The following is a 230,686-nucleotide window of genomic DNA, read 5'->3' as shown; positions in this document are numbered from 1 at the left end:
ACGTGCTGTTCGTGCTGGCCAATCCGCGCTACTCGGCTCTGGTGGGGGCGGTGCTGGAGCGGCTGGGCGAGTGGCTGGCGGCCATCTGGCCGAATTTCTCCCTGGCTCACCTGCTGTTTTTTCTGCTCGGGCTCACGCTCACGGCCGGGGCGCTGGTCGTCGTGCCTTCTCACTTTTTTCAGGATCAGGAGTCGCGGTTTGGGGAGTTCGTGCGCCGGCAGCGCGACCGGGTGGCGTCCTTCAGGGTGCGCCGGCCCGATTTCCGGGCCCGGAGCCAGGGGGCGCTGGATCTGCGCAAGGAGTACCTGGCGGCCCTGGCCGTGTTCACGCTCGTCAACCTGCTGCTGCTGGTCGTCAACGTCATTGACGTACGCTGGATCTGGTTCGGCTTCGTGCCCGCCCCGGGCTTCGACCTGACCCAGTTTGTACACGAGGGGACTTACGTGCTCATTTTCAGTATTCTGGTGGCCATGGGCATTGTGCTCTGGTTCTTCCGGCGCAACCTCAACTTCTATTTGCCCGGGCTGCCGGTGCTGCGCTGGGGCGCTACGGTGTGGGTGATGCAGAACGCGGTGCTGGCCGTGTCGGTGGGGTTGCGCAACTACTACTACATCCTGCACACGGGCCTGGCCTACAAGCGTATCGGGGTGTACGGGTTTCTGCTGCTGACTTTTTTTGGCCTCCTGACGGTGCTGCTCAAGATCTGGCAGCGGCGCTCGGCCTTCGCTCTGGTGCGCCTCAACGGCCTGGCCGCCTACGGCCTGCTGGTACTGCTGGCCCTGGGCAACTGGGAAATCTGGATGGCCCGCTACAACCTCAACTCCCGCTTCCAGACCCTGGATTTGGGCTTCCTGCTCGAAATGCCCGCCCGGGTGCTGCCCGAGCTGGCCGCCCGCCAGCCCGTCCTCGACGGCATGCGCCGCATCATCATCAGCCCGCCCGGCAGCTACTACGAAACCACTGCCACCCCGGCCCAGGCCCGCGCCGCCATCCGGCACCGCCTCCGGCAATGGCGGCAGCAGTACCCGCGCACCGCCCACTGGCAAAGCTGGACCTACGCCGAGTCGGCGGCTTTTTCTTCAGCGGTTAGCCAATAGCCATTAGCTGTCGGCTTCGGTTCTGGTTATCCCACCCCTTCGCCTGCTGTCCTCAAAAAGGCTATCCGCTGTCAGCGGATAGCCAAAAGCTCAAAAGACATGGTTTTCTTCTTCACGTTCCTGGGCCTGATTTGGTGCCTGGGCAGCCTTACGGTTTTGGCCTTGTTGCTCACCTGGCGGGAGCGGGCGGCCACCGCGCCGGCCCGCACCCGCCGCCTGCTTACGGTGGTGCTGCCCGCCGCCGCCCTGTTGCTGGGCAGCCTGCTCTGGACCCTGGTCCACGTGATGCTGCTCTGGGGCCCGGGCGCGGCGGCCGTGGCGGGGCGCTGACTTTCTTCTGCCCAAGGTGGATATTAGGTTCTTCGATTAGTATGTCCAGGTGATAATGAGTCAGTTTAATCTTTCCGGTTCAATGTCCGACTTCCGATCGACTACCCACTGTTTACTAGTTGTCGCGGGAGCAATCCTGCTGCTGAGCTTATACCTAATGCTGCCTAAGGACCTACTAACCCAATCTACTTATGGAACAGGCTTGCTACTGCTGGTCGCCGGGCTGAATGTGCTGTTATTCCTAGAGGCTACGCGCCCGCTATGGCGTGGAATCCATCCAAATATCGGTCAGGATATAAGGCGGGTGCTGGTATTGGTGCCTTGCCTGCTGTTCCACCTCCTGACTCCGCCCGGTAGCCTGCTCCTGCTGCTGGCGCTAGCTCTGACTTGATCCTGCTTTTCCAAGTCCATCATGCTCAACCAAACTGCTTCTGCCCCCACTATCTCCCCCGGCCGCGGCTTGGCGGTGCTGCTGGCCGTCTGCGCCCTGCTCTGGACGTGGTGGCAGGTGCCCGGCTGGTACCGCCTCGGCTCCCGGGACGCGGCTGCCCTCGGGGAGCTGGTGCAGTGCTGGCAGCAGCCCTGGCTCCTGGCCCTGCTGCTGACCGTGGCCAACCTGGTGGTGCTCTACCGCGCCACGCTGCCCCTGGCCCTGCCCGCCGCCCCGGCCTCGCTGCTGGACCGGTCCCGCTACCTCGCGGATTTTGTGTTCTGGCTCTGCCTCGTGTTTCACCTGGCTAGTTTGGTTCTGCTGCTGCTCATCGGCAGCGGCGGGCTGGTCCCGGACCCGCTTTGGTTATGAGGCCGGCCGGAACGTGGGCGGAGCCGCTGGGTTGTTTCCTGTGGGCCGTGGTGAGGCCGGCGGTGCCCCGGCTGGGGTGGCTGGTGCTGGGAATCGCCCTATTGAGCTGGCTGAATCTGATTTTTCTGGAGGAACTGTGGCCGCATCATCCGCTGGCCGAAAGCTGGTTTGCTGGTTTGCTGCTGGCCTGTGGCTTCGGGCTGCCGTGGCTGGGGGCGCACACGGCTCAACGGGTGCGGCCCCACCTCCGGCAGCGGTGCTGGCGGGCGCTCTGGCAGCTGGCCGCCTGCGGAGCGTATGCAGTAGCCGCCATGTCGACGGGGCTGCTCGCACTCGGATTGTTGCTTGGGCTGCTGAACTAGCGCCAACATCCGGTGCCGTGCCCGCCTCGGCGGTCGGCTAATAGGGTATCACGATACGGCCCACCTGGCGGCCAGCCGGCCCGGCTCCGGCCCCCTGTTAGCATGACCGTAAGTACCAGCCCGCGCGCAACTGGTATATTTGCGGCTCCGTTGCCGGGTTGCCCGGCCGCGCCCGCCTCACTGCGCCCCGCATGTCCGCTTCCAAGCCGTCGAATACTCCGAATTCTTCTTCCCCAGTTCAGCCGGTCCGGCGCTGGCCCAACCGACTTTCCCGGCTGTTGTGGGCCGGTTTTACGCTGGGGGCGGGCCTGTTTCTGCTGTACCCGATTCTGGTGAGCATGAACTTCATGTTCCTGTTCGGCAAGTCGCCGAGCCTGGAGGAGCTGGAGAACCCGCGCGTGGAGCAACCCTCCCAGGTATTCACCGCCGATGGGGTGCTGCTGGGCCGCTACTTCCGCGAAAACCGCAGTCCGGTGCCGCTCAGCAAGATGTCGCCCTGGCTCATTAAGGCGCTGGTGGCCACCGAAGACGTGCGTTTCGAGGACCACGCCGGCATCGACCCCATTGCCATTGCCCGGGCCGTGGCTGGGGTAGCCACCGGCGGCAGCGGGGGCGGGGGCTCCACCATCACCCAGCAGCTGGCCAAAAACCTCTACAAAACCCGTCGTAAGGAAAATACCGGCCTGCTGGGCCACGTGCCGCTGGTGGGCACCATTATCAGCAAAACCAAGGAGTGGCTCACAGCCGTGGAGCTGGAGCGCCGCTACACCAAAAACGAGATTCTGGCCCTCTACTTCAACACCGTGGAGTACGGCTCCCAGGCCTACGGGGTGAAGGTGGCCGCCAAAACGTTCTACAGCACCGCCCCCGATTCGCTCACCATCGAGCAGGCCGCCATGCTGGTGGGCATGCTCAACAACCCCACGGCTTTCAACCCCCGCTTTCACCCCGAAGCCGCCAAGCGCCGCCGCGACCTGGTGCTCACGCGCATGGGCCAGGCCGGCGTACTCACGGCCGCCCAGGTACAGGCTCAGCAGGCCACCCCCATTGCGTTGCAGTATCAGGTAGAAAAGCACGTGGACGGCCCCGAAACCTACTTCCGGAGCGCCGTGAGTCAGAAAGCCAACGAGTGGTGCCGCAAAAACGGCTACGACCTCTACCGCGACGGTCTGCGCGTGTACACCACCATCGACTCCCGCATGCAGGGCTACGCCGAAGAAACGGTGCAGAAGAAGATGAAGACCCTGCAACGGTCCTTCGACAACTTCTGGCGTAACCGCGGCTCCGACCCCTGGGTGGACGAGGACGGCAAGGTGATTCCCGACTTCATCGAAACCCAGATGAAGCGCACCCAGCAGTACAAGCGCCTGGCTGCCCAGTACCAGGGCCGCCCCGATCTGCTCGATTCGGCCCTGCACCGCAAGCGGCCCATGAAGGTGTTTACCTGGAAGGGCGACGGCGACACGACGCTCATGCTCTCCCCCCTCGATTCGCTGGCCTACTACAAGCACTTCCTGCACGTGGGCATGATGACCATGGACCCCTTCACGGGCCAGATCAAGGCCTGGGTGGGCGGCCTCAACCACCGCTTTTTCCAGTACGACCACGTGCGCCAGGGCAAGCGCCAGGCCGGCTCCACCTTCAAGCCCTTCGTGTACCTGACGGCCCTCGACAACGGCTACGCCCCCTGCGACCGGATCCGGGACGAGCGCGTGACCATCAACTACGTGGAGAACGGCCAGCCCATGGAGTGGAAGCCCGATAACGTAACCCGCGAGTACACCGGCATGAACATGACCCTGCGCTACGCCATGGCCCGCTCGGTAAACTCCGTGACGGCCCAGCTCACCGAGAAAGTGGGCTGGGACAACGTGGCCAAGTACGCCCACAAAGTCGGCATCCGCAGCAAGCTGCTGCCGGTACCCAGCATCGGCCTGGGTTCGGGCGGGGATGTGAGCGTGTACGAGATGGTGAATGCCTACAGCACCTTCGTCAACCAGGGTTTCCGGCCCGAGCCCATGATTATCACCCGCATCGAAGACGCCAACGGCAACGTGCTGGCCCAATTCGACCCCCAGCAGAAGCGCGTGATTCCGGCCGAAACTGCCTGGCTGATGACCTACATGCTGCGCGGCGGCATGGAGGAGCCCGGCGGCACGTCGCAGGCGCTCTGGGAGTATGAGCTCTGGAAGAAAAACAACCAGATTGGCGGCAAAACCGGCACCACCAGCAACTACTCCGACGGCTGGTACATGGGTATCACCAAGGATCTGGTTACCGGCGTGTGGGTGGGCGGCGAGGACCGCAGTATCCACTTTTTCCGCTCGCCTCAGGGCGAAGGCAGCCGCACGGCGTTGCCCATTTTCGGGGCCTACATGGAAAAACTCTACCAGGACCCCGAACTGGATATCAAGATGGGCCCGTTTCCGCAGCCCACGGTTAAAATCAACAAGAAGTACAACTGCGTAACGGCCGAACCCCGCCGCCGTCCCGAGCCCGTGGACAGCATCGTGGTGGACGACCTGTTGGAAAGAATGAACGAGGGCTTGGCCATTCCCGACAGCCTGAAGCTGTAAGCGGCCTTCTTGGGTATGTGAATCAAAAGAGCCCGTACCGCGCAATGACCTGGCGCGGTACGGGCTCGCTCACTTTATGAGCCTGCTCAGGGATGGTGGCGCCCGCGTTGCAGCCCCATTATGGCGGCCAGTAGCCCGGCCGCGGCCAGCGCGGAAAGCAGCTGAAACCAAGTGCGCCAGCCGGTCGCGCCCCGGATTTCGCGGGCCGCTTCCACCGAGTTGGCCCAGGCAATAAAGGCGTCGGCAATGGGTAGCTGCCCTCCCAGGTAGCGTTTGCCGGCCGACGTGGTGAGGGCGGCCCCGAATGTTTCGATGCTGTTGCGCAGGCCCACGGCCGTGGTGGTATCAGCGTAGCGCTGCATGGTGCGGCGGCCCACCAGGGAAGCCGCGCCGCCCACGCCCCAGATGACCGGGCCCGAGTCCACGTCGGTAGTTGAGGGCGCGCCCAGGGCCGCTTCGCGCAGCCCGGGTAAACCCAGACGGTAGGTCAGGAAGTAGCGGCGGTAAATCCGGAACTGCTCATGGGCAAAGGTGGAATCAATTTCGATGAGGAAGTTGAGCAGCTGGCTCTGCGACGAGCCCCGGGCGGCTTCGGCGCTCCGGCCGGTACCGGCCGTGGCCCGGTGCGGCAGCAGCCCCCGGTCATCGAGGTGGGATTTCGCGCGTTGAACCCATTGCCGCCGCAGCCCGCGGTAACGGGTGGGGTAAAGCCGGTCGTGCCAGGCCAAGGCGGCCACGCCCAGCACGCCGTCGGCGGGCCAGGCCGAACCGGGGTAAGACTCCAGGTAGGGGGAGGAACTGGCGGCCAGGGTGCGGGCCAGCAGGGCGCACTGGCGGTGAAAACGGCCCACGTCGGCGGTATCACGGCGGGCGGCGGGCTGGGCGGCCAGGTAGCGTCCCAGCACGTACGCCGACCAGCCCTGGTAAAAGGCGCCGCGGGGCAGCGGCAGGTCGGTATCCTCAAACTGAGCCCGGCCGGCCGGGGACTGAATTTCGCGCAGCGCCCAGCGGGTTTCGGCCAGGCCTTCCTGATAGAGGGCGGCGGTGGGTGGCAGGTGGGGCAGGAGCTCGGCCCAAGCCAGGGCGTAGAGCGCGTGTAAATACACGAAGCCCTCGGGATAGAGCTGCTGCATCTGCGCGCCCGCCCCGTGGTGCAGCGGCCCGCGCAAAAACCGCAGCTGGGCCACCACGTCCTGGTTGAGGGGGGAGCCGGCCGCCGGCGTAAAGTCCGGCCGGTAAAACAGGCGCACATTCAGGTAACCGAGCACCAGCAGCACCAGCACCAGAAACGCCTGGAGTACCCGTCGCATCAGGCCGGGGCGCTACTTGTCCTCGCCGTAGAACGATTCGAGGGCGGGCTTCAGGGTGGAGTACTCGAAGCGGAAGCCCTGGCTGAGTACTTTTTCGGCACTCACGCGCTGGGAGGCCAGCACGATTTCACTCATCTCGCCCATCATCAGCTTCAGGCCGAACTCCGGCACTTTGGGCAATACCAGCGGGCGGTGCAGCACCTCGGCCAGGGTTTCGGTAAACTCCTTATTCGTGACCGGGTGGGGCGCCACGGCGTTGTAGAGGCCGTCGTAGCGGGCGTCTTCCAGGGCCTGGATGAACAGGCGGCACAAATCGTCGAGGTGAATCCAGGACATATACTGCCTGCCCGAGCCCAGGGGCGCGCCAGCCATCATTTTCACGGTACGGGCCAGGGGCACCAGCGCGCCGCCCTCGGGGCTGAGCACGATGCCGATGCGCATGATGGCCGTCCGGATACCGTCTTCGCGCACGTATTCGGCCGCGTTTTCCCACTGCCGGCACACGGTAGCCAGAAAATCATCCGGCGCCGGCGCCGTCTCCTCGGTCAGCAGCTGGTCGTCCCGGTCGCCGTAGATGCCGATAGCCGAAGCCGACACGAAGGCCCGCACGTGGTGCGCAACCTGGCGCAGCTGCTGGGCCAGCAGCTGGGTGCCCGCCAGCCGGCTCGACAGGATTTCGCGCTTGCGCTCCTGGGTCCACTTGCCATCCGAAACGCTGCTGCCGGCCAGGTTGATGATGTAGTCGGCGTAGGGCACGGCGGCCTCATCAATGGTGCCGGCCAGGGGTTCCCAGCGGAAGCTGGGGTAGCGGTTATTACCGGGCGTGCGGCTGAGCAGGGCCACTTCGTAGCCACCATCGATGAGCATTTCGGCCAGCCGGGTGCCAATCATGCCGGTGCCGCCGGTAATGAGAACTTTACGGGACATAGTTTTTCAGTTGCCAGTGTCGGGTTGTCAGTTGTCAGGAAGAAGTCGTTTGTTGTCAGACAGGAGCAGGCCTGCAAGCTAACACAGAGTTGCCTGCCACCACTGGCAACTGGCAACTGGCAACTGGCAACTCATTTCCCGATCAGGCGCAGGAACTCCTGGCGCAGGGCCTGGTCCTGGCCGAAAACGCCGCCGTATTCGGCCGTGAGCGTGCCGCTGCTCGTGTCGTTCACGCCCCGGCTCATCACGCACAGGTGGTCAGCCTCGATGAGCACGGCTACGTTGTCGGTGTGCAGGGTGTTTTTGAGCTCCTCGGCAATCTGGCGGGTGAGGCGCTCCTGCACCTGGGGGCGGCGGGCAAAATACTGCACCACCCGGTTGAGCTTGCTCAGGCCCACCACGTGCTCGCCGGGCAAATACGCCACGTGGGCCTTGCCGATAATGGGCACGAAGTGGTGCTCACAGCAGGAGAAGAGCGTGATGTCGCGCTCCACCAGCATCTGCTGGTACTGGTAGCGGTTCTCGAACAGGCGCACCTCGGGCCGGTGCTCGGGGTTGAGGCCCCGGAACCACTCCTGCACGTACATCTTGGCCACCCGGCGGGGCGTGCCGCTCAGGCTGTCATCGGTCAGGTCGAGGCCCAGCACCTGCATGATTTCGCGGAAATGGCCGGCAATGGCCTCTATTTTTGCCTCGTCACCCAGGGCGAAGGCATCGGGGCGCAGGGGCGTGCGCAGGTCGGCGGGCAGGTGGGCATCAACGGCTGCGGGGCCGTTGGGGCCGGCTGCGGCCGTTGCCGCAGGCACAGGGTTATCCATGGTATTCTACAAAATTGCGTTCGGTCTCGTACAGCGTGACCGATAAAGCCAGCCCATCCTCCAGGTGAGGCCGGAGCCGGTGCCAGATGACTACGGCAATGTTCTCGGCCGTGGGGTTGAGGTCTCGGAAGTCGGCCGTATCCAGGTTCAGATTCCGGTGGTCAAAGGTATCCAGAATCTCCCGCTTTATCAGGTCGCTGAGCCGCTTCATGTCGTACACGTAACCCGTTTCGGGGTCAATGGAGCCGGTCAGGCGCACGATGAGCTCGTAGTTATGGCCGTGGTAATGAGGGTTATTGCACTTGCCAAACGTGGCCTGGTTGCGCTCCTCACTCCAGGCCGGGTTGTGGAGGCGGTGGGCAGCGTTGAAGTGCTCTTTGCGGCAGATGGTTACAGTCATAATCAGCAGCCAACCGCCGGGGATGCGGATTTGTTCGCTACGCCGCCGGGTAAAGCGGTTAGTCTGGTATATATGCCAGTATAAATATTGATATTCTGGTAAAAGGCAGGATTCTTTAAAAAAAACAATCTGGGACCTAGCAACATATAGCGACTCTGGTTAAATTTGATGAGTTGGAAAGTCTCCTACTTAACAGTTTACTCCTGCACATACCCTTTTCTCACCCCTATTTCATCACCCTATGAAACGAGGCCTACTTTTTTCTTTGCTGCTGGTGGTGGCAACCTCGGTGACTAGCCTCGCGCAAAAGTCGCCCGTTGACGAAACGGACATGGCCATCAAGGGCATTCCGCGCAAAGGTCAGCGGGTTTCCATGCAGCTGGACAGCAAGCGCGTAGAGGAATCCTGGAAAAAGCAGCTTGACGAACAGTTCGGCAGCAAAGTAAAGGTTGACAAGGGCGTTTACACGATGGATAACGTGGTAATCGAGTCCATCGCCAAAACTCCGGTCCGCGTGATCAGCAAGGTGGATGCCGTGCCAACCGGCACAACCGTGTGGTGGTCGATTGACCTGGGCAACGCCTACTTGAGCAAGGAGGCTACGCCCGTGCAGTGGAATGCTGCCGAGGGTTACCTCAAGGATTTCGCCCGCAAGCTCTACCGCGAAGACTTGGCCATTCAGGTGGCGACGGCGGAAAAGTCACTCGTACAGTCCCAGGATCAGCACATGGCCGTTATTGCCAAGGCTGATGCCATTAGAAAGGATATCGAGAAGAACAAGCAGAAGAAAATCGAGATTCAGCAGCAGCTGGCCCAGAACGCCGCCGAACTGCAGCAGTTCAACAACCAGGTCGACCTCAACCTGAAGGAGCAGGAAGCCGCCCGCGCCGATATTGTGAACATGCGCGTGGCCCTGGAAGCCGTGAAGGAGCGCCTGAACAAAATTGAGTAGTCGGCCCGCCGAAACGCTCCTACTCTAAAACAAAACGCCCCGCTGGTTAAAACCGGCGGGGCGTTTGCGTTGTGGGGTAGGGCCAATGCCCTTTACTTCATCCAGCGGCGAATCAGTTGGTTTGCCGCTTTCTCATCCTTCCAGCTTACAATGCGGGTTTCGGTGGGGTGGCGGCGGTGGCGAAACCAGAGGGTAAGAAAGTCCCGGACCCGGGGATAATGCCGGTTGAGCGTGGCCCAGTCGGTTGCCAGGGGCAGGATGCGCTGGGCCGGGCGGGCGGGCACAGCCACCACCACGGGTTGCAGGCTGCCCCGGATGTCGAGGGTAAGCAGGGCCACGGGCACCACTTCCTGCACCGTCCCGGCGGGGGCTGCCTCGGCCAGCACCAGCACCGGCAAGGGGCTGCCGGGCTCGGCTTCGGCCGCCCCGGCGCTGGTCCCGGCCACAAACCCCAGGTTGCCCGGGGCGGGCAGAAATTCCACCACGGCCTCCAGGCCCGCGATGCGCCGGGGCTCGAAGGAGTTCGTGGCCGGGTTATAGCGTTGGTCGTGGTTGGTGCCCGCCGGCATCTCCACCACCATCTGGGGCAGCCTGTGCTCCGGCGAAAACGTGGGCAGATCCGCGTAGCGCGGCTGGCAACTGCCCAGGAGCACCAGGCTCAGGAAGACAGGAAGGCGTCGGGGCAACGAGAACATAGCGGAAAAGTATGGGCCGGTAAGCGCAACGGCAACCCCTGACCTGACCAGGCCGGGGCGCACCCCAAACCGCCGGATGCCAGGTAACATGCCGGCTGCCTTATGCCGCCACCACCAGCCGACTCACTTCGGGCCGGCCAGTAACGGCGGATTCGGCTATTGCGCCAGCAGCTCGTTCAGGGCGCGGAAGGGACTGAGCTGCTCGAAGTGGAGTACGAACCGAATCTGGTCGGTAAAATCCTTGCGGCTACCGGGCAGCCCGTTCTGGTACTGGCTGCCGGCCAGGGGCAGGTAGAAGCGCAGGAGATTCTGGCCATTGGGAATGGGCAAAGACAGGGGAACTACCAGCCCGGCATCGTAATAGGCCCGCGAACTGGCGGCGGTGCTCCCGTCGGGTCGGTTCACCAGACCAAAGTCGGCAAAAACGGCCACCGGAACCCGCGGCACATCGGCTTCGAGGCCCAGGGTGGTGAGCCATTGCTGAGTGGCCACCGGCAGGTAGGCCTTGAAGCCCCCGTCCCGGTCGTCGGTTTGGTGGAGCTGGGCGGTGTAGGTGCGGGAAATCTGCTGGCGGTCCAGGAACATCGTCTGACGGCGGTAATCAAAGCTGCCGCTCAGGCCCATGGCAAACGGGCTAGCGGAACCCGAGTTAAGAAACGTGCCCCCGAAAAGCCGGGCCCGCACTTGTTTGTGGGCGTTGTAGTAGCGGCCATACGTGGCCGTGGCCCGCAGCAGCGTGGCATTCTGGCTGGGGTTGTCCACGTCGGCATCCGGCGTGAGCTGGTTGAGCTCCACGTGGCCCGACCAGTTCTGGAGGGTATTGCCGTTGCGGACCCGGTATTCCAGCGTTTGAATGCTGCTGGTTTGGTTGAGGTCCTGATTGCGGATGTTGGTGTTGGCAAATTTCACCAGGTGCTGGGCCCTGTGGTATGCCGAGTGGGGTAGCACCAAGGTCAGGCTGGGCTCAATTTTGCGGTAACGCTCGAAGCGGGTTATCTGGATGCTGGTCAGCAACTGGCGCACCCGGGTGGCGGGCAGCACGTTCAGCGTCAGGCTCCCGATGCCGTTCAGCTCCCGGCGGTTGAAGCTGTACATAGGCATAGCCAGGTAATTGAGCTTTTTGGGCGCCAGCAGGTTGTTGTAGAACGCGGCCCCGAGCATAAACTTGTCGGAAGTGTTGGCGCCCATTACCGGCACCCAGTTGATGAACTGCCGGTCCCAGCGCTCCACGCTGGCCAGGGGGCGCAGCTGCAGCGGCTCCCAGGTCCGGAACGAGCCGGTGAGCTTCATCCGGTCGTCGCGGCGGTTGAGCTGGGGCGTGAGGTAGCCGGCATCCACCACCACGGCCGTTACGCCCGCGGCGCGGAAGTTGAGCTGGGTTTCGTCCTTGGTATCGTCATCGGTGCCTCCGAAGGCGGGCGTCCACTTGGTTTCCAGCACCTGGCCCCGGGCATCGAGGGTGGAAACGGGCACGGCAAACGGGGCAGGTGAGTCGTTGCGGACCAGCACTTTCAACGTGCTGCCTTTCACCAGCAGGTCCGAAAGGGCTGCTTCGTAGTGATTCTGGGTAGTGAGCATCTGCTGGAAGAACCAGCCCAGCTTCTGCCCGCTCACCCGCTCAAACACGGCCTGCATGTCCTCGGGGTAGGGGTGGCGGAACTGCCACTGCTCGTAGTAGGCGTGCATGGCGGCGTCGAACTGCTCCTGCCCGAGGTAACCGGCCAGGTATTTCAGCAGGAACGCCGTTTTCAAGTACACAACGAGGCCGTAGTTGGTGCTACCGTAATCGGCCGAAGTAATCCCGCTCACGGGCTGGTCGAGGCCGCGGGCCGCCGAGGCAGCGAGGGGCAGTTGTTCCAGGGCGGCGGCAGGCAGGCCATCAAGGCCGAAGCTGGTTGACAGCCGACGTGACTTGAGGAGCAGTCCTAGGCCTAAGGAGCCGACATTGTTCGTGTCGAGGGCGGCTACGCGGTTTTCCAGGTAGGTGTTCAGGCCCTCGTCCAGCCAGGCGAAGTCCCGCTCGTTGGAGCCCAGAATACCGTAGAACCAGTTGTGGCCCACCTCGTGCACAATGGCCGAGGGCTGGGTCACGGTCACCATAGGATATTCCATGCCCGAGCCGGCGCTCAGGGCTCCCTCCACGGCCGTGGCCGAGGCGTAGGGATATTCGCCCACCCAGCGCGAGTAGTAGGTGAGGGCGTCGTTCACGTCCTGAAGGCCTTTTAACCACCGCAGTGGGTCGCTGTTGGTGAACATGACCCAGGAGGTCACGGTGCGGCCCGAAGGCAGCGTGACGCCGCTCTTGAGCACGTTGTAGCGCTTATCGGCAAACCAGGCGAAGTCGTGGACGCGGTCCTGCACGTAGCGCAGGGTTTTGGTTTCGGTCGCCGAGGCCGGGAAGCTCAGGTCGGAGCCGAAGTCGTCGGCCGTTTTCTTGGCGGCCCCCACGGCGGCCAGCGAGTCCAGGCGCTGCTGCTCCCCGGGGTTCTGAAGCACGCCGGTAGCGCCCACGGTGTAGTTAGCCGGCAGGGTGATGCGCACGTCGAAGGTGCCGAACTCGGAGTAGAACTCGCCCTGATCGAGGTAGGGCATCGGGTGCCAGCCCTTGCGGTCGTACACGGCCGGCTTGGGGTACCACTGGGTAATCTGGTAGCTCTGGCCCACGTGCCCGAACCGGGAGAAGGAATCCGGAATTTTCACCCGGAAGGGCGTGGTGATGGTAATGCTGGTCCCCGGAGCCAGGGGCCGGGGCAGCACCAGCTTGGCCATGTCGGGGTTGGCGGCGTCGTAGTCGAGACGGGCGGGCTGGCCGTTCACCTGAAACTCCAGCCCATCAATGAAGCCGCGCTGGGCGGGGGTGGCAAACTGGAAAAACCGGTTGCCCTTACGCAGCTGCTGGCGGGCGAAGGCCGTGGTATTGTCGCGGTAGGCGTTGGGCCAGAGGTGAAACCAGAGGTAGGACAGCGCGTCGGGCGAGTTGTTGGTATACACGATTTCCTCCCGGCCCGTGAGCTGGTGCTGCTGGTCGTCGAGGGTCACGTCGATAGCATAATTGGCCTGCTGCTGCCAGCTGGCAGCCGGCTTCTGGGCCAGGGCCGGCAGGGCCAGCAGGCTGAGCAGATAAAGGATTTTCCTCATAAAGAAGGCAAACGCGAAGTACAGAGAGTATTTAGAAGGCAACGAAAGTAGCCTTTCAGGCCGGAAGATGTGCTACAACCTTTCCCCGTTGCCCGCGTTTGCACAGATATTGTTTTCAACCCGCCGCCCTCCGGTGGCCCTACTACTTTTTCCGATGTCCTTCCATAAAATTCCCAAAGACGATACCCAACACCAGGTTCACCTCGATGCCGCCGCCAACCTGCTCGGCAACGACCTGCAGGAGGAAGCCAACCGCGCCGGCCTCGACAACCATTTCCAGCGCTGGATTCAGGACCTCAAGGACGTGGACAACCCCGAGCTGCACCAGATTGTGGTAGACCTCCAGGAGCTGAAAGCCCACTTCGGCAGCGGCACCATTGACAAGGACGTGGTGAGTCGCCTGATGGGCCGCCTCGGCACCAATACCAGCAAGGCCGCCATCTTCGCCGACAACCCCAACACGGCCGAGCGCATTACCAAGCTGGGCGAAGCCCTGAGCGCCGCCTCCAAGCAGGTGCACTCCAACGAAAATACGCCCGCCGAAGACCTCAAGCAGGACTCGGCCCAGAACAACTAAGAACGCCGCCGTGCCTTCTGCCCTGAAAAAGCCCCGCCTTCTGGATCCAGACGGCGGGGCTTTTTCAGGTGATCCAACAACACGAAAAAGCCGGCTCCCCGCGAGGAGAGCCGGCTTTTGTAGGCTATAAAGCGAAGCGGACCTAAGCGGCCGCTACTTCTTTGGGGGCGTTCAAGCGACGCTCCTTGATACGAGCAGCTTTGCCCGAGAGGCCACGCAGGTAGAACAGACGAGCGCGACGTACTTTACCGCGACGCAGCACCTCGATCTTCTCGATGTTGGGCGACAGCAGGGGGAAAATACGCTCCGTCCCGATCTGGTTGGAGATTTTACGCACGGTGAAGGTTTCGCCGTTCGAGTTGCTGTTTTTGCGCTGGATTACCACGCCCTGGAACTGCTGAACGCGCTCCTTGTTGCCCTCGCGAATCTTCACGTGGACGTTGATGGTGTCACCGGCGGCAAATTTGGGGAAGCTGGCGCGGCGCTCCTGGGATTCCTGCTGAATAAAATCGAGTAGTACGCTCATGGCTGGAAAAACTGTAAAGGACGGTCGCGCCGCCCCAAGGGGTTTCGGGTAAAGAGGCGCAAATATAGCGCTCTATTTTTAGATTGTGAAATGGTGAATTAGAGAAATGATGAGTTTGTTGTTTAATCGGTCCTGATTGCGCATGTAGCGCGGGCCAGAACGTAAAACTCACTATCTCACCACCTCACTATTTCACCGCAGCAAGTCCGGGCGGCGCTGTTGGGTGCGTTCCAGGGCTTGCTCGTGGCGCCAGACGTCTATTTTCGGGGTGTTGCCCGAAAGCAGGATGTCCGGTACCGGGTGGCCGCGCCATTCGGCGGGCCGGGTGTACACGGGCGGGGCCAGCAGGTTGTCCTGAAACGAGTCGCTCAAGGCCGATTCCTCGTTGCCCAGCACGCCAGGCAACAGCCGCACTACCGCGTCCACCAGAATGGCCGCGCCCAGTTCGCCCCCGCTCAGCACGTAGTCGCCCACGCTGATTTCGTGGGTGATGTATTCCGTGCGGATGCGCTCATCCACGCCCTTGTAGTGCCCGCAGAGCAGCAGCAGGTTGCCGGCCAGGGAAAGCCGGTTCACCAGCGGCTGGCGCAGGGTTTCGCCGTCGGGCGTAAGGTAGATGATGGCATCGTAGGCGCGTTGGGCCAGCAGCTCGTCGAAACAGGCCGCAATGGGTTCCACGCGCAGCACCATGCCGGCTCCGCCCCCGAACACGTAATCGTCAATCTGCCCGTGCTTGTTGATGGCGTACCGACGCAGGTCGTGCAGGTGAATTTCGGCCAGCCCCTTGTCCTGGGCGCGCTTCACGATGGAGTGCGCAAAGGGGCTGACCAGCAAATCCGGCTGGCACGTGACAATGTCGATCCGCATGGGTGAACGGTTAGGCCGCGGACTCGTCATCCGGCTCCTCCTCCTGCTGGGAGGAAGGCGTCAGATACACGTCAAGCAGGCCCTCGGGCAGTTTCACGAAGAGCTGGCGCGTGGCCTGGTCGGCGCGGCGCACCAACTCGTCCACCACCGGAATCAGGACTTCCTGCTCCTGGTAGCGCATGCCCAGTACGTCCTGCTTGGGCAGCTCGTAGAAGGTTTCTACCACGCCCAGCTGGCCCAGTTCCGCGTCCACCACAGTGTATCCTATCACGTCGTGGAAGTAGAACTGGTCGTCCGCCAGGGCCGGCAACTCGGCCAGGGCGCGCCAGAGCTTGGCGTTGCGCAGAGGCTCCGCGTCCTCAATCCGGTCGATACCGCGCAGTTTCAGCAGCACTTTGTTATCGGTCTGGGGCTGAAACTTCTCGACCTCGTGGGCCACCAGCTTGCCCGGCGCCGCCGGGAATTCCAGCAGCACCGATTTGAGCTGGCGGTAGTCGGCCAGGTTGTCCACGTCGAAGAAAGCCACCACGAAGCCTTTCAGGCCGTGGGGCTTCCCGAGGGAGCCCAGTTGGTAGCAGTCGTCGAGGGTCATGAGTGGGGGAGTTAGAAAGTCAAAAAGTTGAGAAGTCAGCAAGTTGGGAATTCCGGTCAACTACCCCGATGGGCCGTCAGAGCGACTTCTCAACTTGCTAACTTCTCAACTTACTAACTAGCCTTAGGCGCCGGCTTCTTCGGTGGCGGCGTCGGCCGAAGCTTCGGCTTCCGTGGTTTCGCCTTCGGCCTCAGCGACGGGAGCCGGAGCGTTGGCAGCCTCGATGGCGGCCTGCTTGGCGCGCTGGGCTTCAGCGCGGGCTTCCTTCACCTTGGTTTCGGCGGCCAGACGCTCCTTGCGGGCATCGTCTTTGGCGGTGCCGAGGGTGGTGCGCTTGCCTTCGATTTTGGCGTCTTTCTGGTCTTTCCACTCGGTGAAGCGCTGGTCAGCGGTTTCCTGCGAGATGGCGCCTTTAATTACGCCAAGCTGCAGGTGCTTGCGGTATAGCACACCCCGGTAAGAAAGCATGGCCCGAACCGTGTCGGTGGGCTGGGCACCCTTCATGATCCAGTCGAACGCCTTATCGCCATCGAAGTTGATGGTGGCGGGGTTGGTCTGGGGGTTGTAGGTGCCGATTTTCTCGATGAAGCGGCCATCACGCGGAGCGCGGGAGTCGGCAACAACGATATCGAACTGAGCGGCCTTTTTGCGGCCGCGACGGGCGAGGCGGATTTTAACTGCCATAAACCGGGTTGGTTAAGCGACGCATCCCGTGCGTCTGGTTGAAAATGAGGTGCAAAGGTACACACTATTCCGCAGATAAAATGGCAGCGCTTATTATTTAGCCGCAGCCGGCCCCGGCCCCTTTCGCATGGGCCAAGGTTGGTCCCGATTCGGCCGGCAGCCAAGGCTTGTAGGTTAGGAGGCGCCGGTTTAAGTTTGGATGCCGGTCGGGGCTTGTTCCTGTCGGGTGAGCCAACGGTATTTCTTCCCGGCTGCCGAAAGACGCCGCCGGGCCAGCGCCTTACCTGCTAAGTGCTTATGCTATGCTGACTATTGTACGGGCCCTGCTAGGGGTGCTTGGTACGGCCGCCCTGACGGCGGGCGCCCCGCGGGTTTGCTCCGCAGCGAAACCGCCCGCTCTTGGGCCGCCGGTTGCTGTCGATTCGGTCCTGGTGCTGCGGGGACGGGTATTTGATGGTACGGGCCGGCCGGCCCTGGAGCACGGCGTGGTGGTTATCCGGGATGGCCGCGTGGTAGCCGTGGGGCCGGCCGGCAAGGTGCAGGTGCCCGGCGCGGCCCGGGTTATCGAGGTGGCCACGGGCACTATTCTGCCCGGCCTCATCGACCTGCACCAGCACCTGCGGCCGCAGTACGCGGCCTGGCTGCTGCCGGCGGGCATTACCACCGTCCGGGATGCCAACAATACCCTGGACGTATTGCAGCAGGCCCGCGCTATCCGGCCATTTGCCCCGCGCATTCTCTACAGCGGCCCCCTGCTTGATGGGCCGGACACCTTCTTTCGGAGCCTGCTGGGCGCCTACGGTACCCCCGATTCCGTGCTGACGACGCTGGTCCGGCCGGCTACCGCTGGCCCGATCCGGGAAGTGATGGTGCTGCAGGCCGCCACGCCCGAACAGGCCCGAGCGGCCGTGGATAGCCTGGCGGCGCACGGCGCTACCGTTGTCAAGCTCTATGAACAACTCGCCTGGCCGGTCTACCAGGCGGCCGCAGCACAGGCCCGGCGACGGCGCCTGCCCGTCATGACCGATTTAGGCATGGAAACCACTCGGGGGCTCAGCAAGGCGCAGGTAGATGCCCGCCAGGCCATGCAGGCCGGAGTTGGCAGCATCGAGCACGCCAGCGGGTACGCGCTGGCCTACCAGCGGCTAGGCGGCGACCCTACCCGGGAACCTTTCGACGACCGGCTGCTGGATCAGCTGGCCCGCGAAACCGTCCGCCGCCGCGTCGCCCTGGTGCCTACCCTGTCGGCCTTTTATGCCGGTATTGCACCCGATTCGAGCAGACGCATTGCGGCCTTGCCCGGGGGCGACCGGGTGCCGCCCCCGATGGTGCAGTTCTTTGAGCAGCAGCTCCAGGGGTTCCGGCGCGAAACCGTTCACAAAGCCTCCCTGGCTGATTTCCACCTGGCGCAGGCCCTCACGCGGCGCATCCAGCAATTGGGGGGGCTGATCGGGGCCGGGACTGATGCCCCGGCCGGGGCCTACAATCTGCCGGGCGGGGGCCTGCACCGGGAGCTGGCTTTGCTGGTAGAAGCCGGCCTGACGCCCGCTCAGGCGCTGTACGCGGCCACCGGCGGGGCCGCCCGCATTCTGCGCCAGCCCACGCTGGGCACGCTGCAGCCCGGGCAGGTAGCCGATGTGCTGGTAGTAGAAGGCAACCCCACCCAGGATATCCGCGCCACCCGGGCCATTCGCCACGTCATCCAGCAGGGGCGCGTACTACCGCTGACCGAGCTGATAAAGCAGGCTACAACGGAAGAAGGCTCCCTGCCGGATTAAGCAGCACTGACAAGGCATAGCCGGATTTGATGCAAAAAAAGCCTGCTCCGGACTCCGGAGCAGGCTTTTTTGATATTGATTCAGCCCGGCTAGGCGGCCATGGGTACCGCTTCCTGCCACTTGCGCTTCACCTTCACAATGCGGGCTTTGTCGAGCAGCCAGATCACCGAGTAGGTGGGGTCAAGCTCCCATTTCTTCACGCCGAAGTTAACGCGCATGGGCAGCTTGTGGTGGTTGTTCTGGAACAGCTCCCCGAAGGCCAGAAAGTCGAAGGGCAGCGTATTCTTGCTGTGGTCGTGATTGTCGAAGTTCTGGTAGCCGTACTTGTGGCCGCCCCAGTTCACGATGGCGCCGTGAATCGGGCCCATCAGGAAGTGCAAAGGCAGCAGCAGGAACTGCCACCAGGCCGTGGCGAAGTTCACGTAGAACAGTACGTAGAGCGTGCCCCAGGCCACGCGCGAATACCACTTGTCGCCCAGGTTCTCAATCAGGTCCCACTCGGGGTAGTCGCCCTCAAAACGCTCGGCGGCGGCGTAGTCGCGGTTAAGCACGGCGTTGTAGATGTTCTTGGTCTTCCACATCATCGTGAAGGCGTTCGACGAGTACAGCGGCGAGTGCGGGTCCAGCTCCGTATCGGAGTAGGCGTGGTGCATGCGGTGCAGCAGCGCGTAGGCCCGCGGCGACAGGAACGAGGAGCCCTGGCAGATATAGGTGAACAGGAAGAAGAACCGCTCCCAGAATTTGTTCATCGTGAACATCTTGTGGGCCGCGTAGCGGTGCAGGTAGAACGTCTGCGTGAAGAGCGACAGGTAGTAGTGCGCTACGAAGAAAACGAGTATTGCCATGGGGGCAGAAGAGGTTAGAGGTCGGAACCGGGAACGGCTTCCGAGCTGAAAAGCCCGAAACTGCTATATAAGTTCAGCTGCCGTTTTACAAAACTACTGCCGGGCATCGCCTTAGTGCAATTTGCCTTCCCAAAAGGCCATAATGTTGTTGGGCTGAGTAGGAACGTCATTCCGAGCTTGCCGAGGAATCTCGCGTGCTGACGTTGGGAGAGTAACTCAACAGCAGGATTGCTTTGGCAACGTCAGCACGCGAGATTCCTCGGCAAGCTCGGAATGACGTTCTTTCTATAAACCCTAATAATACGCCTCAGCAGCCTCCCAATGGGCAATATCCGGCAGCGGGGCCACGATGCGCATGGCTTCCTTCGTGACGGGATGCTGGAATTCCAGCAGGCGGGCGTGCAGGGCAATGCTCACGTCGGGCAGCGGGGCCAGGAAGCCGTACTTCACGTCGCCCACGATGGGCGTGCCCAGGCCGGTGCTCAGCTGCACCCGGATCTGGTGGGGGCGGCCCGTGATGGGGTTTACCTGGAGCAGGTAGCGGTTGCCGGCCTGGCCCAGCACTTTGTAATCGAGGTCGGATTTCTGGCCCTGGCCGTGGCGCTCGGGATAGGCTTTCGTGACGTTGCGGATGGGGTCCTTCACGAGCCAGTGAGTGAGGTGGCCGGCAGTGGGCTCGGGGCATTTGCCGGTGAGGGCCCAGTAGGTTTTGTGGATTTTATTGTCGCGGAACATCTCGTTCATGCGACTCAGGGCCTTGCTGGTTTTGGCCAGCACCACCACGCCACTCACCGGCCGATCCAGGCGGTGTACCACGCCCACGAAGGCCGCCCCGGGCTTCTTGTATTTGAAGCGCAGATATTCCTCGGCCTTATTCGACAGCGGCTCGTCGCCGGTCGCGTCGCCCTGCACGAGCAGGCCGGCGGGCTTGTTGATAATGAGCAGGTGATTGTCTTCGAACAGAATTTCCTTCCGCTCCGACCACAAATTCGGACGATTCACTGGGGGGGAATTAAAAATTAAAAGTTAAAAGTTAAAAATTGCCTCAGGCGCCAGAAAGGGCTTTTCATGAGGTATCAATCAATAGCTTTCAACTTTTAACTCTTCATTTTTAATTGAAATTAATACGCTTCGTCTGCGGTGGGGAAGTCGCGGGCTTTCACGTCCTGGATGTAGCGTTGCACGGCGTCGTGCATGGCGTCGCCCAAGTCGGCGTAGCGGCGCAGGAAGCGGGGCTTGAATTCCTTGGTGATGCCCAGCATGTCGTGCACTACCAGCACCTGCCCGTCTACGTCGGGGCCGGCCCCGATGCCGATGACGGGAATCGTGAGCTTTTCGGCCACCTGCTTGGCCAGGCTCGAGGGTATTTTTTCCAGCACGAGGGCAAAACAGCCGATTTCCTGCAACAACAAGGCGTCTTCGATGAGCTTCTGCGCCTCCGCTTCTTCCTTGGCCCGCACCGAGTACGTGCCAAATTTATAAATACTTTGCGGAGTAAGCCCCAGGTGGCCCATCACGGGAATGCCGGCCGTCAGAATCCGGATGATGCTGTCCTTGATTTCGGCGCCGCCTTCGAGTTTGATGCCGTGCCCGCCCGATTCTTTCATGATGCGGATGGCCGAACGCAGGGCCTCCGAGGAGTTGCCCTGGTAGGAGCCAAACGGCATATCGACCACCACGAAGGCACGCTTCACGGCCCGCACCACACTCTGGGCGTGGTAAATCATCTGGTCGAGGGTGATGGGCAGGGTGGTTTCGTGGCCGGCCATGACGTTGGAGGCCGAGTCGCCGACGAGCAGGACGTCGATGCCGGCGCCGTCCAGGATCTGGGCCATGGAGAAGTCGTAGGCCGTGAGCATGGAAATTTTCTCGCCGCGCTCTTTCATGGCCAGCAGCTGGTGCGTGGTCACGAGTTTGACTTCCTTGTGTTGGGACATGGGGGGTAGGGTGTTAGGGTCTTGGGGGCTTAGGGGCTTAAATCACCGCCGGACAGTTTCGCCCCCTCATGGGTCAAAGCTGCGGATTTTTTAGAAAACCCGTGCCCGACTCATTGTCCACCAGCAAAAAAACGCGCCGAACACAACCCAATCCACCAAACGACCATACCTCTAAGCTCCAAGCTCCAAGCTCCAAGCTCTAAGCTCTAAGCTCTAAGCTCCAAGCTCTAATTATTGAGGAACGTGCGGTTGCGGCTGAGCTTGAGGCTTTGCAGTAGCGCCGATTTGGCGGCAATAGTGACGAAGTAGCCGCGGGTGGGGCCGAAGGGCCGCCAGTTGCCCGTAATCTGCCAGCAGTGCAGGTCCTTGGTGATGTCGAGGGTGGTGAAGGCGGGCGTCTGGTTGATGAAGTCGTAGTTGGTGCTGAAACCGAAGCGCAGCGTTTCGGTGAGCTTGACCGAGCCGTTGAGGTTGAGCGTGGCGGCCGTGTAAGCTGATCTGCGCGGGCGGTTGGGAAGGGCCGGCAGCGGGCCCTGGTTGGCGTAGGAGGCCGTGAAGCTGGTGTTCAGCTCCCAGGGAATCTCGAAGTTCACGTAGTCCTCGTAGGGATTGATCTGCTGGGGCGCGCCCAGCTGCGGGTCGTTAACGGGGGCAGCGTCGCGGCGCACGGTGGCTTTGCGGTTGCCCTGGCTGGGGTTGAACTGGTAGGAGAGCTGCAGGTTGGCCGTGCTCAGGCGGGCCAGCCGGAAGTTTTTCTGCTGCCACAAAAACTTATCGATGAGGCGGCGGGTGGAATCCTGCTGGTAGAACTCGAAGTTGCCGTTGATGGTGATGTTGAGCTTGCGGGCCACCTGAGTGCGGAACGTGGCCGAAAGCGGGGCTAGCTCTAATGAATCGGCGGCGAAGTTGTAGCCGGTGTTAAAGTCGAGGCCGTCAATCAGGCTGACCTTCTTAAAGGGCGTGGTGCCGGTGGTGTCCTTATTGTCGCGCACTTTCATCTCCACCGCATTCTGGAGGCTGAAGCTCAGCTGCCGGGCTTCCGAGGTAGTGGGCACGCCGTACAGGAAGCCGTTGTAGCGGGGCAGCAGCAGGCCATTGTTAGCAATGTACGTCTCCCCCTCGGTGTAGAGGCGGCCGGTAGCGGGGTCGCGCAGCCCCGGAAGCTCTACAGCCTGAAAGGCCGGGTCGTTCCGACGGGGGCCGGGGGCGTAGTTGAAGCTCAGGCTGGGCGTCACCTTATGGCGCAGGGCCTGAATTTTGTGGGTGCCCTTACGCACCACCGTGCCGTAGAAGTTCGTGCTCAGATTGGCCCCGAAAGTGTAGCTGTTGAGGCGGTTAAAGCTGGTGAGCGTGTCGATGGTAACGGCCCGGGCCACCTCGCTGTAGCGGTAGTCAAGGCGCTTGAAGTACCACACTTCGTTGTAGGTGACGCTGGGGCTGAGGTTGAGGTGGGCGAAGGTGTAGCTACCCAGTGTGATGCCGAAGTTGTGGCGCATACCCGTCTGGGAGTTGCGCAGCAACTTGTCGAGGCTGCCCAGCTTGATGGGCGACACGAAAGCGGCCGTGGAGCCACCCAGCAGCGGAATGGCGCCCCCGCTGATCTGCCGGGCCGGGATGTTGTTGGAGAGCTTGTTCTGAAAGGTCAGGTCGTAGGAGAAGGCCAGCTGCTCGTAGAACTTCCGGGGCCGGATTTTCAGAATGTCGTACACGTACTGCCGGGCCACGCCCAGCGTCAGGTCGGGCAGGGTGAAGTCCATGGTCCCGGTCTGGGTGTTCTGGCTCTGGGTGAGCTGGAGCGCGTAGTTGATGGGCGCGTTGCGCAGTTGCTTGGAATAGGAAATGGTAGACGAAAACGCGGCCGTCAGGTAGTTGCGCGGGTTATAGGACGTCTGCCGGTAGTGGTTGTTGCTGCTCACGTTCACGTTGGCCGTAAACCGGCCTCCGCCCGGGCGCGCTACCGGCGTATGGTTCCACTGCAGGCCAAACGTACGGGCCGAGCGGGGCCGGTTGAAGTCCGGATTGGTGTTGGCGTCGGTGGTGCCCAGCAGCCGCTCCGTGGGCTGGGAGTTGTAGGTGAACGTAAACAGGCCCTGGTACTTGTAACGGGTGATGTACTGCATCTCGGCCGTGCCCCGCCAGCCCCCGAACTGCTCGGCGTTGCCCGAGTAGATGTCGCCGGTCAGGCGCACGCCGATGTGCTCGTTGGCGGCCCAGTAGTAGCCGCCGTTGCGCAAAAAGAAGCCCCGGTCGGCGGCCTGCCCGAAGGTAGGAATGATGAGGCCCGAAGCCCGCTTGTTGGTTTTGGGCGTGGGAAAATACCCGAACAGAAAGCCCAGCGGCGTCGGAATATCGCCTACCACCAAGTTGAACGGCCCGGTCACGACCTGCTCGCCGGGCATCACCTTCATTTTGGAAGCGTTGATGTAGAAGTGCGGGTGCTCCAGGTTGCAGGTAGTGTAGCGCCCGTGCACCCCGAACAGCTCGTTCCGGTCGTTCTTCTTGATGGTTTCGGCGTGGATGTAGCCTTCGCCCTGCTGGGTCACCACATCGGTGATGCGGCCCCGGCGGCTCTTGATGTTGTAGTCGATGCGGCCGGCCTGGTAGGTGGCCGCGCCCTGCTTGAACACGGGCCGGTCCTGCACCTTGCCGGTGGAGTCGGCCGCGCCCTCGGCCGTTACCAGGTTGCGGCTGTAATCCACCGTAATCAGGGCAGCCTGCAGGTTCATGTCGCCGTAGTCCACCACGGCCTTGTCGTAGAGAATGGCGCGCTTGTTCTGCACCTCGAAGCGGATGGAGTCCTGGGCCTTGTAGCTGACGGTGGTTTCCACGGCTCCTTTGCGGGCGCCGGCCCCGAGGCGCAGCGAGTCAGCAGTACCGCTCAGGGCCAGACCAGACGAGTCGCGCACGGTGCCGTCCGGGGAAGGCGGATTGACGATAGTGGGCAGCGGACGCACGTCGCCCGCGGCCCGGGTGCCGGGCGATACCTCGGTGGCGGGCCGGGGCGTGGGGTGGGGAAGCTTTTGCTGGTTTACCGGCGCCTGCTGGGCCTGGGCCGGTACCCATACCAGCAGGCCCAGGGCCAGCGCCAGTAGGCCCGGCCACTGCCGCAGCATCCCGATTACACGCGGTAAATAGTGAAACACAGGCGTAGGGTGGGCCACGTAGTTATTTATCGTTTATTTTGTGGCGTTTGCAAAGGTAGCGGGTAGCTGCCCCAACTAACGAACTCCGTGCGGAATATTGTCATACTGGGCGCGGCAGCCCTGGCCCTGTTCGCCGAATTTTCGGCCCCCCTCACCCCGGCTCCCCGGCCGGTGCCGCCTCCGCCTACGCGCTACAAGCTGCGCACGGTGGTGCTCGATGCCGGCCACGGCGGCAAAGACCGGGGCTGCACCGGCGTGAAAGCCCGCGAGGCCGACGTGGCCCTCAAGCTGGTGCTGGCCCTGGGGAAGCAGATTGAAGAGAACATGCCCTACGTGAAGGTGATTTACACCCGCAAAACCGACGTGTTCGTGGAGCTGGCCGACCGGGCCGGCATCGCCAACAAGCACAACGCCGACCTGTTCATCTCCATCCATTGCAACGCCAGCAGCCCGGCCGCCCACGGCACCGAAGTCTGGACGATGGGGCCGCACAAAACCGACGCCAACCTGGCCGTGGCCAAGCGCGAAAACTCGGTTATTCTGCAGGAAGAAAACTACAAGGAGCAGTACAACGGCTTCGACCCGACTTCGCCCCAGAGCCACATTCTGTTCTCCCTCTTCCAGAGCGCCCACATGGTGAACAGCATCCGGTTTGCCCAGAAGGTGGACCGGCAGTTCCGCACCACGCTCAAGCGGCCCTCGCGCGGGGTGAAGCAGGCGGGCTTTCTGGTGCTGTGGAAATCCACTATGCCCTCGGTGCTCATCGAGTCGGGTTTTCTGACCAACCGGGCCGAGGAAGTGTATCTGAACGATAAAGCCAATCAGTCGTATATGGCCTCGGGGATTTACCAGGCCTTCCGCGACTATAAACACGAGCTGGAAGCGGCCTCGGGTGAATAACCCCGCGCCGGCCCGCGTGGGCCGGTTTTTCCCTCCCTGTTCTCCCGCCCATCAACCGCTGACTCCGTGTCAAAAGAAATTAAAGTAGCCCTGCTGGGCATCGTCGCCGTGGCTCTGCTGATTGTAGGGTTTCAGTTCCTGAAGGGCAGCAACCTGCTTTCTTCGGACCGCACGTATTACGCCAAGTACGATAACGTCGACGGCCTCACGATTGGCAATCCCGTGATTCTGAACGGTATCAAGGTGGGTCAGGTCAAGGAAATGGCCCTCGTGCCCGAGGAGGGCAACCGCGTGAAAGTGGCCATCGAGCTGCAGAAGGGCGTCACCGTGGGCGACTCCACGGTAGCCAGCCTGAGCGGCTCGCTGCTGGGCTCCAAAACCATCACCCTGTTCCTGGGCCGCAACTCGAAAGTGTACGACGGGGGACAGGAGCTCAAGTCCTATACCGTGGCCAGCATCACCGATGCCTTCCAGGCCAAGGCCCTGCCCGTGCTCGGCACCGTCGATTCGACCCTGATCAAGGTGAACGGCTTTCTTAACAAGGATGCCCGCGTGAGCCTGCAGGCCACCCTGCTCAACGCCCAGGCCGGCACCGAGGCCCTGAAGAATCTGCTGTTGCTCAACCAGCGCAACATCAACCAGATTACCAGTAACATGGCCCAGCTTACCAACGACCTGAACAAGACCAGCGCCAAGTTCGACCGCATTGCCAGCAACTTCGCCGTGCTCAGCGACTCGCTCAAGCGCGCCCCGGTGGGGCCGGCCATGCGCAAGCTCAACGCCACCATGACGGAGGCCCAGAGCACGATGACTACCCTCAACCGCTCCCTCTCGGACCAGAACAGCTCCCTGGGCAAGCTGCTCAACGATTCCTCGCTCTACAAAAACCTGAACGCCACCGCCGCCAGCTCCAATGCCCTAATTTCGGACCTGCAGGCCAACCCCAAGAAGTACGTGCACTTCTCCGTGTTCGGGGGCGGCGGCAAAACCAAGAAGGAAACGGAAACCACTACCGTGAAGCCCAACGGCACGGTTATCGAGACGGAAACCGAAACCAAAACGGTGAAATAGCCCGGCGCGCAATCGGCCAATCTGCTTACCTTTGAAATCCGCCCTACCCAGGCGGATTTCTTTGGTTTTATCTGGTTGCAGAACCGGTAACGGATACGACCAGAACGTCATTCCGAGCTTGCCGAGGAATCTTGCGTGCTGACGTTGGTTCACTATGGCAACGTCAGCACGCGAGATTCCTCGGCAAGCTCGGAATGACGTTCTACCCACCCCGCACACCCTCACCCACCCATTCCCACCCCCAATGAACCTCGAATTCAACAAAAACGAAGACAGCATCAAGCAACTCAACTTCCAACTGAAAAAACGGCTGGAGAAAGTGGCCCTCGGGGGCGGCGAAAAAGGCATTGCCAAGCACAAGGCCAAGGGCAAGCTCACGGCCCGGGAGCGGATTGAGTATTTGCTCGACAAGAATTCGGAAACCGTGGAAATCGGGGCGTTTGCGGGGGAGGGAATGTACCAGGAAGAGGGCGGCTGCCCCGGCGGCGGCGTGGTGGTCGTCATTGGCTGGGTGCAGGGCCGGCAGTGCGTGGTCGTGGCCAACGACGCCACCGTGAAGGCGGGCGCTTGGTTCCCGATTACGGCCAAGAAGAACCTGCGGGCCCAGGAAATCAGCATCGAAAACAAGCTGCCCATCATCTACCTCGTCGATTCGGCGGGGGTGTACCTGCCCATGCAGGACGAAATCTTCCCCGATAAGGAGCACTTCGGCCGCATCTTCCGCAACAACGCCGTGATGAGTAGCATGGGCATCGTGCAGCTGGCCGCCATTATGGGCCCGTGCGTGGCCGGCGGGGCCTACCTGCCGATTATGAGCGACGAGGCCATGATTGTGGACGGCACCGGCTCAGTATTCCTGGCGGGCTCCTACCTGGTGAAGTCGGCCATCGGCGAATCCATCGACAACGAGACGCTGGGCGGCGCTACCACCCACTCCGAAATTTCGGGCGTGACGGACTACAAGTTCGAAAACGACGAGCAGTGCCTCGACCACATCCGCAACATCTTCGACAAGATGGGCGGCCAGGCCACGGCCGGCTTCTCACGCAAAACGCCCGCCGCCCCCAAGGAAAACCCGGCCGAAATCCTGGGTTTGCTGCCCGCCGACCGCGCTAAGCCCTACGACATGATGGACATCATCCACCGGCTGGTCGATAACTCGGAGTTCGAGCCCTACAAGGACCTCTACGGCCAGACGCTGATTTGCGGCCTGGCGCGCATCGAGGGCTGGGCCGTGGGCATCGTGGCCAACCAGCGCAAAATCGTGAAGACCAAGAAGGGCGCCATGCAGATGGGCGGCGTCATCTACTCCGACTCGGCCGACAAGGCGGCGCGCTTCATCATGAACTGCAACCAGAAGAAGATTCCGCTGGTGTTCCTGCACGACGTATCGGGCTTCATGGTAGGCTCGCAGAGTGAGCACGGCGGCATCATCAAGGACGGCGCCAAGATGGTAAATGCCATGGCCAACTCCGTGGTGCCCAAGTTCTCGGTGGTGATTGGCAACAGCTACGGGGCCGGTAACTACGCCATGTGCGGCAAAGCCTACGACCCACGCCTCATCGTGGCCTGGCCCACCGCCCAGCTGGCCGTGATGAGCGGCGCGGCAGCCGCCAACACCCTGCTCCAGATTCAGGTGGCTTCCCTTAAAGCCAAGGGTCAGGAAATCACGCCCGAAGCCGAGAAGGAGCTGCTCGACACCATCAAGGCCCGTTACGAGGAGCAGCTCTCGCCCTACTACGCCGCAGCCCGCCTCTGGGTGGATGCCATCATCGACCCGCTGGAAACCCGCAAAGTCATTTCCCAGGGCATCAGCATGGCCAACCACGCGCCGATTGAAAAGGCGTACAACGTGGGCGTGATTCAGGTGTGAGAAAAGAATCAATAAGCACTATACAACTGATATTGCGCAGTTGGCTGTAGCGCGAACTACAAAGTTCGCGCTACAGCCCTCATCATGCTACACAAACGGAGGTACTGCGTAACATCATTACACAAGACAATGGATAAGCAACAATTCTGGCAACTTATAGAACAAGCAAAGCGCAGAAGCGGTGGTGATGTAGAAGAACAAGCCGAGCACCTGCAAGAAAAGCTGGCTACGTTGCTGCCGGAAGAGATTATAGCTTTCGAGGATATGTTTCAGCACCTGATGCACGAAGCGTATCAAAGCAATTTGTGGGCAGCAGCTTACATTATACTCGGAGGCTGCTCTGATGATGGCTTCGAGTACTTTCGTGCATGGCTTATTGCGCGTGGCCAGAAGGTATTTGAAACGGCCTTGGCTGAACCAGATTCTTTAGCCAAAATAATTAAGGTTGATGACGCTGAGGAATCCGAAGCGGAATCCATGCTCTATGTCGCTAGGATGGCTTATGAAGAGCAAAGTGGCAAAGATGATTTTGACAAAGTAACGACCCGGTATTCTCTTCCTGCTATCGATTTAAATTGGGGTGACAATGAGCAGAAAATCATAGAGATGCTGCCTAAGCTTAGCCGCAAGTTTGCATAGTAATACCAGTAAGGGTACTCATATAACCGGCCCGCCAGTTTCACCCGAAGCGGCGGGCCGCTGGCGTTTTATGAGGATAGATTAATTTCAGATTTATGAAGACTCTCTATATCCTGACGGGCTGCAACGGGGCGGGCAAAACCACGGCCGCCTGCGCATTGCTGCCGAACCTGCTAGGTTGTCGGGAGTTCATGATTGCGGACGAAATTGCGTGGGGGCTTCTGCCGTTTTAGCTTGAAACTGTGAGCATGTAGACCGGGGAGAGAATAATAAATTCCTCCCGATTGGGAAGATGTACAACGTGGGCGTGATTCAGGTGTGATGACTATTCTGTTGGAGGATGTGCCTCAGTTTCGCTGGCAAACAGATTTGGGCCGACTGTTACCGGCAATCCGTCAGCAGGTGGAAGAATTGACCTGGGTTATTTCGAATCTGCAATGCTGGCACCTTAGGGACTTCATTCCGACAGTTGCCGAATGGGAAGAGCAGATGGAACACCACTACTCTTACACGGTAGTATCTGGCAAGACACTTTATGACACCATGGCTGACACCGACATACAAGTAGTGTGGGGTGTTTTCTGTGGCGTAAAGGGCAACATGCCAGCTTTGTCAAAAGATGAAGTGCCTTATGCTGACGGAAGCAAAGAGCCATGGACAGAGCCTAAAGCATTTCAATTGGCGGCATCTGAAATCGAAATAGTATGTTTTGATAGCAGCGTGACTTTGGTGAAGTTCCGGGATAAGGTCATTGGCCGACAGTTCTTAAAAGTGTTTCCTGACGGAAAGATCCTTTAGACAACAACTTATGTACAATGACCTCAATGAGCCGCAGAAGGAACTGTGCGATTTGATGAGCAGCATCTCAGAAGAGGCATGGTGTGCAGGCTGGATGGAAGGGCTGGAATATGCTTTATGGCATATCGTAAATCATGGGCCAGCACAATATGGGCGTAGGCTTATCAGTGAGGAAATTATCCAGCAGTTAAAAAAACTGTCTCAAAATGCTCAAAGCTGGATAATATTTGATGACTTAACTGAAGAAACAGCAGTTCCTATACTTGAATGGCATCAAATGTTCCAACTAGCTAATCCGAATTAATAATTTTTAGAATTGTGGGATTCATGAAAACGCTCTGCCTCTTGGCCGGCTGCAACGGGGCAAGCAAAACCATGACCGCCTACGCGTTGCTGCAGAACCTGCTGGGTTGCCGGGAGTTCGTGAATGCGGACGAAATTACGTGGGGGACTTTTGCCGTTTCCGCTGGAAATGGTGAGCGTGCAGAACGGTAAAAGTAGGTTACCAATGCTTCGCTTGGAAAGTAGTAATATTAGGGCGTGATTGAAGGAAGAGAAATCTAAGTATTTCAAAAGTAGATTATGTGGTACGGAGTAACTTTCCTGGTAGGAATTTGCTTGTTGGGAGCAAGTCTATATGTATTTAGCAATAAAATGAAACTCATCAGACAAGGTGAAATCGTAACCGCTACAGTTGTTGAGGTTAAGCGCACCAGTGACGACGACGGATACAGATATAGTCCCGTATACCGCTATACAACTCATGCGAACGAAACAATGACTTATGAGCCGAATTATTCGAGTAATCCCTCAAGCTGGGAAATAGGGGAGGAAGCTCAAGCTGCTTATAATCCGGCTGCTCCTGCCGAAGTAACGATTCTGACTTACTTCGATACTTTTGGTTATAGCATCATTTTATTAGCGCTCGGGTTCGCAGCTACTGTTTTGGGCGGAGGCTACTATTTAGCTATGTATTTCTTTAGTAAAATAAGCCAGCACTGAAAATAATTGACAAGCAAACTTGGCCCCTTCGCTCCAACCGGTGCGGCGGTCCGCTGGTGTTTTTAGGAGATGGTAACCGCTTAGGCGAAGCTTTTTGCTGGGTTCAGATACGACGCACGAGTGCTGTAGATCAAGAAAGCGGAAAAAGAGAAAGTACGGAAACCGTCGTTCGCCGTAATTTGGGCGCTCATCCCGACTGCCTCCCCGTTCATGGCCAAGAAGAAACCCGCTGCCGCCCAGCCCGCCCTCGTCCATATCCCCACTGTCGGCTCCGGGGCCGATGCGCTTTCCAAGGAGCAGAAGGCGTTTAACCGGCTCAGTAAGCGCATAAGCAAGCTGGAAGGCGAGGTGGGGGACTTCCGCACCGCCGCTACGGCCCTGCGCCAGCGGGTGCAGCAGGAGTACCGCCCGCTCCAGCAGCAGCACAACGACCTGCGCGCCGCCTTCGTCCGCATGCTCGACCGCGCCCACGACACGTACAAGCTCACCAAAACCGAGCGCAAAAAGCTGGTGGATCTGCTGCTCAACGGCTTCTTCGACCTGCTCGACCGGGGCTACGACGACCTGGAAGCCATTTTTGACAAGTACGACCCGCCCCTGACAGAAGCCGAAGCCGCCGAAGCCGAGGCCGCCAACGCCGCCGCCGCCGCGGAAGAAGCCGAGTTGATCCAGGAGTTTTTCCGAGACCAGCTCGGCATCGAATTCGACCCGGAGGCCGACGTGAGCACCCCCGAAAAGCTCCAGGACTACGTGAACCAGCAGCTGGCCGACCGCCAGCAGCAGTACGAGCAGCAGGCCGCCGCTGCCGCCGAGCGGCGCGCCCAGCGCAAGAAAAGTCCCAAGCAGCAGGCCGCCGAGGACAAGCGCAAGGCCGAGGAGCAGAACATCACCCAGGCCGTGCGCACCCTGTACATGGACCTGGTGAAGCACCTGCACCCCGACCGGGAGCCCGACGAGGCCGAGAAGCTCCGCAAAACCGAGTTGCTCAAGCGCGTGACCACCGCCTACAAGGCCAACGAGCTGCTCACGCTGCTGCGCCTGCAGCTGGAGCTCAACCGCATCGACCAAACCCACCTCGAAAACCTGGCCGAATCCCAGTTGCGCTACTACAACACCCTGCTGCGCCAGCAGGTGCGCGAGCTGGAGCAGCAACTGGCCCTGGAGCAGCGGGAGCTGTCGGCCTTCACCGGCAAACCCTACTACTACACCGCTTCGCCCGCCGCCTTGGAGCTGGATTTTCGGCAGATGAAAGCCAACCTGACGGCCAAGGTGCAGCGCCTGGGCCTCGATGTGGAGCGCTGCGGCCAGGACCCGGCAGCCCTCAAGGAGTTCCTGAAATCGTACCGGATTCCGAAGTAGGGCCGGGGCCTTGCCGCGGAAACGGTGGCCGCCGAGGCGGGGACGTACCGCAAAATGAACAAATGCACCCCCGCCGGCCGTTCTTACCCGGCCCCCGGCCGCGATAAAGCCGCGCCCGTTGTGTTTCTTTGCTCTTTCTGCCTCCCCGGGCCCCGTTGCCCCGCTGCTCCATGACCAACCGCGAAATCAAAGCCCTCATCTCCCTGCTCGATGACCCGGAAATTGCCCCCCAGATTGAGGGCAAAATCCAGACCCTGGGCGAAACCATTATTCCGTTTCTGGAAGAAAGCTGGGAGGAAAGCCTCGACCCGCGCCAGCAGCAGCGCCTGGAAAACCTGATTCACCATCTCCAGTTCGAGGGGCTGCAGCAGCGCCTGCGCGTGTGGCGCGAGTCGGGAGCCGAAAACCTGCTCGAAGGCATGTGGCTGCTGAACTCCTACCAGTATCCCGATGCCGATTTCCAGAGCCTGAACCGGGCCGTGGAGCAGCTGCGCTTCGAGGTCTGGACCCTGCTGCAGCCCGAAATGCACCCCGCCGACCAGGTGCAGACCCTCAACCACGTACTGTTCCGAGCGCACAAATTCGCGGCCAACACCCAGAACTTTCACTCCCCGGCCAACTCCATGCTGCACCGGGTACTGGAAACCCGGCGCGGCAATCCGCTCACGCTCTGCGTGATTTACCTGCTGGTGGCCCAGCGCCTCAAGCTGCCGGTGTTCGGGGTGAATCTGCCCAACCTGTTCGTGCTTACCTACCAGCTGGAGCCCCCGCTGGAGCCCTTCTACATCAACTGCTACAACCGCGGCCTGGTGCTCTCGCGCACCGATATTGAGCACTACGTGCGCCAGCTCAACCTCACGCCCAACGATATTTTCTTCGAGCCCTGCAGCCACCTCGACATCGTGCGCCGGGCCCTGCGCAACCTGCAGGTCAGCTTCGAGAAAATCCAGGAACCCGCCAAAGCCCAGGAAGTAGCCCAGCTGCTGGCCATCCTCACCGACGACCCCCAACCCGGCGACACCGATACGGACCCGAATGAGCGGTAGGCTGCCGGCCGGGCGGTGGTGGTCAGCCGCTAAAACCGCTTGATCAGGCAGCCGGCGGCGCGTTTGTCGGCTACGCCGGCGGGGCGGCCGGCCAGCAGGTTGTCGAGCACCTGCTCCAGGTACTTCTCCTTGACGTAGTTCTCAATCTGCGGATTATCGTCGATGGCGCCTTTGTAGCGTACGGCAAAGCCGCCGCCGGCCGGTTGCAAGACCACTACCTCGGGCGTTTTGGTAGCGCCCAGCAGGGTGCTCACCTGCTGTCCCTCGTCGGTGAGCAGGGGCAGCTCGGCCCCGCCGGTTACCTTGATTTTGATCTTTTCCACCGCCGCCGATTCGGCGCTGGCCTCCAGGTTGATGGGCGTGTTCACGAACAGAAACTGCACGCCTTTGGCTCCGTAGTTGGCATTGAGGGCCGCCAGGCGGTTCTGGTAGAGCTTGGAGAACGCGCAGTTCGGGTTGATGAACACCACCACTACTGCTTTGTTGGCGGAAAATCCTTTGAGGGAAATTTCGGTGTTGGTGGCGTTTTTGAGGCTGAAATTGGCCACCGACCGGCCCTGCGCCCGGGCCGTGCTGAGGCCCACGGCACAAAACAAGAGGGCGGCGGCGGCAACAAGTGAGATTCGGCGAAGAGACATGAGGAGATGTGAAATGGTGAGGTGGTGAAATGGTGAGTTGAGGTTCTGATGGTGCAGTGGTGAATTCAAGCAGTGTGAAAACTGAACGGAAACTCACTATTTCACCACTTCGCCATTTCACCTTCCGTCTACGCAATAGGTGAGCACGTAGCCGGGGGCCGGATGCTGGTAGTGGATGTGGTGTTGGCTGCGGGAGTTTTCGAGGAGCAGGTGTCCCGTCAAAACACCGGCCTCCCGCAGCTCAAACGGGGTGAGCCGCAATTGCTCTTTAAACACCACGCCCCGACGATTCAGCAGCTTGTACAAGGTTTCCTTGGCACTCCAGTAGAGACTGTGTTTGGCTGCGTCCTGGCCGGCATCGGCCCGTTCGGTTTCCGATAGAAACCGCCGGGCCAGCTGTTGGGCTTTGGGGCGCACTTGTTCAATATCTGTGCCAACCGCCCCCGCCGTGGAGAGCAGCGCCGCCACCCACTCGCCCGAGTGAGACAGGGAGACCCCGTAGGCGGGCAGCTCAGCCAGAAAGGGGCGGCCGTTGGCGTCGTTGTGCAGGGTGGCGGGGGCGTCGGTGAGCTCGCGCAGCAGCTGGTGGGCCAGCACCCGCGCCGCCAGCCACTGCCGGGCCCGCAGCTCGTCGCGGCCATTGGGGAAGCGGGCCAGGTAGTGAGCCGGCGCCGGCAGCCGGGACCACAGCTCCCCGGCCGGCTCGGTCAGGTGCCACAGCCCCAGTAAGGCATTCGGGGCGACGGAAACAAGGCTATGCAGCGGCACGGGCGGTGAATGAGCGAAGTGGGGAATGAGTGACGGGGAACCGGGGGAGGCAAAGATACTGTCATCCTTTATCTGGCGTTTGCGGAGCGAAGGATCTTGGCTCGTTAAAACAGCCCGATTGTGCTGGCAGGATAAGGCCCTTCGCTCCGCAAACGCCAGATGAAGGATGACAAGCGGTACCTTTGCCCCGGTCCCTCATCACCTCCTCACTCATTCACCCCGTGACAACTTCCCGTCCTCAAGTTCAGAAACTGGCTACCCTGGCTGGCCACCGCGACTGTGTGTACACGCTCACCGGCACGGCCGGGGAGGAGCTGGTGTATTCGGCCGGGGCCGACGGGCTGGTGGTGAGCTGGCGGGCCGATGCTCCGGAGCAGGACGGTGAGCTGGTGGCCCGGGTTGAAAACTCGGTGTACGCCCTGCGCCATCTGCCGGCGCGCAACCTGCTGGTGCTGGGCCACAACTTCCAGGGCGTGCAGGTCATTGATCTGGCCACCCGCACCCTGCTGCACGCCACGGCCCTGCCCCCGGTAGCCATCTTCGATCTGCTGTATTCCGAAGCCCGGCAGCGCCTCTACGTGGCCCTGGCTGATGGGACCCTGGCCGTGCTGCGGGCCTCAGATTTCCGCCTCGAAACCCTGCTGCGCCTCTCCGAAAAAAGCCTGCGCTGCCTGAGCCTGCACGAGGAGCGCGGGGAGCTGGCCGTGGGCGGCTCCGACTGGCGGGTGCGCATCCTCGACGCCGATACGCTGGCCGTGCGGCACACCATCGAAGGGGCTACCAACTCGGTGTTCACCGCCGCCTACTCGCCTGATGGCCGCTACCTGCTCACGGCCGGCCGCGACGCCCACCTGCGCATCTGGGACGTGGCCGCCGGCTACCAGGAGCACCGCAGCATTGTGGCCCACCTGTTCACCATCAACCACCTCATTTTCTCGCCCGACGCCCGCCTGCTGGCTACCTGCAGCATGGACAAAAGCATCAAGCTCTGGGACGCCGAAACCTGGCAGCTGCTGCGCGTGGTCGACCGCGCCCGCCACGCCGGACACGGCACCTCCGTGAACAAGTTGTTTTGGCCGGGAAGCCGGAATAGGCTAGTTTCGTGTAGCGACGACCGCACGCTGGCCGTCTGGCAGGTGGAAGAGGGGAGGAGTTAGAAGATAGGAGCCAGGAGTTAGCATGGGTGGTTCACCTGGTCGGACTCCGCCCCCAAGCTCCCGCTTTGTTTCCTGGCTTTGCTGCGCTACCTCACGTCCTCCCGGCTTCTGTCTTCTCGCTCCTAACTACTCACTCCTCAGAATGAAAATCACCGCCCTCGATATTCGGCAGAAAACCTTTGAAAAAGCCTTCCGCGGCCTCGACAAGGACGAAGTGCAGGCCTTTTTGCAAACCCTGTCCCAGCAGTGGGAGCGGATGGGCGACGAAAACCGGGAACTGCGCCTCAAACTGGAGCACGCCACCCAGGATGTGAGCAAGATGCGCGAGGTGGAAACCAGCCTCTACCGCACCCTCAAAACGGCCGAGGACACCGGCAACAGCATCACCGAGCAGGCCCAGCGCGACGCCGACCTGCGCATCCGCGAAGCCCAGCTCCAGGCCGAGCACCTGCTGGCCGCCGCCCGCCAGAAAGCCCGCACCGTAGTCGACGATGCCTACCAGCAGGCCGAACGCACGGTGGCTGAGATGAAAAAGGAAGTCAGCGGCCTGGGCCAGGAGTGCCAGCGCCTCGAAAACCTGCTCGACGGCCTCACCCGCGACCTGCACCACCTGGCTTCGGATGCCCTGGATAAGGTGGAAAAAGCCCGCAACCGGCCCAAAACCGGTACCGCCGCCATCCTTTCCCGGGCCGCCAGCGTAAAAGTGAATCGTCCGCACGTTGCGGACGATTCTCCTACTCCTGACGCTTCTGCCATGTACGTTTCCACTGCTGCTACCGCTTCTTCGGCTGCTATTGCCGCGCCGGACCGCGCTACTGCGGCCCCGGCCGCGGTGCCCGCCGAAACCCGCGCCGCCCAGCCCTCCGTAACCGGCTACAACCCCAAGCCCGGCCAGCAGCCCGAGCCCGACCGCGGTGCCCCGGCCCAGCAGCCTGGGCCCGAGATTGAGCGCCCCGAGGCCCCGGCCGAAAACCCCGGCATCTCGCCCGCCCCCCACATCGACCCGCCCGGCCCCTCCCAGGTGCCCGATCCGGCGCCGCCCCGCGTAGAGCCCCCGGCCCCGGATATTCAGCCCATCGGTCCCGGTCACCCCGAAATTGTCCAGCCGGCGCCCTCCGTCCATCCCGGCCAGCCGGGCATGGCTGCCGCCCCGGCCGCCCTGGGCGAGAAGTCGTTCTTCGACGAAATCTAAAGCGCTGATTTCCGCTAATGGGGCGGATGACGCTGGTTTTCGTCGCTGCTTCAGCCTGTGTCTCAAATCGAAGCCTGCCTTTCGGGGCGGGCTTCGTTGTTTTGGGAGCCTGATTCAGGCAGACGGGCTGTCAGAATACGAAGAGTTACTGCGGGCAACGACACCAAGCAAACTCCGCGCAAACCCTGAGCTGAAGCATCGGCATAGAAAAAGTATTTCACGCCACGAGCCACGGCGGCAACCCAGCGTGTGGAAAGGGTGAATTACCCGGGCAACACCAGCGCGCGAGCTTCCTCGGCAAGCCCGGAATGACATCCGTATTTTACTCACCATCTCACCATCTCACCATCTCACCACATGGGCCAGATTGCACTGGAAGGCATGGAGTTTTTCGCCTTCCACGGATACTACGACGAGGAGCAGAAAATCGGCAACAAGTACGGCGTCGACCTCTACATCGACACCGACCTGCACGCGGCCGGCAGCTCCGATCAGCTCCGCGAAACCGTGAACTACGAGGTGCTTTACCGGGTAGTGCGCGAAGAGATGCTGGCCCCGGCCCGTCTGCTGGAACATCTGGGCCACCGCGTGCTCGACCGGGTGCTGGAAGAATTTCCCTACGTGCAGGGCGTGCGCGTGAGCGTCTCGAAGTTCAATCCACCCCTGGGCGGCATCTGCCACCGCGCCCGCATCACGCTGGAACGCCGCCGCGCCTAACCCGCGGCCCGGCTGCCAGGGCACGTCACTACAACTAAGGTTGCGCAAAACCCCGTCCGACAGCTTGTCGGGTGGGGTTTTGAGTTGGTAGGCTTCCCGGCTTCGGAGCGGTAAGAATAAGAGGACGGCATGGCGATCTGGCGCTAAAGAATTCGGGTCGTAGCTGGTATGTTGCACAGGTCGAAAAGAGCATTTGCAGGATATAAAGCGGGTTTTAGTCAGTTATACGAATTATTTCGTACGATATATTTTGATCTACGACATGTTTCGTATATGTTTGAAGTACGAACAATGTCGTACTCGCTTTCCGCTGATTTCAAATGACTAAGAAACCCCTTCCCAAACCCACCGAGTCGGAGCTGGAAATTCTCCAGGTCCTCTGGCAGCACGGGCCGAGCACCGTGCGCTTCGTCAACGACGAGCTGAGCCGCCGGCGCGACGTTGGCTACACCACTACCCTCAAGCTGCTCCAACTCATGCTCGACAAAGGCCTGGTGCTGCGCGACGACGAGGCCCGCACCCACGTGTACCGGGCCGGCGTGCGGGAAGAGGAAACCCAGGGCCTGCTGCTCGACAAGTTCGTGGATGCGGCCTTCGGGGGCTCGGCCATGAAGCTGGTGATGCAGGCCCTGGGCAACCGCCGCACCTCCCGCGAGGAGCTGGCCCAGATCCGCCGCCTGCTCAACGACATTGAGATTCAGAACGACACCACGCCACCCGCTACCGACCCTGCGCTATGAACTGGCTGACCCAACTACTTCCCCCGGCCCTGATCCGCGCGCTGGGCTGGGCCCTGGTCCACTCCCTCTGGCAGGGTGCCCTGCTGGCCCTGCTGCTGGCCGGCCTGCTGCTGGTGCTGCGCCAGCATGCGGCCCAGGTGCGCTACCGCACCGCCGCCGCCGCCCTGCTCACGCTGCTGCTGCTGATCGGCATCACCTTCGGGCGCTACTACTACCAGCCCCCGGCGGCCCCCGCTACCTCTGCCGGCCTCACGACCTACCAGCCCGTGGATGCCCCGGCTGCCGCCCCCGGCCCGGAAGCCAGCTGGGCCGCTGATCCGGCCGGGTCCACCACGGCCCCGGTTTCCTGGGCGCAAACCTGGCAGCAGTACTTCGATGCCAACCTGCCCCTGGTAGTGACGGTGTGGATGATGGGCCTGCTGGTGATGCTGCTGCGGCTGCTGGGCGGCCTGGCCTACGTGCAGCGCCTGCGCCGCTACCGGGTGCAGCCCCTGGCCGAGGAGTGGCAGCAGCGGCTGGCGGCTCTGGCCCGCCGCGCCGGTCTGCAGCAGAAAGTAGAGCTGCTGGAATCGGCCCTGGTGAAGGTGCCGGTGGTGGTGGGCCACCTGCGGCCGGTGGTGCTGCTGCCCCTGGGCACCGTCACGGGCCTGGGCACGGCGTACCTGGAAGCCATTCTGGCCCACGAGTTGGCCCACGTGCAGCGCCGCGACTACCTGCTCAACCTGTTGCAGTCGGTGGCCGAAACCGTGCTCTTCTACCATCCGGGCGTGTGGTTCATCACGGCCTGCCTGCGCACGGAGCGCGAAAACTGCTGCGACGATGCCGCTACCGCCCTTATCGGGGGCAACCCGCTCACGGTGGCCCGGGCCCTGGCCGCCCTGGCCGAGCTGAACGCGGCTCCCGAGCCCACGGGCGTTGGGCTGGCGCTGTCGGCTCTCGGGCCCGATGGCTCGGTGCTGGGCCGCATCCGGCGCCTGGTGCAGGGCCGGCAGCGGCCCACGTTTGCCGAAGGATTCATGGCCGCCTGCGTGGTGCTGGTGGGTCTGGTGGTGCTGAGCACGGCCGTGGCCCTGGCCCGCCCCCAGGTGCTGGCCCTGGAGGCCCGCGTACGGCACCTGGAAGCTACGGCCGAGTCCTGGCCTTCGGTGACGGAGTATGCAGCGCCGGCCACTGTGCCGGCCACTGCGCCGGTCACTGCGCCTGCTGGATTGCCCCTTACGGATGAGGTCGTGCCAACGGCCTGGGACCGGGAGCCACTATGCATCCTGAGTGTCTCGGCCGATGGGCAGGCGCAGGGCCGTATCGGCAACACGCCGGTGAGCTTCGATACGAGCCGGGCGCCCCAGCTCATGCGCTGGTCGCGGGCCGGCCGCCGTGGCCGCACCGGCGGCGCGGCTGAGCAGGGCACAGTCATCATCAAGCGCGATAAAAAAGGCCGCCTGACGGAGCTGTACGTGAACGGGGAGCCGATTGCCATTGCCCCCGCCCGCAAAAAAGGCGAGCAGGTAGATGTGGTGCAGCTCAACGGCGCAACCGGCCGCGCGCTGGCCGTGGCCCCGCTCGCCGCCACTACCGACCGGGAGCAGCGCATGGAGGAACTCGCGCTGCGTATGCAGCAGAGCACTCTGAGCGGCAGCCACCCCAGCGCCGCCGATGCTCGTGAGTTATCGAGTCTGGCCCTGGCCGAAGCCAGCACTGCCCTGCAGGAGCTGGATGTGAACCGGATCACCCGCGAAGCCCTGCAAGAGGCTGAACTGGACCTGCGCACCGCCGCCAAAAATGCCAAAACCGACGAGGAACGGGAGCAGATTCAGGAGGCCCTGGAAGACCTGCGCGAGCGGCAGCAGGAGCTGCGTGAAAATCAGCAGGAGCGGCGGCAGCAGCTCCGCGAGGAGGCCCAGGAGCGCCAGCGCGACATCCAGCAGGATATCCGCGAGGCCCAGGAACAGGCCCGCCGGGATGCGGAGCAGGCCCGCCGGGACGCCGAGCAGGCCGTCCGCGACCAGGAGCAGGCCCGGCGGGATGCCGACCAGGTCCGCCGCGACCAGGAACAGGCCCACCGCGACGCCGGCACGGCTCTGCTGCTGCGGGAGCTGCGCCAGGATGGCATCATCAAGACGACCGGCAACCTGCAATTCGTGCTCAGCGCCACCAGCCTGAACGTGAACGGCACCCGCCAGCCCGCGGCCGTGCAGCAGAAGTACCTGCGTCTGGTAGAGAAGCACCAGGGCAAGCCCCTCAAAGGCATCTACAACCTCAATTACCAGACTTCCTCCAGCACGACTACCAACCTCAACGGCCCGGCCGTGCCGCGCCCGCCCCGGGCCCCGGGCGTGCCGCCCGTTGCCGCGCCCGCCCCGCCCATGCCCCCGCGCCTCGATTCGGAGGAGCTGCGCCAGCAACTGCGCCGCGATGGGGTGCTCGGTGCCCGTGATAAAGCCTTCCAGTTCCAGCTCAACGAGCAGGGCCTGACGGTGAACGGCAAGAAGCAGTCGGCGGCGCTGGCCGAGAAGTACCGTCGGCTGCTGGCTGCGCCGACCGACGGCAACGGCCAGAGCCAGCGCAACATCCAGATTTCCGTGACGGAGTGAGTGACCCTGGTGAAGCCGGCCGCCGCTGCCACGGCGGCCGGTTTTGGGCGTGAACATTCCGCTACCTGAGGCAACGGTTACGGCTGCGGCTGCATCTATGGCGGCGTAGCCCCCTTTTTCGGACCGCTGGCCGCTTTTAGACTCCGCTGGCCGCCTGGCCTGCTCCCCGCATTCCCATCCATTTGTTCGATTTTTTACTCGCTGCGTCGTGAAATATTATTGGCTCCTTCTCCTGCTGCTGGGCGCTGTGCTGACCACTCCGGCCTGGGCCCAGTCGGCGGCGGCGGCTACTACGGCGGCGGCGGCCGTGCCGGCGCCCAAGCGCCAGCTCCAGGCCCTGCGCATCACGGAAGCCATTAAGCTGGACGGTGAGCTGAATGAGGCCATCTGGCAGCAGGCGCCCATCGCCACGGAGTTCATCCAGAACCGCCCCAACCCGGGCCCCCGCGAAAAGCACCCCACCGAAGTACGCGTGCTCTACGACGACGCCAACCTCTACATCGGGGCCGTGATGCACGATGTGTCGCCCGACTCGATTATGCGGGAGTTGTCGCAGCGCGACGACATGGGCAACACCGATTTCTTCGCCATTTTCCTCGATACCTACTACGATAAAATCAACGGCTACGGCTTCTTCATCACCACCGGCGGCGTGCAGGCCGATGCCCGCTACTCGCCGGCCGGGGGCGAGGACTTCAACTGGAACGCCGTCTGGGACTCGCGCACGGCGTTGCGCGGCACCGACTGGGTGGCCGAAGTGCGGATTCCGTACTCGGCCATCCGCTTCAGCAAGACCGCCGAACAGCTGTGGGGCGTGAACTTCATGCGCCAGCGCAAGCGCGACAATCAGGCCTTCTTCTGGAACGAGGTGAAGCCCGCCGTGGACGGCTTCGTAAACCAGTGGGGCGAGCTCACGGGCCTGCGCGACATCAAGCCGCCGCTGCGCCTCTCGCTCACGCCCTACGTGTCGGGCTACGTGAACCACTATCCCTACGACGTGCAGGGCATCCGCAACTCCAGCACCAGCTTCAATGGCGGGGCCGATGTGAAGTGGGGCATCAACGAGAGCTTCACCCTCGATGCCACCCTGGTACCCGATTTCGGGCAGGTGCAGAGTGATAATCAGGTGCTCAACCTCTCGCCCTTCGAGGTGCAGTTCCAGGAAAACCGCCAGTTTTTCACCGAAGGCACCGAGCTCTTCAACAAGGGCGACCTGTTCTACTCGCGGCGGGTGGGCGCCACGCCCATCGGCTTCGGCTCCGTAGGCGACCAGGTGCGGGCCGGCCAACTGGGCCCCGACGGGCAGCGCCGCCCCGGCGAGGCCGTGGTGAGCAACCCCGGCGTCACGCGCCTGCTGAATGCCACCAAAGTATCGGGCCGCACCAGCAAGGGCCTGGGCGTAGGCGTGTTCAATGCCCTGAGCAACGACGTGTACGCCACCCTGCGCGACTCGGTGGACGGGCGCGAGCGGCAGGTGCTCACCCAGCCCTTCAGCAACTACAGCATCATGGTGCTGGATCAGAGCCTGAAAAACAACTCCTACGTCTCGCTCATCAATACCAACGTCACGCGCTGGGGTAGCACCTACGACGCCAACGTGACGGGCGGCCTGTTCCGTTTCGCCAACAAGAAGAACTCCTACGCCCTGGACGGGCGCCTGATTTACTCGCGCCGCCGGGGCAACGAATTCGGCTCCGAAGCGGCCATCAATGACCAGAACGGCTACAAATACCAGGTGGGGCTAAGCAAAATCAGCGGCAACTTCACCTGGCAGCTGGGCCAGGGCATCGAGTCGGACACCTATAACCCCAACGATTTGGGCATTCTGTTCGGCAACAACAACATCTCCCAGTACCTGAACCTGAGCTACAACAAGTACCAGCCCTTCTGGAAGGTGAACAACTTTTACTCCTTTGCCGGGCTCAACCACTCGCTGCTTTATAAGCCTACCCGCTACCAGAGCGCCAACGCGTACGCGGGCTGGAACACGACCTTCACCAAAAGCTTCCTGACCACGGGCATGAACTTCGATGCCAACCCCGTGACCCACGACTACTTTGAGCCCCGTCGGTACCCGTTGGGCGACTACTACGTGCGGGTGCCGGCCAGCGCCAACGTGGGCGCTTTCCTCTCCTCCGATTACCGCAAAAAACTGGCCCTGGACCTGAACGCGGGCATCCGCGGCTACGCCCGCGATGAGCGGTTGGTGCGCGCCCGGCGCATGGGCTACGGCTGGGGCATCTCGCCCCGCTACCGCGTCAGCAACCAGCTCAACTTCCGCTACAACCTCGACTGGAACCTGCGCCAGAACCAGATTGGCTACGTGAATGGCGACCTCGACACCAGCCTGCCCGACGACGCGGACTTCCGCAAAAACTACCCCGCCGATGTGCTGCTGGGCCGCCGCCGGGTAATAACGGTGGTCAACACGCTCTCGGCCAATTACACGTTCAACAACCGCATGTCGCTCACGGTGCGCACGCGCCACTACACCAGCACCGTGAACTACCGCGACTTCGCCCGCCTGAGTCCGGACGGGGAGGAAAACCTGGTGGACTACCGCCGTAACCGCGACAACACGTTCAACGCCTTCAACGTGGACGCGGTGTACTCCTGGTGGTTTGCGCCGGGCTCCCAGGTAAGCATCGTCTGGAAGAACGCCGGCTCCACTTTCCTGGAAGCCAACGAGGCCACCCCGCTCTACTTCAACAACCTGAGCAACACCATTAACACGCCCCACAACAACAACGTGAGCATCAAAATCCTGTACTTCCTCGATTACCTGATGCTGCGCCCGAAACGCACGTAGTACCATCACGCCTACCGCGCCGCTGGGGCCGCCGTATCCGCAACGGCAGCTCCGGCGGCTTTTTTACAGCCCCAGCAGCTGCCCGGCCGCCCCGAAGGCCGACTGCCGACCCTCGCGCACGGCCTGCTCCAGGGCGGCCAGTTGTTGCTGCACGGCGGGGCGGGCGTAAAACTGCGTTTCCAGGCTCTGGCGGATGGTTTCGTGGAGCCAGTGCAGGTTCTGCTCCTGGCGGCGCTGGGCGAAGTAGCCGCTGGCCCGGGTCTGGGCTACGTATTTTTCCAGCACCTGCCACACGTCGGGTACGCCCTGGCCGGTGAGGGCCGAGCTGATGGTGACCTCGGGGCTCCACTTGGAGGGCGCCAGCGGGAACAGGTGCAGGGCATTCTGGTACTCGGCCCTGGCGCGGCGGGCGGCCAGCTCGTTGCCGCCGTCGGCCTTCGTGATGGTGATGGCGTCGGCCATTTCCATGATGCCTTTCTTGATGCCTTGAAGCTCGTCGCCGGCCCCGGCCAGCATCAGGAGCAGGAAAAAATCGACCATGCCGTGCACGGCCGTTTCGCTCTGGCCCACGCCCACGGTTTCCACGAAAATTACGTCGTGGCCCGCCGCTTCACAGAGCAGCAGGGCCTCGCGGGTGCTGCGCGTGACGCCGCCCAGGCTGCGGCCGGCCGGGGAGGGGCGGATGAAGGCCTGCGGGTGGGCGGCCAGCTCGTTCATGCGGGTTTTGTCGCCGAGGATGCTGCCGCCGCTGCGCTGGCTGGTAGGGTCCACGGCCAGTACGGCCAGCCGGTGGCCCTTTTCGCGCACCAGATGCAGGCCCAGGGCTTCGATGAACGTGCTTTTACCCACGCCCGGCACGCCCGTGATGCCCACTCGCACCGAGCGGCCGGCGTGGGGCAGCACCGCATCGAGCACCTGCTGGGCCAGCTCCTGATCCGAAGGCAGGGTGCTTTCGACCAGGGTAATGGCCTGGCTCAGCCGCACGCGGTTGCCGGCCAGGATACCTTCACTGTAGTCGGAAGCGGAAAAGCGTTTGGGCACGGGAGAAGCGGAATGGGGCGTTATCTTTGAAACAGTTCCGGAACTTGTGAAAACCGGTTCGGTGTCGTTACCGGCTGTTTTCGTTGCTTCCTGAACTCACCTGCGCAAGCTACGGCCTGCGCCTCACTTTCCGCCTATGAACCGTTTGCTACTCCCGCTGCTGGCCGCCGGCCTGCTGACGTTGCCCACCGCCGCCCGGGCCCAGAATGAGCTGAGCAACTTCACGGCCACCGGCCGGGGCGGGGTGGCCACCACGTTTGCCGCCGACTACCAGGCCATCGGCATCAACCCGGCCAACCTGGGCCGCAAGGGCGGGGCCACGGTGGCCTTCACCATCGGGGAGGCGGGGGCGGGCGTCAGCTCCCAGTCGCTCACGCGCCAGCAGCTGCGCCGGTTCGTGACCAACCCCAACGACAACCTCACCCTGGCCGACAAGCAGGCCCTGGCCCGGGCCTTCACCTCCGACAACGCGGCCAACTTCAACGCCGACATTACCACCTTCGGGCTGGCCGTGCAGCTGCCCGTGATTGGGGGCGTGGCCATCAGCAACCGCATCCGGACGGCCGGGCACGTGGGCCTGAACCAGAACGCGGCGGAAATTGCCTTCCTGGGTCGCGACGCCCCTATTTACACGTCCGCCACGGCCGGCAACGTGCCGCTGGTTTCGGAGGCGCTGGCCGGCACCGAACTGCAGTTTGCGGCCCTCAACGAGTTCAACGTAGCCTGGGGTACCCGCCTGATTGATCTGCCCCTGTTCCAGCTCTCGGGCGGAGCCGGCTACCGCTACATTCAGGGCGTGGGCATCATCGATATCCGGGTGCAGCCGGGCGACTTACGGGCCTACAGCGCCATGTCGCCGGTGTTTGATATCGACTACGGCGACGTGGTCAACAACCCGAGCTTCAACCTCAAAACCGGCTCGGGCCTCAAGCCGGTGGGCGAGGGCCACGGCTTCGACCTGGGCCTGGCCGCTGAGGTAGGCAAGGCCGTGCGCCTGGGCCTGGCCTTCACCGATCTGGGCCACATGACCTGGAAAGGCAACCTGCTCACGGCCAACGACCAGAAGCTCAAGCGCCTCAATTCCGAAGGCGTCGGGAGCTACAACTTCATCAAGGAAGCCGCCGAAATCTTCGCCTCGGGCACCGACAGCCTGTTTCAGTACCAGGCCGATCAGGAGCGCCGGGCCGAGCTGCCCACCAAGCTGCGGGCCGGCGCGGGCGTACGCATCAGCGAGTATTTCGAAGCCGGCCTCGACGTGACCCTGCCCCTGAACAGCGTGGCCGGCAACCTGCCCACGCCCTTCGTGGGCGCCGGCCTCGACTACAAGCCTGTGCGCTGGCTGCGCCTGAGCAGCGGCCTGACCGGCGGCGCCGGCTACGGCCTGAGCGTCCCATTGGGCGTCACGTTCACCACCTCGTTCTACGAAGCCGGCCTCAGCACCCGCGACGTGGTGGGCCTGCTCACCTCCGAAAACCCCTACCTGTCGGTAGCCGGCGGCTTCCTGCGCTTCAAACTCGGCGGCAAGAGTCAGTAGCGGCGAGGGGGTGAAATAGTGAAATGGGGAGTTTGACGTTCGGGGGTGCTGTCATCCTGAGCGGAGCGAAGGACCTTGTAACGCTCGAACGAATCGTTGTTATGACTATCGTTCTACTGTAATAAGGTCCTTCGCTTCGCTCAGAATGACAGGCCCCCCGAACGTCAAACTCCCCATTTCACTATTTCACCCCCTCACTCGGGTTCCGTGATGAAGTTGGGCAGGCCGAGCTTGCTGCGGCGGCCGCCGAGCTTGAGGCCGTCGTCGAGGTACTTGGCGGCTTCGGCGTTGGGGTTCTGGATGAGGCCCAGGAACTGGTTGTCTTCGCGGGCCACGTAGATGTTGCCGTCGGGGCCGCGCTGCAGGGAGCCCACCTTGCGGTTGGCCGATTTGCCGATAACGGCTGCCTTGCCCGTTTGCAGGTCGAACTGGTAGATCTGGGCCTGTCCGCCGCCTTCGCCGTTGCTGGAGCCGTAGAGCTTGCTGCCATCGGCCGAGAACTCCACGCCGTAGGCTTCGGGGTAGGGGGCGAAACTCTTCACGTTGCGCACCTGCCCGGTGCTGCGGTCGAAGTCGAAGACCTCGTACTTGTTGGCTTCGCGCCACAGGGCCACGGCCAGCTTGCGGCCGTCGGGCGCGAATTTCATGGCCCCGATGGCGTTGCGGCCGGGGCCGGCGTGCATGCTGCCGATGTTGCTTATCACAGGCTTGCTCTGCACCCCGTCGGGCGTGACCAAAAAGCTCACGAAGGCGCTGGAGTTCCAGCGGTGGGCTACCACCCATACGTCGCGGCCGTTCTGGTGGCGCACGGCGGCCAGCTTCTCAGCCACCGGCGACACGAGCAGGGCGTTCAGGCGCACCACGTCGCCGAGGCCCTGGTCGCGGGTCATGTCGAGGGTGGAGTAGCGCAGGCCGTTGGGGCCGCCCTGGGCACCCACCGTGAAGATGTAGAACACGTTGCCGCTGCCCGGGTCGGGCACGATGAGGGCGCTCTGGGTGCTGGAGTTGGAGCCCATCAGCTTGCGGCCGTTGGGCATCACCTGGTGCTGGCGGTTGAACACGAACTCGCCGTTGGTATAGAACAGCAACTGGCCCTGCTGGTTGGTGGCCACGGCCGAGCCTTCGTAGGTAGTCATCTTGCTGGTGAGCAGCGGGGTGGGAGTGCCCCCATCGGCCGGGAAGCTCAGCCCCGCCTGCTGCCCGAACAGCCACACGGACTGTTCCCGCTGGGCCAAAGCCGCGCCCGGCAGCAGCAGAGCCAGCAGCGCAAGGATCGGAAGTCGTTTCATGGCAGAAAAAGTAGTTATGCGCAGGTGAATAGCAATATCGTGCCAGTTTGGGGGAGGAGGTGAGGAGGTGATGGGGTGGGAAGTCAGAAAAGGAGCGTCATTCTGAGCGCAGGCGGAGCCGGAGTCGAAGAATCTCGCGTGCTGACGTGTGGTGCTAACTCTGTCGTCAGAAATTACTTTGGCACGCGAGATTCTTCGACTTCGGCTCCGCCTGCGCTCAGAATGACGTTCTGTTTATGCTTGGTTCCGTACCGTTACTCACTACTCACTACTCACTACTCACTACTCACTACTCACCTCAAATCTCCCACTCCCCGGCCAGCAGGCGTGGGATAAGGGGCTGGATGATGCGGTAGCTGGCGCCCCAGAGCGGGTAGGCCGCTTCGCCGCCAACGCGGTAGAAGGGTACGCGGCGGGGGCCGGGCCAGCCGGGCAGGTTCCAGGTTTCTTCGGTGTGGTTGAGTTCGTCGGCGAGGTGACGGAGCGGGATTTCCAGGACCTCATCTACCTCCCGGGCCTGCCACTGCCAGCGGGCGGGCCGCTCAATGCGCCCCAGAAACGGGCTGATGCGGAAGCCGCTGGGCACGGCCACGGTGGGCAAAGCGGCCAGCAGCTGCACCTGGGCGGGGGGCAGATGCACTTCCTCGAAGGCTTCGCGCAGGGCGGTAGCGCGCAAATCAGCATCGGTAGGCTCGGGCTTGCCGCCGGGGAAGGCCAGCTGCCCGCCGTGCACCCCGTAGGCCGTGCGCCGCACCATCACGACCTGCACCTCCCCGGCCGCGTCGCGGAATACGGGCACGAGTACGGCCGAGTCGCGCAGGTTTTGGGGCAACGGGAAATCGTGGATGGAAAGCAGTTCAGCCATAGCCGCAAGGTACGCCGCCGCGGGCGGGCGGGTTCAGCGCACCACGTAGGCCCCGGCTTCGGCCACCGTGACGGTGGGCAGCTCGTGGTGGGTTTCGAAATACTGGTAGCCCGGGGCCAGCTCCCGCCAGAAGGCCAGGTGGGGGCTTTGCCGGCGGCGGGCCAGCTGGTCGGGCGTGAGCTCAAACGGGAAAATGTGCACCGGAATGCTAGTCTGCCCGGCCGCGCGGGCTTCCACGGCCAGCACATACAGCTCCCGGATGCCCGCGTCGGTGATGGGCAGGCAGCCGATGGTTTCGGTAGAGCCGTGCACGAAAATATGGTTACCCGGGTCGAGGCCGGGGGCAGTGCGCCGCTGGTCGGCGGCGTTGGGGTAGTCGAGGCCCAAAGAGAGCAGGTACTGGCTGTGGGGGTTGAAGCGGTCGATGGTGTAGAAGCCCTCCGGCATCTGCCCGTCGCCGGCTTGGCGCTTGGGGCCCAGGGTGCCCGAGGTGCCGGCCAGCGCAAACGTACGCAGCAGCACGAACGGCCCCGCGCCCGGGTTGCGGCCCCACACTTCCACCCGCCGCCCGATTTTGAAGGCCCGCACGAACAGCTCCAGCCGCGCCGGGGCCAGCCCGTGGCGGCGCAGCAGAGTCCGTACCGGCCCCTGGTACTGCGCGTAGGCCTCCCGCACCCGGGGGTAGCGTAGTTGCTCGGTACGGAATGCCGGGTCGGGTTCCGGCAGCTGAGTGGCCGAGCGGGCAACCAGGGCGGCCGCCAGGACCAGCGTCAGAAACAGCAGAATGCGCATCGGATAGCAGCAACAGGAAAGTAGGGGAGAGACCGGGCCGGTAGTGGCCGGTACCGGAACGCACCGGATAGGCCAATTGGTATATAGCCGGGGTCGAATTGTCGGACTCGGTATTTCTGCGTAGACTCGCTTCTATGACGAAGGAAGCTGCTTCTCCCGACCCGCTCGGCCCGGCCTTTCAGGCGCAGGTGCTCCCCCAACCCCCCGACTACGAGGGCCCGGTGCAGGCCGTGCTGGTGCGCTACCTGCCCCCGCCCGCCGCGCCCGCCGCCGGGGCCGTGCTCTACGTGCACGGCTTCAACGACTACTTCTTCCAGCGCGAAATGGCCGAGCAGTGCGCCGCCCACGGCTACCACTTCTTCGCCCTCGATTTGCGCAAGTATGGCCGGGCCCTGCTGCCCCACCAGCGCCCCAACAACGTGCGCGACCTAGCCGAATACTTCCCCGACCTCGACGCGGCCCTGCGCGAAATCCGGGCCGCCGGCCACACCCGGCTGGTGCTCAGCGGCCACTCCACGGGCGGCCTCATCACGGCCCTGTATGCGGCCCGGCACCCGGCCAGCTTCGCGGCGCTGGTGCTCAACAGCCCCTTTCTGGCCCTGAACCAGCCCTGGCTCCGGCGGAAGGTGGCCGCGCCGCTGGCCGGCGCCCTGGGCCGGCTGCTGCCCGATCTGCCCCTGCCCGCCGGCCTGCCCGATACCTATGGCCAGAGCCTGCACCAGGCCTACCGGGGCACCTGGGAGTATAACCTGGCCTGGAAGCCCAACCACGTGTTTGCGGTGAATGCGGGCTGGCTGGGCGCCATCCGGCGCGGGCAGCGGCAGCTGCGGCAGGGGCTGGCACTACCCGGCCCGGTGCTGGTGCTGCACGCCGAGCGCAGCGCCGGCGGCCGGCAGTGGCGCGAGGAATTCCACCACGCCGACATCGTGCTCAACGTGGCCGACATCCGCCGCCTCTCCCCGCGCCTGGGGCCCCGGGTAACCCTGCACGCCCTGCCCGGAGCCATCCACGACGTATTGCTGTCGGAGCCCGCGGTGCGCGCCGCCGCCTACGCCGAGCTGTTCCGCTGGCTGGGTGAGCAGACCGGCTGAAGCCTCCCGGCGGCTGGCTATCCGCGGTGGTGCGGCCTGCTATCCGCGTGCGTGGCCTTGCCGGGCACCTCTGCGCCGTTTGTAACGTTAGCCGGGGATGCTGATTCGATTTATCCTGCTGCTCACTGCCGCCCTGCTGACTTCTACCCTCGTGCCCGCACAAACTTCTTCCGCTTCCGCCCTGGAAGCTACCGTAAAAAAGGCCCACTGGCGCCAGCGCGTGCTTCTCATCTGCGCCCCCTCGGCCGCCGATGCCTCCCTGCTGGCCCAGCGCAACCTGTTGGAATCCGCCGCCGCCGGCCTCCGGGAGCGGGACCTGCTGGTGCGGGAGCTGGTGCTGCCCGAGCTGCCGGCACCCGACCGGGCCTACCTGCGCCGCCTGGGCGTGAAAACCGACGCGTTCCAGGTGCTGCTGCTGGGCAAGGACGGTGGCCTCAAGCGGCGCGATACCCAACCCGTAGCCCCCCAGACCCTGTTTTCCACCATCGACGCCATGCCCATGCGCCGCCAGGAAATGAAGCGGGCCGAGTAGCATAGGTGTCAGTTGATAGTTGCGAGTTGATAGTTGTCAGTTGGCAGTTGTCAGTTGATAGTTGATAGTTGTCAGTTGGCAGTTGTCAGTTGGCAGTTGTCAGTGAAAGAGCGACATACTCAGGATGACGTTCTTTCACTAACAACTGACAACTGACAACTGCCAACTGCCAACTGACAACTGACAACTATCAACTCGCAACTGACAACTATCAACTGACAACCAACCGCTGCTGCTACCTTTGCTGCGTATGAATCAGTCTGCCCTGTTTGATTTCCTCCAGGACCTGGCCCGGCACAACGAGCGGGAGTGGTTCCAGGCCCACAAGCCCACGTATGACGCGTTGCGGCGCGAATTTGAGGGGCTCGTTGGGCAGATTCTTCGCGAGCTGGCAGCGGCCGAGCCGGCCCTGGCAACGCTGGAAGCCAGGAAGTGCATCTTCCGCATTTACCGCGACGTGCGGTTTTCCAAGCGCAAGGAGCCCTACAAAACCCACTTCAGCGCCTATTTCGCGGTGGGCGGCAAGCACAGCGCCGGTCCGGGTTACTACTTCCAGCTCGGCCCGAACGGGCAAACCATGCTGGCCGGCGGCATCTACCAGCCCGACAAGGAGCAGCTAACCCGCATCCGCCAGGAAATAGACTACAACGGCCCCGCCCTGCACGCCATCCTCGAAAATCCCGACTTCCGGCAGTTCTATCCCGGTCTGGAAGGCGAGCAGCTCAAGCGCCCGCCCGCCGGCTACCCCGCCAACCACCCCGACCTCGACCTGCTCAGGCACAAAAGCTTCGTGGTGGCCCACCACCTGCCCGACGCCACGGTCCGCCAGCTCCACCTGGCCGAGTACGTGCCCGCCGCCTTCCGGGCCCAGCGCCCTTTCGCCGACTTTCTGCGCGAAGCGGTGGAGGGGTGAGGCGGCGAGGTGGTGAAATAGTGAGATGGGGAGTTTGCCGTTCAGCCGGCGCGGGCAGCCGGAGCGGCGCGGAAGGTCCGCTGACCCCGGCCCAGCGCCTGCAGGGCGGTGGCCTTGCCCTAAAACGTAACTTGCACCGCTCGGCCTGTCTGCGCCGGCTGAACGGCAAATTCCCCATCTCACCAGTTCACCGCCTCACCTCATGCCCTACGATTACGACGTGCTGATAGTGGGGGCAGGGCCGGCGGGCACGGCCTGCGCGCTGGGGCTGGCGGAAAGCGGCCTGCGGGTGGGGTTGCTCGACAAGGCCCGATTCCCGCGCGACAAAGTGTGCGGCGACGCCATTCCCGGGCCTACGCTCAAGGCCCTGGCCCGCCTGAATCCGGCCTGGGCCGCCGAACTGCGCGCCCTCACCGCCGGCCACCGTACCGACGTGCGCACCAGCCGCCTGCTTTCCCCGGCCGGCCGGCTGGTGAGCGTGGACTGGCGGGCCCCGGCCTTCAACGCCGCCCGCCTCGATTTCGACGCGGCCCTGCTCACGCTGGTGCGTCGCCACTCCGCTACCGATATCCGCGAAAATTGCCCTGTACGTGCTGTCGTGGCCGATGCGGAGGGCGTCACGGTGCAACTTGCCGATGGCAGCCGGCTCCGTGCCCGCCTGGTAGTGGGCTGCGACGGGGCCCACTCGGCCGTGGCCCGCGCCCTGGCCCCCGCGCCCCTGCACCGGGCCCGGCACTGCGCGGCCGTGCGCGCCTACTTCGACGGGGTAGCCGACACGCCCGCCACTACCAGCGACTTTCTGTTTCTGAGCCGCTACCGGGCCGGCTACTGCTGGGTGTTTCCGGTGGGCGGGGGGCGCTGCAACGTGGGCTTCGGTATGCTCTCGGAGGACGTGGCCCGCCAGAAGCTCGACCTGAAACGGGTGCTGCGGGAGTTGCTGGCCACCCATCCCGCGCTGGCCTCGCGCTTTGCCCAAGCCCGGCAGTTGGGCCCTATTCAGGGTTTCGGCCTGCCCCTGGGCGGTTCCCGGCGGCCCCTCACCGGCCCCCGGGCCCTGCTCTGCGGCGATGCGGCCGCCCTCATCGACCCGCTCCAAGGCCACGGCATCGACAAGGCCGTTATCAGCGGGCTGCTGGCCGCCGAGCACGCCGCCCGCTGCTGCGCCGCCGCCGATTTTAGCGCGGCCGCGCTGGCTCCCTACGCCGCCGCTGTGCACCAGCGCCTGGGCCGCGACCTGGGCCGCCGCTACCGCCTCATGCGCCTGCTGGCCCGGGCTCCGGGCCTCGTGGAAGTAGCGTTCGGGGCCGCCCGCTGGCCTGTGCTGCGCCGCTGGCTGGTGCAGGCGGTGGGCTAGCTGCTGACTACAGACCACAGACGATCATGCCGGGCCCGCTACCCATCCTGCTACGGGTATTTTCGCCCGACCCCCAACAATAGGGCCTGTTTCCTGGTAGCATCCTTTCGTTACACTCTTTTTGCTATGCACTCTACTGCTTTCAACTCTCAGGAGCCCTTGGTTCAGGCCGTCCGCCAGGGCGATGCGGCCGCCATCACACGTCTGCTGGCCGATGGGGCCGACGCCAACGCCCCCGACGGCCGCGGCTTCACGCCCCTTGTGCTGGCTGCCTACGAAGGCCACCTCGAAGCTACCCGCGCTCTGCTCGCCGGCGGGGCCGACCCCAACCAGTCCGTCGGGGGCGGCAACACCGTGCTGATGGGCATCGCCTTCAAGGGCCACTCCGCCCTGGCCCAGCTGCTGCTCGACCACGGGGCCGAGCTCAACGCCCGCAACGCGGAAGGCAGCACCGCCCTTATGTTTGCCGTGCTGTTCGGCCGTAACGAGTTCCTGGACCTGCTCCTGCGCGCCGGCGCCGATGCCACCCTGCGCGACCACAACGGCCACTCCGCCCGCGACCTGGCCCGCCAGAAAGGCAACGACTACGCACTCACGGTGCTGCCCGAGTAGCTCGCCCCCCGAAACTGCAACGCCCCGCCCGCCGGTTTACCGACGAGCGGGGCGTTGCAGTTTGCGGCGGCGACAGGGGCTCCGGTTTACAGGATAGCGGTGCTGCTGAGTTCGGTGAGGCCGGCCACGGCGCCGGGCAGGCGAGTGCGGGCCAGTTCGGCGGCCAGTTCCTGGGGCAAGTCGGCTAGCAGCAACGGCACCGCCGGCCGGGCCACCAGCCGGTACTGCGTATCGGTGGGGGCATGGAGGTTGATTTTGGCGAACGAGAACATCCCCCGCCGGGCGTAGCGGGCCGCGCCGGAGGCTTCGGCCGGATTGGCGCCGTCCGCCAGCTGCGCCGCCCTAGTTTCGGGCCGCAGCAGGAAATGCTGATGCAGCGCCAGCAACGCCTCCTGCGAAGCCGCCACCGACTCCGGCAACTGCCCGCCCCCGGACGCTACGTGCAGGATGTGGCCGGCCGCATCAGTGGCGAAGTAATCAATATCGGCGTCTAGTTGGTCGGTTTCGGGGATGGACATTCTGCTTCATTTAGAGTCGGAACATGAGGGTATAATTTATATCTTTACGCAAAAGGGAATATGCATTTATGACATGAAAAAACTCTCAAATTTCACCCTATACGTCATTGTATGTATTATTTGGGGCTGTGGTTCTAAAGAAGAAGCCTCACCAAAGAATAAGGAAAATGAGCCAATGAATACTATGTATTTTGCTTGTTCTACTTTGGACCCAGGAGCTTCCTCACAAACTCTGGAATGGAGGGACTGGGACGGATTAGGTGGCAATCCACCCAGGCTATCTGGCTCTATGACTCTAATGCCGAACACAGATTATATTGCTTGGGTGCAATTGGCTAACGAGGCAGGGGTAATAGGAAGTGGCCAGTTCATGACTGATGAAATCAAGAACGAAATGGACGATCATGCCTTTTTTTATCAACCTGGGAATGCTTCTCTATGGACAATAACTAAGCATCAACTTGACACCCGTGGAAGAATATATGACGGTGCCATTAGCTTTAAAACAGGAAATTCAGGTGTCATTCCACTAAAAATTACTTTAAAACATCAGCCGGGTTTAAAGGATGGTACTCTTAGCCCTGGCTCCATAGATATTGAGGCCAATTTCAATATAACAGTACAATAAAGAAGGCACCAGGTATTTATCCTGGTGCCTTTTTCTATTTCACTCCCCCAGCTTCTCCAGAATCTCCTGGGCCGCCACGGCAATGACCGTTCCGGGGCCGTAGACGCCGGCTACTCCGGCATCGTAGAGGAACTGGTAGTCCTGGGCCGGGATGACGCCGCCGGCAATGACGAGGATATCCTCGCGGTCGAGCTGCTTGAGCTCCGCGAGCAGCTGCGGAATCAGGGTTTTGTGGCCGGCGGCGAGGCTGCTCACGCCCACCACGTGCACGTCGTTCTCGGCGGCTTGGCGGGCCACTTCGTCGGGTGTCTGGAACAGGGGGGCAATGTCTACGTCGAAGCCCACGTCGGCGAAGGAGGTGGCAATGATTTTGGAGCCCCGGTCGTGGCCGTCCTGGCCCATTTTGGCCACCATCATGCGGGGGCGGCGGCCTTCGCGGACGGCGAAGGCATCGGCGGCCTCGCGGGCCTTGGCAAACTGCTCGTCGTAGCTCATCTCCTGGGAATACACGCCCGAAATAGCCCGGATGGTAGCCTGGTGGCGACCGTACACCTTTTCCAGAGCATCCGAAATTTCGCCCAGCGTGGCGCGCAGGCGGGCGGCATTTACGGCCAGGGCCAGCAGGTTGCCGTTTTCAGCCTCCGTCGTTCCGGCGGTGGCCTCACCCCCCCGGCCCCCCTCTCCGGTGGGAGAGGGGGGAGCCTGCTCCGGCTGTGCTGTCGTCTGGCTCCCCCTCTCCCCCTGGAGAGGGGGCTGAGGGGGGAGGCCACGTTGGGCGGCTTCCGTCAGGGCCGCCAGGGCCGCCTGCACGGCGGCTTCGTCGCGGGCGGCTTTGGTGGCTTGCAGGCGGGCAATCTGCGACTCTCGTACGGCGGCGTTGTCGATGTCGAGCACGTCGATTTGCTGCTCCTCGCTGGGGCGGTACTTGTTCACGCCCACCACAATTTCCTTGTTCGAGTCGATGCGGGCCTGCTTGCGGGCGGCGGCTTCCTCGATGCGCATTTTGGGCAGGCCGGTTTCGATGGCCTTGGCCATGCCGCCGAGCTCCTCCACTTCCTGCATCAGAGCCCAGGCTTTGTCGGCCAGTTCGTGGGTGAGGGTTTCTACGTAGTAGGAGCCGCCCCAGGGGTCCACCACGCGGGTCACGTCGGTTTCGTGCTGGAGGTAGAGCTGGGTGTTGCGGGCAATGCGGGCCGAGAAGTCGGTGGGCAGGGCAATGGCCTCGTCGAGGGCGTTGGTGTGCAGGCTTTGGGTGCCGCCGAGCACGGCCGCCAGCGCCTCCACGGCCGTGCGGGCCACGTTATTGAACGGGTCCTGCTCGGTGAGCGAGTAGCCCGAAGTCTGGCAGTGGGTGCGCAGGGCCAGGCTTTTCGGGTTCTGGGGGTTGAACTGCCGGATGAGCTTGGCCCAGAGCAGGCGCCCGGCCCGGAGCTTGGCAATTTCCATGAAGTGGTTCATGCCAATGGCCCAGAAAAACGACAGCCGGGGCGCGAAATCGTCAATCTTCAGGCCCGCGGCCAGCCCGGCCCGCACGTACTCCAGGCCGTCGGCCAGGGTGTAGGCCAGCTCGATATCGGCCGTGGCCCCGGCCTCCTGCATGTGGTAGCCCGAGATGCTGATGGAGTTGAACTTAGGCATGTGGGCGGCCGTGTACTCGAAAATATCGGCAATGATGCGCATGCTCGGCAGGGGCGGGTAGATGTAGGTGTTGCGCACCATGAACTCCTTCAGAATATCGTTCTGAATGGTGCCCGCCAGCTTTTCAGGAGACACACCCTGTTCCTCGGCCGCCACAATGTAAAAGGCCATAATCGGCAGCACGGCCCCGTTCATAGTCATGCTCACCGACATCTGGTCGAGCGGAATCTGGTCGAAGAGCAGCTTCATGTCCTCCACCGAATCGATGGCCACGCCGGCTTTGCCCACGTCGCCCACCACCCGCGGGTGGTCGGAGTCGTAGCCCCGGTGGGTGGCCAGGTCAAAGGCCACCGAGAGGCCCTTCTGGCCGCCGGCCAGGTTGCGGCGGTAGAAGGCGTTGCTTTCCTCGGCCGTGCTGAAGCCCGCGTACTGGCGGATGGTCCAGGGTTTCTGCACGTACATGGAGCTGTAGGGCCCCCGCAGAAAGGGCGCGATGCCTGCCCCGAAGCCCAGGTGACTCAGGTGCTGCACATCGTGGGCGGTGTAGAACGGCTTGAGCGTGATGCCCTCGGGCGTGGTAGGGGCGTTAGCGGTGTCGGCGTGGGGAGTGGGCAGCTGGGCCGCGTCGTAGGCAATCCGGGAGAAGTCGGGGCGCATTTTTGAATTAAAAATTGAGAATTAAGAATTAAAAAACGAGGAATCTGCTGCCGCGTACGGGGCTCTGCTGAGCGTCGGGCACTTCCTCATCCAGCTTCTCAATTCGCCAAAGTGAACGGGTGGGGTGGGAAGGCTATTTTTAATCTTTCACTTTTAATTTTTAACTCCTTTCCCCTGCAGCCGGGCCAGTACGTCCTCGGTGCTGTAGCCTTGCACGGAGAATTCCCTGAGGCCGAATAGCTGCACAGCCTCCTGCATGGTAGCCAGGTCGGCGGTGAGCAGGGCAGAAGGAACAAAGTTGGGCTCGTCGAGCGGCACCTGGTTGATGGCCCGGGCCAGGCGGCCGAACTGCTCGGGGGTGGCGTACATGAGCGTGGCTTGCTCAAACGAGGAAAACAGCACCGACAAGGTGCCCTCGGGGTGGGACTGGCGCAGTTCGGGCCGCTCCAGGGCCGGGAGGGTGCGCAGGAAGGAGTCGAGGATGAGCTGGTTGGTGTGCGCGCCCAGCAGCACCAAAGCGGCGCGCTTCTTCTTTTTCTCCCGGCGCTCAAAGTGCAGGGCCGTGGCCAGGCGCAGCACTTCGGTGGGGTAGGCGGCCCGGGTGCTGTCGAATTCCTGGCTCCGCAGCAGGCGTTTGGGGTTGTAGTCGAACTGCTCCTGGGCGTTCTGGTAGCGGTTGGTACCCACTACCACCTGCTCGCCGCTGGCAATGCGCCGGAACTGGGCCTGGGCCGAGGCGTGCAGCTGGCCCAGCACGAGGCCGGTGGCGGCGGGCAGCCCGCCAGCCGTTTCTATCTGCTGGAACAGGGCCCAGGCTTCGCGGGCCAGCGTATCGGTGAGGGTTTCGAGGTAAAAGGAGCCGGCCGCCGGGTCCTGCACGTGGCCCAGGTAAGCTTCTTCGCGCAGCAGAATAGGCAGGTTGCGGGCCAGGCGCTCGGCAAACTCGTTGGGGGCGTGAAACAGGCTGTCGAAGGTGCCCACGCTCAGGGCATCGGCCCCGCCCAGCACGGCGCTCATGGCCTCGGTGGTCACGCGCAGCAGGTTGGTGTGCGGGTCGAGGGTGGTCTGGCTCCAGGTGGCGGTGCTGGCGAAAATGGTCAGGTGCTGGGCTACTTCCGCCGGCAGGCCGTAGGCGTGCAGCAGGGTAGTCCAGAGCCGGCGGGCGGCCCGCAGCTTGGCTATTTCAAAGAAGTAGTTGGGCGCCACGGCCACGTGCAGGTGCAGGGCGGCGGCCACCTCGGCCAGCGGTAGGTCATCGGTGGGCAGGGTGCTCAGGTAGGCGGCAGCCGTACTCAGGGCGAAGGCCAGCTGCTGGGTGGCCGTGGCGCCGCGGTTGCCATAGTACGCTGCATCAATTCCCAGAGCCCGGAACTCCGGCCAGGCCCGGCTGGCCGCCACCACGGCCCGCAGCTCCTGCTGCTGGGCGGCCAGGTTGGGAGCGTGCTGGGTAATGGGGTCGGACACCAGGAAGCCGCGCAGGGCTACGCCGGCAGCGGAAAGTTGCTCCAGCAGCGCGGCCGCGCCCCCGCGCACCGAGTAGCCCACGTAGGTTTCGGCCAGCGGAATCTGCCGCAAGAGGTAAGCTACGTCGAAGCCTTCGGTGTGAGCCAGCACAAAGTGCGCCCCCTCGGCCCCCAGGGCCAGGGCCGCCGCCGCCCGGTCGATGGCCGCGTGCCCCCGGTCGAGGGCGGGCACCACGTAGGTCGGCACGTTGCGCCAGGCAGCTTCGGGGCGTACCTGCGGGGCCGGGGCACCGCCCAGCTCCTGCAGGGCTTCCTGGTGGTAGAAGGGAGCTACCGGAAAGCCGTCGAGTGTCTGCCAGGTAAGGGTGGCGGGGTCCTGGCCTTTCAGGTCGCGGGCCAGGCGCTCCTGCCACTGGGCAGTGGTAACGGCGGGGAACTCAGCAAAGGAAACCGGCACGGGTAGGGGCGAATCGGCCATAAAAGCAGCGGGGTGGGGTGGGAAAACGACGGGCCCGGAGGCCGGGGCTAAAGATACTGGTTCGGGGGCGAATGCGGCTTTTGGCGGTGGCGGAAGCGGAGTGTACCTTTGCTGCTCCCTGTCCGAATGCTACTTAACTCGAGCAACCAAACCATTATTACCCGATATGCTGATAAGCAAAAGAATACTCGTGCTGTTTCTTACGATGATGGGGTGGCTCTCTGCTCAAGCCCAAACCAATTTTCGGCCCGGCTACGTGGTCACTTTAGCCGGTGATACCCTGCGAGGTGAGGTAGATTCGCGTGCCGGTCTGCGCAATGGCCGATTGACGCGTTACCGGTCTTCACCTACTGCGGATATTATCGAGTATAAGCCTCAACAGGTGCGCGGCTATGGTTTTCCAGGCCGCCGCTTCCAATCCGAAATGGTGCTGCTGGCCGACTCGGTTCAATACAAGTCGTTTTTTGACGCCCGTATTGATTCCATTCGGCAACCGGTATTTCTGGAGATGGTGGTAAGCGGCTCGTTGTCGCTGTTCTTTCTGAAAGATCGTCAGGCAACTCCCCATTACTATGTGCGGGGGGCGGAGGGCCAATTGCTGGAGTTGAACAAGAGCACGGAGAGGGTAATTGGCAGTAAGGCCCTGTATGACAATGGGATTACGCCAAAATACAACACGGGTACCCTTGCGGCATACGACCGGCAAGAGAACTCCTTTCGATATGTATTGCAAGCGGCTACCCGGCAGTGCCCGGCACTGCAAGAGCAGGTAACGAAAGTGCAGTTCGACCTGAACCCATTAGCGCGGCTGGTTCGGCGCTATAACGAGTGTGTGGGTTCTCCGCAATCCTTCTCGCAGGCTGCCGCGCCGCCTGCCCGCATCCGGCTGACGCTGGTGGCCGGCATGGGCGGTAGCCGGATTGAGCTAAACGACTACAGGGTTTATCAGAAGGTAACGGCCAACATCACGGCTGGAGCGCGGCCTGTAGGCGGGCTGGGTGTTCAGCTGCCGCTCAACAATATCAGTCCACGACTGGCTCTGCGGTTCGAGGCCCTCTACCATGCCCAGCAATACGAAAGTGCAGTTTTGCCAGGGGGACAATCCGTTTCTGCCGGTGTAAAACAGTATCAATACCGGGGTAAACTCAGCACGCTGCGCACCCCTTTGTTGGTACGATACACGCTCTCTACTGGACAATTTCGGCCCTTTGCCCAAGTGGGCTTCGGGACGAATTTTCAACTGGAGAACAGCTACGAAGTACGCCGGGTGTATCAGCCGGGAGAGGTACCCCTGTCTGATAGTGAATGGCGGCCATTGTTTGTTGCTGCCTTGTTGGAAACCGGATTTTTGGGTAGCCTGGGAATGACGACAGCAAACGATAACAAACGAAACGTGAGTCTAGAGCTTCGTTTTGAGCGCACTAATTCATTCAGGGGGTTACAAGGGGGGACTAACCTTGCGCGCTATATGCTGTTGCTGAGCTATGATCTGACGAAGTAAAAGGCCATTAACCGCCGCGTCAGAGGATGGGCACGCTTACAGTTCGGACCAGCGCGAAGTAGCCCACGCATAGCGGCCCGAAGCAGTATGCGCGCTGGCGTCGGGTGCCAATGCTGCGGAGCAGGCGGGTGGCTCCGGTACTTGGGTGATGGTTCGTCGAATACCGGGCGATACACCTCCTGGTACGTGCGAGAGGGAGCAAATTATTGCTGCCATTCACTGTTCCCTTTTTCAAGAGCCAACTCCGCTTGCGCTGCCGTATCTTTGCCCCCCCTGCTTTCCCAAATTTTCTGAACTGATGCACTTTCTTCGTTCCCGCGTGGCGGCCCTGGGCCTGCTGGCTGCGGTGGCCCTGGCGCCGGCCTGCCAGCGCGGGGCCTACCAGGCCAAGGCACAACTGGCTCCCGTAACGGCCCAGCCCGTTAGCGCTGCTCTGGCCGATAACGCGCAGGCGGCAGCCACCATCGCGCCCTACCGCCAGCGGGTGGTGGAGCAGATGACGGCCGTGCTGGGCACGGCCCCGGTAGCCCTCACCAAAAACTCCGGCGAATCGCCCCTGTCCAACTTCGTGGGCGATATTCAGCGGGCGCGGGCCAGCACCGAGCTGGGGCAGCCGGTGGCTCTGGGCGTGATGTCGAACGGTGGCCTGCGCGCGCCCATTCCGGCCGGCACCGTCACGCTGGGCTCGGTGTTCGAGCTGATGCCGTTTGAAAACGAGCTGGTGGTGCTCGAGGCCCCCGGTAGCGTGGTGGAGCAGTTTTTCGGCTACGCCGCCCGCATCAAGATGGCCGTTTCGGGCGCTACCTATTCCATCAGCCCCGAGGGCAAGCCTCAGAACATCCTGATCGGCGGGCAGCCTTTCAACCCGGCCCAACCCTACACCATCGCCATTTCCGATTACCTGGCCGGGGGCGGCGACGGTATGAGCTTCTTCAAGACGCTCACGCCCCGCAGTACGGGCGTGCTGCTGCGCACAGCCATTGCCGACTACATCCGCGAGCAGACCCAGCAGGGCAAGCCCATCGAGGCCCGCGTGGAAGGCCGCGTTAAGTAAAGGGGCGGTACCGGCTCGCTTTTCCCGTAGTGCGGCCAGCGCGGCGGGGCGGGCTCCGGCAGCGGAGGGTGTTGGCTCCACCTCTTCTTTTAATTTCTATGCGGATTTCCGCATCAGCATAATCACCCTAATCAGCGAGAATCCGTGATGAATCGGCGCGAATTTCTGAAGTATACCGGCCTGGGCGCCGCCTCGTTGGGCGTTTTGGGCGCGGGCGCCGTGCCCGCCGCCACCGCCGACAGCAAGGCTGTGCGCCTGACTATTCTGCACACCAACGACATGCACTCGCGCATCGAGCCCTTCCCCGAAAATGCCTCTCAGTGGGCCGGGCTGGGCGGTATGGCCCGGCGCGCGGCCCTCATTGAGCAGGTGCGCCGGCAGGAGCCCAACGTGCTGCTGCTTGATTCCGGCGACATCTGGCAGGGCACGCCCTACTTCAACTTCTTTCAGGGGGAGCTCGAGTACAAGCTCATGAGCCAGATGGCCTACGACGCCAGCACCCTCGGCAACCACGATTTCGACAACGGCCTGGAGGGGCTCCAGAAGCAGCTGCCCAACGCCACCTTCCCCTTCCTGATTGCCAACTACGACTTCTCCAACACCATTCTGGCCGGCAAATTCCAGCCCTACAAGGTATTCGAGAAGCAGGGCATCCGCATCGGCGTGTTCGGGCTGGGCATTGAAATGGCTGGTCTGGTGGCCGACAAGAACTTCGGGGCCACCCAATACCTCGATCCTATTGCCACGGCCAACACCATGGTGGCCAAACTGCGGGGCGCCGAAAAGTGCGACCTGGTCATCTGCCTTTCCCACCTGGGCTACAAATACGAGAATGCCAAAATAGATGACCGTAAGCTGGCTGCCCAGGTCAGCGGCATCGACCTTATACTAGGCGGCCACACCCACACGTTCCTGGAGGCCCCCGATTCGGTGGCCAGCCCCAACGGCCGGGCCACGCTCATCAACCAGGTGGGCTGGGCCGGTATCAATCTGGGCCGCCTTGATTATTCCTTTGAACGGGGCAGCCGCCGGCCTTCGGTGGCGGCCACGGCCGTGCTGCCGATTACGGCGGCCTAGGGCGCCTCGCAAATGCAGGAAGTGGTAAAACCGGGTGAAATACAAGCACCGGGAAGATTTTTTGTCTCCTTAGTTTTCCACATTTTTGTCTCCCTCTAAAAAAAGGGGCCTGTTTTGGCCACTTTCCGCCCTGTTCACTGCCTCACCCGCACCCTCATTGCTTTTGCCCTATTTGATTGATGCTGAAGGATTGCCAAACCGTCTGGGCCAACTGTCTTCGCGTCATCAAATCAACGATTGGTGAGCAGAGCTTCCGCACGTGGTTTCAACCCATCGTGCCGGTGCAGCTGCACAATAACGTGCTGCTGATTCAGGTGCCGAGCACGTACTTCTACGAGTTTCTGGAGGAGCACTACGTGGAGGAGCTCAAGCGGGCCATTCACCAGGAGCTGGGCCCCGAGGGGCGGCTGGAGTACAGCATCGTGGTTGATCAGGGCAATGCCCAGCAGAAGCCGCGCACCCTGAACCTGCCCACCACCCGGCGGGCGGCCGGCCCCACGGCCTCCGCCACGCCCGCGGCCCGGGCCATGGAGTATAGTTCCCAGACGGCTTCGGCCCGCAACGTGGCGGCTGCCGCCGTGCTGCCCGCCCCCACGCCGGCTACCCTGCGCAACCCTTTCGAGGCCAGCAAAACCATTGAGCGCGACTACCTCAAGTCGCAGCTGAACACTACGTACACCTTCGAGAACTACATCGAAGGCGACTGTAACCGCCTCTCGCGCTCGGCCGGGCTGGCCGTGGCCAACAAGCCGGGGACTACCAGCTTCAACCCGCTCATGATTTACGGCGGCGTGGGGCTGGGCAAAACCCATCTGGTACAGGCCATCGGCAACCACATCAAGGCCACGAATACTGATAAGTTCGTGCTCTACGTGTCGGCCGAGAAGTTCACCAACCAGTTCATTGAAAGCCTGCGCTCCAACCAGGTCCAGGACTTCGCCAACTTCTACCTGCTGGTGGACATCCTGATTCTCGACGACGTGCAGTTTTTGTCGGGCAAGGACAAGACGCAGGAAATGTTCTTTCACATCTTCAACCACCTGCACCAGGCTGGTAAGCAGATTGTGATGACCTCGGACCGCCCCCCGCGCGACCTGGTAGGGCTGGAAGACCGCCTGTTGTCGCGCTTTAAGTGGGGCCTGACGGCCGACCTGCAAAGTCCCGACTTTGAGACGCGCATGGCCATCATCCAGAACAAGATGCAGCAGGATGGCATTGACATTCCGCCGCAGGTGGTGGAGTACCTGGCCCACTCAGTGAATACCAACGTGCGGGAGCTGGAAGGCGTGCTGATTTCGCTGGTGGCCCAAAGCAGCCTCAACCGCCGCGAGATTGACCTGGAAATGGCCAAGCAGGCCCTGCGCCACATCATTGAGGAAGTGGAGGCCGAAGTCAACATCGACTTTATCCAGAAAACCTGCGCCGAGTATTTCAGCGTGCCGCTGGATTTGCTGAAGGCCAAAACCCGCAAGAAGGAGGTGGTGACGGCCCGGCAGGTGGCCATGTATTTCGCCAAGGAGCACACCAGCCACTCACTCAAGAGCATTGGTCACCACTTCGGCGGCCGCGACCATAGCACCGTCATCCACTCCGTGCAAACCGTCTCGGACCTGATTGACTCCGACAAGAGCTTCCGCAGCACCATCGTGGAGCTGCGCAAGAAGTTCGCGGGCCGGTAGCGGGTATTCAGTGGTGAGTATTGAGTACTGAGTACGGAGACGCAGATACTCGTAAGCGGAAAAAAGAGCTGGGGTTTTCGGTCGGGCACTGTGCGTGCAGAACGAAAATCCCAGCTCTTTTTTTTGATACTTAATACCAAATACTCAATACCAAATACTCAATACCTACTCTACCCTACTATTTTAGTTACCTGATAGCGAGCGACTTTCCAGCTAATCCAGCGCATTAGGGCCTCCACCATGCGGGCCATGGGTTCGTGCGGGCTCGTGGCGGGGCGGGTGAGTTGGCGTAAGATGTTGAGGCCGTGGCGGCTTAAGCTGGTGGCCCGGTAGCCATGCTTCTTGCGCTTAATCGGGGCACGCTTGGTGTGGGCCACCGTGCCCACGCTCAGGCACAAGGCATAGGCTAAAGTGACTAAGGCGACGAGCTTGCGCAACTTGTGGCGACAACGCAAATGGCTGGCCTCCAGGTTGAAGCCACGGCCTTTCAGGTTTTGAAAGCATGGCTCAATCGTCCACCGTTTGGCGTAAAGCTGGTCCATGTAGGGCCGGCCCACGGTGCCAAACAGGAACAGAAAATCGCCCTCGGCCAAGGCCTTGACCCAGACCTGTCCCCACACGCCGTCGGCTTGTACGTGGGCAAAGCGGCGCACCTGTCCAACGGCCAGGCCCAGGTCGGTTACGGCCGCCCGCCGCCCGCCGCCCGTTGGCATAGGTGAGCTGATGGTGTTTGGGCAGGCGCATGACAAAATTCAATCCGTTGTCCTGAAGCCACTTTAGCCACACGTGACCTACAAACTCCCGGTCGCCCAGCACGAGCCCAATGCGGTGCTTACCCAGCACCTGTACGCAGGTTTGCAGCAGGGCAATGCGGTCAGCGGCGCTGGAATTGCCGCTGCGATTGTCGAGCAATTCCCAGTACAGGGGCAGCTGAAAGGCACCCTGGCCGACGGTAACGAGCAGAATGTTGACCTGGCACTGGCCAAAATCCCATTCGGTGCGGTCTACGCATAGACGCAACTTGCCCGTAGCCGGCAACAGGCGCAGCAATAAGTGGGCTAGCAGGCCATAATCGAGCGATACTTCGCGGAAGAAATCCTGAATGCGGGTCTCGTTGGAGGCCACTTTGACGTGGTCGTTGAGGTGCTGGGCCACTTCGCCAAATTGCACGTTACGGCTCTTGATGAGCCCGATAATGAACTGCGCAATAAACTTTTGGCGGGACAGATGGCGCACAATGGGCACCTGTTGCAAAAGGGTCGTAAGTTTGGCTTTGAGGCGGTGCTTCACGGGGCGGAACGGGTTTGGATGGTGTAGGAACCCCAAAGGTCGACCGCCCCGTTTTAGCCCTCAAAATTTAGTAGGGTAGAGTACTCAATACCAAGTACTCAATACTGCTTATTGCGCGTCGCGCAGGGCAATGCTGTGTTTGGCGGCGAAAGCGCGGACCTGCTCGCGGAGCAGGCGCTTACGCTTGGCCCCTTTCACCTGGCGCAGGCTCAGGTTAAGGGTGTTGCCTTCTTTCAGCTGCACCCGCAACTGCTGCGGTGCCAGCTCCAGGCCACTGATTTCCTCGGCAGCCAGGGCCTGTTTGGGGCGGAACAGGCCGTCCTTATGCACAATGTAAGCGGGCGTGAACTCCAGGTAGCTCTGGGTGCCGAAGATAGGCGCATTGTGCACCAGCACGTAGCCCACGTACACCAGGCTGAACAGCAGGAACAGGTAGTGCAGGAAGTGGAAGTCACTGGCCCCCGCGCCCGTTACAATGAGCGCCACCGTGTAGCCTATCCAGAGGAAGCCCAGAAAGAGTTGGCCCCAGAACGGGATGCGCTGCGTGTTGGCGGGCTGCAGACGAATGCGGGTAGAGTCAGGATGCATAGAAAACGGAAAGGTCTATTGGACCCGCAAAAGTAAGGAGTTGCCGGGTATCTGTTGCCGGTTGTCCGTTGCTGGTTGTTCGTTGTCAGTTTCCCCAATGGATTCCCTGACAACGAACAACCAGCAACGGACAACTAACAATCACCTACTTCAGCTTGGCCGAGACCAGCTCCATTTCCGGTACGGCTTTCAGCAGCACTGACATGGGGCAGTTTTCCTTGGCCTTTTCGGCGTACTGCTGAAATTCTTCCTGCGAAATGCCTTCTACTTCGCCTTCGGTGCTGAGGCTGATTTTTACCACCTTGGGCACCTCGCCCGAGGTATCCAGCGTTACTTTCGATTCGGTCTGGATCTGCTTGACGGCTTTGCCATCTTTGCTTAGAATGCTGGTCAGAAACATCGTGAAGCAGCCGGCGTGGGCCGCGCCGATGAGTTCCTCCGGGTTCGTGCCTTTCTGGCCTTCGAAGCGCGCGCCGGTGGAATAGGGGGCTTCGACGGTGCCGCTCTGGGTGGAGATATGGCCGCCGCCTTTGATGTCGCCGTTCCAGACGGCTTTACCACGTTGGTGAATCATGAGCAAGTGTTTTGAGTATGGAAGGAAATGGTAAGTTTACTGCCTAGGGTACGGCAGAAAGGCACCAAAAGATGGGGCCGGCCTTCGTGAACCAGGGGCCGCCGTTGGCCGGGCTAGCCGTCAGGCTCCTGCAGCCAGCCCTGTTCTACCTCTTTCGTCTGTTTAGTTGCCGCCGATGGGCCTGAAATCTACCCTCTCCCGCCCCCTGGCTGCCTACGTGGCCGCCCAGTACCGCCGCTGGCAACAGGACCCCGTCGGAACCCAGCAGCAGGTGCTGCACCAACTGTTGGTCCGGGGCGCGCGCACCAGCTTCGGCCACGACCATGACTTGTCTGCGGCCCGCACTGCCCAGGACCTGGCCGCCCGCGTTCCCATCCGCGACTACGAGGCCCTCAAGCCCTATTTTGAACGTATGAAGGCCGGCGAAGCGGATGTTCTCTGGCCGGGCAAGCCCCTGTACCTGGCCAAAACCAGCGGTACCACCTCGGGGGCCAAATACATTCCTCTCACCCGCGACAGTATCCCCAACCACATCAACGGGGCCCGCGATGCCCTGCTTCAGTACGTGCACCAAACGGGGAAAAGCCGCTTTCTCGACGGGAAGATGATGTTCCTCTCGGGCTCGCCGGCGCTGGAAGTGGTCAACGGTCTGCGCACGGGCCGGCTTTCGGGCATCGTGAACCACCACGTACCGGCCTATCTGCGCCGTAACCAGCTGCCCGGCTACGCCACCAATGTCATCGAGGATTGGGAAACCAAGCTGGACGGTATCGTGGAGGAAACCCTGGCCGCCCCCATGACCCTGATTTCGGGGATTCCGCCCTGGGTGCAGATGTATTTTGACCGCCTCGTGGCCCGCACCGGCCGGCCGGTGGGAGAGTTGTTCCCGAACTTCGACCTATTCGTGTACGGGGGCGTGAATTTTGAGCCCTACCGCAAAAAGCTCTTCGACACCATCGGCCGGCCCGTGGATAGCATCGAGCTGTTTCCGGCTTCCGAGGGCTTTCTGGCCTTCCAGGATGAGCCGGGCAACCCCGGCCTGTTGCTGCTGCTGAACGCCGGTATTTTCTTTGAGTTTGTGCCGGCCGAACGGTTCTTTGAGCCCAACCCACCGCGCCTGACCCTGGCCGAAGTAGAGCTGGACCGCCAGTATGCTTTGGTACTCACCAGCAACGCCGGCCTCTGGGGTTACAGCCTCGGCGACACCGTTCGGTTCGTGAGCCGCTATCCGTTCCGGGTGGTGGTGTCGGGCCGCATCAAGCATTTCCTCTCGGCCTTTGGCGAACACGTCATCGGGGAGGAGGTGGAGCAGGCCCTGCGCGACGCCATGCGCCAGCACCCTGAAGTAGAAGTAGTGGAGTTCACCGTCGCGCCCTTGGTCAGCAACGACCCGGCCGTGCCGTCCCGCCACGAGTGGCTCGTGGAGTTTGCCCGTCCGCCCCACGATGCCGCTGCCTTTGCCGCCGCCCTGGATACCGGTCTGCGCCACCGCAACACGTATTATAATGATCTGCGGACGGGCAATATTCTGGTTCCGCTGCTGCTGACTGCCTTGCCTGCCGGCGCGTTTCAGCTAGCTATGAAGCGAAAAGGCAAGCTGGGCGGGCAAAACAAGGTGCCCCGGCTGAGTAACGACCGGGACTTGGCAGAAGAATTATTTCCTTGCCGCCTTCTGTGAGGAGTTCAATTTGGCACTTTATTCATTCAAAAAATAGACTATTATCATAAAAAGCTATTGTGAGGTCGGGTGCACAGGTCCGTATTGAATTCCTTTCAAAAAATGTTGGCACAGATAACTACTTTTAGCAGAAGGTAGGGGGAAGTGTTTGCTTTTTTTCAATTTCAGACAATTAATCCTACTTTGGCGCGCAGTTCAATCTCACCAAACTCTTTTTCACTCACATGCGGAAAACTTTATTAACTGCGGCTCTGCTCGCGCCCATCCTGTTGCAGCAGGCGGCCGCGCAGGATCGACAAATCTCCGGAAGAGTAACGGATCGTGAAACCAGTCAGGGCCTGCCCGGGGTGACGGTACTCGTGAAGGGTACAACCATAGGTGTATCTACCAACTCAGATGGTACCTATACACTCAACGTTCCAGCTACTGCCACTACTTTAACCTTCTCCTCCATTGGCTTCCTGCCTGTAGAGCGGGCTATCGGAACGGCTTCAACTGTTGATGCCGGACTTGTTTCGGATTCCAAGCAACTTGGTGAGGTAGTAGTAAGCGGTCTGGCTTCCAACGTGAAGCGTTCTAACCTGGCCAACAACGTAGCGTCTATCTCCGCGCAGGAGCTTGTAGGCAATACGCGTGCTGCTACCGTTGACCAGGCCATGTATGGTAAGCTGTCGGGCGCCGTTATAACCCAGAATAGCGGGGCACCAGGGGGCGGACTGTCAGTACAGCTGCGGGGGCCATCCTCTATTTCGAACAGCACTGAGCCCCTCTATATTATCGATGGGGTGTACGCGAACAACTCCTCGTACGATTCGGGTCGGGGTGCCAATGCTTTTACCGCAGCTGGTGGTAGCCGCCAGGATGGTTCCACGAACCGGATGTCGGACATCAACCCAGACGATATCGAGTCTATCGAGGTTCTGAAAGGGTCTTCTGCGGCAGCCATTTATGGTACGCGGGCTAACAACGGGGTAATTATTATTACCACCAAGCGGGGCAAATCTGGGCGTACTCAGGTAGGTTTCCGTCAGGACGTTGGCGTTACCAGCATCCTGCGCCGCTTGGGCCAGGAAGACTGGACTGCCGAGAAGATCAGCAACTTCGGTCGTTTGCGTGGCACCGGTACGGTAGCTGGCGAAATTGCGCGTCTGAATGCAGCTCAGGCTGCCGGTCAGATCTACGACTATGAGGATGAGCTCTTCGGTAACGTTGGTTTCCTGAGCAATACCAACCTCAATGTTTCAGGCGGTGGTGATAAGATTCGCTACTACATCTCCGGCTCGAATGCCGATGAGGGAAGCATCGTCAAAAATCTGGGTTTCCGTCGGAGCTCCATCCGTGCCAACCTGAACGCTGATATCACCAAGAACCTGGAGATTGGCACGCAGACCAACTATACGAACGCGTCCAACCAGCGGGGCTTCACCAACAACGCCAACAACGACGCCTCGGTGACCTACGCGTTGCCTTACCTGCCCAGCTACGCAAACCTGTTCCCGGTGAACGGCGTGTATCCGGATAACGAGTACGGCGGTGAAAATCCATTGGCTATCCGGGACCGGGCAGTCAATGACGAGAAAACCAACCGCTTCATTCAGACCGGAACCCTTAACTACTATTTCCTGCGGAGTGAGCGCACCTCGTTGCGCCTGAACGTACAGGGTGGTGTCGATTACACGCTTACGGAACAGGAACTGTACCTGCCAGACGATTTGCAGTCGCAGCGGGCCAACGCCAATCCGGGCGCTTCCCGTTACTCTAAAAACCGGCAGCTCAATACCAACCTGAACACGATTCTGGTTTTGAATCATCAGGTGGGTAAAATCGGCCTGACTTCGCAGGCTGGTTTCGTGCGGTTGACGCAGAACTTCGATGGTTCTTTCACCCAAGGGGAAGGCCTGATTCCTGGTACCCGCAACCCTGCACTGGCCAAAATTCAGACTCTGGGTCAGGCGTTCACCCGGAATACCGATATCGGCTACTATGCTCAACAGGAAGCCAACTTTGACGACAAAGTAATTGCTACGCTGGGCATACGGGCTGACAAGAGCACGCTGAACTCGGAAGAGAACAAACTTTATTACTTCCCCAAAGCCTCGTTGGCCGTCAACATTGCCAACTTCGACTTCTGGACGGTTGATCCGGTAAGCCAGTTCAAGATTCGGGCGGCCTACGGAGAAACGGGCGGACCCGCGGGCTTCGGTGACTACTTCAGCCGTCTGCTGAGCGTGAGCATCGATAACCGTTTGGGCCTGCGTAACTCTACGCTCATCGGCTACGACAAGGTAGCGCCGGAGCGCGCCACCGAATTGGAAGGCGGTATTGAGCTGGGCTTCCTGGAAAACCGTCTGACGCTGGAGGCTACTGCTTATCGCAAGCAAGTGAAGGATCTTATTCTGACCTTCCCGCTGGCTCCTTCCACTGGTGCAGTCAGTGTAACAGGCTTCCCGATTGGCGATATGGTCAATAAAGGGATAGAGTTGGGTCTGGCCGTTACGGCCATTGATCAACCTAACTTCCGTTACGTCAACCGCACGCAGTTCTGGCTTAACCGCACCGAGATAACCAAACTGGATGTCGGCACGCAAATCGTAGGTCCGGGTTTTGGTAACTTCTACGGTAGAAACCAGCTCAAGCTCAACGAGTCGCCTACCCGCTGGTTTGGTGCGCCGCTGGTGAATGGTGAGCTGACTCCCTACCAGGAGTCGCAGCCGAAGTTCCAGATGACGTTTGCCAACAACTTCACCATCCTGAAGAACATCGACTTTTCCTTCCTGATTCACGTGAAGGAAGGGGGCTACAATAGTACGCTCACGCAACTGCTCTACGACGAAGGGGGTACGACCAAAGACTACAGCAATGATCCGGAGACGGCCCCCGACGGCGCCGTAACCACGCTGGGTGAGCGTCGCTACAACCAAGACACGCAGGGCTTTATCCAGGATGCCAGCTACATGAAGCTGCGGGAAGTGTCGTTGTACTATACTTTCTCGAAGGAGGCACTCGGAGAAACGCTTGGCCGCGCCATTCAGCGCGTAAAAATCGGGGTTTCCGGGAACAACTTGCTGCTGATTACGCCTTACAAAGGAGGCTATGATCCTGAGGTTTCGGCCTTTGGTAGCCGTCCGGTAGGTGGCAACATCGACTTGGCTGCTTTCCCCAGCGCCCGGCGTATGTTCTTCCACTTGGCCGTTGATTTTTGAGTCACGCCGAGTCCTTCGTCCTCCTTTTACTTACACTGAAGCAGATGTATAAAAATTTAACCAAAGCGCTGTGCCTTAGTGGTATGGTGCTGTCATTGGGGTCGTGCAGTTTTTTCGAACTGGAAAACGTAACTGACCCCAACTTCCCCGACCGTACCTCCTTCCTGGACAATCCGACGAAAGCACAGTTGGACTTCCTGGCTACCGGTACTTTCTCCGACCTGCGTACGAACGGCGCCAATACTGCTCAGGGCATTGTGCTGGCCTATCAGGTACCCGGCGTAATTGGCCGTGAAATCTACGTGTTGTCTACTTCGGACCCTCGTTACGTAACCGAGCTGCTGGGTATCCAGACCATCGACAACGCAAACTATCTGAGCAATTACTTCGGTGCGTATTCTTCCACCCGGCGTACGGCTCGTACGCTGGCCGATGCGGCCGCGAATAGCCCACAGATTTCCGAGGAGCAGCGCAATGGTTATCTGGGTTTCGCTAACACTGCGGAAGCCTATGCCATGCTGGTTCTGTCGGATCTGCAGTACGAAAATGGTTTGCGGGTAGATGTTTCGGATCCGCTTAACCCGGGTAAGATCAAGCCTTATCCGGAGGTATTGGCAGCGATAAAAGAGAAGTTGGATCTGGGGGCTAGCCAGTTGGCCCAAGCCGGTTCTACGCTGCCTTTCCCCGTGCCATCCGGTTTCGTAGATTTCAATACGCCGGCTACAATGGCTCAGTTCAACCGCGCTTTGGCTGCTCGGACTGCCATTCGTTCGAACAATTACCAGGATGCTTTGGCGGCCGTACAGGCCAGCTTCTTCAGCCTGACGGCATCTCCCACTGCGGGTCCGTTGTTCAACTATGGCGGTGCTAACCCGGACGTGTTCAATAGCCTGTTTCAGGTTCCTAATGCGAAGGGCTCCACGGTTGTGGTAGCGCATCCGTCTTTCATTACGGACATCCGCCCCGGCGATACGCGTAGAAGCAAGGTGCGGGAGCGTGATCTGCGCTCCACCACAGGTTTGAGCTCTTCGTATGAGCCCGCTATCTACGCTACCAACACGTCCCCGATTCCAGTTATCAAGAACGAGGAACTCATTTTGATTGCTGCTGAGGCCTACCTCAACACAAACAATAAGGCCAAGGCAGTAGAAGCCATCAATGTGCTGGCTACTGCCTATGGCGTAGCGCCTGTATCGGTAGCTGATAATGATGAGAAGCTGCTGAACGAGATTCTGTACCACCGCCGTTATTCGCTCTTCTATGAAGGCCAGCGGTGGGTGGATCTGCGCCGTCTGAACCGGCTGGGTGATATCGACCCTGAGACAACACAGGATGGTAAGAAAACCAGCGTTCTGACGCAGATGCCTCTGCCATTTGCTGAAGTTCAGTGGGATGTAGCCAATCCGTAAGCTGCAGGCAAATGAAAAAGCCCTCCGTGTAAGCGGAGGGCTTTTTTTGTTTATCGGGTTAGTTCAGCTCTGCATCAGGTAGCCCTTAATATACTCCTCCAAGTCACCGTCCAGCACGTTCTGCACGTCGGTGCGCTCGATGCCGGTGCGCAGGTCCTTGATGAGCTTGTAAGGGTGGAGCACGTAGTTGCGGATCTGGGAGCCGAAGTCGATGCGCTTCTTGCCGGCCTCCACCACGTCGCGGGCGGCGTTGCGCTTGTCCATCTCGATCTGGTAGAGGCGGGATTTGAGCATGCGCAGCGCGTGTTCCTTGTTCATGAGCTGACTGCGCTCAATCTGCACGGCGATGATGATGCCGGACGGGGCGTGGGTCAGGCGCACGGCCGTTTCCACCTTGTTCACGTTCTGACCGCCGGCGCCGCCGGCCCGGAACGTGTCCCAGCTGATGTCGGCGGGGTTGATTTCGATGTTGATGGTGTCATCAATTACCGGGTAGGCAAACACGGAGGCGAAGGAGGTGTGCCGCCGCCCGCTGCTGTCGAAGGGCGACATGCGCACGAGCCGGTGCACCCCGATTTCGCTTTTCAGGTAGCCGTAGGCAAACTGGCCGTCGATTTCCAGGGAGGCCGACTTGATGCCGGCGCCTTCGCCGGGCTGGTAGCTGAGCTGGCGCACCGTGAAGCCCTGCTTCTCGCCCCACATGATGTACATGCGCATGAGCATTTCGGCCCAGTCCTGGCTCTCGGTGCCGCCGGCGCCGGGGTTGATGTCGATAACGGCGGAAAGCTGGTCCTCCTCGTCGGAGAGCATGCGCTTGAACTCCAGGCGCTCCACGGCCTGCTCAGCAGCCTTAAACTCGCGCTGCATCTCGTCCTCGGGTACGTCGCCCTCGCGGTGGAACTCGTAGAGCACCTCCACATCCTCGACCTGCTTGGCCACGCCCTCGTAGTCGTCGGTCCAGACCTTGATGCCCTTGAGCTCACGCATGGTGGCCTCGGCCTGTTTCGAGTCGTTCCAGAAGCCGGGCGCGGTGGTCTGGGCCTCGATTTCTTCTACCTGTGCTTTGCGGGTATCGTAGTCAAAGATACCTCCTCAGGGCCTCGGCGCGGCCCTTCAACTCCTTCACCTGGTCGTAGGTCATGGAAAAAAAGTGTGAATGAAACAGAACGCCCAGCCGTTCGGCGGGTAGCCGAAAATGATGAGCAAGAAAGGCCAAAGGTGGCAAAAAAATACCCGGCAAACGAGCCGGAGCCGGAAGCTCCGGCGCATTGGCCGGGTACGAAGCGGAACGGCGGGCGACTACAGGCGCACCATCCAGCCGTGGGTATCGGGGGCCTCGCCGTTGCGGATGGCGGTGAGGGCGGCCGTAGCGCGGCGGGAAAAGGCTTCCTCGCCGGGCACGGGCAGGGTGTAGTCCTGGCCCTGGTAGCCGATAACGGCAATGGAGGCAATGGTAGCGGCGGTGCCTACCCCGAAGGCTTCCTGCAACGTCCCGTTGGCCTGGGCCTCCAGAATTTCCAGGGCCGAAACCTTGCGCTCTTCCACTTCCATGCCCCAGTCGCGGGCGAGCTGCAGCACGCTGCGGCGGGTGATACCGTCGAGGATGGAGGAACTCAGGGCAGGCGTTACGAGGCGACCATCGAGGATGAAAATGGCGTTCATCGTGCCCGATTCCTCCACGTACTTGTGCTCGGAGGCATCGGTCCAGATGAGCTGGTTGTAGCCTTCCTGCTGGCCCAGTTTGGTGGGGTACATGGCCGCGCCGTAGTTGCCGGCGTTCTTGGCAAAACCGGCGCCGCCCTCGGCCGAGCGCACGTAGCGCTCCTCGAAGCGCACCCGCAGCGGCTTAGGGTAGTAGAGGCCTACCGGGCAGGTAATAATCATGAAGCGGTACGACTCCGAAGGGCGCACGCCCAGCATGGCATCGGTGGCAAACATGAAGGGCCGGATGTAGAGGGCACTGCCCGCGAAGTCGGGCACCCAGTCGGTATCGAGGCGCACAAGCTGCATCAGGCCCTGCATGAACAGCTCTTCCGGCAGCGGGGGCATACACATGCGCTCAGCGGAGGCGTTCAGGCGGCGGAAATTATCCAGGGGGCGGAAAAACGACACCTCGCCGGCGGCATTCTTGTAGGCCTTCATACCCTCAAAAATTGACTGGCCGTAGTGAATGGCCGAGTTAGCCGGGCTCACCGTCATCGGGCCGTAGGGCAGGATTTGGGGCTCCTGCCACTCGCCATCGTGGTAGTCCACGACCAGCATGTGGTCGGAAAAGGTTTTACCGAATTCCAGGCTCGTGAAATCTATCCCGGGCAGGCGGGAGCTGGCAGTACGCTGCGTGGCAATAGTCAGGGTGTCGGTCATAGAGAAACGGGTGGGACGGGGTGAAACATGGACCGGGCGAGACTGGCCGTAAACCGGCCGCGGCCCGCCCGGCGGGTGGGGTGGTGGAAAAAGGGCGGAAACCTAAAGATGCAGAATTTCTTCCGAACACTCGTTAGGCTGGCACAACGCCTGTCCTCACATCCGGGGTTCCCACTTCACCTCTTCCGCGTCCAGCTCCTGGGCCATCTGGCGGCCGAGCACGAACAGATAATCGGACAGGCGGTTAAGGTACATCACCACCAGGTCGGCCACGAAGGAGTCTTCGCGCAGGTGAATCACGAGGCGCTCGGTACGGCGGCACACGCAGCGGGCCAGGTGGGCAAATGATACGGACTGGTGGCCACCGGGCAGCACGAACACGCGCAGCTCGGGCAGGGTCTCGTTCATGCGGTCCATTTCCTGCTCCAGCAGGGCCACGTCTTCGGCGTGCAGGTCCGGAATCTTCATCTTCGACTTCTCCGGGTCGGAGGCCAGGGACGCTCCGATGGTGAACAGCCGGTCCTGAATTTCCTTGAGCAGGACGCGGCGGCCGGCATTCACGGGCTGGTCGCGCAACAGGCCAATGTAGGAGTTGAGCTCGTCCACGGTGCCGTAGCAGTCGATGCGGAGGCTGGATTTGGGCACGCGGGTGCCGCCGATGAGCGAGGTCAGGCCCTGGTCGCCGGTTTTGGTATAGATTTTCAAGCGGGAAAGGCGGAAAACGGTGGAATAAAGACGTACTACCCCCAACCCCCCGGAAATGTTGGGCCGCGGCGCCTAGTGGCTGGCCAGCTGACTGGCGGGGGTGTTGTGGTTCACCTCATCCGACTCCACCAGCCCGTCGCGCAGGCGCACGATGCGGTGGGCGTGGAGGGCAATGTCCTCTTCGTGAGTTACCATGATGATGGTGTTGCCGCGGGCGTAGAGGGCCTCGAACAGGTCCATGATTTCGTGGCTGGTGCGGGTGTCGAGGGCGCCGGTCGGTTCGTCGGCCAGGATGATACTGGGGTTGTTGACCAGGGCGCGGGCAATGGCCACGCGCTGGCGCTGGCCCCCGCTGAGCTCGTTGGGCTTGTGCATGGCGCGCTCGGCGAGGCCCACACTGCGCAGGGCTTCGCGGGCCATTTCGTGGCGCTCACTCTTGCCGTAACCGGCGTAAATGAGGGGCAGTGCCACATTGTCGAGGGAAGTGGCCCGGGGCAGCAGGTTGAACGACTGGAACACGAACCCGATTTCGCGGTTGCGCACGTCGGCCAGCTGGTTGTCGCTCATGTTGCTGACGTCCTTGCCGTTGAGGATGTACTGGCCCCCGGAAGGCGTATCGAGACAGCCCACAATGTTCATGAGCGTGGATTTGCCCGAGCCGGAGGGGCCCATGAAGGCAACATACTCGCCGCGCTGAATGGTGATGGTCACTGATTGCAGGGCGTGAATTTCCTCGGTGCCCATGCGGTACACCTTGGAGATATCAGTGGTTTCGATAACGGGAGGCAGCATAACCGGAGGGGCCAGGGTTAGTTCCAGGGGGCAGCGGCGGCGGCGTGGGCCGCGCGGCGCGCCGCGTACTCTGTACGAAAGGTACCATAATCCGCGGGGGAAAGCAACGTGCCCAGGCGGTAAAGCGGCGACTCGGCGTACTCCGTCAGGCCCACCGGCACGGCCGCCAGCACGTAGGCCTTGAGCAGGGGCACCGACTGCGGGTTGTAGTCGATACCGCGCAGCAGCACGTTGTAGGCGGCCGGAAAGTCCTGGCGGCGGGTGTGGAAGGCCGCGGCGGCCACGAGGCCGTTTTCCACGAAGGGCGCTTCCCGCACCAATTCGGCGTAAAGGCGGGCGGCCTGGTCGGGCTGCTTATCGGCCTCGGCTAGCACGGCCCGGAAGTAGAGCCGTTGGAACTCGTCGAAGCCCTGGAAAGTGCCTTTCTTCACCAACTGGCGCAGGGCCGGCCACTGCCGGCCGCGCACGTATAACTCGCCCCGCAGCACGTTCCAGGCCGACGCCGTCGGGGCCGCTGGGGCGGGGGCCGCCGCCAGGGCCTGGCGCACAGCTTCCGTCTGGCCGGCTTCCAAAGCGCGGGGCAGTTGGGCCCGTAGCGCCACCGCCCGCAGGGCCGGGGGGCTAATGCCGGTTGCGGCGGGCAGCAGAGCCGGAGTTGGCAGCTCATCGCCGCGCAGCACCAGGTACTGGGTCCGCACCGAGTCGGGGGCCTGGGCGTAGGTGGTGCGCAGGTCGGGGTTGAGGGCGGCCAGCAGCCGGCGGGATTCGGCGGAAGCCGGCGCGCGGCGGGCTACCTGCCGGGCCGAATCGGGCTGGTTGGTGAGGGTGAAGGCGTAGGCTTCGGGCAGGGCCGCCAGGGCGGAGCCGTTTTCACGGGCTTCCTGGAGGCGGCCGGCGGCCGGGGCGGGTAGGTGCTGGTCGAGCAGCCAGAGGCCCTGGAGCTGCTGGTAGTAGGCCGTACCCGGACCCGAGCCGGTGGCCAGGGGCTGAATGGTCGTCTGGGCCGCTACCGGCCGGCCGCCGTAGTGCTGGGTGAAGGCCCGCAGGAAGGTGAGCTGGTCGAGGTAGGGCGCATTATCGGGCCGGGCGGCCAGGGCGGGCAAGATCGGGAGCAGAGCCGTGTCGCCGCGGCCGGCGCGGTGCAGGCCGTCGTGGTAAAGCAGGGCGAAACTGGTGCTGGTGAGGATGGCCGTGGAATCGGGCAGGGTGGCGGGTTGGACGGGCTGACCGGTGAGCTGGGCCAGCAGCAGGGCGTTGCTGCGGAAGGCGTTGGAAGCTGCGGAGCCGGTGCTGGTCACCAACGCCCGGGCATCGTCCCACTGCTGCTGACTGATGCGGTAGGCCAGCTCGTTGGCGGGCAGGGTGGCATCGTCGGGATTGGCGGCCAGGGCCCGGTCGCGGTAGAAGGTCACCGAGTCGCGGAGGGCGGAGCGGGAGTAGAGTTGGGCCAGGTCGGCGTTGAGGGCGCCGTTGGCGGGATTCGCCCGCAGGCCGTTCCGCAGCACCTCCAGGCGGTCGAAGAAGTCCTTGGGCTCGTTGTAGAGGGCGGCCAGGCGCAGGGAAATCCGGGGCGAAGGCCGCCGCTCCAGGGCCCGGCGCAGGATGTTGATTTCGTTCTGGCGCTGGAGGCGGAAACGGTAGAGGGCGGCCCGGCCCAGGCTGGCCTTGTGGTTGTGCTGGTCGAGGGCGTCGCTTTCGGCGTAGTAGCGCTCGGCCAGCAGGGCCCGCGACAGGTCGTCGGGCGTCAGCTCGCTTTCCAGGCGCGACAGGTCGCCGAGGTTGTTGAACGAGGCCGCCTGCACCTGGTCGAGCAGGAAGAAATTGTTGCGCATCGTGACAGCCACCAGGGCCACCAGCGTGAGGGCGTAGAGGGCGTAAAAGGGCAGGCGGCGGGGGGTGAATACCACCCGGTACACGGCCTTCTTCTGGCGCAGCAGCGGCCCAAAATTCAGCAGCACGTAGAGCAGGAAGGCCGCGCCCCCACACAGAAAGGCCAGGGCCGTGAAGTCGCGGCCGGCCTGCAGGAGCGGGTCGTTGACGGTGGCCAGGGCGTAGCCCAGCCCGGCGGCGGCCAGCAGCACCAGCACCAGAAACAGCGTGCGGGCCGCCGGCAGCGGCACCCACTCGCCAAAAGTAGCCGCCCGCCGCTCCAGGCCCAGCCAGCCCACTACCACGGCCGGCACCAGCAGCAGGTAAGGGTCGAGGTAGAGGCCGGGCAGCAGCAGCAGCTCGCTCTGGTTGAGGTAATAGAGCAGCAGGGCCCCCAGGTAGAAGCCGCTGGCCAGCAGCAGGGGCAGCAGGCCGTAGCGGCCGGCGGGCGTCTCGGCCTGGGTATTGAGCCAGAGCAAACCGTGCACGTTTTCGAAGCACACCCACAGTACCAGCAGCGCGAAGGCCAGGGCCCCGCCCACCGTGAAAAAGGCGCTCAGGTGCAGGGCCGTGAGCTCGGCCGGATTGGGGTTTTTCAGAAACAGCACCCCGCCCAGAGCCGCCACCAGCCCCGCAAATAAGGCTAAGCGTTGCGGAAACGACGTTCCCGCCCGGAAGGCGTGGAAGTAGTAGGCCGTGCCTCCCAGCGTGCCCAGCGCCAGGAGCAGGAAATACCGTTGCCCCACTTCAAAAATGCCCAGCAAATCCGCGTTCAGCGACATGAGCAGGAAAATCACTAGGGCCATGCCGGCCACAAAAAGCGGCCGCGCGAGGCGGGTGATGGTGGCCAGAAAGTAAGCCAGCGCCACGCCCAGCAGCAATATTAGGCCCCACGCGGCTTCGGGCCGCAGGAAGGGGCCGGCCACGTCGTAGGTCTGGGTGAGCAGGTAGCCGTTGGCCTGCACCGGCAGCTGGGCCAGGCCCACCGTCACGCGGGCCACGGTGGCGGGCACCGGCGTGAGCTGGGCCACCGGCCGCAGGGGCATGACCGCGTCTGCGGCCGTGAAAAAGTGCCAGCCGGCCAGCCCGACGGCCAGGGCGGCGCACAACGCCAGCACCAGCAGCGGCACCGACCAACGGGCCGGCCGGGCCAGCAGCGGGGCCGCACCGGCCCGGACAACGGAGGTGGGAGCGTGGGGCGTCAAGCGTTAGTCGAGGACTTTGGGTACGCGGAAATAGTCGGAATCCTTGCGCGGGGCGTTGCTCAGGCCGGCTTGGTGGCTCACGGAATTGTGGGCTTCATCGGGCCGCAGCACGTTGATTTCCTGCGACAGGTGCACGAGCGGCTCCACGTCGGTGGTGTCGAGCTGGCGGAGCTGGTCCACCCAGTCGAGGATTTTGTTCAGGTCGCCGAGCATCTGCTGCTCTTTGGTGTCGTCGAATTCGAGGCGGGCCAGATGGGCCAGGCCGCGCAGGGTAGCCAAGTCGGTGCTCACGATGCTAAAGGAAATAAGGTACAAAGGAGCCGCAAGATACGGCCTGCCGGTTAAGCCGGACTTTTTCGGCGGCCGGCCGTGGCTGGCGGGGCGGGCTGCGGAGCTGGTTGGGGCGGGGCGGGAGCGCGCCAGGTGCTGGCTTCCGGCAAGCCGCCCGCCTCGGGCCGCAGGGCACCGGCAATGATGTCGTGGGCCTGCTGGCGCAGGGCGGGCGCGTCGGCCGCGCTCAGGCCGGTGGTGGGCAGGGGCGGGTGCACGATGATGGCCAGCGGGGAATAGCGCACCCGCAAGCCGCCCACATCGGGCAGGAAGCGGTGGTTGAGGGGCATGGTAATGGGTACCACGGGCACGCCGGCCGCAATGGCCAGCTGAAATGCCCCGTCCTTGAACTCCTCCAGCTCCCGGCCGGCCTGGCGGGAAATCTGGCCCTCGGGGAAGATGATGACCGCCCGGCCCTCGGCCAGCACCCGGCGGGCCAGCACCATGGCCCGGCCCCGACTCACGGCGCTGGTGCGGTCCACGGTGATGTAAGCGCGGCCGAAAATCGGGCCCCAGAGCGGGATTTTGGCCAGGGAGCTTTTGCCCAGCACGTTGAGCCAGCCCGGCAGGGTGCGGAACAGCAGCGGAATATCAATCAGGGAGCTGTGGTTGGCCACGTACACGGCGGGCCGGCCGGCCGGCAGCACGTTCTCGCGTCCGATGGTTTCCACCGGCAGGCCCCACATCCCAATGAAGAAGTGCGACCAGCCCTTGTTGAGCGCGTGCAGGTAGCGGTGCCCGGCCGGCCAGCGGCTCAGCGCCCACTGCACCGGGTAGGTCAGCACGAAGGGCAGCACGAACCAGAACGTGGCCCAGGTGGTGTAGAGGCGGTGACCGATATAGCGGAACAGATGCGGCATAGGAATCATCGGGTAAGAAGGCGAGGGGCCGGCGCGGCAGGCAGCTGCCGCCGGGGGAACCGCCAAAGTCAAGCGCTGCATCTAAAGAATGGAGGAAGCCTGTTCGGCCCCGCAACTGCCCGCCCGTGATGACAGCAACCTGCCGGGGCTACACGCCCAGCAGGCGGGCGGCCTTGAGCAGACCGGCCACGCTGATGGCGTCGGTGATGCGGTTGTCCATCACCAGCTGCACGGCTTCGGCCAGCGGGAGTTTCCAGAGGCGCAGGTCCTCGGTTTCCTCGGGCTCGGTTTCGCCCTGAGTCAGGTCCTGGGCCAGAAACACGAAGCCTTCCTCATCGGTGACGGAGTTCGAAGTGTGCAGGCGCATGATGTTGGTCCAGCGGGCGGCCAGCAGGCCGGTTTCCTCGCGCAGCTCCCGCTGGGCCGATTCGAGGATGTCGAGCTCCAGCGGGCCGCCGCCCATCGGAATTTCCCAGCAGTACTCGCTGAGCGTGTAGCGGTACTGGCCCACCAGCCAGGTATTGCCCTCGGCATCCACGGGCACAATGCCCAGGGCCTTGTTTTTCATCGACACCACCCCGTAGAGGCCGGGGTTGCCGGCGGGGTTGATGATCTGATCCTCGCGCACCTGGATCCAGGGGTTCTGGTACACGATTTCCGAGCCCTGTACCTGCCAGGGGTTGTGGTTTTCGTCGAAATCAGCGGCCGGAGCAGTCATAAGCAGCAAGAGAAACAGGAGGAAGATGGGGGCAAAGGTACGGCAGGAACCCGGGTTGCCGGCCCCGGCAATTTCTCTCGCCGGGCGGAAGGCGCTGTTGGCCGGGCGGGGCCGGGTATTGGTCCAATAAATCCAAACGGCAGCTGGCCACCGTATACTTTTGACTTACTAATTATTCAGCGCGCGTAGGGTTTATGGAAAGGAAGGCTCTCCCCGCGTAGTGTTGGTTCCTGGCAAAAGGAGTAGGGTGGATGAATGATAATTTTGCCAGCCAATGCGAAGGAAAAGGCCGCTGCCCCTGGCAGCGGCCTTTTTATTTGCCGGCCGGTCGGGTCTTTTCTCAGACGACGGGGCGCCCAAATCCTGTAAGCGTTGCGCACCAACCCCCGGGGAAACGTACGCGTAACAGGGCCTGACCAGCCGTTCACATTCCGGCCGGTACTGCTTACGCTATGGCTACCCAATCGAAAAACCCGAACAACCAGCCCGCGCCGGGCGACCCGCTCTTCAACCTCAAGCACGCCGAGGCCGAAGCGGCGCTGTCGGAAAAAACCGGCGGCCTGGGCCCCACCACCAACGTCTACACCACCTCCGAAGAGGATGCGGCCCTCGATGAGGGGCCGCGCGACAAGCAGGGTTTCCGCCGGGGCGAATCGGCCGGCCCCAACGAAGGCTCCACGGCCGGTAGCCACTAGCCGTTGCGCGCCCGGCCGGCGTGCCCTACTGAAATCACCACCGGCCTCCGTTGGCCACTCGTTCAAAAAGCCTCCGCCGCTACGCTTACGTACCGGCGGAGGCTTTTTGCGGTCCGGGCCGCCTGGCCTGCGTAAGTTTGCCGCATGTTACTTGCTACCTACACGGGCGAAGCCCTGGAAGCCGGCCTCGACGAAGCCGGGCGGGGCTGCCTGGCCGGCCCGGTTTTCGCCGCCGCCGTGCTGCTGCCCCCCGATTTCGCCCCCCGGTTTCTCAACGACTCCAAGCAGCTGACTGCCCGCCGCCGGGAACTGGTGCGCGAAGTTGTGTGCCGGGAAGCCCTGGCCTGGGCCGTGGGCGAGGCGTCGTCGCAGGAAATTACCACTTTCAACATCGCCCAGGCCAGCTACCTGGCCATGCACCGGGCCGTGGCGCAGCTCCGGCCCCAGCCCACCCACCTGCTCGTGGACGGCAACCGCTTCAAGCCCCACGCCACCCTGCCCCACACCTGTATCGTGGGCGGCGACGGCCTCTACCGCAGCATTGCGGCGGCCTCGGTGCTGGCCAAAACCTTCCGCGACGACCGGATGCGGGAGCTGGCGGCCCAGTATCCGCACTATGGCTGGGAGCAGAACGCGGGCTACCCCACGGCCCGGCACCGCGCCGCCATCCGGGAGCACGGCCCCACCGAGCACCACCGCCTGGGCTTCCGGCTGCTATAGGGAGTTGGGCAGTAGGGAACAGGTAAGTCATTGCGAGGCGGAGCCGAAGCAATCCGTCCTTCACTTAGTGTGAAGCCTTAAATAAACGCCAAGCCCCTAACGCGTGTCCGTCAGGGGCTTGGGGAATAGGTCAAGGGGTTGAGCTTTGTAAAGGACGGATTGCTGCGGCTGCGCCTCGCAATGACAGCCCGGTTACTCATTCACCGCTTTACTGCTTCAGTTTTAATAAATCCAGGAACAGGCTGAAGCCGTCGACGGTGGTGCCGCCCTCGCCGAAGCTGTCGAAGCTCAGGGGCTTGATGATGTAGCCGCTCACGGCCAGGTCCTGGGCTTTGAGGCGGTCGGTTTCCAGGTCGGAGGTGGTGGTGATGAACACGTTCAGGTTGACGAACTCGGGGTCGGAGCGCAGAATTTCCAGCAGCTCCAGCCCGTTCATGCGGGGCATGTTCAGATCGAGCATGACCACGCTGGGGTGCGCGATTTTGGCCTGGCCGGCTTCACCCCGGAGCATGTCCAGGGCCTCGCGGCCGTTGCGGGCCACTACCAGCGGGACCGTCACGTTGTTCTTGCGCAGCTCCCGCTGCACGTTCATAATATCGAGCTGGTCGTCTTCGACGAGCAGAATGGTGGGTTGATCGGTGTCAGAAGCCATAGGAGGAAAAATACGTAGGTAAGGCCCCGGGGGGGCACTTTCGGTATACGACAATCAGCGCGTAAGGGCGGAACTTGCGGGCAAAGCCGGTTTATCATCGGGGCGGCGGCGCGACTCCTTGGGCCAGGTGAAGATGAAGCTGGCGCCCTGACCCTCAGTGGATTCAACGTGAATCGTGCCGCCCTGGCGTTCCACCAACTTCTTGACGATGGCCAGGCCCACGCCGGTACTTTCGAGCGTGTCGCGCTCGGTCAGGGTCTGGAAAATGACGAAGATCCGCTCGTGGTACTCGGGCGCGATGCCCGGTCCGTTATCGGCCACCGAGAAGGTGTAGAATTTCGGTCCTTCTGCGCAGCCGATCTGCACGCGGCCGTGAGCAGGGTTGTGGTGGTACTTGGCGGCGTTGCTGATTAGGTTGGTGAACACCTGCTGCAGCTGCACGCGGTTGGTCTGAAGGGTGGGCAGGTAAAAGGGCAGCTCCACCTCGAAGCCGGCGGGCAGCTCCAGGGAGTCGATGATTTCGCGCAGCAGATGGCGCACGAACACGGCCTCATCGGCCTGGGGCGTGCGGCCGACCCGGGCCAGGTCGAGGATGCCGGTAATGAGGTTTTCCATGCGCCGCACCCGGGTCCGCATCAGCACCAGAAACTCCCTGATGTGAGCGGGCACGCTCTGGCCCATGTCTTCCTCAATCCAGCGCGAAGCCGTTTCGATGCCCCGCAGCGGCGCTTTCAGATCGTGCGACACCACGTAGGCGAACTGGTCGAGCTCCTGATTGCGGCGCTCCAGCTGCCGGATGTTGGTGTTGATGGTGTCGGTCATGGTGTTGAGCGACTCGCTGAGCTTGGTCAGCTCGTCGCTGGCCGTATCCTGCATCTGGGTCGAGTAGTCGCCGCCGGCAATGCGCTGGGCCTGCACCACCATGCCGCTGATGCGCTGGGAAAACTGGCGCACCAGGTAAGCCGCGTAGAGCAGGCCCAGCAGAATAGTAGCCAGCGTGATGCCCACCGACAGAATGCGGGTTTCGCGGATGCTGTCCTGCAGGCGCTGGCGTTGCTTAAGGCGAATTTCGGCCTCCTCCCGATCAAAGACCCCAAACAGGATCCGGATCTGATCCATGAGCACTTTGCCGGTGAGGTCGGTAGTGAGGTTGCGGTGCTCCAGGCCGTCGAGGCCGGTTTGGTTGGGGTTGCGGCGCAGGGCCTCGCGCTTCTCGCCGATGAGCAGGTGAGAGTAGGCGGCCCACTGCTGGAACAGGTACTGGCCCCGGATGACGCGCGCCTGCTGGGGGCTGCCTTCGGTGAGGGCGTTGCGGAGCTGGGCAAACCGGCCCAGCAGGTTCCGTTCGCCCTCGTAGTAAGGAGACAGCACGGCTTCGTTGCCGATGAGCAGGTAGCCCCGGAAGCCGGTTTCCATGTCGATGATGTTGCGCAGCAGCGTGGTGGCCTCGCCCGTAATGCGCTGGGAGCGCGCCACGCGCTGGGAATTGCGCAGTACGGCCCGGGAAAGCTGGTAATTGATGAGCACCACCGCCCCGAACAGGGTAGAAATGGCCAGAAAGCCGGCAAAAAGTTTGGTAGAGAGTTTCAGCTTCATAGACAGACGGGAGGGGCCGCGCCACGGCGCCGCGGTGGCGCGGCCCCTTTAGCGGGCCCGCAGCGCGTCTTCCATGGTACGCAACAAGGTCACTATCTGGTCGGCCAGGGCGTTGATTTTCCCCAGTCCGCTCACGGCCTCGTCCTGGCGGCCGCGCTGGTGCAGGTCCATGAGGCGGTTGGCTTCGGCATGAATGAAGCGGTGCAGGCGGTCGAGTTCCCGGCTTTCGGGCAGGTAGGCAAAATCGGTCAGTACGCGCTGGTTGATCCACTGGCCCATGGTGCAGCGGTCGGCATCCCGGATGGGTCCCTGCTCGGTGTTGCTGCCGTAGAGAAAGGAGCGGAGCTTGGATTTAAAGAGCAGGTGCTTGATGCGGGCGGCATCAAATTCCTGCTTCAGGTCGTCGGTCATGCGCGAAAGTCCCGGGAAAGGGTGGAAACGGCCTTCGGTGCCGGAGGATCGGGCAGGCAGTTCGGCAAAGATAACCAACGGGGGCCGGATCAGCCGGCCATAATTGGCTACTTTCGTCCGCCGGCGCAACCCGGTGGCCTCCGGGCCGCATTGCGCCGGCGGCCCCTTGCTTCACCTCCTTATTTCCACCACCCACTTTCATGTCCGAAACGCTCAAAACCGTTCCCCTCAACGACGTGCACCAGCAGCTCGGTGCCAAAATGGTCCCCTTCGCCGGCTACAACATGCCCGTGCGCTACTCCTCCGATCTGGAAGAGCACCACACCGTGCGCCGGGCCGTGGGCATGTTCGACGTCTCGCACATGGGCGAGTTCCGGCTGCGCGGCCCCCAGGCCCTGCCCCTGATTCAGCGCGTGTGCAGCAACGACGCCAGCAAGCTCACCCCCGGCAAAGCCCAGTACAGCTGCCTGCCGAATAAGGACGGCGGCATTGTGGACGATTTGCTGGTATACATGCTGGCCGAGGAAGACTACCTGCTGGTGGTAAACGCCTCCAACATCGAGAAGGACTGGAACTGGATTCAGCAGTTCAACACCGAGGGCGCCGAGATGCAGAACGTGTCGGACGAGCTGAGCCTGTTGGCCGTGCAGGGCCCCAAAGCCGCCGCCGCCCTGCAAAGCCTCACCGCCGCCGACCTGAGCGCCATTCCCTACTATTCCTTCGTGCAGGGCACCTTCGCGGGGGCGCCCGACGTCATCATCTCGGCTACCGGCTACACCGGGGCGGGCGGCTTCGAGCTGTACGTGCCCAATGCCTACGCCAAGCAGGTCTGGGATGCCGTGATGGACGCCGGCCAGCCCTACGGCCTGAAACCCATCGGCCTCGGGGCCCGCGACACGCTGCGCCTGGAAATGGGCTACTGCCTCTACGGCAACGACATCACCGACGCGACTTCGCCCCTGGAAGCCGGCCTGGGCTGGATTACCAAATTCACCAAGGACTTCACCAACTCCGAGAGCCTGAAAGCCCAGAAAGCGGCCGGCGTGGATCGCAAGCTCGTGGGCTTCCTCATGGACGGGCCCGGCATCCCGCGCAGCCACTACCCGCTGGTGAGCGAGGCCGGTGAGGTGATTGGCGAAGTAACCAGCGGCACCCAGTCGCCGAGCCTGAGCAAGGGCGTGGGCCTGGGCTACGTGCAAACCGCCTTGGCCGCCCCCGGTACGGCCATTTTCGTGCAGGTGCGTGGCAAGAACCTGCCCGCCACGGTGGTCAAGCTGCCCTTCGTGCCCGGCACGGAAGAGGCGTAAGCAGTTGTCAGCTATTCGTTGTCAGTTGTCAGTAACAGACCGGTCATCCTGAGCGAAGCGAAGGACCTTGCACCATCTGGTTTGGGTGGTACAAGGTCCTTCGCTTCGCTCAGGATGACCGGTCTGTTACTGGCAACCAACAACTGACAACCAGCAACTAATAACTAAAGCATATGCCCACGCTTGATATCTGTTTCTCCCCCGAGCTGCTGCCGCTCTTCGATTTGAAGGGCAAGGTGGCGGTGGTGGTGGACGTGCTGCGGGCCACCTCCAGCATCGTAACGGCGCTGGCCTCCGGCGTGACCCACCTGGTACCCTTCAGCGAGCTGGCCGAGTGCCGGGCTATGGCCGCCCAGGGCTACCTGACGGCCGCCGAGCGCGACGGCCGCCAGGCCGAGGGCGTGGACCTGGGCAACTCGCCCTTCGGCTACCTCGATGGGGTAGTGCCGGTGCAGGGCCGGGCGGTGGCCATCACCACCACCAACGGCACCCGGGCGCTGCACCTCTCGGCCGCTGCCGATGGAATCGTGGTCGGAGCCTTCCTCAACCTGGGGGCCGTGGCCGATTACCTGCGCCGCCTGAACAAGGACGTGGTGGTGGTCTGCGCCGGCTGGAAGGGCCATTTCTGCCTCGAAGACACCCTCTTCGGCGGGGCCCTGGCCGCCCGTCTGCAGGCCGATTTCGACACCACCCACTCCGACGCCACCCTGGCCGCCCTCGACCTCTGGGCCGCCGCCGCCCCCAACCTGGCGGGCTACCTGCTCCGCTCGGCCCACGTGCGCCGCCTCAACCACCTCGAAGCCCACCAGGACATGGCCTTCTGCATCCGGGAGGACGAGTACAACCTGGTGCCGGTGTTCCGGGACGGCCGCATTGAATCACTAAATCACTGATTTTCGCTGATCAATCACTGATTCCGCTGATTTCCTGACGTTGAGCATTAAAAGAAAGAGCCGTTCCCATTCGGAACGGCTCTTTCTTTGACTGACTGGATTTGGCAGAACATAAAATCAGCGTAATCAGTGTTTAATCAGCGGAAATCAGTGATTAAACTGGGCTTCCTCGGTGCTGCCGACCAGGGCGCCGGTGCTGCCTAGGCCGGCGGTTACCACATCCTGCACGGCGTCGAAGTAACCGGTGCCCACGAAGCTCTGGTGCTTGACGGCCTTGAAACCCTTCTTCTGGAGGGCAAACTCGCGCTCCTGCAATTCGGAGTAGCCGGCCATGCCCCGCTCGCGGTAGGCCGAGGCCAGCTCGAACATGCTGGTGTTGAGGGCGTGGAAACCGGCCAGCGTGATGAACTGGAACTTGTAGCCCATGGCGGCCAGCTCCTCGCGGTAGGTTTCCATTTCCTGCACGCTCAGCTTGGCGGCCCAGTTGAAGGAGGGCGAGCAGTTGTAGGCCAGCAGCTTGCCGGGGAACTGGGCATGAATGGCTTCGGCGAACTGGCGGGCCTGCTCCAGGTCGGGGTGGGAGGTTTCCATCCAGATCAGGTCGGCGTAGGGGGCGTAGGCCAGGCCGCGGGCAATGCCGGCCTCCAGGCCGCAACGCACGCGAAAGAAGCCCTCGGAGGTGCGCTCGGCCTCCTGGAGCACGAAGGGCTGGTCGCGCGGGTCGATGTCGGAGGTGAGCAGGTCGGCGGCGTCGGCGTCGGTGCGGGCTACTACCAGGGTGGGCACGCCCATGACATCGGCGGCCAGGCGGGCGGCTACCAGCTTGTTGATGGCCTCCTGGGTGGGCACGAGCACCTTGCCGCCGAGGTGGCCGCACTTCTTGGCCGAGGACAGCTGGTCTTCGAAGTGGACGCCGGCGGCCCCGGCCTCAATCATCATCTTCATGAGCTCAAACGCGTTCAGGTTGCCCCCGAACCCGGCCTCGGCATCGGCCACGATGGGCACCAGCCAGTGCACGTCGCCCTCACCGGCCACGCTCTGAATCTGGTCGGCGCGGAGCAGGGCGTTGTTGATGCGGCGCACCACGGCCGGCACCGAGTCGGCGGGGTAGAGGCTCTGGTCGGGGTACATCTGGCCCGAGTTGTTGGCGTCGGCCGCTACTTGCCAGCCGGAGAGGTAAATGGCGTTGAGGCCGGCCTGCACTTCCTGTACGGCCTGGTTGCCGGTGAGGGCCCCGAGGCCGGCCACGTACTCCTCGGAGAGCAACAGCTGCCACAACCGCTCGGCCCCGTTGCGGGCCAGGGTGTACTCAATGGTCACGGAGCCGCGGAGTTTCAGTACGTCCTCGGCGGTGTAGGGGCGGACGACGCCTTTCCAGCGCGAATTCGTGGCCCAGTCCTGCTCAATGGCGGTAATGCGTTGCTGCTTGTTCATGGAAGTAGGGGTAAGGAAGGTGAAATGAGAAGGCAAGGTGAAGGCAAAAGCGTAGCTATCCGCTCCGGAGTGCGGGTTTAAAAAGGCAGTAGGATGGAGGGCTATGCTCAAGGCCCCAGGGCTGAAGCCCTGGGCTAAGCAAAGGTCAACAACGCGCTGATTAGCCCAGGGCTTCAGCCCTGGGAGCCGTGGCTACGCCAGCTGGTCGTAGGCGGGCAGGGTGAGGAACTCGATGAACTGCTCGCTCATCACCAGCCGGTCGAAGAGGCGGGCGGCCTCCAGGTACTTGCCCTGGTGGTAGAGGTCGTCGCCGATGCGGGCCTGGATGCGGGTGAGCTGATCGGGCAGCAGGGCGCGGTAGAGGTCCACGGTTACGGGTCGGCCGTCGGCGAGCTGGGTGCCGGGCGTGTGCAGCCACTGCCACACCTGGGCCCGGCTGATTTCGGCGGTGGCCGCGTCCTCCATCAGGTTGTAAATCGGCACGCAGCCGTTGCCCCGCAGCCACGATTCGAGGTACTGAATGGCCACGTCGATGTTGAGGCGCAGGCCGGCCTCGGTAATGTCGCCCTCGGGGGCGCGCACCAGGTCCTGGGCCGTCACGTGCACGTCGTCGCGCTTGTTGTCGATCTGGTTGGGCTGGGGCATGAGCTCGTTGAAGACCTCCAGCGCAATGGGCACCAGGCCGGGGTGGGCCACCCAGGTGCCGTCGTGGCCGTTGCGGGCCTCGCGCACCTTGTCCTGGCGGACTTTCTCCAGGGCCAGCTCGTTGGCCTCGGGGTCGTTTTTGATGGGAATCTGGGCTGCCATGCCGCCCATGGCGTGCACGCCCCGGCGGTGGCAGGTTTGCACCACAAGCTGGGAGTAGGCGCTCATGAAGGGCACCGTCATGGTCACGGCGGCGCGGTCGGGCAACCGGAATTCAGCCCCCAGGCCCAGGCGCTTGATGTAGCTGAAGATGTAGTCCCAGCGCCCGCAATTGAGGCCGGCCGAGTGCTCGCGCAGCTCCCACAGAATCTCGTTCAGCTCGAAGGCGGCCGGCAGGGTCTCAATCAGCACGGTGGCTTTGATCACGCACTTGGGCATTTTCAAAGACCACTGCGCGAACCCGAACACGTCGTTCCAGAGGCGGGCCTCCAGGTGGCTCTCGATTTTGGGCAGGTAGAAATAGGGGCCGCTGCCGCGGGCGCAGAGCTCGTGAGCGTTGTGGAAGAAGTAGAGCCCGAAGTCGAACAGGGCCCCGCTCACCGGCTCGCCATCCACGAGCAAGTGCTTTTCGAGCAGGTGCCAGCCCCGGGGCCGGACCATGAGCACGGCGGTTTTCTCGTTGAGCTTGTACTCCTTCTGGGGCGTGCTCACGGAAATGGTGCGGCGCACGGCGTCGCGCAGGTTGCGCTGGCCCTCCACCACGTTGTCCCAGGTGGGGGAGTTGGAGTCCTCCAGGTCGGCCATGAACACCTTGGCGCCCGAGTTGAGGGCGTTGATAATCATTTTGCGCTCCACGGGCCCCGTGATTTCCACCCGCCGGTCGAGCAAATCCTCGGGGAGCGGGGCCACGGTCCAGGGCTTTTCGCGCAGCAGGCGGGTTTCGGGCAGGAAGTCGAGGGGCTCGCCGGCCCGCAGGCGCTGCTGGCGTTCCTCGCGGCGCTGGAGCAGGGCCCGGCGGGTGGCCTCAAAGCGGCGGTGCAGCTCGGCCACGAAGGCCAGGGCCGAGGGCGTCAGGATTTCGGCATACTCGGGCGAGTAGGCGCCCGTCACCTTCACCCGCTCGGGCGTGATGAACGACGGCGTAAGGGTTTGGGGCTCAGCGAAGGGCGACATACAGCGGAGGGTTTGGCGTGAAAGGAAAGGGTACTACCGGAAGGAATGATTCAAAGGTAGTTTAGCGAATATTATAATTCAAGCGAAAATTCGCTAATTTTTTAGAACAGGCTCAAAAACGTAGATTTGCGGGGATAGTAGTGATATGGTGAGGTGGTGAAATGGTGAGTTTGATGTTCAAGGGGCCTACCTGCGCTACTTGTACAGTCAGGCTTCCGCAACAACGTCAAACTCACCATTTCACCACTTCACCATATCACCATTTCACCACCTCACAGTATGCTGAGTCACGGCCAGGTTGTCCGGTTAATTTTTGGGTTGAAGCTGCGCGAGCTGCGGCAGGAGCGGGGTTTCACGCCCGCCGAAATGGCCCGGGCCTGCGACGTGTCGGTGTCCTACCTCAACGAGATTGAGAAGGGCAAGAAGTACCCCAAGGCCGATAAGATCCTGAGCCTGAGCAAGGTGCTGGGCGTGAGCTACGACCAGCTGGTGTCGCTGACGCTAAGCCGGCGGCTGGAGCCCATTTCGGAGCTGCTGCAGTCGGACCTGCTCAAGGAGTTTCCCTTGGATATGTTCGGGCTCGACCCGCTGCGCATCGTGGAGCTTATTGCCGACGCGCCGGCCAAGATGAACGCCTTCATCAGCACGCTCTTCGAAATTGCCCGCAACTACGAAATGCGCCAGGAACACTTCTTCCTGGCCGCGCTGCGCTCCTTCCAGGAGATGCACGACAACTATTTCGAGGAGCTGGAGCAGGACGTGCGCACCTTCACGGTGGAGCACAACCTGCCCGCCGCCGCGCCCCTGGACCGGGGCCAGCTGGAGCGGGTGCTGGTGGAGCAGTACGGCTACTCCCTCGACCGGGCCGGCCTCGACGAATACGCCCATTTGGGCCGGCTACGGTCGGTGTTTCAGCCAAAGTCCAAGCGGCTGCTGCTGCGCCGGGAGCTGACCGGGGCCCAGGAAGGCTTCGTGCTGGGGCGGGAAATTGCCTTCAACTACCTCGGCCTCAAAGACCGGCCCTACGTGAATGCCTCCTTCCCGGTACGCTCCTTCGAGGAAGTGCTCAACAACTTCAAGGCCTCCTACTTCGCCGGGGCCCTGCTGATGGAGGAGGAAATGCTGGTGCGCGACCTGACAGGCTTCTTCAACGCCAAAAAGTGGGAGCCGGCCCTGCTGCTGGATTTGCTCACGCGCTACGACGTGTCGCCGGAGATGTTTATGCAGCGCATTACCAACCTGCTACCCCGCCATTTCGGCATCCAGAGCCTGTTTTTCCTGCGCTTCGACCAGGCCAACGGCTCGGCCGACTACAAGCTGACCAAGGAGCTCCACCTCTCGCGCCTGCACAACCCCCACGGCAACGAGTTGCACGAGCACTACTGCCGCCGCTGGATTTCACTGCGCATGATTGCCGAGCTGCGCCAGCAGCCGCCCACCGACGCGCCGTCGTACACGCTGGGCGCGCAACGCTCCCGCTACCCCAACGGCGACGAGTACCTCTGCCTGACCCTGGCCCGGGCTGGCACCGCCACCGAGCCCGCCGTGAGTGTAACCGTGGGCCTGCTCTGCGACGAAAACCTGCGCCAGAAAGTCCGTTTCCTCGACGACGCGGCCATCATCGTGAAGGAAGTCAACGAAACCTGCGAGCGGTGCACCATCCCCGACTGCGAGGTGCGGGCCGCCGCGCCCCTGGAAGTAGAGCGCCGCCAGCGCCAGCAGGAACTCCAGGCCGCCGTAGCGGCTTTAGTGAACGAGGCGTAAGCGGTGAGTTGGTGAATGAGTGAAAAAAACGAACGTCATCCTGAGCGAAGGCGGAGCCGTAGTCGAAGAATCTCGCGTGCAGGCGTTGGGCGACAGAATCAACGAAGCGGTAAAGATTCTTTGACTACGGCTCCGCCTTCGCTCAGAATGATGTTCTGTTTTACACCCAACTCCTGTACCGTTTCCGACTTCTTACTGCCTCACTCATTCACCGAGTCACTCATTCACCGCTTACGCCTCCTCACCCCATCACTATTTTGCGCAAATTCTGGCTCCTGTTTCTGATAATGCTGAGCGTGGCCGTACTGGCGGGACTGGGGGCGGCGTGGCAGCTGCTGTGGCGGCCCAACGTGCGGCCTTCCGCTTTCGGGCCGGCCTACCTGTATATCCCGACGGGCGCTGATTACGGGGCGGTGCTGGATTCGCTGCGCCAATACGACCTGCTGCGGAGCCCGGGCACGTTTGAGTGGGTGGCCCACTGGCAGGACTATCCGCGGCAGGTGAAGCCGGGCCGCTATCTGCTGCGGCCGGAGCTGGGCAACCAGGCCCTGGTGGAAATGCTGAGTCGGGGCGAGCAGGATACGGTGGCTTTCACGCTCAACGCCTTCAAGTACAAGCCCCAGCTGGCCCGGCAGCTGGCGGCGGCCTTCGAAACCGACTCGGTCAGCCTGCGCCGCCTGCTCAACGACAACGCCCTGCTGCGCCGCCGCTACCAGGTAGATACTACCACCGTGCTCACCCTGTTTCTGCCCGGGCCCTACCGCCTGCTCTGGGACTCCTCGGCCCGGCAGCTGCTCGATTCGGCCGCGGCCACCCACCGGCGGTTCTGGACTCCGGAGCGCCGCCGCCGGGCCGATTCGCTGGGCCTCTCGCCCACCCAGGTGCACGTGCTGGCCAGCATCGTGCAGCGCGAAACGGCCCAGCCCACCGATAAGCCCCTCATTGCCGGCGCCTACCTCAACCGCCTGCGCAAGGGTATGCGCCTGCAGGCCGACCCTACCCTGCTCTGGGCCATCGGCAACTTCGGGGTGAAGCGGGTGCTCAACCAGGACAAGCTGGTGGATTCGCCCTACAACACCTACAAGCACAAGGGCCTGCCGCCCGGCCCCATCACCTCGGCCAACCGCCAGACCCTCGACGCCGTGCTGCGCCCCGCCCGCCATGACTACGTGTTCTTCTGCGCCCGCCCCGACGGCAGCGGCTTCTCCGATTTCGCCGTCACCTACGCCGAGCACCTGCGCAACGCCCGTCGCTACCAGCACCGTCTGGATAGTCTGGGCGTGAAGCGGTAAATCCGCGCTTCGATTTCGGGACGTTGGCAGCGGCTGGCGGCCGTGTTCAGAGCGGCAGCAGGCGCAACTGGAAGGTGTCGCGGCGGGCCTGTTGTTGCAGACGCAGGGTTTGTTCGTACGAGAGGCCAGTGTACTCGGAATGCTCCAGAAACAGCAGGGGGGAGGTAAGCAGCGGCTCAGGCCAGGCGGCCCGCAGCGGGAGGCGGTGCAGGGAGTCGAAGGCCGGCACGTGGGTGGTGCGCCAATACCCATCGAGCAGCACATAGCGGTAGCCGCGGCGCCGCAGGACGGCCAGTTCGCGGGGCTGCATCACCACCCGCACGGTATCAGTGGCGGGTCGGAACGGCGCCAACCCTAAGCTTACGGTGCTGGCCACCGGCCCGACGTTGTGGGCGCGCAGCCAGGCGGCCACGGCCGGGTAGCGGGTGGGCGTATAGGCGTAAATCTCGCGTTGCAACCGGTACGCGTTACCCGCCAGCGCCGCCAGCAGCAGCGCCATAAACACCGCAGCCGGCAGGCGCCGCAGGCTGAGCAGGCCCAGCGCGTACCAGAGTCCGTAGGCCCAGAGCAGGCCGCGCGGCGCCTTTACCAGCACCGACATGCCTCCCAGCAGGCACCACCCCCACACCGCCAGGTACAGCTCCGGGGACAGCGGCCGGCCGCGCCGCAGCTGCCGCAGCCGCAGCAACGGCCCCAGCAGCCCCACCCACACCAGCCAGGACTCAAAATCGCGCAGGTAACGCAGATAATATAGGAAGTCGGGGCGGATGGTAGTGGCGCGGCCGGCCGCGTTGGCGGCGCCCGGAAAGGCCACGTTGTAGTAAATGCCCGGCCAGGCGTACCAGGGAAGCCCAACCACTAGCCCCACCGGGCCCAGCACCAGGTAGGGCAGTAGCAGCAGGCCGGCCACCCGCCACCAGTGCCCGTGGCGCAGCAGCAGCCCGTCGGCCTGCCACCATTCGAGCACTGCCAATATGGGCAGCGTAAGGATAAACTTGTAGTTGAAGCACAGGCCCAGCACCAGCCAGCCGGTGGCGCGGTACAGGTGGGTGGCCATCGGCTCCCGGAGCCGGTGGTAGTAAGCCCGCAGCAGGCCGGCAAAGCTTAGCAGGCTCCAGGAGCTCATGGTGAAGTCGCGGCCCGAGAAAGTGAGGAAGGTGGCCGAGCCCACCAGCAGCACCAGCAGCGCGGTCGACCAGCCCGGCAGGCGGGTGGCGCGGGCCACAAAATTGGCCAGCAGCCCCACGGCGGCCACGGCGACCAGGGCGTTCAGGTACTGAAAAACGTGGTAGTCGGCCGTCAGCCAGGCCACTGGCGCGTAGGTCAGCATAAAGGCCGGACTGCCGTGGCGGAACAGGTGCAGGAGGTTGCCCGCGGCCACTTCCTGCACAATCTGCCAGTTGCGCACCGAGTCGTAGTCGGGTAGGGCGGCCGCGGCCAGCCCGTGCAGGCGCACCGGCACCAGCAGCAGCAGGGCTGCCCAGAGCCAGAGGCGGCTAACCGGCGCGGAAAGAGCAGAATCGGACACGAGCAAACAGTAAAGCAGAACGAAAACCCGGCCCCGGCGCCGGTTTTGCGCCCCGAATATTGCGGATTACCCCCGATACCCCCGTACTTGCGCCCCCGGCCACCTGAAAATCGGCCTCATTCCGCTCCCGACAGTCCCCTGACGTCGTCCTTTCCGTTCTTCCCTTCTCACTTCTCACTTCTCCCTTCTCCCTTCTCCCTTCTCCCTTCTCATGCGACTAGTTCTGCAGCGCGTCCGCCACGCCCGGGTCACGGTGGAAGGCCGGGTAACCGGCCAGATCGGGCCCGGCCTGCTGGTACTGGCTGGTTTTGCGCCCGAAGATGAGGCGGGCATCCTCGAGCGGATGGCCCGCAAGCTGGTGCAGCTGCGCATTTTCGGGGATGAGGAGGGCCGCATGAACCGCTCGGTGCAGGACGTGGGCGGGCAGGTGCTGGTGGTGAGTCAGTTCACGCTGCTGGCCGACGCCCGCAAAGGCAACCGCCCCAGCTACGTGGGTGCCGCCCCACCACCCGTGGCCGTTCCGCTTTACGAGGCGTTCGTGCAGCGCGTGGAGGAACTACTGGGCCGGCCCGTAGCCACCGGCGAGTTTGGGGCTGATATGCAGGTGGAGCTGCTCAACGACGGCCCCGTCACCATCGTCCTCGACAGCAGTGAGATTGTAAAATGAACCCGCTAACCCTGACTCCAAACCCCAGGAAGCCCGTTTCTACCCCCTACCCCCTACTGAAAATGACCATCGACGAGGCCCAAAAAACCGTGGACCAGTGGATTCAGACCACCGGCGTGCGCTATTTCAACGAGCTGACCAACATGGCCATGCTCACGGAGGAAGTGGGGGAGGTGGCCCGCATCATTGCCCGGCAGTACGGCGAGCAGTCGTTCAAGGAATCCGACAAAGACAAGATGCTGGCCGATGAGCTGGCCGACGTACTGTTCGTCGTCATCTGCCTGGCCAACCAAACCGGCGTCAATCTGACCGAGGCGCTTGCGAGTAATCTGGCCAAGAAAACCCAGCGCGACGCCACCCGCCACCAGCAGAACGAGAAACTCTTTTAAGTATTGAGTATTGAGATGCCGTTCTGAGGGCGCCAACGGCCCAACAGAACGGCATCTCACTACTCAATACTCCCTACTCAATACTACTTCTCAAACGGCTGGGCAACCTGGGCGAAGTCCACGTTGTGCTTCCGGGCCGTTTCGGTGAGCAGCTGGTGCTGCCAGGGCCGCAGAGTTGTGTCGGCGCCCTGCTCGATGATGTCGGCAATGAGGCGGTTGCTGAGCACGAGGTTGGCCATGATGGGGCTATGGTCGTCGGCCAGGTGGGTTTTGAGCGTCATCAGCAGGGCCTCGCGGGCGTCGGCCTCGGCGGCTTTGGCTCCGGAGAGGCGGCGGCGGAAGGGGAAGCGGCGCTGCTCGGCGGGCAGGCTCGGCTCGGCGGGCCGGTCCTCCTGGCTCAGATTCACGAGACGGTCGGCGAAGGGGCTGCGCTTGAGCTCCGGATGCAGGCCGTGGGCGTTGCGCAGGTGGCCGGTGCTGGTCACGGGCAGGCGGGTGAGCTCGGCCAGCCGGTCGTTGCTGGCCACCATGTACGAGGGCCGGTCGATGTGGCGGGCCACCTCGTCGCGGAGCATGAACAGGTCGCGGAACATGGGTAGCTCCTGGGGCAGGATGCGGTACTTGCCGGCCAGGCGCAGGTAAGGCCGCTCGTCGCGGGTGTAGCGCACTTCCTCCAAGGCCTGGTTTTCCTGCTCGGCCCAGGCCGTACGGCCCAGGTCGGCGAGCTTGGCCGCAAGCCGGTCGGTAAGCTCGAACAGGTAAAGCACGTCGTTGGCCGCGTAGTGCTTCTGGGCTTCGGTGAGGGGGCGCTTGAGCCAGTTCGACTTCTGCTCGCCCTTGTCCACTTCCAGGCCCAGCTCCTGCTGGATCAGGCGGCCCAGGGAGATGTTGTTATCGGCCTCCGCCAGCAAGGTGTACTGCACGCTCGTATCCACGATGTTGCGCACGTGCACGCCGTAGAGCTCATCGAGCAGCAGAATGTCGGACTTGCAGCTGTGAAACACTTTGGCCACGGCCGGGTCGCGCAGAATGGCCCAGAGCGGCTCCAGTTCCTCGGCCGGGTTGGTCAGCGGCAGCGGGTCGATGAGGTAGACGGTTTCGCCGTCGAAGAGCTGGATCAGGGCCAGGTTGCGCCCGTAGCGGTGGCGCATGTCGTCGAACTCCAGGTCGAGGGCCACGCGGGGCTTGCTTTGCAGGGCCTGGGCAGCCTGGGCCACGGCCGAACCCTCCGTGAGATAGTGAATAGCGGGCATTACGTCCTGAGAAAAATCAAAAAAAGAAGGCCGGACAAAGGGCTGGCCGGCGGCGGTAAAGGTAACAAGCGGCCCGCTGGCAAACCACCGGGGCCGGAATGAAAACGGCCACTGCTTGCATTATTCCCGATTTACGTTGCTAATTGCAAAATCCTGCCGGGCTGATCCGCCTCCCGGGCCATTGCAGTGGCCTTATTTCAATGCCGGTATCCACTGGGTGCCCATGGCCATGGGAAGCAGTGTGGATGGTCTGGTTTTTTTCCCCTCAAACCGGTTCGAGCAGAACCAACGTGTATGAAAAACAAATACTTGCTTCCTCTCGCGGGGAGTTTGCTGGTCGCCTCTGCGGCGGTGGGCCAGACGCGCGCCGTTAGCGGCCGCGTAACGGATGCTACCGGCTCGGGGCTGCCGGGCGTAACGGTGCTGGAGCAGGGCACGTCCAACGGGACCAGCACCAATGCCGATGGCTCCTTCACCCTGAATGTGCAGCCCGGCGCCACGCTGGTAGTGAGCTCCATTGGGTTCGAAACCCAGAACGTGGCCGTAGGCGACCGGTCCAGCGTGGCCGTGACGCTCAAAACCAATGCTACCCAACTCGGCGAGGCCATTGTGGTAGGGTACGGTACCCAGGTGAAGCGGGAACTGACCGGCTCCGTAACGCAGCTCGGCAGCAAGGACGTAGAGAACGTGCCCGTGGTCAGCTTCGAGCAGGCTATCCAGGGCCGCACGCCGGGCGTACAGATCAATCAGGGTTCGGGCAAGCTCGGGGCCGGCGTGCAGATCCGGGTGCGGGGTGCTTCCTCCATCACGGCTTCCAACCAGCCCTTGTACGTGATTGACGGCATTCCCGTCACGTCGCAGGACGTAGGGTCGGCCAGTGGCGAGCCGCTCAACCCCCTGGCGGACCTCAACCCCAGCGACATTGAAAGCATCACCATCCTGAAAGACGCCGCCTCGTCGGCCATCTACGGGTCGCGGGCTTCCAATGGCGTGGTGCTGGTAACCACCAAGCGGGGCCGTTCCGGCGACACCCGCGTGACGGTGGGCGCCTACTTCGGGCGTCAGGAGGCCACCAAGTTGCGCAAGTTCCTGAACGCGGATCAGTATAAGGAGCTGTTTTCGGAGTCGATTCTCAACTCTCCTTTCCTGCTTATTGATCCTAACGACCCCGACGCGGATTACGCCAGCGTGGCGGACGCTTTCGCGGGTGAGGCCGGCCTCGACCTCAACTCCACCGAGAACACCCCCTGGTCGGAACTGGCCTTCCGCAAGGGCTCGGTGCAGCAGTACGACGCAAGCGTATCGGGCGGCGACGCCAAGACGCGCTTCTTCCTGAGCGGCTCCTACAGCGACCAGCAGGGTATCATCATCGGCAACCGCTACCGCCGGGGCTCGTTGCGGGCCAACCTCGACCACTCCCTGAGCGAGAAGGTGCGCATCGGGCTTAACCTCTCGCTCACGCGCTCCGTCAACGACCGGGTAGCCGACGATAATGCCTTCTCCAACCCGGTGCAGCTCAACGCCCTGCCTCCCATTCAGGCCGCCAATGACCCCACCGACCCCACCGGCCTCAACCGCAACACGCTTTATTACAATGCGCTGCTGCAGGTGGATAACGCCGAAAACCGCTCCGGCAACTACCGTTCCTTTGGCAACGTGTCGTTGGCCTACGAGCCCATCAAGGGCCTGATTTTCCGGACCGAAAACGGTTACGACTTCCTTAACCTCAACGAGCGGATCTATCAGGGCCGGTTCACCGAGGATGGCGCCCCCACCGGCTACGGCTTACAGAACCAGTTGCAGGGCATCAACTACACCACCAACAACACCGTTACCTGGCTCAAAACGCTGGGCGAAGAGCACACCCTGGAGGCCCTGGGCGGCTTCTCGTTCCAGCGCTACGACCAGCAGAACAACTCCTCCGAGGGCCGGGGCTTCCCCAACGACCAGTTCAAGCGCATTGCCTCGGCGGCCCGTATCACGGCGGCCAGCAGCGGCGGTACCGGCTATACCTTTCTTTCCTACCTGTCGCGCGTGAACTACACGTTCCGCAACCGCTACCTGGCCTCGGTCAGCGCCCGCCTCGACGGCTCCTCGCGCTTCAGCCCCGACAACCAGTACGGCGTATTCCCGGCTGCTTCCGTGGGCTGGATTGTGTCGGAGGAAGGCTTTCTTAAGGACAACAACGTGCTTTCCTTCCTCAAATTCCGGGGTAGCTACGGCCTGACCGGTAACTCGGAAATCGGCAACTTCTCGTCGCGGCGCCTGTACTCGGCCATTCCGTACGCTGATGTGGCCGGCATTCAGCCCACGGGCCTGGGCAACCCGGACCTGACCTGGGAAACGACCAAGCAAGCCGACATCGGGGTGGAGTTCGGGTTCCTCAACGGCCGGATTGCGGGCGAAGTGGACGTGTACGAGAAAATTACCAACGACCTGCTGCTGGACCTGCAGCTGCCCTACACCGGCGGCTACCCCATCGTGACGCGCAACATTGGCGACCTGCGTAACCGCGGCATCGAGTTCAGCCTCAATACCCGCAACCTGGACGGGGATTTCAAGTGGCTGACCAACTTCAACCTGAGCATTAACCGCAACAAAATCACCAACCTCAACGGTCAGGAAATTATTGCCGGGGGCCGAAACCTGGGCCGCGTGCGGGAAGGCGAACCGATTGGCGTGTTCTGGGGCGTGGAATATGCCGGCGTAGACCCCGCCAACGGCGACGCACTCTACTACCTGAACACGACCAACCCCGATGGCAGCATCAACCGGGGTACTACCAACGACTACTCGGCTGCGGCCGAAGCGAAACTGGGTGACCCTAATCCCGATTTCACGGGCGGTCTGACCAACACGTTTACCTTCAAAGGCTTCGAGCTGAGCATTCTCAACCAGTTCGTGAAGGGCAACGACATCTACAACATCGGCGGGGTATTCCAGTCCGTTAACGGTGACTACTTCGACAACCAGACCCTGGATCAGCTGGAGCGCTGGCAGAACCCCGGCGACATTACCGACGTGCCCCAGGCCCGCCTCTACGAGGGCAACGGCACAGCTCCTTCCTCGCGCTGGATTTCGGACGGGTCTTTCTTCCGCTTCAAAAACGTGACGCTGGGCTACACCCTGCCCAATAACCTGCTCAAGCCAACCGGTATTCGCTCGGCCCGGGTGTACGTGACGGCCCAGAACCTGTTCACCATCACCAACTACGACGGGTACGACCCCGAAGTGAATACTACCTCCTTCGGGCGGCCCAGCTACCTGCTCGGCCACGATTTCTACACGCCGCCGCTGGCCAAAACCTGGCTCATCGGGTTCAACCTGGGCTTCTAGGTCTTCCACGTTTTTGCTCTGACTTTCGATCATGAAAACTATACCCGTTTCATTTCGCCGACTGGTGGCCCCGGCCGCCTTTCTGCTCACGCTGGGCCTGATGGGCTGCGACAAGCAGCTCGACATTGAGCCCCAGCAGTCCGTGGATGCCGCCACGGCCCTCAGCACGCCCGAAGGGGTACAATCGGCCCTCACCGGGGCGTATGCCCGCCTCGACCTGCCCCAGTCCTACGGCACCAATCTGCTGCTGCTGGCCGACCTGCTGGGCACCGATAACACCACCTACATTGGCTGGCAGGGCACGTTCATCAGCTACCGCGAAGTGGCGCGCAAGCAGATGACCGACGTGAACACGGAGGCCGACCGTACCTGGAACCAGAATTTCCAGACCATCAACCTCACCAACCTGGTGCTGGACGCGCTGCCCGTGGTAACGGATGACGATGAAAAATCGCGCATTGAAGGCGAAGCCCGCATGATCCGGGGGATGGTGTATTTTGAGCTGGCTCGCCTGTACGCCCAGCCTTACCGCACCACCGGAGCCTTTTCCAACGCGGCGGTGGGCGTGCCCGCGCCCTCGTCTACGCCAGGCCTGCCCATTAACCTGAGCGCCAACAAAACGGAAGCCGATGCTGCCCGCCGCATTGCCCGTTCCTCGCTGGAAGAAACCTACACCCAGATTCTGGCCGACCTGACCGCCGCTGAAAACCTGCTGCCCGCCTCCAACGACCGGACCCGCTTCGACCAGTACGATGCCAAGGCCTTCCTGGCGCGGGTATATCTGCAGCGCGGCGAGTACGCCAAGGCCCGTGACCTGGCCAACGAGGTCATCAACGATTCGGGCGCTTCGCTCAACGCCTCGTCGGTGTCCACGTTCACCAACAAGAACTCGTCGGAAGTGCTGTTTGAGATCCAGCAGAACGACCAGAACAACGCCGGCAACTCCAACGACGGCCTGGCCACGTTCTACTCGAGCAATGCCGCCGGCTTCGGCGGGCGCGGCGATGTGCGGATTTTCGCATCCTTTGCTAACCTGTACGGTGCCGGCGACCAGCGGGGATTCAATCCTCAGATCGGTGCTTCGCTGATTTATGAGGGCGATGGGCGCCGGGCGGGTGCACTGCGGTCGTTTAAGTGGAACAATGCCGGACAGAATATTTCGATTCTGCGGCTGGCTGAGATGTACCTCATCCGGGCGGAAACCAACCAGCGGCTGGGTACCAGCGTAGGTGCCACCCCGCTGGACGATGTCAACCTGATCCGTAGCCGGGCCCAGGCTGCCACACTGGGCAGCGTTACGCTGGCCGATATTCTGCAGGAGCGGGATCTGGAATTTGCCTTCGAGGGCTTCCGGATTCACGACTACAAGCGGACGGGCCGCAGTATCGGAACCGGTGCTACGGGCATTGCGGCTAACGCCCCGGAACTGGTGATGCCGATTCCGAAGTACGAAATCAACCTGGGCAACGCCCTGCCCCAGAACGAGGGCTACTAGCTGTTCGCTCGGTTCGCTAAAAGAAAAGGCCGCTCCGGATTCCGGAGCGGCCTTTTCTTGTCAATAGCCGAAGACGCTTGGTGCCGCCAGAGGCGTGGCCATAGTGGCACGGCCGCTGCTAGGCCTCGTCGTCGTCGTCCTCGTCGCGGCTGAAATCGAGGGTGGGCACCAGGCGCAGGGCTTCCCGAATCACGTCGTCCATCAGGGGCTGGGAGTCGGCGTCGAGGGTGCGCTCGAAGAGGTGGAGCAGCCGTTCGCCGTCCTCGTTCACGTAGAGGTTGGTATAGAGCCGCTCGAAGGTGGCGGCCTCTTTCTGGATAGTGGTGTCGATGGCGGCTACCGAGGGCGCGCGCAGGGCCCGGTGCAGCACGTCCAGCACCTGGCGGGCCTCGTCGAGGTCGCCCAGGTCGGCCAGCAGCTTCAGCAGGGTAAGGGCCACGCCCAGGCGCACGCGCTCGAAGCGGTAGGCAATATCGGCGGGCTCGGCCTGCTCGAAGGTGCGGTAAGCGGCCAGGGTGGTAGGGTGCAGGTAACGGGTGGCATCGGCGGGCTGGGCAAAGACCAGCTCCAGCAGACGCTGGTAGGGAGCAACGAGCATAGACGGCGAAAAAAGAGCCGGACCCGGCGGGCGCGGCAAAATATAGTGGAGGCAGAATGTAACCCCGCGGCGCAAAGGTACGATTGTGTAACCGGAGCCCGACAAAATGCGGCTTCCGGGTTATCTTACACCAACGGCTTGCTTGTCTCTCTCCCCACACCCCCCCCATAACATGACGCACAAAGAAAAGTGGCTCACCTTCGCCCCGGCCGGACTCCTCACCATTGGCCTGGGAACCTGCCTGGTGCAGTGGGCAGCCGATAAAAAACGCCGCCACGAATCCACCACTGAGTGGGTGGCGGCCGGCACCGTGGCCCTGGTGGTGCTCAACGCCGGCATCAGCATCTTCGGCCGCGGCGTAACCGAGAAAGTCCTCTACGAAATCCACCAGAAGCCCGCCGAGCTGGATTACGCCAACATCGGCCGGCTATAGAAGGTGAAATGGTGAAGGTGAAATAGTGAGGTGGTGAAATGGTGAGTTTGATGTTCAGCGGACCTAAAGGCGCAAGCGGCGCAGTCAGGACCAACTTAACATCAAACTCACCATTTCACCACCTCACTATTTCACCTTCACCATCTCACTATCTCCCTATTTCACCTCAAAGCACCCGCACTTTCAGCTGGGAGGCCTGCTGGGGGGAGTGGTAGAGGCGGTGGGTGGCGGTCTGAAAGTCCTTTTCGTCGGCCTCGTTGATGTTGGGCACGAAGGTCTGGGGGTTGCGGTCCACCATCGGGAACCAGCTGCTCTGCACCTGCACCATGAGGCGGTGGCCCTTGCGGAAGGTGTGGCACAGGTCCTGGACGGTGAACGGCACGGCCGTTACCTGGTTGGGTACGAAGGCTTCGGGCTGGCTGAAGCTGTTGCGGAACCGGCCGCGCATCACTTCCGAGCGCACCATCTGCTGGTAGCCGCCGAGCTTCACGGCGGGGTTCAGACGCGGGTTATCGGGCGTATCGTTGGGGTACACGTCAATGATTTTGACCACCCAATCGGCGTCGGTGCCGGTGGTGGCCACTTGCAGCAGGGCCTCAATGGGGCCGGCCAGGGTCAGGTCTTCGGTCAGCACGTCGGTCTGGTAGGTGAGCACGTCGGGGCGGCGGGAGGCGAAGCGCTGGTCGTCGGTCATGTACTCGCGGGTCATGCCCGTGGCCATTCCTTCGTTGGAAGGCACCGGGTGGGCCGGGTCGCTGAGGTACTGGTCGAATTCGGCCCCGGCGGCGGGCTTATCGAACCCGATTTTGCCATCGGCCTGAAAGTACATCGTGCGCTCCTGAGCCTGCCTGGGCGGCCAGGCATCGAAGGTGCGCCACTGGTTGGTGCCGCCCTCGAAGACGGTGGCCTCGGCCACGTTGGGCCGCTTGCCGTCCTTGAGGTAGGACTTGAAGAAGGGCGCCTCGATTTCCTTCTGGTAGTAGATGGAAGGCGACTCGCCGTAGGCCACGTTGCCCACCAGCTCGCCGGTGCCGCGGGCCCAGCCGCCGTGCACCCAGGGGCCCATCACGAGGCTGTTCTGCATGCCCCGGTTCTGCTCCTCGATGCTCTTGTAGATGTTGAGGGCCCCGAACAAGTCCTCGGCGTCGTTGAAGCCGCCCACCGTGAGCACGGCCGTTTGCTTGTTGAGGTTTTTGAGGTGGGGCCGCAGGTTGCGCTCCTGCCAGAAGGCATCGTAGTTGGGGTGGGCCATCATCTCGTTCCAGAAGGCCACCTGGCCCTTGTAGTAGCGGGCGTCGGCGTTCTTGAGCGGGCCCATGTTCAGGAAGAACGCGTAGCCGTCGGGGGTGCCGTGGTTGAAGCGGGGGTTGCCGGTGGGCGTGGGCGCGGGCCGGGGCAGGCCGAAGGAGGCCAGGAAGTTGAAGGCGTGGGGCAGGAAGAAGGCCCCGTTGTGGTGGAAATCGTCCCAGAACCAGTCGGCAATGGGGGCCTGGGGCGAGGCGGCCTTGAGGGCGGGGTGGCGGCTGAGCAGGCCGGTGGCGGTGTAAAACCCGGGGTAGCTGATGCCCCATTGGCCCACCCGGCCGTTGTTTTTAGGCCCCTTCTTCACCAGGTACTCAATGGTATCAAAGGTGTCGGTGCCCTCGTCGATGTCGTTTTTGCCTTTGTAGGTGTCCTTTTCGGGCCGCATATTCACGAACTCGCCCTCCGACATGTACTTGCCGCGCACGTCCTGGTAGGCGAAAATGTAGCCTTCGTGCAGCATCGTGGAGCTGGGGCCCAGGCTCTTCTTGTACTTGCCCGGCCCGTACGGCCCCACCGAATACGGCGTGCGGTTGAGCATAATCGGATACTTCACCTGGCCGGCATCCTTGGGCGCGTACACCACGGTGTAGAGCTTCACGCCGTCGCGCATCGGAATCTGGTACTCCGTTTTGGTATAGTGCTCCTGGATGTAGGCCGTGTCGGCCAGCAACTGGGCCAGGGCCTGCTTATCGCCCTCGGAAGGCAGCGGGTAAGAAACCGGCTGCTGGGCGCGGGCAGCAAAGGAACTGGCGGCCAACAGAGCCGCCAGCACGGCCGGACGAAGGTAGGAGTGGGGCATGGTTGGAAAGGGGGTTGGCGTGGAAGTTCGGGTACGGTGGCGGAGAAAGATGCGGCCCAACGACCACAGTTGCGTCCTTGGCCTGTTCAAATATGCTTTCTTTGAACCAGAAACTCCGCTCTACCCGGCCGCTCTTATCACCTAACTCCCTTTCTTTTGTGAAAAACCGTACCCTGCGGGCGCTGAGCCTGCTTTTGATCTGGCTGCTGGCGCCCTGGGCGGCCGCAGCCCAGGCCCCGGCCGAGGGGCCGCTGCTCACGCCCGAGCAGTTTCTGGGCTACAAGCTGGGCACCCGCTTCACGCCCCACGCCGAGCTGCTGCGCTACGTGGCACACGTGGTGGCGCACAGCCCCGGCCGCATGCAGCAGCAGCGCTACGGCCGTACCTACGAGAACCGGCCCCTGGAGCTGGTGTACGTGGCCACGCCCGAAAACCTGAGCCACCTCGACGATATCCGCCGCAACAACCTGCGCCTGGCGGGCCTGGAAACGGGTGCGGCGGCCACTACGGCCCCGGCCGTGGTCTGGCTCAGCTACAACGTGCACGGCAACGAGGCCGTGTCGTCGGAGGCCGTGATGCAGGTGCTCTACGACCTGGCTAACCCCGCCGACGCCGCCGTGCAGGCCTACCTGAAAAACCTGGTGGTTATCATCGACCCCTGCGTGAACCCCGACGGGCGCGACCGGTACGCGCAGTGGTACAACCGGGTGGCCAACCAGCAGCCCAACGCCTCGCCCCTGAGCTGGGAGCACCACGAGCCCTGGCCCGGCGGCCGCTACAACCATTACTACTTCGACCTGAACCGCGACTGGGCCTGGCAGACCCAGCAGGAAAGCCGCCAGCGCATTGCCGTGTACAATCAGTGGCTGCCCCAGGTGCACGCCGATTTCCACGAAATGGGCCCTTCGGCGCCCTACTACTTCTCGCCGGCCGCCAAACCCTTCCACGCCGACCTCACCGACTGGCAGCGCCAGTTCCAGAACGTCATCGGGGATTACAACCGCAAGGTGTTCGACCAGAACAACTGGCTCTATTTCACCCGCGAAACCTACGACCTGTTCGCACCCTTCTACGGCGACACTTGGCCCTCCTTCAACGGGGCCATCGGCATGACCTACGAGCAGGGCGGGGGCGGCCCGGCCGGTACCAGCTACGCCAAAGCCGACGGCGACACGCTCACGCTGGCCCAGCGCATCGAGCACCACCACGCCACCAGCCTGGCCACCCTGCAGGCTTCCTCCGACCGCCATCAGGAACTGGTCCGGCAGTTCCAGAAGTTCTACACCGACGCCCGCACCAAGCCCCGGGGCGAGTACAAATCCTACGTGCTGGCCGGCTCCTCCGACCCCGGCCAGGTGCGCGCCCTCACCCAGTACCTCGACCGCCAGCAAATCAGCTACGGCTTCGCCGGCAAGCGCAGCCGCCAGACGGGCTACAACTACGCCACCGGCAAGCAGGAAACTGTGCAGGTGGAGCCCCGCGACGTGGTCATCAGCATGTACCAGCCCAAATCCACGCTGGTGAAAGTCCTCTTCGAGCCCCAGGCCCAGCTGGAGGACTCCCTGACCTACGACCTCACCGCCTGGTCGCTGCCCTACGCCTTCGGTCTGAATGGGTACGCCCTGAAAAATCAGTTGTCAGTTGTTGGTAGCCAGTTGTCAGTTGTCAGTTCGGGAGGTAAGAACGAACCAACAACTAACAACCAACAACTAACAACTGATAAGCCTTACGCCTATCTGGCCCGCTGGAACAGCCTCCAGGACGTGCGCTTCCTGAGCGGGCTGATGCAGCAGGGCGTGAAGCTGCGGGTGGCCGATGAGCCCTTCGAAACCGAGGGGCAAAAGTACCAGCGCGGCACGCTCATCATCCCACGGACCGGCAATGAGCGGCTGGGCGCCCGCCTCGACCAGCTGGTGCGCGCCCAGGCCGATTCGGCGGGCGTGACGGTGCAGGCCGTGCAGTCGGGCCTCTCCACCACCGGCGGCGACCTGGGTTCCCGCTCGGTGCGCCCCCTGAAAATGCCCAACGTGGCCGTGCTGGCCGGGCCGGGCGTGGATGCCACGGCCTTCGGCGAAGTCTGGCACTTTTTTGAGCAGCAGGTGGGCTACCCCGTCACGGTGCTGGGCACCGACTACTTCAGCAGCGTGCCGCTGAGCAAGTTCGACGTGCTCATTCTGCCCGACGGCCGCTACGACGACGTGCTGACCGAACGGGCCCTGGCCAGCGTGAAAACCTGGGTGCGCGCCGGCGGCCGCCTCATTGCCCTGGAAGGCGCCTCGCGTTACCTGGCCGGCACCAAGGATTTCCTGCTCAAAACCAAAGCCACCGACAGCACCGCCACCGCCAAGAAAAAAACGCCCTACGCCGCCCTGCGCCGCTACGCCGACGCCGAGCGCGAAGGAATTGCCGAGCGGGTGCAGGGCAGCGTGTTCCGCGTGCAGCTCGATAACACCCACCCGCTGGCCTTCGGCTATGGCAGTACCTACTACGCCCTGCTGCGTGAGGTGCCCAACTACCAGTTTCTGCCCAAGGGCGGCTGGAACGTGGGCGTGCTCAAAAAGGACAGCTACGCCGCCGGTTTCGTCGGCCGCGGCACCCAGCGCGGCCTCACCGACAGCTTCGTGCTGGGCACCCAGGAACTGGGTCGCGGCCAGGTTATTTTCCTGGCCGACAACCCCCTGTTCCGGGCCTTCTGGCAGGGCGGCAAGCTGCTCTTCGGCAACGCGGTTTTCATCGTGGGCCAGTAACTTATTGATTGCCGCTGAGTACGGATGGCGCTCCGGGCCAGTGGTGATGCCTCCGCCTGGCCACGCAGCCAAGCTGACGCTACGAGTAGGCGCAAACAAAAAGAGCGGGCCAGCGGCCCGCTCTTTTTGTTTGCCTTGCGAAGAGGCTTCTCAGGAGTAGCGGGCCGCGCATCACGGGCCGATACTGGGTTAGTCTACTACGTCTTCGGCTTTGTTTTTTACGGCTTTGGCGCCTCTTTTCACGGCGCGGCCGGTTTTCTTGGCGCCTTTTTCCACCGCGTTGCCGGTTTTACGGGCTACGCGCTTGGTGCCGCGCTTGGTGTCGTAGGCAACCTGGCCGGCCTCGGTGCGGCCCGTGCGGGATTCCACTTTCACGGTGCCGTTGTCGCGCTCCGTAACGGTGGTTTTGGCGCCGGTTTCATCGTCGCGGACGGTGGTTTTTACTTCCTGGGCGAAGGCAGCCGTTGAGAAGGCCACGGCGGCCAGGAGCATTACTATCTTTTTCATGGGGTAGAGTCAGGGTTGCAAGGAAAGAACTTCTGGCGCCTTATACGGCCAGTTGGCCCACAGGTCGCACGGCAAACCCGAAAAACGGACGATTTGCCCTCGCCAGGCCGGCAGTTTCATGGCAAGGGGCTGATCTTCAAAAGAAAGCTCACCACGTGTTTTCTGCCCGAACACGGCGGGCTTACCGCGCCTGCTTGAGCATCCAGGCCGTTCAGGGCAGCAGCAGGGAGGAGTCGCCGTAGCTCAGGAAGCGGTAGTCGTGGGCCAGGGCGTGGTCGTACACGCGCCGCCAGTCGGAGCCGATGAGGGCCGCCACCAGCAGCAGCAGGGTGCTTTCGGGCTGGTGGAAGTTGGTGATCAGGCCGCTGATGAGCCGGAACCGGTAACCGGGCGCAATCAGGAGCTGGGTAGTGGCGTGCAGGGTATCGGATTGGGTGAGTTCCAGCTGGGCCAGCAGCGCCTGCAGGGCCGTTGTGGGCGCTATTTCGGTCTGGTCCTCGTAGGGCTGCCATTGGCGCACGTGCCAGGCGGGCGCCAGCGCGGGCTGCTGCACCAGGGCCGCGCCCAGCCAGTACAGGCTTTCGAGGGTGCGCAAACTGGTGGTGCCTACCGGAATCACGGGGCCGCCGGCCAGCACGTGGGCCAGCAGGCGGCGCAGGGTATCGGCCGTTACGCTGATGGGCTCCCCGTGCATGGGGTGGTCGGCCATCTGGTCGGCTTTTACCGGCTGAAACGTGCCCGCGCCCACGTGCAGCGTGACGCGGGCGGCGGCGGTGCGGCGCTCGGCCAGCTCGGCCAGTACCGCTTCCGAGAAGTGCAGGCCGGCCGTGGGGGCCGCCACGGCCCCTTCCTGAGCCGCATACACCGTCTGATAGCGGATGGCGTCCACGTCCGTATCGGCGCGGTTGAGGTAGGGAGGCAGGGGCAGGTGGCCGGCCCCGCGCAGCACTTCGGCAAAGGGCAGCTCGGCGGGCTCCCAGCTGAACGCAATCAGGGCGTAGCCGTCGTGCTGCTCTTGGCGCTCGGCCCGCAGCACGGCGGGCTGGCTGTCAGCTTCAAACTCCACCGTGACGGGGCCTTCCTTCCAGCGGCGGCCGTTGCCCACCAGACATTTCCACACGCAGGCGCCGGTTTGCTGCATGGCCGGCTCGATGGCCTGGTGCGGGCTCACCGGCTCCAGGCAGAACAGCTCCACCATTCCCCCGGTAGACCGGCGGGCAAACAGCCGGGCCCGCACCACCTTGGTGTCGTTAAATACCAGCAGGCTGTTATCCGGCAGCAAAGCCGGCAGTTCGTGAAACGTGCGGTCCTCGATAATGCCCCGCTCGTACACCAGCAGCCGGGACTGGTCGCGGTTGGGCAGCGGCTCGGGCGCAATGCGGTCGGCGGGGAGCTGGTAGGTGAAGTCGAGAATGGAAAGCTGGCGCGGGTCAGGCATGCTGGGTAGTGCTTCGGGCTTGGGAAATAGAGCCTGGGTGATAGCTCTGCCTAAGCACGAAGCCCTATCAACCAGGCCCTATATCACTTCTGAAAAAACAGCAGGTGCTGCTGGGGCAGGGTTGCCACCGAGTCGGTGAGGCGCAGGCCCACGGCGGCCATTTCGCGGCGGGCCTGGGCGATGCTCATCTTGTGGATGCGCTTGATGGGCACGGTGGGGTCCTCGGCGCGGTATTCGACCAGGGCCACGCGGCCGGTGGGAGTAAGGGAGTTGCGGATGGCGCGCATCATTTCCCGGGGATGATCAAACTCGTGGTAGGCATCCACCAGCAGCACCAGATCCACGCCGGCCGTGGGCAGATTGGGGTTTTGGGTGGTGCCGCGCACGGGCACCACGTTGGTGATGCGGCGCTGGTCGCGGGTGGCGCGCAGGGCGGTGAGCATCTCGGGCTGAATGTCCACGGCCAGCACCTTGCCCTGGGGCACCAGCGGGCTGATGCGGAAAGTGAAAAAGCCCGTGCCGGCCCCGATATCGGCTACTACGTCGGTGGGCTTGAGGCGGAGCTCGCGCAGCAGCAGGTCGGTGCCTTCCTCCGCCGGCCGGCCGGAGCGGTCGAGCCAGGCGGCGCCCTCGTGACCCATCACGTGGGCAATCTGGCGACCCAGGTAGTACTTGCCGATGCCGTTCAGGTCCTGGGGCGTGCGGCGCACGTAGCCGCTCGAATCGGGCAGGTTCTGGCGACGCTGCTCGGTGAGCTGGGCGGCATTGCCCTCCGACAGGGGCTGGGTACAGGCAGCGGGAGCCAGCAGCAGGCCGGTCGCGCCAAGCCGCAGGAGCGGCGTTCTAAAACACATCATAGGCACGGGTACAAAGTAACAGCGCAGTTCTAACATTCGCGCCAGCTGAACCGTTCGGTTGTGCCGGGCTTCCTTCTTTTCCTCTCGGCCCGGCGCTGGTGCGCAGGACACTACTGCTGAAAACAACCCGGTAAAACAGGGCGTAAGCAGTTATTCGGCCATCGTTTCCTAATTTGGCACGTACAATCCGCGTTTGTTCAACCATTCACCTTCCTCTTTCCCGCTTATGAAACACCTGTCCGGAATCCTCAACAAGCTCACGGCCGTGGCCGCCGTGGCCCTGGCCCTAACGAGCTGCAACCGCGCCGAGTATGCCATGCTGCCCAAAACGTCCTCGGCCTACCACGGCACCCAGCGGGCCGTAGTGGTTACGCCCGCTACGCCGGCTGCCGCCGAAGCAATGGTAACTGCCCCGGCTCCCGTGGCTACTCCTGCCCCGGTCGTGGTAGCCGCCACCCCGGTAGCTCCCGCCGTTTCCTCCGCTCCGGCCGTTGCGTCGGTTGCTCCGGCAGCAACTCCGGTAGCCCAGCCGGCCAAGCTTAACCTGGTGCAGAAAGCGTTGGTGCAGAAGCTGGTGAAGAAGGCCAACAAGGTAGCCTCGAAAGTACAGGTGAAGGCAAAGTCGGAAACGGCCGCCGCTACTGCCCTGAGCGGCAACCTGCGCACGGGTATCATCCTGCTGCTGGTAGGCGCCCTGGTAACGCTGCTGCCGGGCAGTATTTTCAGCCTCATTGGTGGCATTATCGCCATCATCGGTCTGATCTTCATCATTCTCTGGCTGCTCGACGAGGTATAAGCGGCTTCGCCTTTTATTCCTGCACAAGCCCCGGTTGCCCATTGGCAGCCGGGGCTTGTGCTGTCTGGGCTAGAGCATGCCCAGACCAGAATAGAGTCAGGGCGAAGTATTATCAAATTGAGTTTTTGTCTCATATTTGATGCAGCAGTAACAGGCCGGCAATAGCCGCCTGATTCTCGCAATTGGTAATGCTTCACTATGCTGTTGTGGCTCCCGTTATGAAATTTCGATACCTGGGCAACCTGCTGATTGGGTTGTCGCTCGTGGCCTGCCAGAGCGCCCGCCTGCCCACGGTGCTACCTGAATCTACCGGATACGGCCGCGCTACGATTTCCCTCCCCGCCAACGACTCCGCGGTGGCGCCCCCGGAGCTGTCGGCGTCCCTGCCCGTTTCCAATGCTGAGCCGCCTCTCCGCCTTACGCCGCCCGCCAGCCCCAGGCTGGTGGCGGCTCCGGTTGCGCCGCGGCCTACCCTTACTGCGGCGCCCGATACGGCGCTGGAGCGCCTGCTACGCCCCGATCCGGTAGCAAAGCCCGACGCGGTGACCACCGTGGTGAACGTGACCGGAGCGTTGTCGCTTCTTGGCGGCATCGGCTTGCTGATTGCTGCGGCCAACAACGACAACGGTGGCTACGGCGGATTAGGCCAACTGCTACTGGCTCTGCCGCTCCTCGCCATTGGTATTCCGCTGCTGTTTTTTCAGGGAAAAAACGGGCGTCTGCGGAAGCGCCGCGAAGCCCGGATAGCCGCCGAGCATCCCGGCACTAAACCGGCTCCTAGCCCTGAGGAGGCCAATCGTCCACTGCATCGGCTGGGGCTGGGAATGATAATCGGCGGCGGACTGCTGTTGGTACTGGGGCTGGTGGGCGGATTCGGCGGTCTTCTGCTGGCCGTCTTTTTAGGGGTGCCCCTGGCAGTAGTAGGGGCCATCCTGCTGATTGCCGGCTCGTAGCCTGTAATCCGCCGTCAGTGCCCTTTACATCGGGTCCACGTCGGCGGCCAGGCGCACCTGCTTGAACTCTTTCTGGTCGCGCACCACGTCCATGGCGGCCATGATGTCGGCTTTGGCGGCCTTGAGCACGGTGTGTTCCCGGCTGAGCTTGATGGTGATTTCCTGGAGGTAGAAGTTGCGGATGCGGAAGATGTAAGGCGCTTCGGGCCCCAGCACGGCCTCCCGGCCCAGGCGTTCCACCAGCTCCTGGGTCAGCAGCAAAGCCGCCCGCTCGCCCACGGCCACGTCCATGTGCTTCACGGTGAGGCGGATGATGCGCATGAAGGGCGGGTAGCCGTGCTCCCGGCGCTGGGTGATTTCGTACTCGTAGAAATCCAGGTAGTCGTTGCGAATCACCTTGTCGAAGATGACCTGCTCGGGGTCGCCGGTCTGGATGATGACGCGGCCCTTCTTGCCCTTGCGGCCGGCCCGCCCGCTCACCTGCACAAACATCTGGAAGGCCCGCTCGTGGGCCCGGAAATCGGGGTAGTGAATGATGCTGTCGGCGTTGATGATGCCCACCAGGCTCACGTTGGCAAAGTCCAGGCCCTTGGTCACCATCTGGGTGCCCACCAGCACGTTGGTAGCCTGCTTCTCAAAATCAGAAATAATCTGCTGGTAGGCGTTCTTGGCCCGGGTCGTGTCCAGATCCATGCGCTGCACGTTGGCCTGGGGCAGCATCACCTTCAGGTCGTCCTCAATCTTCTCGGTGCCGAAGCCCACGGTTTTCACGTTGCGCGAGCCGCAGGCCGGGCACTGCACCGGCATCCGGTCGTGGTGGCCGCAGTAGTGGCAGCGCAGCTCGTGGGCCTGCTTGTGGTAGCTTAAGCTCACGGCGCAGTTGGTGCACTTGGGAATCCAGCCGCAGTCGAGGCAGTTGATGAAGGGGGCGTAGCCGCGGCGGTTCTGGAACAGAATGACCTGCTCCTGCTGGGCCAGTTTGCTCTCCATCTCGCTCATGAGCTCGGGCGTGAAGTGGTTGAGCATGGTTTTCTGCTCCCGGCTCTTGCGGGTATCCACGAGCACAATTTCGGGCAGGCCGGCTTCCCCGAAGCGCTTGGTCAGGCTCACGAGGCCGTAGCGGCCGGCGCGGGCCTGGTAGTAAGTCTCCACGGCCGGGGTGGCCGAGCCGAGCAGGGTTTTGGAGCCCTGGAAGTGGGCCATCATCAGGGCCACCTCGCGGGCGTTGTAGCGGGGCGAGGGGTCGTACTGCTTGTAGCTCGATTCGTGCTCCTCGTCCACAATCGTGAGTGAGAGGTTATCGAAGGGCAGGAACACGGCCGAGCGCACGCCCACCACCACCTGAAACCGCCCCGAGAGCACCCCGTTCCACACTTCCACCCGCTCGTTGTCGGAAAATTTGGAGTGGTAAACGCCTAGCCGGGAGCCGAACACGCGCATGAGGCGGGTTACAATCTGGGCCGTGAGGGCAATTTCGGGCAGCAGGTACAGCACCTGGCCCCCGCCATCGAGGGCCTGCTTGATGAGCTCAATGTAGATTTCGGTCTTGCCCGCGCCCGTTACGCCGTGCAGCAGCACAATGTCCTTGGTCTGGAACTGGCGCATGATGTCGTCGCGGGCTTCCTGCTGGGCCTCGCTGAGCGTGAAGTGCATGCGGGCCTCGGCGTCGTCCTCGTCCAGCGGAAAGCGCGACACAATCTGGTCGAACTGCTCGAGCACGCCGTTTTTGATGAGCGTGTTCACCGCCGAGGGCGAGAGGTGGGGCGCCGAGGTCAGGGCGGCCTTGTCCATGCCGCGGTGGTTGGCGTGCTCGTTCTGGTACACGGGCACGCGCTGGAGGTAGCGCATCACCACGTCCAGCTGCTTGGCCTTGCCGGCCAGCTGCCCGAACAGCTGCTCAATAGCGGCTTCCGACACGTAGTGGTGAGCCAGGCGCACTTTCTTCACCACCTTGGGCGCGTACTTGTCCTTGAGGTGCTCGAAGAGGAACACCACGTCCTTCTGCATCAAGGACTTGATGTACTTGTGGAAGGAGGCAATGCCCAGCAGGTCGCCCACCTCCGTGAACGTCATCGACTTGCCTTCCTCGCCAGTGCTCAGCGCGTCCACCACCTTCTGCTCCTGGTCGCTGAGCGGGTAGGGGTGGTTATCGGGCTCGTAGGCCGGGTGGAGCTGCACGCGGCTCTCGGAACTGAGCTTGAGGGCCGAGGGCAGGGCCGCGTTAATCACCTCGCCCAGGGTGCAGAGGTAGTACTCGGCCATCCAGCGGAAGAGCTGGAGCTGGGGCTGGGTCACGACGGGCGCGTCGTCGATGAACTCGAGAATGTACTTGGCCTGGTAGAGGGCGGGCGGCGTTTCGTGCACGGCGGCCACAATGCAGCTGAGCGTCTTTTTAGCCCCGAACTGCACAATCACGCGCCCGCCCACCACCACCTGGTCGTTGAGCTCGAAGGGCACGCGGTAGGTGTAGAGGCGGGGCAGGGGCAGGGGCAGAATCACGTCGGCAAACAGCGTGACGCGGTCGGCCGCCGGTTCCGGCGCGGGCTGCACAAAATCGAAGGAAAGACTCAAGGAAGACGAAGGCGAAGGGTAAACAGGCCCGGGGAGGCAGGAATCGGCTTTTAGACTGCCAACTCCACCCGGGCGCCGGCGCCGCCAAACGGCCCCGGTCCGATTAGTAAAGATACACCACCCGCGGCCGGCAACGAAGCCCCGGCAGCGGAATTCCGCCGGCCGTCAGGGGCGGGGCAGTTGGGCCAGGGTCTCGGCTACGGAGTGGACCGGCTGCTGGCAGGCGCGGTTAAAGCAGACATAAATGGTGGTCTGTCCGTTCCGGGCTTCGCGGCCCCGCAGCAGGGGCAGATGGCTGGTGCCCTGAGTGCCAGCCAGAACCACGTTTGGTAAAAAATGCCGGCTCAGCTCCCGCCGGAATTCCTCGGCCGCGGGCCCGACGATGGTAATTTCGGCCGTGGGCCGAAGTAAATCGGCGTAGAGGCTGGCCCAGTGGGCGAAGCTGGCGGGCTGCTCGGCCACCAGGGGCTGCACCCGGCGCAGCATGTCGGCGGCCAGGGCGAGGTAGTCGGCGTCTTCTAGGTGCAGGCCGAGGCGGTGCAGGTTGTGGGCCATCACCGAGTTGGAGGCCGGCAGCACGTTATCGGTCAGCTCCTTTTTGCGGGCGATGAGCACCTCGCCGTGGTCGGCGGTGTAGAAAAACTGCTGCTCCGTGGGGTCGAAGAAGTGGGTGAGCACGGCCGTGGTCAGGTGCTGGGCCTCGTGGAGCCACTCTTCGGCAAACGTGGCTTCGTAGAGGCTGATAAAGGCCCGGATCAGCAGGGCGTAGTCTTCGAGGAAGGCCGGAATGGTGGCCCGGCCGTTCTTGTAATTGCGGTAGAGCCGGCCGTCGAGCAGTACCCGGTCGCGCAGAAACTCGGCGCAGCTTCGGGCCAGCACCAGGAAGTGGGGTTCGGCAAAGGCCCGGTAGGCATCCAGCAGGCCCTGCACGGTGAGGGCATTCCAGCTGGTTAGGATTTTGTCGTCGAGGGCGGGGAGGGGGCGGGCGGCGCGGGCGGCCAGCAGCCGGGCCTGCCAGCCCCGCACCAGCTCGGCCACTAGGGCGGGCGTCAGGTCGTGGGCGCGGGCAAACTCCGCATCCGACTGGCGGCGGTGCAGGATGTTGGCCCCGTGCTCCCAATTGCCGGGGGCGGTGCACTGGTAGTAGGCGGCGGCCAGGGGCGTCTCGTCGCCGAGTACGGCCTGCAGCTGCTCCCGCGTCCAGACGTAGAATTTGCCCTCCACGCCCTCACTATCGGCATCCAGCGCCGAATAAAAGCCGCCTTCCGGACTGAGCAGCTCGCGCTCCAGAAAGCCCACGGTGCCGTACACCACCGCCCGGTAGAGTGGGTCGGCGGTGGCCTGGAAGGCTTCGGCGTAGAGGCTCAGCAGCTGGCCGTTGTCGTAGAGCATCTTCTCGAAGTGGGGCACCAGCCAGTCGGCATCGGTGGAGTAGCGGGCAAACCCGCCGCCTACTTGGTCGTAGAGGCCGCCCCAGGCCATTTCGCGCAGAGTCAGGTGCAGCTGCTCCAGCAGGTCCGGGCGGCCAGTCAGGGCCTGGGCCCGCAGCAGGAACTGCCAGGCAACGGGCAGCGGAAACTTCGGCGACCTATCGAACCCGCCCTTCTGGGTATCAAACTGCGCGGCCAGCTTATCGGTCAGCTCCGCGAACTGCGCATCCGAGAGTCCCTCGGCCGAAGCCGTGACGCGGAATTTTTCCAGCTCGCTGATTTGCAGGTCCCGGGCAAACTGCTCGGCGGAGGCCTCCAGCTCGGTCCGGTGCTCCCCGGCGTACCCGATTCCGATGCTGGTGAGCAACTGGAGCCAGTTGCGGGGCGGGAAGTAGGTGCCGCCGTAGAAGGGTTTGGCGTCGGGCGTCAGGAACACGTTCAGGGGCCAGCCGCCGGGTAGGCCCATGGCGTGCAGGGCTTCCAGGTACACCTGGTCCACGTCGGGCCGCTCCTCCCGGTCCACCTTCACGCAGACGAAGTGAGCGTTCATCACGGCCGCAATCTGCGGGTTCTCGAATGATTCCCGCTCCATCACGTGGCACCAGTGGCAGGCCGCGTACCCGATGCTCACCAGTAACGGCTTCTGCTCGGCGCGGGCGCGGCTCAGGGCCTCCTCGCCCCACGGGTACCATTCCACCGGGTTGTGGGCATGCTGAAGCAGATAGGGGCTGGATTCGTGCTGGAGGCGGTTAGCGGGGGCAGACATAACGAGGGGAGAAACTGGAAGGAAATATGGCAAAAGAAAACCCGGCCTGTCGGGGCCGGGTTTTCAATTAGTTGCTTTCAGAAGCCGGCGGTTCAGGAGTAGTCTTCCTGGCGGCCGGCTTTTTCGCCGCGGGCTTCCTAGCGGCTGCCTTCTTGGCTGCCGGTTTCTTAGCCGCGGGTTCCGGCGTGGCCGGTTGCGCTGCCGGGGTAGCTTTACGGCTCTTGGCGGGCGGTTTTGCTGTTGGTTTGGCTGCTGGCGTTTCTACGGGCAGTGTTTCCTGTGGGGCAGCGGCTGCTTTGGCCTTGGGTTTCGTCTTGGCCGGGCTTTTCGGTTTGGCCGCCGCTTTGGGTTTCGCTGTTGGAGCTACGGCTTCTGTTGTAGCGGATTGCGGCGCAGCAACCGCCGCCGGGGCCTCCGGCAAGGGGGCCGCCTTGGCTTTGCTTGCGGCCCGTTTGCGGGCGGGAGCCTTAACCGGTGCTCCGGTTGCCGGTTCCGGTGCCGAAACCGGCTCCGCAGGGGTTGGAGTCGGCGCGGCCGCTTCCGGCTGAGCGGTAGCCGGTGCTGCCTGGGCGGCGGGCTTGCGGCGGGTGGGCTTCCGGCCGGTAGGAGCAGCAGTTGCCGGGGTCGGATTTGCCGGGGCCGACGGCGCTGTTTCAGGTGCTGCTACCGGGAGTGGGGGAGTTGCGGTGCTGGTTGTTTCAGCCGCCGCTACCTCGGCAGAAGCAGTCTTGGCCGATTTGGCGCTCGTCCGTCGTTTGGAGGCGGGCTTTTTCGCAGCAGCAGCCGGCGCAACTTCTTCCGTCGTTGACGCCTCAGCGGCCGGTGCGGGCTGCGAAGTGGGAACAGCACCCCCGGTAGAAGCAGCCCGGGGGGCCACTTCTGCTACCGGATCAGGCGTTACCGCGGTGGCGTCCGGAGCAGCTTCTGCTTCGGCTGCGTACAGGGGCTGCCGGGCCGGGCGGTTGCCCGAACGCTCGGTTCCTTCGCGCTTGCCCCCGCGGCGGTTGTTGCGGCTGCGGCGGTTGCCACTTTCTTCCTCGGCGGCTGGTACTTCGGCAGAAGCCGGAGCTGCCTCCGCTGTGTTGGCTTCTTCAGGAGTGGCGGCAGTTTTCGGGGCCATATCGGCTTCCGGGCTGCGGCGCGGCCGGCGCAGTTCTTCCTCAGTCACGTAAACGACCTGGGTGGAAAGCTCTTCAGCAGAAGGCGCTGCTTCATTCTCCGTGGCGGGCTGCTGCGCGGGTGCTTCCTCGGCGGGCAGAGAAGCGGGCAGTACGGCTACCACGCTGCCGTCGGCCTGCAGGTCGCCGGCGGTCTGCTCGGCGGCGAGGCGGGCGTGCTTGCGCTTGGTGCGCTTGGCCCCCCCGCGGGAACGGCGCTTCTTGCGGCGTTCCGGTTCACCTTTGCTTTCGTCTTCCGCTTCTTCTTCCAGGTCATCCTGCTCCGATTCCGCCAGCGTGGCAGCCGAGTAAGCCTGATCGTAGGCCGAATCGGGTGTTACGAGGGTTTGAGCTGGGGCGGCAGTGGGTTCGTTGCTGATGTTTGGCTCCTCATCTTCCTCTTCGAGCAAAACGCCGAAGCCAGGACGCAGAATACGGGCCTGACCGCGGTCGGTAGCATCGTCGTCGGAATCCTCGCGGGTTTGCGGAGTAGGAACGGGCTTGCGGTCAGCCGGGGCCTGCTGAGGCGTAGCGGCCGGAGCAGGAGCGGGGAGCGGTGTGGCCGCCGGTTTAGCGGCCACCACAGGCTCTTCATCGAAGGAGCCGATATCAATGCGCTCCTCGCCGTCGTCGTAGTCCTTCGGTTCCGGGGCGGCGGGCACCACGGGTAGGGGCAGGTTGGCCAGCTCCCGCTCCACGTGCAGCAGTTCCATGCGCACATCGGCTTGGGAGGCCACTTTGCGCAGGCGCTCCAGCGTGGCTTCCAGAAACTCCCGGTGCTCGGGGGCCGCCGGGTGCAGGGGCCGGTGATTCAGGCTCTGGCGGATGCCTTCCCACTCCTTCTTGAAGCGGCCGAAGGTGGCATCGAAATAGGTGCGCGTAAACCGCTCCCAGACGTAGTTTTCGGCTACTTCCGAGGGGTGGAGCATGTCGGCGGCGTAGAAGCGGTAGTCCCGTAAATCGTCCAGCAGTAGCTCGTAGGCCGGGAAGTATGTCACGTCGGGCAGTAGCTCGCTCAGGTAGTGGCAGGCCACCCGCAGCATGGCCTTGCTGGCCGAGTTGAGCACGAGCGTATCCTTGACGTGACGCACGGGGCTCACCGTCAGAATAAAGCGCAGCTTGGGGTTGATGCGGCGCAAATAGGCGTGGGTTTCGGCCACGGCCGCAATAATATCGTCGGCGGTGAGCAGTTCCTTGTCGAACTTCTCGGCCGGCAGCTTGTGGCAGTTGCTGATGATTTCCTCCGTTTCGCGCAGGCGGTAGGCAAAGGCGCTGCCCAGGGTGAGCACCACCGCGTCGGCGGTGGCCAGAAATACGCCCGCTTCCCGGGTCAGGGTCTGGATGCGCTGGAGCAGTTCCACCGGGTTGTCGGCGCCCAGCTCAGCGTGCAGGTCGTGGTTCTGCCAGCGGCCCCGGGCTTCCACCAGGTGCTGCTGCCAGTCCATATCCTCGCCGGCGGCGGCACGCAGGAGCTTGCAGGCGGAAATCGGGTTGAACACGGTGCCGAACGGGTTCACCATCGTCGCGACCTTGAACTCGGTCAGGCGCGCGCCGATGGAGTCCGAAAAGCAGGACCCGATGGTCAGCACGCGGGCCGAGGGCGGCAGCTGCTGAGGATGGGGGGTAAGGGGGAGTTCAGTACGAAACATTGGGCTGGATACGGCCCCGATGGGCCAACGGACGGGCAACCTACTCAACATCCCGCGTTCGGCCAAAACGGCCGGCGCGCGAATGGGCGCCGGCAAACGGCGCGGCGGGCTGCTGCCGCACTACAAGATGGAACCGGGCGGGCGCGCCGCAGGGCGCGGCCTCGTGAGCCGATATACGGGTAAAGGTCGTAATAAGTAGGGCAGTTTGTACGAATAGGCCCCAAACAAAACGCCCGGCTGCCGAAGCAACCGGGCGTTTTGGAGCACGAAACGCAGATTCCGCCGTGGGTAGCCTACTCGGCTACTACGTTGAAACGGATTTTGTGCTTCACTTCGCGGTGCAGATCCGCCGAAGCCGTGTACTCGCCTACCGACGTGGGGTCGGAATCGAACGAGAGGCGCTTGCGGTCTACCTCAATGCCTTTGGCTTTGAGGGCATCAGAAAGCTGCAGAGTGGTTACGCGGCCGAAAATCTTGCCGCTTTCGCCCACTTTCGCCGGAATGTCCAGTACCATGTCGCCAATCTGGTCGGCAATGGCCTGGGCGTCGCCTTTCACTTTGTCAGCCTTATGAGCGGCCTGACGCACGTTTTCAGCTACGATTTTCTTGTTGGTTTTGTCAGCCAGTACGGCCAGGCCCTGGGGCAGCAGGTAATTGCGGCCGTAGCCGGGCTTTACCGTCACGAGGTCGTTCTTGTAGCCGAGGCCCTTAACGTCGTCTTTCAGAAATACTTCCATGATTTTATTTAGTTGTTAGTGCTTAGTTGGTAGTGCTTCGTTGCCAGTAGGGTCAATCAGACAACTACCAGTTCCTATGCACTAGGCACCAAACACTAAGCCCAACCATCTATTTCAGCGAGTCGGTTACGTAGGGCATCAGGGCCAGGTGGCGGGCCTTGGCAACGGCCTGGGCTACTTTACGCTGGAACTTGAGGCTGGTGCCGGTAATCCGACGGGGCAGGATGCGACCCTGCTCGTTTACGAACTTCAGCAGGAAGTTCGGGTCCTTGTAGTCTACGTACTTGATACCGGCTTTCTGAAAGCGGCAGTACTTCTTACGAGCGTCCTGCTTGTGGAGCTTCTCGTTCGCGAGACTCATTTTACGTTGCTTAGCCAACTGCTTCGGTCGTTTTAGGTTTGGGTTGATTCATTTCGCCTTTGCGACGACGGCCTGCGTATTCCACGGCGTGCTTATCGAGCACGGTGGTCAGGAACCGGATAACACGCTCGTCGCGGCGGAAAGCCAGCTCGAGTACGTCAACGATGTTGCCCTCTCCGGTGAACTCCACGAGGAAGTAGTAACCAGTGTTCTTTTTCTGAATTGGGTACGCCAGCTTTTTGAGGCCCCAGGATTCAGTGTTGATGATGTCGGCGCTATTTTCCTTAAGCACCTGCGAGAACTTCTCGACCGTCTCTTGCACTTGGCTCTCGTTCAGCACGGGAGTCAGAATGAAGACCGTCTCGTAATTTCTTACTGCCATTACGACGGGGTGAAATTGATGTGAAAAAATCAAATGAGGGGCAAAGATAGCAGGATTTCGGCCAACAACTACTGCTCCGCGCACAATAATCCCGGATAACGGCGGGCCGGTAAAAAATTGACAATCAAACCGCAACCGTCCGGCTCCTGCGCGGTTGCTATCTGGGGAGCCGCCCGCCCGGCCTTAAACCCGGCTCCTGGGCCGGAGCAGGAGAGGGGAGCCGGCATACCTATATATAACGAGGGCAGGGAAATAGCCGCTTTAGAATGATTCTAAGCTGTCGTTCGGGGGCGAAAATTAGCCCGTGCCGGTTTGTTCTCTGGGTTTCCCAACCTACATTTGTGGCCTTGAAGCACCCCCGCGTTTCTTTTTTTTAGTCAATCTGTGCGATGGATAGCATCCGACTTCGTCCCCCCTTCCGCCTCTTTCTCGCTCTGTTCCTGTTTCTTGCCAGCGTAGGTCTGACCTGGGCTCAGGGAACTTCCAACGATCCGAGTACGGCAGGCGTAACGCCCGGTACCGTAGCCGCGGCCGCTCCGGCCGCCGCCGCCGGCACCACCACCGGCGACCCCGCCGCCATTGCCGCCGGCGATGCCCTGTTCAAAGGCAACTGTGCCCAGTGCCACGCCGTGAACGAAGTGGTAGTGGGTCCGGCCCTGGCCGGTATCACCAAGCGCCGCCCCATGTCCTGGATTATTCCCTGGATCAAGAACTCCAGCAAGATGGTAGCGGCCGGCGACGAGTACGCGGTGAAAATCTATAACCAGTACCAGAAGCAGCAGATGCCCAGCTTCCAGCTCTCGGATGCTGAAATCACCTCGATTATTGCCTATGTAACGGCCGAGGAAGGCAAGGCTACTACCCCTACCGGTATCACGGCCGGTCAGGGCGATAACACGGTGGTAGACGGTACAGCTGCCGCCAATGGGGAAGATGGCAAAGCCATGAACATCCTGCTCATCGTGCTGGTGGTGGTGCTGATTGTACTGGTGGTAACGCTGGTTATTATCGCCAACATCATGAAGGATGTGCTCCGCGGCCGCAAAGACCTTGATGGTCGCGACGTGGAAATTATCGACCAGCGCTTCGACTTCTCGAAAATCTACAAATCGACGGCGGTTCGCGCCATCGTTGGGGTGGTGTTCGTGCTGGCCGTGCTTTACGGAGGTGTGCAGGAAGCCATAGGCGTCGGTTTGCAGCAAGGCTACCAGCCCACCCAGCCCATTGCCTTCTCGCACAAGCTGCACGCCGGCGAAAACCAGATCAATTGCGCCTACTGCCACACTTCGGTGTACAAGAGCAAGTCGGCCAACATTCCTTCCCCGAACATCTGCATGAACTGCCACTCGCAGATCAAGACGGAGTCGCCGGAAATCAAGAAGATTTACCGCGCCATTGAGCGCAAGCAGCCCATCCAGTGGGTGCGCGTGCACAACCTGCCTGATCTGGCTTACTTCAACCACTCCCAGCACACGCAGGTGGGTGGCATCGAATGCCAGACCTGCCACGGTCCGATCCAGAACATGGAAGTGGTATACCAGTACTCGCCCCTCACCATGGGCTGGTGCATCAACTGCCACCGCGAAACGCCGCTCAACACCAAGGGCAACGGCTACTATGATAACCTCGTGAAGCTGCACGACACCAAGAACGGCGCAGTGCCCTTCACGGTATCCTCGAACGGCGGCACGGAGTGCTCGAAGTGCCACTACTAGGGTCTTAGACTATTAGGGCCTTTGGGGCTTGGATTTTTTAGAAACCGACTTGTTTGTTTTTAACTAGCATCCAGGACTCTGAGCCCCTAAGACCCCGCCAATAAAGAACTTCCCAAGTCAAGACAAGCACCCTCTTGCGGATTACCAGGCGTCGAATCCAAGACCCTAGGTTCCCAAGACCCCAAGATCCAATCTAAATGCAAGATTCGCCTAAGTACTGGAAGGGAATTGAGGAGCTGGAAAGCTCACCGGAGTTCGTAAAGAACGCCCTGAGTGAGTTTGCCGACTTCATGCCGGTGAAGGAATCCCATGGCACGTCGGATGCCACGGTAGCGCCGCGCCGCGACTTCCTCAAGCTCATGGGATTCGGTCTGGCTGCCGCGACTCTGGCCAGCTGCGAAGCGCCGATTAAAAAGGCTATTCCTTACCTCAACAAGCCCGAGGAGGTTGACCCAGGTATTGCCAACTTCTACGCGTCCACGTTCTTCAACGGCCAGGACTACAACAGCGTACTGGTGAAAACCCGCGAGGGCCGCCCCATCAAGCTGGAAGGCAACCCCGAGTCGCCGATCACCCGCGGTGGCCTCTCGGCCCGTGCCCAGGCGGCCGTGCTGAGCCTCTACGATGGCGCCCGTCTGCAGCACTTCGCCAAGAACGGCGCGAAGGTGGACAAGGACCAGCTCGACCAGGAAGTGCGTAACGCCCTGGCTGGAGCCGGCCGCGTGGCCATCGTGTCGCCGACCATCATCAGCCCTTCGACCAAAAAGGTAATTGCGGAGTTTGCGGCCCGTTTCGGGGGCGCGGAGCACGTGATGTACGACGTGAATTCGGCCTCGGGCCTGTTGCGTGCCAACGGCGGCGTACTGCCCGCCTACGACTTCAGCAAAGCCGACGTTATCGTGAGCTTTGGCGCCGACTTCCTCGGTACCTGGCTCTCGCCGGTAGAGTTTGCCCGTCAGTACGTGGAGAACCGCAAGGTTTCGAGCACGAAGCGGACGATGTCCAAGCACTTCCAGTTCGAGACGAACATGTCGCTGACCGGTTCCAACGCCGACGTGCGGGAGCCGATGAAGCCTTCGGCCCTGGGAGAAGCCGTGGTTTCGCTCTACAATGCCCTGCTGGGTGGGGCCAAGCCAGCCGGTAAGCTGGGTATGGCTGCCGCCGCGCTGCAAAGCGCCGGCTCGCGCGGCCTCGTGGTATCGGGCTCCAATGACCCCGCCATCCAGACGCTGGTGACGGCCATCAATCAGCGCCTGGGTTCGGGTGCCGTCGATACGGCCAACCCGTCGTTCGTACGCCAGGGCGATGATGCCCGCATGGCACGACTGGTGAAAGATATTGCCGCCGGCCAGATTGGCGCGGTTATCTTCTACCATGCCAACCCCGTGTTCGACCATCCCATGGGGGCCGACCTGAAAGCGGCACTGACGGCCAAGAAGGTGAAAACCACCATCTCGCTCAACGACCGTCTCGACGAAACCGGCTCCCTCTGTACGTATGCCGCTCCCGACCACCACTTCCTGGAATCGTGGAACGACTTCGAGCCTAAGCGCGGCTACCTAAGCCTGGCGCAGCCGGTGATTACTCCCCTGTTTGCCACCCGCCAGGCCCAGGATTCGCTCCTGACCTGGGCGGGCAACCCCACCACCTACTACAACTACCTGCGTCAGCAGTGGCAGGGGGTACTGGGCGCTGGCAACTTCGCTAAAGCCTGGGATAAGGCAGTTCATGACGGTGTAGCCCGGGGCTCGGCCCTGCCGGCTCCCGCCGCGCAGCTGGAACCCGCCATGGATGCCAACAGCGCCATGGCAGCCATTAAAGGTGCTAAGTCGGGTGGCATTGAGCTGGCCATCTACGAGAAAATCGGGGTGGGTAACGGCGCTGATGCCAACAACCCCTGGCTGCAGGAACTGCCCGACCCGGTAACCAAAGCTACCTGGGGCAACTACGTAACGGTTCCCCGCGCCTATGCCGTAGAGCAGAAGTGGGAGCAGGGTGACGTGGTTACGGTTACCGCCAACGGTAAATCCGTAAGCCTGCCCGTGCTGATTCAGCCCGGCCAGGCCGCCGGCACCATCGGTATTGCCCTCGGCTACGGTCGTTCAGCGGCTGGCAAAGTAGCCAACGAACTTGGTGAGAACGTGCTACCGCTGGCCGTGATGCGTAACGGTGCCATCAGCTACACCAACACGGTGCAACTGAATGCTACCGGCACCCAGTCGCCGATTGCCCAGACCCAAACCCACCACACCATCATGGACCGCAAGCCGGTGGTGCAGGAGGCGACGCTGGCGCAGTATCGCGAAAACCCCAAGGAGGTAACCGAGTACGAGAAGATTTCGACCCCCGACGGCCTGGAGAAGCCCAGCAAGGTTTCCCTCTGGCAGGACTACGAATACAAGAACCACCACTGGGGCATGGCCATCGACCTCAACTCCTGCATCGGCTGCGGCTCGTGCGTAGTGGGTTGCCAGGCCGAGAACAACGTGGCCGTAGTGGGCAAGCAGGAAGTTATCAACCGGCGCGAAATGCACTGGATGCGTATCGACCGGTATTACAGCTCCGCGGCACACAAAGAAGACTTCGAGGAGAAGGGCAAACTGGCAACGTACGCCGCCATGGAAGACCCTTCCGAAAACCCCTCGGTTATCTTCCAGCCGATGATGTGCCAGCATTGCAACCACGCGCCCTGTGAGACGGTGTGCCCGGTACTGGCTACCACCCACAGCTCGGAAGGTCTGAACCAGATGACCTACAACCGTTGCGTAGGTACGCGCTACTGCGCCAACAACTGCCCGTACAAAGTGCGCCGCTTCAACTGGTTCTCGTACTACTCAAACGAGAAGTTTGAGACTGTGAACGGCCACATGTTCACCGACCTGGGCCGCATGGTGCTCAATCCCGACGTAACGGTACGGGCCCGCGGCGTGATGGAGAAATGCTCCCTCTGCGTGCAGCGGATTCAGCTCGGCAAACTGGAAGCCAAGAAGCAGAAGCGCCGCCCCAAGGATGGCGAGATTGTTTCGGCCTGCGCCCAGTCCTGCCCCACCCAAGCCATTGTATTCGGTGACATGCGCGATTCGGAGTCGCGGATTTCGCAGCTGCTGCGCCGCGAGGACGGGGAGCGCGCCTTCCACGTACTCGATGCCATCAACGTTCAGCCCAACATTACTTACCTGACCAAAATCCGCAACACGGACAAGTCAGATTTCAACGCCTAATCTCGGAACTTAGCTTGTTGGGGATGTAGGGGTTTGGTTTTCTGCGAAGGCAATCAACCTCCCACCACACCAAATCCCCAAGTCCCTAAGACCCCAACAACCAAATTTCAAACACTATGCAGCACGTATCGCCTGTACGGGAGCCGCTCGTTACCGGGGGGAAAACGTACCACGACGTCACCCAGGACGTGTGCCGCCAGGTAGAAGCCGCCCCGAATATTCGGTGGATGGGCGCCCTGAGCGTTGCCCTTCTGCTCCTCGGCGTATTCTTCTACTCCGTGTACCGCACCCTCTGGTACGGTATCGGGGAATGGGGTCTGAACAAAACTGTCGGCTGGGCCTGGGACATCACCAACTTCGTGTGGTGGGTAGGCATCGGTCACGCCGGTACCCTGATTTCGGCCGTGTTGCTGCTGTTCCGTCAGAAATGGCGGACCTCCATCAACCGCGCGGCTGAGGCCATGACCATCTTCGCCGTAATCTGTGCGGCCATGTTCCCGGTGCTGCACATGGGACGTCCGTGGCTGGCCTACTGGGTATTCCCGCTGCAGAACACGTTTGGCTCGCTGTGGGTGAACTTCAACTCCCCGCTGCTCTGGGACGTGTTCGCCATCTCGACCTACTTCTCCGTGTCGCTGGTGTTCTGGTACACGGGTCTGGTGCCCGACTTCGCTACCATCCGGGACCGCGCCAAGGGCCCCATTGCTAAAGTAGCCTACTCGCTGCTGAGCTTCGGCTGGAAGGGCTCGGCCAAGCACTGGAGCCGCTACGAAACGGTTTCGCTGATTCTGGCCGGTGTTTCGACCCCGCTGGTACTCTCGGTACACACCATCGTATCGATGGACTTTGCTACCTCGGTGGTACCGGGCTGGCACACCACCATCTTCCCGCCCTACTTTGTGGCCGGGGCTATCTTCTCCGGCTTCGCCATGGTACTGACGCTGATGCTCATTACCCGCGTGGTGTTCAAGCTGGAAGATTACATCACCATCGAGCACATCGCCCTCATGAATAAGATCATGATGATTACGGGCTCGATTGTGGGGGTGGCGTACATCACGGAGTTCTTCATTGCCTGGTACTCGCAGGTGGAGTTCGAGCAGTACGCCTTCATCAACCGCGCTACCGGTCCGTACTGGTGGGCTTATTGGTCGATGATGACCTGCAACGTGATTACGCCCCAGTTGGTGTGGTTCCGTCGGGTACGCTACAGCATTCCGCTGACCTTCATTCTCTCGATTATCGTGAACATCGGCATGTGGTTCGAGCGTTTCGTGATTATCGTAACCTCCTTGCACCGCGACTACCTGCCGTCGTCGTGGGCCATGTTCTCGCCCACCATTATCGACATCGGCATCTACGTGGGTACGATTGGCCTGTTCTTCACTCTGTTCCTGCTGTTTGCCAAGTTCTTCCCGGTAATCAACATGGCCGAAGTGAAGTCGGTCCTGAAATACACGGTGGATAACGGCCCGACCTATACCGGCCACGACCCCCACCATTCTCCTCAGCCAGCCACCACCCACGGAGTACCCGTTACGGCCTCTGTAAACTACGATAAGCATGACTAAGCGCTTCGCCCTCGGTATCTTCGAAGACGAAGACGTGCTGCTGCACGCCGTGGAGAACGTTCGCGAAGCGGGCGTTAAAATCTACGAAGTCTTCACTCCGTTCCCCATTCATGGCATCGACGATGCCATGGGCATCGAACGGTCCCGCCTGCCCATCGCGGCTTTCTTCTTCGGCCTGACGGGTCTGTGTTTCGCCCTGTGGCTGCAGATCTACACGCTGGGTTTCGACTGGCCGATGATTATCGGTGGTAAGCCCCACATTGCGCTGCCCGCCTTCATTCCGGTATCGTTCGAGCTGACGGTACTTTTCTGCTGCCACGGTATGGTGATTACCTTCTATACCATCAGCAAACTCTATCCGCGCTGGAAGACGCCGGTACTGGACGTACGCTCCACGGACGACAAGTTCGTGATGGCCATCGAGGTGAACGAAAACACCGACATGACCAAGCTCAGCCAGCTGCTGCGCGACAACGGGGCTTCGGAGGTGAACCAAAAAGAAATGTCCAAGTTCTAATGACGCACTCGCTGAAAATTTCTCTGCAAGCGTCGGCGGTCTTGCTGGCATCGGTGTTCACCACCGCCTGCAACCGCGCCGATGACCCGGGCCTAGAATACGCTCCGGAGATGTATACCTCCATTCCATACGAGCCGCTGAGCCAGGTAAACGCCAACGTGGTAAACCCAATGGGTCTAAACCAGCGGACGCCGGCTGTGGGTACCGTTCCTCGCGGTAAAGCGGACTACTATACCCACATCGGCAAAGATGATGTGGAGACGGCCGAAAAAACGCTGCGTAATCCTTACCCCTATACCAAAGCCAACCTGGAAGAAGGCAAAGTGCTGTATTCGCGCAATTGCCAGCATTGCCACGGCGAGGGTGGGGCCGGTGATGGTCCGGTAGGTGCCAAGTTCAAAGGCGTACCCAACTACTCGGCGGGGGCCTATAAAACGATGAACGACGGCCACATCTACCACGTGATTCAGTGGGGCCGGAACCGCATGATGCCGCACGGCTCGCAGGTTAACCCTGAGGAGCGCTGGAAGATTGCCATGTACGTACGCGCCCTGCAACTCGGCAAAGGTGCCGACGGGCTGGCCGACATGGTACAGGGTGGCGCGGGGGCCAACGTTCCCACCGCCGACTCTACCATGACTTCCGGTCAGATGAAAGAGAACCCCACGAAGGCCGGCTCCGGCAAGGCTTCGACAACGCCAGGTCAGGGTGATCAGGCGAATAACGGCACGGCAATTTAACCCACTCCTATGGCAACTCTGACGCATCAGGAAAGCGTTACGGCTGAATACCTGGAGGTTTCGCCGGGTACGCGCAGAAATTTTATGCTCATCATCGTGGCCGGCGTTGTCGTGCTGGTGCTGGGTGTTATCATGTCCATGCTGGGTATTGGTGCCCATCATGAAGCGGCCGAAGGAGCTGCTGCTGCCCACGGTGCGGCGCATGGCGCCGCCCACGGCGCGGGTGAGCATCACGGCAGTGCGCCCTGGCTCAAGCGGATTATCGTCGGCCTGTGGCACAATAACGTGTTCTTCACTGGCGTATCGGCTATCGGTACCGTGTTCATGGCCATTCAGTATGTGGCTTACGCGGGCTGGTCGGTACTTGTGAAGCGCGTGTACGAGGCCCTCAGCGCCTGGCTGCTGCCCGGTTTGGTAATCATGCTGATCACCTTCGGCCTGAACTACCTCAATTATGACCTGTTTCACTGGACCGTTCCCGGTATCATGGAAAAGGGCAGCGAAACCTATGACGCCATCATTGCCGGCAAATCGGGTTTCCTGAATCCTATTTTCTACCTGGTGCGCATGGTCCTGTTCCTGGGCCTGTGGATTTTCTTCACCAAGCGTCTGCGTGACCTGTCACTGGCCGAAGATCTGAACGGCGGTACTGAGTACTTCCACAAGAGCATCAACGTATCGGCAGGTTTCCTCGTGATTTACGCCGTTTCGTCGTCCATTGCCGCCTGGGACTGGGTAATGTCGGTTGACGTGCACTGGTTCTCGACGATGTTCGGCTGGTACGTATTCGCCTCCTGGTGGGTATCGGGCATTGCGGCTGTTACGCTCTGCACCATCCTGCTCAAGCAGGCCGGCTATCTGCGCTGGGTGAAAGAAGGTCACCTGCACGATCTGGGCAAATTCATGTTCGGTTTCAGCATTTTCTGGACCTACGTATGGTTCTCGCAGTTCATGCTGATCTGGTACGCCAACCTCCCCGAGGAATCCGTGTACTTCAACCAGCGGCTGGGCGGCTTCAATGGCCAGTACACCTGGCTGTTCTTCGGCAACCTGATTGTGAACTTCGCTTTCCCCTTCCTGGTGCTGATGACCCGCGACGCCAAGCGTCAGATGATCATGCTCAAAATCGTGAGCGTTGCCATTCTGGTGGGGCACTGGTCGGACTTCTATTTGATGTTCATGCCCGGAACAATGAAGGCTGATAACGGGTTTATAATCGAGATAGGCATCGCCCTGATTTTCCTGGGTTCCTTCCTGATTCTGTTCACCAAGCGCCTGTCGCAGGCCTCGCTGGTGCCGCTGCATCACCCCTTCCTGGACGAGAGCGTTCACCACACCACCTAATTTCAGACATGAGTATTGAGAAGTGAGAAGTTAGACTTGACTGGATAACGGGCTCTCACTTCTAACCTCTCAACTCTCACTTCTACATTCCACTAATGACTACTCTTGGTATTCTTCTGGTGCTGGCGTTGCTGTTGGTCGTATTCGGCCTGCTGTTCCGTCTCCAGATTCTGACTTCCATTTTCTCCGGGAGCTCTACCCGCGAGGTGGGTGTCAGCAACCGCGTCAATGCAATTCTGTTCGTGGTTTTTCTGGTGGTTGGCGGCGCGGCCTTCGCGTGGTCCTTCATCGATAACTACGATAAAATGAATCCGCCCATCGCCTCCATTCATGGCCTGGCTACGGAGAAGATGTTCTGGACTACCATGGTCATCATCGGCATTGCCTTTGTACTGACTCAGGTACTGCTGTTCTTTTACTCGTACAAGTATCAGCACCAGGACGGGCGTCGGGCGTTCTTTTTCCCGCACAACAACAAGATTGAAGTAATCTGGACGCTGATTCCGGCCATTGTAATGGCAGCTCTGGTGTTTGCTGGCTGGAAGGAATGGACCCGCATCACCGGTCCCGCTCCGAAAGATTCGGTGGTACTGGAAGTAATGGGCAAGCAATTCAACTGGCTGGTGCGTTACCCCGGCCGGGACCAGAAGCTGGGAGTAGTAAACTACCGCTTGATTGATGCTGTTAACGAATTCGGATTTGATCTGAGCGACCAAAGTGGCATCGACGATTTTACCGCTGGTGAAATCCACGTACCCAAGGGCCATCCGGTGCTGCTGCGCATCCGTTCCCGCGACGTGTTGCACGCCGTGTACATGCCTAACTTCCGGGTGCAGATGTACGCCGTGCCCGGTATGCCTACCAAGTTCTGGTTCACGCCTACCAAGACGACTGACGAAATGCGCGCCCAGACGGGCAACCCCAATTTCAACTACGAGCTGGCCTGTAATCAGATTTGCGGCCGTGGTCACTTCGCCATGAAGATGAGCATTATCGTGGATGAGCCGGACGATTACGTCAACTGGTTTGCCCAGCAGAAATCTTTCTCAGAGCAAAACCCGGAAGTTTTGGCCAGCTTCAAACAGAAGTCGGATAAACTGGTTGAGAAAGCAACGGTGGTTCCGGCTGCCGCTGCCGCAGTCGTACCGGCTGCTGCCAAGGCTTCGCTCTAAACAATCTTAACTGCAAGCTTCCACTATGGCTGCTAATTTTTCTTCTCAGGAGCAAGTGCAGGGCGGTATCGGGGTAACCGAACCCGGCCACGCGCACGATGCCCACCACGATGAGCACCACGAGCAGAGCTTTCTGCAGAAATACGTGTTCAGCACTGACCACAAGATGATTGCCAAGCAATTCCTGATCACAGGGATTTTCTGGGCCATTATCGGCGGTACGTTGTCGAGCCTGTTTCGTCTGCAGCTGGGCTGGCCCGAATCGACCATGGAGTGGCTTACACCTTTCCTCGGCAAATGGATTGAGGCGGGTAAGCTGAACCCCGAGTTCTACTTGGCCTTGGTGACCATGCACGGTACCATCATGGTGTTCTTCGTACTTACGGCTGGTTTGTCGGGTACGTTCTCGAACTTCCTGATTCCGCTGCAGATTGGAGCCCGCGACATGGCTTCGGGCTTCATGAACATGCTCTCGTACTGGTTCTTTTTCCTGTCGAGCGTAGTAATGTTCAGCTCCCTGTTCATTGAAACCGGTCCGGCCGCCGCAGGCTGGACAATTTACCCGCCGCTGTCGGCACTGCCCCAGGCCATTTCCGGCTCGGGTGCTGGTCAGACGTTGTGGCTGGTATCGATGGCTCTGTTCATTGTTTCCCAGCTGCTGGGCGGCGTGAACTACATCACTACCGTAATCAACCTGCGTACCCAGGGCATGAGCATGAGCAAGCTCCCGCTCACCATCTGGTCGTTCTTCCTGACGGCAGTGTTGGGTCTGCTTTCGTTCCCGGTATTGTTCTCGGCCGCGCTGCTGCTGATCTTCGACCGTTCATTCGGTACTTCGTTTTTCCTCTCCGATATCTACATTGCTGGTCAGGCTCTGTCGAACACCGGTGGTTCACCCATTCTGTTCCAGCACCTGTTCTGGTTCCTGGGTCACCCCGAGGTGTATATCGTGATTATGCCCGCTATGGGTATGGTGTCGGAAATTCTGGCCACCAACGCCCGTAAGCCCATCTTTGGCTACCGCGCCATGATTGGGTCGCTGCTTGGCATCTCGCTGCTCTCGTTCATCGTGTGGGCTCACCACATGTTCGTAACGGGCATGAACCCCTTCCTCGGGTCGGTATTCATGTTCCTGACGCTGATCATTGCCGTGCCTTCGGCCGTGAAGACTTTCAACTGGTTGGCGACGCTCTGGCGCGGTAACATCCGTTTCACCACGGCCATGCTGTTCTCCATCGGTTTCGTGTCGCTGTTCATTGCCGGTGGTCTGACGGGTATCATCCTCGGTAACGCCGCTCTCGATATTCAGCTGCACAACACCTACTTCGTGGTAGCTCACTTCCACTTGGTAATGGGCTCGTCGGCCTTCTTCGGCCTGTGGGCCGGCGTTTACCACTGGTTCCCCAAGATGTTCGGCCGTATGATGGACGAGAAGCTGGGGTACGTGCACTTCTGGCTGACCTTCATCGGGGTATACCTGGTGTTCCTGCCGATGCACTACGTAGGTATTGCCGGCTTCCCCCGTCGTTACTACGCCTGGACCGGTTTCGATACCTTCAGCCAGTTCGCTGACCTGAACAAGTTCATCTCGATTGCCGCCATTGTGGCCTTCTTCGGGCAGTTCGTTTTCATCTTCAACTTCTTCTACAGCATCTTCCGCGGCCGTCGCGCCACCGAGAACCCTTGGAACTCGACGACGCTGGAGTGGACGACGCCGGTGGAAGTTGGCCACGGCAACTGGCCCGGCGATATCCCCGCCGTGCACCGCTGGCCCTACGACTACAGCAAGCCCGGTGCGGCCCAGGACTTCATTCCCCAGAACGTACCGTACTCGCAGACCCAGTCGTCGAACCTGCCTTACGAGAGAGAAATGGAATAAATGCCTTTTGGCATTCGCCTCCTGAAAACAGGCCGCTGTATCTACGGCGGCCTGTTTTTTTATGCGCTGACAGGAGTACCCAAAGCTGATAAAATCGGCCCGAATTTCTGGCAGTTTTGGTAAGCAACCCGATGAGTTGGCGGTTGCTATAGTGAGTTCTGATTTTGATCTGATTTGTTGCGTATGGCAATTCCTGCATTTGTGCGCCGCTTCCGCTTCGTGGGCATTCTGACGGTTTCGGCCGTGTATTTTTTGATTCTGGTAGGGGGCGTGGTACGCAGCACCGGCTCCGGTATGGGCTGTCCCGACTGGCCCAAGTGCTTCGGCCGCTGGGTGCCGCCTACGGATATCAGCCAGCTCCCACCTAACTACAAAGAGATTTACACCGCTCAGCGGGTAGAAAAAAACAAAAAGCTGGCTGCCAAACTGGAGCGCATGGGCTTCCACCAGGTTGCGGGTGATATTTTCGCCCACCCCACCCAATACATTGAAACCGATTTCAACGCGGTAAAAACCTGGATTGAGTACGTGAACCGCTTGGTAGGTGCGCTCATTGGGGTATTCGTGTTTGCCACGGTGCTGTTCGCACTGCCCTACTGGCGGCGCGACCGGCCAGTGTTCTGGTTGGCCTTCGGCTCCTTCCTGTTGACGGGTGTGCAGGGCTGGCTGGGTTCCCTGGTGGTGTCAACTAACCTGCTGCCCATCATGGTGACCATTCACATGGGGTTGGCCCTGGTGATTGTGGCCATGCTGCTCTACGCCGTGAGCCGTTCCCAACGGGCGGCAGGAGAGGAGCGGGCCACTGAGCTGGTGCGGGCCGTGCCCGGCCTGCAAACCGTACTGGTAGTAGCCGTGCTACTCACCTTCGGGCAGATTGTGCTGGGCACTCAGGTCCGGGAGCAGATTGATCTGGTGGCTGCCGCCGCCAACTACCTCAACCGCGCCGGGTGGGTGGAGCAGCTGGGCGGGGCCTTTCGGTTCCACCGCACGTTTTCGGCCCTGCTGCTGCTGCTGAACGTGTATCTGGCGTATCGGCTATACACGTTGCCCTCACGAAGCCTGCACGGGCTGGCTACTGCCATCCTGGGGTTGATTGCGGGCGAAATCCTGGCGGGCATTGTGCTGGCCTACTTCGCCTTCCCGGCATTTGTGCAGCCCATTCACCTTACGCTGGCCACGCTGCTGTTCGGGGCGCAGTTTCTGGCCCTGGTGGCCTACCGCCGCGCCACGAAGTTGCGGCCGCAGATCGTTACTCCGGCCGTTGTTGCGTAACTTCGCGGCCCCGTTTGGCGGGCTTTTTCGCCATGCAATCTGTTTTCGCAGTTGATGAGTAAGGCTAGGGCGTTCTTTCAGTTAGTTAAATTCCGGCTGGCCGTTACGGTAGCCTTCTCCAGTGCCATCGGCTACCTGCTGGGCGCCCACGAGTTGGACTGGGGCCGGGCGCTGCTGGTAATGCTGGGCGGACTGGCCGTAACGGGCGCGGCCAACACCATCAACCAGATTTTCGAAATCGACCTCGACCGGCAGATGAAGCGCACGGCCCAGCGGCCCCTGCCCCTGGGCATCTTGAGCGCCACCGAAGCCTGGGTATTTACCGTGGTGCTGGGCGGGGCGGGGCTGGCGCTGCTGGCGCTGGTATTCAACCCGCTGGCGGCCGCCCTGGCCCTGGTTTCGCTGATTCTGTACGGGTTCGTGTATACCCCGCTCAAAACTATTTCGCCCATTTGCGTGGCCGTGGGCGCTATTCCGGGCGGGCTGCCGCCGCTTATTGGCTGGGTGGCCGCCACGGGCTTTCTAGGGCTGCAGGGCTGGATTCTGTTCGGGATTCAGTTTATGTGGCAGTTCCCGCACTTCTGGGCCATTGCCTGGGTGCTCGATGACGATTATAAGAAGGCTGGCTTCAAGATGCTGCCCACACCCGGCAAAAAGGATCTGCGCACCGCCTTCCAGATCATGACCTACACGCTGGTACTGATTCCGCTCAGCCTGCTGCCCTTCTACTTCGGCATGACGGGAACCGTGTACCCCATGGTGGCGGCCGTGTGCGGGGTACTGTTTCTGATGCAGACCTTTTACCTCATGCGTACCATCAGCAAAAAAGCCGCCATGAGCATTATGTTCGGTTCCTTCCTGTACCTGCCCATCGTGCAGATTGCCCTGGTGCTGGACCGACTGTAGTTCTTTGTTTGGAAGTGAGATTTGAGAGGTGAGAAGTGAGACAAAAGCCTCCTTCCCACTGTTAAAATCAAGCAGGCTCAGGGCGTCTTCCTGGCATGGCCGTCTCACTTCTCACTTCCTCCATCTCATTTCTCAACACATGGATTCGTACGAAGCTCTGAACACCAAGCAGCCGGCCACCGGTATTCATCCGGCGCGTTTCCTGCTGATGCTGATGATGGTCAGCATCTTTATGATTTTTGCAGCCTATACCAGCGCCTACATTGTGCGCCGCAACGAAGGCAACTGGCTGGAATTCAATCTGCCTGCCGGTTTCATCTACACTACGGTGCTGCTGCTGCTAAGCTCCGCCACCGTGCAGTGGGCCTGGCTGGCCGCCCGCAAGGACGAAATCAAGCAGGTGCGGCTGGCGCTGCTGCTGACCCTGGGCCTGGGTCTGGCATTTCTGGTGGGTCAGTACCTGCTCTGGGGCCAGTTGGTAGACCAGCGCATCTTTTTTGCCGGTACCGATGCCAACCCTTCCGGCTCATTTCTGTATGTACTTACCGGCGTCCACGGATTTCACCTCATCACCGGATTAATCTTTCTGCTGATTGTGCTGCGGAAAAGCTTTAATTATCAGGTGCATTCCCGCCAGATGCTCTCCATCGGCAACGTCACCATTTACTGGCACTTCCTCGGCGCGCTTTGGTTGTACCTGTATTTGTTCCTACTTTTGAACCACTGATTTTTGTTAACACCCCCCGCACGCTATGTCCACGATTTCCCCGACGACGCAGGCAGTTTCTGATTCCGCCCTGGATAAGCCGCGCACCGGCACCTGGGACGGCGGCAACGAGCCCTTCAACGCCAGCTACGGCAAGCTGATGATGTGGTTCTTCCTGTTATCGGACGCCTTCACCTTTGCCGCCTTCCTGACCACCTACGGTCTGATTCGTCACCGGTACATGGCGTACTCGGGCTCGCCCGAAGCCTTTACCTTCTCCACCAAGTACTGGCCCATTCCGGAAAAGGTGTTCAATGCCTTCCCCGGCCTGCACGGGGTTGACCTGCCCCTGGCTTTCGTGGCTCTGATGACGATGATTCTCATCTTCTCCTCCGTGACGATGGTACTGGCCGTGGAAGCCGGCCACCGCTTCGACAAGAAGGACGTGCAGAAATGGCTGCTCTGGACCATTCTTTTTGGTACCGTGTTCGTAAGCTGCCAGGCCTGGGAGTGGAGTCACTTTATCGGCGGGACGGATGAAGGCACACTGATGAATGACGGTACGCGCTTCTACGGTGCCAATCTGGCCGTAAACCAGTACGGTCCGGTGCTGTTTGCCGACCTGTTCTTCTTCATTACCGGTTTCCACGGCACGCACGTATTCTCGGGCATCTGCCTGCTGATTTACTGCTTCATTGCCACCACCAACGGCACGTTCGAGAAGCGCGGCCACTACGAGATGGTAGAGAAAATCGGCCTCTACTGGCACTTTGTGGATCTGGTGTGGGTGTTTGTGTTCACCTTCTTCTACCTCGTTTAATTTCACCGGAACACGGCCGGCGGCCGGCCCCGGGTGCTACACTCGCCGGCTGGCTTACTGGCTGCTCCGCTACTCTCTACGCTCATGGCTCACCATACTTCCCAGCCCCTGCACGCGGGTGAAATTCAGAAGCCCAACACGGGCTGGATCTGGAAAACGTTCTGGATCATCACCGGTATCACCGCCCTGGAATTTGTTATTGCCTTCCTGATGCCCTCCAGCACGGCGCGCAATTCCATCTTCATCATCCTGACCATCTTCAAGGCCTTCTTCATCGTGGCCAACTTCATGCACTTGAAGGACGAGACGAAGGGGCTGATCTGGACGATTATGATTCCCATGTCGCTGCTGATCTGGTTGCTGGTGGCCCTCATCACCGAAGGAAACGCGATTCATAACGCCATATTCTAGCCGATGCGGCCCCAACAAGTTTTGCTGTTGGGCCTGATTCTGCTGGTTCCGGTGCTGGCTTTTCTGTTCCTGAAAAGCTTCGGTACCAACCGTTACGCGCTGCCAACTTACCTGCCTGAGCGAGTCGATTCGACGCTGGTGGCCGGGAAGTGGCAGCGCGATACTGTTTTTCACCAGGTCGGTGAATTTGCCCTGCGCACGCAGGCCGGGCGGCAGTTAACGGGCGCGGAACTGCGCAGCCAGGGCCTCTACGTTCTGACCACCTACGCCGCCGACTGCGGCCTGTCCTGCGAGCGGCAGAACGCCCAGCTGGTGCGGGTTCAGGAAAAATTCCGGCACGATGCCCGGGTCCGGCTGGCCTCCCTGAGTCTGAATTCCGACTCGGCAGTGGCCCTCGCCCGGCAGGCGGAAAGCTACGGAGCCATTGCCGGCAAATGGTTTTTCCTGGCGGCTGACAAATCGGACGTTGACCGGTTACTTACCCGGGAGTTCGGCCTGACGCCAGCCCCCGGCGCGGCTACGCCCCGGGTGGCGCTCCTCATTGACCGCAACGGCTACGTGCGCGGCCGCTACGACGGCACCAGTGAGCGGGACATGAACCGCCTCATCACCGAGATTAACGTGTTGCTCTACACCTATGAACACCCCTGAACCTACCCTCAACCCGGCCGGGGCCACCAAGTACAAAGTGCTGGCCGTGGTGCTGGGGGCCGTCATCCCGATTGCGGTGGCCGTTCTCTACTTTTTGCCCGGCTTGTTCGTGATTCCGGGCCTGAATGTGAAGGCCCTGCCGGCCGTGAATGCCGTGCTCAACTCCCTGACGGCCGTGTGCCTGATGCTGGGTTACTACTTCATCCGGCGCAAGCAGGTGGCCCAGCACCGGGCCATGATGGGGACGGCGTTTCTGCTGGGCTCGGTGTTTCTGCTCTCCTACGTGGCCTATCATTCTCAGGTAGCCAGCACCAAATTTGGGGGCGAGGGGCTGATTAAGGGCATTTACTATTTCATCCTGCTCACCCATATTCTGCTGGCCGCCGCCACGGTGGGCCTGGTGCTGTTCACGTTCTACTTCGCCCTCACGGAGCAGTTTGTCAAGCACCGCCGCATTGCCCGCTGGACCTACCCGGTCTGGCTCTACGTGTCGGTGACGGGCGTTATTGTGTACTTCATGATTTCGCCCTACTACACCTGATTTTTTGGCGCTGAACCCGGCTGCCCGGGTTGGGGTTAAGGAGTAACTAATGAAGCCAACGTCATGAAAAAAGCAACGATAAGCGGCCTGCTGGCCCTGCTGGTAATGCTGGTGCTAACTGTGCTGCCCCTGCCGGCGTCTGCCCAGTGCACCATGTGCAAAACTCAGGTGGAATCGGCCAGCAACGAAAAGGACGATTACGACACCACCGGCCTCAACAAGGGGATTGTGTACCTGATGACCATCCCGTACGTACTCATTGGCACGGTAGGCTTTTTCTGGTACCGCCATACCCAGCAACAGAAGAAAAAAGCACCCTTCAATGGCTGAGACTGACTCTACCCTGGTGGCTTTGCTACAGCAGCGTTGTCCGCGCTGCCACCGGGGGCCGCTGTTCACCCACTCGGCTTTCAATCTGACCCGCTTTACGCAGATGCCCGCCGAGTGCCCGGTGTGCGGGCAGACCTACGAGCCCGAGCCGGGGTTTTATTTCGGGGCCATGTACATCAGCTTTGCCTTTTCCACGGGTATTATGCTGGTGGTGGGCATGCTGGTCTATTACCTGCTCGGCGACCCGGATACGTGGGTGTACGTGACGGCGGTAGCCATTGCCTCGGTGCTGCTGACGCCCCTGAGTTTGCGCTATTCCCGGACGCTGATGCTCTACTTTTTCGGGGGCACCCGCTACGACCCCAAGTACGCCGCCCGCCGCTGAGTAGCCGGCCCGCACGCACGAGTTAGGAAATGCCGCCGCCGGGCGGCATTTTTGTTTGGTATCATGGTTGCAGTATTCCCGGCTCACCAGCGGCGCACGTATTGAAATTCCTTCGACTTACTCCCGTCTGGCTGCTGCTACTGGCCGTGTTCTGCTTTGCGGGCGCCTATTTCAGCAACCGTTACAGCCAGAATCCCGATCTGGTGCTGCGGGCCTCGGCCACCCGCCTGCAGGAGGCGCTCATGGAAGCCGAGCTGACGGGCGAGCGGGAATCAACGGATTTGCTGCAACGCCTGGCCACGGGTCGGGTGAGCTTCCGCAGCCTCACCAGCCACACCACCTACCCCACCTTCATCTTCCGGGGCGAGCAGGTGGTGTACTGGTCGGACCACACGGTGCGGCCCGACGTGGAGCAGGCTACCCAGCGCTACCACGAACGCCTGCTCGAAACCCGTTTCGGCAAGTTTCTGGTGCTGCGCCACGTGGAGGGCCCTTACGTGCTGCTGACCTACATTCCGCTCGAAATCAGCTACGGCATCAGCAACCGCTACCTGCGCGACGGCAACGGCCAGGGCATCTTCCAGGGCCAGAATGTGCGCCTGCTGGTGGAGAAGCAGGATACCGGCCGGCCCCGGCTGGTGTCCAACGAGGGCAACTACCTGTTTTCCATCGAGAGTCTGCAGGCCGACCCCATTACGGGCAAGTACCTGCCGCTGCTGCTGCTGCTGCTGGGCGTGAGCCTGTACGTGGCGGCCTGGGTGGGGCTGGCCCGGCGGCAGTTCGTGCGCCACCGGGTGCTACAGGGCGCCGCCCTGGTGGTGGGCCCGCTGCTGGTGCTCCGGGCCCTGATGCTGTACTGGGGCCTGCCGTTTTCCTTTCTCGAAGTCCGGCTCTTCGACCCCCGGGTATACGCCGCCTCCTGGCTTTCGCCCTCCCTGGGTGATTTGCTGCTTAACGCCATCGTATTCACCATCGTGGCCTGGTACGGGCTGCGTCTGTTCCGGCGCTACGGCCTGCTGCGCCTGGCCCAGCGGGTAAAAAACTGGCGGCTCCGCGTGCTGATGGGCGGGGGCACGGTCCTGGTGTTTTTCGGGCTGCTGGAGCTGCTCTTCGATTTTTACACCAGCAGCTTCAGCAACTCCCAACTCATCCTCGACATCACCCAGGACATCCAGATCAGCGCCTTTAAGGTGCTGCTGGGCCTGGCCATTGTGCTGCACAACGGCAGCTATCTGGTGGGCTTCTACGTGTTGTCGCAGCTGTTTGCCAGCATTGTGCGGCCTTCCACCCGTCGGCTGGGCGTGGGGCTGCTGCTGGTGCTGAGCGTGGCCTTCCTGGCGGCCGGAATGGGCCTGGGGCTGGTGCACTGCACCCTGCTGGGCATCACGCTCGGGTTTTTCCTGATTCTGCGCCTGACCGGGCTCAAATCAACCGGGGCGGTAATGCCCTATCAGGTGTACCTGTTCATCTTCCTGATGCTGGGCGTGAGCTCGGCGGTGGGGGCGCTGGCCCTCTACGAGCACTTCAACCGGCAGCTGCAGGTAAACAAGCAGAGCTTAGCCGGCAATCTGCTCACCGACAACGACCTGCAGGGTGAGTACCTGCTGGTGGAGCGCGGCCAGGAAATGGCCCAGAACCCCGTGCTGCGGACCATGCTGGCCAGCCCTTTCGTGAATCTGGACCTGATCCGGCAGCGGGTGGTGAAGTACTACCTGCGCGACTACTTCAACAAGTACGAAGTGCGGGTGATTCTCTTCAACCCCGAGGGCCGGGGCGTGGCCGTGGGGGGCAACCTGCGCACCACCCGCGACTACCTGCTGCGCAACGCCACCCCCACCGACCACCCCAATATTTACCTGATTCGCGACGGAAGCCAGTCGTTCAACTCCCGGCGCTACGTGGCCTTCGTGGCGGTGCCCGCGCCCAACCCCGAGGACGGAGCCAGTACCATCGTGCTGGAACTCACCCTCAAGAAGCTCACGGCCAACAGCGTGGTGCCCGAGCTGCTCATCGACCAGAAGTTCTTCCAGCCTCGCCTGGGCACCGACCTGAGCTACGCCGGCTACGAAAACGGGCAGCTGGTCTACAGCGAGGGCGGGTTCGATTACATGAACGAGCTGCCGGCCGGCTTCCTGCGCGATTCCCGCCTCTATGCTACGGGCCTGCCCCTGGCCGGCTACCACCACCTGGCCGTGCGCAGCACCGACCAGAGCGGGCGGCTGGTGGTAGTGACGACGGCCACTTACTCGTTTACCGACTGGCTGGCCAACTTCTCCTTTCTGTTTCTGCTTTATAGCTTCTGCTGGCTGCTGCTCATGGGCGTGGTGCTGCTGGTCCGGGGCCAGTACCGCCACCTGCTGCGCACCAACTTCAGCACCAAAATCCAGGTGTTTCTCAACGCGGGCGTGCTCGTGCCCCTGATTGTGGTGAGTGTGGCCATTGCCAGCCAGGTCACCAACTCCTATAAGCGCGACCTGCTACGCTCCTACCAGCGCCGGGGCCAGGCCGTGCAGGAAAACCTGCTCAAGAACCGGGCCCTGCTCCGCGACGATGCCAACCGCGCCGACCTGGTGGAGCTGGCCGAAAACGTATCGGCCCTCACCGAAACCGACCTCAACCTCTACGATGCCCGCGGCGAGCTGCTGGTAAGCAGCCAGCCCCTGATTTTTGAGGCCAACCTGCTCAGCACCCTCATGAACCCCCAGGCCGTAACGGCTCTGGCCGAGGACGGGCAGCCCCGGGTGCTGCTCACCGAGCGGGCCGGCTCGCTCTCGTTCAACGCCCTGTACCTGCCCTTGCGCTCGGCCGTGGTGCAGGCCGGCCGACCGGGGCCCGTGGTGGGCTACGTGGGCATTCCGTTCTTCGACTCCGAGAAGGACCTCGATAACAAGCTCACCGAACTGATTTCGACCATTCTGAACATCTTCACCCTGATGTTCATCCTGTTTCTGGTGCTGGCCTTCCTGGCCTCGCGCGTCCTCACCGAGCCGCTCAAGCTCATCACCGAAAAGCTGCGCCAGACCACCCTCACGGGCCAGAACGAGATGCTGGTGTATGATTCGGAGGACGAAATCGGGCTGCTGGTGCGCGAGTACAACCAGATGCTGCTCAAGCTCGAGGAGAGCAAGCAGGAGCTGGCCACCCAGGAAAAGGAGGCCGCCTGGCGCGAGATGGCCCGGCAGGTGGCCCACGAAATCAAGAACCCGCTCACGCCCATGAAGCTGAGCCTGCAGTTTCTGCAGCGCGCCATCCAGGACCGGCGCCCCAACCTGGAAGAGCTGCTGACGAAAGTCTCCCAGACCCTCATCACCCAGATTGACGTGCTGACCGACATTGCCACCTCCTTCAGCAACTTCACCAACCTGCCCGCCATGCGCCCCGAGCGCCTCGACGTGGTGCCCATTCTGCGCCGCTGCGTGCACCTGCACCAGGACCGCCCCGGTGGCGGCGGTATCCGGCTGGTGCTGCCGCCCGGCGCCGAGGCCGCGCAGTTCGTGGTGTTTGCCGATGAAAGCCTGCTGGTGCGCACCTTCAATAACCTGCTCATCAACGCCCTGCAGGCCGTGCCCGAAGGCCGCGCCCCCGAGGTGGTGGCCACCCTGGAGCCCATCAGCAGCGGCCGGGTCCGCATCAGCATTGCCGACAACGGCATCGGCATTCCGGCCGAGGTGCAGAGCAAAATCTTCGTGCCCAACTTCACCACCAAGGAAACCGGCTCCGGCATCGGGCTGGCCGTGGCCCGGCGCGGCATCGAAAGTGCCGGCGGCCACATCTGGTTTGAAACCGAGGAGGGCACCGGCACCCGCTTCTTCATCGAGCTGCCGCTGGCAGGATGATTAGAATTAAAAATTAAAATTATGAATTATGAATTGCTGTTCGGGCTGGGGACGCCTGAATTTTCTGCCGGCCGGCAGACATTGGGGGCTAGCCGGACGTTAGCTTCAGGCTCGTGAGCAACTGCTTCAGAATGAATGGTTTTTAATCCTTCACTTTTACTTTTTAAGTTCTTCCTCCCGCGCCTGAAGTGGGTGCTGGCGTTGCTGCTGCTGCTGAGCGCGCCCGCGGCCCGGGCCCAGCAGCGCCCCGAAGCCCCGCCCAGCACCCGCCGCTGCGCCTGGGTGCGCCTCACGCCGGGTCGGGATACTACCTTGTTTGTGTTGCGCGATACGCTGACCATCGTGCCGGCCTCCGTGAGCGTGGAGGGGCGCTCGGTGAGCTACAACGCGGCCTCCGACCAGTACCGCTTCGTGCGGCTTAGCTCGCGCTTCCCCAGCCCGGAGCCCGGCCGGCCCGACATTGTGCTGGCCGGCGGGCCCGATTCGGTGCTGGTGTGCTACCGGGTGCTGCCCCTGCAACTCTCGGCGGCCCGCTACCTGCGGCCCCGCACCCTCATGGACAGCCTCCGGTTTATGCAGCGGCCCTCGTTCGGGGAAAACGATTTTGCGGTGAAGGAGCAGATTCTGAGCACCCCGGGCATCAACAAAACCGGGAATCTGTCGCGGGGGGTGTCGTTTGGCAACGCCCAGAACGTGTTCGTGAACTCTTCGCTCAACCTCCAGCTCGAAGGCCAGCTCACCGACCAGATCAACCTGACGGCCGCCATTTCTGACCAGAACGTGCCCTTCCAGCCCGAGGGCAACACCCAGCAGCTCCAGGAATTCGACCGGATTTACATCACCCTCACCCACCCGCGCTGGAGCCTGACGGCCGGCGACGTGGTGCTGCGCAACAAGCCCGATTATTTCCTGCGCTTCTACAAAAACATCCAGGGCGGGGCGGCCGAGGTGAATTTCGGGCAGCTCCCGACGGGCGGCTTCGGGGGCGGCGTGGGCATGGGCGTGAGCAACCAGCAGCTGTTTCAGTACCCCAACGCGGCGGGCAGCAGCGCCGGTACGTTCGTGACCACCCCGCCCACCGTGGCCCCGGCCGCCGGCTCGGGCCAGCAGCAACCCGGCGCCGCTACCACCGATGCCTACGGCCCCACGGGCGGCGCAGCGCCCACGCCCAACGGCACGGGCCCCAACAACGTGCGCCAGACGGTAACCACCCGCACCGAAAACCGCGGGCCGCGCCGGGCCCTGCTCTCCACGAAGGCGGGGGAGGCGTTTGCCACTACGTCGGTGGCGGCGGGCGGGGCCAAAGGTAAGTTCGCCAGCATCGACATTGCCCCGCTCGAAAACGTGCAGGGGCCCTACCGCCTGCGCGGGCCCAACGGGGAGCAGTTCATCATTGTGCTGGCCAACTCCGAGCGGGTGTACCTGGACGGGCGGCTGCTGGTACGGGGCTTCGATGCCGACTACATTATTGACTACAACCAGGCCGAGCTCACGTTTTCGCCCCGCCACCTCATCACCCGCAACACCCGCATCAAGGTCGATTACGAGTACTCCGACTTCAACTACGCCCGCTCCCTGCTCCAGGCCAGCCATTACCAGCAGCTGGGCCGCCTGCAGGTGCACGCCAACTTCTACCGCGAAGCCGACAACCCCGACAACTCGCCCAACCTCACCCTGAGCGAGGGCCAGAAGGAGCTGCTGCGCCGCAGCGGCAACGTGAGTCGGGTAACGGCCCCCGGCGATACGCTGGTCAGCTACGACCGCCAACAGATTCAGTACCGCCGCGAAATTCAGACCGACCCCGCCACCCAGCAGTCGGTGAACGTGTTCGTGTACCCGCCCCTGGATACGCTGGCCCTGGTCTACAACGTGCAGTTTACCAACCTGGGGGCGGGGCAGGGCAGCTACAACCTGAGCACGGCCGATGCGGCGGCCAACGGCCGGGTGTACACCTTCGTGGGGCAGAACCGGGGCAGCTACGAGCCGGTGCGGGTGCTGCCCACGCCCCTGCAGAAACAGCTTATCACGCTGGGCACCAGCTACGCCCTCGATTCGACGGCCACCGTGTTCGTGGACCTGGCCTCCTCGGAGCTGGATCTGAACCGGTTCTCGCCCGAAAAAGCCCAGGGCCAGGCCATGCGGGTGGGCTATCTGGTCCAGGACCGCCCCCTGAACCTGCGCGCCCTGGCGGGCTACAAGTTGCGCAGCTCCCTCGATTACGAGTACACCAGCCGCCGCTTCGCGCCCATCGACCGGTACCGGGACATTGAGTTCGACCGCAACTGGAGCGTGGACAACACGCTCATCACCAACAACCAGCGGCCCCGGGAGGAGAACATTCTGAACGCCTCGGTGGGGTTGGTGAAGGACGCCGACAACGCCGTGGGCTACCGCCTGAGCCGGCGCTACCGGGCCGGGGAGGTGAGCGGCCTCCAGCACTGGGTGGATGCGGCCCGGCAGGTGGGCCGGGTGCAGCTGCGCGGCAACCTGTTCCTGCTCAACTCCACGGCCGGCCGGCGCGAGTCGCGGTGGGCGCGGGGCGAGGCCACGGCCCGCTACGTGGGCGGGGCCGTGGTGCCGGGCTACGCCTACCGCTTCGACAAAAACCGGGTGGCTCGTCCAGCCGGCGACTCCCTGACCTCGGCCAACTACTACGACGAGCACGCCCTGTTCGTGCAGAGCCGCGACACGGCCCGCATCCGCTACCGCCTCGATTACAGCTTCCGCCGCGACCAGTCGCCCAACCAGGAGCAGACGGCCCTGCGCGGGCAGGGCCGGGCCCAGACCTGGCAGGGTACCTTCAACTCCCGTCTGAGCGCCACTCAGGACCTGGCCGTGCTGGCCACCTACCGCGACCTGCTCACCCGCGACACCACCGGCCAGACCATGCCCGGCGGCGCGGCCGGCATGGTGCGGGAGCGCACCGTGCTGGGCAAGCTCGACTGGAACGCCAGCTTCCTGCAGAACGTGGTGCGCTCGGAGCTGACCTACGCCGTGGGCACGGGCCGGGAGCTGCGCCGCGACTTCGCCTACCTGGCCGTGCCCAATGGCCAGGGTACCCACTTCTGGAACGATCTGGACGGCAACGGCCGCCAGGAGAAGAACGAGTTTTTCGAGGCCCAGACCCCCGACGCCCAGTTCCGCACCCACATCAAGGTGTTTCTGCCCACCGACGACTACCTGCCCGCCTTCACCAACCGCTTCAGCTACCGGCTCACGCTCACGGCCCCGCGGGCGTGGCGCGAGGCCACCGGCTGGCGGGAGCTGGCCAGCCGCTTCTCCACCCTCACCACCGTCACGCTGGACCGCAAGAGCACCGAAAACACTCTCAACGCCCGCCTCAACCCCTTCGCCTTCCAGACCGAGGACGCGCTGCTGCTGAGCCTGAATAAGCTGCTGCGCAACACGCTCTATTTCAACCGCTCGAACCCCATTTTCGGCTCCGAATTCACGGTGCAGCAAACCCAGCAGAAGGTGCTCCTGACCCAGGGCTTCGACACCCGCAACCTGGCCAGCCAGAGCCTGCTGCTGCGCCGAACCCTGGCCCAGTCGTTTACGGGCCGCCTCACCGGCACCCGCAGCATCCGCGAAAATCAGTCGGATTACCTGGAAACCCGCAACTTCCGGGTCGAGCAGTACGAGGCGGCGCCCGAAATCAGCTACCAGCCTTCCCAGGTGTGGCGCTTCACGGCCACCTACCTCTACACCACCAAGCGCAACACGGCCGGCCCCAACGAGGACACCCGCGGCACCTTCAACGACCTGGGCTTGGAAACCCGCATCAGCCAGGTGGGCAAGCGCACGGTTTCGGCCACGGCCCGCTTCGTGCAGGTGGGCTTCGCAGGCGACCCGGCCAGCCTCGTGGGCCTGGAAATCCTGAATGCCCTGCGCCCCGGCCGCAACTACACCTGGAACCTGAACCTGGAGCAGCGCCTGAGCAACGGCCTCAACATCACCCTCGCTTACGACGGCCGCAAGCCCCAAAGTCTGAACGCCATCCACACCGGCCGCATGCAGGTGGCGGTGTTGTTTTAGGGATGCTAAAGCCTACTATCCGGAGCAGCGCGCAGGACTTGGCAAGAAGCTAATATCATTGATTAGCCTCTTGCCAAGTCCTGCACACGGCTCAGGATGACAGGCGTTTGAGTTTCACCTCAACCTACTTCGCCTCCACCAGCCGCCGCAGGTGCGGCAGCACAGCCAGCTCCGTCTGGCCGGCGGGCTGGTTCAGGGTGTCGAGCTGCCGGAGGGCGGCGGCGCGCCAGGCGGCCGAGGGCGTCTGGCCTTTTTCCAGCTGGGCGAGGCGCTCCAGGCCCAGGGCGGCGGCCGTGCTCAGTGCCGCCGAGAGCGGGGCGTACTCGGTGAGGGTGGGGGAGGCGGCCAGCAGCGGCACCAGCTGGGAGTTGTTGGCCTGCCAGCGCTGAAGCTGCTGACGCAGGGTACCCAGCAGCATGCGGGCCGCGGGCGTGGCGGGCAATCCGGTGCCGGCGGCGGTGTGGAAGTTAAGCAGCGTATCCACTTGGCAGCCGAACTCCCGGGCCACGTCCGATTCGGCGGGGGCGGCGTCCACGAGGCGGTTGAGGGGCGTGCTGGGCACGTAGGTGAAGCCCTGGAAGTGGCGCTTATACTCCTTCACGGGCTCCAGCACCCGGGCCAGGGTGCGCAGCGGGCCCACGTCGGCGGTGGGGCCGGCCAGCTGCCGCAGCAGCTGCTCGGGGGCGCGGCAGTGTTGCAGCCCCAGCCCCTCCAGCTGCCCCGAAACGGCTCCGAGGCGGCGGTACATGTCCGGTACGTTGGTCACCTCCCGGGCCGACCAGAGCCGCTCGGCCACGGCGGCGGCCCGGGGCCAGATGCGCGAATCGACCACCACGCTGTCGGCAAACTCGCTCCACATGGTGGCCTCGCCGCCCAGAATCAGGCGTTGCTGGGCCGGGGTGAGCGGGTTGTTGGCGGGCAGCGGGTCGGTGGCGTAATGGCTGGCGGCGCTCTGGTTGAGGTCGAGGTAGTAGCCATGGGAGAGGATGGCACGGTTGCCGGCCTGGGCCGCATCGTAGAGGCCCTTGCGTCCCCGCCAGCTCTGAATCACGGCATCCTGGGGCAGGCCGGGGCCCAGGATTTCGTCCCAGCCCACCATCTGCTTGCCGTATTTCGTGACCATGGCCAGCACCCGGCGGTTGAAGTAGGTTTGCAGCGCGTGCTTGTCGAGGGTCTTGCCATCCGACTTCAGCATGCCGTTGGCCTTGGCAAACGCCATAATGCGCGGATTGCCCCGCCACTGCCGCCCGTCGTTTTCGTCGCCCCCGATGTGGAAGTACGGGTCGGGAAACAAGCGGGTCATCTCCCCGAACAGCGTATCGAGCAGGGCGTAGGTGGATTCCTTGGTGGGGTCGAGGGCCACGTTGGCGGTGCGCCAGCTCTGGTAGACTGCGTAGGCCGTGTCGCCGGAGGCCAGCTGGGGATAGGCGGCCTGCCAGGCAATGGTGTGGCCGGGCACGTCGAACTCCGGCACCACCCGAATGCCCCGGGCGGCGGCGTAGCGCAGCACCTCGCGCACCTGGGCCTGGGTGTAGTACTGCCCGCTCACCTCGTGCAGGCGGGGCAGGGTGCGGCTTTCCACCCGAAACCCCTGGTCGTCGGCCAGGTGCCAGTGCAGCACGTTGAGCTTCACGGCGGCCATGCCATCGAGGTTGCGCTTGATGACGGCCACGGGCATGAAGTGCCGGGCCGCATCCATGAGCAGCCCCCGCCACGCAAAGCGCGGCTGGTCCTGAATGTCCACTTCGGGTAGAAATTGTGCTTCAAGACCGTTTTTCTTCGTGGGTAACTGGTTGGCAAGCAACTGTCGGAGCGTGGCCACGCCTCGCAGGGCTCCCAGGCTGGTAGGCGCATCAATCGTCACGCCCATAGGGGTCACGCGCAGGCTGTATTTCTCCTCGTCGAAAGCGGCCGGATTACCAGCCTTGCCGAACCGAATCGTTAAGTCGGCTGGGCCCTCCGTTACGAAACGGGTAACTACCGGGTGGCTGCCGGGTGCATATAAGCGGCTGAAAAGCAGTGCCTGCACTGTGCTGACTACCGCCGAATCGGAACGTTCTAGCCGGACGCTGAATGTTCGTTTAATAAGGTATTTTCCCGCCCCCCACCGCACCGAGGTGGGCACTGGCAGCAGATTCCGGGTATCCGTCGGAGGTGCCGGCTGGGCGAAAACCGGGTAATTCAGCAGCAAGGCAAACAGCAGCAGGAACGGACGCATAGGCAACTTCAACGCAGCAGGGTGAAGCCGCGAAGGTAGCAAGGGTCGGGCCAGGGTTCAGTTGTCGGTTGTTAGTTGTTAGTTGTTAGTTGTCAGTTGCCAGAGAAACAGAACTGTCATCCTGAGCATTCCGCGCATCAAGCGGCGACGAAGGATCTTGTCACGTCGGCACGAATCGTTAGTACGGTCGGTTCAACGTGATAAGATCCTTCGTCGCCGCTTGATGCGCGGAATGCTCAGGATGACGGTTCTTTTTCCCTGACAACCAACAACTGACAACTGGCAACTCAAATCAGTCCCCGGGCCTTGAACTCCAGGTATTTGTTGATGGTGTTGACCGTCAGGTTCTGGGGGGCGGTGAGCAGGGCGTGGATGCCGTAGCGGCTCAGTTCGCGCACAATCTGACGCTTTTCTTGGGCGAATTTCTCGGCGACGGTTTGGTTGTACACGTCCTGGGCGGTGGCGGCGGGGGGCTGCAGGTAGGCGTCGAGCTCCGTGTTTTCGAAGAATACCACCAGCAGCAGGTGGTCCTTGGCGAGGCGGCGCAGGTAGGGCAGCTGGCGCTGCATGCCGTAGAGCGTCTCGAAGTTGGTGAACAGAATCAGGAGGCTGCGCTGCCGGATCTGGTGGCGTACCGTGACGTAGAGCCGCTCGTAATCAGTTTCCAGGTACTTGGTTTTCTGCCGGTAGAGCACCTCCAGCAGCTTGCGCAACTGGCCGCTGCGCCGGTCGGCGGGCACGAGGGTGCCGGGCTGGTGCGAAAACGTGAGCAGACCGGCCTTGTCGTGCTTGAGCAGGGCAATGTTGCTGACGACCAGCGTGGCGTTGATGGCGTAATCGAGCAGGCTCAGGCCCTCGAACGGCATGCGCATCACCCGGCCCTTATCAATGAGGCAGTACACCTGCTGGGCGCGCTCGTCTTGGTAGTGGTTGACCACCAGCGCATCGGCCGCTTCGGGGGTGGTGGCACGGCGGGCAGTGGCGGCCCAGTTGATGCGGCGCGGGTCGTCGCCGGGCACGTAGGGCCGGATTTGCTCGAACTCCATGCTCTGGCCCACCCGCCGGATGCGCTTGATGCCCACCTCCGTGAGGCGGTTGCTGATGGCCAGCAACTCGTACTGGCGCATCTGCAAAAAGGACGGGTACACCGGCACCACGCGGTTTTCATCGAACCGGAACCGCCGCCGCACCAAACCCAGGGGCGAGGCCGCGTACACGTTCAGGGCCCCGAACTCGTACTCGCCCCGCCGCGTGGGCCGCAGCTGGTACTGAATTACGCGGGTTTCGCCGGGGGGCACCAGGGCCCGGAACAGCACGTCGCGGCGCTGAAATTGGTGGGGCACCTCGTCGATGGTTTCCGTGCGCACCGGGAAGCGGAAGTGATTTTCCAGGTAAATGGCCACCTCGTTTTCGGAGCCGTTGGCCAGCTTATCGCCCAGCACTCGTCGCCCGAATACGCCGCCGCCGGTGGCGTAGAGCAACCCCGCATCCAGGGCCGTGAGCAGCCCCAGCAGTCCCAGCCCCAGTTGCAGAGGCACTAGCCAGCCCGGTAGAAAAAACGCCACCACCAGCCCGGTAATGAGCAGGACCATAGCTAAGAAAAAGCGTCGGGTCAGAAAGAAGCTGCGCAAAATGGCCATGATTAGAAACTAGAGCTAGAAGCTAGTTCCCTTCCTTGGAAAGGAGGGGCTAGGGGTGGTTGATGACGGCCGGACGATACAACATAGACCGTTCCGCCAAACAATATCAGCAACGAGTCAACCACCCCAGCCGCCGCGAAGCGGCGACGTCCCCTCCTCAGCTGAGGAGAGGAGTAACAGTCTTTGCCATTTTACGCCTAACGGGGAACTTCAATCTGCTGCAGAATCTGCTTCACCACGTCATCCGGGGTGTTGCCTTCCATTTCGTGCTCCGGGGTGAGCTGGATGCGGTGGCGGAGCACCACGGGAGCCAGGTATTGAATGTCTTCGGGCGTCACGAAGTCGCGGCCGCGGAGGGCGGCCAGGGCTTTGGCGCCGTTGAGCAGGGCCAGCGAGGCCCGGGGCGAAGCACCCAGATAAAGGCCCTTGTGGGCGCGGGTCTGGCCCACGAGGCGGGCAATGTACTCGAGCAGCTTGGGCTCCACATGCTGGCACCGCACCTGTTCCCGCAGCTGCCGCAAATCCTCGGCCGATACCACGGCCTGCACCGCCTCCAGGGGCGCGCCGCCGAAGCCGGTGTGGTGGCCCCGCAGAATGGCTACTTCTTCCTCCACGGTGGGGTATCCCACGCTGAGCTTGAACAGAAACCGGTCGAGCTGGGCTTCGGGCAGGCGGTAGGTGCCTTCCTGCTCGATGGGGTTCTGGGTGGCCAGCACCACGAAGGGCGCGGGCACCGGGTAGCGGGTGCCGTCCTGGGTCACCTGCCGTTCCTCCATCACTTCAAACAGCGCCGACTGCGTTTTGGCCGGGGCCCGGTTGATTTCATCAATCAGCACCACGCTGGCGAAAATGGGGCCGGGCCGGAACTCAAACTCGCCCTTCTGGGGCCGGAACACGGAGGTGCCCAGCACGTCGGAGGGCATCAGGTCGGGGGTGAACTGGAGGCGGCTGAAGGGTACGCTCAGGGTGCGGGCCAGCAGTTTAGCGGTAAGCGTTTTGGCCACGCCCGGCACACCTTCCAGCAGCACGTGGCCGTCGGCGAACAGGGCCGTGAGCAGCAGCTCGGCCAGGTCGTGCTGGCCTACAATCACCTTGCCCAGCTCGCCCCGGATGGCCTCGGCGTAGCGGCGGAGGTGGCTCAGGTCGGTGCGCGGGGCGAAGGGGGAAGCGGCAGCTTCCGGCGGCGCGACGGAGTTGGAAGCAGTCGGTACAGAGCTGGTATTTTCCGGGAGCATGTCAGCAGTATTTTCCATCTTGAGTTCGAGTTGTAAAAGTGGTGTGGTCAGAATAGTTACATCTGGTAATTAAAATGTTTGCTGAATATTGTTTTCTACTAGCTTTATTGATGTTTGTTGGAATAGTTATAAAGAAGAAAAAGTCAATTTGGGCAGATAGTGCAATTTTAACCAGCCGTCTGCCGGAACTGATTAATGGCTTGGTTCAGCGCCACTAAATCGGCGTCCGAAACCTGGGATGCGGTGAGGGTGCGGTTGATGCGTCGCACCAACTCATCCACTGCCGGCCGGGCCACGCCCGACTTCTGGGCCAGCCGTTCCCGGGTAGCGACATCGGTCAGGTCGAGGCCGGGCTCCTGGTAGCGGGTGCGCAGGAATTCCTGGAACAGCCCGATTTTCTTTTCCGCAATGAGCGCGTGGTTGCTGCCCTGGCGGTAGAGGCCGGCCACGGTGCGCGTGAACAGCAGGGTGGTATTGGGCAAAGGCTTGATGATGGGAATGATGCGCTGCCGCCGCCGGGCCTCAAATAGCACGAACAGCACCATGCCCACCAGGGACGCCGCCAGCGCCCAGCACAGGGCCACGTGCTGCTCCAGCACCCGCAGCAACGACTGCTCGCCCAGCGGCCCCTGCTTCTGGTACTCGTCCCAGAACACCGGCCGGTCTGCGGGCAGCCCTGATAGCGCCGCGAAGGCGAAACCAGCCGTGGCGGGCCGCAGCAGCAGCAGGTTGCTGAACGCGGCCGGCGTGGTACACAGCAGCAGGCTGCCCCGGCCCACCGGTACCCGCACCAGCACGGCACGGCGGCGGGCATCCCGGGCCAGCACCGTGGCCCGGCTACCCCGGCGGGCCACGAAATACGCCGGCACCTCGGTGGCCGGCAAACGGTAAGTCCGCGGCGCCCCCACCGGCGGGTTCACCAGCGTTACCCGGGTGGTCCGGCGGCTGACGGGGCCGCGCCAGGCCCGGCGCAGGGTCAGGAGGCTGTCGAGTTCCAGGGCCGGGCGCACATCCAGATGCAGAGAATCCAGCAGGACATCGGTGATGTGCTCGGCGGCTACGCAGGCCGCGTTGCCTTGGCTCAGGTAGCGTAGCAGGGCGTCGCGGTCGAGGCGGGAGCAGTTGAAATAGTCGTTGATGAACAGGTAGGTGCCCGCATCGGGGCGCAGGGCGGGCAGGCGCAACGGTTGGGCGGTACTGTCAGGTGTCAGCTCGGCGGCGGAAAACTCCTCAGCCGCATCCAGGGTGGCATCCACGCTCAGGCCGGGCAGCAGCTGGCTGGCAATGGGCAGGCGTACGGTGCGGATGGGCTGGCCGGGAAACAGGGCTGGCAGCTGGTCGAAAAGCACGTAGGTGCCGTAGGGTATTTTGTCGCGGTTGATGAAGGTGGGCTGCCAGTTGGTGGGCTGGGGCCGGAAATACTCCACCGCCACAAAAGCCCCGAACAGGACCACCAGAGCCAGCAGAAAAGCACGAAAACGCGTCATGGAATTTAGGCTGTTCGCTGACAGCTGGTAGCCGTTAGCTTTTGTCGGGGTTGAATACGGGGCATTTTGGCGGCGCGGCGGCTACCGTTGGTGGCCTGAAAGCGGAAGTAACTTAGCAGCGTTAAAAACAGCAGCAAAACGAAAACCGACCGCCATCAGCTCACCGCGGACAGCCTACCCGAAAGATGGCGGATAAACTCCTGGCGGGCTTCGCGCAGGGCCGGGTACTGAGTGGCCGAAAGGGGCCGTTCCCCGTACCAGACGTACTCAAACTGGCGCGTCAGCTCCTGGAAGCCGGGGGCCCAGGGCGAGCCGGCCAGCTCGCGCAGGTAGTCGTGGTTGGTTTTATCGGGCTGCCAGCGGATGAGGTGGCGCTCGGTGAGGTGGCGTAGCGTGAGCAGGTAGCCCAGGCGCACGGCTAGGCGGTAGTTGCCGGCCTGCTCGGCCCGGGCCAGCTCCTCCGTAAAATCGATGCGGTGAATATCTTCGCTCAGGGTTTCGTAGGGGAGGGGCACCGCCCGGTTGCGCCGCCCGAACAGGCCCGTGACATCAAGGCGGAGCAGGCGCAGCACCACGTACCCGAAGGCGGCGGCAAACAGTGCGTACACCACGTAGCGGCCCTTGCGCTCGTAGGTCGGCCCCGAAAAAAGCTCCATCACCCAGCGTAGCAGCTCCCGCCAGAACCGCGTCCAGGCGCTGTCGGAGCTGGATCTGATTTCGGGCTCCACATACCGGAACTCGGGCCGGCGGGCCAGGGCGGCGAGGCGGCCGGCGGCCGGCCGCCGCAGCCGGACCGGCGCGGCCGTATCGGCGGGCAGGGGCACGAAGCGGGCAGCGGAACGGGCAACGGTGGTGTCGGCGGGGGGCAGCAGGGGCGGCCGGGGTAGCTGCGGCCCCGGCGCGGCCCCGGCCGGCGCCGCCAGCAGCAGCCCGATAACGGCTGCAACCGAAGCCGGCACGAAGGTGGAAAGCAGGCGGGAGCGGGTCAAAACGGGGGAGTTGTCAGGTCGGAAAGCACGCACGGGGTCGGTTAGTACTCGCCTTCGTCGTCGGGGCGCAGGCCCTGGGGTGCGGCCGCTACCACGGGCGCCCCGATGGAATCCACCAGCAGGCGGGTGCCCTCCCCGTCGCGCCGCTCCACCAGATTGAAGTACTGGAAGCTGAGGGCAATCATAATGAACGGGTAAAAGGCCAGCATGATGAGCGTCTGCAGGCCCGTGTATACGATGAGCAGCACCCTGGCCAGCGGCCCCATTTCCAGCGTTTCGCCCTTCATCAGACTCGCAAACGGCAGCCCTACGACCGAAAGGCCCGCAATGGCCAGCAGCATGATCACGTACATGATGAGCGTGATAATGACCAGCAGCCCGAAAGTAGACCACCACTTGCCCTTGATCAGCTGGAAGCAGCGCCCGATGCTGCCGAAGAAGCCGCGCCGCTCCCGCAGCCACACGATGAAGTACAGGCTCAGGGTCACCGTCACGTAAAACATGAACACGTACAGGAGCAGAATGAGCGGGAAAATAATCCAGGGCGACTTTAATATTGCTCCCGCCATGACCAATACGCCGCCAACGGCGGCCGTGGCCAGGATGATCAGTAGGCCTAGCCCGATAAAGGAGCCCACCATACCCAGAAACCGGGCTTTCACCACCTCCCACACCTGGCCGGGCGTTACCGGATCATCGGTGGTACGGTCGGCCTGTAGCACCACGTAGCCATACATTACCAGGTGCAGCACGGCAAAGAGCAGCAGGCCCGAGAGCATCGTAATCCAGAGGCCGGCGGAGGTGAACACTTCGGGCAGCACGCCGGCGGGCATGCCGGCGCGCGCCTGCCGGGCCATGGTTCCGAAGGAGGCGAACAGCTGGCTTTGCATCAGGCCGCTGCCGATACCGGTGAGCAGGGCCAGCGGGAGCACCAGCACCACCATCACCCGCAGCAGGGGCGTGGCGTGGGCCCGGATAAAATCAAAGGTCGCCTCCATCTTCTGGCTGAAATCCCGGCGGCGCAGGAAATCGGTGGGGCGGTTAAAAGCAAGGTGACGCATGTGGTTATGTTGGCTGTTAACAGTTAGCTGATGGCTGTTCGCTGTTGACTGTTGGCCGTCAGAATTTTTTGTTCGGTAGGAGGTGCGGAGATGGAATGGTCGGCTTTTTTTGATTTGATAGGTATGACAGTCAACGATTTTCGTTCCTTCAGCTAACAGCTAACAGCTTTTCTAGAAAGCCACCAGGGGTAGGCTACAAAGTAGCCCAGAATAAAAGCGGCCGACAGACCGATGATGCTCAGGCTGGCCGCCGGGGGCATTTCGGTGTGGCGGGTCACGAAGCCCTCCAGGAAGCCCGCTACCACGAACACCGGCACCAGCCCCAACACCAGCTTCATCCCGGCCCGGGCGCCGTGGCGCAGGGAGTCGCGGCGGGAGTAGGTGCCGGGAAAGAGCAGGCTCCGGGCCATCACCCAGCCGGCCCCGCCAGCCAGCACAATGGCCGAAATTTCGAGGGTGCCGTGAATCCAGATGGTGAGCACGGAGGGCAGCAGCACGCCTTTCTGGTAGAAAAACCACTGAAAAGCGCCCAGCATCACGCCGTTGCGAAACAGCATGAACAGCGTAACCAGCCCGCCCGTGATGCCGCCGGCAAAGGCATAGAGCGACACTTTCACGTTGTTGAACGTGATGCGCAGAAACATCTCGCTCTCCTCCTTCCCCTTATACACGGCCATCGGGTCGCCCTTCTGGATGTTGGCCAGGGTCTGGTTCACGTACTCGTCGCCCATTACCACGCGCACAAAGGCGTCGTCGTAGGCGGCCGAGAGGGCCCCGATGCCCACGCACACCAGGAAAAACACCAGCGAAGCCAGCAGCGGGCGGTGGTGCCGGGCTACCAGCAGGGGCAACTCGCGCAGCCAGAAGTCCAGGAAGCGGCCGGGGGGCTGGGTTTTGTTTTTGTAGAGGGCCTGGTGTAGCTTGCCCGTCAGGCCGTTCAAATAAGCCGTGGTGGCCGAGTCCGGGTAGAAGGTCCGGGCGTAGGATAAGTCATCGGTCAGCTCCACGTAGCGCCGGGCCAGCTCCTCGGGGCCCGCGGCGGGCTGCTGCTCGTAGTGCTGCCACCGGGCTTCGTTGAGGCGTAAAAATACTGTTTCGCGCATAGCTGACACTGCCTATCCTATCGTTCGGCCGGATAATATAGGACGAATAATCCGGCTCGCCGGGCTAAATATACAGGTTTCCCGTGGGCCGCACCCGGCCCTTTTTTCAGGTTCTTTATGAGTACGATTCGCGTGCAGACCACCCAGAACGTGGTGCTGGAATACGAGGCCGCCAGCGTGGGCGACCGGGTGCTGGCCCAGCTGCTCGATTTGCTGGTCATGGCGCTCTGGGCCATCGGAATAACCTTTGTTATTGAAAAAGCCAGCGGCCTTGTCAGCCAGAGCGTGCTTCAGTACCTGCTGGTAACCGGGCCGCTGCTGGTTTACCATCCCGTGTGCGAAATCTTCTTTAATGGCCAGAGCCTGGGCAAGCAGGTGCGCAAAATCAAAGTCACCCGCCTCGACGGCACCCGGCCCGGCCCCGGCGACTACCTGCTGCGCTGGCTGATCGGGCTCCTCGAAATCGGGCTTACGCTGGGCTCGGTGGCGCTGGTGGCCACGCTCTTCAACGGCCGGGGCCAGCGCCTCGGCGATTTGGCCGCCGGTACTGCCGTGGTGAGCCTGCAACCCCGCGGCCCCGGCGTGCAGGCACTCACGGCCAACGTGCAGGTGCCGGCCGGCTACCAGCCGGTTTTTCCGCAGGCCCGCCACCTCTCCGACCACGACGCGGCCCTGATCCGCCGCCTCTTCCAGCAGGCCGCCAAACAGGACGATTACCTGTTGCTCAACGAGCTGGCCATGAAAGTGAAAGCCGTCACCGACATCCGCACCGACCTGCGCGACGAGCCCTTCATCCGCACCATCCTGCGCGACCACGCCTACTTCGCCGCCCAGGAAAGCCCCCACGGCTAGCCACGGTAAATGAGTGAATCGGTAAATGAGTGAATGAGTGAAGTGGTGAATGAGGGAGCCGTGCTTACGGTGCGGCCCGGTTAGCATCCACGAAAAAGCCCCTGAAATCCGAATGGACTTCAGGGGCTTTGCTGTAAAGGTGCCCCAGCTTGACTCGCCGGGCCACTCATTCACTCATTCACCACTATTGCACCAGTACGCGCTGCACACCGGCCGACTGGCCATCGACCAGCAGGCGCAGGAAGTACACGCCGGCCCGGTGGCTGGCGGCGCTCCAGGGCAGGGTGTGGGGACCAGCCGGGAGCGAGCCAGCGGATACCTGCTCCACGGTCCGGCCCAGGGCGTCGGTCAGAATCAGCTGAGCGGCACCGGCCCGGGGCAGGCGGAAGCTCACCTGGGCGCTGCTGGTAACGGGGTTGGGGAACAGTGCGAAGCCCGTGGCCACGGTCTGGTTGCGGGTGCCGGTGGTTACGCCGGCGGCCCCGGCAATGGCCAGGTCGCGCACCGCAATGCCGTTGCCGATGAGCACGGGGGCCGTGGCCGCGCCGGTAGTCAGGTTCAGGGCGTAGAGGCTGGAGCTGGTCGAGGAGCCGGTGGCCGCTACCAGGTAGGCCGTGTTCACGCCCTCGCCGGTGCTGTAAATGTCCATGTCCACGTTGGGGCCGGCCGTTACCGTGATGCCCGAAGCACCGATGGTCCTGAGCGTGCCGTCGTTGGCGGGCACCTGGTTGGCCAGAATGTTCAGCGCCTCATCGTAGGCAAACAGGGCCGTGGTGCGGGTCGTGCCAGCCGGGCCGGGGTAGCTGTTGGTATAGGCCACCGAGCCAATGGCCGGTGTAGCGGCGGCATTTACGTCGCCGGCCAGGTAGGTGAGCGTGCCATCCACGGTGGGGGCGGCGGTGCCGTCGTTAGGGTTGAGGCGGAAGTTGGCGCGGTTCACGCCCTCTACCCGGATACGGTCTACGGTGGGGTTGAAATCGAAGGCCACGCTGCCCGTGCCCAGGGGCAAATCCAGGCTGTTGCTGATGCTGGTGGCCGCGCCGGTGACGGCGTTGAGGGTGTACACCTGCCCGGTCTGGGTAGTCGCGTTATACCCCAGGGCGTAGAGGGCATTGTTGAGCGGACGCACATCCATACCCACCAGCGTCTGGCCGGCCGTGACGCCCGTAACACCTACCGAGGTGCGGATGGCGCCGGGAGAGTCCGTGTCGAAGGTAAGCAGGTTGCCTCCGGCCAGGGCATACGCCAGATTGCCGGTAATGGCGGGCAAGGTGGCCGGCCGCATAATCTGCACGGCAATATCCGTGACGGCTACAATAGGACCGGTGCCCACGCCACCCACGGCCGTGGCGGTGCCAGTAGACAGATCCAGCGTGTAGAAAGTGGTGGTAGCGCCCGTCAGGCCCGTTACGGTAGCCACCGACATATAGGCCGTTTGACCGTTAGTAGCCGGATCGGTGTAAATATCCAGATCGGAGAGTTGCCCGGCGCCATTCACGGCCACGCCCAGCGGGCCTACCGTGTTCAGGATGCCGTCGTTGGGCGGGTTCTGAGTTACGAGGCGGCTGTTGGCCTCATCCAGGTTGTAGAGCGTGGTGCCGGTAGTGCCAATGTAGCTGTTGGTGTAGGCCGAGGAGCCAACGCCGGGCGTGGCGGCGGCATTGGCGTCGCCGGAAGCATAGGTCAGCGTGCCGTCGGTGAAGGCCAACGCGCCATTGTTCGGGTTCAGGCGGAAATTGGCACGGTTGCCGGCCGTCACCCGAATCCGGTCCACGGTGGGGTTGAAATCGAACCCGATACGGTTCAGGTCGGAACCCAGATCGAGGGTAAGGGCCGTGCCAATGGGCGCCGCCAGGCCGGTCGTACGGTTGATGGTGTAGAGTTGCGCCTGGGTGCCAGTGGTGGCGTAACCCAGCCCGAACAGCTCCCCGGTATTCGGCCGGAAGTCAATGCCAACGATGGTCTGGCCTGCCGCAACGCCCGTAATGGGCACATTCAGGGTGAATGTACCCGGCGTGGCCGCCTCGAACGATACGAGGTTGGTGGAAAGGGTGGTAGTGATGGACAGGCCGTAAACTGTTTGGGCCGAAGCCGCGATGGGAGTTGCCAGCAGGGCCAGAGCGCCGAGCAGAAGGCCACCGCGCCGGGATGTCATCCGACGAGTATTAGATGTTTGCATGAGCGGGTAAAGGTTGGTGAATGGAATGATGGATAAAATGATGAAATGAGTGGGAACTTTTTCACGTACGCACAAACCAAGGCTGGTGGGTTCAGCAAACGGATTAATTAATTCCATTTTAATCCAGAAACCCGCTAAGGCCACTTTTTGCCCGCCAATAGCCCGAATATTACTGCCCGCTACTAACCGCAAAACGGCCTGTCAATTGCTTGACAGGCCGTAGAAAGCCAGGATGGCGTGCTTGCCCAATAGGGCAGCCAGCGCTAGGCCATCGGGATGGAGGCCCGGCGGCCGGTTTTGGGGGCCCGCTCCTCGCCCTGGCTCAGCAGCTCGTCGTCGCGCTCGGTTTTCTTCACCCAGCTTACCGAGTACAGATCCTTGCGCCGGTCGCGCAGGTTGCGTACGGCCCCGCTGGTGTTCAGGTCCTTGAGCAGGTCCAGGTTGAGGTCGGCAATGAGGGTCATTTCCGTGTTCGGGGTGGCCTCGGCCACGATGGCATCGTGAGGAAAGGCGAAGTCGGAGGGACTGAACACGGCCGACTGCGAGTACTGGATGTCCATGTTCTCGACGCGGGGCAGGTTGCCCACCGAGCCGGTGATGGCCACGTAGCACTCGTTTTCAATGGCCCGGGCCTGGGCGCAGAGACGCACGCGCTGGTAGGCGTTCTTGGTATCGGTCCAGAAGGGCACGAACAGGATTTTCATGCCTTCATCCGACAGCATCCGGCTCAGCTCGGGGAACTCCACGTCGTAGCAGATCAGAATGCCGATTTTGCCGAAGTCGGTATCGAAGCAACGGAGCTGGCTGCCCCCGCGCATGCCCCAGTAGCTGGCCTCGTCGGGGGTTACGTGCAGCTTATACTGCTCGTCCACGGTGCCGTCGCGGCGGCAGAGGTAGCTCACGTTGTAGAGCTTGCCCTCCTCGTAGAGCGGCATGGAGCCGGCTATTACGTTGATGTTGTAGCTCACGGCCAGCTCCATCATCTTCACCTTGATGGGCTCGGTGAAGGCCGACATCGAGCGGATGGCCACCGAGGGCGACTCCTCGTTGGTGAGGGCCATCATGGGGGCGTTGAAGAACTCGGGGAACAGCACGCAGTCGGCCTTGTAGCCCGAGACGGTGTCCACGAAGAACTCCATCTGCTGAAAGAAATCCTCCAGATCCTTGGTGGCGCGCATCTGCCACTGCACAATCCCGATGCGGGCGTTGGACTTCTGGTTGCCGATGAGTTTATCGGTTTCCTCGTCGTAGTACACGTTAATCCACTCCAGCAGGGTGGCGTAGGCCTTGCTCTCGGAGTCGTAGGGCAAATAGCCGCGGATAATTTTGCGGACGTAGAAGTCGTTGGCCAGCTGGAAGGTGAGGATGGGGTCGGTGAGCTCCTTATTGCGCACCATCTCCACGTACTTGGCGGGCGTCATCTCGTTGGCGTAGGCGCTGTAGCCGGGAATACGGCCCCCGGCCACCATGGCGCGCAGGTTCAGATTTTCGCAGAGCTCCTTGCGGGCATCGTAGAGGCGGCGGCCCAGACGCAGCGAGCGGTACTCGGGGTCCACGAACACATCAACGCCGTAGAGCGTGTCGCCGTCGGCGTCGTGGGTGTCGAACTTGCCGTTGCCCGTGATTTTGGCGTAGTTGTGCTTGTCGCCGAACTTGCTGTACTCCACGATGATGGCCAGGGCGGCGGCCACAATTTTGCCGTTGTCCTCGATGCAGATCTGGCCCTCGGGGAATTTGCGGATCAGGGCGTTGTACTCATCCTGGGCCCAGGAGCCTTCCATGTTGGAGTACACCTTGTCCATGATGGTTTTCACTTCCTTGAAATCGGCGCGGCGCAGGGTCCGCAGCACCAGCTTGTGGGCTTCCGGAACCGGCGTGGTGGTCAGCTCCGGGTGGGCCGGCATGCCGGGCAGGGTATTCTTTTTGGCGGCCTTGCCGCCGGTTTTTCCGTGTGAACTTGCAGGCATATACTCGGGGAAATGATGTCGTCAGAAAGCACGTAAAGGTACCACTCCCGCAGCAGGGGTACCGGGTTAGTACGGGAAGCCCAACAGTTTTGATGGGAAAAAAGGTCGGACAGCCCCGGCAAAACAGTCGTCAGCGGCCGGCTCGCCGCGGCCGGAGTAGCCTGTTGTTCCCAACCGTAAGCACGTCTGACCGCCTGTGGCGACAGTGCAATGCCGCCGGCTGGCAGAAGGCCCCGGCAGCTGGAGTGCGGACCAGAAAAGGATGCAGTTGATCGAATCAGAACAGATGACTGGTTCAAGCACGCGCAGCATTCGGCTTGTGAAAGCCGGCTTCCGGCGCACGTTGGCAGACGGCATCCGGGCGGATGGGTGTACCTTGCCGCATGCTACCGCCGTCCGACCGTCGTCTGCAAACCCTGGCTGCCGTGTTGCAGGCCCCCGAAACATTCCCGGCCACGGCCTGGCTCTGCGCGCCGCCCGCCCTTATCCCCTGGCAGCCCGAAAGTCCCGCCGCCGTCTTGCTCACGGCTGTCCCCGGCCAGCGGGTGCCCTGTCCGCCGGGGCTGGTGCGCACCCTGTTCATGGATGAGGTGCAGCTGCTCATCAGCCGCCTGCTGCTGCAGGTGCCCGGTGCTACGGCGGCGCTGCGCGTGCAGGTGCTGCACCGCTACAAGTACCACGACGAATTCCCGGCCCTCACCAGCCAGCCCGACGAGCTGGCCCTGCACCTGGCCGGGGCCGTGCGCGCCGGTTCCCTGCCCGCCCACCAGGCCCTGGCCCATTTTCGCCGCTATTTCTCCCACTTCACCCTCGAAGCCGCCCGCCACATCCTGACCCAGGCCATGCTGCGGATGTAGAACCAAGATACTAGAACTTAGAGCTTAGAACTGTTCTTTTTCGCCACTTGGCAGGATAAGCAGAACGTTTCTAAGCTCTAAGTTCTAGTATCTAGGCTCTCGGAGCCAAGCTCTAAAGAACCATCTCTGGTACCTCGCCTGCGGGGATGACGAGCTTGCCGGCGGTGGCGGCTTTGATTTGCTCCACCGTCACGCCGGGCGCCCGCTCCCGGAGCACGAAGCCGTCGGACGTCACGTCGAGGACGGCCATTTCGGTCACGATTTTCTTCACGCAGCGCAGGCCCGTGATGGGCAGGGTGCAGGCGGGTAACAGCTTGCTGCTGCCGTCGCGGGCCACGTGCTGCATGGCCACGATGATGTTCTTGGCCGAGGCCACCAGGTCCATGGCGCCGCCCATGCCCTTCACCATTTTGCCCGGGATTTTCCAGTTGGCAATGTCGCCGTTTTCTGATACCTCCATGGCCCCCAGAATGGTCAGGTCCACGTGTTCGCCCCGGATCATACCGAACGAATCGGCGGAGCTGAAGAGGCTGGAGCCGGGCAGGGTGGTCACCGTCTGCTTGCCGGCGTTGATGAGGTCGGCATCCACTTCGGCGTCGGTGGGGAAGGGGCCCATGCCCAGCAGCCCGTTTTCGCTTTGCAGCTCCACGTTGATGCCGTCAGGAATGTAGTTGGCCACCAGCGTCGGGATGCCGATGCCGAGGTTGACGTAGGAGTTGTTCTGAACTTCCTGCGCAATGCGTTTCGCAATGCCGTGTTTGTCTAACATGGAGTGATGAGGTGAGTGGTGATGAAGTGATGAGGTTAGAAAGGACATTGGGGAAAGTGGAGGGCCGGCTGACAGCCTCACCTCCTTTCCCTTCATCACCTCATTATCCCTGCCGAACCGTCCGCTGCTCGATGCGCTTCTCGTAGTTCTGGCCCTCGAAAATGCGCTGCACGAAAATGCCGGGCGTGTGAATCTGGTTGGGGTCCAGCTCGCCGGCGGGCACCAGCTCTTCCACTTCGGCCACCGTGATTTTACCGGCCGTGGCCATCATGGGGTTGAAGTTGCGGGCCGTGCCCTTAAAAATGAGGTTGCCGGCCGTGTCGCCCTTCCAGGCTTTCACAAAGGCGAAATCAGCGTGCAGGGCGGTTTCGAGCAGGTACATCTTGCCGTTGAACTCCCGGCTTTCCTTGCCTTCGCCCACTTCCGTGCCGTAGCCGGCGGGCGTGTAAAAGGCCGGAATGCCCGCGCCGCCGGCCCGGCACCGCTCGGCCAGGGTGCCCTGCGGAATCAGCTCCACTTCCAGCTCGCCGGCCAACAGCTGGCGCTCGAACTCGGCGTTTTCGCCCACGTAGCTGGAAATCATCTTGCGCACCTGCCGGGTCTGGAGCAGCAGGCCAATACCGAAATCATCGACACCGGCGTTGTTGCTGATGCAGGTGAGCCCCGTCACGCCCCGGCGCAGAATTTCCTGGATGGCGTTTTCCGGAATGCCGCACAGGCCGAAGCCGCCCAGCATCAGCGTCATACCATCGGTAAGGCCTTCGAGGGCCGCCTCGGGGCCGCTTACTACTTTGTTAATCATAGAACGAATGGGTGGGTTTGGAAACGGCAAGGTAGCATTTCCCGCAAAGGCGCGCGGCGGCGTAAGCCGGGGCTGCCAAGAAGAACAGCCCCCTTTTTCCACTGCGGTCCTGCGCGCAATTCTCCGCGCACCGCTGCGGGAAACACCTAAAGCGCCGCCCGCGCCGCCTCGGCATCCCGGGCCAACTGCGCTTTCAGCTCGTCGAGGCCGCTGAACTTCTGCTCGTCGCGGAGGCGGGCCACGAACTCCACGGTCAGGGACTGGGTATACAGGTCGCCCTCGAAGCCGAGCAGGTGGGCCTCCACGGTCTGGGCCAGGTTGCCGGCCACGGTGGGGCGCACCCCGATGTTGAGCATGGCCGGCCAGGTGGCGCCGGTGGCCGTGGTGACGCGCACGGCGTACACGCCCCGGGCCGGCACCAGCTTCAGGTCCTCGGCCCCGTGCAGGTTGGCCGTGGGCCACCCGATGGTGCGGCCCAGCTGCCGGCCCTGCACCACGGTGCCCGTGAAGGGGTAGGCGTAGCCCAGGTAGCGGTTGGCGGTTGCCACGTCGCCGGCTTCCAGGGCCCGGCGGATGCGGGTGCTGCTCACGCCCACCGCGTCCACGTCTTCGCGCGGAATTTCCTCCACGCTCATGCCGTAGCGGCCGGAGTGCTCGCGCAGGTAGTCGAAGCCGCCCTCCCGGTTGCGGCCGAAGCGGTGGTCGTAGCCGATGACAAGCTTGGCGGTGCCCACGGTATCGAGCAGGATGCGCTGAATAAACTCCTCCGACGACCAGGCCGCGAATTCGCGGGTAAAGGGAATCACCAGCAGGTAGTCCACCCCGAATTCGGCCAGCTTGGCGGCGCGCTCCTCCAGGGTGTTGAGCAGGTAGAGGTCGAGGGGCTCGGGGTGGGAGGGGGGCGGGGCCAGCACCAGGCGCGGGTGGGGCCAGTAGGTAATTACCACCGACGGCCCGCCGCTGCTGCGGGCCACTTCCCGCAGGCGGGCCAGAATCTGCTGGTGCCCCACGTGCACGCCGTCAAACGTGCCGCTCGTTACCACGGCGTTACCGAGGTAGGGAAAGGCGGCCGGGTCGTGAATAACTTGCATACTTGAGCTACTAGCTTCCAGCTGTTAGCTGTTGGCCTCCGTTCTGACTATGAGTACTTGGGGCGAAGATTGGCGCGCGTGATGGAATGCCGTATGCAAATCACCGGGCAACGCGGGCTGCTGCTGCAAGGTTACGAATTTTCGGAACCGGAATCCGGCGGGGGCGGGGCGGCGTGGGTGGCGTTGAAGTACTCCAGGCCGGCGCGGCGCTCGGGTTGCCGCTCCCGGCGGGGGCGGGGCGGGCGGCTGGGGTCGGCGGGGGGGCGGGGCGGGGCCAGGGCCTGAATCTGGTCCAGGGTAAGGGCCTCGGCCAGGGCGTACTCCCCGATGCGGGTGCGCACCAGCTTGGTCAGGTGGGCGCCGCAGTCCAGGGCCAGGCCCAGGTCGCGGGCCAGGCTGCGGATGTAGGTGCCCTTGGAGCAGGTCACGCGGAAATCTACCTCGGGCAGCTCGATGCGGGTCAGCTCGAACGTCTCGATAGTTACCTGCTTGCTCTTGATAACAGCTTCCTCGCCCCGGCGGGCCACTTCATAGGCCCGCTCCCCGTTCACCTTCACGGCCGAAAACAGCGGGGGCGTCTGGGTGATTTCGCCCACGAACTGGGCCACGGCCGCCCGGATGGCCTCCTCGGTCAGGTGCTGATAGGGCCGCTCCTGGTCCATGGGCGTTTCCAGGTCGAAGCTGGGCGTGGTCTGGCCGAGGCGGAAGGTGCCGGTGTACTCCTTCTGCTGGGCCTGAATCAGGTCAATCTGCTTGGTTTTCTTGCCGGTGCACAGGATCAGCAGGCCGGTAGCCAGCGGGTCGAGGGTGCCGGCGTGGCCGATTTTCCGGATCCGCAGCGCGTTCTTCACCTTGCGCACCACGTCGAACGACGACCACGTCAGGGGCTTGTCCAGCAGCAGCACTTCGCCGGCCTCGAAATCAAAATCACTCAGGTTCAACTCACTCATAGCAACTGCAAATCAATGCCCAGACCGATCATCACGAGCAGAATCCCGCCCACGATAACGCGGTAAATCCCGAAGGCCTGGAACCCGAACTTGGTCACAAAGCCAATAAACAGCCGGATGGCCAGCAGGGCCACCACGAAGGCCACCACGTTGCCGAACAGAATCAGCTTGACGTCGGCGGCGCTGAGGCGGCCGCCGTCCTGGTAAAAGTCGAGCAGGTCCTTGGCGGCGGCGGCGGCCATAGTGGGCATGGCCAGGAAAAACGCGAATTCAGCGGCGGCCTTGCGGGTGAGCTTCTGGGTGAGGCCACCGATGATGGTGGCCGCCGAGCGGCTCACGCCCGGCACCACGGCCAGACACTGAAATACCCCAATCACGAAGGCCTGGCGGAAGCTGGGCGTGGTAGTGGGGCGGCCCGCATCGGTCGTTTCCTGCGGAAACCACTTATCCACGAACATGAGCACCAGGCCGCCCAGCAGCAGCATCAGGCCCACCACCGTCACCGATTCGAGCAGGATGTCGATGTACTTCTTGAGCGTGAGACCCACCACCACCACCGGCAGAAAGGCTACCAGCAGCTTGAGGTAGAAATCGAAGCTTTGCAGAAACCGCCGCCAGTACACCACCAGCACCGACAGAATGGCGCCGAGCTGAATCACGACCAGGTAGAGCTTGGTGAAGGCAGTGGCCGGAATGCCCAGCAGGGCGGAGGCGATAATCATGTGGCCGGTGCTGGAAACGGGCAGGAACTCGGTGAGGCCTTCCACAATAGCCAGCAGCAGCGCTTGCCAATAAGTCATTTATGAGGTCTTGGATGGTTGGGCCCCGGAAACTGGGACGCCGGCGAAAGAACGCCCGTCATCCGGCGCTAGAGCAGGGCCTGATCCCGCTCGACCGAATCGTGAAAACGAGGTCGCTCCAACGGGATCAGGCCCTGCACCAGCGCCGGATGACAGATGAACAAGTGGGTTAGCGCTTGTAAGTAGGGGAGGTAAAGGTCGGCGAGGGGCCGACGGGGGGCACCGGCTGCGAGGGTACGGTGTTAACGGTAGCCGCGTCGCGGGCCACGGGCGCGGCCGGGCCGGAGCGGGCCATAATGGCCCAGAACTCGATGCCGAAGCCGATGGCCAGCAGAATCGGACCCAGGGTAATGCCCAGGAATCCTTCGCCGTACTGGGTCGGGTCGAGGGTCATGGTAATGAAGCCGGCCGCCAGTACGGCCAGCCCGATAAACATCAGGCGGTAGTTACGCGGCCCGAAGGCGAAGCGGGGAGTAGTCGGTTCCATGGGGGCAAAGGTAGGGGTCTTGGAACAAGCCGCCGCACATATTCAACCAATGCGGGTTTGCAGGCCATGAGCGGAGGGTCCGGGTTGATGAGGGTGGGGGACTGGGTTGATGGTACGTCATCCTGAGCGGAGCGAAGGACCTTATCATGTGAGCACAGGTTGTTATCACGGCTGTTTCAACGTGATAAGGTCCTTCGCTCCGCTCAGGATGACGTACCATCAACCCAGTCCCCCGGTCCCTCAGCAACTCAGTCTCCCTCAATACAACTCATCCAGCGACATGCCGCTGTACTTGCGCACGGCCCGCCAGGAGCTGAGGAAGCCGATGCCCGTGCCCAGGGCCACCAGCAGCACGGCCAGGGCCGCAAACAGCCGGTCGTCTTCGAGCAGGCGCAGCTCCGCGAGCTGCAGGTAGGCGTACTGCAGCAAAGCCGCCAGCAGCAAACTGGCCAGCAGCCCGCTGGCCAGGCCCTGCCACATGGCCCGCCGCAAAAACGGCCACTGAATAAAGCCCGGCGTGGCGCCCACCAGCTGCATGCTCCGGATCAGGAAGCGTTGGGAAAACAGGGCCAGCTTGATGGTATTGTTGATGAGCACCACCACCACAAACGTGAGAATGGCGGCAAACCCGATGAGCACCAGGCTCACGTTGCGCAGGTTTTTGTTGACGGAAGTAATCAGGCTTTCCACGTACTCTACCTCGAACACGCCCGGTTCCTGGCTCAGCTCCTGCCGGATGCGGGCCAGGTTTTTGGTATCGGCGTAATCGGCGCTGAGGTTGAGCAGGTAGGCATCGCGCAGGGGGTTGTCGCCCAGAAACTGCTGGAAGTCCTCGCCCGTCTGGTCGATGAGCTGGCGGGCGCCTTCCTCCTTGGAAAGGAAACGCACCTGGGGCTCCCCGTTTTTGCGGGCCACGTAGGGCTTGCGGCCCAGGTCCTGCTGAAGGCGCAGCAGCTGGGTTTCGGGCAGGTTGCGCTCCAGGTAGACCTGCATTTCCAGGTTTTCCTTCACCAGCGTCGATACCTTGTGGGCATGAATCAGCAGCAGCCCGAACAAGCCAATTACCAGCAGGGCCAGCGTAATGCTGAACACCACCATCAGGTGCGGGTAACTACCGAGCTTTTTCTTGCGGGTGGGTTGCTTCATTTTCAGTGAATGAGTGAATAAGTGAAGTGGTGCATGAGCGACTCGGGGCGTGAGCGAAGGGAGGGGTTTCGTTACCCATGCACTCATTCACCGGGTCCCTCATCCTGCCACTTACAGTACGGTTCTTGGGTCGTCGTCGATTTCCAGCTCGCGGGCTTTGCGGGCGTTCTGGTCGCGGCGGCTCAGGCGTTTGCGGGCGAACAGCTCCCGAAAGGTGTCAAACTGCTCGGTGTGCAGCAACGACAGGCCGGCCCGGGCCTGGTTGACCTGGCTCAGACCGGCGCTGAAGTCGCGCGGGGTGGTTTCGTAGCGCAGCTTGGCCCGGAACTTCCCGTCGGGGCGCAGGTAGTACTCCAGGCTCAGGTCGCCGATGACTGACGTCTGGGCCGAGGCCAGGGGCGTACCCGCGTTGTTGCCGGCATTGGCGTTGCCGAAGCTGCCGTCGCGGGTGATGCGCAGGCGGCCGTTGAGAAAAGAGTAGCTCAGGCGCAGCTGCAGGGCGGCCAGGTCTTCGGCCGTGAGGCCGTTAATGTTGAAGCTGATTTCCAGGTTGGGGTCAATCTGGGAGGTGAGCAGGCCCAGCTGGGTGCTCAGAATCTGGCCCAGGCTATTGCCCAGGGCATTGTTGCCGCCCTCCAGGCGCGTGACGGCCAACGAGCCCACCGGCGTCAGCTGCCGGAATACCACCAGGCTGAACACCTGCCGGTTAAGCTCCTGCTCATCGTTGCGGATGGCCGACAGAAAGGGCGCCAGGTCGCCTTCCAGGGAAGACGGGATATCGTTGAATTCGAGGTTGAGCTTGATGATGGGCTGCAGCAGCGGGCCGGTCAGGTTCATGACGGCCGTCACGGGCACTACCGCCCCCGTGCCGTTCGTGTTGCTGGTGTTGAACAGCACCGGGGCCACGCTGGTGCGCTGGGTGTAAGTGGCCGTCACGTTCATCTCGCCGGCCAGCGGGTCGCCGTTCCAGGCAATAGTGCCGCCCGGGCGCACCACAAATTCCTTGTTTACCAGACCCTGGAGGGTGAAGTTGTAGGCCCCGCGCACAATTTCCACCTGCCCGTACATGTTGAAGTCGCCGCGGGTATCAATGTTGAGGCGCAGTTGCCCGGCGGCCGTACCCCGGATGATGTCGCCGGTGCTTTCATCGAGTAGCAGCTCCACGTAAGCATCGGGCGTGATGTCGAGGTTCATGTTCAGGCGAATGCCCGAGAGGTCGGTGCTGCCCCTGGTAACCGGGCCCTGGGCCGCCAGCGCCGCCCGGGCCGAGTCGGAGAGGTTGCGGTTCACAAACTTGATGTAGCTGGCCTGCTCGGCCTTGGCTGCATTATCGAAGGGCAAGGAGACCCGGGTGCCGGCCTCGCTGCGGGCCGTCACGTTCACGAACAGGTTGTCGGCCGGGCCGCGCACCAGGGCCGTGCCCGTGGCGTAGGCCTGCCCGAAGTACAGGTCGTTGTCTTTGCGGGTGGTATTGAGCACCTGCAGCTTGCGGAAGGAGGCGTTCAGGTCCAGGCGCATATCCTGAAAGCCCCGCTCGTAAATGTTGCCGTTGATGGTGCCCACGTTGCCCTGCACATCACGCACGGTGATGTTCTGCAGGGCAATGCGGTCTTCCAGAAACCGGATACGGTCGGAGAACGTGTAGGTGGTGCCCAGGTAAATGAAGGTCATCCGGCCGTCGGTCACGTCGATGTTGCCCGTGAGCACGGGGGCGCTGAAGCGGCCCCCGAGGCGCAGGGTGCCCACGCCGGTGCCGCTGATGTCCTTGAACAAACTGCTCAGGAAAGGCTGGGCCAGCCTGACGGGGGCCTGCTCGAGCACGCCGGTCAGGTTGAGCTGCTGGGTTTGGGAGCCGGGCGCGAGGTAGCCCGTCACGGCCAGCACCCGCCGCGCCTCCCGCTCCACCTCCAGGTTCACGCCCAGCCGGTCGGTGGCGTTGTCCCAGTCGCCGCGGCCCTGCACGTTGCCGATGAGCACGTCGTCCATCTGCAGGGAGTCGACCCGCAGCGTGGAGTTGATGACCAGCGGCCCGAACACCCCGCTGATGGTGCCCAGGGCGTTGACCCGGCCCGCGAACTGCTGCCCGCCGGTGAGGCCGTTGAGGGTGGCCAGCTCGAAATCCTTGACCGTCAGGGCCAGGGGCTTGTTGGCATCTTCCGACAGGAAGCCCTGGGCGCTAATGCTCTGGTTGCCGTTGCTGAGCGTCACGTTCTGGAAGTCGAACTCCCGGCCCCCGCCCGAAATCACGAGGGAGTTATCGGGCGCAATCGTCCAGTTCTTGCCCAGCAAGTTCACGCCCGACTGCCGGAAGGTGATTTTCACGGCGTTATCGAGGAAGGCCAGGGCCCCGTTGATCTGGGCCTTGTTGGTGGTGCCGGTTTGGGCCAGGGAGGTGGAAAAGTTGATTTTCTCCTGGTCCCAGACGCCTTCCACGTAGAAGTTCTCGGTGGCGCCCAGCCCCGGCACCCGCTGCCGCTCCGAGGTCACGCTGGCCTGGGCCAGCACCTCGGGCTGGTAGGGCAGCTTGGAGGTCACCAAATCAAACTCGCTGCCCTGCAGGCGCAGGCTGTCGTAGCGCAGATCGGCCACCTGCCCGCCCAACTGGAAAATGGAGGTCTGCCCGTTGCGGAAGGAGCCCTCGATGCGGGTGGAATCCGAGACGCTAAGCTGGGGCACGAACAGGCGCAGCAGCGGGTTAGGCCGTTTCAGGTACAGGTCGAGGGCCACCTCGTAATTGGGCAGGGGGCGCTGGCGCTTACGGCGGTAGTAATCGGCAATGGCCGCGTCGTTGCTGGCAAAGTTGAGGCGGTATTCCTCGACGAGCGTGGCCACGTCGCGCAGCACGGTGCTGGGCGTGAAGTCTCCCGTCAGACCCAGGTTGAGAACCTCGGAGCGCACCGTTACGCGGCGCTGCCCGTCGCGGAGGCGACTCAGCACGTCGAGCGTGTCCACGCGCACAGTGCGGCCGGCGTAGGTCAGGCGGGACTCGCGCAGGTGGGCGTAGCCCAGCAGCTCGTCGAGGCGCAGACCCTGGAAGTTCACGTCGGCGGTGGTGGCCACCACCACGCTTTCGCGGGTCAGGCCCAGGGCCCGCAAATCGGCGCGGCGCACCCGGGCCCGCAGGTCGAAGGCCTGGGCCCGGGCGTTGAGGTTGACGGTGCCGTCGGCATCGAACTGCAGGTTGGGGTCGTTGGCGGCAATTTGGCCGGTAAACGACTCGCGGCTGAAGCGCCCGTTGGTGGTGATGTTGCGGTAGCGGTAGCCGTTGAGCCAGATGCTGGCCACCGTGGCGTTGGCCGTGAGGCGGGCCGTACGCAAATCGAAGCCCACGCCCTGTACCCGTCCGTTCATGGTCACGTCGCGCACCACCGATTCGTCGCCCAGCAGCTTGCCCAGCTGGAAGCCGGTGGTGCGCAGCTGGCCCTCGTAAGTGGAGTAGCGCGGGTCGGTCCTGAACTTGAGGTTGACGTCGGAGGTGACCGAGCCCAGGGCCGTTTTAAACGAGCCGTTGGCTACGAAGTCGTTGTAGAAGCCCAGAAACTGCCCGCTGAGCCGCACCGTGCCCAGGCGCTGCACGTAGGGCCAGCCGCTGGCCGGAATGTAGCGCCGGATGTCGCGCCCATCTACCACCGAGGGTTGCAGGCGCATCACAATAAAGCTCTCCTGGAAGTTGGGCAGCCCTTCCACGTTGATGCTGCCCCGCACCCGCGTGTTCCGGCCGTACTGGAGGTCGAGGTTTTGGGTGGTGAAGTTGCGCACGTAGCCCTTGGCCTGCCCCGAAATGAGGATGGTCTCCTTCAGGTCGCGCACCGCGGGCTGGGGCGCAAACTTGGCAATGTCGTCGGAATACAGGCGGCTGGGCCGGAGCCGGGCAATGACTTTAACCGAGTCGTTGAAGTCGGTGAAGTTGAGAAAGTGGGCGTACTCGAAGCGCAGGTAGTCGTGAATTTTGCTGTTCTGCACCCGCAGCATGAGCTTGTCGAACTCCCAGAACGTGCTGGCGTAGGTCATGTTGGCCGTCAGCTCCCGCAGGCGGGTGCCGGAGGGCGTGTCCACGGTGCGCAGGCCGCTGATGTTGGCGTGAATCGAGTCGCCCCGGAACCAGAGCTGGTCGGCATCGGCGTAGATGCTGTCGAGGCGCATGTGGGCGTAATCCATTACCCGGCCGTACTCCGGAATCCGGGGCTCGTCCTGGCGCTCCAGCACGAACCGGCCGTTGCGCAAGCTCAGGGCCTCAATCTGAAAGTCGAAGGGCTGGCTGGCCTTGGTGGTATCGGAGGGCCCCAGCAGACGCTTAACGGAGCTGATGAACTGGTCGAGGGTGGTGGAGTCGGGCTGATTCCTGTAGGTGACGAGGTGGAAGCGCGGCTCCTCCAGCGTGAGCCGGCCCACGTGCAGGTGGGAGGGGTCGAAGACGCTGAAGAGCTTGATGTCGGCGTCGGCCCGCCCGATGCTGAACAGCTCGTTGCCGCGCCGGTCCAGCACCCGCACGCCTTCGAGCAGCACCCGCGAGAAGGGGCGGATATCCACGCGGCCCACCTGTACTTTCTGGCCCAGCTTCTCGGTCAGCACGCGGGCGGCGCGCTGGGCCAGGTTGGTTTGCACGCTGGGTACGCGCAGCGCCACCAGCGCGCCCGTCAGGGCCAGCACCAGCAGCAGCAGCAGGGCAAACACAACCTTGAGGAGGACGGACAGAAACCGGGGCACGGCGCGGGGGCTGAGAGGGGCAACAACAAAGATAGGCACTTGCCCCCGACCGTTGCCTACGCCACGCTTTTACCCGACCTTTGCCGGAAATGTTGGGGTCGAAACCCGAGAACCAGAAGTCCGAACGGAATTACTCAAAACGTCATGCGGGGCGCAGTCGAAGCATCTCTACCGCCGTGCTACTTCAATGCGGCTGGCTCCCCCTCTCCCCCTGGAGAGGGGGGCGGGGGGGTGAGGCGACCCACTAGAACGAAGTGCCAGTTCCCCTTGCCCCAATTCCCGCGCCCAACCCCCAATTTCCCCACATCCTAGCTTCTGCCGCCATGCCCACCATCCTCGCCATCGAATCTTCCTGCGACGACACCTCGGCCGCCGTGCTGGTAAACGGCGACATGCGGGCCAACGTGGTGGCCACCCAGCAGGTGCACGAGCAGTACGGGGGCGTGGTGCCCGAGCTGGCCTCCCGCGCCCACCAGCAGCACGTGGTGCCGGTGGTGGAAGCCGCCCTCAAAAAAGCCGGCGTCAGCAAGCACGACCTCGATGCGGTGGCCTTCACCCAGGGGCCGGGCCTGCTGGGCTCGTTGCTGGTGGGCGGCATGTTTGCCAAAACCCTGGCCCTGGCCCTGGGTAAGCCCCTGATTGCCGTCAACCACATGCGGGCCCACATTCTGGCCCATTTTATTGAGGAGCCCCGGCCGCAGTTCCCGTTTCTGTGCCTCACCGTGAGTGGGGGGCACACCCAGCTGGTGGTGGTGCGCAGCGCCCTCGAGATGGAAATCATCGGCCAGACCACCGACGACGCGGCGGGTGAGGCCTTCGATAAAACGGCCAAGCTGCTGGGGCTGCCCTATCCCGGTGGCCCCCACCTCGACAAGCTGGCCCGCCAGGGCAACCCCACCCGCTTCCCGCTGCCGGTGGGTACCATGCCGGGCTACGATTTCAGCTTCAGCGGCCTGAAAACGGCGGTGCTCTACTTTATCCGGAAGGAAACCGCCCAGAATCCCGACTTCGTGCAGGAAAACCTGGCCGACCTCTGCGCCAGCATCCAGCACACCATTATCCAGACGCTGCTGCGCCAGCTCCGCCGTGCCGCCGCCGACCAGAACCTGACCCAGGTGGCCCTGGCCGGCGGGGTGGCCGCCAACAGCGGCCTGCGCCAGGCCCTGCAGGACGAAGCCGCCGCCCAGAACTGGCAGGTCTTCATCCCCGCTTTCCAGTACTGCACCGACAACGCCGCCATGGTGGCCATAACCGCCCAGTTCCAGTACGAGGCCGGCGACTTCGCCACCCAACTCGTCAGCTCCGACCCGCGCCTGAAGCTGGCGTAAGTTGAGTTGTCAGTTGTCAGGGTAAAATGAACGTCATTCCGAGCGGAGCCGAGGAATCTCGCGTGCTGGCGTTGCAATGGTAATCCAAGGTCAGCACGCGAGATTCCTCGGCTCCGCTCGGAATGACGTTCTTTCCAAAGCCGAACAACCAAAAACCACCCACCAAAAACCAGAAAATGACCAACCCTTTCCGGCCCGGCGATGCGCAGACGTACCAGCTGACCGTGACGGCGGCCGATTTCGCGGTGCTCAGCGGCCGGCTGATTCATCCGGTGCTGAGCACGTTTGCGCTGGGGCAGGCCCTGGAGTGGACGAGCCGGCAGTTTGTGGAGCAGATGCTGGAGGCAGGGGAGGAGGGCATCGGCACGCTGCTGACGGTGGAGCACCGTGGGCCGGCCTTCGAAGGGGAAACCGTGGAATTTCGGGCTATTTTTGAGCAGCTCCACGGCCCCGAGCTGCTCTGCCGCGTAGAAGCCCGGGTGGGGGAACGGCTGGTAGCCACCGGCCGTACCGGCCAGCGCATCGTGAGCCGCGAGAAACTGCAGGCGCGCTTTCGGGAGCTGCGCGGCCGGTAAATATGAGGGGTAGGCGTATGTTTGCCGGACTAATGTATCGTTCCCGTCCCCATATGGCGTTGCCCGTACGTTTATTACCCCAGTACTTCTACTATGCCGCCCTGGGGGTAATACTGGCCCTGTTTGCCGCCTCACTGGTTGGACGCTACGCCCATTTCGATGATGCGTGGTCGGCGGAGGAAGCTTTCTGGCTGCTGCGCGACGGGTATGTGCATTCGGAGTTATTTCGGGGTTTCGAAGGATGGGATAACCGGCTTTATATCTTCCATAAAGGCTACATCTATCTGATGGCCGCCGAATTGGCAGTATTAGGCGAAAGCCTGTGGGCAGTGAAATCGGTGGCCCTGTTGTCGGCGGCGGCCACGGTGGGGGTGCTGCTGCGCTACTGGCGTGCCGCCCCCGTTGAGGCTCGCTGGCTGACCGCAATGCTGTACGTGGGTTGCGGCTCGGTGATGCTGTATGGTTTTGCGGGGCGGCCCGAAACGACCGTGGCGCTTTGCGGCTTCTCTTCCTATCTGCTCCTAAGCAAGTCAGCAGGTCGGCTGGGCCGGTTGGTGGCTGCCGGGGCCCTGGCCGGTCTGGCGGGCCTGATGCATCCCAACGGCACTATCTATATGGCCGCCGGGGCTCTCTGGCTGATCTGGTATGGCGCTCATTGGCGGGCACTGCTCGCGTTTGCTATTCCGGCCGGCGCGGTGCTGGCCTTGTTTGCGCTCGACGCCGTTCTGGCGGGTGAGCTGCCAGTGCTGGCCGAGCAGTTCATTCATTATCCGGTGGTGGCTCCCAACCTGAACGTATCCGATAAGCTGCGGGTGATGGCCAAATACCACAGGATTTTCTTCCATAGTGCGGGTGAAACTCCTCTCTCGGTGCTGACACTGGCTGCCTTGCTGCTGGCTTTCCGGAACAAGCGGCCTTCTTCTGGCGCAGGGGCGTTATTGACGCCGATAGGACGCTACACCATCCTGCTGATCGGCCTGTTCTGGCTCCTCACTAAAAGCCCTACGGCCTATTATTACCTGCTTTTTACCCCATTTCTGATCGTGGTGGTAGTTGAGGTAGTGATAACGGCCAGCAACTGGGGGGTAAGCGCCCGGCGGGTGCTGTTGTCACTTATTGTACTGTATCCGGTAGGGACGCTGATTCAGTTTCTTTACGTGCGCCAACTCAATCGGCAAAGTCCCGATATCACGGCCCTCAATGCTCGCCTGGCTACTTACATGCCTGCGCATGGCACCAAAGTGGTAGCCCCACTCGACTTTATCTTCGGGCAGCTCGATACCTACCAGATTCGGGGGCTCACGTTCTGGGCAAAACCGACTGCTCCGCTTGATTCCGTTTTCGCCCGCGCTGCCGCTGATTCCGTTCGCTACATCATTCCCGACTACAACCCGACCAACGACGTCTTCCACATTCCGCCCACTGCTCCTGTGCGTATTGGCCAATACCAGCGCATCTACCAGGATCAGTGGCGGGCAGTCTACGAGCGTCGTTCTGCCACTCCCTGAGTTGCGACCAGGCTTCCTGGCGGGTGTTTGAATGGGTGCAGTGACGCCGTGTCAGACGAAGGCGATGGGCCGTTGTTGGTAAGCTGAGCGCGCAATGCCAACCTCGTCGGCACCCACCCGTTACTTTCTTTTTACCTTCATTGCGCGGCGGCAGTGTTCCGGAACCAGATCCGAAGTAAGCCGCTTACAGCCTCTTTCCCTATGGCCCACGCCAAAGACGACAAACCCAAACACATCAACATTCAGAACCGGCGGGCCCGCTTCGAGTACGCCTTTCTGGTAAATTACACGGCGGGCATGATGCTGCAGGGCACCGAAATTAAGAGCATCCGGGCGGGCAGCGTGCAGCTCCAGGACGGCTTCTGCGTGTTCCACCCCGACGGCAGCCTCTGGGCCCACAACATCACCATCGCCCAGTACACCGAGGGCACCTACAACAACCACGACCCCAAGCGGGCCCGCAAGCTGTTGCTCAACAAGCGGGAACTCAAGCAGCTGGCCGGCAAAAACCAGGAGCAAGGCCTGACCATTGTGCCCGTGCGCCTGTTCGTGAGCGACCGGGGCTTTGCCAAGTTGGAGATTGCCCTGGCCAAAGGCAAGAAGCTCTACGACAAGCGCGACGACCTCAAGGCCAAAGACCAGAAGCGCGAAATGGACCGCGCCCGGGACTATTAGGCGAAATGGTGAGGTGGTGAAATAGTGAGTTGACGTTCAGCGGGCCTGTTGGCGCGGAATTGTCTGCTTACCTTTCTGCCCTGCCTTCTGCTGATTACCGCTTTATCAGGCTCAACCGTGCCGGTAGGCTCCCCGAACGTCAACTCACCATTTCACCACCTCACCATTTCACCGTTTTGGAACACGGAATTTGCGCCCTGAGCGCCGTGCCGGTGCGGGCCGAACCCTCCGATAAGGCCGAAATTGTTACCCAGCTCATTTTTGGGGAGTGCTATTCCATCCTGCTCCTGCAGGGCAATTGGGTGCAGGTGCGCCTGGCCGCCGACCAGTACGTGGGCTGGATGGACGTGAAGCAGCATTTGGCTGTTACGGCCGCGTATTTTCAGCAGTGGCAAGCCCAGGACCACCCCCGCACCCTTGATGTGGTGCAGATGGTGAGCGACGACGCCACCCGCATGCCCGTGACCTTGGGCACCCGCCTGCCGTTTTTCGATGGCATGACCCTGCGCCTGGGCGAGCAAACCTACTTCTACAACGGGGCCGCCACCAACCCGCGCAACGGCCACGGCCCCGAGGGGCCGGCCGCCGTGCGGCTGCGCCTGCTTCAGAAGATGGCCCTTCAGTACCTGAAAGCGCCCTACCTGTGGGGCGGCAAAACCCTGTTCGGCATCGACTGCTCGGGCCTCGTGCAGCAGCTCTACGGCCTGGTGGGCGTGCAGCTCCCCCGCGACGCCCACCAGCAGATCCATGTGGGCCAGCCGGTGCATTTCGTGGCCCAGACCCGCCCCGGCGACCTGGCCTTCTTCGACAACGCCGAGGGCCGCATTGTGCACGTGGGCCTGCTCTTGGAGGACCAGCAGATTCTGCACGCCAGCGGCGAAGTCCGCATCGACCCGCTCGACCACAACGGTATTTTCCGCCGCGACCAGCAGAAGTACAGCCACAAGCTCCGCCTAATCAAGCGGATTCTGAGCGAGGAATAACGGTAAGATGGTGAGGTGTTGAAATGGGGAGTGGATGTTCGAGTAGCCTGGCGGTGCAAATGGCGCAATCGGGCCGCCCGAACATCCACTCCCCATTTCACCACCTCACCACCTCACCTCAAGTCATTTTACCTTTCGCAACCAGAACCCGGTCGCCCTTGTTAATGCGCTAAGAATCATCTAGCTTTCTGGCAGTACAGATTCTTTTTTCTTCGCGTTATATGGACCAAAAGGTGCTTGTGTTGAACGGCGACTATACGGCTATTACGCTGTGCAGCGTCCAAAAAGCGTTCGTGCTGCTGTATCTGGAAAAAGCCGAGCTGATTGCCAAATCAGAGCACGGGGTATTGCGCACCGTGAGCCGGGCCTATCCGAAGCCCAGCATCATCCGGTTGCAGCGCTACGTGCGCGTGCCCTACAAAGGCATTGCCCTGAGCCGCCATAACGTGATGAAGCGCGACAACTTCGAGTGTCAGTACTGCGGCTCGACCAAGAACCTGACCCTCGACCACGTAATGCCCCGAAGTAGGGGCGGGGATTCGAGCTGGAGCAACCTGCTCACGGCCTGCACCCGCTGCAACCACGCCAAAGGCCACCACACCCCCCAGGAAGCCGGCCTCACCATCCGGCAGCAGCCCAAAAAACCCACCCTCACGGGCTTCCTCAAGCTCAGCGCCGGCACCCTCGACCAGAACTGGCACCCCTACCTGCAGTAACTACCGGCAGCCCCGCGGCTGACCGGTTTTTTTACGCCCGTCCGGCTCCCGGCACTGTTGCCTGGCACGTCCCTGCAACGGCCGTGGGCTGACAATAAAAAGGCCTTCTGCCGTGCTAACGACAGAAGGCCTTGCTGTATATGCGCCGCTACACTGGCGGTGCAACGCGTCGTATTAGTACCGGTCGGCGGTTTTTTGAACGTTGCCACCCTGGGCGAAGGTGCGCAGGTCGCGGTTGAGGCGGTCCTTGTCGGTAATGAACAGGCCGTGCGGGGCGCCGCTGTATTCCACGAATTCGGCCTGGGGCACGAATTGGGTCATCCGTTCCCCGCTCACGGCGGGCGGCACCGTCTGGTCGTCGCCGCCGTGAATGACGAGGGTCGGAACCTTAATGGTCTGCAGATCGGGGCGGAAATCGGTTTCCGACCAGGCCCGGGCGCTTTGGATGGTGGCGTGTGGGTCGCCGATCTGGCACATGGCCTGCATCCAGTTCAGCGTCGCGTCGCTGACGGGGCTGTTGAGCACGCCCACGCCAAAGAACTGCTTGCCGAAAGTGGTCAGGAAATCGAACCGGTCTTTTTTCAGGTTCTCAATAATGTCGTCGAAGGTTTCGCGGTCCACGCCTTCGGGGTTATCGGCCGTTTTGAGCAGGTAGGGCGTGACGGCCGAAACGAAGGCTACGCGGGTCACGCGGGCGCCGCCGTGGCGGCTCATGTAGCGGGCCACCTCGCCGCCGCCCATCGAGAAGCCCACCAGCGTCACATCCTGCAGGTTCAGGGTGTCGAGCACGGCTTTCAGGTCGTCGGCGTAGGTGTCGTAATCGTGGCCATCATAGGGCTTGGACGAGTTGCCGAAGCCGCGGCGGGTGTAGGCTACCACGCGGAAGCCCTGGGCGGTAAGGGAGGTCAGCTGGTATTCCCACATTTGGTGGGATGCGGGCCAGCCGTGAATCAGAACAATAGGTTTGCCCTGGCCGTGGTCGACGTAGTGAAGTTTAACGGCGTTGCCGTGAGCATCTTTGCCCGCCTTAATGTAACTCATGGGGAGGAGGATTGGGAAGGTGAGAACCGGCCGCATCCGTCAGAAACGGCGGCCGGTTGGTACATACGTACCGGCTGCCGGCCCGATAAATAATGCCAAGATGTTGCACGGAGTTGAACCGCTGGCCATAATCTGCGTTCTTTGACCCATGAGCTCTCTTTCCCGCTTCCGTCCGGCCCTGCTGCTTCGTCAGTTTTCGGCCCCGCTGGCCCTCGGCCTGCTCCTGACCGCCTGTAACTCCGGCGCCGATAACTCGGGCGCCACCGATACGGCCGCTGCCAAGCCCGCCACCCCCCAAAACGACGACGGTTCCTGGTACCGCCAGTACCGCGGCCTGCTGCCCGGCACCTCCGACAGCATCACCCTGCACCTGCAGCGTCTGGGTAGTCCTTCCGGCGAGGCGGCCCTGAGCCGGGTCGTTGGTTTTTACGCCGCCGCCGATGGCCGCCCCTACGAAATTGCCGGGGACCTGGGTGCTAAAGGCGACAGCCTGAACCTGCACAACATCAGCAACGAGCTGGCCGGCGACGACGACGAGGAGCCGGAAGAAATAGCACCCCAGTGGCTGCTGAAAGAGCAGGGCGACGCTTTGGTGGGCACCCGCAACGGCCAGCCCGTGCGTTTGCGCCGCCTGGAGCCCGTGCGCGGCATTCAGTTCGAAGCCCGGCGGCTTTCGGCGGAGGTAGTCGCCCGCCCCGACCATCCCGAGGACAGCGTGAGCGGCCGCCGCACCATGCAGGTGCTGGTGCCTTTCAACGCCCCGAACCAGGACCTGCTGGCCGCCAACATCCGCCGCGGCCTGCACGGCGACTCCCTTGACACCATGCCGGTGCCGGCGCTGGATTCCATCTGGCAGGAGCAGCTGCGCACCTTCACCCGCGACTACCGCACCGACGCGGCCCCGCTGCTGGCGGCCAACGCCAAGAAGTCGCCCGAGGACTACCAGCCCCTCGAAACCCTGGCCTATGAGCAGGAAGTGAACTCCTACGTGCTCTGGAACGAGGGTAACCTGCTCAGCATGGGGTACTTCGGCTACGACTATTCGGGTGGGGCCCACGGCATCTACGGCACCTACGTGCAGAGCTACGACACCCGCACCGGCCACTCCCTGCGCTACGACGACATCTTCCAGCCCGGCGCCAAGCCCCAGCTCCAGAAGCTGCTGGGTCAGTATGCCCGCCCGGTGGTGGGCCTCAAAGCCTCCGAGCCGCTGTCTAAAGCCCTGGCAGTAAACACGCTGCCCGTTACGCGCAATGTGTACCTGACCAGCGGTGGGGCCGTGTTCGTGTACTTGCCCTATGAAATTGCCTCCTACGCCAAGGGGCAGATCAGCGTGTTTGTGCCCTTCACGGCTTTGGAAGGGTTACTGAAGCCCGGTTTGCCCGTGGGCAACCCGGCCGCCGTGGCCCGGCGCTAAACGTCAGCCTGCCCAATCACAGCCCGTTCTGCCGCGCCGCAGGACGGGCTTTTTTGGGTTCAAAATTCGGCTCGGTGGCTGCGGTAGGCCGTTGCGTGGAGCCAGCAGGTGAAAAGGTGCAAAATACCGGGCTTTTGGAACGAGGCATGATTCTGGACTGTAGAAACGGTACTTTTGAAGGTATTTTCTTCCCCGTTCCTATGCTCGCACCCAAGTTCGCGGCTTCGCGCTCCTTCCACCAGGAACTCAAGCGCCGCACCAACGCCTATTTCGCCGAGGCTGGCAAAGCCACTACCGGTGGCAACACGCTGTTCTTCAAGGCAGTGTTGCTCACCTCGGCCTTTGTGGCGATATACCTGCACCTCGTGTTCTGGACCCCGCCCGCCTGGCTGGGCGTGCTGGAAAGCGCTTTGCTGGGCCTGTTGGGCGCGGCCATCGGCTTCAACGTGATGCACGACGGGGCCCACGGCTCGTTCAGCAAGCGCAAGTGGATGAACCAGTTTGCGGCCTTCACCCTCAACGTGATGGGCGGCAACTCCTTCATGTGGCACAACAAGCACAACCTCATCCACCACATGTACACCAACGTGGAAGGCGTGGACGACGACCTCGACGCCCAGCCCTGGCTGCGCCTGAGCCCCGACCAGCCCCGCCGCCTGCTGCACCGCTTCCAGCACCTGTACTTCTGGTTTTTCTACGCCCTGCTCTTCATCGCCTGGATTTTCTTCATGGATTACCAGAAGTACTTCAAAGGCAAAATCGGCGAAATGCCCATCAAGAAGATGACGGCCTCCGACCAGGGCGTGTTCTGGGGCTTCAAGGCCCTGCACCTGGCCCTGTTCGTGGCCCTGCCCATTTACACCGTCGGGTTCCTGGGCTGGCTGGTGGGCTTTCTGGTGTTCATGGCCGTGGCCGGTTTCACGCTCAGCATCGTGTTCCAACTGGCCCATACCGTGGAGCACACCAGCTTCGTGGTGCCCCACGAAACCACGCGCAAGATTGAGGATGAGTGGGCCATCCACCAGATCCGGACCACTGCCAACTTCGCCACCGACAACAAGCTCATCAGCTGGCTGGTGGGCGGGCTCAACTTCCAGGTCGAGCACCACCTGTTCCCTACCATCTCCCACGTGCACTACCCGGCCCTGAATAAAATCATCCGCCAGATGTGCGAGGAGTTCAACATCGAGTACAACGAGTACCCCAAGATGCGCTACGCCGTAGCTTCCCACGTGGCCCATCTGCGGGAGCTGGGGCGGCGGTAAGCAGTTTATAATTGATTTTCTGGAAATAGTAAAAGGAGTAAAAGGAGCAGGAGGTTATTAACTTCCCGCTCCTTTTTTATGCTTACATCCATTATATGAAAATTACCCTAATTGTTGCTGTCTCATCGCTCATGATTGGCTGTAATACAGATACTGAATCTAATACGTCTGCTTCGGTAAGTAACTCCGTAACGCAGCCAATATTTCGACCCCTGAATTTAAATAACAACAGGGTTCATTTGCAGGTACCCAAGGAATGGACGCACTTGCGTGATATTCATGTGTTCGGGCCGGATTGTGCGGTGTGCTCAGGAAGCGAATACGAGTATGCCGTCGGTACGCCTGACAGCACCTCATTGGTTTCGGTCAGTGTAACAGTGTTTCCGGCGGGTGACAACCAATTTCGAAATGCCGAGCAGGAGTTGAGCATTGCAGCAGAAAAGGATCCGCAGGCTATAATGGTTGATGCAATTATTGACGTAGCCCAACAAACCAGTATGGTATATTTCCAGTCTTGGCGTAATAGGCGAGCGGTTTATTTTGCCGTAAAGAAAATTGTCAGGCCTTATCGAACCCTGTCAGTCTATGTGCAGACTCCTAAGACCGCGGATAATATGAGGGTAATCAAGAAAATAATGCGGTCAGTGGAAGTTGAAACATCCTACATGACAGAGCCATTGCGAAGATAACTGTAGCTAGTATCTCTCGCGCATACTCCTTGATCTTTGCGCCCCCGCCAGGGTGGCGGGACTGGGGTTTCGGCCCTGTGTATCAAACAAAAACGCGTTCCGGAGGATGACCCTGGACCGGACGTGTACACAAGGGTCCATGCTACATCATGGCAGACGAACTGAATTGGTAAGACGATAAGCAAGATGAACGGACCTTTCAGCCATGAGCGAGTTAACGAGCTACTTAGTTTGTGTGCTGCAATTGAGACACGGTTCGCCGAACTGCTACTTAAAAGTAAACCGCAGAAAACCGGGTTTTTTGGGTTTTTGGAGAGGCTACTAACACCCAAGCGAACCAGTAGCAATCAGCCTGTCTGGCGGCAGGAAACGGAGGATATCATCCGGGCACTTGCTGACGACGATAAGCAGCAGTTGGCCTCATTGCTGAACCTGCGCGCCCTGAACGCTGCCATTGAGGCAGCGCGCTATCAGGACGCAGTTCTTGCCCAACACGCGGAGGCACTGCGCCGCTTTTCGCAAGAGGCTAGAAGCTTTACAAGTGAGGAATAAACCCCTTTTCATTCTTGCCTTACATTCCGTATCTTTGCGCCCCCGCCAGGGTGGCGGGACCGGGGCTTCGGCCCTGTGTATCAAACAAAAACGCGTTCCGGAGGATGACCCTGGACCGGACGTGTACACAAGGGTCCATGCTACATCATGGCAGAATTAGTTGACAATTTCGACTGGGACAACGTAGACGCCAGCGGCTTCGGAGGTAACTATACCGCCGAGCAGCGCGCCGAAATGGAGGAGATGTACAGCGGTACGCTCACCACCGTTCAGGAAGAAGAAGTAGTAACCGGCACCGTAGTTGGCATGACCGACCGCGACGTGATCCTGAACATCGGCTTCAAGTCCGATGGTCTGGTGCCCCTGTCCGAATTCCGCGACCTGCCCGACCTGAAGGCCGGTGACACGGTGGAGGTATTCATCGAGGAGCAGGAAAACGCTAACGGCCAGCTCATCCTGAGCCGTAAGAAGGCCAAAATCAAGCAGGCCTGGAAAGCCATTTACGACGCCCTGGAGAACGACACCGTGCTGGAAGGCGTGGTTAAGCGTCGCACCAAAGGCGGTCTGATCATGGATCTGGACGGCGTAGAAGCCTTCCTGCCCGGCTCGCAGATCGACGTGAAGCCCATCCGCGACTTCGACATCTATGTAGGTCGTCGCATGGAAGTGAAAGTGGTGAAAATCAACGCCGCTTTCGATAACGTTGTGGTATCGCACAAAGTGCTCATCGAGAAGGACCTCGAGAAGCAGCGCGAAGCCATCCTCAACAACCTGGAGAAAGGCCAGATCCTGGAGGGCGTTATCAAGAACATGACCAACTTCGGTGTGTTCATCGACCTCGGCGGTGTCGACGGTCTGCTGCACATCACCGACATCTCGTGGGGCCGCATCGCGCACCCGAGCGAAGTACTGCAACTCGATCAGAAGCTGAACATCGTAGTGCTGGACTTCGACGAAGCCAAGAAGCGTATCAGCCTCGGCCTGAAGCAGCTGACTCCTCACCCGTGGGATTCGCTGCCCGAAGACATGGGCGTAGGCTCGAAAGTGAAGGGCCGCATCGTGAACGTAGCCGACTATGGCGCGTTCATGGAAATCATCCCCGGCGTAGAAGGCCTGATCCACGTGTCGGAAATGAGCTGGAGCCAGCACCTGCGCAACCCGCAGGACTTCATCAAGCAGGGCGACGTAGTGGAGGCGCAGATTCTGACCCTCGACCGCGAAGACCGCAAGATGAGCCTCGGCATCAAGCAGCTCAGCGAAGACCCCTGGACTCGTGGCGACTTCGCCGACAAGTATGCCATCGGCAGCAAGCACAACGGCCTCGTGCGTAACCTGACCAACTTCGGCCTGTTCGTAGAGCTGGAAGAGGGTGTAGACGGCCTCGTGCACGTTTCGGACCTGTCGTGGACCAAGAAGATCAAGCACCCCTCCGAAATGGTGAAGGTGGGCGACCGTCTGGACGTGGTAGTGCTGGAACTGGACGTAGCCAACCGCCGTCTGGCCCTGGGCCACAAGCAGCTGGAAGAAAACCCCTGGGATACGTTCCAGACGGTATTCACCCCCGGCTCGGTGCACAAGGCGACCATCACCGACAAGAACGACCGCGGCGCGGTGCTCGAGTTGCCCTACGGCATCGAAGGTTTCGCCTACCCCAAGTCGCTCCAGAAGGAAGATGGCTCGCAGGCTGAAAACGGCGAAACCCTCGACTTCCGCGTGATTGAGTTCTCGAAAGATGACCGTCGCGTAGTACTGTCGCACAACGCCGTGTACAACCAGCAGGCGGAAGAAGAAGGCCGCGCCGCCAAATTCGCCAAGAAGAAGCCGGCCGCTGGTGCTGCCGCTGCTCAGGGCGAAGGCAAGCTGAGCGACCTGAAGAAGACGCAACCCGCTGAGAAATCGACCCTCGGTGACCTGGACGCTCTGTCGGCGCTGCGCGACAAGATGCTGGGCAACGAGCAGGGCGGCGAGTAGTCCCTTCGCTTACCCACGCGTACAAGAGAGGCCCCGGCGCAAGTCGGGGCCTTTTTTTGTGGGCCGCCACCCGGCAGCCGGCGGTAGGGTAGAGGTAGAGCCGCGCAGTGGTAAAATTTCCCGCACTCCGCCAACCACTTACGCCGGCCCGCCCCGAAAAATGGGCGCCCGCCTTGGCGCAACCCGGATTAAGGCGTATGTTTGCATCCTCAAAGCCCTGGTGACGTGACCGAGTGGCTAGGTAGAGGTCTGCAAAACCTCCTACGGCGGTTCGAATCCGCCCGTCACCTCTTTCCTGTTTTCAGAGTGCCCAGTGCCCCGGTTGATTAGCCCCGACCGGGGTTTTTTGTGTTCACCGGATACGGGCGGTCAAAAAATATGTATCCGGGTTAGGGCTTGATCTTAAGGCAACTGATCCTAGATTAGAGGGGCAAAAGCTGCGGGGCGCCGGTGCCGGATGACCCTCTGGTTTCGTTCTTTCGTAGACTCGCGCACGTACCCGTTTTTCTCCCATCTTTCCGTTTATGAAAATTATTGACCTCCGCACGATGCGCGGCCCCAGCTTCTGGTCCGTGAAACATTACAAGCTGATTGTAATGAAAGTGGATTTGCAGCAGCAGGCCGACGTGTGGTCGAGTGCAGTGCCGGCGCTGGCCGAGCAGTTACCGCTGTTGTTGCCCGGGCTGGGAGAGCCCCAGCCCGCCGAAACGGAAAAATCGGCCCAGAAACACCCGCCCCTCACGGCCGAGCAACTCTTGGACGGCGAGCCGCTGGGCCACGTAATTCAGCACGTGGCGCTGGCGCTGCAGCGCATGGCCGGCATGCCCGTGTACTGGGGCAAATCGTACCCGGCCCACCAGCCGGGCGTGGAGTTCGTGGTGTTCTGCTACCAGGAGGAGCGGGCCGGCCGCATGGCCGCCGAAGCCGCCGTACAGCTCGTGGACGACCTCTGCCACGGCCGGCCGGTAAACGTGAAGCCGATTATTGATGAGCTGCACGAAATCCGGGAGGAAGAGTTCTTCGGGCCCAGCACCTGGAGCATCGTATCGGAGGCGGCCTCGCGCAACATTCCCTACATCCAGCTCAAAAACAGCAGCATTATTCAGCTGGGCTACGGCGTGAACCAGAAGCGCATCTGGGCCACAACCACCAGCTACACGTCGCACGCGGGTGTGGAGGTGGCCGGCAATAAAAACCGCACCAAGGCCATGCTCCACGAGGCCGGCGTGCCCGTGCCCCGGGGTACTACAGTGTACTCCGAAGATGGCCTGCGCGACGCCGTGGAGGAACTGGGCTTCCCCATCGTGACCAAGCCCCTCAACGGCAACCACGGCCGGGGGGCTACCATTGGCATCACCAACTGGGCCGATGCCGTGGAAGGCCTCCAGGCTGCCCAGCAGCACTCCCGCGCCGTGATTGTGGAGCAGCTCGTGGCCGGCCACGACTACCGCATGCTGGTGGTGAACGGCAAGCTCATTGCTGCGGCCAAGCGTACGCCCGCCGCCGTAACGGGCAACGGCACCAGTACCGTGCAGCAGCTGATTGACGAGGTGAACCAGGATCCGCGCCGGGGCGTGGGCCACGAGAAGGTGCTCACCAGCATCAAGGCCGACCAGCACACCCAGGACCTGCTCAAAGCCCAGGACCTGACCCTGGACTCGGTGCTGCCGGCCGGCCAGGAGCTGTTTCTCAAGAGCACGGCCAACATCAGCACCGGCGGCACCGCCACCGACGTGACGGACCTGGTGCATCCCTACAACGTGCTGCTGGCCGAGCGCGTGGCCGGCATCGTGGGCCTCGACATCTGCGGCATCGATTTGCTGACCTCCGACATTGCCATTCCGCTCAACGAGACGCGCGGGGCCGTGATTGAGGTGAATGCCGCCCCCGGCTTCCGGATGCACATTTCGCCCACCGAAGGGCTGGCCCGCAACGTGGCCGCGCCGGTAGTGGACATGCTCTTCCCGGCCGGCAGCAAGGCGCGTATTCCCATTATTGCCATCACGGGCACCAACGGCAAAACCACTACCACCCAGCTGGTGTCCCACATCGTGGCCTCGAAGGGGCACAAAGTAGGCTACACTACCACCAACGGCATCTACATCCAGGGCACCCAGCTGCAAAGCGGGGACTGCACCGGGGGCCAGAGCGCCGAGTTCGTGCTCAAGGACCCCACCGTGAATTTCGCGGTGCTGGAAACGGCCCGGGGGGGCATGCTACGCTCGGGGCTGGGTTTCCACACCTGCGACGTGGCCGTGGTCACCAACGTGGCCGCCGACCACCTGGGCCTGCGCGACATTTACACCGTGGAAGATATGGCCGCCGTGAAGGGCGTGCTGCCCCGCACGGTGCGCAAAGGCGGCTGGGCCGTACTCAACGCCGATGATGACCTGGTGTACGCCATGCGAGAGAAGCTGGAGTGCCGGGTGGCGCTGTTCAGCATGGACGAACACAACCCCCGCATCCGGGAGCACGCCGAAAACGGCGGGCTGGCGGCCGTGTACGAGGAAGGCTACATCACCATCTACAAGAACAGCTACAAGCTGCGCATCGACCGGGCCGCCGAATTCCCGATTACCTTCGGCGGGCGGGCGACGTTCAACATCGAAAACGCCATGGCCGCCGCTCTGGCCTGCTACTGCTACGGTTTCGATAAGGACGACATCAAGCTGGCCCTGCGCACCTTTGTGCCCTCGGGCGTGAAAACACCGGGCCGCATGAACGTGTACAAGTTCCCCACCTTCGAGGTAATTGTGGATTACGCCCACAACGCCCACGGCATGGAGAAATTCGCCCAGTTCCTCGACGCCACCGAAGCCACCCACAAAGTGGGCGTTATCTCGGGCCTGGGCGACCGGCGCGACGAGGATACGCTGGCCTTCGCCCGCATTGCCGGCCGCGTCTTCGACGAGGTAATTCTGCGCCAGGACCGTGACTTGCGCGGTAAAACGGCCGAGTTTCTGCGCGAAATCATGGAGCGCGGCCTGCGCCTCGATGCCTCGGAACTGCCCGTACACTACATCGAGAACGAGATGGACGCTATTGACCATGTGCTGGCCACGGCCAAACCGGGCTCGGTTATCGTCATGTTCACCGAGGACATCAAATCCACCCTGCGGAAGCTCGACGAATTCGAAGCGCGGATTGCCGCCGAATAATCACCGTTTTTTGCGTTCTATAACCGACTGTGAAACAAAAGAGCCGCTCCTATCAGGAGCGGCTCTTTTGGTTACAGAGTGAACTTGGTTCCTCACAACACAGAAATCAGTGTCATCACAGTGAATCCGTGGCAATCCGCGCTTTATTTAAGCGTGAAGGTGGTTTTGCCAATCATTACGCCGCCCTGGTAAAGCTCCACGGTGTGGAGGCCGGTTTTGTAAGCGGCGCCCTTGGCGTACAGAAACTGCACGGGCTGGCGGGTGTTGTCGAACACGATGTCCTGCTTGGCAGTGTAGAAGGCTTCCGCGCCGTCAATCATGAACGTGCCGCCGCCAGTGCTCAGGTTGTAGAGGGCTGCACCGTCGGGCTCAATCAGGCGCATCATAATTTCCTTGGTTTCCTTCGGCGACACGTCGTTGCGGGCCAGGTTGAAGGTCACCTTGATTTTCTCCACCCGCTTGGCCTTGAACTCGTTGTCGTCGTCGGCTTTCTCTTTGTCGCGGCTGTTGACCACGCCCACGCGGATGTTTTCGGCCTGCAGGCGCGAGGCCACGGCCACTTTCTCGCTCAGCTCCTGGTTGGAGCGCACCACCGTCGAAATGGTGTCGGTGAGCTTGTTCTGGCGTTCCTTGAGAGTAGTTGTCTCGGTGTAGAGCGCCTCGTTATCGGCTTTGAGCTGGGCAATTTCCTCGTCCTTCTTGCGCAGCTGCACCTCGAAGTTGGCGGCGCGCTGCTTGAAGCGGCGCTGCTCGGCTACGCTGAAGCTGCTGGCCCGGAAGGAGCGCAGTTTCAGCAAATCGGAATTGATCTGGGCCAGCTTGGCTACCAGCGAATCGTTGGCCAGGCCCATGCCCTGCACTTCCTGGCTCTGGCGCTCGTAATCGGCCTTCAAGGCTTCGTACTGCTTGATCTGGTCTTCGAGTTTGGCATCCTTAGTGACGACATCGGCCTGGAGCTGCTCATTTTGCTTGGTCTTCTGCTGGTTCATGTAGAACAGGAACCCATTGATGCCTAACAGCACCAGAATAAGGGCCACAATCAGCAAAACGCGGTTGTTGTTCTTCGGCTCGGGGCTCTGATCTTGTTCCATAGTCGAGGGGGTTAAGTGAAGCCCGGAGAGTCCGGGCGCAGGTACTACCTTTGAGGCAAAAATAACGGAGTTCCTTACCCCGGCAAGCGCCGAAGGTACAACCCTGCCACGATATGCAACCGGATTCAACTTTTGATGCCGACTACTGGCAGCAGCGCTACCTAAGTGGGCAGACCGGCTGGGACACGGGGGCCATAACGCCGCCGCTGCGCGAATATTTCATTCAACTCGGCCCGCCCGATGCCCGCCGCATCCTGATTCCCGGAGCCGGCAACGCCTATGAGGCTGAATGTCTGCACAATGCCGGCTGGCCCAACGTGTGGGTGGCCGATCTGGCCCCCGCGCCTCTCCAGGCGCTGCAGCGGCGCGTGCCCGGCTTCCCGACCAACCACCTGCTGCTCACCGACTTTTTTGCCCTCCAGCCCGCGCCCGCCTTCGATCTGCTGGTGGAACAAACGTTCTTTTGTGCCCTCGACCCGGCTTTGCGCCCCGCTTACGCCCGCCAGGCGGCCCGCCTGCTCCGGCCCGGCGGTACGCTCATGGGCCTGCTCTTCGATACCGAATTCGAGAAGGCCGGCCCGCCCTTCGGCGGCAGCCGCGCCGAGTACGAGGCGTATTTCGCGCCCTACTTCGATTTCGTACACTTCGAAACTGCCACCAACTCCCTCAAGCCCCGCCAGGGCAAGGAGCTGTTCATCTGTTTGAAACGCAAGCCGGAGCTGAGCGATACGCTGTAAGTAAGCCCCGCCGTCCTTGATTCTCAGTTCCCCAGACCCTTGACTACCATGATTGCATCCCTTGCCAACGTGCTGCCGCACTTCCGCAACACCAACTCCGGCCAGTTCTTCCTGATGGCCGGCCCCTGCGTTATCGAGGGCGAAGACATGGCCCTGCGCATTGCCGAGCGGGTCCAGCACATCACCGATAAACTTCAGATTCCCTACATCTTCAAGGGCTCCTACCGCAAGGCCAACCGCTCCCGCCTCGATTCCTACACCGGCATCGGCGACGAAAAGGCGCTGCGCATCCTTCAGAAAGTGAGCCGCGAAATTGGAGTGCCCACCGTTACCGACATCCACGAATCGGGGGAAGCGGCTCTGGCGGCCGAGCACGTGGACGTGCTCCAGATTCCGGCCTTTCTGTGCCGGCAGACCGATCTGCTCATTGCCGCCGCCCAGACTGGCAAGGTGGTGAACGTGAAGAAGGGCCAGTTTCTGAGCGGTGAATCCATGCAATTCGCCGTGGATAAGATCAAGCAGTCGGGCAATGAACACGTGATTCTGACCGACCGCGGCAACTCCTTCGGCTACTCCGACCTGGTGGTGGATTTCCGCAACCTGCCCGCCATGCGCGCCTTTGGAGTGCCCGTGGTGATGGACGTGACCCATTCCCTGCAGCGGCCCAACCAGAGCAGCGGCGTGACGGGCGGTCAGCCCGCGCTCATCGAAACCATTGCCAAAGCCGCCATTGCCGTGGGTGCCGACGGCCTGTTCATCGAAACCCACCCCACCCCCGCCACCGCCAAATCCGACGGGGCCAACATGCTGGCCCTGGATCAGCTCGAAGACCTGCTCCTCAAGCTAACCCGCGTGCGGGAGGCAGTTAGATGAGTTGCTGGTTTGTAGTTGTCAGTTGTCAGTAAAAGAACGTCATCCTGAGCGGAGCGAAGGATCTTTTCACGTCAGCACGAATCGTTCGTCCGGTCGTTCCAACGTGAAAAGATCCTTCGCTCCGCTCAGGATGACGTTCTTTTACTGACAACCGACAACCGACAACCGACAACCGACAACTGACAACCAGCAACCAGCAACCAACTACGCTCCGAAGGCGCGGGTGTGTTCCAGTAGCTTGTCGAGCAGATTGTCGTAGCGCAGGGTGAAGTGCTGCTTGGGCTGATTGGGGCGGAAGAACACCAGCCCGGTGTAGAACAGGTCGATGGTGAGCGTCACGTCGGGGTGCTGCTGGATGGCGGCCCAGGCCCGCTCCATATCGGCCGACCAGTGAATGTCGTCGAGCACGAACACGCTGTGGTCGGTGCGGTGGCGATTCATCTGCTCGAAATAGCGCAGGGTGGGCTCGTAGCGGTGGTTGCCGTCGAAGAAAGCAAAATCGACGGGACCGGGCAGAGCGGTCAGGGTAGGAGCGAGGGTGTCGTCGAGGTTGCCTTCGATGAGCTCCACGTTTTCGGCCCCTACGGCCCGGAACGTTTCGCGGGCCACCGCCGCCGTGGCCGGGCAGCCCTCAAAGGTCAGGACCCGGGTCCGGGAGCTGGCGCGGGACAGGTAGGCGGTAGTCAGGCCCAGCGAGGTGCCGAGCTCGACTACCGTGCCCGGCTGGAAGTGGTTCACGAGCCGGAACAGCAGCTGCCCCAGCTTGGGCGGCTTGGCGGCGGTGCGGGCAATGTCGCGCAGGCGGCGCGTGCGGCCCGCCCCGGTGTGGGAGCCCGCCCCGAAGTCGCGCACCTGAATGGCGGTGGGGTCGGCGAGCAGGGCGGTGCGCCGGGCCTCCACCACTGCATTGGCCGCGAAGGTGCCGGGGTGGTGGATGACGTGGGTGTAGAGGCCGAATACGAAAGGCGAGTGCAGCCCGTGGGCGTTGCCGGAGCGCAGCAGAAACCGCAGAAAACTCAGAAGTTGGAAAAGCAAGACGCAACGTAGGGCGCCGCGCGGCCGGGCCGCGGCGGCAGTGGGGAGAAAAGCAAAGCTACTCCGCGCCGGCCAGAATACGCGCTGCGCCCGGCGTAGCGGCCTGCCCGGCCTGACATGACCAGGATCTGACCTGCTTTAATCAGCCATAAAAAAAGCCGCCCCCAAGGGAGCGGCTGTCTGGTAGCTGAAAAGTTGAAGCCCGTTAGTTAAGGCGGTAGGGCACCACCAGCGTGAACTCCGGAATTTCCACGGCAAACTCACTGCCGTCCATCAGACGCTCCATCTGGTAGGTGCCGCGCATCTTGCCCAGCCCCGACTTCAGGTTGCAGCCCGACACGTACTGGTGCGATTCGCCGGGTTCCAGGGTGGGCTGCTGGCCCACTACGCCTTCGCCTTCCACTTCCCGCACTACGCCGTTGGCATCGTAAATGAACCAGTGGCGGCGCAGCAGCTTCACCGTATATTCGCTGTTGTTGCGGATATCGATTTTGTAGGCGAAAACGTAATGCTCCTGACCCGGGCTGGAATAGTCGGGCAGGTAATTGGTGGTAACACTAACGGTTACGCCCTGAGTGGTGGTCGTATTCATAACAGCTGAGTTCCAGAGAAGAAAAAAGCTAACAGCGCAGGCCGGAATTTGGTTTATCTACGATGACCAAGCAAGGAACGACGCCGTAAACTAAAAAAATAATTGTTGCCCCTCATGTCGGTAAAGATAGAAGAAAGCTGGCGCCGGGTACTGGCGCCCGAATTTGAAAAGCCCTATTTCCAACACCTGATTGCCTTCGTGAAGGGCGAATACGCTACGGCGGCAGTGTATCCGCCCGGTCCCCAGATCTTTCATGCCTTCGACGCCTGCCCCTTCAATGAACTGAAGGTAGTGATTCTGGGCCAGGACCCCTACCACGGCAAGGGCCAGGCCCACGGCCTGAGTTTTTCGGTGGCCGAGGGCGTGCGCACTCCTCCCTCGCTCCAGAACATCTTCAAGGAGCTGCAGGCCGATTTGCCCGCAACGCCGCCTGCCCCCAACGGCAACCTCGACCGGTGGGCCCAACAAGGCGTGCTGCTGCTCAACGCCACGCTCACGGTGCGGGCCAAGGAACCCGCCAGTCACCAGAAAAAAGGCTGGGAGCAGTTCACCGACGCGGTCATCCAAAAAATTTCCGATGAGAAGGAGCACGTCGTGTTCATTCTCTGGGGCGCCTCGGCCCAGAAGAAGGGCGAAATCATTGACGCCCGCAAGCACCTCGTGCTCAAGGCCGCCCACCCCTCGCCCTACGCCGCCGACCGGGGCTTCTTCGGCAGCCGCCCCTTCAGCCAGACCAACGCCTACCTGCAACAGCACGGCGAACAGCCCATCATCTGGTAAATCACGGATTAGCGCGAATCTTAGCGGATTTCACGGATTTTGTAGCTGGCGCGTTCATCCCCAATGTGGCGCGCACTGGCTAAAAAGAAAAAGCCACCTCAACAGAGGTGGCTTTTTTAATCGACAACAAAATCCGTGAAATCCGCTCTAATCCGTGATTTAGTCGACCAGGTTGAAGAGGCGGTTCCAGCGGATGCGGTGGATGAAGTCGGCGTTGGGGTCCACGGAGAGCCAGATGAGCACGGCCTTGCCCACGATGTGGTCTTCGGGCACGAAGCCCCAGAAGCGCGAATCGAGGGAGTTGTGGCGGTTGTCGCCCATCATGAAGTAGTAGTTCTGCTTAAACGTGTAGCTCTGGAGGGGCTGGCCGTTCTGCAGAATCCGGCCGCTGGCGTCCACGCTCATGCCCTCGTTGTGCTCGTAGCGCAGAATGATTTTCTGGTACTGGGGCGTGTTCTGGGGCGTGAGCTGTACCGTCTGGCCCTCCTTCGGAATCTGGAGCGGACCGTAGTTGTCCTTGTTCCAGGTGGGGGAGGGGGCCGGCGAAAGGGGCTGGCTGTAGGGGTAGTCGGGGTTGTTGGGGAATACCTCCTGGCGCTCCTTCTGGCCGATGGGCGTTTTCAGGTCGATGATGCCCTTCACGTAGGGCTGCTGCTTGAAGTAATCGTAAGCCGCGCGGGTCATGCTCACTTCAAAACCACGACCATATAGCTCGGTATCCATCTGGTAGGGCAGGCCCTCGGGCGTACCGTATTCTACCACGCCGTGGGTCTTGAAGGCCGTCAGCAGGTCGTCATCGTAGGCCGGAATCTGCAGGAAGTAACTGCTCTGCATCTCGGGGAAGTTCTTGGCGGGCTTCCCGTTAATAAATACCTGGCCCTGGCGCACCTCCAGCACGTCGCCGGCAATGCCGATGCAGCGCTTGATGTAGTTGGTGCGCAGGTCGGCGGGGTGCTCGGCCTCGAAGGGCACGTTGAACACCACCACGTCGTTGTTCTTCACCTCCGAAAAGCCGGGCAGGCGGTAGCTGGGCAGCTGAATCAGGTCGGAGTAGCTCTTGAGGCTGGTGCCCCACACCGTCTGGTGGGTCAGGGGCACCTGCAGGGGCGTCTGGGGCGTGCGCGGGCCGTAGTGCAGCTTGCTCACGAACAGGTAGTCGCCCACCAGCAGGGTGTGCTCCATGCTGGGCGTGGGGATGGTGTAGGCCTCAAAGGTTGCCCAGCGGATGAGCGTAGCCGCCACCACCGCGAACAGGATGGCATCGCCCCACTCGCGGATGGGACCTTTGCGCTTCTTGGGCACCTGCCCGGCGGGCACCGGCGCCGATGGATTTTTTTCGAGGTATTTCTCCCAGGATTGTACTGCCATGATGTCTTAGTTAGAAAGTCGGGAAGTTAGAAAGTTATAAAGTCAGGTTGCGGAAGAAGGGCAAGGCCGGGGCCGCGTACTGCGCAGGCCGCGCCCCACTTTCTAACTTCTCAACCCTTAAACTTACAAACTTATAACCCCAGTAAATCCTGCATGCCGAACACGCCCTGGCGGCCCGGCAGCCACTCGGCGGCCAGGAGCGCGCCCTGCACGAATCCCTCGCGGGTGTGGGCTTCGTGCTTGAGCTCGATGGTATCGGCAGGGGAGGAATAGGTGACGATGTGGGTGCCGATAACGGCGCCCTCGCGCTCCGAAATAACGGCCAGCTCGTGGGCCTCGGTGGCGGCATCGTTGCGCCAGCGGGTTTTGCCGGGGAAGTGGCGCAGAATGCCTTCGGCCGTGGTGAGGGCCGTGCCGCTGGGCTGGTCTACCTTCTGGGTGTGGTGAATCTCGCGCACCTGCACGTCGTAGCCGCCGAACTGGTGCATTTTGGCCGCCATATACTCGTTGAAGTGGAAGAACAGGTTCACGCCCACGCTGTAGTTGGAGGCGTAGAACAGGGGCGTGCCGGTCTGCTGGCTCAGGGCCTGGGCCTCGGCGAAGTGGTGGAGCCAGCCCGTGGAGCCGCAGACCACCGGCAGGCCCTGCTCCAAGCAGGCCGTCACGTTCTGGAAGGCCGCGTCGGGGTGGGTGAACTCAATGGCCACGTCTACTTCAGCGGGCGAGAAATCGGTGATGCGGGCTTCGGGGCGGGCGGGGTCAATGATGCCGGCAATCTGGTGGCCCCGGGCAATGGCCTGGGCTTCGATGGCCCGGCCCATTTTGCCGTAGCCGATCAGGAGAATCTTCATTGAGAAAGGAGCTAGGAGTCAGGAGCTAAGGTAGCTGGTAGGAGGTGCTAAGGAGGATAAGGCAAGCGCAATAGCCGTTGGGAATACTAGCTGGGGGCTTATTTCAGATACAACGTAAGGGCCAACCCGGCCCGGGGGGCAGTGGTTTGGGTGGGCAGCAGGGCCGGGTCGAGGCGCAGACCCAGGTCGTCGCTGATGTCGAAGTCGCGCAGGTGGGCGTCCACCAGCGCATCCAGAATGGTTACCCCGTACACCAGGGCCGTGTAACCGATAAACGTGTCGCGGTTGCGGCGGTAGAACACAATGCCCCGCTGCACATTGGCGGGGCTGGTTTCCAGCCGCACTTGCGCCCCCGAAAGCTGGTTGAGCGCCGTGCCGGCCAGTAGTTCCTCCTTGCCCTGCACGTACTGCTTATAGCGCGACTGGTAGAAGAACAGGCCGTAGCCTACGCCGCCGAGGCCGCCATACACCAACGGCAGCTTCCAGTAGCGGTGGTTGTAAATCTGGCCCGCGCCGGGCAGCATCAGGGCCAGCAGAGCCGCCTTCTGGGGCCGCGTGACGGGACGCCCGAACAGGCGCTCGGTGCGGCGGGTAGAGTCGGCCACGGGTTTGGCCGCCACCTCCACCGAGTCGGGCCCGGCCGTGACGACCTGGGCGCGGCCGGCCCGGGGCAGAGCCAGCAGGGCGCCAGCCAGCACGAGGCAGAAGACCAGAAAGGAGCGGAGGAGGAACATATTCTGACGAAGCGGTTAGATAAAAGCGAAACCCGGATAGCGGTTGGTAACGGCCGCCGCCGGTCTGCTAGTACATAAACACCCGGTAAATAGGCAGGAAAGGGCGGAACCAGGTTCCGCCCTTTCTGCCGGGGTTAGGCTGGCTGCAGAATGTGCAGGATGCGCTGCATATCTTCCACCGAGTCGAAGGCAATTTTGATTTCGCCCCGGCCATGGGGCCCGGGCTTCACCAGCACCCGGCTCCCGAACCGCTCCGAAAGGTGGCGCTCGGTGCGCTTGATTTCGGCCACCGGTACCGCCGGCTCGGCCGGCTGGGTGGTTTTCTTCTCGGCATCCGGGGCGGCGTGGCCGGCCCCGCTGCGCACCAGCTGCTCCACCTTGCGCACGGAAAGGTCTTCATCCACGATGCGGCGGAACAAGGCCAGCTGCTGGTCCATGCTCTCGATGCTGATCAGGGCGCGGGCGTGGCCCATGCTGATGACCGTGTCGCGCAGGCCGATCTGGATATCGGGCGGGAGTTTGAGCAGGCGCAGGTAGTTGGTAACGGTTGAGCGGTTTTTGCCCACCCGGTCGCCCAGCTCTTCCTGCTTGAGGTTGCACTCGCTCACCAGCCGCTGGTAGCTGAGGGCAATTTCGATGGCGTTGAGGTTCTCGCGCTGGATGTTCTCAATCAGGGCCATTTCCAGCATCTGCTGGTCGTCGGCCTTGCGGATGTAGGCCGGAATGGCATCGAGGCCCGCCAGCTTGGAGGCCTGTAGGCGCCGCTCCCCGCTGATGAGCTGGTAGGAGTTGGTGCCGGTCTGGCGCAGCGTCACGGGCTGAATGATGCCCTGCACCCGGATGCTTTCGGCCAGCTCCTGGAGGGCGTCCTGGTCGAAGTGCGTGCGGGGCTGGTAGGGGTTGGCCTGAATCTGGCCCACCGGAATCAGGCCCACGGAGTTCACGGGGTGGGGCACCAGGCCCAGCCGCTCACTTTTTTTCTCGTAGCTGCCCTCAATCAACGCGTTCAGGCCCCGGCCCAACCCGCCAACCCGGCGTTTGGCCGCCGCAGCCGGCATATTCTTCTCTTCGTTTTTTTCGGTCATACCTGCAATCGGCCTTCACCCAATAGCACGGAGCAAAAGCGGAAACCAAAAATACACAAACGCGCGGGATGGCGGGGTAAAAATGTTCCACGCCGCCCGGAAATCGTGAAACAGTGAGCGGGCGGGCGGGCGGTGGGTTTGGTTAGCGGCTGAGCCACAGGTGTAAAAGAAAAGCTGTCATCCTGAGCGGAGCGAAGGACCTTATCACGCAGGCACGAACCTGGCAACGATTCGTTTTAGCGTGATAAGGTCCTTCGCTCCGCTCAGGATGACAGCTTTTTTCTGACTACTAGGGCTCAGAAAACCTACGCCGCCGTGTCTTCGCGGGCTTCTTCGGGCTCGTCGGTGGCTTCCACGTTCTTCTCCACGATTTCGCGGGCCAGGTTCAGGTAGCTGATGCTGCCCTTGCTCTCGGCGTCGTGCAGGATGACCGGAATGCCAAAGCTCGGCGACTCCGACAGTTTCACGTTGCGCGGAATAATGGTTTCGAACACCAGCTGCTGGAAGTGCAGCTTTACTTCTTCCACCACCTGGTTGCTCAGGCGCAGGCGCACGTCGTACATCGTGAGCAGGATGCCCTCGATTTCCAGCTCCTCGTTGAGGCGGCTCTGGATGATTTTGACCGTGTTGAGCAGCTTGCCCAGGCCCTCGAGGGCGAAGTACTCGCACTGCACCGGAATAATCACCGAGTGCGCGGCCGTGAGGGCGTTGACGGTAATCAGACCCAGCGAAGGGGAGCAGTCGATGATGATGAAGTCGTAGAGGTCGGCCAGCGGGCGCAGGGCGTCCTTCATCTTCTCCTCCCGGTTGGGCAGGTTAATCATCTCCACCTCGGCGCCCACCAGGTCGATGTGGGAGGGCATCAGGTCGAGGTGGGGCAGAATGTTGGTCTGCAGGATAATATCCTGGGCGTTGATGCCGTCGACCATGCACTCGTAGATGCTGTTTTCGATGTCCTTCGGGTCGAAGCCCACGCCGGAGGTGGCGTTAGCCTGGGGGTCGGCGTCCACCAGCAGGGTCCGATATTCCAGTGCCGCCAGGGAGGCCGCCAGGTTTATCGCGGAAGTGGTTTTGCCCACGCCGCCCTTCTGGTTCGCTACCGCAATGATTTTGCCCATGAGTCAGTTGTCAGTTGTCAGTTACCAGTTGCCAGGTAGTGCAAGCTGCATTCCGAAGACTGACAACCGGCAACTGGCAACTGACAACTCAGATAGTAATCGTTTCGCCTATTTTCAGCAGCTGCAGTTCCTTGCCGGCGGCCTGGGCCTGGGCCCGGGCTTCGTCGTGGTTGATGCTGATGGGGGGGGAGGTGTCGAAGTGCATGCCGACGACGTTGGTGACGCCCACCCAGGTGGCAGCGGTCAGGGCATCGGTTACGCCCATCGTGAAATGGTCGCCCACGGGCAGAATGGCGAAATCGAGCTGGTGCTGCTCGCCGATGAGCTTCATGTCGTAGGTCAGGGCCGTGTCGCCGGCGAAGTAGAAGGTTTTGCCTTCCGTCTTGATAACGAAACCAGCCGCCAATCCGCCGTAGGAGCCGTCGGGCATAGAGCTGGAGTGGGCCGCGCCCACCATCTGCACGGTGCCGAAGGGCAGGGCCACGGTGCCGCCGATGTTCATTTTCAGGTCGGCCGTCAGGCCCTTGGCCTCAAACCAGGCCAGCACCTCAAACATGCCCAGCAGCTGGGCGCCGGTGCGCTTGCCGATTTCCTCCACGTCGGCCACGTGGTCGGCGTGGCCGTGGCTGAGGAAGATGTAATCGGCCTCGATTTGGTCCACTTCCACGTCCTGGGCCAGCGGGTTGGGGCGGATGAAGGGGTCAAAAAGCACTTTGCTGCCCCCCGCTTCGAGGAGGAAGCAGGAGTGGCCGTAATAGGTCAGATTCATAGGAGGAAGGGTAAACAGAACGGCGCGGCGGCCGCAAACCCAGGATGGGATACCTTTGCAAATATACACTGTTTCATGGTTCCCATGCTCCCGTTTTCGCGCCGCGCCGCCGGTTTCGCCCTGTTTTTGCTCCTGGGTCTGAGTGCCTGCTCCGAGCAGACGCCCGCCACCGATGCCCGCCGGGTGTTCCGCTACAACCAGCCCGAAAGCCTCACTTCCCTCGACCCGGCCTTCGCCCGCAACCAGGCCAACACCTGGGCCACCACCCAGCTCTACAACGGTCTGGTGGAGCTCGACGACAGCCTGCGGCCCGGCCCGAGCGTAGCCCGACGCTACCAGATTTCGCCCGACGGCCGCCAGTACACCTTTTGGCTGCGGCCCGACGTGCGCTTCCACGACTCGGAGGTATTTGCCGGCGGCCAGGGGCGGCGCGTGACGGCCCAGGACTTCGTGTACTCCTTCAAGCGCCTGCTCGACGGGGCTACGGCCAGTCCCGGCGGCTGGATTTTCCGGGGCAAGGTGCTGGAGCAGGCTGGCGGGGAGCCCTCGGATACCTGCTTCGTGGCCCTGAACGACTCCACGCTGCGCATCCACCTCAAGGAGCCGTTCATCCCGTTTCTGGGCATTTTGACGATGCCCTACGCCTACGTGGTGCCCCGGGAAGCCGTGCAGAAGTGGGGCAAGGACTTCCGGGCCCACCCCGTAGGCACGGGGCCGTTTCGGTTCCAGGAGTGGGACGAGGGCAACGCCATCATCTACCACCGCAACCCCACCTACTGGAAAAAAGACGCCCGGGGCCAGCAGCTGCCCTATTTGGATGCGGTGCAGATTACCTTCATCCAGGACCGCAAAACAGAGTTCCTGACCTTCATGCAGGGCAAGCTGGACTTCCTGAGCGGCATCCGGAGCGGCTCCCGGGACCTGATTATGTACCCCGACGGCAGCATCCGGGAGGATTTCCGGGGCAAGTTCCGGATTCAGAAGGTGCCCTACCTCAACACCGAGTACCTCGGCATGCAGCAGGACCTGCGCAACCTGCGCGGCGACAACCTGACCACCGGCCGGGCGTTGCAGGACAAGCGCGTGCGCCAGGCCCTGAACTACGCCCTCAACAAGCCCGAGCTGCTGGCCTACTTCCTCAATAACGTGGGGCGGCCGGGCAACTCGGGCTTCGTGCCGGCCTCGCTGCCCTCGTTCAGCGCCGCCAAGGTACCCGGCTACACCTACCAGCCCGCCAAGGCCCGGGAGCTGTTGCGGGCGGCCGGCTACGGCCCGGGCAAGCCCCTGCGCCTGCGCCTGAACACGGTGGCCGAAACCAAGGAATACTGCGAGTACTACCAGAAAAAGTGGGCCGAGGTGGGCGTGCAGGTGGAAATTGACGTGAACCAGGGCGCGGCCCACGGCGAGATGATTGACAACGGCCGGGCCGCCTTCTTCACCCGCAGCTGGCTGGGCGACTACCCCGACGCCGAAAACTACCTGGCCCTGTTCTACAGCCCCAACTTCGCCCCCGCCGGCCCCAACAAAACCCACTTTAAAAGTGCCCGCTACGACCAGCTCTACCAGCAGGCCAAGCTAGAACAGAACGACGCCCGGCGCTACGCCCTCTACCAGCAGATGGACCGCCTGGTGGTGGAAGAGTGCCCTGTCATCAGCGTGTACTACGACGAAGTTGTGCGCCTCACCCAGAACAACGTGCAGGGACTCACGCCCAATCCTATGAACCAGCTGGTGCTGGAGCGGGTAAGGAAAGAATAGAGCTTAGAAGTGAGAGCGTAGAAATGAGAAGTTTAGAACCTAGAAACGGTCTGTCATCCTGAGCGGAGCGAAGGACCTATTTACGCCGAACGATAACCGTACAAACGACTCGTTCCAACGTGATAAGGTCCTTCGCAAGCTCAGGATGACAGACCGTTTCTAGGTTCTAACTTCTCACTTCTAAGCTCTAAATCAAGGATTCGTGCTCCACATGCTGGCTTCCTTGATGAAGATGCGGCGGTTAAGCCTGAGCTGGCTGATAACGATTTCGGCCAGGTCTTCGGGCTGCATCACTTTGTCGGGGTTGCCGTCGGTGAGGTTGTTGCTGGTGGCCAGCTCGGTGGCTACGGTGCTGGGCGTGAGGGCCGAGACGCGGATGTTCTGCTTGCGCACCTCCTGCATCAAGGACTCGGTGAAGCCCAGCAGCGCGAACTTGGAGGCGCTATAGGCGCTGCCGCCCGCCGAGGCCCGCAGGCCGGCCGTGGAAGCCACGTTGATGATGTCGCCGGTCTGGCGCTCCACCATCTGGGGCAGCACGGCGCGGGTGGTGTAGTAAGCGCCCAGCAGGTTCACCTGAATGATTTTCTCCCACTCGGCCGGCTCCATGTCCAGGATTTTGGCGAAAGTGCCAATGCCGGCGTTGTTGATGAGAATATCGATGGTGCCCAGCTCGCCGAGGACCGTGCTGACGGCCTTTTCCACGTCGGCGCGGTCGGCCACGTCGGCCGTGACTACCACGGCGGCGGGGCCACCGAGCTTTTCGATTTCCTGGGCTACGGCCCGCAGGTCTTTTTCGGTGCGGGCCAGCAGGGCCACGCGCACGCCTTCCTGGGCCAGGGCCACGGCAATAGCGCGCCCGATGCCTTTACCTGCGCCCGTTACGAGGGCGGTTTTGCCGGTCAAGTTTTCCATGAGGAGAGTTTGGTTGAGTAAGCCCCTATAACCCGGCCGCCGCGCAAAGGTTGGCTCACGTGCAAAATCGGCCGGGTGCAGAAAGCCAGTTCTGCTTACCTTTCCGGCCCTTGAGCGGCCCCGTGCCGCAAATTCGTTGAATCCGTCTAAATCCGCGCTAATCCGTGCTCCCATGAAGAAAATTGTACTCTCCAGCTTGCTGGCCGGCGCGCTGCTGGCGGGCTGCAACCAGCAGAAACCGGCCGATGAAAACGCCGCCGGCTACACCGTGCCGAACCTGACCAACGTGCAGGACCTGAGCACCCTGTTCGACTACTACTGGGAGGAAAACGCCCGCCTGTTTCCGCTCGAAGCCACGACCCAGGGCGACAACCGCTTCAACGACCAGCTGCCCAACGACGGCACCCGCGCCTTCCGCGAGCAGCTGCGCGGCTTCTACCAGAAGTACCTCGACGGCCTGCACAAATTCAAGCGCGAGGAGCTCTCGGCCAACGACAAAACCAGCTACGACATCTTCGAGTACGACCTCCAAAACAAGCTCGAAGGCCTGAAGCTCAACACCTGGATGATGCCCTTCCAGCAGTTCTGGGGCCTGCCGATTTCCATGGGCCAGTACGGCTCGGGTGAGGGCGTGCAGCCCTTCAAAACGGCCCAGGACTACGACAACTGGCTGGGCCGGGTGCGCGGGTTCTCGGTGTGGGCCGATACGGCCATCAGCAACTTCCGCCAGGGCATGAAGGCCGGCGTGGTGCTGCCCCGGGCCCTGGTGGTGAAAATGATTCCGCAGATGCGGGCCATGGAAACCCCGGACGCCACCAAGAGCCTGTTCTACGGCCCCATCACGAAGCTGCCCGCCGACATGGCCGCCGCCGACAAGGAGCGCCTGACCAAGGCCTACCAGCAGGCCATCCTGACCGAACTGGTGCCGGCCTACAAGAAGCTGGGCGACTTCCTCGAAACCGAATACCTGCCCAAAGCGCGTCCCAGCACTGGTGTTGCGGCCATTCCGGGCGGCCCCGCGCTGTATAAATACTACGTGAAGACCTGGACGACCACCGACAAAACGCCGGAGGAAATCTACCAGACCGGCCGCCAGGAAGTGGCCCGCATCCGGCAGGAAATGGAGAAGGTGAAGCAGCAGGTCGGCTTCAAGGGCAGTTTGAAGGCTTTCTTCGAGAGCCTCAAAACCGACCCCAAGCTGATGCCCTACAAAACGCCCGCCGAGGTGCTGAACGCTTTCCGCGCCATTCAGACCCGCATGGAGCCCAACCTGAAAACGATGTTCGGCCGGGTGCCCAAAACGCCGTTTGAAATCCGCCAGACCGAGGACTTCCGGGCCGCCTCCGCTTCGGCCGAGTACAACCAGGGCAGCCCCGACGGCTCCCGCCCCGGCATCTTCTACATCCCGATTCTGGACGCCACCAAGTTCAACGTGACCTCGGGCATGGAGTCGCTGTTCCTGCACGAGGCCATTCCGGGCCACCACTACCAGATTTCGCTCCAGCAGGAAAACACCGACCTGCCCAAGTTCCGGCGCTTTGCCTGGTACGGGGCCATGGGCGAAGGCTGGGCCCTGTATTCCGAAAGCCTGGGCAAGGAGCTCGGCCTCTACCAGGACCCCTACCAGTACATGGGTGCCCTCGGCGACGAAATGCACCGCGCCGTGCGCCTGGTGGTGGACGTGGCCATGCACACCAAGAACATGAGCCGCGAAGAAGCCATTAAGTACATGATGGCCAACGAGGCCATCAGCGAGGAAGGCGCCACGGCCGAGATTGAGCGCTACATGGCCATTCCGGGCCAGGCGCTGAGCTATAAAATCGGAGCCCTCAGAATCCGGGAGCTGCGCCAGAAGTACGAGCAGCAGCTCGGCGGCAACGCCAACCGCCTGCGCGAGCAGTACGCCGGCCAGAATCGCGCCCACTTCCACCTGAGCGACTTCCACGACGAGCTTCTGCGCGACGGCGTGATGCCCTTGGCCGTGCTCGAACGTAAAATGGATACTTGGGCTGCCAGCGAGAAGTAGGAGCGCAATAGCCGTGAGCCATGTGCAGGCAGCTGCCCCGAAGCATCCGTATCTCAACTAATCGGAAAACATCAAAAAGCCCCGAAGCAGCGTGCTTCGGGGCTTTTTGATGGAGACAGGCTGCCAGCCGATAGCTACCAGCTACCAGCCAGAGTACCTAGTCCAGGATGTAGCGCAGGCCAATCTGGGCGCGCCAGCGGCTGTCGAGGTTGGTGTTGTTGAGGAAGGTCTGGTTGCCGCCGCGGAACTGGTAGGTGGGCACCGTGCCCTGGTAGCCCACAAACTCAATGGGGCGGTTGTTGGCCACCGTCTGGCGCACGCCCCAGTCGGAGCTGATCAGGTTGCCCAGGTTCTGGATGTCGAAGCTGAGCTGGAAGGTGTGCTTCTTGTCGCCGGCCAGCAGCGAGAAATCCTGGAGCAGCTTCATGTCGAGCTGGGTGTACCAGGGGCTCAGGTTACCGTTACGCTCGGCGTACTGGCCGCGGCGGCTGCTCAGGTACTTGTCTTGGCCGATGTAGGCGTTGAGCTGCTGCCACTGCTGGTCGGCCGAAACTACGGTGCCGGCGGCGTTGGTGTAGTCCACGAGGCGGATCTGGTCCTGGGAAGCGGGCACGAACACCAGGTCGTTGCCGAAAATACCGTCGCGGTTCATGTCGCCGGCGTAGGTGTAAGTGAAGCGGTTGCCCTGGGCAGCCTCGAAGAAGAAGCTGATGGTCGTGGCCAGCTTCTCATCGGCGTAGGCGAAGCGCTTACCGGCCGCCCCGATGATGCGGTGCTGCAGGCCAAAGTCGCTGAAAGCCAGCTGGGGATTGTTGGCGTTGCCCACCACGGGGTTGCGCTGGAAGGCATCGGCGGCAATTTCTCCGGGGTTCGATGTCACGTCCTTGGCCCGCGAGTAGGTGTAGGCAGTGGTAACGTAGAGGCCGTTGCGGAAATCCTTCTTCAGCTGGCCCGTGAGCGAATACTGGTAGCCTTTGCGGGTGTTTTCAAGCACGATAACCCCGGCATCCAGGAAGCTGAAGCCGCCATCGGGGCCGGTGAAGCCGGGCGTGATGCGCGGTCCGGCGGCCGGGTAAATCAGGCGGTCATCGGCGCCGGCGGCGCGCTCGGTAGGCGTCACCAGGTTGTAGTTGCGGTGAATGGCCGCGTTCAGGTCCTTGGTGTAAATGCCTTCGAGGGTGGCTACCACGCCGCCGGGCAGCTCCTGGTCGAGGGCCAGGTTGGAGCGCCACACCTGCGGGAACTTGAAGTCGCGGCTGGTGCCGTTGATCTGGAACGTGTAGCCGGGGTCGAACTGCGAGTTGGACGCCTGGTTGCTGATCCAGACGAAGGGGATGCGGCCCGTGAAAATGCCCGTGCCGCCCCGCAGCTGGGTCGTGTAGTCACCTTCCACGGAGTAGTTGAAGCCCAGGCGCGGCGACCAGAGCGGGGTGGCCTTCGGAAAGCGCGTCACGTCCACTTGGGCGGAGTTGCCATTGGCGTCGAGCAGGGGCGCGGCGGCAATCTGCGGGTTCTGGGGCACGTTGGTGTTGTAAATCGGCGCGTCGGCGCGCACGCCCAGCGTCAGCTTGAAGGCCGGCGTCACCGTCCATTCATCCTGCAGGTAGAGGCCCAACTGGGCCACGTTCACATCCACCGACTTGATGCGGGCCTGGCCGCCGGCCGCGGCAATGGCATTCAGGTCCACGAAATCGGGGTTGTTGCGGTCTGTCACTTCAAAGAAGCGGTCTACATCCAGGCCCCCGAAGAAGGGGTAACCGAAGCGCTGCAGGTTAAAGGCATTCACGAAGGCAAACCGCTCGTAGGTCAGGCCGGCCGTGAGCACGTGGGCTCCGGCAAAGTAGCTCAGGTTGTCCGTGAACTGGGTGATGTTCTGATCCAGGCGGTTTTCGGCCGAAAACTGCTCGGTGCCCACGCTCACGTAAGTGGTGCCGTTCTTGGTGATGTCAATCTGCGGGAACAGCTTGGCGTCGGGCAGCTCGCGGAAGTCGCGGAAAGCCGAGAAGCTCAGCTGGGCCTTGTTGCTGAACTTCTCCCCGAAGCGGGAGTTGAGTTCGCCCACCACCGAGTTGAGGTTGTTGTGGATGGTGTAGCCCGAGTTGGCATACTGCAGCGTGTTCACGCCCTGCACCCGCGACGAGGGCGCAATGGCAATGGGGTGGGGGCCCTGCTCGCGGAAGCTGTTGAGGTAGTTGTAGCGCAGCGAGAAGGTGTTTTTGGCGTTGATGTTCCAGTCGAGCTTGGCCAGGAACTTGTCGTTGCTGGTGCGGTAGGTGTAGTCGCGGTACTGGCCCGGGTCGTAGCCGTACACGTCCAGCAGGCGCTGGCGGATGCTGATCAGGTCCGATTCCAGCACCCGGCTCACGCCCGGGGCCTGGCCGTTGAGGGCGGCCTGGGCTTCGGCGGCGCTGGTGGCGGGGCGGAAGGTGAGGGCCGGGTCGTCGCGGCGGGTCCGCTCGGCGTTGGTGAAGAAGAACAGCTTGTTCTGAATCACGGGCCCGCCCAGCGAGAAGCCGGTTTGGTTGAACTGCAGGTCAGGATTGGTAATGCGGGCGTCGCCCACTTTCTCGCCGATGAGTTTTTCGTTGCGCAGGTAGGTGTACACGGTGCCTTTGAAGGCGTTGGTGCCGCTCTTGGTCACGGCATTCACGCCGGCGCCCGTAAAGCCGCCCTGGCGCACGTCGTAGGGGGCCAGGCTTACTTCCAGCTGCTCAATGGCATCCAGCGAAACCGGCTGTGAACCCGTCTGCCCGCCCGGGGTGGGCGCGTCGAGGCCGAAGGAGTTGTTGAAGATGGAGCCGTCGAGCGAGAAGTTGTTGTAGAGCGTATTGCGCCCGCCAAAGCTCAGGCCGCTGCTCTGGGGCGTGAGGCGGGTGAAATCCTCCTGGGAGCGGCTGATGGTGGGCAGCGTGCGGATGGTGGCGTTGTTGATGTTGGTGGAAGCGCCGGTGCGGTCCTTGTTGATCTGACCGTCGCGGTTGCCTTTCACCACCACTTCGCCCAGGGCCTGGGTGCCGTCGGTGAGCTGCACGCGGCTCTCGTAGGTTTTACCCAGCACCAGCTGAATACCAGTGGCCGTGTAGGTCTGGGAGCCCACGAAGGACACTTTCAGCTCGTAAGGGCCGCCCACGCGCAGGTTCAGCAGGTCGTACTGCCCATTGTCGCGGGTGGCGGTGCCGTACTGGGTGCCGGTGGGCAGGTGGGTGGCTACCACGGTAGCACCGGGCAGGGGCTGACCCTGCGCATCCAGCACCAGCCCGCGCATGGCGGCCGTTGTGACGCCCTGGGCCAGGGCAAAATTTCCGCTCGTGAAAAGCACAAAGCCGAGCAGCAAAAACAGTACAATTCTGTTTTTCATAAAGGGGGCTTTTTTATTTATCCGGAGCAACTCCCCGGAATTTCAGCGCGAAAGTAGATGATCAAATCATGAAGTAGGCTTGCATAACAATTTGATAACGTTTAGGAAACATTGGCTCATCTTGCTGTTTTACAGCTATTTGTACTATAAAATAGCTATTTTATGATGGTATGCAAGCATCATTTTCCGAAACGCATGGTTTGTGGCAGGTCGGCCACCGCTGCAGCACCAACAGGCTGGCGAAATAGCAAGTAACTGACGGTTGTATTGCATTATTAGCATCAAACTCGACTGTACTATGTAAGGCGCCCCAAATCTGGCGCAGGTAACCTGATTCGGCCGCAGGCGGCCGTAATCCGTTAGACGGCCTGCATACCTTCTTCCTATCCATCCTTTCTGACCATGACGAAACATCACTGGCAAACCGTGGGCCTGGGTGCCCTGGCCGGCTTCCGCAGCATGACGGCTCCCGCGCTGCTCAGCAGCAACCTGCTCACCTACCATCCGCAGGCATTGGCGGGCTCCCCGCTGGGTTACCTGCAAAAGCCCTGGGTGGCCCACGGCCTGAAAATGCTGGCCGCCGGCGAAATGGTGAGCGACAAACTCCCGCAGATGCCCGACCGCATTTCGCCCACTGCCCTGCTGGGCCGGGCCGCCGCCGGGGCCCTGGTTGGGGCCACGCTCTTCAAAGTCAATCACGATAAAACTCTGAATGGGGCCGTGCTGGGCGGTCTGGCCGCCGTGGCGGGGTCGTATCTGAGCTTCTTTCTGCGCAAACAGGCTACCCTGCAATCGGGGCTGCCAGGACAACTGGTGGGCGGCCTGGAGGACCTGCTGACAATGGGTTCCGGGCTGGCTCTCACCAAGGGCACTCACGCGGGCGAGCCGGAGTCGCGCCGCTGGGCGTTATAGTTATAAAGGAAGCATCCTCCGCACAATTGGCCCAGGCCGCTACACGCACAACGCCCCGCCGGATAGTCCGGCGGGGCGTTGTGGTGGAAGAAAAGGGCAGGTAGCAGGGGCGGAACCGGGAAAACCCGGGTGGGGAGGCCGCAGGGGCCAGTAGTTACTCTTCGCGGGTGCTGGCTTTCACCTCCGGGTTGGTCTGGGGCATGGTGGTCGTTGGCGAGGTACCGGCATTCAGGGTCGTATCGGGCGACGTGCGCTGGTCGGCGGCCGAGCCCTTGCCGATGGGCGTGTAGGCATCCTGGTTGCCGCTAATGCTGTCGAGGTCAGTTTCGGTGGCCGTAGCGTCGGGGGCGTTGGTAAAGTCCTGGCTGGCCTGGGGGTCTTTGCCGGGGGTGTTGTTGTAGTCGCAGGCGGTGAGGCAGGCGGTGAGGGCGGCCAGCAGGCTCAGGGAAAGAAAACGTTTCATGGCGAAGTTGGAATGGCGGACTGAGAGAAAAGGAACCGATTACGAATAGTTTCTCGGCAAACGTACCGGGCGGGGCGGTGGTTGCGCCCGGGGCGTTTGTCTGCTTGCCCGGCCGGGTTACCTTTGGCCCATGTCCACCCCGGCCCTGATGAACTGGAGCGGCGGCAAAGATTCGGCCCTGGCCCTCTACCACGCCCTCCGCGACCCCGCCCTGCGCGTTACCGATCTGCTCACCAGCATTAATGCCCACTACGGCCGCGTGTCCATGCACGGAGTGCGCATAGCGCTGCTTGAGGAGCAGGCCCGGCGCATCGGCCTGCCGCTCACCCGCCTGGAGCTGCCCGAAATGCCCGATATGGCCGAGTACGAGCAGCTCATGCGCGCCACGCTGGCGCCCCTGCAGGCCCAGGGCATTGAGCGGGCTATTTTCGGGGATATTTACCTGGAGGATTTGCGCCGCTACCGGGAGCAGCAGCTGGCACAGGTGGGTCTGCAAGCCGTATTTCCGCTCTGGCAGCGCCCCAACGCCGAGCTGCTGCGCGAGTATCTCGGCCTGGGCTTCCGGGCCGTGGTCGTGTGCGTGAACGAGAAGTACCTCGACCAGAGCTTCTGCGGCCGCGAGCTGAACGCCGAGTTTCTGCGCGACCTGCCGCCCGGCGTGGACTCCTGCGGCGAAAACGGCGAGTACCACACCTTCGTCTTCGACGCGCCCTATTTCAGCCACCCCATCCCGTTCCGCCGCGGCGAAATCGTACGCCGCACCTACGCGGCCCCGGCCAGCAGCGCCGCCGTATGCCCGCCCGCCGCTGATGAAACCGACGCCGCCCCGTCGCCCTTCGATACCGGTTTCTGGTACTGCGACCTGCTACCCGTGGAAGGCAGCAGCCTGGAATAGCCCGCCAGCCGCGGCCCCCGAAACAATCCGCTCCGTCAAGCAGTCCTGTACCCGAACCCTTCGCGCCGCCACCCATGCCTGCTTCCCCGTCCATTATTCTCTTCGACGGCGTGTGTAACCTTTGTAATGGGTTCGTGCAGTTCGTGCTTAAGCACGACGCGGCCGGCCGGTTCCGGTTTGCCGCTTTGCAGTCGGAGGCAGGGCAGGCCCTGCTGCGCGAGTACGGCCTGCCCACCCCCGCCGAACCCGATTCGGTGGTGCTGGTGGCCGAAGGACGGCCTTACACGCACTCGGCGGCGGCCCTGGGCATTCTGGCCCGCCTGAACGGCCGGTGGGCCGCCCTGGCCCGGGTGGGCCAGTGGTTACCGCGCCCCCTGCGCGACGCCGGGTACCGCTTCATCGCCCGGAACCGTTACCGCTGGTTCGGGCGCCAGGAAGCCTGCTGGCTGCCCACGCCCGAGCTGCAAGCCCGGTTTCTGTAACTACACCATCATTTTTAACCAGCACTATCATTTTACGCCAGCTGTTACCAGCCGAATCCCGTTCCTTCCCTACTCCCTACTCCCTACTCCCTACTCCCTACTCCCTACTCCCTACTCATCATGCAAGCCCTCGTTCTGACCGGTATCAACCAGCCCATTGCCCTGCAGGAAGTTGCCACGCCCCAGCCCGCCGCCGGCCAGGTGCAGGTGCAGCTGCACGCCGCCGCCCTCAATCACCGCGACGTCTGGATTCAGAAGGGTCAGTACGCCGGTCTTAAATTCCCCATCATTCTGGGCTCCGACGGGGCCGGCACCGTCACGGCCCTGGGAGAAGGGGTGGCTGCCGAGCTGCTGGGCCAGGCCGTGCTCATCAACCCCGGCCAGCACTGGGGCGACCACCCCGCCGCCCAGGGCCGCGACTTCCAGATTCTGGGCCTGCCCCAGGACGGCACCTTTGCCGAGTACGTATGCGTACCCGCCGGCGCGGTGCAGGCCAAACCGGCCCACCTGAGCTTCGAGCAGGCCGCCGCGCTGCCCCTGGGCGGCGTTACGGCCTACCGGGCCGTTTTCACGCGGGCCCAACTGCAGCCTGGCGAGCGGGTGCTGATTAGTGGGGTGGGAGGGGGCGTGGCTTTGCTGGCCCTGCAGATGGCCGTGGCCGTGGGTGCCGACGTGTGGGTGACCTCCAGCTCAGAGGAGAAGATTGCCCAGGCCGTAGCGCTGGGAGCTAAGGGTGGTATCAGCTACCAAACCGAGAAGTGGCCCGCCACCCTCACCAAGCAGGCCGGCGGCGGCTTCGACGTTATCGTGGACAGCGCCGGGGGAAGCGGCTTCAACGATTTGGTGGACGCCGCGGCCCCCGGCGGCCGCATCGTGTTCTACGGCGCTACCCAGGGCGACGTGCCCGAGCTGGCCGCGCGCAAGGTGTTCTGGAAGCAACTCTCGCTGCTGGGCTCCACCATGGGCACTGAGCAGGACTTCAAATACATGGTGGAGCTGTTCGAGCAGCACCAGCTGGTACCGGTAGTGGATGAGACCTTTCCGCTGAGCGAGGGCGAACAGGCTCTGCGCCGCATGGCCGACGGGCTGCAGTTTGGTAAGCTGGTGCTAAAAATAAAGGCATAGCAAAAGGGCGAAAAAAGGCAGTCAGTGGCTTAAATAAAGTGCGCAAGAGGGAATTAACTTTCTGCTAATTTGGTTAGTTTTGAGTCTGCTAACTACGTAACCTGCTGCCTTATGAAAACGCCCGCTGAATACCTGAACTGCCCGGTTTTTGAACTTACTTATCCCACCGGAGAAGCGGCGGAGGGCCTGCCGGTAGTGGCCTACACCGATGCCGTGCAGGCCGTGGAGGCTGCTCTGGCCGACGCCGAGAAGTATAAATACCTGCTCATGCGCGCCTTACGCCGCAGTGCCACCACCAGCCCCCAGAGCTACCCCCAGCTCGCGGTGCTGCCCTTCCCCGAGCCCGGCACCGATACCCGCATCCTGCCGCTGTACGCCCCTGACGAGCTGGCCGCCTGACCTGCACTCTTGCAACGCGCCATTGGTATTCTAAAAGCCCCGCAGCCGGTTCGGCCGCGGGGCTTTTAGCTTGAAGAGGGCATGGGGTAGTTGCGGTCCTGCTGCAGGCGACGCCCCAGTTCCTGGGCCAGACTCACGGCCTGGGTGCGCAGTTCCGGCACGGCCGTCGATTCGAAGTTTTGGGGGCGGCGGCTGGGGCCTAACGTGAACAAAACGGGCGAAACCTGGCCATTGGCCGCGCGCATAGCCCCGTGCTCGTCGGTGCGGATGCCCAGGCCCAGCGGGTCGGGTACGAGGTGGCCGGCTTCGCGTAGCTGCACCACCAGCGGCTCCCGGATGCGGCGGTAATCGAGCAGCGGGCCGGTGCAGTTGATGACGTGGCGGGCCGTCAGGTACTGGGTTTGCTGGCCGTGGCGGATGGTCAGGGCCAGGCCGTCGGCCGCGGGCCGGATATCCTGCACGCGGCCCCGGTGTTGCAGCACGCGGCCGGAGGCCAGCATTTCCTGGAGCAACGCCGCGTTGCGGGGTGGGCTGCGGTGGCGCACCACCGACCACCGGCCGGCCAGATGACGCAGAAACCGGGCCTGCTCTTCCAGCGGCCAGGCCGCCCAAATGCGGCCCAGGTCGGGCCGTAGCGAGTCGATAACCAGCCGCCAGTCGAGGCCCTGCGCCTGGGAGGCGCGCAGATGGCGGCGAACTGCGCCCAGCACCTGCGCGACGGTAGTCAGGCCGGTCAGCTCAGTGGCGTAAAAGCTGGGATACGTGGCGGGGGAGGGCTGGTGCGCGGCCGGCCAGCGGCCGTGCCCCGAAACTGCTGTAATCTGGCCCTGGTGCCCATCGGCCCGCAGGCCCAGCAGCACATCTACCGCCGTGAGGCCCGTGCCGATAAGCAGTACCGTGTCGTCGGGGGCAATGGTGCGCAGTGCACCCCGGGCCCAGGGGTTGGCGTGGTAGGTGGGGTGCAGCAGGTAAGCCAGATCCGTGGTCACGGGCGGAGACGGGGCAAAGTTGCCCAGGGTCAGCACCACAAAGTCGCTCTGGATGAGCTGGTCGTTTTGCAGCTGCACCACCGCGCTGTTGCCATCAGGGGCCACCGTAACTGATTGCGCGGCCTGGTTGTGCCACCGGCACCGGATGCCGTTCAGTGAGGGCCATTCCAGCACCTGGCCCACCAACTGCTGCAGGTAGCGTCCGTAGCTCTGGCGGGAGCAAAACTCTTCCTCGCACGTTTCGGCCGGCCCCGTGATGCGCAGCCAGTTGCGGAAGTGGTCGGGCTGGTCGGGGAAGGCACTCAGAAACTGGGCCCGCACGTTGAGCAGGTATTCCGGGCGACGGGCGGTGTAGGCCAGGCCCGGGCCTGGCACCGGCCGGGGCTCCACCAGGTGCACGTCGCAGGCAAAAGGCTGGTCACCGGCCAGGCGGGCCAGCTGCACGGCCAGAGTGGAGCCGGAAAATCCGCCGCCGATAATGGTAATGGTTTTGCGTTGCACCAGCCTTCAGAAGTTAGAAAGGCTCAAGGTACTACTCTCTCCGAAAAATGCTATAAAAATTATGATTTGCTATATAAAAAAAAGTCGGTTGCCCTACGAGTAGGGCAACCGACAGTCAGCAGGTCGTCAGGAAGATGGTCCGAAGGCGCGAGGCTAATAATAGGCGTTGGGCACCAGGTAGTTGCGCACGTAGTCAGTAATGCCGTCCTCCAGGCGGGTGAAGGGCCGCTCGTAGCCGATGGCGCGCAGCTTGCTCATATCGGCCTGGGTGAAGTACTGGTATGTGTCGCGGATGTCCTCGGGCGTGTCGCGGAAATGGATGTCGGCGGTGCGGTCGAGGGCGGCGAAGGTGCTTAGGGTGAGGTCGAGGAAGGTACGGGCCTCGCCGGTGCCCAGGTTATAGATGCCTGAGTGCCGGCGGTTCTGCATCAGGAAGAAGCACACCTCCACCACGTCCTTCACGTACACGAAGTCGCGCTGCTGCTCGCCGTCGGCGTAGTCGGGGTTGTGGGAGCGGAACAGGGTCATGGAGCCCGTTTCCTGAATCTGGCGGAAGGCGTGCAGAATCACCGAAGCCATGCGGCCCTTGTGGTACTCGTTGGGGCCGTACACGTTGAAAAACTTCAGCCCGGCCCAGAAAAACGGCTTTTCCTCCTGCTGCACGGCCCAGTTATCGAAGTCGTTCTTGGAGTCGCCGTAGGGGTTGAGCGGGCGCAGCAGGGGCAGCAGGGCATCGTCGTCGGAGTAGCCCAGCGTGCCCGAGCCGTAGGTGGCGGCCGAGGAGGCGTACACCAGCGGCAACTGGTAGCGGCAGCAGGCCTGCCACATCTGCTTGGAGTACTCCAGGTTGAGCACGTTCAGCACGTCGCGGTTGGTTTCGGTGGTGTCGGTGCGGGCCCCGAGGTGGAAGATGAACTCCACCTCGGCGTGGTGCTCCTCGAGCCAGGGGAAAAACTCCTCCCGGTCCACGTACTGCTTCAGGCGCTTGCCCGAGAGGTTGGCCAGCTTGCGCTCGTTGGTGAAGTTGTCCACCACCACGATATCGTTGAAGTTGGCGGCGTTGAGGCGGGTGACGAGGGCGCTGGCAATAAAGCCGGCAGCTCCGGTGACGACGATCATAAGGCAGAAGTTTAGGCCCAAAAGTAACCCCCGGGCAGGGAATGATACGCAGGCCGCCGATTTTGTTTGGCCCGACGCGCGGAAACCGCTGTCCGGGCGCTGAAGCGACGGGCACTGAAGCGTCTGGCGCGGGCGGTTACCTTTGCCCCCATGCTCCGCCCTTCCGTTGCCCGTTTCCGGCTTTTGCTGCTGCTGCCCCTGCTGGCGGCCTGCCGCCCCGATGCGCCCGCCACCACGGCGGCCCCAGCCGCCGCCGCCCCCCAACACCTGCGCGACGACCTCGGCCGTGCCCTCACGGTGCCGGCCCAGCCGCGTCGCATCATGGCCCTGGCGCCTTCCATGACGGAAATGCTCTACGCCGTGGCCGATACGGCTACCATCGTGGCCCGCACCCAGGTCTGCGACTTTCCGGCGGCGGCCCGGCGCAAGCCCGTGGTCAACAGTTACCCCCTGGACCTGGAGCGCCTCCTGGCCCTGCGGCCCGACGTGGTGTTCACCACGGCCGGCATTACCTCCGAGGCCGATGCCCAGCGGCTCCAGGAACTGGGTATTCCGGTGTACTTCCAGCAGTACGAGCGGGTAGACGACATCCTGCGCGGCCTCACCGACCTGGGCCGCATCCTGGGCCGCGGCCCCGCCGCCCGCCGCCTCACCGATTCGCTCCGGGCCGAGCTCCGGGCCCTCCAGAAGCTGCCCACCCCGCGCCCGGCGCCGGCGGTGCTGGCCCTCACCTGGACGGACCCGATTTACGTGTACGGCCGCAACACATTGTTTACGGACCAGATCCGGCTGGCTGGCGGCCGCAACGCGGTAGAGGAGAAATTCGCCCAGCCCTATCCGGCCCTCACCCGCGAGTACATCCTGCGCCTCAATCCCGACGTCGTCCTCGGGGGCAGCTTCGGCAAGCTCGACAGCACCTTCTTTCGCCTCTACCCCGAGCTCAAACGCATCCGCGCCTACCCGGCCCGCCGCGTGTACGCCACCACCGATAACCTCATGGCCCGCCCTGGTCCGCGCGTAGTGGAAACAGTACGGGAACTGCGGCGCCTGATCTGGGCTCCCCCCGCTCCATGACCCGCCCCGCCCTGCCCTGGATTCTGGCCTGCCTGCTGCTGACGGCACTTTTGCTGGCGGCAGGCCTGCGCGTGGGCAGCTACGAAACCGATTACGCCCTCATTGCCCGGGCCCTGCTGCACTACGACGCCCGCGACCCGGCCCAGCTGGTGCTCATCGAGCTGCGCCTGCCCCGGCTGCTGCTGGCTTTGCTGGCCGGGGCGGGGCTGGCCATGAGCGGCTACATCATGCAGGCCATGGTCAATAACCCCCTAGCCGACCCCTACCTGCTGGGCACGGCCTCGGGCGGGGCGCTGGGGGCCAGTCTCACGTTTGTGTTTGTGCCCGGCCTCACGGTGGCCGGCCTCTACCTGCCCCCGCTGGCCGCGCTGCTGGGCGCGCTGGGCACCACGCTGGTAGTGGTGGTGGTGGGGAGTCGGCGGGGCCGCATCGTGCCGCCGCTGCTGCTGCTGGCCGGGGTAGCGGTGGGCTCCCTGACCACGGCCCTGGGCGGACTGCTCACGTTTCTGGCCGCCACCGACGACAAGCTGCGCACTATCACGTTCTGGTCGTTGGGCGGGTTTGAGCGGGCCAGCTGGGCCACGCTGCCCTATCCGGCGGTGGCCGTGGGGCTGGGTCTGGGGGCGCTGGCGCTGCTGCACAATCACCTGAGCTTGCTGCTGCTGGGCGAGGAGCGGGCCACGGCTTTGGGCCTGCCGGTGGCCCGCACCCGCTGGTTGCTGCTGCTCGTGGCCTCGGGCCTGACGGGCGGGGTGGTGGCGCTCTGCGGGCCCATCGGGTTCGTGGGGCTCGTGATTCCGCACATCACGCGCTGGCTGCTGGGCACGGTGGGCCGGGGCAACCTGCTGTTCTGCGCCCTGCTGGGGGGTAATTTTCTGGTTTTCTGCGACCTGCTGGCCCGCCTGCTCTATCCGCCGGCCGGCCTGCCGGTGGGCCTGGTCACGGCCCTGTTCGGCGTACCGTTCTTCGTATATTTGCTGCGCCGAATGGGGTCTTAGGAGCTTAGGGGCTTGGAGGCTTGGCTGACGTTCAACGGTGCAATACGCGCCACAACGGTCAATCAAGCCGCTGAGTGTCAGGTTTTTCAATCAAAACGTCATCCAAGACCCCAAACTTCCAAGACCCCAAGACCCCAAAATGGTATATATCAGCCGCCAGGAACACTTCAACGCCGCCCACAAGCTCCACAACCCCAAGTGGAGCGAGGAGCGCAACCGGGAGGTGTTCGGCCCCTGTGCCAACGTCAACTGGCACGGGCACAACTACGACCTCATCGTCACCGTCAAGGGCCAGCCCGACCCGGAAACCGGGTTCGTCATCGACCTCAAGCAGCTCAGCACCGTCATCCGCACCCACGTGGTGGACCAGGTCGACCACAAAAACCTGAACCTCGACGTGCCCTTCATGCAGGGCCAGCTGGCCAGCACCGAAAACCTGGTGATTGCCTTCTGGAAAATTCTCCAGCCCGAAATCGAGCAGATTTCCACGGCCAAACTGCACTGCATCAAACTCTACGAAACGCCCCGCAACTTCGTGGAATACTACGGGGAGGCATAACCCCGAAACTGTCATGCTGAGCAGAGCGAAGCATCTTGCTCAGTGGTAATCAAATTACTTTGGCAATGTCAGCACGCGAGATGCTTCGCTTTGCTCAGCATGACGGCCAGGTTTAATTAAAGGAGAATGAAGTACTACCTGATAGCGGGCGAGCGGTCCGGGGATTTTCACGCGGCCAGCCTCATGCAGGAATTGCGTCAGCAGGACCCGGCGGCGGAGTTCCGCTTCTGGGGCGGCGACCTGATGCAGGCCGAAGGCGGCGAAATGGTGCGCCACTACCAGGAAATGGCCATCATGGGCTTCTGGGAGGCGGCCACCAGCGTCCTCAAATTCCGGGGCTACCTCAAGGAGTGCCAGCGCGACCTGCTGGCCTGGCAGCCCGACGTGGTGATTCTGGTGGACTATGCCGGCTTCAACATGCGCGTGGCCAAGTTCGCCAAGGCCGCTGGCCTGAAGGTGTTCTATTACATCTCGCCCAAAATCTGGGCCTGGAACCAGAGCCGCGTGCACAAGGTGAAAGCCGTCGTCGACCGTATGTTCGTGATTCTGCCCTTCGAGCAGGAGTTCTACCGGCGCTTCGACTACCAGGTGGACTACATCGGCAACCCCATTGCCGACAGCGTGGGCGAGTTCCAGAAGTCCACTGACTTCTATGAGCGCAACCAGCTCGACCCCGCGCGGCCCATTATAGCGGTGCTGCCCGGCTCGCGTAAGCAGGAAATCGAGGAGATGCTCTACGAGATGCTGGCCATTCTGCCGCCCTTCCTCAACTACCAGTTCCTGGTAGCCGGCGTCGATAACCTCGACCGGAACTACTACGCCCACTTTGAGCGCAACAACGTGCGCATCCTCTTCGACCAGACCTACGACCTGCTGGCCCACGCCACGGCGGCTCTGGTCACGAGCGGCACGGCCACCCTTGAAACGGCTCTTTTCAACGTGCCCCAGGTGGTGTGCTACCGCACCAGCGCCGTGTCGTACGCCATTGGAAAAGCCGTTATCAAGGTGCCCTACATTTCTCTGGTCAACCTCATTGCCGGCCGCGAAGTGGTGAAAGAACTCATCCAGAGCGACTTCAACTCCCGCAACCTCGTTACGGAACTCAAGAAAGTCACCGCCGACGACGCCTTCATCGTCCAGCAGAAAGCCGGCTACGCCGAAATTTGGGCGAAGCTGGGTCAGCAGAAATCCGCCGAGAAGGCTGCGAAGCTGATGGTGGGGTATTTGAAAAAGTAAAACCGTTACCGCTTTGCAAACTACCGGGGGCATCATTCAGAATAGAGTGATGCCCCCGGTTTCTTTTTAGAAAGCCGTCCGGCTGTCGGTAATGGTCAGGACGGCCGTGTTTTTCTGCTCATCGGCTGCCAGGCGGTAGCGGTAGTGGTGGTCAACGTCCACCCACGTATTGATGTTCTCCTTGTGCGGGCTGGTTTCATAGCTCTGCTGCAGCCCCCACCCGTAGTTCTGGTAGGTACCGAAAGATTGGATCTTGTACACGTGCCCCTGCAGGAAATAGTAGTGGGTCATGATGCCGGAGCGTTTGCCATCTGGCCCGGGCTTGCGGCCATCGGCAATCAAGCATTTGCCGCCTTTTTCCGTGAGCGAATCCCGCCAACTGAGGTAGCTGGCCTTCGCGTGTGTCTCGCGTAGCTGCTGCTCCGTCAGGCCCAGGGCTGAGCCACTAACCTGCCCATGTGCGGTTACGGCAGACAGGCCCAGAACAGATGTCAGCGCAATTGTGAAGTGAATAAGCATAGCATGAGGACGTTGAAATAATACGATAAGTATAAGTAGTTTTCCCTTATAAACGCCGAACGGGCTTCCATGTGCATGGAAGCCCGTTCGGCGTTTATAAGGGAAAACTACGCGGCCCGTAGCTGCTTTAGAGCTGTCTGCTCGAACTTGCTGCGGGCGTAGTCTTCGTCGATAACCAGCTCCTTCACGCCTTCCTCGGAGGGCATATCGAACATGGCGTCGGTCATGATGGCTTCGCAGATGCTACGCAGACCCCGGGCCCCAAGGCGGTACTCGTCGGCTTTCACCACGATGTACTCCAGGGCGCCTTCCGAGAAGCTCAGCTCGATGTCTTCCATGTCGAAGAGGCGCTGGTACTGCTTCACGATGGAGTTCTTGGGCTCGGTCAGGATTTTGCGCAGCGTGGCGTGGTCGAGGGGGTTGAGGTGGGTGAGCACCGGCAGACGGCCAATCAGCTCCGGAATGAGGCCGAATGCCTTCAGATCCTGAGCCGTCACGTAGCGCAGGAAGTTCTCGGTGTCGATTTTCTCCTCCAGCTGGGTTTTGGCGAAGCCAATAGGCTTGGTGTTGAGGCGGTTTTTGATGATGCGCTCAATGCCCACGAAAGCCCCACCGCAGATGAAGAGGATGTTTTCGGTGTTCACCGTAATCATCTTCTGCTCGGGGTGCTTGCGGCCGCCGTGGGGCGGCACGTTCACCGTCGTGCCTTCGAGCAGCTTCAGCATGGCCTGCTGCACGCCCTCGCCGCTCACGTCCCTGGTAATGCTGGGGTTGTCGCTCTTGCGGGCAATCTTGTCGATTTCGTCGATGTAGACGATGCCGCGCTCGGCCGCTTCCACGTTGTAGTCGGCGGCCTGGAGCAGGCGGGTGAGGATGCTTTCCACGTCTTCGCCCACGTAACCGGCCTCGGTGAGCACGGTGGCGTCGGCAATGCAGAAGGGCACCTGCAGGATGTTGGCCAGCATGCGCGTGAGGAACGTTTTGCCGGTGCCGGTTTCGCCCACCATAATGATGTTCGACTTCTCAATCACTACGTCGTCCTTCTGCGGTTTCTGCATCAGGCGCTTGTAGTGGTTGTACACGGCCACCGACATCACCTTCTTGGCCTCGTCCTGGCCTACCACGTACTGGTCGAGGTAGTCCTTCATCTCCCGGGGCTTCACGAGATTGAACTTCGGCGCCTTGGAGTTGGCCCGAATCTTATTTTCCTCGTTCAGAATCTGCTGGGCCTGTCCCACGCACCGTTCGCAGATGTGAGCATTGATGCCCGAAATCATCACCGAAACGTCTTTTTTGCTCTTACCGCAGAAAGAACACGTAATATCTGCCATTGCCAAAGGAACTCGCTGATGGGGAGGAAGAAGGGTATTTACCCAAACCTACCTCAAAGGTACGAAAAGCCTAACGCCCAACAGAGGTGAAAACGTGCCGTTGAGGTTGCCTCTACTTTAAACAAAAAAGCCCGCCGAAGCGGGCTTTTTGGTGGTCTGCCTTCCGGAAGAGCGTCCTGTCGGAGAAGCCGGAAGGGGCGCGCATCAAAAAAGCTTAGGCGCTTTTCTTCTCGAGCACCTCGTCGATGAGGCCGTATTCCTTGGCTTCATCGGCGCGCATCCAGTAGTCGCGCTCCGAGTTGTCGTAGATTTCCTGGTAGGTTTTACCGGTGTGCTTGGCCAGAATGTCGTAGAGCTCCTTCTTGAGCTTGAGAATCTCACGGGCCGTGATTTCAATGTCCGTCGACTGACCCTGGGCCCCGCCCGAGGGCTGGTGAATCATTACCCGGGAGTGGGGCAGCGCCGAGCGCTTGTCTTTGGCCCCGCCGGCCAGCAGCACGGCGCCCATGGAGGCGGCCAGGCCGGTGCAGATGGTGGCCACGTCGGGGTTCACGTACTGCATCGTGTCGTAGATGCCCAGGCCGGCGTACACCGAGCCGCCGGGCGAGTTGATGTAGAGCAGGATGTCCTTCTTAGCATCCACCGACTCCAGAAACAGCATCTGGGCCGTCAGGATGTTGGCGATGTAGTCGTCGACGGCCGTGCCCAGGAACACGATGCGGTCCATGATCAGGCGGGAGAACACGTCAATTTCGGCAAAGCGCGTGGGACGCTCCTCAATCACCGAGCGGGTCATGCCGGTGGGCATGATCAGGCCGCCACGGGTCTGGCCTTCTACGTGCTGGATGTATTGGTCAACGCCCAGACCATTCAGGCCCTGGCCTTTCACGGCGAACTTGCGGAACTCTTGTTTATTCAGCATGGGGGAAATAGAAGTGAGAGGTTAGAGGTGAGAGTAAAGAAGTGAGAGGCAAGATATGAGAAGTGAGACAGACAGGAACCACACAAAGTCGTCCATCTCACTTCTTATATCTAATCTCTCACTTCTCAACAAAAAAAGCCCTTACGTCAGGTAAGGGCTTTTTTTGTTGGTTCGAAAACCGGAAGAACGGCAGCGGTTAGCCGGCGTTCTGATTGCGGAAGTCCTCGGCCGTAATCTCGTTGTCGTTAACAACAACTTTGCCGCGCAGGTTTTCCAGTACTTTTTCTGCCAGAATGGCTTCGTACTCCTGTACGTAGTTCTTGCCGTTCTCCTGACGCAGGAAGTTGTCGGCGAAACCACGCACCGACTCTTCAAGCTCGGGCGTCATTTCCATGTTGAACTGACCCAGGATTTTCTGCATCGTGCGGTCCACGATTTCCTCGTTCGATACCTTCAGCTCGTTGGCTTCCACCACCTTGTTGCGGATCATCGACCACTTGAGCTCCTTCTCGTAGTCGTCGTAGTGCTCCTCAATCTGCTCGGTGGTCAGCTTGCCTTCGTTGGCGCGCAGAAGCCACTTCTTGAAGAACTCCTTGGGAATTTCGATGCTGGTGTTCTCCAGCATTTTGTCAATAAGCTGACGATTCATCAGGTTATCGGCCTCCCGGTCGTAGTTCTCCATCACGGTGGAGTTCACCTTCTCGTCGAAATCTTCCTTCGACGTGACGATGTCCTTGCCGAATACTTTGTCGAACAACTCCTGGTTGAACTCGGCGGGCGTAGTGCGCTGCACTTTGTCCACGGTCAGGGTGTAGTCGCCTTCCAGCGAACCGGCTTCCTCCTTGCTCATGCCAGTGAAGCCAGCAATGGCGGTAGCGTCGCCATCGAAGGCGTTTTTCAGGTCGAACGTAATCACGTCCTCAGTCTTGGCACCCACGAATTTGTCGGCGTCGTTCTTGAGCTTGGCGGTGGGCAGCATCACCATGCGGCCTTCACCTTCCTCGTCGGCCTTTTTGAGCTTGCCGACCAGGTAGTCACCAGCTTCGGCGGTTTCGGCTTCCTCGGTTTCGCCGAACTGGCGCTCCAGCTGCTCGTAGGTTTCCTTCAGCGTATTCTCGTCGAGGGTCACCTTGTGGCGGTCCACGGTCAGGGCTTGGTCGGCGGGCAGCTCGAAGTCGGGCAGCAGGCCCAGCTCGAACTGAAACGCGTAGTCCTTCTGGGTATCAAAATCGATATCGGAAGCTACGGGCAGAGGCTCACCCAGGATTTTGAGGTCGTTGCTCTTGATGTACTCATCCACCGATTTGCCGAGCAAACCGTTGATTTCTTCCACCAGAATGCCTTTGCCGTACATTTTGCGCACCAGCGTAACCGGCACTTTGCCCGGGCGGAACCCTTTGATCTGCGCTTTTTTGCTGTATTCCTTCAGCTTGCTCTCTACGGCCGTGGCATAGTCAGCCTCCGTGAGGTTCACTGTCAGGATGGCATGGAGCTGGTCGTCTTTCTTGTCGAGGGTAATGTCCAAAACTAAGGGTCGGTTAAGGGTACTACGTTGGGGTAAATAGTATTGGGTAGTTAATATTGAGTAGTTAGCAAGACATTCCAGCGGCTTGTTTGAGACGGCAAAGCGTCTTCTAACTACTCAATACCAACTACCCAATACTAATTGTGCGGATGGAGGGACTCGAACCCACACGCCTTGCGGCACCAGATCCTAAGTCTGGCACGTCTACCAATTTCGCCACATCCGCGTCGGAGGTCGTTTACCTCGGGGGCGCAAAACTACGCAAGTGCCGGCAAATAACCAATGAAATTTTCTGCTGACCCGCCCGACCTGTTTGGCCTTGGCCGACGAAAACGCTGTATCCAAAACAACGTAACCCCGGTCCCTGATTGTAAACCATGGGTTTCTGCGTTGAGCAGGTCATGATCTGCACCAGTCCCGGGCTATTATTGTTCTACTGCCACAACTGGTTTCGCGCCGTCGGGCACGGGTTTCTACCGCCACAGGCCGTACCTTCGTTACCTGTATTTTGGGCACCATGGGGTGCCACCCGCCTACCATGTCCACTGTCATTGACCCCGAAGCAGAGCGTCAGGAAATTCTGCGCCACTACCGCCGCCTGCTCCGCACGGCCAAGCCTTCCCTGAAGGAGGGCGACGCCAAGCTTATCAAGAAAGCCTTTAACACTTCCCTCGAGGCGCACAAGGAAATGCGCCGCAAGTCGGGGGAACCCTACATTCTGCACCCGCTGGCCGTGGCTCAGATTGTGGTGGAGGAAATCGGCCTCGGTACCACCAGCATCGTTTCGGCCCTGCTGCACGACGTGGTGGAGGACACGCCCTGGGAAGTGGCCGACGTCAACCGCGAGTTCGGGCCCAAGGTGGCGCGCATCGTGGACGGACTTACCAAGATTTCCGGCGTCTTCGACTACGGCACTTCCGAGCAGGCCGAGAACTTTCGCAAGATGCTGCTCACCCTCTCCGACGACGTGCGGGTGATTCTCATCAAGCTGGCCGACCGCCTGCACAACATGCGGACGCTGGACTCGATGCCGCGCCACAAGCAGCTCAAAATTGCCTCCGAAACCATTTATCTCTACGCTCCGCTGGCCCACCGCCTGGGTCTGTACGCCATCAAAACGGAGCTCGAAGACCTCTACCTGAAGTATACCGACACCGATGTGTACCAAGAGCTGGTAAACCAGGTCCGCCAGAGCCGCACCTCGCGCAACCGCTTTATTAAGGAGTTCGTGCAGCCTATTGATGAGGAGCTGAACGCCCAGGGATTCGAGTACGAGGTGAAGGGCCGGCCCAAGAGCATTTATTCCATCCTCAAAAAGATGCGCAAGCAGAACATCACCTTCGATGAGGTGTACGATCTGTTTGCCATCCGCGTGATTCTGGACGTGCCCCCGGAGCAGGAAAAAGCGGCCTGCTGGCAGGTGTACAGCATCGTCACGGATTTCTACCAGCCCAACCCCGACCGCCTGCGCGACTGGGTGAGTACGCCCAAGGCCAACGGCTACGAGAGCCTGCACACCACCGTTATGTCGCGCGCCGGGCAATGGGTGGAAGTTCAGATCCGGAGCCGCCGTATGGACGACATTGCCGAGAAGGGCTACGCCGCCCACTGGAAGTACAAGGACACCGGTGCGCCCCAGCCTGAATCAACCCTCGAAGCCTGGATTAACAAGGTGCGCGAGATGCTGGAAACCAATAATTCCAGCGCCCTCGAATTCATGGATGAGTTCCGCCAGAACCTGTTCGTGAAGGAGGTGTACGCCTTTACGCCCAAGGGCAAGCTTATCATTCTGCCCGACAAGGCCACGGCCCTCGATTTTGCCTTCGAGATTCACACCCATATTGGTCTGCAATGCCTCGGAGCCAAGGTCAACCAGAAGTTGCAGCCCCTGAGTTATAAGCTGCGCAACGGCGACCAGGTAGAAATTCTGACCTCGCAGAAGCAGAAGCCCACCGAAGAATGGCTCCAGTACGTGACTACCTCCAAGGCCCGTACCCGCATCAAGGACTGGCTCCGCGACGACCGCAAAGCGAAGTCCGAAGATGGACGCTTCCTGGTAGAGAAGCGCCTGGAGCTGCTGGGCGTCGAAAACACCCAGGACAACCTGAACCGGTTGCTGGCCCATTTTAATACAGCCGGTCAGCAGGAGTTTTTTTACCGGGTGGCCATTGGGCAACTTGACGGCCGCGAAATCGTGAAGAGCCTCTTCGACGGGCCCGGCGAAGCCCCGCGCCTGCCTTCCCGCCTCGAGCCCCGGGCCTTCGACCACGAGGTGCAGAAGGTGCGTGGCGTAAATGCCAACATGCTGGTGATTGGGGAGCGGACCGATAAGTTCGATTACACCATTGCCCCCTGCTGCAACCCCATTCCCGGCGACGACGTGTTCGGCTTTGAAACGGATAAAGGCATCGTCATCCATCGCACCTCCTGCCCCAAGGCCGTGCAGATGATGTCGAACTACGGCAACCGCATCGTGCGCGCCAAATGGACGGAGCAACTGGAACTGGCCTTCCTGGCCGGCATCCGCATCAAGGGCTCGGATAGGGTAGGGCTGGTCAACGACGTGACGCGCATCATCAGCACCAGCCTCAAGGTGAACATGCGCTCCATTACCATGGACTCCAACGACGGTATCTTCGAGGGCCAGATCATGGTATTCGTAAACGATACAGCCCATCTCGACCGCCTCATTCAGCGTCTGAGCAAGGTCAGCGGTGTGCTCACGGTGGAACGCTTCGATTCCTGAGTTGGTCTTAAATAGTATTTCTCAAAACCGGGCGCATAAAACAGTACAAGTAAAGCGCCGTGGCCGGTCTGTTACTCCTGTGTGTAGCAAACGGCTCCCGCGTCGGATTACCCGGTTTTCACTCCTTATATAGAAGGACTCATTATGGCAGTTTCAGAAAAGCACCTGGATAAGGAAAAGTACGAGGAGGTGAAGAAGATTTTCACGGCCTACCTCGAAAATAAGGGCCTGCGCAAAACATCGGAACGCTACGCCATTCTGGAAGAAATTTACTCCCGCACCGGACACTTCGACGTGGAAGAGCTGTATGCCGGCATGAAGGAGCAGGGCCTGCAGGTAAGCCGGGCCACCGTCTACAACACCCTCGACTTGTTGGTGGAGCATGGTCTTGTAAGCAAGCACCAGTTCGGGCGCAACCTGGCCCAGTATGAGAAAAGCTACGGCTACCGCCAGCACGACCACGTCATCTGCACCGAGTGCCATAAGGTGGTAGAGTTCTGCGACCCGCGCATTCACGGCATTCAAACCATGGTCGGGGAGTTACTCAACTTCCATATCTTGCACCACTCTTTAAACCTTTATGGCGTATGCGGCGACTGCCGCGCCAAAGCCGCCCACTCTCAAGCCGAATGAAAACTGACTCCGCCGTCCAGGACGGTATTCTCTTCGTGCGCCTTTCCGGCGACCTGATCGGCAGCCCCGATACCCAGCAGCTACTCCAGAACATCGATCAGCACTTGGGCGAGGAATTGCTCCACTGTGCCGTCGATCTGTCGGGCATTCGCTACATCAATAGCACCGGTATTGGCGTGCTGGTATCGTTGCTGACCAAGTTCCGTAGCCGCGGTGGGGAACTGGTGCTCATTAACCCCGCCGACCACCCCCGCAAAATGCTGGCCCTGACCAAACTGAACGCTATTTTTTCTGTTGCGGACGATGATACGTCGGCCGCCCAACTTCTGAAAGCCGCGAACTAATGCCCGTTGATGTACTAGTAGGACTACAGTGGGGAGATGAAGGCAAAGGCAAGATTGTCGATGTGCTGGCTCCCACTTACGATGTAGTAGCCCGTTTCCAGGGTGGCCCCAATGCCGGTCATACCCTCACTTTCGATGGGATCAAGCACGTGCTGCACCAGGTGCCATCCGGGATTTTTCACCCGCACATTATTAATGTAGTCGGTAATGGCGTGGTACTCGACCCCGTCGTATTTCGCCAGGAGCTCCAGAAACTCACTGACCGGGGCGTAAACTGGGGGCAGAACCTTTACATCTCCCGCAAGGCTCAGTTAATCCTGCCCTCGCACCGCGCCCTCGACCGCATCAGCGAAGAAGCCCGCGGCGGCAGCAAAATCGGCTCGACGCTGAAAGGCATTGGTCCCACGTACCAGGACAAAATCGGCCGCACCGGCCTGCGTGTCGGCGATATCCTGTTGCCCGACTTCCGGGAACGTTATCAGGAGGCCGTTGCTCGTCACGCCACCATTGCCGAATTCCACGGCCGCGGCCTCGAAATTGAAGAATTCGAGGCCGATTTCTTTTCCGCCGTCGAATTCCTGCGTACCCTCCAGCTCACCGACACCGAATACCTGCTCAACGACTTGCTCCGCCAGGGCAAGAACGTGCTGGCCGAAGGCGCTCAGGGCTCCATGCTCGATATTGATTTCGGCACGTATCCTTATGTGACCTCATCGAGCACGATTGTAGCCGGGGCCTGTACCGGCCTCGGGATTGCGCCGCGTCATATAGATAAGGTATACGGCATCAGCAAAGCCTACTGTACCCGCGTAGGCAGCGGGCCGTTCCCCACGGAGCTGCACGATGGGGTAGGGGAACAGATCCGCCAGGCCGGCCGCGAGTTCGGCTCCACCACCGGCCGCCCGCGCCGCTGCGGCTGGATTGATCTGCCCGCCCTACGCTACAGCATCATGCTGAATGGCGTTACCGAGATTCACCTCATGAAGGCCGATGTGCTCGATGAATTTGACGAAATCCGCGTCTGCACTCACTACGAACTGCCCGGCGGCGCGAAAACCGACCACCTGCCCGACCACGGCGACCTGGAAAAGCTGACGCCGGTATACGAAACCCTGCCCGGCTGGCGGACCAATCTCCAGGAAATCACCGATCCGCAAGCCCTGCCTAAGCAATTGAAAGACTACGTCCGGTTCCTCGAACAGCGCCTAGAAGTGCCCGTCAGCATCGTCAGCGTCGGTCCCGATCGGGTGAGTACCCTGCACATGGCATAAATTTCAGCACATTTCAATCAACTAAAAACCCGGATTACTCTCTGTAATCCGGGTTTTTAGTTGATATAGTAAAGCTAGAGGAAAAATCTTCCAACCTCTGTGAACTTAATGGCGAGGCTAAAAGGTTAATACCCAGCCTACTCTAGGTAAAGGTTAAATTCCTCCACAAATAAGTTGAGTTCTGGGCTTGGATATTGAGGCCGAACCCCGCACTTTTGCACTCCCAATCCGACACGCGGAGGGGACCGGCCGCTTCGGCAGCCACTGCTTGAAAAAAGATTTTCGCCGCGGGCTTGCAAAGCAGCAAGTAGTTTTGCTACCTTTGCACCCCGCTTCAACCGGAAGCGCTCTTCACCGCCGGACTGCCTCGGCAACGGGTCTTGAAAAAGTGCAACCGCCGCCGCTGACCTGCTTCTTCCTGTCAGGAAGGAAAACAAGGCAGCCGGTGCTGAGAAGGCCGAAAAAGAAAAAGAAATTTTTCTTCGGGTTTCTTGGAAAAAGCGAAAAGCTGCTTACCTTTGCATCCCGCTTCAACCGGAAGGGGGTACGGCCACGAAAACGAGCAACACTTCAAAAAAAGTTTTTCTCTTTTT

194 protein-coding genes and 2 tRNA genes (1 of these 196 cut by a window edge) are annotated in these 230,686 nt (G+C 62.2%); 107 read left to right on the top strand and 89 right to left on the bottom strand.

Going from position 1 to position 230,686, the window contains the following annotated elements; translation table 11 throughout:
- The 5 genes from KLP40_RS00980 to KLP40_RS00960 all read left to right on the top strand — a co-directional run.
- Positions 1 to 1,097, top strand: the 3' portion of a protein-coding gene (locus tag KLP40_RS00980) for a DUF4153 domain-containing protein (RefSeq protein WP_215591636.1). It extends 532 nt beyond the left edge of the window; 1,097 of the gene's 1,629 nt are visible here — the last part of the coding sequence; its start codon lies beyond the left edge, outside the window; its stop codon occupies positions 1,095 to 1,097.
- 99 nt (positions 1,098 to 1,196) lie between these two features.
- The gene (locus KLP40_RS00975; RefSeq protein WP_215591635.1) at positions 1,197 to 1,427 is read left to right on the top strand and encodes a hypothetical protein; all 231 of its coding nucleotides are present in this window, start codon (positions 1,197 to 1,199) and stop codon (positions 1,425 to 1,427) included.
- Positions 1,428 to 1,839: 412 nt separating this feature from the next.
- Positions 1,840 to 2,229, top strand: coding sequence for a hypothetical protein (locus KLP40_RS00970; protein ID WP_215591634.1), 390 nt, complete (start codon positions 1,840 to 1,842; stop codon positions 2,227 to 2,229).
- Between the two features lie 101 nt (positions 2,230 to 2,330).
- Positions 2,331 to 2,591 (top strand): hypothetical protein, encoded by a 261-nt coding sequence (locus KLP40_RS00965; protein WP_215591633.1) that lies wholly within the window; start codon positions 2,331 to 2,333, stop codon positions 2,589 to 2,591.
- A 191-nt stretch (positions 2,592 to 2,782) separates the two neighbouring features.
- On the top strand, positions 2,783 to 5,167 hold the full coding sequence (locus KLP40_RS00960; RefSeq protein ID WP_246558570.1) for a transglycosylase domain-containing protein: 2,385 nt from the start codon (positions 2,783 to 2,785) through the stop codon (positions 5,165 to 5,167).
- A gap of 86 nt (positions 5,168 to 5,253) precedes the next feature.
- Here the strand turns inward: KLP40_RS00960 and KLP40_RS00955 are convergent, their stop codons facing one another.
- The 4 genes from KLP40_RS00955 to KLP40_RS00940 form a co-directional block, all read right to left on the bottom strand.
- The gene (locus KLP40_RS00955; RefSeq protein WP_215591631.1) at positions 5,254 to 6,477 is read right to left on the bottom strand and encodes a hypothetical protein; all 1,224 of its coding nucleotides are present in this window, start codon (positions 6,475 to 6,477) and stop codon (positions 5,254 to 5,256) included.
- A gap of 12 nt (positions 6,478 to 6,489) precedes the next feature.
- Complete coding sequence (locus KLP40_RS00950) at positions 6,490 to 7,404, bottom strand: TIGR01777 family oxidoreductase (protein WP_215591630.1); 915 nt, start codon at positions 7,402 to 7,404, stop codon at positions 6,490 to 6,492.
- Positions 7,405 to 7,535: 131 nt separating this feature from the next.
- Positions 7,536 to 8,222 carry a GTP cyclohydrolase I FolE gene (folE, locus tag KLP40_RS00945; RefSeq protein WP_215591629.1) on the bottom strand — a complete coding sequence of 229 codons (687 nt, stop codon included), beginning with the start codon at positions 8,220 to 8,222 and terminating at the stop codon, positions 7,536 to 7,538.
- The gene (locus KLP40_RS00940) at positions 8,215 to 8,622 is read right to left on the bottom strand and encodes a 6-pyruvoyl trahydropterin synthase family protein (RefSeq protein ID WP_215591628.1); all 408 of its coding nucleotides are present in this window, start codon (positions 8,620 to 8,622) and stop codon (positions 8,215 to 8,217) included. The genes folE and KLP40_RS00940 overlap by 8 nt, the downstream gene beginning before the upstream one ends.
- A gap of 241 nt (positions 8,623 to 8,863) precedes the next feature.
- Between KLP40_RS00940 and KLP40_RS00935 the strand changes: the two genes are divergently transcribed.
- Complete coding sequence (locus tag KLP40_RS00935) at positions 8,864 to 9,574, top strand: DNA repair ATPase (RefSeq protein ID WP_215591627.1); 711 nt, start codon at positions 8,864 to 8,866, stop codon at positions 9,572 to 9,574.
- Between the two features lie 92 nt (positions 9,575 to 9,666).
- On the opposite strand, the gene KLP40_RS00930 is transcribed toward KLP40_RS00935, so the two are convergent.
- Complete coding sequence (locus KLP40_RS00930; protein WP_215591626.1) at positions 9,667 to 10,260, bottom strand: inorganic diphosphatase; 594 nt, start codon at positions 10,258 to 10,260, stop codon at positions 9,667 to 9,669.
- Between the two features lie 165 nt (positions 10,261 to 10,425).
- Positions 10,426 to 13,407 (bottom strand): M1 family metallopeptidase, encoded by a 2,982-nt coding sequence (locus KLP40_RS00925; protein WP_215591625.1) that lies wholly within the window; start codon positions 13,405 to 13,407, stop codon positions 10,426 to 10,428.
- 154 nt (positions 13,408 to 13,561) lie between these two features.
- On the opposite strand from KLP40_RS00925, the gene KLP40_RS00920 reads away from it, so the two are divergent.
- On the top strand, positions 13,562 to 13,984 hold the full coding sequence (locus tag KLP40_RS00920; RefSeq protein WP_215591624.1) for a hypothetical protein: 423 nt from the start codon (positions 13,562 to 13,564) through the stop codon (positions 13,982 to 13,984).
- A 142-nt stretch (positions 13,985 to 14,126) separates the two neighbouring features.
- Here KLP40_RS00920 and rplS read toward each other — a convergent pair whose 3' ends face one another.
- From rplS to KLP40_RS00900, 4 genes are all read right to left on the bottom strand, one after another.
- Positions 14,127 to 14,510 (bottom strand): 50S ribosomal protein L19, encoded by a 384-nt coding sequence (gene rplS / locus KLP40_RS00915; protein WP_215591623.1) that lies wholly within the window; start codon positions 14,508 to 14,510, stop codon positions 14,127 to 14,129.
- A gap of 192 nt (positions 14,511 to 14,702) precedes the next feature.
- Entirely contained in the window at positions 14,703 to 15,377 is a 675-nt protein-coding gene (trmD, locus tag KLP40_RS00910; protein WP_215591622.1) for a tRNA (guanosine(37)-N1)-methyltransferase TrmD, read from the bottom strand.
- Positions 15,378 to 15,387: 10 nt separating this feature from the next.
- The gene (gene rimM / locus KLP40_RS00905) at positions 15,388 to 15,969 is read right to left on the bottom strand and encodes a ribosome maturation factor RimM (protein WP_215591621.1); all 582 of its coding nucleotides are present in this window, start codon (positions 15,967 to 15,969) and stop codon (positions 15,388 to 15,390) included.
- Between the two features lie 123 nt (positions 15,970 to 16,092).
- The gene (locus tag KLP40_RS00900; protein WP_215591620.1) at positions 16,093 to 16,653 is read right to left on the bottom strand and encodes a 30S ribosomal protein S16; all 561 of its coding nucleotides are present in this window, start codon (positions 16,651 to 16,653) and stop codon (positions 16,093 to 16,095) included.
- A gap of 302 nt (positions 16,654 to 16,955) precedes the next feature.
- Between KLP40_RS00900 and KLP40_RS00895 the strand changes: the two genes are divergently transcribed.
- Positions 16,956 to 18,431 carry an amidohydrolase family protein gene (locus KLP40_RS00895; RefSeq protein ID WP_215591618.1) on the top strand — a complete coding sequence of 492 codons (1,476 nt, stop codon included), beginning with the start codon at positions 16,956 to 16,958 and terminating at the stop codon, positions 18,429 to 18,431.
- Positions 18,432 to 18,520: 89 nt separating this feature from the next.
- Here the strand turns inward: KLP40_RS00895 and KLP40_RS00890 are convergent, their stop codons facing one another.
- The 4 genes from KLP40_RS00890 to KLP40_RS00875 all read right to left on the bottom strand — a co-directional run bounded on the left by KLP40_RS00890 (position 18,521) and on the right by KLP40_RS00875 (position 24,356).
- A complete protein-coding gene (locus tag KLP40_RS00890) occupies positions 18,521 to 19,276 on the bottom strand; it encodes an acyl-CoA desaturase (RefSeq protein WP_215591616.1) in 756 nt (251 codons plus the stop codon).
- 294 nt (positions 19,277 to 19,570) lie between these two features.
- Positions 19,571 to 20,278, bottom strand: a complete 708-nt coding sequence (locus KLP40_RS00885; RefSeq protein WP_215591615.1) for an RluA family pseudouridine synthase — start codon at positions 20,276 to 20,278, stop codon at positions 19,571 to 19,573.
- 119 nt (positions 20,279 to 20,397) lie between these two features.
- Positions 20,398 to 21,213, bottom strand: a complete 816-nt coding sequence (panB, locus tag KLP40_RS00880; RefSeq protein ID WP_215591614.1) for a 3-methyl-2-oxobutanoate hydroxymethyltransferase — start codon at positions 21,211 to 21,213, stop codon at positions 20,398 to 20,400.
- A gap of 227 nt (positions 21,214 to 21,440) precedes the next feature.
- Positions 21,441 to 24,356, bottom strand: coding sequence for a putative LPS assembly protein LptD (locus KLP40_RS00875; protein WP_215591613.1), 2,916 nt, complete (start codon positions 24,354 to 24,356; stop codon positions 21,441 to 21,443).
- 87 nt (positions 24,357 to 24,443) lie between these two features.
- Between KLP40_RS00875 and KLP40_RS00870 the strand changes: the two genes are divergently transcribed.
- The 11 genes from KLP40_RS00870 to KLP40_RS00820 all read left to right on the top strand — a co-directional run bounded on the left by KLP40_RS00870 (position 24,444) and on the right by KLP40_RS00820 (position 33,044).
- A complete protein-coding gene (locus KLP40_RS00870) occupies positions 24,444 to 25,256 on the top strand; it encodes an N-acetylmuramoyl-L-alanine amidase family protein (RefSeq protein WP_394369955.1) in 813 nt (270 codons plus the stop codon).
- Between the two features lie 66 nt (positions 25,257 to 25,322).
- Entirely contained in the window at positions 25,323 to 26,327 is a 1,005-nt protein-coding gene (locus KLP40_RS00865) for an MlaD family protein (RefSeq protein WP_215591612.1), read from the top strand.
- Positions 26,328 to 26,571: 244 nt separating this feature from the next.
- A complete protein-coding gene (locus KLP40_RS00860; RefSeq protein ID WP_215591611.1) occupies positions 26,572 to 28,200 on the top strand; it encodes an acyl-CoA carboxylase subunit beta in 1,629 nt (542 codons plus the stop codon).
- A 129-nt stretch (positions 28,201 to 28,329) separates the two neighbouring features.
- Positions 28,330 to 28,839 carry a DUF4240 domain-containing protein gene (locus tag KLP40_RS00855; RefSeq protein ID WP_215591609.1) on the top strand — a complete coding sequence of 170 codons (510 nt, stop codon included), beginning with the start codon at positions 28,330 to 28,332 and terminating at the stop codon, positions 28,837 to 28,839.
- A gap of 95 nt (positions 28,840 to 28,934) precedes the next feature.
- Positions 28,935 to 29,072, top strand: coding sequence for a hypothetical protein (locus KLP40_RS00850; RefSeq protein WP_215591608.1), 138 nt, complete (start codon positions 28,935 to 28,937; stop codon positions 29,070 to 29,072).
- An 88-nt stretch (positions 29,073 to 29,160) separates the two neighbouring features.
- Positions 29,161 to 29,637 carry a hypothetical protein gene (locus KLP40_RS00845; RefSeq protein ID WP_215591607.1) on the top strand — a complete coding sequence of 159 codons (477 nt, stop codon included), beginning with the start codon at positions 29,161 to 29,163 and terminating at the stop codon, positions 29,635 to 29,637.
- Positions 29,638 to 29,647: 10 nt separating this feature from the next.
- A complete protein-coding gene (locus KLP40_RS00840) occupies positions 29,648 to 29,941 on the top strand; it encodes a hypothetical protein (protein WP_215591606.1) in 294 nt (97 codons plus the stop codon).
- 23 nt (positions 29,942 to 29,964) lie between these two features.
- The gene (locus KLP40_RS00835; RefSeq protein WP_215591605.1) at positions 29,965 to 30,132 is read left to right on the top strand and encodes a hypothetical protein; all 168 of its coding nucleotides are present in this window, start codon (positions 29,965 to 29,967) and stop codon (positions 30,130 to 30,132) included.
- A gap of 159 nt (positions 30,133 to 30,291) precedes the next feature.
- The gene (locus tag KLP40_RS00830) at positions 30,292 to 30,639 is read left to right on the top strand and encodes a DUF3592 domain-containing protein (protein ID WP_246558569.1); all 348 of its coding nucleotides are present in this window, start codon (positions 30,292 to 30,294) and stop codon (positions 30,637 to 30,639) included.
- 210 nt (positions 30,640 to 30,849) lie between these two features.
- Positions 30,850 to 31,998 (top strand): hypothetical protein, encoded by a 1,149-nt coding sequence (locus KLP40_RS00825; RefSeq protein WP_215591603.1) that lies wholly within the window; start codon positions 30,850 to 30,852, stop codon positions 31,996 to 31,998.
- 170 nt (positions 31,999 to 32,168) lie between these two features.
- Positions 32,169 to 33,044 carry a transglutaminase-like domain-containing protein gene (locus KLP40_RS00820; RefSeq protein ID WP_215591600.1) on the top strand — a complete coding sequence of 292 codons (876 nt, stop codon included), beginning with the start codon at positions 32,169 to 32,171 and terminating at the stop codon, positions 33,042 to 33,044.
- Between the two features lie 29 nt (positions 33,045 to 33,073).
- Here the strand turns inward: KLP40_RS00820 and KLP40_RS00815 are convergent, their stop codons facing one another.
- Together KLP40_RS00815 and KLP40_RS00810 are read right to left on the bottom strand one after the other, a co-directional pair.
- Positions 33,074 to 33,682, bottom strand: coding sequence for a redoxin domain-containing protein (locus KLP40_RS00815; RefSeq protein WP_215591599.1), 609 nt, complete (start codon positions 33,680 to 33,682; stop codon positions 33,074 to 33,076).
- Between the two features lie 117 nt (positions 33,683 to 33,799).
- The gene (locus KLP40_RS00810) at positions 33,800 to 34,450 is read right to left on the bottom strand and encodes a 4'-phosphopantetheinyl transferase family protein (RefSeq protein WP_215591598.1); all 651 of its coding nucleotides are present in this window, start codon (positions 34,448 to 34,450) and stop codon (positions 33,800 to 33,802) included.
- A 221-nt stretch (positions 34,451 to 34,671) separates the two neighbouring features.
- Between KLP40_RS00810 and KLP40_RS00805 the strand changes: the two genes are divergently transcribed.
- The 6 genes from KLP40_RS00805 to KLP40_RS00780 all read left to right on the top strand — a co-directional run bounded on the left by KLP40_RS00805 (position 34,672) and on the right by KLP40_RS00780 (position 43,656).
- Complete coding sequence (locus KLP40_RS00805; protein ID WP_215591597.1) at positions 34,672 to 35,607, top strand: WD40 repeat domain-containing protein; 936 nt, start codon at positions 34,672 to 34,674, stop codon at positions 35,605 to 35,607.
- Positions 35,608 to 35,749: 142 nt separating this feature from the next.
- Entirely contained in the window at positions 35,750 to 36,799 is a 1,050-nt protein-coding gene (locus KLP40_RS00800) for a DivIVA domain-containing protein (RefSeq protein ID WP_215591596.1), read from the top strand.
- A 357-nt stretch (positions 36,800 to 37,156) separates the two neighbouring features.
- Positions 37,157 to 37,516 (top strand): dihydroneopterin aldolase, encoded by a 360-nt coding sequence (gene folB, locus KLP40_RS00795; RefSeq protein ID WP_215591595.1) that lies wholly within the window; start codon positions 37,157 to 37,159, stop codon positions 37,514 to 37,516.
- Positions 37,517 to 37,836: 320 nt separating this feature from the next.
- Entirely contained in the window at positions 37,837 to 38,256 is a 420-nt protein-coding gene (locus KLP40_RS00790; RefSeq protein ID WP_215591594.1) for a BlaI/MecI/CopY family transcriptional regulator, read from the top strand.
- Positions 38,253 to 40,847 (top strand): M56 family metallopeptidase, encoded by a 2,595-nt coding sequence (locus KLP40_RS00785; protein ID WP_215591592.1) that lies wholly within the window; start codon positions 38,253 to 38,255, stop codon positions 40,845 to 40,847. Before KLP40_RS00790 ends, KLP40_RS00785 begins: the two co-directional genes overlap by 4 nt.
- A gap of 208 nt (positions 40,848 to 41,055) precedes the next feature.
- A complete protein-coding gene (locus KLP40_RS00780) occupies positions 41,056 to 43,656 on the top strand; it encodes a DUF5916 domain-containing protein (protein WP_215591591.1) in 2,601 nt (866 codons plus the stop codon).
- Positions 43,657 to 43,719: 63 nt separating this feature from the next.
- Here the strand turns inward: KLP40_RS00780 and meaB are convergent, their stop codons facing one another.
- Positions 43,720 to 44,697, bottom strand: coding sequence for a methylmalonyl Co-A mutase-associated GTPase MeaB (meaB, locus tag KLP40_RS00775; protein ID WP_215591590.1), 978 nt, complete (start codon positions 44,695 to 44,697; stop codon positions 43,720 to 43,722).
- Between the two features lie 136 nt (positions 44,698 to 44,833).
- Between meaB and KLP40_RS00770 the strand changes: the two genes are divergently transcribed.
- Positions 44,834 to 46,231 carry a DUF5723 family protein gene (locus KLP40_RS00770; RefSeq protein ID WP_215591589.1) on the top strand — a complete coding sequence of 466 codons (1,398 nt, stop codon included), beginning with the start codon at positions 44,834 to 44,836 and terminating at the stop codon, positions 46,229 to 46,231.
- A 194-nt stretch (positions 46,232 to 46,425) separates the two neighbouring features.
- Here the strand turns inward: KLP40_RS00770 and KLP40_RS00765 are convergent, their stop codons facing one another.
- The 3 genes from KLP40_RS00765 to KLP40_RS00755 form a co-directional block, all read right to left on the bottom strand.
- Positions 46,426 to 47,520, bottom strand: coding sequence for a YncE family protein (locus KLP40_RS00765; RefSeq protein ID WP_215591588.1), 1,095 nt, complete (start codon positions 47,518 to 47,520; stop codon positions 46,426 to 46,428).
- A 298-nt stretch (positions 47,521 to 47,818) separates the two neighbouring features.
- Positions 47,819 to 48,385 (bottom strand): NUDIX hydrolase, encoded by a 567-nt coding sequence (locus KLP40_RS00760; protein WP_215591586.1) that lies wholly within the window; start codon positions 48,383 to 48,385, stop codon positions 47,819 to 47,821.
- A 33-nt stretch (positions 48,386 to 48,418) separates the two neighbouring features.
- A complete protein-coding gene (locus KLP40_RS00755) occupies positions 48,419 to 49,177 on the bottom strand; it encodes a L,D-transpeptidase family protein (protein ID WP_215591585.1) in 759 nt (252 codons plus the stop codon).
- Positions 49,178 to 49,311: 134 nt separating this feature from the next.
- Here KLP40_RS00755 and KLP40_RS00750 point away from each other — a divergent pair, with 134 nt between their 5' ends.
- From KLP40_RS00750 to KLP40_RS00730, 5 genes are all read left to right on the top strand, one after another.
- Entirely contained in the window at positions 49,312 to 50,268 is a 957-nt protein-coding gene (locus KLP40_RS00750; RefSeq protein WP_215591584.1) for an alpha/beta hydrolase, read from the top strand.
- Between the two features lie 97 nt (positions 50,269 to 50,365).
- Positions 50,366 to 50,800, top strand: coding sequence for a DUF4174 domain-containing protein (locus KLP40_RS00745; RefSeq protein WP_215591583.1), 435 nt, complete (start codon positions 50,366 to 50,368; stop codon positions 50,798 to 50,800).
- A gap of 250 nt (positions 50,801 to 51,050) precedes the next feature.
- Entirely contained in the window at positions 51,051 to 51,713 is a 663-nt protein-coding gene (locus tag KLP40_RS00740) for a DUF2461 domain-containing protein (protein ID WP_215591581.1), read from the top strand.
- Between the two features lie 202 nt (positions 51,714 to 51,915).
- Complete coding sequence (locus tag KLP40_RS00735) at positions 51,916 to 53,067, top strand: geranylgeranyl reductase family protein (protein WP_215591580.1); 1,152 nt, start codon at positions 51,916 to 51,918, stop codon at positions 53,065 to 53,067.
- Between the two features lie 126 nt (positions 53,068 to 53,193).
- On the top strand, positions 53,194 to 53,679 hold the full coding sequence (locus tag KLP40_RS00730) for an ankyrin repeat domain-containing protein (protein WP_215591578.1): 486 nt from the start codon (positions 53,194 to 53,196) through the stop codon (positions 53,677 to 53,679).
- Positions 53,680 to 53,765: 86 nt separating this feature from the next.
- Here the strand turns inward: KLP40_RS00730 and KLP40_RS00725 are convergent, their stop codons facing one another.
- Entirely contained in the window at positions 53,766 to 54,197 is a 432-nt protein-coding gene (locus tag KLP40_RS00725) for a hypothetical protein (RefSeq protein WP_215591576.1), read from the bottom strand.
- Here KLP40_RS00725 and KLP40_RS00720 point away from each other — a divergent pair.
- Complete coding sequence (locus tag KLP40_RS00720; RefSeq protein ID WP_215591575.1) at positions 54,190 to 54,825, top strand: hypothetical protein; 636 nt, start codon at positions 54,190 to 54,192, stop codon at positions 54,823 to 54,825. The two genes, KLP40_RS00725 and KLP40_RS00720, sit on opposite strands and share 8 nt — an antisense overlap.
- Before the next feature lie 39 nt (positions 54,826 to 54,864).
- Here the strand turns inward: KLP40_RS00720 and scpA are convergent, their stop codons facing one another.
- A complete protein-coding gene (gene scpA / locus KLP40_RS00715) occupies positions 54,865 to 57,120 on the bottom strand; it encodes a methylmalonyl-CoA mutase (RefSeq protein WP_215591574.1) in 2,256 nt (751 codons plus the stop codon).
- Between the two features lie 153 nt (positions 57,121 to 57,273).
- On the bottom strand, positions 57,274 to 59,061 hold the full coding sequence (locus tag KLP40_RS00710; RefSeq protein ID WP_215591573.1) for a methylmalonyl-CoA mutase family protein: 1,788 nt from the start codon (positions 59,059 to 59,061) through the stop codon (positions 57,274 to 57,276).
- A gap of 166 nt (positions 59,062 to 59,227) precedes the next feature.
- On the opposite strand from KLP40_RS00710, the gene KLP40_RS00705 reads away from it, so the two are divergent.
- From KLP40_RS00705 to dnaA, 4 genes are all read left to right on the top strand, one after another.
- Complete coding sequence (locus tag KLP40_RS00705; RefSeq protein WP_215591571.1) at positions 59,228 to 60,562, top strand: hypothetical protein; 1,335 nt, start codon at positions 59,228 to 59,230, stop codon at positions 60,560 to 60,562.
- Between the two features lie 298 nt (positions 60,563 to 60,860).
- Positions 60,861 to 61,616 carry a 5'-nucleotidase C-terminal domain-containing protein gene (locus KLP40_RS00700; protein ID WP_215591570.1) on the top strand — a complete coding sequence of 252 codons (756 nt, stop codon included), beginning with the start codon at positions 60,861 to 60,863 and terminating at the stop codon, positions 61,614 to 61,616.
- A gap of 147 nt (positions 61,617 to 61,763) precedes the next feature.
- On the top strand, positions 61,764 to 62,693 hold the full coding sequence (locus KLP40_RS00695; RefSeq protein ID WP_215591569.1) for a bifunctional metallophosphatase/5'-nucleotidase: 930 nt from the start codon (positions 61,764 to 61,766) through the stop codon (positions 62,691 to 62,693).
- Positions 62,694 to 62,872: 179 nt separating this feature from the next.
- Positions 62,873 to 64,372 (top strand): chromosomal replication initiator protein DnaA, encoded by a 1,500-nt coding sequence (dnaA, locus tag KLP40_RS00690; protein WP_215591568.1) that lies wholly within the window; start codon positions 62,873 to 62,875, stop codon positions 64,370 to 64,372.
- 170 nt (positions 64,373 to 64,542) lie between these two features.
- On the opposite strand, the gene KLP40_RS00685 is transcribed toward dnaA, so the two are convergent.
- Positions 64,543 to 65,085 (bottom strand): transposase, encoded by a 543-nt coding sequence (locus KLP40_RS00685; protein WP_215591567.1) that lies wholly within the window; start codon positions 65,083 to 65,085, stop codon positions 64,543 to 64,545.
- A gap of 73 nt (positions 65,086 to 65,158) precedes the next feature.
- Here KLP40_RS00685 and KLP40_RS00680 point away from each other — a divergent pair, with 73 nt between their 5' ends.
- Positions 65,159 to 65,386, top strand: coding sequence for a hypothetical protein (locus KLP40_RS00680; protein ID WP_215591566.1), 228 nt, complete (start codon positions 65,159 to 65,161; stop codon positions 65,384 to 65,386).
- 384 nt (positions 65,387 to 65,770) lie between these two features.
- On the opposite strand, the gene KLP40_RS00675 is transcribed toward KLP40_RS00680, so the two are convergent.
- Both KLP40_RS00675 and KLP40_RS00670 read right to left on the bottom strand, forming a co-directional pair.
- Positions 65,771 to 66,250 carry a hypothetical protein gene (locus tag KLP40_RS00675; protein WP_215591564.1) on the bottom strand — a complete coding sequence of 160 codons (480 nt, stop codon included), beginning with the start codon at positions 66,248 to 66,250 and terminating at the stop codon, positions 65,771 to 65,773.
- A gap of 145 nt (positions 66,251 to 66,395) precedes the next feature.
- Positions 66,396 to 66,824: an OsmC family peroxiredoxin gene (locus KLP40_RS00670; RefSeq protein ID WP_215591563.1), complete on the bottom strand. Its 429-nt coding sequence runs from the start codon at positions 66,822 to 66,824 to the stop codon at positions 66,396 to 66,398.
- A 175-nt stretch (positions 66,825 to 66,999) separates the two neighbouring features.
- On the opposite strand from KLP40_RS00670, the gene KLP40_RS00665 reads away from it, so the two are divergent.
- The 3 genes from KLP40_RS00665 to KLP40_RS00655 all read left to right on the top strand — a co-directional run bounded on the left by KLP40_RS00665 (position 67,000) and on the right by KLP40_RS00655 (position 73,114).
- A complete protein-coding gene (locus tag KLP40_RS00665; protein ID WP_215591562.1) occupies positions 67,000 to 68,502 on the top strand; it encodes a GH3 family domain-containing protein in 1,503 nt (500 codons plus the stop codon).
- Positions 68,503 to 68,726: 224 nt separating this feature from the next.
- Complete coding sequence (locus KLP40_RS00660; RefSeq protein ID WP_215591561.1) at positions 68,727 to 71,705, top strand: SusC/RagA family TonB-linked outer membrane protein; 2,979 nt, start codon at positions 68,727 to 68,729, stop codon at positions 71,703 to 71,705.
- A 44-nt stretch (positions 71,706 to 71,749) separates the two neighbouring features.
- Complete coding sequence (locus KLP40_RS00655; protein ID WP_215591560.1) at positions 71,750 to 73,114, top strand: RagB/SusD family nutrient uptake outer membrane protein; 1,365 nt, start codon at positions 71,750 to 71,752, stop codon at positions 73,112 to 73,114.
- A gap of 63 nt (positions 73,115 to 73,177) precedes the next feature.
- Here the strand turns inward: KLP40_RS00655 and prfB are convergent.
- From prfB to KLP40_RS00615, 8 genes are all read right to left on the bottom strand, one after another.
- Positions 73,178 to 74,255 (bottom strand): peptide chain release factor 2 gene (gene prfB, locus KLP40_RS00650; RefSeq protein WP_215591559.1). Its coding sequence is split into 2 segments (ribosomal slippage): positions 73,178 to 74,194 and positions 74,196 to 74,255, totalling 1,077 coding nucleotides; the frame shifts between segments, so codons are not numbered across the junction.
- A 158-nt stretch (positions 74,256 to 74,413) separates the two neighbouring features.
- Complete coding sequence (locus KLP40_RS00645; protein ID WP_215591558.1) at positions 74,414 to 75,478, bottom strand: branched-chain amino acid aminotransferase; 1,065 nt, start codon at positions 75,476 to 75,478, stop codon at positions 74,414 to 74,416.
- A 156-nt stretch (positions 75,479 to 75,634) separates the two neighbouring features.
- Positions 75,635 to 76,183 carry a cob(I)yrinic acid a,c-diamide adenosyltransferase gene (locus tag KLP40_RS00640; protein ID WP_215591557.1) on the bottom strand — a complete coding sequence of 183 codons (549 nt, stop codon included), beginning with the start codon at positions 76,181 to 76,183 and terminating at the stop codon, positions 75,635 to 75,637.
- Between the two features lie 72 nt (positions 76,184 to 76,255).
- Positions 76,256 to 76,975 carry an ABC transporter ATP-binding protein gene (locus KLP40_RS00635; protein ID WP_215591556.1) on the bottom strand — a complete coding sequence of 240 codons (720 nt, stop codon included), beginning with the start codon at positions 76,973 to 76,975 and terminating at the stop codon, positions 76,256 to 76,258.
- Between the two features lie 17 nt (positions 76,976 to 76,992).
- Positions 76,993 to 80,049, bottom strand: coding sequence for a tetratricopeptide repeat protein (locus KLP40_RS00630; RefSeq protein WP_215591555.1), 3,057 nt, complete (start codon positions 80,047 to 80,049; stop codon positions 76,993 to 76,995).
- 3 nt (positions 80,050 to 80,052) lie between these two features.
- Entirely contained in the window at positions 80,053 to 80,340 is a 288-nt protein-coding gene (gene gatC, locus KLP40_RS00625; protein WP_215591934.1) for an Asp-tRNA(Asn)/Glu-tRNA(Gln) amidotransferase subunit GatC, read from the bottom strand.
- 50 nt (positions 80,341 to 80,390) lie between these two features.
- A complete protein-coding gene (locus KLP40_RS00620; protein ID WP_215591554.1) occupies positions 80,391 to 81,239 on the bottom strand; it encodes a lysophospholipid acyltransferase family protein in 849 nt (282 codons plus the stop codon).
- Between the two features lie 148 nt (positions 81,240 to 81,387).
- Positions 81,388 to 81,957, bottom strand: a complete 570-nt coding sequence (locus tag KLP40_RS00615; protein WP_215591553.1) for an NUDIX domain-containing protein — start codon at positions 81,955 to 81,957, stop codon at positions 81,388 to 81,390.
- Positions 81,958 to 82,409: 452 nt separating this feature from the next.
- Here KLP40_RS00615 and KLP40_RS00610 point away from each other — a divergent pair, with 452 nt between their 5' ends.
- Positions 82,410 to 82,652: a hypothetical protein gene (locus KLP40_RS00610; RefSeq protein WP_215591551.1), complete on the top strand. Its 243-nt coding sequence runs from the start codon at positions 82,410 to 82,412 to the stop codon at positions 82,650 to 82,652.
- A 144-nt stretch (positions 82,653 to 82,796) separates the two neighbouring features.
- On the top strand, positions 82,797 to 83,372 hold the full coding sequence (locus KLP40_RS00605; protein ID WP_215591550.1) for a ribonuclease HII: 576 nt from the start codon (positions 82,797 to 82,799) through the stop codon (positions 83,370 to 83,372).
- Positions 83,373 to 83,580: 208 nt separating this feature from the next.
- Here KLP40_RS00605 and KLP40_RS00600 read toward each other — a convergent pair whose 3' ends face one another.
- From KLP40_RS00600 to KLP40_RS00590, 3 genes are read right to left on the bottom strand one after another with little or no spacing between them, the layout of a single operon-like run.
- Positions 83,581 to 84,024, bottom strand: coding sequence for a response regulator (locus tag KLP40_RS00600; protein WP_215591549.1), 444 nt, complete (start codon positions 84,022 to 84,024; stop codon positions 83,581 to 83,583).
- A gap of 54 nt (positions 84,025 to 84,078) precedes the next feature.
- Positions 84,079 to 85,620, bottom strand: coding sequence for a sensor histidine kinase (locus KLP40_RS00595; RefSeq protein ID WP_246558567.1), 1,542 nt, complete (start codon positions 85,618 to 85,620; stop codon positions 84,079 to 84,081).
- Positions 85,621 to 85,668: 48 nt separating this feature from the next.
- The gene (locus KLP40_RS00590; RefSeq protein ID WP_215591548.1) at positions 85,669 to 86,031 is read right to left on the bottom strand and encodes a CZB domain-containing protein; all 363 of its coding nucleotides are present in this window, start codon (positions 86,029 to 86,031) and stop codon (positions 85,669 to 85,671) included.
- Between the two features lie 200 nt (positions 86,032 to 86,231).
- On the opposite strand from KLP40_RS00590, the gene gcvT reads away from it, so the two are divergent.
- Both gcvT and KLP40_RS00580 read left to right on the top strand, forming a co-directional pair.
- Entirely contained in the window at positions 86,232 to 87,338 is a 1,107-nt protein-coding gene (gene gcvT / locus KLP40_RS00585; RefSeq protein ID WP_215591546.1) for a glycine cleavage system aminomethyltransferase GcvT, read from the top strand.
- A gap of 173 nt (positions 87,339 to 87,511) precedes the next feature.
- Positions 87,512 to 88,231 carry a 2-phosphosulfolactate phosphatase gene (locus tag KLP40_RS00580; protein WP_215591545.1) on the top strand — a complete coding sequence of 240 codons (720 nt, stop codon included), beginning with the start codon at positions 87,512 to 87,514 and terminating at the stop codon, positions 88,229 to 88,231.
- 147 nt (positions 88,232 to 88,378) lie between these two features.
- On the opposite strand, the gene aceA is transcribed toward KLP40_RS00580, so the two are convergent.
- Both aceA and aceB read right to left on the bottom strand, forming a co-directional pair.
- The gene (gene aceA / locus KLP40_RS00575; protein ID WP_215591544.1) at positions 88,379 to 89,665 is read right to left on the bottom strand and encodes an isocitrate lyase; all 1,287 of its coding nucleotides are present in this window, start codon (positions 89,663 to 89,665) and stop codon (positions 88,379 to 88,381) included.
- Positions 89,666 to 89,857: 192 nt separating this feature from the next.
- Positions 89,858 to 91,483, bottom strand: coding sequence for a malate synthase A (gene aceB / locus KLP40_RS00570; protein ID WP_215591543.1), 1,626 nt, complete (start codon positions 91,481 to 91,483; stop codon positions 89,858 to 89,860).
- A 279-nt stretch (positions 91,484 to 91,762) separates the two neighbouring features.
- On the opposite strand from aceB, the gene KLP40_RS00565 reads away from it, so the two are divergent.
- Positions 91,763 to 93,247, top strand: a complete 1,485-nt coding sequence (locus tag KLP40_RS00565) for a helix-turn-helix domain-containing protein (RefSeq protein ID WP_215591541.1) — start codon at positions 91,763 to 91,765, stop codon at positions 93,245 to 93,247.
- A 257-nt stretch (positions 93,248 to 93,504) separates the two neighbouring features.
- Positions 93,505 to 94,539, top strand: coding sequence for an endolytic transglycosylase MltG (mltG, locus tag KLP40_RS00560; protein WP_215591540.1), 1,035 nt, complete (start codon positions 93,505 to 93,507; stop codon positions 94,537 to 94,539).
- 46 nt (positions 94,540 to 94,585) lie between these two features.
- On the opposite strand, the gene KLP40_RS00555 is transcribed toward mltG, so the two are convergent.
- A complete protein-coding gene (locus KLP40_RS00555; protein ID WP_215591539.1) occupies positions 94,586 to 96,067 on the bottom strand; it encodes a hypothetical protein in 1,482 nt (493 codons plus the stop codon).
- Between the two features lie 211 nt (positions 96,068 to 96,278).
- On the opposite strand from KLP40_RS00555, the gene dtd reads away from it, so the two are divergent.
- Together dtd and KLP40_RS00545 are read left to right on the top strand one after the other, a co-directional pair.
- Positions 96,279 to 96,734 (top strand): D-aminoacyl-tRNA deacylase, encoded by a 456-nt coding sequence (gene dtd, locus KLP40_RS00550; protein ID WP_215591538.1) that lies wholly within the window; start codon positions 96,279 to 96,281, stop codon positions 96,732 to 96,734.
- A gap of 62 nt (positions 96,735 to 96,796) precedes the next feature.
- On the top strand, positions 96,797 to 97,123 hold the full coding sequence (locus KLP40_RS00545) for a nucleotide pyrophosphohydrolase (protein ID WP_215591537.1): 327 nt from the start codon (positions 96,797 to 96,799) through the stop codon (positions 97,121 to 97,123).
- A gap of 83 nt (positions 97,124 to 97,206) precedes the next feature.
- On the opposite strand, the gene KLP40_RS00540 is transcribed toward KLP40_RS00545, so the two are convergent.
- Positions 97,207 to 98,376 (bottom strand): ribonuclease D, encoded by a 1,170-nt coding sequence (locus KLP40_RS00540; RefSeq protein ID WP_215591536.1) that lies wholly within the window; start codon positions 98,374 to 98,376, stop codon positions 97,207 to 97,209.
- 330 nt (positions 98,377 to 98,706) lie between these two features.
- Between KLP40_RS00540 and KLP40_RS00535 the strand changes: the two genes are divergently transcribed.
- The gene (locus tag KLP40_RS00535; RefSeq protein ID WP_317196727.1) at positions 98,707 to 101,712 is read left to right on the top strand and encodes a SusC/RagA family TonB-linked outer membrane protein; all 3,006 of its coding nucleotides are present in this window, start codon (positions 98,707 to 98,709) and stop codon (positions 101,710 to 101,712) included.
- Positions 101,713 to 101,743: 31 nt separating this feature from the next.
- Positions 101,744 to 103,207: a RagB/SusD family nutrient uptake outer membrane protein gene (locus tag KLP40_RS00530; RefSeq protein ID WP_215591534.1), complete on the top strand. Its 1,464-nt coding sequence runs from the start codon at positions 101,744 to 101,746 to the stop codon at positions 103,205 to 103,207.
- A gap of 118 nt (positions 103,208 to 103,325) precedes the next feature.
- Here KLP40_RS00530 and KLP40_RS00525 read toward each other — a convergent pair whose 3' ends face one another.
- Positions 103,326 to 103,805: a hypothetical protein gene (locus KLP40_RS00525; RefSeq protein ID WP_215591532.1), complete on the bottom strand. Its 480-nt coding sequence runs from the start codon at positions 103,803 to 103,805 to the stop codon at positions 103,326 to 103,328.
- Positions 103,806 to 103,977: 172 nt separating this feature from the next.
- Here KLP40_RS00525 and KLP40_RS00520 point away from each other — a divergent pair, with 172 nt between their 5' ends.
- A complete protein-coding gene (locus tag KLP40_RS00520; protein ID WP_215591530.1) occupies positions 103,978 to 104,238 on the top strand; it encodes a hypothetical protein in 261 nt (86 codons plus the stop codon).
- A 166-nt stretch (positions 104,239 to 104,404) separates the two neighbouring features.
- On the opposite strand, the gene KLP40_RS00515 is transcribed toward KLP40_RS00520, so the two are convergent.
- The gene (locus tag KLP40_RS00515) at positions 104,405 to 106,342 is read right to left on the bottom strand and encodes a CocE/NonD family hydrolase (protein ID WP_215591528.1); all 1,938 of its coding nucleotides are present in this window, start codon (positions 106,340 to 106,342) and stop codon (positions 104,405 to 104,407) included.
- 158 nt (positions 106,343 to 106,500) lie between these two features.
- Here KLP40_RS00515 and KLP40_RS00510 point away from each other — a divergent pair, with 158 nt between their 5' ends.
- Positions 106,501 to 109,089 (top strand): M14 family metallopeptidase, encoded by a 2,589-nt coding sequence (locus KLP40_RS00510; protein WP_215591527.1) that lies wholly within the window; start codon positions 106,501 to 106,503, stop codon positions 109,087 to 109,089.
- Positions 109,090 to 109,278: 189 nt separating this feature from the next.
- Here the strand turns inward: KLP40_RS00510 and KLP40_RS00505 are convergent, their stop codons facing one another.
- From KLP40_RS00505 to KLP40_RS00495, 3 genes are all read right to left on the bottom strand, one after another.
- Positions 109,279 to 109,596, bottom strand: a complete 318-nt coding sequence (locus KLP40_RS00505; protein WP_215591526.1) for a hypothetical protein — start codon at positions 109,594 to 109,596, stop codon at positions 109,279 to 109,281.
- Positions 109,597 to 109,807: 211 nt separating this feature from the next.
- Entirely contained in the window at positions 109,808 to 111,034 is a 1,227-nt protein-coding gene (locus KLP40_RS00500) for an S-adenosylmethionine:tRNA ribosyltransferase-isomerase (RefSeq protein WP_215591525.1), read from the bottom strand.
- Between the two features lie 83 nt (positions 111,035 to 111,117).
- On the bottom strand, positions 111,118 to 111,891 hold the full coding sequence (locus tag KLP40_RS00495; protein WP_246558566.1) for a class I SAM-dependent methyltransferase: 774 nt from the start codon (positions 111,889 to 111,891) through the stop codon (positions 111,118 to 111,120).
- 226 nt (positions 111,892 to 112,117) lie between these two features.
- Between KLP40_RS00495 and KLP40_RS00490 the strand changes: the two genes are divergently transcribed.
- Positions 112,118 to 112,687, top strand: a complete 570-nt coding sequence (locus tag KLP40_RS00490) for a hypothetical protein (protein WP_215591524.1) — start codon at positions 112,118 to 112,120, stop codon at positions 112,685 to 112,687.
- 218 nt (positions 112,688 to 112,905) lie between these two features.
- On the top strand, positions 112,906 to 113,640 hold the full coding sequence (locus KLP40_RS00485; RefSeq protein ID WP_215591523.1) for a hypothetical protein: 735 nt from the start codon (positions 112,906 to 112,908) through the stop codon (positions 113,638 to 113,640).
- Positions 113,641 to 113,664: 24 nt separating this feature from the next.
- Here KLP40_RS00485 and priA read toward each other — a convergent pair whose 3' ends face one another.
- The 6 genes from priA to rpsF form a co-directional block, all read right to left on the bottom strand.
- Positions 113,665 to 116,211 (bottom strand): replication restart helicase PriA, encoded by a 2,547-nt coding sequence (gene priA, locus KLP40_RS00480; protein WP_215591522.1) that lies wholly within the window; start codon positions 116,209 to 116,211, stop codon positions 113,665 to 113,667.
- Positions 116,212 to 116,376: 165 nt separating this feature from the next.
- On the bottom strand, positions 116,377 to 118,407 hold the full coding sequence (locus KLP40_RS00475) for a thioredoxin domain-containing protein (RefSeq protein WP_215591521.1): 2,031 nt from the start codon (positions 118,405 to 118,407) through the stop codon (positions 116,377 to 116,379).
- A 67-nt stretch (positions 118,408 to 118,474) separates the two neighbouring features.
- Positions 118,475 to 121,213 (bottom strand): GSCFA domain-containing protein, encoded by a 2,739-nt coding sequence (locus KLP40_RS00470; RefSeq protein WP_215591519.1) that lies wholly within the window; start codon positions 121,211 to 121,213, stop codon positions 118,475 to 118,477.
- Between the two features lie 293 nt (positions 121,214 to 121,506).
- On the bottom strand, positions 121,507 to 121,950 hold the full coding sequence (gene rplI, locus KLP40_RS00465) for a 50S ribosomal protein L9 (RefSeq protein ID WP_215591517.1): 444 nt from the start codon (positions 121,948 to 121,950) through the stop codon (positions 121,507 to 121,509).
- Positions 121,951 to 122,059: 109 nt separating this feature from the next.
- A complete protein-coding gene (rpsR, locus tag KLP40_RS00460; RefSeq protein WP_215591511.1) occupies positions 122,060 to 122,311 on the bottom strand; it encodes a 30S ribosomal protein S18 in 252 nt (83 codons plus the stop codon).
- Positions 122,312 to 122,321: 10 nt separating this feature from the next.
- Positions 122,322 to 122,693: a 30S ribosomal protein S6 gene (gene rpsF / locus KLP40_RS00455; protein WP_215591510.1), complete on the bottom strand. Its 372-nt coding sequence runs from the start codon at positions 122,691 to 122,693 to the stop codon at positions 122,322 to 122,324.
- Between the two features lie 389 nt (positions 122,694 to 123,082).
- On the opposite strand from rpsF, the gene KLP40_RS00450 reads away from it, so the two are divergent.
- From KLP40_RS00450 to KLP40_RS00360, 19 genes are all read left to right on the top strand, one after another.
- Complete coding sequence (locus KLP40_RS00450; protein ID WP_215591500.1) at positions 123,083 to 124,408, top strand: cytochrome c3 family protein; 1,326 nt, start codon at positions 123,083 to 123,085, stop codon at positions 124,406 to 124,408.
- A gap of 197 nt (positions 124,409 to 124,605) precedes the next feature.
- Positions 124,606 to 127,629, top strand: coding sequence for a TAT-variant-translocated molybdopterin oxidoreductase (locus KLP40_RS00445; RefSeq protein WP_215591499.1), 3,024 nt, complete (start codon positions 124,606 to 124,608; stop codon positions 127,627 to 127,629).
- Between the two features lie 116 nt (positions 127,630 to 127,745).
- Entirely contained in the window at positions 127,746 to 129,200 is a 1,455-nt protein-coding gene (gene nrfD, locus KLP40_RS00440) for an NrfD/PsrC family molybdoenzyme membrane anchor subunit (RefSeq protein WP_246558565.1), read from the top strand.
- Positions 129,193 to 129,717 (top strand): DUF3341 domain-containing protein, encoded by a 525-nt coding sequence (locus KLP40_RS00435; RefSeq protein WP_215591497.1) that lies wholly within the window; start codon positions 129,193 to 129,195, stop codon positions 129,715 to 129,717. The genes nrfD and KLP40_RS00435 overlap by 8 nt, the downstream gene beginning before the upstream one ends.
- Positions 129,717 to 130,457: a c-type cytochrome gene (locus KLP40_RS00430; RefSeq protein WP_215591496.1), complete on the top strand. Its 741-nt coding sequence runs from the start codon at positions 129,717 to 129,719 to the stop codon at positions 130,455 to 130,457. Before KLP40_RS00435 ends, KLP40_RS00430 begins: the two co-directional genes overlap by 1 nt.
- A gap of 9 nt (positions 130,458 to 130,466) precedes the next feature.
- Complete coding sequence (locus tag KLP40_RS00425; protein ID WP_317196726.1) at positions 130,467 to 131,801, top strand: quinol:cytochrome C oxidoreductase; 1,335 nt, start codon at positions 130,467 to 130,469, stop codon at positions 131,799 to 131,801.
- Between the two features lie 95 nt (positions 131,802 to 131,896).
- Entirely contained in the window at positions 131,897 to 132,973 is a 1,077-nt protein-coding gene (locus KLP40_RS00420; RefSeq protein WP_215591495.1) for a cytochrome c oxidase subunit II, read from the top strand.
- Between the two features lie 25 nt (positions 132,974 to 132,998).
- On the top strand, positions 132,999 to 134,852 hold the full coding sequence (locus KLP40_RS00415; RefSeq protein ID WP_246558564.1) for a cytochrome c oxidase subunit I: 1,854 nt from the start codon (positions 132,999 to 133,001) through the stop codon (positions 134,850 to 134,852).
- A gap of 183 nt (positions 134,853 to 135,035) precedes the next feature.
- On the top strand, positions 135,036 to 136,124 hold the full coding sequence (locus KLP40_RS00410; protein ID WP_215591493.1) for a COX15/CtaA family protein: 1,089 nt from the start codon (positions 135,036 to 135,038) through the stop codon (positions 136,122 to 136,124).
- A gap of 54 nt (positions 136,125 to 136,178) precedes the next feature.
- Complete coding sequence (cyoE, locus tag KLP40_RS00405) at positions 136,179 to 137,030, top strand: heme o synthase (RefSeq protein ID WP_215591491.1); 852 nt, start codon at positions 136,179 to 136,181, stop codon at positions 137,028 to 137,030.
- Positions 137,031 to 137,169: 139 nt separating this feature from the next.
- Positions 137,170 to 137,757: a cytochrome c oxidase subunit 3 gene (locus KLP40_RS00400; protein WP_215591490.1), complete on the top strand. Its 588-nt coding sequence runs from the start codon at positions 137,170 to 137,172 to the stop codon at positions 137,755 to 137,757.
- A 25-nt stretch (positions 137,758 to 137,782) separates the two neighbouring features.
- Positions 137,783 to 138,556, top strand: coding sequence for a cytochrome c oxidase subunit 3 (locus KLP40_RS00395; RefSeq protein WP_215591488.1), 774 nt, complete (start codon positions 137,783 to 137,785; stop codon positions 138,554 to 138,556).
- An 84-nt stretch (positions 138,557 to 138,640) separates the two neighbouring features.
- On the top strand, positions 138,641 to 138,967 hold the full coding sequence (locus KLP40_RS00390; protein ID WP_215591487.1) for a cytochrome C oxidase subunit IV family protein: 327 nt from the start codon (positions 138,641 to 138,643) through the stop codon (positions 138,965 to 138,967).
- 3 nt (positions 138,968 to 138,970) lie between these two features.
- Positions 138,971 to 139,618 (top strand): peroxiredoxin family protein, encoded by a 648-nt coding sequence (locus KLP40_RS00385; protein ID WP_215591486.1) that lies wholly within the window; start codon positions 138,971 to 138,973, stop codon positions 139,616 to 139,618.
- Positions 139,605 to 140,159 carry a DUF420 domain-containing protein gene (locus KLP40_RS00380; RefSeq protein WP_215591485.1) on the top strand — a complete coding sequence of 185 codons (555 nt, stop codon included), beginning with the start codon at positions 139,605 to 139,607 and terminating at the stop codon, positions 140,157 to 140,159. The genes KLP40_RS00385 and KLP40_RS00380 overlap by 14 nt, the downstream gene beginning before the upstream one ends.
- A gap of 63 nt (positions 140,160 to 140,222) precedes the next feature.
- Entirely contained in the window at positions 140,223 to 140,489 is a 267-nt protein-coding gene (locus KLP40_RS00375; RefSeq protein WP_215591483.1) for a hypothetical protein, read from the top strand.
- Positions 140,482 to 140,874 carry a DUF983 domain-containing protein gene (locus KLP40_RS00370; protein WP_246558563.1) on the top strand — a complete coding sequence of 131 codons (393 nt, stop codon included), beginning with the start codon at positions 140,482 to 140,484 and terminating at the stop codon, positions 140,872 to 140,874. Before KLP40_RS00375 ends, KLP40_RS00370 begins: the two co-directional genes overlap by 8 nt.
- A gap of 101 nt (positions 140,875 to 140,975) precedes the next feature.
- Positions 140,976 to 144,710, top strand: a complete 3,735-nt coding sequence (locus tag KLP40_RS00365; protein WP_215591481.1) for a sensor histidine kinase — start codon at positions 140,976 to 140,978, stop codon at positions 144,708 to 144,710.
- Between the two features lie 135 nt (positions 144,711 to 144,845).
- Positions 144,846 to 148,745 (top strand): hypothetical protein, encoded by a 3,900-nt coding sequence (locus KLP40_RS00360; protein ID WP_215591480.1) that lies wholly within the window; start codon positions 144,846 to 144,848, stop codon positions 148,743 to 148,745.
- Positions 148,746 to 148,869: 124 nt separating this feature from the next.
- On the opposite strand, the gene KLP40_RS00355 is transcribed toward KLP40_RS00360, so the two are convergent.
- The 7 genes from KLP40_RS00355 to KLP40_RS00325 all read right to left on the bottom strand — a co-directional run bounded on the left by KLP40_RS00355 (position 148,870) and on the right by KLP40_RS00325 (position 158,478).
- Positions 148,870 to 150,963, bottom strand: coding sequence for a beta-N-acetylhexosaminidase (locus KLP40_RS00355; protein WP_215591479.1), 2,094 nt, complete (start codon positions 150,961 to 150,963; stop codon positions 148,870 to 148,872).
- 287 nt (positions 150,964 to 151,250) lie between these two features.
- A complete protein-coding gene (locus tag KLP40_RS00350) occupies positions 151,251 to 152,603 on the bottom strand; it encodes a DUF58 domain-containing protein (RefSeq protein WP_215591478.1) in 1,353 nt (450 codons plus the stop codon).
- Positions 152,604 to 152,800: 197 nt separating this feature from the next.
- Complete coding sequence (locus tag KLP40_RS00345; RefSeq protein WP_317196733.1) at positions 152,801 to 153,694, bottom strand: AAA family ATPase; 894 nt, start codon at positions 153,692 to 153,694, stop codon at positions 152,801 to 152,803.
- A gap of 311 nt (positions 153,695 to 154,005) precedes the next feature.
- The gene (locus tag KLP40_RS00340; RefSeq protein ID WP_215591477.1) at positions 154,006 to 155,325 is read right to left on the bottom strand and encodes a DUF4350 domain-containing protein; all 1,320 of its coding nucleotides are present in this window, start codon (positions 155,323 to 155,325) and stop codon (positions 154,006 to 154,008) included.
- 155 nt (positions 155,326 to 155,480) lie between these two features.
- A complete protein-coding gene (locus tag KLP40_RS00335) occupies positions 155,481 to 156,314 on the bottom strand; it encodes a DUF4129 domain-containing protein (protein ID WP_215591475.1) in 834 nt (277 codons plus the stop codon).
- Between the two features lie 41 nt (positions 156,315 to 156,355).
- Complete coding sequence (locus KLP40_RS00330) at positions 156,356 to 157,375, bottom strand: hypothetical protein (RefSeq protein WP_215591474.1); 1,020 nt, start codon at positions 157,373 to 157,375, stop codon at positions 156,356 to 156,358.
- Between the two features lie 152 nt (positions 157,376 to 157,527).
- Positions 157,528 to 158,478 carry a stage II sporulation protein M gene (locus KLP40_RS00325; protein ID WP_215591473.1) on the bottom strand — a complete coding sequence of 317 codons (951 nt, stop codon included), beginning with the start codon at positions 158,476 to 158,478 and terminating at the stop codon, positions 157,528 to 157,530.
- 117 nt (positions 158,479 to 158,595) lie between these two features.
- On the opposite strand from KLP40_RS00325, the gene KLP40_RS00320 reads away from it, so the two are divergent.
- A complete protein-coding gene (locus tag KLP40_RS00320; RefSeq protein WP_215591472.1) occupies positions 158,596 to 159,330 on the top strand; it encodes an RDD family protein in 735 nt (244 codons plus the stop codon).
- Between the two features lie 184 nt (positions 159,331 to 159,514).
- Here the strand turns inward: KLP40_RS00320 and KLP40_RS00315 are convergent, their stop codons facing one another.
- Positions 159,515 to 161,509, bottom strand: a complete 1,995-nt coding sequence (locus KLP40_RS00315) for a DUF4394 domain-containing protein (protein WP_215591471.1) — start codon at positions 161,507 to 161,509, stop codon at positions 159,515 to 159,517.
- Positions 161,510 to 161,772: 263 nt separating this feature from the next.
- A complete protein-coding gene (locus tag KLP40_RS00310) occupies positions 161,773 to 163,413 on the bottom strand; it encodes a bifunctional GNAT family N-acetyltransferase/carbon-nitrogen hydrolase family protein (protein ID WP_246558582.1) in 1,641 nt (546 codons plus the stop codon).
- A 446-nt stretch (positions 163,414 to 163,859) separates the two neighbouring features.
- On the opposite strand from KLP40_RS00310, the gene KLP40_RS00305 reads away from it, so the two are divergent.
- Positions 163,860 to 164,333, top strand: coding sequence for a hypothetical protein (locus KLP40_RS00305; RefSeq protein ID WP_215591468.1), 474 nt, complete (start codon positions 163,860 to 163,862; stop codon positions 164,331 to 164,333).
- 112 nt (positions 164,334 to 164,445) lie between these two features.
- Here the strand turns inward: KLP40_RS00305 and KLP40_RS00300 are convergent, their stop codons facing one another.
- The 8 genes from KLP40_RS00300 to KLP40_RS21490 form a co-directional block, all read right to left on the bottom strand.
- Positions 164,446 to 165,102, bottom strand: coding sequence for a 3-oxoacid CoA-transferase subunit B (locus KLP40_RS00300; RefSeq protein ID WP_215591467.1), 657 nt, complete (start codon positions 165,100 to 165,102; stop codon positions 164,446 to 164,448).
- 103 nt (positions 165,103 to 165,205) lie between these two features.
- Positions 165,206 to 165,904, bottom strand: coding sequence for a CoA transferase subunit A (locus tag KLP40_RS00295; protein WP_215591466.1), 699 nt, complete (start codon positions 165,902 to 165,904; stop codon positions 165,206 to 165,208).
- Positions 165,905 to 166,050: 146 nt separating this feature from the next.
- Positions 166,051 to 166,995 (bottom strand): bifunctional riboflavin kinase/FAD synthetase, encoded by a 945-nt coding sequence (locus tag KLP40_RS00290; protein ID WP_215591465.1) that lies wholly within the window; start codon positions 166,993 to 166,995, stop codon positions 166,051 to 166,053.
- 131 nt (positions 166,996 to 167,126) lie between these two features.
- The gene (gene truB / locus KLP40_RS00285) at positions 167,127 to 167,945 is read right to left on the bottom strand and encodes a tRNA pseudouridine(55) synthase TruB (RefSeq protein ID WP_215591464.1); all 819 of its coding nucleotides are present in this window, start codon (positions 167,943 to 167,945) and stop codon (positions 167,127 to 167,129) included.
- On the bottom strand, positions 167,942 to 168,745 hold the full coding sequence (locus KLP40_RS00280) for an undecaprenyl-diphosphate phosphatase (protein ID WP_215591463.1): 804 nt from the start codon (positions 168,743 to 168,745) through the stop codon (positions 167,942 to 167,944). Before KLP40_RS00280 ends, truB begins: the two co-directional genes overlap by 4 nt.
- 169 nt (positions 168,746 to 168,914) lie before the next feature.
- On the bottom strand, positions 168,915 to 169,232 hold the full coding sequence (locus tag KLP40_RS21495) for a DUF3098 domain-containing protein (protein WP_215591461.1): 318 nt from the start codon (positions 169,230 to 169,232) through the stop codon (positions 168,915 to 168,917).
- Between the two features lie 258 nt (positions 169,233 to 169,490).
- Complete coding sequence (locus KLP40_RS00270; protein WP_215591460.1) at positions 169,491 to 170,378, bottom strand: cell division protein FtsX; 888 nt, start codon at positions 170,376 to 170,378, stop codon at positions 169,491 to 169,493.
- A 111-nt stretch (positions 170,379 to 170,489) separates the two neighbouring features.
- Positions 170,490 to 175,085, bottom strand: a complete 4,596-nt coding sequence (locus KLP40_RS21490; RefSeq protein WP_215591459.1) for a translocation/assembly module TamB domain-containing protein — start codon at positions 175,083 to 175,085, stop codon at positions 170,490 to 170,492.
- A 323-nt stretch (positions 175,086 to 175,408) separates the two neighbouring features.
- On the opposite strand from KLP40_RS21490, the gene tsaD reads away from it, so the two are divergent.
- The 6 genes from tsaD (at position 175,409) to KLP40_RS00235 (ending at position 180,870) form a co-directional block, all read left to right on the top strand.
- On the top strand, positions 175,409 to 176,413 hold the full coding sequence (tsaD, locus tag KLP40_RS00260; RefSeq protein ID WP_215591458.1) for a tRNA (adenosine(37)-N6)-threonylcarbamoyltransferase complex transferase subunit TsaD: 1,005 nt from the start codon (positions 175,409 to 175,411) through the stop codon (positions 176,411 to 176,413).
- 176 nt (positions 176,414 to 176,589) lie between these two features.
- Positions 176,590 to 176,988, top strand: a complete 399-nt coding sequence (locus tag KLP40_RS00255; protein WP_215591457.1) for a thioesterase family protein — start codon at positions 176,590 to 176,592, stop codon at positions 176,986 to 176,988.
- Positions 176,989 to 177,041: 53 nt separating this feature from the next.
- Complete coding sequence (locus tag KLP40_RS00250; protein WP_215591455.1) at positions 177,042 to 178,496, top strand: hypothetical protein; 1,455 nt, start codon at positions 177,042 to 177,044, stop codon at positions 178,494 to 178,496.
- Between the two features lie 201 nt (positions 178,497 to 178,697).
- On the top strand, positions 178,698 to 179,171 hold the full coding sequence (gene smpB / locus KLP40_RS00245) for an SsrA-binding protein SmpB (protein ID WP_215591454.1): 474 nt from the start codon (positions 178,698 to 178,700) through the stop codon (positions 179,169 to 179,171).
- 176 nt (positions 179,172 to 179,347) lie between these two features.
- A complete protein-coding gene (locus KLP40_RS00240; RefSeq protein WP_246558561.1) occupies positions 179,348 to 180,154 on the top strand; it encodes a C40 family peptidase in 807 nt (268 codons plus the stop codon).
- 221 nt (positions 180,155 to 180,375) lie between these two features.
- Positions 180,376 to 180,870: an HNH endonuclease gene (locus tag KLP40_RS00235; RefSeq protein WP_215591453.1), complete on the top strand. Its 495-nt coding sequence runs from the start codon at positions 180,376 to 180,378 to the stop codon at positions 180,868 to 180,870.
- A 174-nt stretch (positions 180,871 to 181,044) separates the two neighbouring features.
- Here the strand turns inward: KLP40_RS00235 and KLP40_RS00230 are convergent, their stop codons facing one another.
- On the bottom strand, positions 181,045 to 181,911 hold the full coding sequence (locus tag KLP40_RS00230) for an alpha/beta fold hydrolase (RefSeq protein WP_215591452.1): 867 nt from the start codon (positions 181,909 to 181,911) through the stop codon (positions 181,045 to 181,047).
- A 148-nt stretch (positions 181,912 to 182,059) separates the two neighbouring features.
- On the opposite strand from KLP40_RS00230, the gene KLP40_RS00225 reads away from it, so the two are divergent.
- The 7 genes from KLP40_RS00225 to cphA all read left to right on the top strand — a co-directional run bounded on the left by KLP40_RS00225 (position 182,060) and on the right by cphA (position 190,963).
- Entirely contained in the window at positions 182,060 to 183,328 is a 1,269-nt protein-coding gene (locus KLP40_RS00225) for a DUF3298 and DUF4163 domain-containing protein (protein WP_215591451.1), read from the top strand.
- A gap of 200 nt (positions 183,329 to 183,528) precedes the next feature.
- A complete protein-coding gene (locus tag KLP40_RS00220) occupies positions 183,529 to 184,593 on the top strand; it encodes a fatty acid desaturase family protein (protein ID WP_215591450.1) in 1,065 nt (354 codons plus the stop codon).
- A gap of 95 nt (positions 184,594 to 184,688) precedes the next feature.
- On the top strand, positions 184,689 to 185,282 hold the full coding sequence (locus tag KLP40_RS00215) for a hypothetical protein (protein ID WP_215591449.1): 594 nt from the start codon (positions 184,689 to 184,691) through the stop codon (positions 185,280 to 185,282).
- A 186-nt stretch (positions 185,283 to 185,468) separates the two neighbouring features.
- Positions 185,469 to 185,834 carry a hypothetical protein gene (locus KLP40_RS00210; protein ID WP_215591447.1) on the top strand — a complete coding sequence of 122 codons (366 nt, stop codon included), beginning with the start codon at positions 185,469 to 185,471 and terminating at the stop codon, positions 185,832 to 185,834.
- Between the two features lie 147 nt (positions 185,835 to 185,981).
- A complete protein-coding gene (gene rpsA / locus KLP40_RS00205) occupies positions 185,982 to 187,805 on the top strand; it encodes a 30S ribosomal protein S1 (protein WP_215591446.1) in 1,824 nt (607 codons plus the stop codon).
- Positions 187,806 to 188,024: 219 nt separating this feature from the next.
- Positions 188,025 to 188,095 (top strand) — tRNA-Cys (locus KLP40_RS00200).
- A gap of 234 nt (positions 188,096 to 188,329) precedes the next feature.
- Positions 188,330 to 190,963: a cyanophycin synthetase gene (gene cphA / locus KLP40_RS00195; RefSeq protein ID WP_215591445.1), complete on the top strand. Its 2,634-nt coding sequence runs from the start codon at positions 188,330 to 188,332 to the stop codon at positions 190,961 to 190,963.
- A 143-nt stretch (positions 190,964 to 191,106) separates the two neighbouring features.
- Here cphA and KLP40_RS00190 read toward each other — a convergent pair whose 3' ends face one another.
- Entirely contained in the window at positions 191,107 to 192,054 is a 948-nt protein-coding gene (locus KLP40_RS00190; RefSeq protein ID WP_215591444.1) for a hypothetical protein, read from the bottom strand.
- A gap of 113 nt (positions 192,055 to 192,167) precedes the next feature.
- Here KLP40_RS00190 and KLP40_RS00185 point away from each other — a divergent pair, with 113 nt between their 5' ends.
- A complete protein-coding gene (locus KLP40_RS00185) occupies positions 192,168 to 192,791 on the top strand; it encodes a methyltransferase domain-containing protein (RefSeq protein ID WP_215591443.1) in 624 nt (207 codons plus the stop codon).
- A gap of 48 nt (positions 192,792 to 192,839) precedes the next feature.
- Positions 192,840 to 193,664 (top strand): 3-deoxy-8-phosphooctulonate synthase, encoded by an 825-nt coding sequence (gene kdsA / locus KLP40_RS00180; protein WP_215591442.1) that lies wholly within the window; start codon positions 192,840 to 192,842, stop codon positions 193,662 to 193,664.
- 204 nt (positions 193,665 to 193,868) lie between these two features.
- Here kdsA and KLP40_RS00175 read toward each other — a convergent pair whose 3' ends face one another.
- Together KLP40_RS00175 and apaG are read right to left on the bottom strand one after the other, a co-directional pair.
- Positions 193,869 to 194,699 (bottom strand): O-methyltransferase, encoded by an 831-nt coding sequence (locus KLP40_RS00175; protein WP_215591440.1) that lies wholly within the window; start codon positions 194,697 to 194,699, stop codon positions 193,869 to 193,871.
- A 205-nt stretch (positions 194,700 to 194,904) separates the two neighbouring features.
- On the bottom strand, positions 194,905 to 195,291 hold the full coding sequence (gene apaG, locus KLP40_RS00170; RefSeq protein ID WP_215591439.1) for a Co2+/Mg2+ efflux protein ApaG: 387 nt from the start codon (positions 195,289 to 195,291) through the stop codon (positions 194,905 to 194,907).
- A gap of 114 nt (positions 195,292 to 195,405) precedes the next feature.
- Between apaG and KLP40_RS00165 the strand changes: the two genes are divergently transcribed.
- Positions 195,406 to 196,071 carry a uracil-DNA glycosylase gene (locus KLP40_RS00165; protein WP_215591438.1) on the top strand — a complete coding sequence of 222 codons (666 nt, stop codon included), beginning with the start codon at positions 195,406 to 195,408 and terminating at the stop codon, positions 196,069 to 196,071.
- 159 nt (positions 196,072 to 196,230) lie between these two features.
- Here KLP40_RS00165 and lepB read toward each other — a convergent pair whose 3' ends face one another.
- From lepB to KLP40_RS00135, 6 genes are all read right to left on the bottom strand, one after another.
- Positions 196,231 to 197,439 (bottom strand): signal peptidase I, encoded by a 1,209-nt coding sequence (gene lepB / locus KLP40_RS00160; protein ID WP_215591437.1) that lies wholly within the window; start codon positions 197,437 to 197,439, stop codon positions 196,231 to 196,233.
- Positions 197,440 to 197,570: 131 nt separating this feature from the next.
- A complete protein-coding gene (gene dapB / locus KLP40_RS00155; protein ID WP_215591436.1) occupies positions 197,571 to 198,290 on the bottom strand; it encodes a 4-hydroxy-tetrahydrodipicolinate reductase in 720 nt (239 codons plus the stop codon).
- A 98-nt stretch (positions 198,291 to 198,388) separates the two neighbouring features.
- Positions 198,389 to 199,024: a DUF5683 domain-containing protein gene (locus KLP40_RS00150; protein WP_215591435.1), complete on the bottom strand. Its 636-nt coding sequence runs from the start codon at positions 199,022 to 199,024 to the stop codon at positions 198,389 to 198,391.
- A 134-nt stretch (positions 199,025 to 199,158) separates the two neighbouring features.
- Complete coding sequence (locus KLP40_RS00145) at positions 199,159 to 200,109, bottom strand: ParB/RepB/Spo0J family partition protein (RefSeq protein WP_246558560.1); 951 nt, start codon at positions 200,107 to 200,109, stop codon at positions 199,159 to 199,161.
- A gap of 305 nt (positions 200,110 to 200,414) precedes the next feature.
- A complete protein-coding gene (locus KLP40_RS00140; protein WP_215591433.1) occupies positions 200,415 to 201,227 on the bottom strand; it encodes a ParA family protein in 813 nt (270 codons plus the stop codon).
- A gap of 88 nt (positions 201,228 to 201,315) precedes the next feature.
- Entirely contained in the window at positions 201,316 to 201,996 is a 681-nt protein-coding gene (locus tag KLP40_RS00135; protein WP_215591432.1) for a metal-dependent hydrolase, read from the bottom strand.
- Between the two features lie 84 nt (positions 201,997 to 202,080).
- Between KLP40_RS00135 and KLP40_RS00130 the strand changes: the two genes are divergently transcribed.
- Positions 202,081 to 203,754: an ABC transporter substrate-binding protein gene (locus KLP40_RS00130; protein WP_246558559.1), complete on the top strand. Its 1,674-nt coding sequence runs from the start codon at positions 202,081 to 202,083 to the stop codon at positions 203,752 to 203,754.
- 192 nt (positions 203,755 to 203,946) lie between these two features.
- On the opposite strand, the gene KLP40_RS00125 is transcribed toward KLP40_RS00130, so the two are convergent.
- Positions 203,947 to 204,666 carry a 3-ketoacyl-ACP reductase gene (locus KLP40_RS00125; RefSeq protein WP_215591430.1) on the bottom strand — a complete coding sequence of 240 codons (720 nt, stop codon included), beginning with the start codon at positions 204,664 to 204,666 and terminating at the stop codon, positions 203,947 to 203,949.
- Between the two features lie 172 nt (positions 204,667 to 204,838).
- Between KLP40_RS00125 and KLP40_RS00120 the strand changes: the two genes are divergently transcribed.
- Positions 204,839 to 206,692, top strand: a complete 1,854-nt coding sequence (locus tag KLP40_RS00120; protein ID WP_215591429.1) for a DUF885 domain-containing protein — start codon at positions 204,839 to 204,841, stop codon at positions 206,690 to 206,692.
- 157 nt (positions 206,693 to 206,849) lie between these two features.
- Here the strand turns inward: KLP40_RS00120 and KLP40_RS00115 are convergent, their stop codons facing one another.
- Positions 206,850 to 210,050, bottom strand: coding sequence for a TonB-dependent receptor (locus KLP40_RS00115; protein ID WP_215591428.1), 3,201 nt, complete (start codon positions 210,048 to 210,050; stop codon positions 206,850 to 206,852).
- 402 nt (positions 210,051 to 210,452) lie between these two features.
- On the opposite strand from KLP40_RS00115, the gene KLP40_RS00110 reads away from it, so the two are divergent.
- Complete coding sequence (locus KLP40_RS00110) at positions 210,453 to 210,962, top strand: DUF4126 family protein (protein WP_215591427.1); 510 nt, start codon at positions 210,453 to 210,455, stop codon at positions 210,960 to 210,962.
- A gap of 154 nt (positions 210,963 to 211,116) precedes the next feature.
- Here the strand turns inward: KLP40_RS00110 and KLP40_RS00105 are convergent, their stop codons facing one another.
- On the bottom strand, positions 211,117 to 211,425 hold the full coding sequence (locus KLP40_RS00105) for a hypothetical protein (RefSeq protein ID WP_215591426.1): 309 nt from the start codon (positions 211,423 to 211,425) through the stop codon (positions 211,117 to 211,119).
- 130 nt (positions 211,426 to 211,555) lie between these two features.
- Here KLP40_RS00105 and KLP40_RS00100 point away from each other — a divergent pair, with 130 nt between their 5' ends.
- From KLP40_RS00100 to KLP40_RS00085, 4 genes are all read left to right on the top strand, one after another.
- Positions 211,556 to 212,320 carry a Dph6-related ATP pyrophosphatase gene (locus tag KLP40_RS00100; protein ID WP_246558558.1) on the top strand — a complete coding sequence of 255 codons (765 nt, stop codon included), beginning with the start codon at positions 211,556 to 211,558 and terminating at the stop codon, positions 212,318 to 212,320.
- A gap of 74 nt (positions 212,321 to 212,394) precedes the next feature.
- On the top strand, positions 212,395 to 212,802 hold the full coding sequence (locus tag KLP40_RS00095; protein WP_215591425.1) for a thiol-disulfide oxidoreductase DCC family protein: 408 nt from the start codon (positions 212,395 to 212,397) through the stop codon (positions 212,800 to 212,802).
- 120 nt (positions 212,803 to 212,922) lie between these two features.
- On the top strand, positions 212,923 to 213,927 hold the full coding sequence (locus KLP40_RS00090; RefSeq protein ID WP_215591424.1) for a zinc-binding dehydrogenase: 1,005 nt from the start codon (positions 212,923 to 212,925) through the stop codon (positions 213,925 to 213,927).
- 111 nt (positions 213,928 to 214,038) lie between these two features.
- Complete coding sequence (locus KLP40_RS00085; RefSeq protein ID WP_215591423.1) at positions 214,039 to 214,326, top strand: hypothetical protein; 288 nt, start codon at positions 214,039 to 214,041, stop codon at positions 214,324 to 214,326.
- 65 nt (positions 214,327 to 214,391) lie between these two features.
- On the opposite strand, the gene KLP40_RS00080 is transcribed toward KLP40_RS00085, so the two are convergent.
- Positions 214,392 to 215,816, bottom strand: coding sequence for an FAD/NAD(P)-binding protein (locus tag KLP40_RS00080; protein ID WP_215591422.1), 1,425 nt, complete (start codon positions 215,814 to 215,816; stop codon positions 214,392 to 214,394).
- A gap of 153 nt (positions 215,817 to 215,969) precedes the next feature.
- The gene (gene rfaD / locus KLP40_RS00075; RefSeq protein WP_215591421.1) at positions 215,970 to 216,935 is read right to left on the bottom strand and encodes an ADP-glyceromanno-heptose 6-epimerase; all 966 of its coding nucleotides are present in this window, start codon (positions 216,933 to 216,935) and stop codon (positions 215,970 to 215,972) included.
- 150 nt (positions 216,936 to 217,085) lie between these two features.
- Between rfaD and KLP40_RS00070 the strand changes: the two genes are divergently transcribed.
- The 4 genes from KLP40_RS00070 (at position 217,086) to lpxB (ending at position 220,802) form a co-directional block, all read left to right on the top strand.
- Complete coding sequence (locus tag KLP40_RS00070) at positions 217,086 to 218,009, top strand: ABC transporter substrate-binding protein (RefSeq protein ID WP_215591419.1); 924 nt, start codon at positions 217,086 to 217,088, stop codon at positions 218,007 to 218,009.
- A complete protein-coding gene (locus KLP40_RS00065; RefSeq protein WP_215591417.1) occupies positions 218,006 to 219,007 on the top strand; it encodes a FecCD family ABC transporter permease in 1,002 nt (333 codons plus the stop codon). The genes KLP40_RS00070 and KLP40_RS00065 overlap by 4 nt, the downstream gene beginning before the upstream one ends.
- A 139-nt stretch (positions 219,008 to 219,146) precedes the next feature.
- Positions 219,147 to 219,566: a 6-pyruvoyl trahydropterin synthase family protein gene (locus KLP40_RS00060; protein WP_215591416.1), complete on the top strand. Its 420-nt coding sequence runs from the start codon at positions 219,147 to 219,149 to the stop codon at positions 219,564 to 219,566.
- A gap of 126 nt (positions 219,567 to 219,692) precedes the next feature.
- Positions 219,693 to 220,802, top strand: coding sequence for a lipid-A-disaccharide synthase (lpxB, locus tag KLP40_RS00055; protein ID WP_215591415.1), 1,110 nt, complete (start codon positions 219,693 to 219,695; stop codon positions 220,800 to 220,802).
- Positions 220,803 to 220,868: 66 nt separating this feature from the next.
- Here lpxB and KLP40_RS00050 read toward each other — a convergent pair whose 3' ends face one another.
- The 5 genes from KLP40_RS00050 to KLP40_RS00030 all read right to left on the bottom strand — a co-directional run bounded on the left by KLP40_RS00050 (position 220,869) and on the right by KLP40_RS00030 (position 225,325).
- Positions 220,869 to 221,321 carry a hypothetical protein gene (locus KLP40_RS00050; protein WP_215591414.1) on the bottom strand — a complete coding sequence of 151 codons (453 nt, stop codon included), beginning with the start codon at positions 221,319 to 221,321 and terminating at the stop codon, positions 220,869 to 220,871.
- 107 nt (positions 221,322 to 221,428) lie between these two features.
- Positions 221,429 to 222,652 (bottom strand): ATP-dependent Clp protease ATP-binding subunit ClpX, encoded by a 1,224-nt coding sequence (clpX, locus tag KLP40_RS00045; RefSeq protein WP_215591413.1) that lies wholly within the window; start codon positions 222,650 to 222,652, stop codon positions 221,429 to 221,431.
- 214 nt (positions 222,653 to 222,866) lie between these two features.
- Entirely contained in the window at positions 222,867 to 223,574 is a 708-nt protein-coding gene (locus KLP40_RS00040; RefSeq protein ID WP_262898903.1) for a ClpP family protease, read from the bottom strand.
- 196 nt (positions 223,575 to 223,770) lie between these two features.
- Positions 223,771 to 225,099: a trigger factor gene (tig, locus tag KLP40_RS00035; RefSeq protein ID WP_215591412.1), complete on the bottom strand. Its 1,329-nt coding sequence runs from the start codon at positions 225,097 to 225,099 to the stop codon at positions 223,771 to 223,773.
- A 144-nt stretch (positions 225,100 to 225,243) separates the two neighbouring features.
- Positions 225,244 to 225,325: transfer RNA gene (locus KLP40_RS00030), tRNA-Leu, on the bottom strand.
- A 312-nt stretch (positions 225,326 to 225,637) separates the two neighbouring features.
- Here KLP40_RS00030 and KLP40_RS00025 point away from each other — a divergent pair.
- The 5 genes from KLP40_RS00025 to KLP40_RS00005 all read left to right on the top strand — a co-directional run.
- A complete protein-coding gene (locus tag KLP40_RS00025; protein WP_215591411.1) occupies positions 225,638 to 227,845 on the top strand; it encodes a RelA/SpoT family protein in 2,208 nt (735 codons plus the stop codon).
- Positions 227,846 to 227,989: 144 nt separating this feature from the next.
- Positions 227,990 to 228,478, top strand: a complete 489-nt coding sequence (locus KLP40_RS00020) for a Fur family transcriptional regulator (protein WP_215591410.1) — start codon at positions 227,990 to 227,992, stop codon at positions 228,476 to 228,478.
- Positions 228,475 to 228,822, top strand: a complete 348-nt coding sequence (locus tag KLP40_RS00015) for an STAS domain-containing protein (RefSeq protein WP_215591409.1) — start codon at positions 228,475 to 228,477, stop codon at positions 228,820 to 228,822. Before KLP40_RS00020 ends, KLP40_RS00015 begins: the two co-directional genes overlap by 4 nt.
- Positions 228,822 to 230,093 carry an adenylosuccinate synthase gene (locus KLP40_RS00010; protein ID WP_215591408.1) on the top strand — a complete coding sequence of 424 codons (1,272 nt, stop codon included), beginning with the start codon at positions 228,822 to 228,824 and terminating at the stop codon, positions 230,091 to 230,093. The genes KLP40_RS00015 and KLP40_RS00010 overlap by 1 nt, the downstream gene beginning before the upstream one ends.
- Positions 230,094 to 230,361: 268 nt before the next feature.
- The coding region (locus KLP40_RS00005; protein WP_215591406.1) for a hypothetical protein at positions 230,362 to 230,686 on the top strand (325 nt) is incomplete at its 3' end.

It is taken from the genome of Hymenobacter piscis, from assembly GCF_018760735.1.
GTDB classification, from domain to species: Bacteria; Bacteroidota; Bacteroidia; order Cytophagales; family Hymenobacteraceae; genus Hymenobacter; species Hymenobacter piscis.
Note: the sequence above shows the minus strand (reverse complement) of the source record. Positions and strands in the feature narration are given on the sequence as shown.

Bases quoted from the DNA above. Each gene is read 5' to 3' on its own strand.
- KLP40_RS00470 (WP_215591519.1), bottom strand. From the start codon at position 121,213: ATGTTTCGTACTGAACTCCCCCTTACCCCCCATCCTCAGCAGCTGCCG.
- KLP40_RS00565 (WP_215591541.1), top strand. From the start codon at position 91,763: ATGCTGAGTCACGGCCAGGTTGTCCGGTTAATTTTTGGGTTGAAGCTG.
- KLP40_RS00420 (WP_215591495.1), top strand. From the start codon at position 131,897: ATGACTACTCTTGGTATTCTTCTGGTGCTGGCGTTGCTGTTGGTCGTA.
- KLP40_RS00855 (WP_215591609.1), top strand. From the start codon at position 28,330: ATGGATAAGCAACAATTCTGGCAACTTATAGAACAAGCAAAGCGCAGA.
- KLP40_RS00410 (WP_215591493.1), top strand. From the start codon at position 135,036: ATGGCAATTCCTGCATTTGTGCGCCGCTTCCGCTTCGTGGGCATTCTG.
- KLP40_RS00520 (WP_215591530.1), top strand. From the start codon at position 103,978: ATGACGCACAAAGAAAAGTGGCTCACCTTCGCCCCGGCCGGACTCCTC.
- KLP40_RS00150 (WP_215591435.1), bottom strand. From the start codon at position 199,024: ATGTTCCTCCTCCGCTCCTTTCTGGTCTTCTGCCTCGTGCTGGCTGGC.
- KLP40_RS00740 (WP_215591581.1), top strand. From the start codon at position 51,051: ATGAATCAGTCTGCCCTGTTTGATTTCCTCCAGGACCTGGCCCGGCAC.
- KLP40_RS00085 (WP_215591423.1), top strand. From the start codon at position 214,039: ATGAAAACGCCCGCTGAATACCTGAACTGCCCGGTTTTTGAACTTACT.
- KLP40_RS00845 (WP_215591607.1), top strand. From the start codon at position 29,161: ATGACTATTCTGTTGGAGGATGTGCCTCAGTTTCGCTGGCAAACAGAT.
- rfaD (WP_215591421.1), bottom strand. From the start codon at position 216,935: ATGATCGTCGTCACCGGAGCTGCCGGCTTTATTGCCAGCGCCCTCGTC.
- KLP40_RS00850 (WP_215591608.1), top strand. From the start codon at position 28,935: ATGAAGACTCTCTATATCCTGACGGGCTGCAACGGGGCGGGCAAAACC.
- KLP40_RS00120 (WP_215591429.1), top strand. From the start codon at position 204,839: ATGAAGAAAATTGTACTCTCCAGCTTGCTGGCCGGCGCGCTGCTGGCG.
- KLP40_RS00765 (WP_215591588.1), bottom strand. From the start codon at position 47,520: ATGAAACGACTTCCGATCCTTGCGCTGCTGGCTCTGCTGCTGCCGGGC.
- KLP40_RS00445 (WP_215591499.1), top strand. From the start codon at position 124,606: ATGCAAGATTCGCCTAAGTACTGGAAGGGAATTGAGGAGCTGGAAAGC.
- lpxB (WP_215591415.1), top strand. From the start codon at position 219,693: ATGAAGTACTACCTGATAGCGGGCGAGCGGTCCGGGGATTTTCACGCG.
- KLP40_RS00530 (WP_215591534.1), top strand. From the start codon at position 101,744: ATGAAAACTATACCCGTTTCATTTCGCCGACTGGTGGCCCCGGCCGCC.
- trmD (WP_215591622.1), bottom strand. From the start codon at position 15,377: ATGCGGATCGACATTGTCACGTGCCAGCCGGATTTGCTGGTCAGCCCC.
- KLP40_RS00840 (WP_215591606.1), top strand. From the start codon at position 29,648: ATGTACAATGACCTCAATGAGCCGCAGAAGGAACTGTGCGATTTGATG.
- KLP40_RS00960 (WP_246558570.1), top strand. From the start codon at position 2,783: ATGTCCGCTTCCAAGCCGTCGAATACTCCGAATTCTTCTTCCCCAGTT.
- smpB (WP_215591454.1), top strand. From the start codon at position 178,698: ATGGCCCACGCCAAAGACGACAAACCCAAACACATCAACATTCAGAAC.
- KLP40_RS00700 (WP_215591570.1), top strand. From the start codon at position 60,861: ATGCACTTTCTTCGTTCCCGCGTGGCGGCCCTGGGCCTGCTGGCTGCG.
- KLP40_RS00490 (WP_215591524.1), top strand. From the start codon at position 112,118: ATGAAACACCTGTCCGGAATCCTCAACAAGCTCACGGCCGTGGCCGCC.
- KLP40_RS00725 (WP_215591576.1), bottom strand. From the start codon at position 54,197: ATGTCCATCCCCGAAACCGACCAACTAGACGCCGATATTGATTACTTC.
- KLP40_RS00745 (WP_215591583.1), top strand. From the start codon at position 50,366: ATGCTGATTCGATTTATCCTGCTGCTCACTGCCGCCCTGCTGACTTCT.
- KLP40_RS00255 (WP_215591457.1), top strand. From the start codon at position 176,590: ATGACCAACCCTTTCCGGCCCGGCGATGCGCAGACGTACCAGCTGACC.
- KLP40_RS00770 (WP_215591589.1), top strand. From the start codon at position 44,834: ATGAACCGTTTGCTACTCCCGCTGCTGGCCGCCGGCCTGCTGACGTTG.
- panB (WP_215591614.1), bottom strand. From the start codon at position 21,213: ATGTCCCAACACAAGGAAGTCAAACTCGTGACCACGCACCAGCTGCTG.
- rpsA (WP_215591446.1), top strand. From the start codon at position 185,982: ATGGCAGAATTAGTTGACAATTTCGACTGGGACAACGTAGACGCCAGC.
- aceB (WP_215591543.1), bottom strand. From the start codon at position 91,483: ATGTCGCCCTTCGCTGAGCCCCAAACCCTTACGCCGTCGTTCATCACG.
- KLP40_RS00300 (WP_215591467.1), bottom strand. From the start codon at position 165,102: ATGTTAGACAAACACGGCATTGCGAAACGCATTGCGCAGGAAGTTCAG.
- KLP40_RS00615 (WP_215591553.1), bottom strand. From the start codon at position 81,957: ATGACTGCTCCGGCCGCTGATTTCGACGAAAACCACAACCCCTGGCAG.
- KLP40_RS00785 (WP_215591592.1), top strand. From the start codon at position 38,253: ATGAACTGGCTGACCCAACTACTTCCCCCGGCCCTGATCCGCGCGCTG.
- KLP40_RS00330 (WP_215591474.1), bottom strand. From the start codon at position 157,375: ATGCGTCACCTTGCTTTTAACCGCCCCACCGATTTCCTGCGCCGCCGG.
- KLP40_RS00415 (WP_246558564.1), top strand. From the start codon at position 132,999: ATGGCTGCTAATTTTTCTTCTCAGGAGCAAGTGCAGGGCGGTATCGGG.
- KLP40_RS00815 (WP_215591599.1), bottom strand. From the start codon at position 33,682: ATGTCTCTTCGCCGAATCTCACTTGTTGCCGCCGCCGCCCTCTTGTTT.
- KLP40_RS00790 (WP_215591594.1), top strand. From the start codon at position 37,837: ATGACTAAGAAACCCCTTCCCAAACCCACCGAGTCGGAGCTGGAAATT.
- KLP40_RS00360 (WP_215591480.1), top strand. From the start codon at position 144,846: ATGGTTTTTAATCCTTCACTTTTACTTTTTAAGTTCTTCCTCCCGCGC.
- KLP40_RS00950 (WP_215591630.1), bottom strand. From the start codon at position 7,404: ATGTCCCGTAAAGTTCTCATTACCGGCGGCACCGGCATGATTGGCACC.
- clpX (WP_215591413.1), bottom strand. From the start codon at position 222,652: ATGGCAGATATTACGTGTTCTTTCTGCGGTAAGAGCAAAAAAGACGTT.
- aceA (WP_215591544.1), bottom strand. From the start codon at position 89,665: ATGAACAAGCAGCAACGCATTACCGCCATTGAGCAGGACTGGGCCACG.
- KLP40_RS00225 (WP_215591451.1), top strand. From the start codon at position 182,060: ATGAGCTCTCTTTCCCGCTTCCGTCCGGCCCTGCTGCTTCGTCAGTTT.
- KLP40_RS00835 (WP_215591605.1), top strand. From the start codon at position 29,965: ATGAAAACGCTCTGCCTCTTGGCCGGCTGCAACGGGGCAAGCAAAACC.
- KLP40_RS00525 (WP_215591532.1), bottom strand. From the start codon at position 103,805: ATGCTCGTTGCTCCCTACCAGCGTCTGCTGGAGCTGGTCTTTGCCCAG.
- KLP40_RS00135 (WP_215591432.1), bottom strand. From the start codon at position 201,996: ATGAATCTGACCTATTACGGCCACTCCTGCTTCCTCCTCGAAGCGGGG.
- KLP40_RS00115 (WP_215591428.1), bottom strand. From the start codon at position 210,050: ATGAAAAACAGAATTGTACTGTTTTTGCTGCTCGGCTTTGTGCTTTTC.
- KLP40_RS00475 (WP_215591521.1), bottom strand. From the start codon at position 118,407: ATGTCTGCCCCCGCTAACCGCCTCCAGCACGAATCCAGCCCCTATCTG.
- KLP40_RS00860 (WP_215591611.1), top strand. From the start codon at position 26,572: ATGAACCTCGAATTCAACAAAAACGAAGACAGCATCAAGCAACTCAAC.
- KLP40_RS00350 (WP_215591478.1), bottom strand. From the start codon at position 152,603: ATGGCCATTTTGCGCAGCTTCTTTCTGACCCGACGCTTTTTCTTAGCT.
- KLP40_RS00320 (WP_215591472.1), top strand. From the start codon at position 158,596: ATGAGTACGATTCGCGTGCAGACCACCCAGAACGTGGTGCTGGAATAC.
- KLP40_RS00190 (WP_215591444.1), bottom strand. From the start codon at position 192,054: ATGGAACAAGATCAGAGCCCCGAGCCGAAGAACAACAACCGCGTTTTG.
- folB (WP_215591595.1), top strand. From the start codon at position 37,157: ATGGGCCAGATTGCACTGGAAGGCATGGAGTTTTTCGCCTTCCACGGA.
- KLP40_RS00635 (WP_215591556.1), bottom strand. From the start codon at position 76,975: ATGCTGCCTCCCGTTATCGAAACCACTGATATCTCCAAGGTGTACCGC.
- KLP40_RS00105 (WP_215591426.1), bottom strand. From the start codon at position 211,425: ATGAAACGTTTTCTTTCCCTGAGCCTGCTGGCCGCCCTCACCGCCTGC.
- KLP40_RS00140 (WP_215591433.1), bottom strand. From the start codon at position 201,227: ATGGGCAAAATCATTGCGGTAGCGAACCAGAAGGGCGGCGTGGGCAAA.
- KLP40_RS00215 (WP_215591449.1), top strand. From the start codon at position 184,689: ATGAAAATTACCCTAATTGTTGCTGTCTCATCGCTCATGATTGGCTGT.
- KLP40_RS00280 (WP_215591463.1), bottom strand. From the start codon at position 168,745: ATGACTTATTGGCAAGCGCTGCTGCTGGCTATTGTGGAAGGCCTCACC.
- KLP40_RS00645 (WP_215591558.1), bottom strand. From the start codon at position 75,478: ATGACCGACACCCTGACTATTGCCACGCAGCGTACTGCCAGCTCCCGC.
- KLP40_RS00385 (WP_215591486.1), top strand. From the start codon at position 138,971: ATGCGGCCCCAACAAGTTTTGCTGTTGGGCCTGATTCTGCTGGTTCCG.
- nrfD (WP_246558565.1), top strand. From the start codon at position 127,746: ATGCAGCACGTATCGCCTGTACGGGAGCCGCTCGTTACCGGGGGGAAA.
- KLP40_RS00580 (WP_215591545.1), top strand. From the start codon at position 87,512: ATGCCCACGCTTGATATCTGTTTCTCCCCCGAGCTGCTGCCGCTCTTC.
- KLP40_RS00755 (WP_215591585.1), bottom strand. From the start codon at position 49,177: ATGCGCATTCTGCTGTTTCTGACGCTGGTCCTGGCGGCCGCCCTGGTT.
- KLP40_RS00210 (WP_215591447.1), top strand. From the start codon at position 185,469: ATGAACGGACCTTTCAGCCATGAGCGAGTTAACGAGCTACTTAGTTTG.
- lepB (WP_215591437.1), bottom strand. From the start codon at position 197,439: ATGGCAGTACAATCCTGGGAGAAATACCTCGAAAAAAATCCATCGGCG.
- KLP40_RS00925 (WP_215591625.1), bottom strand. From the start codon at position 13,407: ATGAGGAAAATCCTTTATCTGCTCAGCCTGCTGGCCCTGCCGGCCCTG.
- truB (WP_215591464.1), bottom strand. From the start codon at position 167,945: ATGAGTGAGTTGAACCTGAGTGATTTTGATTTCGAGGCCGGCGAAGTG.
- rpsF (WP_215591510.1), bottom strand. From the start codon at position 122,693: ATGGCAGTAAGAAATTACGAGACGGTCTTCATTCTGACTCCCGTGCTG.
- KLP40_RS00935 (WP_215591627.1), top strand. From the start codon at position 8,864: ATGAAACGAGGCCTACTTTTTTCTTTGCTGCTGGTGGTGGCAACCTCG.
- cphA (WP_215591445.1), top strand. From the start codon at position 188,330: ATGAAAATTATTGACCTCCGCACGATGCGCGGCCCCAGCTTCTGGTCC.
- rplI (WP_215591517.1), bottom strand. From the start codon at position 121,950: ATGGAAGTATTTCTGAAAGACGACGTTAAGGGCCTCGGCTACAAGAAC.
- cyoE (WP_215591491.1), top strand. From the start codon at position 136,179: ATGAGTAAGGCTAGGGCGTTCTTTCAGTTAGTTAAATTCCGGCTGGCC.
- KLP40_RS00355 (WP_215591479.1), bottom strand. From the start codon at position 150,963: ATGCGTCCGTTCCTGCTGCTGTTTGCCTTGCTGCTGAATTACCCGGTT.
- KLP40_RS00390 (WP_215591487.1), top strand. From the start codon at position 138,641: ATGGCTCACCATACTTCCCAGCCCCTGCACGCGGGTGAAATTCAGAAG.
- KLP40_RS00015 (WP_215591409.1), top strand. From the start codon at position 228,475: ATGAAAACTGACTCCGCCGTCCAGGACGGTATTCTCTTCGTGCGCCTT.
- KLP40_RS00495 (WP_246558566.1), bottom strand. From the start codon at position 111,891: ATGATGTGTTTTAGAACGCCGCTCCTGCGGCTTGGCGCGACCGGCCTG.
- KLP40_RS00670 (WP_215591563.1), bottom strand. From the start codon at position 66,824: ATGATTCACCAACGTGGTAAAGCCGTCTGGAACGGCGACATCAAAGGC.
- KLP40_RS00290 (WP_215591465.1), bottom strand. From the start codon at position 166,995: ATGCAAGTTATTCACGACCCGGCCGCCTTTCCCTACCTCGGTAACGCC.
- KLP40_RS21495 (WP_215591461.1), bottom strand. From the start codon at position 169,232: ATGGAACCGACTACTCCCCGCTTCGCCTTCGGGCCGCGTAACTACCGC.
- KLP40_RS00325 (WP_215591473.1), bottom strand. From the start codon at position 158,478: ATGCGCGAAACAGTATTTTTACGCCTCAACGAAGCCCGGTGGCAGCAC.
- KLP40_RS00230 (WP_215591452.1), bottom strand. From the start codon at position 181,911: ATGAGTTACATTAAGGCGGGCAAAGATGCTCACGGCAACGCCGTTAAA.
- KLP40_RS00090 (WP_215591424.1), top strand. From the start codon at position 212,923: ATGCAAGCCCTCGTTCTGACCGGTATCAACCAGCCCATTGCCCTGCAG.
- KLP40_RS00485 (WP_215591523.1), top strand. From the start codon at position 112,906: ATGAAATTTCGATACCTGGGCAACCTGCTGATTGGGTTGTCGCTCGTG.
- KLP40_RS00505 (WP_215591526.1), bottom strand. From the start codon at position 109,596: ATGAAAAAGATAGTAATGCTCCTGGCCGCCGTGGCCTTCTCAACGGCT.
- KLP40_RS00050 (WP_215591414.1), bottom strand. From the start codon at position 221,321: ATGCTTATTCACTTCACAATTGCGCTGACATCTGTTCTGGGCCTGTCT.
- KLP40_RS00130 (WP_246558559.1), top strand. From the start codon at position 202,081: ATGCTCCCGTTTTCGCGCCGCGCCGCCGGTTTCGCCCTGTTTTTGCTC.
- KLP40_RS00400 (WP_215591490.1), top strand. From the start codon at position 137,170: ATGGATTCGTACGAAGCTCTGAACACCAAGCAGCCGGCCACCGGTATT.
- KLP40_RS00145 (WP_246558560.1), bottom strand. From the start codon at position 200,109: ATGACCGAAAAAAACGAAGAGAAGAATATGCCGGCTGCGGCGGCCAAA.
- KLP40_RS00695 (WP_215591569.1), top strand. From the start codon at position 61,764: ATGAATCGGCGCGAATTTCTGAAGTATACCGGCCTGGGCGCCGCCTCG.
- KLP40_RS00250 (WP_215591455.1), top strand. From the start codon at position 177,042: ATGGCGTTGCCCGTACGTTTATTACCCCAGTACTTCTACTATGCCGCC.
- KLP40_RS00735 (WP_215591580.1), top strand. From the start codon at position 51,916: ATGCCCTACGATTACGACGTGCTGATAGTGGGGGCAGGGCCGGCGGGC.
- KLP40_RS00600 (WP_215591549.1), bottom strand. From the start codon at position 84,024: ATGGCTTCTGACACCGATCAACCCACCATTCTGCTCGTCGAAGACGAC.
- KLP40_RS00165 (WP_215591438.1), top strand. From the start codon at position 195,406: ATGTCGGTAAAGATAGAAGAAAGCTGGCGCCGGGTACTGGCGCCCGAA.
- KLP40_RS00760 (WP_215591586.1), bottom strand. From the start codon at position 48,385: ATGGCTGAACTGCTTTCCATCCACGATTTCCCGTTGCCCCAAAACCTG.
- KLP40_RS00220 (WP_215591450.1), top strand. From the start codon at position 183,529: ATGCTCGCACCCAAGTTCGCGGCTTCGCGCTCCTTCCACCAGGAACTC.
- KLP40_RS00900 (WP_215591620.1), bottom strand. From the start codon at position 16,653: ATGGCAGTTAAAATCCGCCTCGCCCGTCGCGGCCGCAAAAAGGCCGCT.
- tsaD (WP_215591458.1), top strand. From the start codon at position 175,409: ATGCCCACCATCCTCGCCATCGAATCTTCCTGCGACGACACCTCGGCC.
- KLP40_RS00605 (WP_215591550.1), top strand. From the start codon at position 82,797: ATGTTACTTGCTACCTACACGGGCGAAGCCCTGGAAGCCGGCCTCGAC.
- scpA (WP_215591574.1), bottom strand. From the start codon at position 57,120: ATGCGCCCCGACTTCTCCCGGATTGCCTACGACGCGGCCCAGCTGCCC.
- KLP40_RS00825 (WP_215591603.1), top strand. From the start codon at position 30,850: ATGGCCAAGAAGAAACCCGCTGCCGCCCAGCCCGCCCTCGTCCATATC.
- KLP40_RS00370 (WP_246558563.1), top strand. From the start codon at position 140,482: ATGGCTGAGACTGACTCTACCCTGGTGGCTTTGCTACAGCAGCGTTGT.
- KLP40_RS00720 (WP_215591575.1), top strand. From the start codon at position 54,190: ATGGACATTCTGCTTCATTTAGAGTCGGAACATGAGGGTATAATTTAT.
- KLP40_RS00125 (WP_215591430.1), bottom strand. From the start codon at position 204,666: ATGGAAAACTTGACCGGCAAAACCGCCCTCGTAACGGGCGCAGGTAAA.
- kdsA (WP_215591442.1), top strand. From the start codon at position 192,840: ATGATTGCATCCCTTGCCAACGTGCTGCCGCACTTCCGCAACACCAAC.
- KLP40_RS00310 (WP_246558582.1), bottom strand. From the start codon at position 163,413: ATGCCGGCCCACCCGGAGCTGACCACCACGCCGGTTCCGGAAGCCCAC.
- KLP40_RS00235 (WP_215591453.1), top strand. From the start codon at position 180,376: ATGGACCAAAAGGTGCTTGTGTTGAACGGCGACTATACGGCTATTACG.
- KLP40_RS00435 (WP_215591497.1), top strand. From the start codon at position 129,193: ATGACTAAGCGCTTCGCCCTCGGTATCTTCGAAGACGAAGACGTGCTG.
- KLP40_RS00450 (WP_215591500.1), top strand. From the start codon at position 123,083: ATGGATAGCATCCGACTTCGTCCCCCCTTCCGCCTCTTTCTCGCTCTG.
- KLP40_RS00820 (WP_215591600.1), top strand. From the start codon at position 32,169: ATGACCAACCGCGAAATCAAAGCCCTCATCTCCCTGCTCGATGACCCG.
- KLP40_RS00010 (WP_215591408.1), top strand. From the start codon at position 228,822: ATGCCCGTTGATGTACTAGTAGGACTACAGTGGGGAGATGAAGGCAAA.
- KLP40_RS00340 (WP_215591477.1), bottom strand. From the start codon at position 155,325: ATGACGCGTTTTCGTGCTTTTCTGCTGGCTCTGGTGGTCCTGTTCGGG.
- KLP40_RS00710 (WP_215591573.1), bottom strand. From the start codon at position 59,061: ATGGCCGATTCGCCCCTACCCGTGCCGGTTTCCTTTGCTGAGTTCCCC.
- KLP40_RS00920 (WP_215591624.1), top strand. From the start codon at position 13,562: ATGTCCTTCCATAAAATTCCCAAAGACGATACCCAACACCAGGTTCAC.
- KLP40_RS00800 (WP_215591596.1), top strand. From the start codon at position 35,750: ATGAAAATCACCGCCCTCGATATTCGGCAGAAAACCTTTGAAAAAGCC.
- dapB (WP_215591436.1), bottom strand. From the start codon at position 198,290: ATGAAGATTCTCCTGATCGGCTACGGCAAAATGGGCCGGGCCATCGAA.
- KLP40_RS00730 (WP_215591578.1), top strand. From the start codon at position 53,194: ATGCACTCTACTGCTTTCAACTCTCAGGAGCCCTTGGTTCAGGCCGTC.
- KLP40_RS00940 (WP_215591628.1), bottom strand. From the start codon at position 8,622: ATGACTGTAACCATCTGCCGCAAAGAGCACTTCAACGCTGCCCACCGC.
- KLP40_RS00970 (WP_215591634.1), top strand. From the start codon at position 1,840: ATGCTCAACCAAACTGCTTCTGCCCCCACTATCTCCCCCGGCCGCGGC.
- KLP40_RS00620 (WP_215591554.1), bottom strand. From the start codon at position 81,239: ATGCCGCATCTGTTCCGCTATATCGGTCACCGCCTCTACACCACCTGG.
- KLP40_RS00610 (WP_215591551.1), top strand. From the start codon at position 82,410: ATGGCTACCCAATCGAAAAACCCGAACAACCAGCCCGCGCCGGGCGAC.
- KLP40_RS00890 (WP_215591616.1), bottom strand. From the start codon at position 19,276: ATGGCAATACTCGTTTTCTTCGTAGCGCACTACTACCTGTCGCTCTTC.
- KLP40_RS00270 (WP_215591460.1), bottom strand. From the start codon at position 170,378: ATGAAGCAACCCACCCGCAAGAAAAAGCTCGGTAGTTACCCGCACCTG.
- KLP40_RS00955 (WP_215591631.1), bottom strand. From the start codon at position 6,477: ATGCGACGGGTACTCCAGGCGTTTCTGGTGCTGGTGCTGCTGGTGCTC.
- dnaA (WP_215591568.1), top strand. From the start codon at position 62,873: ATGCTGAAGGATTGCCAAACCGTCTGGGCCAACTGTCTTCGCGTCATC.
- rplS (WP_215591623.1), bottom strand. From the start codon at position 14,510: ATGAGCGTACTACTCGATTTTATTCAGCAGGAATCCCAGGAGCGCCGC.
- KLP40_RS00545 (WP_215591537.1), top strand. From the start codon at position 96,797: ATGACCATCGACGAGGCCCAAAAAACCGTGGACCAGTGGATTCAGACC.
- KLP40_RS00590 (WP_215591548.1), bottom strand. From the start codon at position 86,031: ATGACCGACGACCTGAAGCAGGAATTTGATGCCGCCCGCATCAAGCAC.
- KLP40_RS00100 (WP_246558558.1), top strand. From the start codon at position 211,556: ATGTCCACCCCGGCCCTGATGAACTGGAGCGGCGGCAAAGATTCGGCC.
- KLP40_RS00110 (WP_215591427.1), top strand. From the start codon at position 210,453: ATGACGAAACATCACTGGCAAACCGTGGGCCTGGGTGCCCTGGCCGGC.
- KLP40_RS00430 (WP_215591496.1), top strand. From the start codon at position 129,717: ATGACGCACTCGCTGAAAATTTCTCTGCAAGCGTCGGCGGTCTTGCTG.
- KLP40_RS00185 (WP_215591443.1), top strand. From the start codon at position 192,168: ATGCAACCGGATTCAACTTTTGATGCCGACTACTGGCAGCAGCGCTAC.
- rpsR (WP_215591511.1), bottom strand. From the start codon at position 122,311: ATGAGTCTCGCGAACGAGAAGCTCCACAAGCAGGACGCTCGTAAGAAG.
- KLP40_RS00070 (WP_215591419.1), top strand. From the start codon at position 217,086: ATGCTCCGCCCTTCCGTTGCCCGTTTCCGGCTTTTGCTGCTGCTGCCC.
- KLP40_RS00020 (WP_215591410.1), top strand. From the start codon at position 227,990: ATGGCAGTTTCAGAAAAGCACCTGGATAAGGAAAAGTACGAGGAGGTG.
- KLP40_RS00750 (WP_215591584.1), top strand. From the start codon at position 49,312: ATGACGAAGGAAGCTGCTTCTCCCGACCCGCTCGGCCCGGCCTTTCAG.
- folE (WP_215591629.1), bottom strand. From the start codon at position 8,222: ATGGATAACCCTGTGCCTGCGGCAACGGCCGCAGCCGGCCCCAACGGC.
- KLP40_RS00305 (WP_215591468.1), top strand. From the start codon at position 163,860: ATGCTACCGCCGTCCGACCGTCGTCTGCAAACCCTGGCTGCCGTGTTG.
- KLP40_RS00060 (WP_215591416.1), top strand. From the start codon at position 219,147: ATGGTATATATCAGCCGCCAGGAACACTTCAACGCCGCCCACAAGCTC.
- gcvT (WP_215591546.1), top strand. From the start codon at position 86,232: ATGTCCGAAACGCTCAAAACCGTTCCCCTCAACGACGTGCACCAGCAG.
- KLP40_RS00425 (WP_317196726.1), top strand. From the start codon at position 130,467: ATGGCAACTCTGACGCATCAGGAAAGCGTTACGGCTGAATACCTGGAG.
- KLP40_RS00095 (WP_215591425.1), top strand. From the start codon at position 212,395: ATGCCTGCTTCCCCGTCCATTATTCTCTTCGACGGCGTGTGTAACCTT.
- dtd (WP_215591538.1), top strand. From the start codon at position 96,279: ATGCGACTAGTTCTGCAGCGCGTCCGCCACGCCCGGGTCACGGTGGAA.
- rimM (WP_215591621.1), bottom strand. From the start codon at position 15,969: ATGACCCTCGACGACTGCTACCAACTGGGCTCCCTCGGGAAGCCCCAC.
- KLP40_RS00315 (WP_215591471.1), bottom strand. From the start codon at position 161,509: ATGCAAACATCTAATACTCGTCGGATGACATCCCGGCGCGGTGGCCTT.
- KLP40_RS00655 (WP_215591560.1), top strand. From the start codon at position 71,750: ATGTATAAAAATTTAACCAAAGCGCTGTGCCTTAGTGGTATGGTGCTG.
- KLP40_RS00515 (WP_215591528.1), bottom strand. From the start codon at position 106,342: ATGCCCCACTCCTACCTTCGTCCGGCCGTGCTGGCGGCTCTGTTGGCC.
- KLP40_RS00705 (WP_215591571.1), top strand. From the start codon at position 59,228: ATGCTGATAAGCAAAAGAATACTCGTGCTGTTTCTTACGATGATGGGG.
- KLP40_RS00975 (WP_215591635.1), top strand. From the start codon at position 1,197: ATGGTTTTCTTCTTCACGTTCCTGGGCCTGATTTGGTGCCTGGGCAGC.
- KLP40_RS00540 (WP_215591536.1), bottom strand. From the start codon at position 98,376: ATGCCCGCTATTCACTATCTCACGGAGGGTTCGGCCGTGGCCCAGGCT.
- KLP40_RS00685 (WP_215591567.1), bottom strand. From the start codon at position 65,085: ATGCCAACGGGCGGCGGGCGGCGGGCGGCCGTAACCGACCTGGGCCTG.
- KLP40_RS00395 (WP_215591488.1), top strand. From the start codon at position 137,783: ATGTCCACGATTTCCCCGACGACGCAGGCAGTTTCTGATTCCGCCCTG.
- KLP40_RS00025 (WP_215591411.1), top strand. From the start codon at position 225,638: ATGTCCACTGTCATTGACCCCGAAGCAGAGCGTCAGGAAATTCTGCGC.
- KLP40_RS00375 (WP_215591483.1), top strand. From the start codon at position 140,223: ATGAAAAAAGCAACGATAAGCGGCCTGCTGGCCCTGCTGGTAATGCTG.
- KLP40_RS00895 (WP_215591618.1), top strand. From the start codon at position 16,956: ATGCTGACTATTGTACGGGCCCTGCTAGGGGTGCTTGGTACGGCCGCC.
- KLP40_RS00065 (WP_215591417.1), top strand. From the start codon at position 218,006: ATGACCCGCCCCGCCCTGCCCTGGATTCTGGCCTGCCTGCTGCTGACG.
- KLP40_RS00660 (WP_215591561.1), top strand. From the start codon at position 68,727: ATGCGGAAAACTTTATTAACTGCGGCTCTGCTCGCGCCCATCCTGTTG.
- KLP40_RS00595 (WP_246558567.1), bottom strand. From the start codon at position 85,620: ATGAAGCTGAAACTCTCTACCAAACTTTTTGCCGGCTTTCTGGCCATT.
- KLP40_RS00665 (WP_215591562.1), top strand. From the start codon at position 67,000: ATGGGCCTGAAATCTACCCTCTCCCGCCCCCTGGCTGCCTACGTGGCC.
- KLP40_RS00830 (WP_246558569.1), top strand. From the start codon at position 30,292: ATGAAACTCATCAGACAAGGTGAAATCGTAACCGCTACAGTTGTTGAG.
- KLP40_RS00040 (WP_262898903.1), bottom strand. From the start codon at position 223,574: ATGCTGAATAAACAAGAGTTCCGCAAGTTCGCCGTGAAAGGCCAGGGC.
- KLP40_RS00675 (WP_215591564.1), bottom strand. From the start codon at position 66,250: ATGCATCCTGACTCTACCCGCATTCGTCTGCAGCCCGCCAACACGCAG.
- KLP40_RS00380 (WP_215591485.1), top strand. From the start codon at position 139,605: ATGAACACCCCTGAACCTACCCTCAACCCGGCCGGGGCCACCAAGTAC.
- apaG (WP_215591439.1), bottom strand. From the start codon at position 195,291: ATGAATACGACCACCACTCAGGGCGTAACCGTTAGTGTTACCACCAAT.
- KLP40_RS00500 (WP_215591525.1), bottom strand. From the start codon at position 111,034: ATGCCTGACCCGCGCCAGCTTTCCATTCTCGACTTCACCTACCAGCTC.
- KLP40_RS00295 (WP_215591466.1), bottom strand. From the start codon at position 165,904: ATGATTAACAAAGTAGTAAGCGGCCCCGAGGCGGCCCTCGAAGGCCTT.